Genomic DNA, 230,686 nt, shown 5'->3' with positions numbered 1-230,686 from the left:
CGCGGTCCATGCCGAAGGATAGAGCGCGAGCACCTGTTCGCGGAAATCCTCGACGATGAAGTCCCAATCGTCCTGGGCCGCGACTTGGCTGAAATGGCGGGTATAGGGCTCGTCGTCGTCTTCGATCCAGCCCGCGTCCCACTGCGAGAAGGCGACATACGCCTCGCTGGGATAGGATACCGAGCGCCCCATCGTCAGCTCTCCTCGTCGGAAGGCGGCTGCACGCTGGTCGGCCGCGTGGCGACTGGTCCGCCGTTCGCAGCGGATTCGGGATCTTGTCGCAGGGATTCCGGCCTGATCGTCGGATGAGCGGGATCGGACCAGTCGATATGGTCGATGATCCAGCCCGGCACGAAGTCCCAGTCGAAACAGAGGTCGTAGCCGTCGGCGACCGCGCTCCAGGCCGCCTCGACGGCGCCGGTCCAGCCCACGACGGTCAAGCGCAGGTCGGCGGTGCCGACGGCATTGCAGGTTTCGCGGATAGCGAGTGCCAGGGCGATGGCATCCGGATCGGTGGCGGGACGGTCGCGCAATGTCAGCACCCCCTCCCAGAGGCAGGCGGCGGTTTCGAGCGCGAATTCGAGCGTGTCCGTCTGCGTGACGCCGCTCCGGTTTTGCGCAGCGGGCGCGATCTCGACCTTCTCGAAATCGCCGGGCCACGGGACGTCGATGGGCGATGGGATATCGGGCGGAGTGTTGCTGCCGGTCGTCATGCTGCGGCCTCCTCGTTCGCGGCCTGGCGGGCGCCCTCCTCCAGGGTGTCGAGGTCGATCGGCAGCGGTTTGGCGGGCTTGTCGGTGATGATGACCACCGCGTCGGGCTTGTAGAATTCAACGCCGATCGTCGAGATACGGATGCGGGCGACAGGTTCGCCGGACCGCACACGCTCATTGCCCTTCCATTCCATTCGCACGCGGTGCCCGTCGGCGGCGATCTCGACGGTCTTGAACGGGTCATAGTCGCCCTTCGCATTGGCCGAATAGGTGGCCTGTGTCGTCGCGTAGACCGCGTTGGCCCTGGCGGTGCTGCGCTTGCCGATGCAGGCCGCAACCATGCGCAGATTCCAGATCGCCTGGAGTTGCTCGGCCTGTTCGCGCGATGGATTGATCAGAGGCACGGTGTCCGGTTTGGCCGAGGCTTGACGGGCCTTCTTTTCCGGCACGGTGTATCCGCACGCTTGCATCAGGTCGCGCCAGTCGCCCTCGCTGAGCTCGAGGGAATTCTCCGACGCGATATGCGCCGGGAGCGGGACCGGGCTTTCGAGCCGGAACCGTCCGGCGTCGATTGCTGTGGATTTGGGACTTTCGGCGCCATGCTCGCGGGCGAAGGCCTGGATGATGACCGGGGTCAGCTCGCCGTCATAGCGCGGCACGTCGCCGAGCATCGACCGCTCGAACGCGAGCCGGTGCAGGATATGTTCGATCCAACGGCGGCGGTTGGGGCCGCCCGCGGCAAGCTTGGCGCCCTCGACACACTGCTGCCGGGCATCGGCGGGCGTGATCTCGCCATTGTCGACCTTGTAATAGAGATCGTAGCTCGCCCAGATCGTGCGGGAATCCATGTTGCCGAGCGCGTGGCGGATCTGTTCGTCGCTCGTGATATCCTCCCAGATCGCCAGTGCCGCATGGGCTCTGTTGATGCCGCGCTGAAGGTCGCGCAGTTCGGCCAGCAGCGTCTTGATCCGGTTGGCCCGCGTGCGCGGGTTGTTCTTCATGTTGGCGAAATGCTCGACGCCGCTCGCGCGACCCAGCCAGTAGGTCGCGGCCTTTTCGGCGTTCACGGCGGCGCTCGATGCCGAATGCATGCGCTCCTGCGTCCGGCGCGCCTGACGTTCGCTATGATGGCCGACAAGGATGGGCTGGCCCATGTAGAAGGCTTGCGAGAGTTCATCGGCGCGCCGGGAAAAGGCATTGGCCTGGGCGTGCCGCTTGTGGGAAAGATCTTCGAGCCGCTCGGCCTTGATGGCGGCGCGCTCGGCCAGCGTCATTTCCTCGGGCTCGATCTCACCGGCCAGTTCGATGGCGAGGTCTTCGCGCTGCGGCGTCCATTTCGGCGCCACGAAAAGCTCCTGTTTCGGAGCCCATTTGAAGCCCGCTTCCTTGACACGGGCATAGGTCTCGGCATCGAGGCGGGACGATGCGTAGAGGTGGATCTTGTTGTCCTCCGGGCTGTATGTCGCGGTGAAGCTGATCATTGATGGTCCTTTCAAACGCCCGCCAGCATCCTGTGCCGGGGCGGATCGGTGCATTTGCATGTCCCGGAATCACGAAGCCCGGCGCGATGGCCGGGCTTCGTGCGTGGGTAGAAATGTCGGTGGTGGAGAACTATTCGCGCAGGTCTCCGGCGGCTACGTCGCCGACCCAGGACGCAGCTTCCTCGAAATCGGGATCGTCTTCATCGACCAGCGCCGCGAGCGCGACAGCCCCGGTCCGGCCGAGCTGACCGAGACGCTGGAGGGCGGCATAGAGGACCGGCGCAAGCTGCTCGGGTGTTGCGGTGTCGAGATCGTCCGTGTTCATGCAAATGCTCCTGATTATGGAGGGATGGCGGTCGGGGACAGCCCGCGGCGCGGGCGATACGATCCGGTGCTCCCGACCATTCGCACCGGAAATTCCGGAAAATCGGGGTCATTCCGTAAGTGTGGCGGCCGATAGGCGGGCCATGTTCGGCACGATCAGCCGCCCGCTCTCTCGGGCTTGTCGAGTAGCACGACCGCGATCGACGGTTTTTCGGACACATCGGATTTGCGGCTGTCGTAGGGGTGGCGGCCTTCCTCCGCGATCGTAAACATGTCGAACACCGGGACTGGTGAACCTCCGCCATCGGGCACGGTCATGCTCGCATCGTGGTAGCAAATGTCGATGCAGCGTGGCGGTCCGCCGGTGCGGTAAGGACCGAAATAGAAGGTGACGCGCAGCCCCTCGCTCGTTTTCGCGCTCACCGTGAAGCCCCCGTCGGGAATGTCGATCGGCAACGTCGGGACATGGTTGAAGATGGCAAAGCCGACGTTCTCGGCATCGGCGCTGGTCATGACGGGCAATTGGGTGATGCTCGCCGGTGAAGGTTGGTGATCCATGCGAATGTCCCCTAGGTTGCTGTGATGGTCTGGGAGCTCGCCTGGCGGCGACCAGGCGATCATTTGTTCCGGCGGAAACCCGCAGCGAGATCAGGAGCGGCGACAGGCCTTTTCATCCGGCGTTTCTATTTGGGCGTAGCGCCTGCCGCCGCTACGGCGCTTGCGGATCCGGCCATCGAGAAACGCATCGGCCCATCGCTCCGCCTCCGCCGCACGGGCGCCGCCGGCGCACTCATCGGCTTGCTCGAAGATCGCATATGCGAGGGCATATTGCTGCCTTTCCGGCAGGGCCAGGAGCGCGGTGGCGATCGGCAGGGCGGTCTCGTTGAATTCGAGCACGTGTCGCCCGCCTCCATGATGCATCAGTATGGCGACCCGGCCTTTGCTGCCGATACCCGTGGGTCGGGCGATCCGAACATCGTGTGATGCGTAGGTGATCGAAGCGCGCGAGGTTTCTGTGTCGCCGGGATGGAAGACGCGATCTTCGCGGCTGGGAAGAGGATGGGCGAGGATCTCATAGCGGTCGAAGTTCTCGACCCTGCGGATGCGGTTCATGGCGGTCATGCTCCTGCCATCAGCGCGGTCGCCCGACTTTCCGAAGCGCAGGCCGCGTCGACGTTGGCGATCCATTCCGGATCGATACAGACGCTGTCCACCGCCCAACCGCTGACGGATGCGGGAACCGGTTCACCCTGGTCTCGGGGAATCATGACGAGGTCACCGGAATCGGCGCCCTCGACGTCGTAGTCGACCACGCGAACCGTGATAGGCCGGTCGGCGGCGATACCCTGGACAAGACCGCCGTCGAGCGTGACGACGATATTGGCTTCGACCGGGAACGGGGTGTCGCAATTGATCCGCGTGCAGAGATCATCGATTGCATCCGGGGATAGCGATTTGTGACGGCCGAGGTTGCTGCCGGTATCGGCAAGATCGGACGGACAGTGGTGCCGCTGGTATCCGCGAAGCGCCGCAAGAACGGTCGACCGCTCGCGGTCGTCGAGCGCCAGGGTGGTCATGCCCTGAAGTTCGGACTTTTCGAGCCGGACATCGAATCCGGAGGCATCGGCAAGCTTGCTGACATCGACGTCGGTGACATTGAGGCCGAACACCGCGAGCTGGACCAACTGCGCCGCGGCCAACCCAAGCTGCCAGCAGTCCCCATCGACCAGCGACAGGGATACGGGATCGAGATCGGCGCGAAACGCGTTCACGCGCTCTGCCGCGGCGATGCACGCCTCTCGTTCGCTGGCGTGATAGCTGATGGACGCCGGCGTTTGCGAGAAATGGAATGTTGTGACGACATAAATATCCATCATGGGTCTCCAATGGCGATGACGAATGTCAGGTGGCGGCGATCAGGCGGCGCGCCGGCCGTCGTCCTGCCGAAGTCCGAGATCGGCGACGGTAAGAAGGTCGGACCGGGGTTCGAGACGATCGAACGCGGCGGTCAGGTCGTCGTGACGATGATTTCCATAATGCTGCTCCTCAGGCGGCCAGTCGCGTGGGCGGGGTGTCGGGTTCGAAAAGGGAAGTTCGCGGTGGATGCGCTCAGCGCGCCTCGCAGGTCGGGCAAGCGCGTGGACCGGTGCCCGCGTACGAGCCGCTAACATGGTCGTTGCGGTCCGCGACCTTGCGGGACATCACCTTGCGGCCCGCCCCATCGAGCGGGGGCCGGGTTCGACAAGGACGGTTATGCGATTTCTTCCAGCGTCAGCCTGCCGGTGGCGAAGCATCCGGTATCGATCCAGCTCATGTTCGCGGCGGTGACGGACTCGGCGAGCGGCGTGTGGCCGAAATAGACATGATCGACGTTGCGGATCGGCGGCAGGGGGAGGTTACGTTTCGCGGTTCGCACGCGATCGCGCGTCCACATGGCGTATTCCTGCACCTGGGGGCAGTCGAGACGTTCGATGAACGCGTCCCAATCGTCGCCCGGCACGTCGGCGTGGACGAAGCCGATCTTGCGGCCCGAGGGTGAGATCACGGTAAGCGCGACCGGAAGCGCCATCGCCAAGGCGGCGAGACGATTCCTTTCGTCGGCAGGCAGATGGGCAAGCCAGATCCCGCCGTTGATGATGTGCATGGTGGGATCGCCGTTGACGGCCTGGATCATCAGCTCCTCGTGATTGCCGCGAATGCTGGTGAACCAGGGTTCTGTGAGCAGCGCCAGGACCTCAGCGCTTTTGGGGCCGCGGTCGACGAGGTCACCGAGGGCAACCAGCCGATCGCGTCCCGTGTCGAAGCCAACAAGCCGGAGCTGCTGCATCAATTCATCGTAGCAGCCGTGAATATCACCGCAGACGAAGAGACGCCCCCGTGACACGGATTTCGGGCGCGCGAGGACGCACGCGTGGGCAGCAATGATTTCCATGACGCAGCTCCTCAGGCGACGAGCCGCGAGGGCGGTGTGTCAGGTTCGGAAAGATGAAGTTCGCGGCGGATGCGTCGTGCCAGGGTGTCGGGCGCCATCAGGTCAGCGATGTCCCCCCAATGGTTGCGATCGCCGCAATAGTCCTTGCGGCCGGTGACACGGCGGAACATGATCTCGCGGCCGCGCCCCATACAGCCGAGGCTGATCTGGACGTATATCTGTTCGCCGTGCAGAATGATCTCGCCCGACACCGAGATTCCTCCTTGCACCGAACGAATATCGAAGCTGTCTTCGGGCAGGCGAAGCGCGTCGGCCAACCGGCGGAGCGCCTTGCGCGCGTCCGAGTGGAACAGCTTCTTGGCGGCCTCGTCATAGGCAACGCCTTTGTGAGCCAGCGCGATGAGCGCGGGCTTGCGCCTGAGATCGGCAATGGCATCCATGCAGGCGCGCCGCAGTTCGACATTGGGACGCTCGATCCGAGAGGCGATGTCGCCGAGGTGACGTGCAAGCAGAATTACGGCGGGATCGCTTTCGTGAGGCCGCCCGGCGTTGCGGCAATCCGTGATCGCGGCATTGAGGGCGTGCAAGGCGGTCGGCAGCGTGATCAGCGCCGAGGGATCGAGCGCCTGCTGAAAGCGAAAGGCAATGTCGTACGACATGGGGTCAGGCTCCTGAGGTCCGGGCGCATCAACACACCCGCCTCAATCCTTCCCCCTCCTCCCCAGTCGGGCGTCGCGGCAGCACCGCGGCCGAGGATCAGGTTCTTTTTGCGCGCGCCCGGAATAGCAGCCGGGTCAATTGATGCTCGCTGGCGCAGAGCACCGACAGGATATGGACGCCGCGGCTGAAAGAGCCACCGACACCGTCCCGGGCCTGGTAGGCGTCGATCGCCTCGAACGCGGTTTGGCCCAATTCGCCGACGCGCTCGACCGCCTGTTCGACGATCGGAGCGAGCCGCGCCGCGTCCAGTGCCATGATCTCCGTTGGCGGTTCAGCGCGTATCGGGGCCGTTTCCATCGGCCGGTCATCGCTGGAAGTCGTCCGGTGTGGGAGCGGCGCGGGTTCGAGGGTCTCTGCGCTAGTCCCGCTCGGCTCATCAGCCGCGGCACGGCCGAGAGCGTCGCGCAATTCGTCGATCTGACGCTGCATGTCGTTCGCCCAAGCCATCAGCTCCGGCTTTCCGATCGGGATATCGATCTGGGTGAACTCCCGGTTGATGGCGCGGGCATCGGCTTGGGTTCCCACTATCCTGGTGTGAAGCGTGCCGGGTTCGACGGCGGTGTAGAAGATCATGGGTTTGAATCCTGGTCTATCGTGTTGAGGCGACAGCGATGAAGGTGGTCGGCTTCTATTGATCGGAGCCCCATCAGCCCGGGAGGTAGCGAGAGAAGAAGGCATTTCGCTCGGCGTCGGTGCTCAGCTGCACGAAGCGACCGGCGGGATGAAGATAGATGATGACCGGACAGCCGCGATCGGACAGTCGTCGAATATTGAAGCCGCTGCCCTTGCTTGTGCCATCCCAGATCACGAGACCGGCGCCTGCGAGGAGCGACATTTCGCGGTCTTTCGCGCTATGCCACTCGCGTGTGCCCGGACGCGCATCGGACTTTACGCGCGTGACCGGCCAGCCTCCGATATTGTTCCGGGGCGTGGATCCGGTGCAGAACACGGTCACCGCGTCGACGTTCCAATCCGAAAGATAGAGCTGCACGGCCGTATCGACGCCGCGGGCATCGCCGACCAGCACCGGGACGCCGTCGTCGACAATCTTGCCGAGGCGAGCCTTCACTGCCTGGGGAAGTTGCCGGATGGAAAGCGAGCCGGATACGAAAATCGGCTCTGCGTGCCGACGACGGTCGGGCGCGATCATGTGAACGGCGGTCATGGCTATAGCCTCCCTATTGGATCACCATCAACCACCCCCTTCTCTCCTCCGGCCCGTCGCGGCGACGGCGGTCGGCCATTTTCGGATGCGTAGCCCGTCCGGCGGCAAGCCGGGTCACTGGCCCGGCAAGTGGGGCGCATGGAAGCTCTGGCCGTGCCCGCAACGACTTGCTATCGGGTGTCCGTCTTCGCAGCCGCATTATTCCTCACGACAAGGAAGAACGACATGACAGAGAAGGTCGATACGGCAGAAATACTCATAACGCTTACCGCCGATATCGTGGCCGCGCATGTCTCGAACAACAGCGTCGCCGTTGGTGACTTACCCGTGTTGATCCAGAATATTCACGGTGCGCTGAACAGTCTTCGGGAGCCGGCAGTGCTGCCGGACATCAAACCTGAACCGGCGGTTTCGATCCGTGCTTCGGTCAAGCCCGATTACATCGTATGTCTCGAAGACGGCAAGAAGTTGAAGATGCTCAAGCGGCATCTGATGACACACTATCAGATGAGCCCTGCCGACTATCGGACCAAGTGGAATTTGCCTTCCGATTACCCGATGGTTGCTCCCAATTACGCCGAACAGCGCCGGTCGCTCGCCAAGAAAATCGGGCTTGGTCGTAAGCCAAGGACGGTGGAAACCGCTCCGGCCCCTAAGGCGAAGAAAACGCCGACAACCCGGCGACCGCGCAAGAAGCCGACCGAGGCAGAGCAGTCAGCATAGCATGAAGCCGCAGGGCGCCGCTCTTCGCGCCCCGGTGGTGACGACGCCTCGGATAGGTCAGCGCCTGGGAGGCGCCTTCGAAGTTGAAACGGGACTCTATAGCTCAATCAATTCGTAGCCTCTCGGCTTCAGTATCTTCCGGGTCCAGTCCTTGCCGATCGGCAGGTTTTCGCTGACCAGGTCAATCGCGGAATCGGCGCGTTCGAACAATGCGACACAAAGCTGATCGGTATCGAAGCGTGAACGGTACTGGATGCCGTCAAGCGCGGTGTCAGCGTAGACGAACGCGGAGATCGTCTGCGTCGTGGCATAGGCATCCCGATGGATTGCGGGATCGAAGTCCGCCGAAACGCCCGCGGCCGTCGTTTGGAACCAGGCGAGGCCAGGGCCATGCAGCTTTGCGAGGCGGAGCGTTCGCGTGGTGACGAAGGCGGCGGCGCGCTTCTGCTGGACGCGGTCCCATAGGACGTCCCGGTCGCCTGGTGTCCGCAGCAGGCTCTCGGTAAATGGACCGGTCAAGCTCTTGCCGAGATAGAGGACGCCGTAGCGCCCTTGAGGGTCGTCCCAGCGCCATGTCGCGTCCTTGCGCCCATACCAGCGCGCGGGAACGGATGCGCCGTGCACGCGGTGGAGCGTTTGCCCGGCGGCGATGGTCGCCACCGGCATAGTAGCGCGAGCGACCATCGTCAGTCGTCGAGCGTACCGGCGAAGCGTATGACGCGATCGACGTCCGCCTCATTGCCCTTGATCAGGTCGATCGGCCGCGCGTCGCCCAGACCTCCATCGCCGCTCACCAGATATTGCAGCACGGCCCATCCGCCGGCGCCGGGCGCGGCGGCAAGAATGCGCGACATTGCAGGACGGATGGTGTCGCCGTCGAACTGGAATGCCGGAAACAGCTTGGCGCCATTGTCTTCGACCATCAGCAGGCGGCGATCGCGGGCGGCCTTGTAGACGGCTTGCACGGTCTTGTGGCCGAGAAGCTTGCGCACCGCCTCGGCGTCGAACGCGCCGCCCGCTTCGTCGATCAGCCGGCGCTTGAAGGCGATTGCCCGTGTGATGTCCTCCGCTTTGTCGGGATCATCGGTTTCGACCGATGGGATTCCGCGCGCGATATTGAAGACGAGCGCCGCAACATCGACGCTGCCGATCGCGGCCGCCTTGGCGGCGGGCGGCATCATCTTGATGATGCGGTCGGCGCTCGCCATTATCCGGTCGCGCAGGATGCTATCGACATCGACGGTTGCGGTGCTGGCGGGACGGGACATGGGGGCACTCCTAGTTTAATGAGTTACATTTAGCGGATTATCGCGACCAATTCAACCAGCATTCTGTCTGACGCTTCACTTTGGTGCGGAGCGGTCGGTCAAGCGGTCCCCAGCAAATCGGCCGCCCACTCGGCGATCCAGGCGTCGGTAATTTGATCGTGGGAAATTTCGCCGTCCATCACGAGCGCCCGAATCTCCTCTCGCGCGGCGGCAACGGCGGCTTCCCAGCCTGTCGGAAGGGGTTCCGCAGGCAACGGCAGCGGCAATGACGATTGAAACCCGTTCCGAGGACGCGCGAGCCGGGCATATTGCCGTTCGGTCCAGCGTTCCATGTGGTCGGCGACGAAGTGGTTGGTCTTGGCGTGTCCGTCGAACAGCGCGGACATACGCGCCGCATAGGAGAATGCGCTGCTGTCGACCGTGATCTTGCGATGTTCGAAAGCGCGCAAATGACTAAGAGCCGGGCCTTTGATCCCGAAACCGTGGAGCGGGTGCGTGGAATCGAGATGGCGGTCGAGTGTTTCGAACACGGCGAGAAGGCCATCCTCCCCGTGCACGGCGCGCCGACAGGTCGATCCGATCGCAACCGTTTGTCCCGGACGCAGGATATGGGCGATGCCATCGAGACAGCGCACATAATCGCCTGGTCGGCGGCCTTGCAAAACTGGCATGAAATTCGAGACGATACCGGCGTCGAGTGCGCGGGCATGGCATTCGATGTTGAGGCGAACAGTGCGCGCGATCCGATCGAGCACTTCTTCACGGTCGCGCGCGATCTCGGGTTCGACGCAATGATCGAGGCTTGCCCAGAGCCGCCAGGGGTAGGCGGCCGCCAGCCCTTCGACATAATCCTCGACGGTCCATGGGAGGCCTCGATATCTTGATGCGAGGACGAATCCGGCGGAATCGAGCATGATCGAAGCGAGGCCATGGGCGTTGGCAAGCTGCCTCAACCGCCAACCGGCCCATTCACGCCCGCCGTCACATTGCCGCCAGCGTGACAGGCTGTTCGCGGAGATGAGGACGGGAAGCTGCAACGCGCGCGCGCGGGCGAGCAAGGGCCCCTCCGACAGGCCGGGAAGGCCGACGATGATCTCGATGGGGGTGCCCGCGGCCAACCGAGGGGCAACGTTCGAAGAGTACACCGGTGATCGGTCCGCCTGGGACAAGCCGGCGGGCGGCTGCTGGAAGCGAGAGGGGATGTCATAGGGCATGAGGCCAGTTCCTGCCGTCCGGGCGCATCAGCACGCCCGCCTCAAACCCTCCCTCTCCTCTTCGGTCAGGCCGTCGCCGCCAGAGGCTGGGCGACCGGCGGTTGCCCGGGATCGATCATGCCAGGAGATTCCGGCCGCCCCAGCGCGCCGGTGCCGCGCGCGATCACGCGTCGACGGCTTGTGCGGGAAGCCGCGGCTCGAGATGGTTGCGAACGAAGCCGCGTGTGATGCGCAGTTCGCCGGACGCGACCTTGGCAAGCTGCTCCTCGAAAGTAAGCTTGTGCGTCGCGGCCGCTTCTCGTGCTATCCTTGCCTCCTCTCGCCGCGTGTCCTGCCAATGTGCTTTCGCCTCAGCGAACCCCATACAGCCGAGGAGGCGCCGGAACGCGTAGATCTCCTGAGGCGAAGCCGGAGGCCAGCAGGAATTGCGCATGGGCGCGTGGCGAACCCGGCCAGGACGCCTTGGAGGCGGCAGGGCCCGGCCTTCGCCCGCCAGTTCGGCGGCGAAGGCGTCACGAAGCCGATAGGCTGTCGAGGCGCCAATCGCGAGTTCGCGCGCGGCTCGCTGGACGGGCACCCGATCGAGGAGCATCGCGCGCAGAAGGTCTTTCTGTTCATCGGTTACGAAACGCGCGCTTTCAGCATGCACATGACGGACCCCGCAGCTATCGCATCCAGGAAGCGACTCCCCTTTGCGGCGCAGACTTCGGATAAGGCGGCCCCTGATCCTGGTGCAGCTCGTCTTCGACACGCCGGTGCGCTCGGCGATCTTCTGTGTGCCGAGCCCCTGCAGGAACAGCTCCTCGACCTGCCTGCGCTTTGCCGGCGACAGTTTGACGCCGCTGTAAGCCTCGCCGCCGCCCGGCGGGGGCAGCGCGGCCTTGCCGCGTGCGAGCAGTTCACGATTATATCGCCGGCGCTGCTCGGAAACGCAGGCGGCCGAGACGCCAAGACGCAACTGAATGTCGATGCCCTTGTAACCCTTCTTCAACGCATAGCGCAGTCGCTCGATACCCTCAGCCGTCAGGCGCCCATGCTGATCGCGCTCTGCCGGACGGTATCCGCGCCGGACACAAAGGGCGATCGTCACCGCGTTGCAGGCGCTGGCTTCGCAGATACCGAAATGTGTGCCGATCGCGCTGAACGACCAGTTCTCGACCTCACGCAGCCGGATGGCTTCGTCGAGGTTCTCACCGCCAAGGCGCGGCCTCGGCGCGGGATTTCTATGGGCTGTCTTCAGGCCGAGCTTGTGAGCCTTGACCTGCAAGGCATGGACGCTTCGGCCCGGAAGCCGCTGCGCGACGCTGTGTCCTTCGGCAGGATAACAGGCACGCAGCGTAACGATTTCCTGCGCCGTCCATGGCGCGGATCTTGGGATGGTCATGGGAAGGACTCCGGTGCTAGGAGCGCCTGCCCTGGAGCAACCGCGGTCGTGATGGTCTGCGGTCCATTTGAACAGGCCTCGCCTGCTCTCTCCCCTCTCCCCTTCCCATGCGCCGAAGACCAGGCGCGTGAACCTGTGTGTCAATATGCTCCGCAGTCGCCAGGACGACTGGAGCCTATTGATGATACCGCGCTCGGCGCCGTCCGTTGGGGGTGGCTGCATAATGTTTCATGCCGACAAACCGCAGCATTGACAGCAGACAGCACGGGCGCTTCGTGCGCGCCGCTCATCTCAAAGTAGGTTCAAGGCCCGGTCGATGTCCTGTCCTGGTCCAAGGATTCGGACGACACCTATCCGATCGCCTGCGACACGATAGAGTAAAGCATAGCCGCGATAGGACCTGCGTCTGATACCGTATCGTTCGTAACGCGGAACCAGCGGAAAGCCCTGTGGCATCTCGGCAAGGCCCTGTGCGGCGCTCTCGAGCTCTGCGATGAAGGAGACTGCGCGCAAGGGATTATCCTGCGCGATGTAGCGGCCGATCGCGCGTAGATCGCGCTGGGCGGCCGACGCCAGTATGACAATCATTGAAGCGGGGTCTGGTGGCCTTGAGCTTCGATTTCGGAGGTGAGCTCCCGACAGAAGGCCCCGAGCTCACGGCCGCCGCCGCTCTCCAGTTCCTCTACCGCTTCCTCGACTGAAGCATCAAGCGAGCTCAGCCAGCGCTGTTCATTCTCCGTGTCCGCCTGGTCACGACGGATTAGATCGCGCACATAGTCACTGACACTTGCATAGTGCCCCTTGTCGATGCGCTTCTGGACATAATCGCGCATCGGATCGGGCAATGAAACATTCATGGACGCCATTGACGTATCTCCTGAGGTCATAATGGCACAAATTGCCATTGATAGCCAGACCGATGTGAGCATCAGGCAGCAACGGCGGCTTCTTGTGGCACCGGCGTGCCTGCGCCGTCCAAAAGCGGGGGCAGCGGCGCGTCACCGTCATTGTCCGCGTTGAACTCGCCCTTGGTGCTCGCCAGCTCGGCCTCGAGCTCGGCGAGTTCGTTGAGTTTTTCGTCGAGCAGGGCGGCGTCGGGAAATGCTTGCCCCAAGCGAGCCTCGAAGGCGGGAAGACGCCGTTCGTTGGCTTCGAGACTGGCCCTGACGACGGCGAGATCCGTGTCGAGATCGCGGATGGAGGACTCGATCCGGCCGATCACCGTGCTCGGCCGCGTCTTCTCGGTCACCTCGAAGTCGGCGTGCTCGCCGTGATGCTGCATCGCGATCACGGTGCAGAGGTAGCGCCGTCCATCGGGGTCGAGGGCCTCGTAGCCCGAGAGTTCCAGGCCGATGCCGTTGAAGGTGCCGAGCGTCCAGCGCGCCTCGGCGCGACCTTTCCGCATCCGGTGCGCATATCCGAGGAGACGTTCGCCGGCAGCCTTGCGATCGGTCATCATCGTGCCGTCGCAATCGAAGAGGATCTCATCCACCTTCGTGGGAACACGATGTGCAAGATCGGCCTCGAGCCTGGCGATCTGCTTGTGGCAGTCCTCGATCTCGCGCGTCGTTCGCGTGATGGTCCTGCGGATATTATACTGGTCGTCGACATGGGCATCGCGCAGGCGCAGGAGCCGTGCGACCTCGGCATCGAGCCCGGCCTTCTTCATCAGGCGGTCGTCGCCCGACGCGAGAGCCTTGGCCAGCGCGAACTGATTGACGTTGGAGCTGACGTCCTCGATCCGCCGGATCGAGCGGTCACCCGACATGGCCATGTTGATGAAGCGGGCCTTGCGCTCGAGCATCTGCCAGTTGGTCGCGTCCATCGAGCCGCTGGTGGCGTAGCCGTAAAGCTCGATCTCGTCATTCTGGTTGCCCTGGCGCTCGATGCGCCCTTCCCGCTGCTCGATATCGGATGGCAGCCAGGGAACGTCGAGATGATGCAGGGCTTTCAGGCGCTGCTGCGCGTTGACGCCGGTGCCCATGGTCGCGGTCGATCCCAGAACGAACCGCTTGCGCCCCTGGTTGAGATCGTTGAACAGGCGCTGTTTGGCGCTGTTCTTCTTGTAATGCTGCATGAAGGCGATCTGCTCGGCCGGCACGCCCATCGCGACAAGCCGATCGCGGATCCAGACATAGGCGGAGAAGCCGCGCGTTTCGAGCGCGGCCTCGGTGCCGAGATCGGAGAAGATCATCTGCACCGCGCCTGAGAGCGGATACGGCTTGCCGGTTTCCGGATCGATGTAGCGATAGTCGGCCGTCTCTTCCCAGATACGATAAGCATTCTCGATCAGGAGATTGAGCTTGTTGCCCTCCTCGTTGCCGACATCCGCGTCGACGAACCGCAGGTCGATCGCCGAGTGGCGGCCATCGGTAATCACCGACAGCAGGATGTCGTCGCCCTTTTGCGGCCGGCCGCCGCGGGTCTCGATGGCCTGGATGCGTTTGGCGAGCACCCGCTGATAGGCTTTGAACGGCGCGCCGGATTTCGCGACGACGATCTGCCGTTTGCCGCCCCTGATGGTGGGGAGCTTGACGTACTGGCGCAGATCATCCTTCAAGACGACATCGGCGACGCTGCGATACATCGCCATCAGGTCGGCGACGTTGACGAACTCGCAGAAGCGGGTGACGGGCTTGTAGCTGCCGCTCGGCTGGAGTTCGAGTTCGGTGCGGGTGTCTCCGAAGGCAGACGCCCAGGCGTCGAATTCGTGCAGGCCCTTGGCGTGAAGCTCGTCGGGTTGCATGAAGCGCTGCAGCGTATACATCTCGCCCAGCGTGTTGGTGATGGGCGTGCCCGATGACAGGATCAGTTCGCGTCCGGGATTGGTCCCGGCGAGATAACGGCTCTTCACGAACAGGTCCCAGGCACGCTGCGAGCCGACCGGGTCGACGCCCTTCAGGTCGCCGAGATTGGTGGCGAAGGTCAGCTTGCGGAACTGCTGGGCCTCGTCGACGACGATCTGGTCGATGCCGATCTCGCCAATATGGACGAGGTCATCCTTGCGGGACTGGAGATTCTCCAGCCTTTGCTTCAGTCCTTCTTTCAGGCGTTCGACGCGTTTGCGCGACACGCGGTCCTGGCTGTCGATGCCGGTGATCAGCACCTCGTAGCTGTCGAGCTGGTGCTCGATCAGCTGCTTCTCGAAAGATGACGGCGTGGGCACGAACTTGAACGCATCATGCGTGATGATGATCGCATCCCAATTGCCCGTGGTCGCGCGCGCCAGGAACCGCTGCCGCTTCTCCTTCACGAAGTTCGTGTCGTCGGCGACCAGGATGCGCGCGGTGGGATAGAGCATCAGGAACTCGCGCGCGATCTGCGCGAGGCAATGGTTGGGCACCGTGATCATCGGTTTGTTGGCGAGGCCGAGACGCCGCTGCTCCATCACTGCGGCGCAGAGGCTGAAGGTTTTGCCCGCGCCGACGCTATGGGCCACATAGGTCGAGCCCGACGCGATGATCCGCCAGACGACGCGCTTCTGGTGATCGCGCATGCGGATCGTCGTCGACGCGCCCGGCAGCTTCAGGTGCTGGCCGCTGAAGCTCCGGGGCACGAGATTGTTGTAGGCATCGTTGTAGATGCGGACCAACCGATCGGCGCGTTCGCTCTCCTGCCAGACCCAGGTCTCGAAGGTCGACTTGATCTTCGCCAGCTTCTCTTTGGCCGCTTCGGTGTCGACGACGTTGAGCTCGCGGCGTTCCGAACCGTCGGCGTCGCGGTGGACGTCGTAGATCTTGGGAATGTGGGAGTTCAGCGCGTCTTCGAGCAGGTCCGCCGCGCTCCGGCGGGCTGTGCCCCAGGTCGAGGAGGAACTGACGTGCCCGGCGAACGGGGCCTTGTCGACCGTCCAGCTCGCCAGCTCCACCGTATGGAGGATCCGGGTCTCGACCTCCATGATTTCGAGGATGAACGCCTCGATGACATCGACCGGAATCCAGGGCGCGCCGAGACGCGCGGTGATCTCGCTGGGCTTCAGATCGACCGGCTGGACCGCTTCGAGCGCGGTGGCGACAGCAGAAAATCGCGGATCGGTCCCGGCTTTCTCGCGCGCGAGGGCGAGCTTGGTGCGAACCGGCCCGGAAAGGACCTCGTCGGCCGTGACCCAGTGATCGAAATGCGGTGTGCTGCGGACGGGGTCGAGATAGATGTCCCCCGCAAGATCGGTGAGCGCCTCGGTTTCGGTAACGCCGAGCATCTGAGCGATCAGGGGCAAATCGACGCGGCCGCGGTCATGGAGCGATAGCGCCAGGGCATCCTGCGCCGAATGGATTTCATGGGTTACCGGCGGCTTGACGACGCATTCGGTGAAGATCGGACCGGGCGTGCCCGTGTCGCTCGCCTCGTCATAGGTCTCGATCGAAGCGACCAGCCAGACGTCGGGGTCATCGAGGAAGGGCTGAAGGTTAGGGCGGCGCTGATACTCCTTCTCGGCCCCTGTCTCCGGATCGGTGCGGATGCTGGTGATGGTGCGGTTGATCGGACCGTATTTTTTCGCGAACTGCCGGTAGTGGGTGAACAGCGCCTGCTGAAGGGCATCATAGGGCCGGTCGCCCAACTGCGCGCGCAGGATCGCGCGGACCGTATCGCGGATCGGGATGAGGGCCTTGATGATAGCCGCGTGCTTGGGAAACAGACCAGCGCCGCCGCGGCCGGATTTGACGCCGACCACGGTCGGGGTGCCATTTATGATCTGGTGGAGGACACCGCCGGAAACCAGATAGCTGCCTTCCTTGAACTCGGCTTCGTCCGCGGCGGTGCCGACTTGCACATCCAGGGTGGCGCTTGGCATGTCGCGCAGGGATGTGGTGCGCTCGAGCGGCTTGCAGGCGCCCGCGTGCTTCGATGCGATCGCGGACAAGGTGGCCGCGAGGACGACCGGGAGGTCTGCGTCGGGGTCGGCCGCGCAATTATAGTCCATGCCGAACTGGCCGCTGCGCCATTCGTGACGCCCCAGCACATGATCGGGATGGTCGAGGAAATAGCGGTTGATCCGCAGCGGCCCGAAACCTTCGTCGCTGTCGGGGATCTCGGCCAGCTCGATCCAGTTCTGCGTGCGTGGAAGGGCATCGGGGGTGTGTTTCTGGAAAAGCAGGATATCGACGACGACGTCCGTGCCCGCCTCTTGCCGCATGGCCTTGCCCGGAAGGCGCACCGCGCCGAGGAAATCGGCAATGCCGTCGATATGGTGGCGGGCTTTGGGATCGCTCTTGTCGAGCGAATAGCGCGATGTCACAAACAGGGCGATGCCGCCGGGCCGTAGATGCTCGAGCGATTTGGCGATGAAATAGTCGTGAAGCGACAGGCCGAGCTTACCGAGTTCGGTCCGGTTCTGGATGGTGAGGTTCGAGAAGGGCGGATTGCCGATCGCGAGGTCGAAGTCGGCGGGCAGGGGCGCCTTGTCGAAATCGACGCAGCGGATGACCTGATTGGGATAGAGCGCTTTTGCGACGCGAGCGGTGACGGGATCGTTCTCGATGCCCACGAACAGCGTGTCCTGCGACAATGCATCCGGCCGGAGCCCCATGAAGAGGCCGCTGCCGCACCCCGGTTCCAGAACCTGCCCACCGGTAAAGCCGAGGGTCCGGGCAGCGTCCCACATGGCGCGGATGATGTATTCGGGGGTGTAATGCGCATATTGCGTCGCGCGTTTGAGAGACTGGAGTTCGACATCGGTCGTCTCGGCGACCAGGGCCTGCCCTAGTTCCTCCCAGCCCTCGCGATATTCTTTCCCGCGGCGGGCGAACATGTTGTTGGCAAGTTCCGACGCGCCGAAGCCGATGAACCTGGAAATCGCCTGCTGCTCGGCCGGTGATGCGGACCGTCCTTCGCGGTCGAGCAGGTTCAGCAGCCGGATCGCCTCGACATTGTCGCGTGCGCGTTCCTTCCATGAGGACGCCAGGGTCCGCCCCGCCGATAGGGAGAAATCAATAGCTGCCTCGACTGGCGGCCGGGCGGTGTCGACGATGGTTGCCGAAAAGAGCGTCGGCTCCGGATCGACGGGGGCGGCTGGCTTGGCGGGCGCGACCGGCTGGTCGAAGTCGAGGCACAGCTGGAGAGCCAGCGCGGATGCACTGTTTCGCATGGAATGCTTCCTTTTCGGTGGTCTTGCGGGCGCGGCGTGGCGGCCCGGTCGGATGTCAGGGGGGCTGCGGCCTCACGCCGAGCGGCGGCTCAAGCGGGCTTGTTACGTGCGCGGTTGGCAATGATTTGGCTGACTGCCCCTGGCGCTGCGTGATCGATGGGAGGCCGGGCGGTTTCGATCAGAGGTCCAGGATCGCCCCTTTGAGGACGGTATAGAGGCCGACCTCAAACCGAAGCTTTTGAAGCATCCGGAATTTGGTGTCGCGGCGGGCATCGACGTGGAAAGCGCTACGTCCGGTGTCCGCTTCCTTGATCCCCGTCGAGAGACTGGGGTAGGTTTGTCCGGCGCGGGGCCCCGTCATGATGCGGGCGATTGAGCGGCAGTCGAGGGTGCGATCGAGCGCGTATCCCAGATCGCGCAACTGCTGCTTGATTTGGCTGAGAGTGACCGGATGCCGGCCTTCGGCGGCTCGGGCGTCAAGCTCGTTGGCAAGGGCAGAGTTCATTGGCGGAAGTCCTTCGTCGAAAATACCGCCAATCCTCCTCCCCCTTCCCATCCATGACGCGTCTGCTCGAAAGGCGGCATCTGCGTTTATGTCCCGCCGGGCCGGAAATGCGGGATCAGCCCAGGCGAAGCGAAGCCGCATATTGCCGCAGCAGGTCGGCCATCGCGGTTCGGGCATGCGCCTTGTTGCCGATCACGATCTCGGGATGGAGTTTCTCGCCGAACGGCGTGCGATAGCCATGGGCGAGATCGCCGCTCGCATCCTCGATCACGATGCGGTGGCCGCGAGGTCGCGCCGGACCGGCATAGCGCGCGGTGAAATCCCCGAGGCGTCCCGACAGCCCGGCCGCCATTTTGGACCACCGGATATGGCCGGCGGCGAACTGGTCGCCGGGCGCGCGGCCCCGGGCGAGCCAGAGGCGAAACTGCGCGCGCTGCTGGAGCACCGAATTGCGGGTCCGCTCCATCGTTCGCGCGAGCGGCAGGATATCGGCATCGGCATCGAGCCGGTCGAGTTCCGCATCGTCGGCAACGATCAGGATGTCCGTATAGTCGCCCTGGCGCAGGATCTGGCGGAGCGCGGCGCCATCGCCGGGTGGCGGGGCCGACAAGCCGGATAGCGGATGCAGCCCGGTTTCGGCGCTGATGACATATTGGGCCGCAGCCTCATGTCCGGGCCGTTCGCTCAGCATCGCGAGGATGCCGATCGCGCCTGTCTCGCGCTCCGAAGCGCCGAGCAGCAGCAGGCGGCGATGCCATGACACGGGCGCCGGGGTATCGGTCGGGCCTGGCCATTGGCTGGGAAGCGGCCGGGCGGCGCGCGGGTTTTCAGGGTGCGCGATCTCGGATGGGGTGACCGCCAAGGACCGCCGCGCGGCATCGAAGATGTCGTCGGGCTGACCGCCGCCATCCAGAAAGCCCTGGTGGTAGGCGGGTCGGCGGACGTCCTGTTCCCCCGCGCGGCATGGTGACGGTGGACGCGATTCCCATCCAGCCTCCGCAGCATAGCGACCGTCAGCATAGGCGTAAGAGGCGTCCCAATCATAACCACGAACGTCGCGGGCATGGAGGATGAAGGCATTGCGGCTGTCGGTGCTGCCCTCGGCAATCTGGCGTTCGATGCAGGCGAAGTTCGCGAATTGGCGCTGGCGTTCGGTCTCCAGTCCGATCGCTTCGTTGAGCGGGCGAAGCGCCTGAACACGCTCGCGGGCACGCGCCATGCGCTCGTCCAGGGGCGCGTCGTTCGGCAGGTCGGGAAAGCGGCGCCAAGCGTCGGCGAGCGCATGCGCGTGGTGGGCCGGACGGCCTTGCGCCATCCAGCATCCCGCATCGGCGGGATCGAAGTCGTTGGTCATCGGCGTTCCGATCCGGGCTGTCAGCGGCTGGCGAGCAGCACGTCCAGGGCGCGCGCGAACACATCGTCGCCGGCGTCGTTGACAATGACGGCATCGGGATTGGTGGCGCGCACGGCGCGGGTGACGATCGCCAGTGGCCGCTTGCGGAGCGGATATTGCAGGATCTGATCGCGTTCGATCGCGATCAGATTGGTGCGGAGAAGGCGTTTGAGGCGTTTGCCTTCGACGGCGCGCATCAGAAGGTCGCTCACCTCGATCTCAAGATCATGATCGCAAGCGAGGTCGTCGCCAAGGCTGCGCGGGAGTCTATTGGCCGTCAGCCAGGCATTGACTTCAGCTTCGGTCCATCGGCCGACCTGACGATAGAAGTCCGCCCCGCCCGTTCCCTGGTTGCGTGCGTGGAAGGCAAGCTCGCCGTCGATCCAGACCTCGGCTGCAAAAGCGGCGGTTTCCTGCGAGAGCGCGGCATTGTAGGAGATGCGCCGTAGTTCGATTTTCATGGGGGATGCTCCAGACCGCTCCACCAAACGGAGCGCCTTTCCCTTCCTCCTCCCCTTCATTCGGTCATGTTGGGCAGTCCTCGCGACTGCGGTATTCCGCATCGTAGAAGCAGCTGTTCTCGAACTCCGGATCGTCCGCTTCGTCCACCAGAAAGCTGGTGATCTCTTCGGCTGGCTGCGCGTCGAGCACCGCCGCAGCGTTGGGAAGGAGACGAACAGGGAAAATCCCTGTCCCGACGATCGCTGCCGCTTGCCGCATGGCGTCCGCATGATCTTCCGCGGTCACCGCGACCTTGACCCGGATCGTCGTGTAGACATGGACATGGTGCGGTTTCATGCCGGTAGCTCCGACCAGCCACCGGCGGCGCTGATCCAGACCATCCCAACCGCGCCGGGACGCGTCTCGAACCTGTCACTATCCCCGGCGAGGGCATAGCGGACGATGATGCTGCCGCGGTCGTTGGCGCGCAGCGGCGCTCTTCCGCCGAGCACGATCAGGTCGCCGCCCCCGCCCGGCATGTGAACCACATCGCCGGGTTTGACCTTGGCGGCGAGAACGCGGCCAATCGTATAGTGGAGTGTCCAGTTATCGTCAGTAATAGGCGTCATGCACACTATCCTTCCAAAAGAGAGAAACAGGGACGGGTGGGACTACTTGGGCGGAGCTAGCCGCTATCCTTCAACCGTGATTTCGTCCGTGTCGAAATCAGTCAGTTCTTCCGGGTCGATCAGTATCTCGGTGAAATCTTTCGCGCCGGGAACCTCCCAAGCAGCGGGGCTTTCCCGGGCCGTCTCGATTGCCTGTTGCGCCGCAATTTCCGCATTTGGTGCGTTGATCACGATACGTTGATTGACCCACGGCCGCGCGATCACCTGGACTTCAAATTGAGGCATATTTGTTCTCCTTTAGTCTCGCTCAGCGGTGTCAACGCGACCCGTGAGTGCGCCATCTCGGGGGTAAAAAGCGGCGGCACCGATGCGCTGTTGCCCAAAGGCGGCCGGTTTCCGGATGGTGAGCCGTCGGCAGGCCGTCGAAGACATGCCGTCCGAGCGAATACGGCTTCAGTCGTTGCGCGGCAGCGGAATCGGGACCGCCTGCCCGCTGGCAAGATTGATGAAACCGCCCGCATGGCCGATCGAGCCCCGGCCGAGCAGGTCGAACAGCAGCGCGAGGGCGTGGCTCGCCATGACGCGGTTGACGAACAGCGACTGGCGTTCAAGCGCCTCGGCAACAGAACAGGACGGGGCGTTGTCGTCAGGCACGCTGTCGTCGGCGAGTTCGGGGAAATATTCGAGTACGGTCGGAAGCCGTGCGCGAACCTTGGCGCCGGCCCGTGCGGGGCAGCCAACCAGAAACTGTCCGTCACTCGAGCGATTGCCGAGGTCCATCCAATAGGCGGGACCGTTCCGTTCATCAGCAAGCGCCGCTCCGATCGCACGGCGGGCCGAGGCCGTGTCGACACAGGTGATGAGGATATCGGCGCCGTCGACGCCGACCTTGCCGGGCGCGCGTCCGTGAACCGCCTTCCAGGCGAGGCCATGCGCAAGGTTGATGCGCTCGATGAGCGTCCGCGCCTTTGAATTGCCGAGATCGCAGCGAAAGAAGGGCTGCCGGCCGAGATTGGCCTCGGTGACGATATCGTCGTCGACCACGGTGACGTGCAGCGATCGCGAGGAGATCTCGCGCAGCGCCATGTCGAGCGAGGCGAGTCCCATAAGCATCTGCGCGCCGTTGCCGCCGCAGCCTATGAGCAGAACCTTGAGCGTGCGGTCGCCGAATGCGGCTGGAAGATAGTGGCGGGCGCTGGTGTCAGGCGGCATGATGGTCTCCTGCAAATGGGCTGCGCGGCAGCGGCAGGAACATGCCGCCGGCGCAGAGGCGCGACGCTCTTGTGGGACCGTCGAGCTGGTCCAACCGGCCGAACACGAGCGATATCTTCGTCGCGTGCGCGTCGTCGGCATCGTCGGTGGCGCTGAAGAAGGCCGGCCCGGTGCCATGGCTATGGATGTCGCAGATCATGTGCCAATCGGGCGGCAGGACCGGCGTGCGATAGACAAGGCGCGAGGGCGTGGCCTCGTCGATGACGGGAAAGTCCAGGGCGAACTCGCGCGAGGCCTCGTTCCAGAGAATAAAAGCCGCGCTTTCATTCGGTAGGGCCGCGCGCAGCGACTCGAGGACTGATGTGAGGAATCCCGCGGGGATGAACCCGCAGCGCAGGTCTGCCTTTGGGCCGCCGACGCTACCATAAGGCAGGTGCGCCGCAATCGGCCGTGTGACCGGAATGTCGAGCGCGAGCCATGGACGGCGCAGGATCAGGAGGACGCCATCCGTCCCGACAGCGAGGCCGCGCCCGACCCGAGCGGCGCGTAGTGCGTCGAGCGCCGGCGATCCGCCATGCAGCGGGACCGGATAGCAGGGCACATCGGCAAGGAGCGCGGCAGCCGTGGGATCGTCGGCGAGCAAGGCGGTCATTTCGCGCCTCCGATGATTCTGCCAACGGTTACTGGTTCGGTCGATGAGCGCCGTCCCTGCCGGGCGCCGGCGCCAAACGGCTTGAGGCGCTTGATCGGAAAGCGCTTCGCACGGCGGGCGGCAAGACCGTCCCAGAGCCGGACGAGGCCGCCCTTGCCGCTGATGGTGAACTCCTGTCCCGGATTTGGGTGCGTCGACCAACTGTCGAACACCGCCCGCTCGAACTCCGGGATGGACGAAATGGCGAGCGCGCGCGGTGTCGGGATATTGCCCCAGCAAAGCGATCCATTGACGAAGACGTTGAGGATCGGTGAGTGCAGCACGCGCGTGTCGGCGGTCGGACGCTCGTTCACGGGCAGCGCGTAGACACCGAGGCGCGACCCGGTGGCGATGAACAGATGTGCGGGATAGGGCACCGGCACGACCGTTCGTTCCGTCAGGACCTGAAGCCCCGCCAAACGCGTCGACAGGTTGAAATAGGCGGGGCGCACCTGTTCGGGAACCCACCAGACAAGCATGTCGGGGTGAGCGACCAGTATGTTTTCGGGCAGGAGTTCGGGTCGGACTGTCCGCCCGAGGGCTTCGGTCCATTGCCGCAGATGCGCGCGAGAGAGCGGAACGCCCGCGGCTATCGTCGGCCGGCCCTCGTCGTCATGCTCGACCGCGTGCATGCTGGCGAACGCCCCCGCATCCCCGCGGTGGGCACCATAGGAGCTGAAATTGCGCGGCCCTTCGCTGCGGTAGAGCAGGATCGCGCCCCTCAGGACCAGGCCGCCGCCAGCGGCTTCGAACTGGGTAGAATGTTCGGACATTGGACACCTCAGAGTTTGGCTGGATCGACCTGGATCAGCTCTTGTGCTGCGAGCAGGAATTCCGCGCCGAGCCGTACGGACGCGAACCAGTCGTCGATGTGGTGTGCATCCCGCAGCGGGCACAGCCCGGCGACCTCCATGAAGCCCATCTCCATGCCGTTGCGGGCGACATCATCGAGTTCGCGCGCGAAGTGATCGAAGGGAACGAGCGTGAGCGGCGGAAGGGACGAGCATTCCTCGATGCCGGGGATATAGTCGTAGGCGACCTCGAGATCGAAGTCCCATGCGTTGCGTTCGGGCCGGAGAGAGCCGACAGCTTTGTGCGCGGCGTGAAATCTCTTGAGTTTCTGCCGCAGGCCTGATGGGAGCCGCGCTGAAGGCGCCGCGTTTTCCTTGATCATCCATTCGGGCCGACGCGCGTTCATTTCGGACGGCAGCGTAAGTTCGTCGAGCTCGTCCGCGTCCGCGCCGTGATAGGCTATCAGGCTTTGCCGCGCGCGTTCGTCGTCGGTCTCGCCATCCCAATAGTAGATAGATATCTCGTTGAAGAGATCCTCGTAGCTGAAGATCGGAAGGACGCGGCCGAGGCACTGCTCGAGCGCCCTGTATGCGGCGGCGCGCCAGGGAATGGGCGCATCGCCGGTTTCGATCCATCCCAGTTCGATCTGGCCCAAGTTCTGGCAGATCACGGCAATCGCCGGCGTGCCGTCCCCCTCCTTGAGAATGACGGCGACCCTGAAGTCGGCGATTTCGATGGGATCGAGGATCTCGAGCACGGCGGCGTTGAAAATGCCTTCGATATGCTGATGGGCCGCGGCGCGCGTGTATAATCCCGACGACGCTTCCCGCGCGGCGACCCAGCGGCCGATCAGCTTGTGATGCGGCGGCAGCGGCGCATCGAATATCGCGGGGACATCCGCCGAGATCGCGACGGCGCGCCCCGCGAGGTCAGCCGAGCGGCGGGAGGGGCAAGCCGGCCGGGCATGCAAGCGGTTCCGGGGTTTCGCCGTTCCCGTCATAGGGGTCGGAGAGGATCCGCGCATGGAGCGCCTTGGCCTGACTGCTGCAGGCAGGTTGGGAGATATCAGCCGAGTTGCCATCGTTCTCGATCCATTCGATGAGGCTTTTGCGGGGTGCGGCCGGGATAGCCGCGCGTTTAGCGTGCGGCATGGGTCAGCCCTTGGTGCCGACCGCGCGGCGATATTCGGTCACGTGCGCCGTGCCCGAAACGCCGACGTCGATCATCTCGGCGTTTGTTATCGCCGGGTAGAGGGTGGCGTGATAGGCGCGCAGGGCATCCGGGTCACCCGCGAGATGCGGCGGCACCGGAAGGTCGATACCGTCGTAGCGATAGGCGCGCGTGAGTTGATTAACCTGCATATGAGATCTCCGGGTTGGTGATGAGGGAACGGGTCGAGCGGATCGGCTCAGAACAGGGTGGCGGGTTCATCTGCCTTGGCGTCAGCCGGGGGACTGGTCGGCGTCTCGATCTTCGGAGGGCTGGTCGGAGCGGGCGGCTTGGTCGCCGCAGCCTTGGCGGCCTTTGCCTTCGCAGCTTCCGCCGCGGCGGCCCTGGCGTCTTCGTCCGCCTGCCGCTGCTCGGCAATCTGGTCCGCGAGCGTCCTGCGCGTGGCGATGAGCTGGCCGAGCGCGCCGTTCGCGCCGCGCGCCAATTCGGCATCGATCTCCTCGGCGCTGGCCGTGATCGAGATTGGCCGGGTCTCGCTGCCGTCGAGCGCGGCAGACTTTGGGCCCGCCTTACGCGGAATGATCGTCAGGGTGACGGTCTCGTCGGGTCCGGCGACCATGTCGAGACCGAGCGAATAGCGGACGAGCAGCGGGAGCAGGCTTGTAACAAGCATGTCGGTATCCTTTGTCTGGGAGTGTGGGGAAGCCGGTCAGGCAGCGAGTTCCGCGATCGGCGCTTCGGCCTGGTGGGCACCGCGGTCCGGGGGCGCACCATAAGTGCCGTCGAGGGTAATGGCGCTCGGCAGGCGCCCGGCCCAATCGAAGCCGATCCGATTGAGCATGCCGGTAATCAGCTCGGGCTTCTTTGAGGCGAGCATCTTCGCGAACCGCTTCTCGCCTACATGTGCGACAAGGCCGCATTCCTGGGCGATGAATTTGAGCTCGCCCTTCGTGTATCGCTCGAGAAACGACTGATCGACCTGCCAGCTTGGCCGAAGGTCGACCTCGAACATCCTGGCGAGATCGGCGACATGGCCGAAACTGACCACATCCTTGGCGTAGGCGGCGCCGATGACGGACAGCACATTCGCCGCGCGGGCGTCGGGCAGCGCGCGGATCGCGGTGATCTGGGCGCTGTAGTCGAGCTCCGGAAACTCGGGGCCGACCAGCAGGCCGGCGCGCGACGTCAGCGTATCGGACTTGATCTGCGAGAGCGTGCCCGACATCGCCGCGACAAGGATGGTCGTGCGAGCCTGCTCAGCATTGCCGGCGAGCGCCCGTGCTAGCGCGGTTCGCCATGCGGATTCGCGAAGGTCGGTGGTGCGGGCCGCGATCGACCTGGCGGTGACGGCTGGCTTGTCCGCCGCACTGGCGCTGGTGGCGGGCTTGACCTGGGCGGCGGGCGTCGCGGCGCGCGTTCCGATGCTATCCAGGCTCAAGGTGGTAGCTTCAGAACGCGGCTGAGCGTCGGCCGAAGGTGCGGTTTCCTCGATCGCATCACTGTTGTCGTCGCCGTCGTCCGTCTCGATGGGAGGCGGGGCCGCGGCCCGTGCTGCCTTCGCGGCGCGTTCTTCCTGCTCGAAACGGATCACCTCGGCGGCTTCGGTCTTGAGTTCGAAGCATGCAGCGTTGGTGCAAAAACCGTCGTCGACATGGGTTTCGAAAAGCGCGCGCTGCGTCGCCGAGTTGAACGGGCAGGTCGTGCATTCGCTCTTGTCGAAGCAAGCGCTGCCGAGGTTCTGCGTGACGCGCATCAGCAGCTCGCGCGTCTTGTTCACGTCGAGCCCGGCTTTCAGGATCGTTTCGAGGGCCTTGTCCTGCTTGTCGCCGGGAACCGCGGCGAGCAGTTCGGCGTGGCCGAGCTTGATCCGGCGTTCGTCGAGCGCGGTCTTGACCACCTCGGAGAGATTGGCGAGCGCCAGGCGGCGATCGAACTTGTCGCGCGACCATCCGAGCCGCCTTATGGCCTCGGCCCGGTCGCCCTGACACGCCGCGAGGTAACGGACAGCGGCATCCGCCTGCTCGGTCTCGGAAGGGTCGTCACGATCGTCGTTTTCGGCGATCGCGGCTTCGAGCGCTTCCTGGTCCGTCATTTCGCGGATGATGACCGGGACTTCGCCGTCCGGGCCGTAGACCTCCAGTCCGCCCCGGTAGCGGCGCTCGCCGCAGACGATGGCGAAGACGTCGGCTCTGGGGCGAAGCAATATCGGCTGGATAATGCCGCGCAGCCGGATGGAGGCGACCATTTCCTCGTGCTTTTTCCGGTCGAAATAGCGCCGGGGATTGTCGCCCTTCACGATTCTGGAAAGCGGGAGCGTGGCGGGGTAGCTCGGATATGGCGAGGTCAAGGCTCGTCTCCTTGTGGAATTTGGCGGGCTGATCAGAGCCGCCTCGGCGTCCCGCCGCGCGTGCCTGAATGTGCGGATCGCAGCCGACCGTCAGGCCACCTGCTCCAACCACCTCCCTCCCTCTCTCCCTTCTGCGCGATGCAGGTCGTTCCAGTCGTTGAAGCCGCCGCCGGGAAACCTGGTCTCGATCACAAGACCCGGCCGCGTGTGCGCCTGCCGGGCGCGTCGCGCGCAACGGCGACCCGGAGGATCATCGTCAGGGAGGAGAATAAGATGCTCGACCCGCTCGGGTATTGTGACCAGAGGCAAGCGATCGGACCCCAACGCGGCCCAAACCGGAATGCCCAGCCGAAGATGCGCGGACCATGCGGTCTCCCACCCCTCAGCGAGGCCGAGCACGGAAGTTGCGGTACCAAAGCGAACCGCGCCGCCGAGGGGTCGGCCCAGCAGCCGTTTCGGGGGATCGAGGTCGGCGATCGGCAGACCAGTGCGAGGATCGAGGAAGAGCCGCTCCAGAGCTATGACGCCGGTATCGCACTCCACAGCGGCAAGCAGCGCGGGGCGGAAGCAGACGTTTTCCCCGCGCCCGTAGGGAACCCGATCGTGATAGCGGAGCGAGGGATACGAACCAGCCAGTCTGCGAGATGCGAGATAAACTTCGGCCGGTGTATCGCCAATCGGACCGGCTTCCCTCCAGAGAGAGCGTATCCGTCCCGAGAGTTGGCGCTCTTGCCCATCGGGCATGGTGCGACCGCCTTCGTTCGAAGGGATGCGGTGCTGGTCACCGCGAAGCGCGCGAATGACTTCGATGGTGGAGCACCCCGCAAAGCATTTGAACAGGATACCGCGTTCACCGACCCGGACAGAAAGGCTCGGGCGATGATCGTCATGGGCGGGGCAACGGCACATTGCACCCGATGGCTTCCATTCGCCGCCCAGGGATTTGACGATGCTGGCGGCGGCCGCATGCAAGCGGGGATCGGCGCTGGTCCGCGAAAGGGCCATGAGAAAAACTCCAGCTGAAGGCTATCCTCCAACCCAAGCCCCCTCCCCTTCCGGAATGGTGACGCGACGTGAGATCAGGAGGTCTGTGACAGACAGCGAAGCGAACCTTCCGCACAGTCCGCACCTCGTGTGATCTCGATTGAAGAATGGATGGTCCTACTGCGGAAGGAAGTCCGACGGGAGTTCGCCGCAGCTAGGCCTTGTCCGCCTGGTATGTCCGTGCGAATATTCCGACATGCCATGAGCAAGCGATCCGGAGTAATCTATGGCCGAACTGGAAAGGAAGCTGACGCCGGAAATGCGGCAGACGATTGATGAGCCAAATCCTACGGTTTTGGCGATAGAAAAGCTTATCCATGCCGCAAAAGGTGATGACAAAGCGATCGAAACAATTGTGCGCGGATACATCCGCAACGCCATATATGTCTTTCAGCGCCATATGGTGGCGAGCGCTCTTCGTGATCTCGATCTGACAAAGGATGATCTCAGTGAGGATCTGGTGGCGCAGATTGTCGCGGATACGGGAGAATATATGGGCAAGTTTCGAGACTGGCTTCTCCTCGAGTTGAATCACGCCAACGGAACGCCAAAGACGACAAACTAGTGGGCGATCCGACTCAAAGGACAGGCAAGGTGAAGAGACCGATGATCGAACTTGATCCAAGTGTTGCCGACGAAGTGCCTTGGTCGGACAACATCACGCCCTATGACGATCAGCATACCATCACATATTTCCGGCTATTGGGCGCCGACGTCGCGGGCGCGGATTGGCAAGAGGTTGCCCGGTCGTGCTACACCGTGATCCGATCGCCGAGCCGGAGCGGACTCTGCATTGCTGGAAAGATCATCTGCGCCGCGCGAAGTGGATGACGGAGGTCGGCTATTGCAGAATTCTGGCCCAGCAGCGGGAGACGCTGCAATAACCCACCAGTCGCTATTCGATATCTTGACACGTCCCCCAATATCGAGGTGCCAAGAATCGTTGCCTCAATGGCGGAGCGGCCTCGTCGGGGGTGGCGTTCCACGAAATTCATCAAAGGCGAAATCGTCGCCCAATGCGTAACGACGTAGCGGATCATCTGCTGTCACGCGGCTCGCCAGTACCTCGCGCTCGGTCACATAACGCAGCCGGCTCCAGTCCAGCACGCCGTCGACAAGGCTTTCGGCGCGCAGGAAATCCATATCTGGTCCTGCCGGTGGAGCGAAGGCTTCAAGATTACCACCTGCATCTTCGAGATGCGCTGCCACCAGATCGCATATAAAATTGAATATCCGCATGAGGCCAAGCCGACTCTGCTCATCGGTGATCGCTTCATGCAGCACCTATACCTCATTACGGAATGCGGGGCGCGGGACCGCATCTCCTTCGCCATAGGACATGAGCCGATCCCAAAGATCGATGACGCGTTGATCCATCGTTTGTCCTTCCGGCCAGATTGTACGACCAGGCAGTTAGAAGGCACCGTTGGGCAAAGGAAATTCGGTCCGTTTGTCCTCGAGATAGCGTGCCCTTCGAATTCGTTCTTTCGCTGCCTGCGCCGACACTCCGCAGCGCTTGGCCACCTGTTCGTAAGTCAGATTCTCGCGCTGCTTCGTCTCGCGGAGATGCACGTCGAACGCATGGCTACGCCTATACGCGTTAAGCTCACGGTCCACAGCGGCAAGACCGCCCTCCGGGTCCCGAAAGAAATGTGCCGGCACGGCCGATTGTCCGGGAAGTCGAGCACTAAAACCCCAGCCATAGCGCTTCATGATCCTGGCAAGATCATAATAGGAGATCCGGCCAAATCCGCCGATCAACACGAGGCTTTCGAGCGATCGGGTCGCTACATTGCTGAGGCGCAACGTCTCACCGCCAAGGTCGAAGGCTGCATCGTGTATCAGGCAGTTGCGTGTGCGGGGTAGGATAAGGTGCCAGGCGGCTAAGGCCTCGATCGCCGGGTCGGCTCTACCTGAAGGTTCAAGGTCGGCATCGCACGGTGGTGACAGTGGCTCTCGATCAACCGCGTCCAGAATATTGTTTGCCATTGTGAGAATGGCACGTCGTTCTGTCCGCGATTGCCCGTTGAGCAGCCGCGCGATGTCGCGTGCGAGTTTACTGCGACTGAACTCTATAGCATCTTCCGCATTCATGCATTCCTCCGCCGATCCAAATATCAGATCGGCATGCCATATCCGTTCTGACGAATAGATGATTATCGCCATACACGGACAAAACCTTACCATGGCCACCCGCCAGCGCTCCACCGCGGGTTCTTATCATCGCCTCCAATATGTGGAAGCGGCAGGGAGGTCGCCGATCAGAGTGCAGAATGGCACGTTATTCCAACGGCTTGCGCAGTCCTGTGAAGTCGGTCCATCATTGCAACTGCAAGCGCAATCCCGACAGGTTTCGGCGTAGCCGAGCAAAAGGGCGCTAAAACAGGCATCCATCTTCTTGCGGCCCTCCGACGTGAACCGCACATTGACCCGGCGTCCATCGGAAGGGTCAGGCATCCGCTCGACAATGTTCTGCTCCTCCATCACCGCCAGGCACCGACGGCCCGTCATCTCGGATGCTTTGGACGCAAGCCACAAGCTGGTTAGAGATGTCTTCAGGCCCTGACTTTCGCGCCAGTAGAGGTCGAGAAGCATCTCACTTCCAGGATCTGAGCAGAGTGAGCCGAACGTTGCTGTCGACGTCGCTCTTGCCTTGATGATCGACCTGCAAAGAGGCGCGAAAACGGCTGGGCGACCGTGCTCGTCCAGCATAGGTTCAATTTGAGCATCGTGTTTCATGGGCATCGCTCTCCGTCCCATCGCGAGTATCATCGCGCGAACCGCGTCGATGTCCCGCTCTTGATTGTCCCCCACTGTATGGAACGGAATGTTCCAAGGGCATCATGCACGAATTCCATCGTGCGGCAATGTGTCGTTATGAGGGGATATTCGCTATGGATGTGGTTAACATCGCGAGACATTTTCGCTGATCTCGTCCGCAGATTGGCACGGTGGCTCATCAGCGCCTGACAAGACGTGCGACGTCGAACCAGCGCATTAGCTTGAACTTTCAGATGCGACGCGTTAGCTGGCTTTTCAGCGCCACGGATCGGCGTGCTCCGTGGCACATTTCGTGGCACATTTAGGGTAATGGAGGGTAATCTAGGGCAAGCTGACTATTGAAAAATAGTGGTTTATTTCCCCTCCGATCCCCTGTAGTGTCCCCAAAATCCGGTTCGATTCCCGTAGGTAATGGGCAAAGGGTTCTCGATCTATCCCGAGGCCTTTTTCTTGGTAAGCGATTTGGATCGAAGCCCGGGCTTCAGCGAAACGATATTGTCTTTCGGATTGAGAATCCGCGCCACCAACGCTGCCAGCTTTCTAAGGGCGGCCGTCTTTTCAGCCAGATACTCATACTGATCGTAGACACCTTCCACGCCAGGTATAACATGCCCCATCACCCGCTCGGAGACGTGCGGGGAGACGCCAGATCGGATCATCAGTGTTTTTCCAGTGCGTCGCAAATCGTGCAACACCCAATGCGGGATCGGATGGCCAGCGATCTCCTCCATCTTGGCATCGAGCGCCGCCTTGTCCTTGGTGAAGCCATTGATCGGCCCTTTCAAGCGTCCTTGGAAGATAAAGGGAGCGCTTGCACTAGTAGGCTGCTTGCGAACGATCTGCATAACCATAGGAGGCAGCCTGATATACTCGGCGTTGCCCTTCTCACGATCTTCGGTCGGAATCGCCCACAAACCATCAGACGTGAGGAAGTCCCGATGCATAAGTCTCAATTTCTCACGCCGCTGGAGCGTCAGGAGCAATGACTGACAGAAAGCGCCGAAAGTGCCTTGGGTCTCGCACGCTCGCCAGAAAATTCGGATTTCCTCGTCGCTGAGGATACGTTTGCGCTTCCGCTCGGATGACTTGGTGCGTTTCATCCCCCGCACGATCGGGGATACGAAATCATCATCACGCGCGGCGTGCCAATTGAACATCGCGCTAAGCTGAGCGAGCACCGCGTCTGATTGTGTTGCACCGCTGGCATCCTGGATCGTATCGTGTCAAACGGCGTTCAAAAGGGACCCCCGATCGGCGTCGAAGAGGGACCCCCTTTTCAGATAATATGATGCTGGTTTGTTGAAGATGGCCTTGCGCTGCGTGCGGCGGAGGGCGGGCGTAGCCCGACCGGAGGCGCGCGCAGCGCAAGATAGATTTTTGAAGGCGCCGAAGGTGGCTGTCAGCTGCGGTTTTTGAAGCGCCAGCTGTCGTTGCCCGTCTCGACGATATCGCAGTGGTGGGTGACGCGGTCGAGCAGCGCCGTGGTCATCTTGGGATCGCCGAACACGGTCGGCCATTCGCCGAAGGCGAGGTTCGTGGTGATGATGACGCTGGTCCGCTCATAAAGCTTGCTGATGAGGTGGAACAGCAACTGCCCTCCCGAGCGGGCGAACGGCAGATAACCGAGCTCGTCGAGAACGATCAGGTCGAGCCGCGACAGCTGCGCCGCCAGGGTCCCGCCTTTGCCGATCCGGGTCTCCTCTTCGAGGCGTGTCACCAGATCGACGGTGTTGAAGTAGCGGGCGCGAGCGCCCCTTCGCACGACATTGGCGGTGATCGCGATGGCGAGGTGGGTCTTGCCTGTCCCCGTGCCGCCGACCAGCACGATATTGCGGCGAGGCGGGAGGAAGGAGCCATCGTGAAGGGAGCGGATCATCTCCTCATTGATCGGTGTGCCCTCGAAGCTGAACCGCTCCAGGTCCTTCACCACGGGCAGCCTCGCAGCCGTCATCCGATAGCGGATGGAGGCTGCATCCCGGTGGGTCGCCTCAGCACGGAGCAGGTCGGTCAGTATCTCCATGGTGGTGCGCTTGCGCTGGAGGCCGGTGGTGACCGCCTCGTCGAACGCCGCCGCCATGCCCTTGAGTCCGAGGCCGCGCATCGTGTCGATCATATCATGCCGCTGCATCATAGCCTCGCAGCAGATCATAGCGGGCACAGTCGGCGAGCGGAGGATGCTGCAGCATCCGGTCTTCCGAAGTGACGATGCTGTGGGGTGTCGCCGGCTCGCGGCGCCGGGAGAGGATGTTGAGGATCAGCTCGTCGCTGGCCGTTCCGTTCGCCAACGCTTCGCGCACGGCAGCCTCTACCGGCTCCAGGCCATCGGTGAGCACCGCCGAGAGGACCCGCACGAACCTGCGATCGGCCTCGTCCCCGGTGCCGAGCCTTCGCCGTAATCGGTGCAGGGCGGGCGGCAGATCCCAGTCCTGGAACGGTGCGCCGTTACGCAGCGCGCCGGGCTTGTGCGCGAGGACCGGCAGATAATGCCAGGGATCGTATATCGTGCGGTTCCGACCGAAGTGGCGCTCATGCTCCCCGACGATCGCATCGCCGCAGCGTATGACGATGCGATCGGCATAGGAGCGCACCTGAACGGTCCGGCGTGCGGCCGTCGACATGACCGAGTAGCGGTTGCGATCGAAGCTGATGAGGCAGGTGCCGGTGACGGCATGCTCGCTCTCATGGAAGCCGTCGAACGGTGCCAGGATCGGCTGCAGGGCCGGTCGCTCCATATCCAGCGCCTCGGCGACGGTAATATCCCCGCGTTCGGGATGGGCATGATGCTCGGCCCAGCGCCGGCACTCGGCCTCCAGCCACCCGTTGAGCTCGGCCAGGCTGGCGAACCGGAGCCGCGGCTGGAAGAAGCGGCCTCGGATTGTCTGGACCTGCTGCTCGACCTGGCCCTTCTCCCATCCCGCCGCCGGCGAGCAGGCGGTCGGCTCGACCATGTAATGATCGGTCATGATCAGGAAGCGGCGGTTGAACACACGCTCCTTGCCGGTGAACACGGCCGTCACCGCCGTCTTCATATTATCGTAGATACCGCGTCGCGGCACACCGCCGAAGAACGCGAACGCCCGGGCATGGGCATCGAACAGCATCTCCTGGCCCTCGCGCGGATAGGCCCGGACATAGGGTGCGCGCGAGTCGCAGAGACGCATATGCGCCACCTTCACCCGCATCGGCTTGCCGGCGATCTCCACATCCTCGTGGCTCCAGTCGAACTGGTAGGCCTCACCCGGCTGGAAGGTCATCGGGATGAACGCCGGTGCGCCTTCGCCAGCATCCTTCCGCCGCGCAGCACGCCAGCGCGCCGCATAGCGGCGCACCGCATCATAGGATCCATCGAACCCCTCGCGCACCAGCAGGTCATGGATACGCGTCATCCGTAGCCGATCGCGGCGGCCGCGACCTTCGTTCTCCTCAAGCAGCGCATCGAGACGATCCTGATAAGGACCGATCCGCGGCAGCGGCTGGACTTTGCGCTGATAGTTGAACGCCGCCTCCGGCGACCGGATCGCTTTGCGGACGACCTTCCGCGACAAACGAAGGTCACGAGCGATCGCCTTGATCGCCTTACCCGCTGCATGCTCACGCCGAATCCGAACCACTGTCTCCACGATCAACATCCCGTTCTCGCCAACTGATCAAAACCAGTCGGCCGACTAAATCCCCGGGATGAAGGGGTCCTTTTTGCACGCCGATCACCCCACGAAGGGGGTGCCTATTGCACGCTGATCCTCACTCCCGGCGGAAGATCGCTTGCCTTGAGAACTTCAACCTTGGTCATGCGCGCGTGCTCCAGTTATCGAGGATGACGGGGAAGGAAATATAGGTCGGGATCTGATCCCGCGGATCGTCGGAATGCTTGAGAGGCAAGGTCTGTACGGGCACGTGCGGATCACGCCTGATCCCGGCGCGGAACAGGCCCTGGACGAGCCGAAGATGACTGCCACTCTTGCCGTCATTGCCGAGCACGGCGCGCAGGCCCAGGCACTGATGCGGGCCAGTCGCAAAGGCCAGACCATAGCGGCTTGTGCCCTCCGGAACTTCCCGCCTTGGATTGAATTCGTTGGCGTCGGACCCGAAAACGGCGCTGTCACGCCCTGCCCGCGCGACCCAGGCCTGTACTTCGTCACCGGCTTTCAGCTGCACCTCGCCCGTGTCGAGATCCTCGACCGCCAGCCGCGTCAGAAAGGGCACGAAGGGCGCACGGAGCCGCAGCGCTTCCTGAAGCGCATTGCTGATGAACTCCATGTCCTCCACACAGGCACGGTCCTCAGGATATTTCTCGAACCAGTCGAGAAGATATTCGACCGTCGACAAGACGGCTTGAACGCTCGTTCCGGTGGTTGCGACGAAGAAGAGTATGGCCTCCTTGATGCCCACATCCTCGTCTGCATAGCTTTCATGGGCCCGGGTTGCGATCATCTGCAGGAGATTGAGCGGCACCTCCTCTTCGGTCAGTTCACCCGCCTCGAGTTTTTTCAGCTGCTCGCGGGTATGCTCCAGCGACGGACGATAGAATTCCTCGACAAAGACTTTCTTGGCAGCGATGCCCGCGTCCGTGACGCCCTGCCGATCCTCGAAATGCGCCGCGCTCAGGCCCCCGAAGATCGGCAAGGCGCAGCCACGCAGGCGCGCCATGCCTTCTTCGGACTCGACGCCCTCGATCCCGATGATCTTCGCTGCGAATTCCAGAAAGATCAGTTCTACGACGCCGGCGAGGTCACAACCATAGGCGCCCGCCGCATCTTGCCTGACCATCCGCGACATCCAGCGATCGACGGAAGGGAGGATGATGTCTTCGCGAAAACGGACCAGCTGCTCGGGTCGCACCAGCGAATTGAGCAACCGGCGGCGCTGGCGATGAACATCGCCGTTGCTCATCGCGAGATTGCCCTGCTGGAACTCGCGGACATTTGTCGCTGCGAGCGCGTTGGGACAAACATAATTGTCCGCGGACACGTCGGCATTTTCCTCGACGGCCTTGGAACGCAAAACCTGCTGCATGGCATCGAGCGTATCGACCCTGACGCGCGAGACCGGGCATTGAGATGGAGCGCTCTCTTGCGCGGTATCCATGTGTCTACTCTCCTCTCGCGGTGGAAGGCGTCCGGGTGCCCGCACAAGGCATCCACCGCTCTAAATTCTATCAGTGGGAATAAAGCGAATCGGGGCAGCCGTATGTCACCGATGCCGGGGACTAGCGGCCAAGGGAGCGGCTTTGCGCCTACAGCGCCGCCCAGCCGCCATCGACAGGCAGGCACACGCCGGTGACGAACTCCGCCTCGTCGGAGCTTAGGAACATCACGGCCTGAGCGATCTCGCGTGGTTTGCCGAGCCTTTTCATGGGATGCATGTCCGCGATCGCCTGCCGCGCGGCATCCTGCTGCTGCTGCTCCAGGCCCGACAAACTCTGCGCCATCATGCCGGTGGGGATGCCGCCGGGCGCCACCGCATTGATACGGATGCCATCCGTCGCATATTCGATAGCGGCGTTTTTGGTCAGACCCACAAGTGCGGCCTTGCTTGCCACATAGGCGGTCTGCAAGGCCATGCTGTGATGGCTAAGGAACGAGGCCGTGTTGACGATGGACCCGCCACCCTGCGCCTGCATGAGTTTGATCTCGGCGCGCATGCACAGCCAGACGCCGGTCACATTGATCCGGAGCACCCGGTCCCACTCCTCGAAGCTAAGGTCAGCCGTCAACGTCGAGGACTGGGTAATGCCCGCATTGTTGAAGGCGCAATCTATCCGGTCCGTCACGGATTTCGCCTTTTCCATCGCGGCCGAAACCGAGGCCTCATCCGCAACGTCCGCCGTCAGCCCCTCGAACCGAGCGCCGATTGCCTGCAGAAGTGCGGCCGTCTTGCCCAAGCCATCCGGGGATAGATCAATTCCTATGACAGTGGCGCCTGCCTGCGCGAAAGCGAGTGCGCTTTCCTGTCCGATGCCGCTTCCGGCGCCGGTGATAAGTACGGTTTTGCCGTCGAAACGCGCCGCCATAGTCTCTCCTTTTCTGATTTTTTTGGGATCGTTGTCAGCGCACGCGTTCGAGCACGCTTGCGTAGTTGGCCACCGCGGCCCCGCCCATATTGAATATGCCCGCCAACTGCGCGCCCGGAACCTGCATCCCCTCCGGCGCTTCGCCGCATAATTGCATGGCGCATAGCGCGTGCATCGAAACGCCCGTCGCCCCGATCGGATGGCCCTTGGCCTTCAGGCCTCCGGATGCATTGACCGGGAGGCGACCGCCGATTTGCGTCCACCCCTCCAGAATTGCCCGCGCGCCTTGCCCATGGGGGACAAGGCCCATGGCTTCATATTCGATGAGTTCCGCGACCGTGAAACAGTCGTGGGTCTCCACCAGGGAGAGGTCATCCAGACCGATACCAGCCTCCGCGAAGGCACCTTGCCAGGCGTGCGTGCAACCCTCGAACTGCGTGATGTCGCGCCGTGACATGGGCAGGAAGTCCTGCACATGCGATCTCCCGCGAAACTGGACTGCACGCGGTGCTTCCGAGGCAATCTCGGGCGCGGCGAGAATGATCGCCGCGGCGCCGTCCGAGACCAAGGAGCAGTCTGTTCTCTTCAAGGGCCCCGCGACGAAGGGATTGCGCTCGCTTTCCGCCCGGCAGAAGGCATAGCCCAAATCCTTCCTCATCTGCGCCCAGGGATTGTTGACACCGTTCTTGTGGTTCTTTGCGGCGATCTGCGCCAAGGCATCCGATTGGTCGCCATATTTCTGGAAATAGGCCTGGGCGATCTTGCCGAAGATGCCAGCAAACCCGCCCTGTGTATCGCCCTCCTCGGCAAGATAGGATGCACGGAGCAGATTTTCCGCAATCTGCGGCGGGGTGGAATCGGTCATTTTTTCGACACCGACTACCAGCACGGTTTTTGCGCGGCCTGCCTCGATAGCATTCAGGCCCTGAAACACGGCTGCGGAGCCGGAAGCGCAGGCATTCTCGGTCCGCAGCGCCGGTTTGAACCGGAGTCCCGGATTTGCCTGCAATACCAGCGCCGAGGTGAGATCCTGCCGCGAAAAGCCTGCGTTGAAATGTCCCAGGACGATGGAGTCGATGTGCTCAGGGCCGAGTCCGGCATGGGCCATCGCCTCGTTGGCGGCCGCTACCACCAATGTTTCGACGGTCTCGTCGGGCTGCTTTCCAAAGGGCGTGTGCCCCCAACCGATGATGGACGTGTTCACTTTTTAGCTCCGAAGCTCGTGTAAGGGCGCCTGCCGCTGGTCAGGCAATTCATCGGCCGAGTAACCCCCGCTCGGAGAGCCAGGTTTCGGTCAGTGCTGTCGCCCGATCGAGATGGTCAGGCTGCCCCACATAATAGTGCGTGGCGCCTTGCATGATCACATGCTGCTTGTCCGCCGTCGTGGCTGCATCGAACACCGACCTGCAGTGGTACTGCGGCACCGCGTCATCCGCGCTGTTCTCGATGAAGAGAAGCGGCGCCGAAATGCGGGCGGCGTTAGCGACCCCTTCGCCATTGGTGTCGTCGATCGACCATTGGGAGAGCCAGGCGCGCAATGTCGAAAAGCGCGCCAATCCCACGGGACCGCTGTTCACGGTCTCGGGAACGCCCAGGTAGCAGCGGCCTATGGGGCGGTCATTGGGGTCGAGCGTCGCATCGAGGAAGCGCGGATCGGCCAGCGTGCGATGCGTGACGAAGCCGCGCTCGCGCTCCGCGCCGCCTGCGGATTTCAGCCGCTCGAGCGTCTCCTTGACCCAAGCGGTGATCCGACGGACGCGGACGAGCTGGGCGGCGCGATACCGCGCGATGAAGTCGGCCGAATAAGGCGGCTGCACTGTACCGGCATAGATATCGAGGCCCTTATCCCTGTTGTCGGGATCAAGCTCGTCGAGGACCGAGGGGTCGATGATGTCGAGCAGGAGCTTGGCACGCGAGCTGTGCGCCGCTTGAAAGATCACCCCGTCTGCGGGGATCAGGCCAGCCTTGGTGAGATCGACCGGATCACCGGCCGGCGTATGAGTGATTGAAGGCCTTTCCGCCTGGGCCTGGTAGAAGAGCGAAAGCGATCCACCGCCGCTCCATCCCACCAGGACGATGCGCTTATATCCCCACGCCGATTTCGCGTGGCGGATGTACGCGCCAAGGTCGAGCAGGACATTTTCCAAAATGCAGGCCGTGTCGTTACGCGCGTAGCGACTGCCGGCGCAAAGCACATGCGCGCCCCGCTTCGCCGCTTCCCTGGGAACGGGAAGAAGCTGGAGCGTGGATGCGGGATGCATGTAGATCTGAAGGGTGTCGCTCGCAACGCCCGTGGGGCGGATCAATACGCCCTCGAGATTTACCGCGCCCTGATTGCCCGCAAAACCATAGGTCTCGGTAAAGCTCTTCAGTTCGTCATAGTGAATATGAACCCAATCGAAGGATATGTCGTACGTGCTCGTCATGCAAAAACCGTGCCTTCCCTCTTCCCGATAGCCTTCGGCCTTGTGATTTCGCGTCTCGGTTGATAGAGTGTAGCAGGAAGCCATGCGCGATCCTGTCCCTGCTGCGCGGGACGGATTGTCAAAAAAAGCGGCACGGCTCCGCGGAGAGCTTATGAATTTTTGGACAGCCCTGTCGAAGCCGGCGCTCGAGAAGCTAGCGGTGAATTTTCCCGCCTTGATCATGTCGATCGGACAGAAGCAGTTTGGCGTACAGTTGCTGACGTTGCTGAACGACACCTGCGGCGCCGAGCATGCCACGGTTTTTCACCTTACCGCCGACAATCTGATCGAAGTGACCGCGGCCAGCATGGACGGCTCCGACACGGCGCACCGACAGGTCGGCGTCTATCTCAAGGAAGGCTTGTGGCGCCGCGATCCTACGTTGACCGAGGCAAAGCTGCGGCTGTCGTCCGAAGGGGAGGCATTCGTCCGAACCGACGTCGAGCATCTGACGGACGATGTCCTGCGCGAAATCGTCTATGGTCAGCAGAACATCAGCGACCGGCTGCTCATTTGCTCGCGATGGGGCGATGATATCGTCGGATTAAGCGTCCTGCGCTCTTCGCGGGCAGGACAATTTTCCGGCGCCGATATAAACGCCGTCCAGTCAATCGCCGGGACGATATTCGCGCTGCTGGCCAAGCATATCAGCATCACCTGGGACGGTCCCAACATTTCCGTGGCGCTGACCTCACTTCAGGAGATCGAGGCTTGCATATCGGCTTGCGTGACGGGGCTGCCGCGCCGGGAGGCCGAGGTGTGCAGCAGGATCATCTATGGGATGTCCACGGTCGGGATCTCGCTGGAACTCCATATCAGCGAAGAAACGGTAATGACCTATCGCAAGCGGACCTATCACCGCCTGGACATCGCGACGCAGCGCGAGTTGCTGCTGTGGTATCTGGACCTGTGGAGTCACTGGCAGGATCGCTCGACACGCGAACCCGCACAATTGGCTTGGAAACCAAAGATCGCCTCCGCGTCCTGACGCGCGAAGACGATCTTTGTTGATTAGATTGAGCTTTTCCTCGCTGTTCCCAAGGGTCGATCGGCGAAAGCCGGTTATCGTCTGGCCCGCCGGTCGGCAATCAGTTCCGCCATCGCCTCGCCGACATCGCGTCCGGACTCGATAGCGCGTTTCTTCCCTTCTTTCCACATCGTCAGATCGGCCAAAGCCTTGGCCGTGTGTCGGTTCCAGTCAGGATCCGTGGGATAGGTTATCTCGAGCCGAAGACCATTTGGGTCACGGAAATAGATCGAATAGATAAGACCGCCATGGGCGGTCGGACCTACGACCTCGACGCCCTTGCTTGTCAGCCATTCGTACCACTGGTCGACCTCCTCGCGGGATTCCGCCTGCAACGCGACATGGTCGAAAATCTCGTACGCGGGATGGGATACCGCCGGACGGCCAGGTAGCCCCGGTGCTTCGAAGAAGGCGATGGTCGATCCGTCCTTCATCCGAAAGAAAATATGGAAATAGGGAAAGGCGTCCCCAGTGGAAGGAACCGTGTCATCGATGACCGTGCTCGCCAGTTCCATGCCCATGATATTCATGTAGAAATCGGCTGTTGCCTCGACATCATGGGTTACCCAGGCTGCATGGTTGAGCATGAGCGGGGTAAGCCCGGCCATCGTTCCGGCGACCGCCGCCTCGGCAGACATAACCATGGGAATATCCTCTTCTACTATCCGAGCACCCCGGCTACCGCAAAAGCCCAACCCTTGCTGTCCCCAAGTCGCGGGACCAGTCTCAGCCTACGCCAATGGTGATCGGGGGCCGCCGGTTGTCGTTGCGGTACTTCCGCCTCCAGGCTTCGATCTGGTCGTGGTGGCGCAACGTCTCGCCAATCTCGTCACGACCCTCCAGGAGCGCGGCCTTGCGGCCGGCGTCCAGGCTGAAGTTCACCCTCGGCGCAATACCCGTATCTATATGTTGCCCGATCAGATCGATCTTCCACAGCGCAGTAGCGGGGTTTGCGGCGCAGTTCTGCAGCCGGTCATGATCGACCGGCGCGACGACGATGGGTAGAATTCCATTTTTGAAACAATTATTGTAAAAAATGTCGGCGAAACTTCGCGCGATGATCACGCTGACGCCGAAATCGATCAGTGCCCAGGGCGCATGTTCACGGCTTGACCCGCAACCGAAATTGCAGCCGGCGACCAATATGCCGGCGCTTCGCCAGGGATCGCGATTGAGGATGAAGTCCTCATTTTCGGTCCCATCGTCGTCGTAGCGCAGGCGGGCGAACAGAAAGCGTCCCAGACCTGCCCGGCTGACCGTCTTGAGATACTCGCCGGGCAGGATCTTGTCGGTATCGATATTGTCCAGCGGGAGCGAAACGGCGAAAGCCTCAAGGTTTGTGAACTTGCGCATCAGGAGAACGTCCTCACGTCGACGATCGCGCCGACGATCGCCGCCGCCGCCGCCATCGCCGGCGACATGAGATGGGTGCGCCCCCTAGGCCCCTGCCGCCCTTCGAAATTTCGATTGGACGTCGATGCGCAGCGTTCACCGGGCGAAAGACGATCCGGGTTCATGCCCAGACACATGGAGCAGCCCGCCTCGCGCCATTCGAAGCCGGCGGTGCGAAAAATATCCGCCAGCCCTTCGTCCTCAGCCTGCCGCTTAACGCTGCCCGACCCCGGCACGACGAGCGCCCGCACACCGTCCGCGACGTGATGGCCGGATACGATCCGAGCGGCACTGCGCAGATCCTCGATCCGCCCGTTCGTGCAACTGCCGATGAACACGACATCGATCGGCACACCTGACATCGACTGGCCTGGCCGCAGCGCCATATAGTCAAGCATCATCCGTGCCTGTTCCCTCTTATCCGGCGCCACTGCGTCCAGGAGCGGAACGGCACCGTCGATCCGGATGACGGCTTCCGGACTGGTCCCCCAAGTGACCATCGGCGCGACTTCGGAGGCGTCGACGACGATTTCCTTGTCAAAAACTGCGTCGGTGTCGGAGCGAAGCGTGCGCCACTCAGCCATGGCCTGTTCGCGCGCAGGTCCGGAGGGCGCCCCGGGTCGATCGGCCAGCCAGGCGAAGGTCTTTTCGTCGGGCGCGATCAGGCCAGCACGGGCCCCTGCTTCGATCGACATGTTGCAGATCGTCATGCGCCCGGCCATATCCAGTTCAGTGACCGCCTGACCGGCATATTCGATGACATAGCCCGTGCCGCCGGCGGTCCCGAGTTTCCCTATGATGTAGAGGATCAGATCCTTCGCCGTAACGCCAAACGGTAGACTGTTCTCGACCTGTACGCGAAGCGTCTTCGCCGGCTTCTGCCGCAGCGTCTGCGTTGCCAGCACATGTTCGACCTCGGAGGTGCCGATGCCGAAAGCCAGGGCGCCAAAGGCACCGTGGGTCGACGTGTGACTGTCCCCGCAAACGATCGTCATGCCGGGCAGCGTCAGCCCCAGTTCCGGACCGATCACATGGACGATGCCCTGGGCTTGGCTGCGCAAGGCGATATAGGGGACGGCAAATTCCTCCACGTTGCGCTCCAGCGTCTCGACCTGGATCCGGCTTTCGGGATCTGCGATGGGCCGGTCGCGATGTTCGGTCGGAACATTGTGATCCGCGACGGCGATCGTCAGTTCGGGATGCGGGACCTTCCTGCCGCTTGTCCTGAGGCCTTCGAACGCCTGCGGGCTGGTGACCTCATTGACGAGGTGACGATCGATCTGGAGCAGCCAGGATCCATCGTCCAGCTCGAGGATCGCGTGGGCGTCCCAGATCTTCTCGAAAAGCGTGCGCGGTTTCTGGCTCATACCGTTTCGGCCTGCCCGGCTCGGGTACCCAGCGCATCGCGAACACGCCCGCCGACACAGGCGCCAGGCAAGGCCGCAGCCTCCTCCGCAGCCTCCAAAAGCCGCGTCAGATCGACGCCGGTCGCAACGCCCATTCTGGCGAATGTCCACACCAGATCCTCGGTTGCAACATTGCCCGTGGCGCCAGGCGCGAAGGGACAGCCGCCAAGGCCGCCGAAGGACGAGTCCACGACCCCGACCCCGGCCTGATAAGCGGCGAGGGCGTTCGCGACGCCGAGACCGTAGGTGTCATGGCCATGGAAAGCCCATTGCCTCACCTGCGGAAAGCGCGCCTGCGCACGGCGGAAGAGGTCGCCGACCCGATCAGGCGTGACCCGTCCCGTAGTGTCGCACAGGCAGAACTCGGACTGAGGCGAAATATCGACCAGCGCCTCGATCAGCGCCAGGGCCTCCTCGGGCTCGACAGGTCCATCGAACGGACAGTCGAACGATGTCGCCAGATTGATGCGAACCCTGGCGTCCGCCGGCAGCATGGACAGGATCGCGCGGAAATCCTCGACGGATTCGCGCGGCGTCCGCCGGACATTGCTTTGATTATGCTTGGGCGATACCGATAGCACGAACGCGAGATGCCGCGCATCGGCGGCCAGCGCCCGTTCGGCCTGACGCTGGCTGGGGACGAGAACCTGCACGTCAAGCCCCGGCTTATTCGCGCAAAAGGCAAGCAGTTGCGGCGCATCGGCCATCTGCGGCACCGCGCGCGGGCTGACGAACGCCGTCGCCTCCATTCGCCGTATGCCGGCATCATAAAGCTTGTCGATCAACGCCAGCTTCTGTTCGGTCGGGATAAACTGGTCGATCGGCTGAAAGCCATCCCTTGGCCCCACCTCGACGATCGAGACGAATGCAGCGTTCATCTCAGCACTCCAGATTGTTTCAACGCGGCGATCCGGCTTTCATCATAGCCAAGCAGGTCTCGCACGAGCGTCTCGCTGTCGGCACCGATGTCCGGGCCGGTGGTGCGGACCTGTCCGGGAGCATCGGGGAAATGCGGCACGATGCCAGGATGAAGCACTGTCCCCAGCAAGGGGTCTTCGACCTCGCGCACCATGCCGCGGGCCCGATATTGCGGATCCTGGGCAATGTCCTCGGCGGTATAGACTTTCGAGGAGGGGATATCCGCGGCGGCCAGCATCCGCGACAGGTTCTCGGCGGTATATTGGCGGCTCCAGCCGGCAATCAAGCCATCCAGCTCCGCGGCGTGCTGAACCCGCTGGGCATTGCCGGCAAAACGCGGATCAGTCACCAAGTCTACGCGGCCCATGAGCGACAGCAGCTTGGCGAACAGCGGCTCCGAATTGGCGGCGATCAATATCCACTGTTCGTCCGCGGTCGGATAGGCGTTGGACGGCGCGGCCGTGGCAATCGCGCCGCCGGTCGGCTGCTTTATCTTGCCCAAGGCGCCGAACTCGGGGAGCAGGCCCTCCATCATGCTGAGGACGCTTTCGGTCAGCGCCACGTCGATCGTTTCGAACCGCGCTTCGGCCCCGAATTTCTCGCGGCGCCACAGCGCCGAGACGATGCCGAATGCCGCGTAAAGCCCGGCCAGCGAATCGCCGATGCTGACACCCACCCGGACGGGCGGCAGACCATGGGTTTCCGGCGGATGATTGGTGAGGTAGCGAATGCCGCCGATCGCCTCGCCGATCACGCCGAAGGCCGCCTGGTTGCGGCCCGGTCCGCTTTGACCATAACCCGAAACATGGGCGATGATGAGTCCTGGCCGCCGCCCGCGTAATATCTCCGGCGCGAGCCCCATCTTGCCAAGCTGCCCGGGCCGGAAGTTCTCCACGACCACGTCGCAATGCTCGACCAGGTCGAGCAAAATCTCTCGCCCGGCCTCGGCTTTCAGATCGAGCGCGATACTGCGTTTATTGCGACCATGGACGGACCACCAGAGAGACCGTCCGTACAGCTGCGCACCCCATTGTCGCACGGGATCGCCCTGCGGCGGTTCGATCTTGATGACATCGGCGCCGAGGTCGCCCAGTAAGCGCGTGCAGAACGGCGCGGCAACGAAGTGGCCGATTTCGAGCACGCGGACACCCGAAAGCACCCCTCCTTCGCCGCCCTTCCCGTCTGTCATGCGCCGACCGTGTCCCTGGCGGCGCCGCTCAGCCTTTTATAATCGGTGACGCGCTTGGGATCGACTTCAAGAGGCCGCCTATAGGATGGATCCTGCGTGTCGCGGCTCGGCTGCGGCGCGGTTTCGGCGACCTTGAACTCGAAGGGTTGCAGGCAGTCGTAATTCGCGCCGCCCTCGGGCGTCTTCGACCCCTCGATCGTGTTGATCGACGGAGCCACCCAGTCGACGATATATTCACGCGCGACGATGCCCCATTTGCCGTCGCGCTTCTCCATCCGGTCGATGTAACGCCCACCGATCGCGCTGAAAGGCGCCCCGGTCTTGTTCATGCCCGAATAGGACAGATAAGTTTCGCAATGCGCGACATTGCCATCGATCCAGGCGAGATGATTGCCGATCATATGCTGTGTGGAACTATGGTTTTCCGAATGCATCTTACGCACCCAGGGCCAGAACTCATCGGCAGTGCCGACGAACATGCTATGATCGTCTATGGCGTCGGCATGATAGGCCGATTTGACCATCTCCTCGTCGAGACGGTCAACGCCCCGGCAATAGCGATTGACCACATCGAGGATTTCCTGCCGATCCATCAGATAGGTCAGCTTTTCCTGCATCTCTTCGAGCGTCATTCCGTCACTCCTCTTCGTGTCCAGTCCGCTGCACGCTCGATGCGATCCAGCAAGCGGTGGGTTTCAACGGCATCGGTAAAACTCGGGACGGTCGAAAGCCCTGTGGTGAGGTCGTCATGGACCGCGCGATAGGCATGCGCCACGGCGTCCGCATAGCCCGACGGGTCGGTCGGCATGCGCCGATATTCGGCGGGTACGGGCAATGACGCCAGCGGATCGGCGCCCTGGCGGCCACGCAGGCGCACATGGCCATATTGCAGGTGGCCGCTATCGCCTTCGACGATCAGCATGCCCTTGGTGCCGCAGATCTCCCAACGGAAATTCTGTTCAGGCGCGTCACCTCCGCGATAATGGAACGACACGACACCGCCGCCCTCCAATATGCCGCCGACAACGATCTGGTCCGGTGCCGTGGCCGAAACGACATCTTCGCTGTCGATGAATCCGACCGAGACGTGGCGCGTGGCCAAACTGGCATGAAGACGGGAGAAGCCGCCCAGCGCCCAGGTGAACGCATCCAGCATGTGCCCGAACGGAATGCTCAGCATCGTGGCGCCCGTCGTGTCGTCGAGCACATAGGCCATATTGGCCATGGCCACGCCGCCCCAGGGAAACCCGCCGGACCCAATGACCGTGGAGGATATCACATCGCCGACATAGCCCTGCGCGATGAGGTCGCGCAGGTAGCGGACGGCGGGCGCGCTGCGGCCTTGCAGACCGACGAAGCTCCTCACCCCACGCGCCTCCGCGCTAGCGGCGATGGCGCTGCTCTCCTCAAGATCACAGCCGAGCGGCCATTCGCAGTAAACCGGCTTGCCCCCTTCTATCGCATGGGCGACCAGTTCCCCATGATGGGGCACCTTGACGGTCACGACCACGAGGTCGACCTCCGGGTGGGCGACCAGGCTGGCGGGATCGTCGGTCGTGAAGTCGATACCATAGGCACCGCCGGCCGCCTTCGCGCTATCCGGCGTCGAAGCGGACAAGGCCTTGATCGCGAAGCGATCAGGCATCGCTCTCAGCGCCTCGACATGCGCGGTCGCGGCCCAGCCCCCCTTGGCGCTGAGGCCAATGATCCCAACGCCGATCGGCTTCGTGGTATTAACCATCTATCGAGCCAGCCGGGGTCCAGGCGTGAATTCCACATTCAGGCTTTCCAGCGCATGGATCTGGAAATGCTCCATAAATTGGGGCGCAGGATGTTTGTCGGAAAGATGGATATCCTTCAGGCGTTCGAGCAGGCGACCGATCGCGACCCGCATTTCCATCCGCGCCAGTTGATTGCCTACGCAAAAATGGATGCCTCGGCCGAAGGCAAGATGATTGCGCACGCCCTTGCGATCGATATCGATCTTCTCGGGGCATTCCCATTTGGCCTTGTCGTAATTGCCAGCCAGATAGCTCAACTGCACCACGGTGCCCTTGGGGATGGCAACGCCGCACAATTCGGTATCCTGCGTCGTGAAGCGATATTGATGCGGCACCGGCGCGTGCGCCCGCAGCATTTCCTCGATGACCGCCGGGATCATGTCGGGATTGGCGATAAGCCGATCCTTGAGCGCAAGATCGCTCAAGATCATATACATGGCGCTGGTGATGCCGGTGGTCGTAGTTTCGTTGCCGGCAACCAGGATGAGCTGAGCGATCATCAGCAGCTGACCCATCGTCAGTCTCTGCCCATCGACATCCGCATGAACGAGCCGGCTGAGCATATTGTCGTTGGGCTCAACCTCATACTCGCGCGCGCGCGCCGCGAGATAATTCTGCATGTCGATCATCCGGTCCGTCAGCAGAAGTTCGCGCTCGGGCGGGCAATTGGGATCGTTGCGATCGACCCAGGCGGTCGACCACACCTTGAACTGCTCGTAGTCTTCCCGGGCCACTCCGAGTTGATCGGAGATGATGTACATGGGCAGATGGACGGCGAACCCGGCGCTGAGGTCGGTCTCCCCCGCCTCGATGAAGCCGTCGATCAACTCGTCGACGAGGTTCAGCGTGTAGGGCTCGAGCTTCTTCACATAGCTGGGCGTAAACACCTTATCGACCAGCGCACGATGCAGGCCGTGTTCCGGCGGATCGGCAAAAGCCAGCACATGTTCCTCGGGCCAGCCCCGCTCCCGATAGCGCTTCGCCACCTCCTCGGAAACCGAGGTCTGGCGGTTGATCATGATCGGCGTCTTGCTCGAGAAGATCTCGGGGTGACTGTTGACGAAACTGATGTCGTCATAGCGGCTTACGATGACCATGTTGGTGCCCGGGTCACGATAGACAGGCGCTTCTTCCAGCAGCCGATTCAGAAAGGGAAATGGACAACGCTGCACTTCGGGCGATGCGTAGGTTCCGAGGTCATCCTTCACGATTTCCATATACCTGCTCCCAATGGCCATCGGATCAGCCGTACGTTCGCGACAGTCCCAGCCGCCATTCTTTCGTTGATCAGATGGCTTTAGCAGACGCGCCGCGTGCAGCCTGTCACCGAGAACCGGGACAGGCTCGTCAGTCGGGCACACCTAGAGAATCCGCGCCGCGCTGAGCGGTCTCTTCATCCTGCTCCGGCGCTGCGCCGGATACGCCGATCGCGCCCACACACTGGCCCTGATGAAAGAGCGGAACGCCGCCGCGGAAGGGGTAAAAATCCGCGATCGCGATCATGGATGGCATGGCGGCGATGGACGGTTCCAGCAGCCCTGTTGGCATCCTGAGCTCGAGCGCTGTACGCGCCTTTCCTTCTGCCACACGCAGGGATATGAGCGGCGCGCCATCCAGCCGGTCGAGGCGCAGCACATGACCGCCATCATCGACGATGCAGATGGTCACGGCGAGAGCCTGCGCCTCCGCGAAGCCCCTGGCGGTGGCCATGATCGCGTCGATTTCTGAGCTGGTGAGATGGGGCCGGAAGATCATGCTCCGCTCTCCACAGGCGCGGAACGATACATGTCGAGAATGAAGGCATCGACGTCTCGGTCCGATTTGGCCTTAGCGAGGCCGCACATGAACGCTGCGTCGGCGCCGACCGGATAGCGCGTGCCGGGCTTCTCCACCTGCAAGGCTCGGAGAACGACGTCGGCCACCATATCGGGCGAGGTATAGTTCGCGTTGGCCAGGCCTTCGTCGGCGCGGTATTTCATCTGGCGGTATAGCATGCCGTAGAGCGCCGCTTCCTGGTCGGGCAGCTCGGCAATGATCCTGCCAAGTGATGCCTGGCTGCGGCGCATCATCTGCGTGTCGAGCGCACCAGGCTGCAACAGGATGACATCGACGTCCCACGCACTTGCCTCCTGCCGCATGACATCGGTCAGGCCTTCGAGCGCGAATTTGGAAGCGACGTAGCTCGCCATGATCGGTGTCGCGACCATTCCGGACCATGAGCTGGTCAGCACAATGCGGCCTCGCGTTTTTCGCAGCGCCGGCAGGCAGGCCTGATAGATCGCCAGATTGGACAGGCAGTTGATTTCCATCGTGCGGCGGAAATCAGCGAGACCGGTCGTTTCGGCCGGGGAAAATGGCGCCACGGCGGCGCAGATCACGACCGCATCCAGCGATCCCAGTCTCTCGGCTAGCTTTGCGACCTGATCCCGCAGCGCATCGGCGTTGGCGAGGTCAGCAGGCTCGACGAACGCGCAGCCGGAAAAGGTCTCGGCAAAAGCGGACACCGCCTCGGCACGCGAGACGGTAGCGCCGACGCGATATGACGCGTCGAGCAGCGCCCGCGTGACGGACTGCCCCATTCCGCCGTTCGCGCCGATCACCAGTGCGGTCGGGGCCGTCACCGAAGAATGCCGCGAATTGCAGTCACAGCGTCTCTCTGACTAGGGCGAGCGTCCCGTGATCCTCCACCGCGGTGGAGACGCGCAGCAATGCGACGGCCATCGTCTCCCAGCCATAGCTTTCGGGCGGGCAAGTCAGCCATCCGATATAGAGCGTCCACAGCGCAGCGCGCCGGTGCTCAGTCCATAATGTGTCGAGCGACGGCGGCGCCTTCACGCCAAACTCGACGAGCTTGTCGCGATAATAGCCGAGCAGGTCCCGCTCGTGCGTGCGCCGCTCCGCGATCGAGAGGGCGGTGTTGATGATATAGGTCACGTCGTGCAGCGCAAAGCCCTTCACGCACAGCTGCCAGTCATGCAGCCCGACGCTGAAGTCGGGCATTCGATAGGTGTTGCCGATATGCAGATCGCCGTGCAGCAGCGTCTGCGGCAGCGTCGACTGATGCTGCTTGTTGGCGACCATTCCGGCGAACAGTTCACGTTCGGTAGTGCCGAGGCGCTCCAACAGTTCGCGTTTGAATTTGTGCAGTTCGAGCTGACTGCGGATACCCTCCTCCGGAATCACGCTGCGCATATGGTTTTCTACGCCGCCTGCGAGGTGAGTCTCGACCCAGGACAGGTCTCCGGCAAAGCGCTCACTCTTCCAGTATGTTGCGTGAACCTTGGCGATCGCATCAAGGATATGTTTCACATTATCGACGCCTACTTCGTCGAGATTGCTGGGAAAGGTCGCGCCGCGCTTGGTGACGTCTTCCATGATGAGCAGGTAGCGCTTCGTGACCGCATCGAAATGTCCGCCCAGGGACCGAGGCGCTTCGATGTCCAGGCCAGGCCTAATCCGGTTATAGAAATTGACTTCGTTGGCGAACAGCCCGTCCAGTTGGCAATACCAGGCATCGGTGCCTGCCTTGCCCGGATCGAAGGACAGTTTGAGAATAACATCGCGCGGGAGACCGGCCGGCGAGCCATCGGCATAGTCGAGCCTCGCGGTCGCGCGCGCAGAGGTTGATACGTCGCCGTCGCCATATTCATGCGACTTGACGATAGTGACGCTGCTGACGCCGGCTCCGGGAACGATCGGGCTGATAATGGCGGTCAACAGGTCCGGCGTGAGCTCGAAGGGCGAGGGAGGAATTTGCACCGGGAGGTCCTTCGCGTTTATTCGAACAGCGCGGCGAGGATATCGAGACTGTCCGAAAGCAGTTCGAAGCGGGTCGCCTCGAAGGCGCGGGCCTCATCCTCGGAAAGGGGCGTGTCATAGGTCAGCCTGCGCTCGACCAACGTCGGGCCGTCTTTGCCAATGGGCGTCAGCTGCATCGCCCCGTAAACATTGTAGACCGGTAGCGGCAGATCGCCGACGACGTCATATTCCTGCGTCCATGTCCGGTCGTCCGTGCTGGTCAGCACTTCGTCGAAAAAGGAGCCGTCGCCATAGGTGACCCGGCGCTTCACCCCGATCGTCAGCCCGTCGCCCCCCTCCAGCGTTATGGTCGGATGATGCTCGATCCAGCGTGAATGCGTTCCGAAATCGCGGATCGCCGCCCAGATCGGGGCAACGGGGGCATTGATGATCCGGCGCGCGCGAACTGTTGGCATTGAGAGCGTTCCTTGTTCGTTGTTCGGCGGTCAATGCGCGGTCATGCCGCCATCGACCGGAATTGCGGCGCCCGTAATGAAGGAGGCGTCATTGCTGGCCAGAAATGCGACCGCGGCGGCGATTTCTTCAGGCTCGGCGAAACGCTTGAGCGCATGTTTGTCGGCCCAAGCCTGCGTCGTCCCTTCGTCCATGAAAGACAAAGCCAGCGGCGTCAGAACCCCACCAGGACATAGGGCATTCACACGAATATTGTGGCGGCCATATTCCAGCGCCGCCGTACGCGTCATTCCGACGAGCGCGGCCTTGGACGCGGAATAGATGGACAGGGTTTCGAAACCGATCAAGGCGGCAACCGAAGCGACATTGACGATGGCGCCGCCGCCGCCTGCAACCATGCCTGGAAGCACCAGCTTCATTGCCAGCCAGCAGGCGCGCAAATTGACGTCGATCACCCGGTCGAAATCGCGATCTTCCCCGTCAGCCAGCAAGGCGGGCGCGCCGTCGATCCCGGCATTGTTGACCAATATGTCGATTCGGCCCCAGCGTCGCTCGGTCTCCTGCACTGCCGCGCGTAGCACCGTTACGTCGGTTACATCGCCCACAATCGCCAAGGTTTCACCGCCGACCGCCTGGGCCATTGCCACCACCTTGTCATCCAGATCAACACAAACGACGCGCGCGCCTTCAGAAGCCAGACGCCGGACCGTCGCCTCGCCGATCCCTTGGGCCGCGCCGGTCACCAGCGCCAATTTGCCGCGCAGTCGCAGCTGACCCGTCACAATGTCCATCCGCCATCCGCGGCATAGCTGCCGCCCGTCAGGAAACTCGCCGATTTCGACGCCAGAAAAACGATGAGGTTCGCGATCTCGTCGGGACTGCCTGGCCGGGGGATCGGCAATCCTGATGCAAACTGCAGGATCGGCTCGAATGCGTCCGCGCCGCCCTCGGGTCGAACCATGGGTGTATCCACAAGGCCCGGATGGACAGAGTTGACCCGGATATTGTCCTTGGCGAGATCGAGCGCCGCCACCTTCGTCATGCCTGTCACGGCGAATTTGCTCGCGACATAGGCAATAGCGCCCCGCTCTGCCTTCAGTCCTGCCACGGACGACACATTGACCATCGCCCCGCCGCCCCTGCGGATCATAGACGGGGCAACCGTCTTCATGCCCAGAAAGCAGGACAGCTGGTTGATCTCGATGACGCGCCGATAGTCCGCTTCGCTGACCTCGTAAAGCGGCGTGGGCGTCGACGCGATCCCCGCATTGTTCACGAGGATGGAAACCGGGCCGAAACTGTCTTCCGCAACGGAGAGTACCGTCTTCCAGTCGCACCCATTGCTGACATCATGAGCCACGAACCGCGCCGCCTCGCCGATTTCTTCCGCAATCTGCGCGCCCGGGGCCTGCTTGACGTCGGTCAGGATCACCTTGGCACCCTGCGCGGCCAGCATTCTCGCGGTGGCGGCACCGATACCACCCGCCGCCCCGGTCACGATCGCGACCTCCCCCGAGAATGTGTCGGCTCTCATATTACATCCTTGCCGGTGGAGGCCGATCCCTGATCGACCTCCTATTCGCAATCAGAAACGATAGCTAAAATTCGCGCCGAAGGTGCGCGGCTCGCCGGTGAAGCGAACGGCGCCATCGCCGGCCGATGCCACCGAATTCCAGTAATATTTGTTGGTCAGATTGCGCCCATAGATACTCACTCGCCATCCGCGGATGGATTCCAGTCCCAACCTGGCGTCGAGCAAGGTGTAGGACGGTATGGCGAAGTCAGGATTTTCACCTAGGTCGGCGTAGGTCTTGGCACGATAGGTAACAGTGCCGCCGACGAACGGCTGGATATCACCGCCGGCGTCGAACTTATATTCGGCGTCCAGATTGGCAGACCAGGGCGGCGCGTAGTTGAACTCCTTACCGGAGAAATTAAGCGGCGCGCCCGCGAAGTCGAAGCCGACATAATTGCTAACCTTGGTCTTGATATAGGTCGCGCCGCCGCTCAGGCGCAGCCCGCCAAATTGCGCGGTGATATCGATGTCCGCACCATCAACGGTGGATTTGGGGATATTGACCAGCGTCGCGGTGACCAGCGCGCCTTGAAGGACCGGCAGGAACGAGAAGAACTGCTTGTTGACATAGTCATAATGAAATGCCGAGGCATTCAGCTGAACGTGGTTGTCGAACAGCGTCAGTTTCGCACCAGCTTCGTAGGACGTCAGCTTCTCCTGCTTCACCGGCTTGATGACGGAGTTGAACAGGTTGACGATGACGGGAAAAGTACCCGCCTTGAAGCCGCGGCTGACCGACGCATACAACAGCACATCCGGCGTCACCTTGTAGTTGACGGCGCCGCGCCAGGCGACATTATGCTCCTTCTGCTCACCATCGGCAAAGATCGGCAGGAAAGTGGGCGCTGCGCTCCCACCACCGTCGTCGATCGTGATGCATCCGCCCGAGACATAGGCAGCCGCAAGCGACGGATTGACGGCGCCGACGATCGATTGGGAGACACCTCTGATTCCCGGCGTGCCGCCCCTGTCAAAGGTGCAGCCGTTGATCGTCTGTTTGGTTTCGGTATAGCGCGCGCCGGCGGTAAGGGTGAGGCCGTGCACCACCTCATAGTCAACGCTGCCGAATACTGCCGCGCCGCGCTGGGTCAGCTTATAGATCCATTCGGCAGGCGAATTGGGGGGAAAACCGGTGTAACCCGTATAGGCGTTGGCCACACCCTCGGTAATATCATCATCGCCGTAGCTTGCGCCCAGGACGAAGTTGATACCAGCGTCGGCGAAGTTACCTGCCAGCCGCACTTCCTGATTGATGGATTCGATGTCAGCCTTTGCAGTGGCCGGCTGCATCGGGACGGCCGTGCCGTCCTGATCATGGGGCGACCGGAAGCGGGTCTTGAGATAGTTTGTGATCGATGTCAGCGTGAGGTGATCGGCGACGTCATAGTCGGCCCGCAGCACACCCTGATAGGTATGGCTGTCCGCACGCGTATCATAGCCGGTGTCGAAATCAGCGTCCCGGGCGCTGGTCGGCAAATGATTGCGATATTGCAGAAACGGGGCCGCGGACGCCGCTGCCGGATTGACGGGCTGGATGAGGAAAGCCTGCGCCTGCTGCTGCTCGCTGCGATCCCTCGAGGCATTCAGATTTACCGAGATCCTCAGGCGGTCAGTGGGAGTCCAGTCGAGCAGGAGCCTGCCGGCAATCTTGTTCTGGTCGCCGTTCTTCTGGTTATTGAGATAATAGCCGCGCTGCCAGCCCCCGAACTGTGTGGTCTGGACGGCAACCCGCGCCCGCAGCGTGCTAGACAGCGGCCCGCTCACGAAGCCTTCCGCATTGGTTTCGCCCCAATGATTGACATCGACGCGGAAGCCCGCGGAAAGGTCCCTGGTTGGCTTGGCAGCAATCACGTTGATCGAGCCGCCGGTCGCGTTCTGGCCGAACAAGGTGCCCTGCGGGCCCTTGAGCACTTCGACCCGCTCGACGTCGAGAAAAAGGGCCTGACCCATAATCGGATAGGGAATTGCGGCCTCGTCGATGTAGGAGCTCACCGTCGGCGGCGCGGAAGCTTGGAAGGAGTTGAAGTTGACGCCGCGCAGCGAGAATACAGGCGGTCCGAACACGCTGGTAGACGCGGTGAAGCCCGGGACGATCGATCCAAGGCCTTCCGCATCGACAATGCCGGCGCTTTGAAGCTGTGTCGCAGAGGCTACCGAGACGCTGACACCCACATCGTTCAAGCGCTGTTCGCGCTTCTGCGCAGTGACGATGATGTCACCAAGGCCAGAATCTTGAGGAGCGGCGCCATCGGCAGCCGCAGCAGATCCAGTAGACTGCGCGCTTGCCGGTTCGGCTGCCAATATCGCACCCGTGAGAGCGGCAAGTGCCGCAGACGCATAAAGACGTGGTTTCATTATCCCCTCTCCTCCTATATTTATTCTGATTGCTAAACGCGTCTCTACCGATCGCCGGAGGATGTCGCTGTCACCTGAGGGGGTGACTATGATGGAGACGCCATGCCCTGTCGCCGATCACTCGATCCTTGTTGAGGCTGCAGCAATGTTTGCCGTTTGCGGTGACCGCAATCGGCCGTACCGAGACTGCATGGCACGTTCCGAATAGACTCCCTCCGAAGAGGTGGGTAGATGGGACGGCGGTTGCGGCAAGAAGGTGGCCCAAGCCGGTTTAGGTTGACGCGATTCCGCGTATCCAAGCATCGATTTCTGCTTCAACCCACACAGCGCATTTTGGGCCAAGCGATCGCGATTTCGGAAACCTGCCTTCGCTCATCCGCTGATAGATCGCGGAACGCTTCATTCCCACTCGAGCCATGACATCTGGCAAGCGCAGAAGGCGGGTGGGCAGAGGCGACGCCTCGTCAGAGTGCGGAGAGGCGGCTTCGTTCGAGGGAGCAGCGGTCATTCGTCATTCCTGTCTTGCCAAATCTCGGTCCCCTCCGAGGCTTCGGATCATCTTGGCAACGACATCGCTATGTCACGGTTGTCAAACGGCGTTCAAAAGGGACCCCCGATCGGCGTCGAAGAGGGACCCCCTTTTCAGATAATATGATGCTGGTTTGTTGAAGATGGCCTTGCGCTGCGTGCGGCGGAGGGCGGGCGTAGCCCGACCGGAGGCGCGCGCAGCGCAAGATAGATTTTTGAAGGCGCCGAAGGTGGCTGTCAGCTGCGGTTTTTGAAGCGCCAGCTGTCGTTGCCCGTCTCGACGATATCGCAGTGGTGGGTGACGCGGTCGAGCAGCGCCGTGGTCATCTTGGGATCGCCGAACACGGTCGGCCATTCGCCGAAGGCGAGGTTCGTGGTGATGATGACGCTGGTCCGCTCATAAAGCTTGCTGATGAGGTGGAACAGCAACTGCCCTCCCGAGCGGGCGAACGGCAGATAACCGAGCTCGTCGAGAACGATCAGGTCGAGCCGCGACAGCTGCGCCGCCAGGGTCCCGCCTTTGCCGATCCGGGTCTCCTCTTCGAGGCGTGTCACCAGTCATGATCAGGAAGCGGCGGTTGAACACACGCTCCTTGCCGGTGAACACGGCCGTCACCGCCGTCTTCATATTATCGTAGATACCGCGTCGCGGCACACCGCCGAAGAACGCGAACGCCCGGGCATGGGCATCGAACAGCATCTCCTGGCCCTCGCGCGGATAGGCCCGGACATAGGGTGCGCGCGAGTCGCAGAGACGCATATGCGCCACCTTCACCCGCATCGGCTTGCCGGCGATCTCCACATCCTCGTGGCTCCAGTCGAACTGGTAGGCCTCACCCGGCTGGAAGGTCATCGGGATGAACGCCGGTGCGCCTTCGCCAGCATCCTTCCGCCGCGCAGCACGCCAGCGCGCCGCATAGCGGCGCACCGCATCATAGGATCCATCGAACCCCTCGCGCACCAGCAGGTCATGGATACGCGTCATCCGTAGCCGATCGCGGCGGCCGCGACCTTCGTTCTCCTCAAGCAGCGCATCGAGACGATCCTGATAAGGACCGATCCGCGGCAGCGGCTGGACTTTGCGCTGATAGTTGAACGCCGCCTCCGGCGACCGGATCGCTTTGCGGACGACCTTCCGCGACAAACGAAGGTCACGAGCGATCGCCTTGATCGCCTTACCCGCTGCATGCTCACGCCGAATCCGAACCACTGTCTCCACGATCAACATCCCGTTCTCGCCAACTGATCAAAACCAGTCGGCCGACTAAATCCCCGGGATGAAGGGGTCCTTTTTGCACGCCGATCACCCCACGAAGGGGGTGCCTATTGCACGCTGATCCTCACCCTCAACTTGGCATGACAGTTATCGCAAGCCCGAACACAGAGTCTTGGTTGCAGGGGTATAGTCGGTTGTTTTGAGTGGCACGCAATCCAGTGCAGATAATCGTTTTCGAAAGGATGTGGTCATGCAGCTAGCGGATAGGTCCTTCACTCAGCGTGATTGTTCGTCATTTTCCTTCTGGCGCGACACCGTTTGCGAAACCTTTGTCGAACTCGATTGCCGCCAGCATGGCAGCGACAGGTTCAAAGGCCAGATCCAGAGCCGCCGCCTGCTCGACGTGTCTTTCGCGACCGTTGCCGCTACCCCGCACACGGTCGTGCGTGATGCGCAGCGCATCGCCCGCTCCAAGGACGATGATTTCCTGCTCAGCATCATACATGAAGGTGAAATGGGCATTGAACAACGCGGTCGCATGACCCGCCTGCGTCCGGGCGAGTTCGCCATTTACGACACAGCCGAACCCTATCGCATCGTTCTGGACCAGCCATTCGTGCAGTCGGTCCTGCGGTTCAGTCGCAAGGAAATTAACGACCGGCTGCTCAATCCTTCGTTGCTGACGTCCCGCGCGGTTGGTGGCGACAAGGGGATGGGCGCCATCGCCTCCACCTATATCCGTCAGCTGAGCGCGCAACTGGAAGATGTTTCACCCATGAGCGGCCGGCAATTGCGCAACACACTGCTCGATCTCGTGACCGCATCCCTGAAGGATCTGACCGGGGAGAGCGTGCCCCCCGTTCGCGAAGGGCATCATTTTTTCCTCAACCGGGCATTGCGCTTCGTGGAAGACAATCTGCTGGACGAAAGCCTGTCCTGCGAAAGCGTGGCGCAGGCCTTGGGTGTTTCCAGCCGTTACTTGCGTAAGCTGTTCGAAGGTCGCCAGCATAGTCTGTCCGAATGGATATGGCACCGCAGGCTGGAGGAAAGCCTCAAGTCGCTGGGCGAGAGCCAGGGCGCACAGCGATCGATCACCGCGATCGCCTATGATCTGGGGTTCAAGGATCCAGCCCATTTCAGCAAGGCATTCAAGGTCAAATTCGGCATGACGCCACGCGAGTACCGGCTGTGCGGTGCGACCGGGATAGCGCACTGACACCGCGTGATTCCGCTCGGAACAAGCTTGGGAACCAGCTCGAACAAGTCTTTCCGGCCCCCTCTATTCATAGAGGATAGCTGCACGTTCTGCCCGAAATGGGGAGTGCGGCATGAACCAGGGAGTTCGGGGAAAATGAAACATCAAAACAAGATGGCCAACGGCCGCACATTGCGCGCAGCCCTGCTGCTGGGCAGCATGTTCGCGATGCCCGCGTGCTTTGCACAGGAAGCCGATACGGCATCGAACGACAGCGTCGGCGAAATCGTTGTCACCGCCACGAAGCGATCGGAGAATATGCAAAAAGTGCCGATCGCCATTTCTGCGCTGGGGAACCAGGCCCTCGAACAGAAGGGCATCACCAGTGTCGGTCAGATCGGCGGCTATGTTCCCAACATAGAGATCAAGAACACCGTCTCCTTCGCTGGTTCCTCGCAGATCCTGGTCGCTACCGTACGTGGTATCGGCCAGAATGATTTCGCCTTCAATCTTGAACCGGGCGTCGGCGTCTATATCGATGGCTTATATTATGCCCGGTCGCTGGGCGCGGTGGTCGACCTGCTGGACCTTGAGCGTATCGAGGTGCTGAAAGGCCCCCAGGGAGACCTGTTCGGACGCAATACAATCGGCGGCGCGCTCAACATCGTGACCCGCGACCCTGCAAAGGATTTTCGCTATCAGCTTGAAGGCACGACCGGCAGCTTCAGCCGCACCGATGTGCGCGGATCGATCGACATACCGTTGATCGATGGCATGTTGCTGTCGCAGGCATCCTTTTCCTACAAACACCGCGACGGCTATCAGAAGCGCATCCCCTTCCCCGGACTGCCCGGCACGATCACGGACCAGGGCATGTTCCGCAAGGTCGGAACGCCGGGCGGTTCCGACACGCAGGGCGGCGAAAACGCCTTCAATGCCCGGTTCAAACTGAAATGGCTGGCCAGCGACAAGCTGGATTTCCTGCTCTCCGCCGATTACACGCGCGCCCAGCAGGAAGCCCGACCGAGCACCTTGCTGTTTACCAAGGCGGGGGCCAATGACGGTACCGTCGCATCCGCCTATAATGGCTGCATTTTTGGTCAGGCGCCAATTGCAGTCTGTAGCGCGCGCGGCGTCGTGGGCACCAGCTTTTATGGCGTGAATGTCGATGCCGATCCCAACAATGATCGTCTGCCGATCTCCGATGCTTTCGTCACTGGCGACATCGACAAAAGCTATGCACGCGGCAGCAACTTCGACAATTTGACCTCCTGGGGCCTCTCCCTGACGGGCAATCTCGAAGTCGCGGACAACGCCTCGCTCAAGTCGATCACCGCCTACCGCTCATTGAAATCCCGGTTCGGCAGCGAAATCGCGGCGACGCCGATCATCCTGAACGATGCATCGTTCGCTATGGACCAGACGCAGTTTTCGCAGGAGCTTCAGCTAAACCACGACAATTTCGATGGCCGTTTGAAGGGGACGGTCGGCCTCTATTATTTCTCTGAAACGGGCAGTCTGCTGGATACGCCGGTATTCGCGGAAGGGCTGATCCAGATTTACGGGCCGAACCATTTCAACAACAAGGCCTATGCGACTTTCATGCATGAGCATTTCGATGTCACGGATCGGTTCGGTCTCACATTCGGGGTGCGCTATACGAAGGAAAACAAGCGGTTTCAGGGTGATCAGCAGGATCTGAACGCATTCTGGGCGCGGGCAGGCGCGGGCGTTGATCCGAATGTCGTGACTTCGCTCCCGCTCCCATTCCTTCCCGACCAGAACGACCTGACCCGGCTATACCCCTTTGGTATGAACAAGCTGAGTTTCAGCAACGTGTCGTTCAAGGCCGGTGCGGAATATAAATTCAACCGGGACGTCATGTTCTATTATTCGTTCGCCCAGGGCTTCAAGTCCGGCGGGTGGACGACCCGCCTGCTGTCACCCTCCACAACGACGGCGAGCGATCTGACCTTCCGACCGGAAAGGGCCGACACGCATGAGATCGGCTTGAAATCCACCTTGCTGGACGGGCACCTGCGGCTGAACATGGCTGCGTTCACCACTGCCTACAAGGACATACAGGTCACCGAGATCATCGCCATTTCGCCCGTGTTCAAGAACGCTGGCGAGGCGACGATCCGCGGTTTCGAAGCAGAAGCGGATGCCAGGTTCGGCGGGTTCGGCCTCAACGCGGGCTTGGGCTATCTCGACGCCCATTATTCCAGGATGTCACCCGGCGCGACGATCCCTGTGACCAACAATCTTGTCAATGCGCCGGAATGGTCGGTCACCCTTGGCGCCAATTACCGCTACGATCTGGCCAGCGGCGCCCGGATCACATGGAACGGCGACTATAACTACAAGAGCAACACATCGCCGGACGCAGAAAATTCGCCCTATCTGCAATCGGGCAATGTCGGCCTGCTGAACAGTTCGATTGCCTTCGACGACGCCGGCGACCGCTGGGGTCTCACCTTCGGGGTCAAGAACATCACTGATAAACGGTTCGTGGTCGGCGGCTATGATCAATCCGGTCCGGGTGCGATCGGCTTTGTCGGTGTCGGCTATTCGCCGCCGCGTCAGTGGTATCTCACCCTGCGCGTGAAGAGCTGACCTGCCCTGTGCGCGCCGACGCTGACTGGCCTCCGGTCGACGCGCACAACCACAACGAGAAGAAGAATGGGATTGAGGAGAGCAGAGAGTGACGATTGAAAATGTCAGGGCGCTGGTCGATGACCGCCCTTCAGATGGCTGGTTCAGCGTCGACCGCGCTGCATTTACCGACGAGGCCCTGTTCGAGCGGGAAATCCGCCACATCTTCGAAGGCGGCTGGGTGTTCCTGGGAATGGATAGCCAGGCAGCCGAAAGACATAGCTATTTCACCGTCACCATCGGCCACACCCCGATCGTCGTCATGCGCGATGGTGAAGGAACGTTGGGTGCGTTCGTCAACGCCTGCCCGCACAAGGGCGCATTGATCTGTCACCGCCGAACCGGCAAGGGGCGGCTTCATGTCTGCCGCTACCACAGTTGGAGTTTTGACAGCGCCGGCCGCAACGTCGCGGTCAAGGGCATGAACGCAGGCGCCTATTCGGAAGAATTTATCGGCCGCGATCGCAACCTGCCGCGTCTGCCAGCCTTTGCCAATTATCGCGGCTTTCTGTTCGGCAGCCTCGTCCCGACCTGCCCGATCGAAGAGCATCTGGGCGAAGCCCGGCGCCTGCTGGACCTGTCGGCGGACCAAGGAGAGGGCGGCCTTGAACTTGTCCCCGGCGAAATCGTCTTCACATTCGACGGGAACTGGAAATACCAGCTCGAAAACTGTTCCGACGCCTATCATTTCACATCCGCCCATCCATCCTACATCCGCCTTCTGGACAAGCGCGCCAAGGAAAGGCGGGCGGAATCGGTGCGGTCGATCTGGGAAAAGGACAAGAACTGGAGCGAGGAAGCCGAAGGCATCACCGGCGGCTCTTACAGCTTTGACGAAGGGCATGTGCTCAATTGGGGGCTGATCGGCGTCAGCGATGCCGTTCCCCTGTTCGAGCGTGCCGAAATATTGGCTGAACGCTATGGCGCCGCCCGCCGGGACTGGATGTTCAACATGCGGAACCTGACCATTTTTCCTAACCTGCAACTTGCCGAAAACGCTTCGAGCCAGTTGCGTATCATCCGCCCGTTAGCGGCCAACAAGACCGAGATGCGGACGTTTTGCATCGCCCCGCGCGGAGAAAGCGCAGAAGCCCGCCGCCAGCGAATTCGTAATTACGAGGATTTTTTCAATCCGACCGGCATGGCGACGCCAGACGACACCGTAAGCTATGAAGACTGCCAGGCGGGTAATGCCACCCGCCTGCACCGCTGGGCCTATGGATATTGTCGCGGCGCGACGGCCAGCGTGACCGGCGGAAACGCCTTTTCCGATCTTCTGGACATGAACCCGGCGCGCAACGTGCTTGGCGACGCCATGCTCTGCGATGAAACGCTCTATCACAGCTATTATCGCGCCTGGCTGGCGCGGATGGAAGCGGGTGCTGCGCGGGAGACACTGGATGCTTGATCTGGCGGAAGCGACAGCGCTGATCACGCGCGAGGCGATGCTGCTCGACCGGCGACGCTGGCGCGAATGGCTCGATCTCTATAGCGAGGACTGCGTTTTCTGGATGCCCGCCTGGCTCGATGAAGACACGACGACAAGCGATCCGGACGCCGAACTGTCGCACATCTATTATAAGGGGCGGCACAATCTGGAGGACCGCGTCTGGCGTGCGACCTCAGGCATGTCGGTCGCATCGGATATTCTGGCGCGCGTCTGCCATCAGGTCACCAATATCATCGTCGAAGAGCCAGACAGCGCGACAGCAGCGTTCTGCTCGCACATCTACGAACCCAAGCGTCAGCGACAGCGCAGCCTGTTCGGGCGTTACGACTACCAGTTCGTCAGCCAAGCCGGCGAGTTAAGGATTGCTGCCAAAACGATCACTCTTATGAATGACCGGATCGAAACGGTCGCCGATTTCTACATGGTATGAAAGGCCGGAAACCGGCCTGCAAGGAGGATAGATTGACCTTTACACGCCTGAACCCGCTCACCGGGGAAATTGCTTCATCGGCGCCCGCCATGAAGGCTCCTGACGCGCACACAGTGGCTGCGCGCGCCGCGACCGCCTTTCCCACATGGGCGGCGATGGGCCCCAATGCCCGCCGTGCCGTGCTCATGAAAGCCGCAGCGGCGCTGGAAGCGCGCAAGGACGATTTTGTCGCCGCCATGATGAACGAGACCGGGTCCACCGCGGGGTGGGCCATGTTCAATCTTGGCCTCGCCGCAGGCATCGTGCGCGAAGCGGCGGCGCTGACGACGCATATCACTGGCGAAGTGATCCCCTCCGACAAGCCGGGCTGCATCGCCATGGCGCTCAAGGAACCGGTGGGCGTGATTTTGGGCATCGCCCCCTGGAATGCGCCGATCATTCTGGGCGTGCGCGCCATTGCGACCCCGCTGGCCTGCGGCAACAGCGTGATCCTGAAAGCCAGCGAGGCCTGCCCGCGTACGCACATGCTGATCGTCGAGGCGTTTGCAGAGGCGGGTTTCCCTGAAGGCGTCGTCAATATCGTGACGAACGCCCCGGAGGATGCCGCCGAAGTGGTGGGCGCGCTGATTGATGCGCCGGAGGTAAAGCGCATCAATTTCACGGGTTCGACCGGCGTCGGCAAAATCATCGCCAAACGCGCGGCCGAGCATTTGAAGCCGTGCCTGCTCGAACTTGGCGGCAAGGCGCCGTTGCTGGTGCTCGAAGATGCCGACCTTGACGAAGCGGTCAAGGCGGCGGCATTCGGCGCCTTCATGAACCAGGGCCAAATCTGCATGTCGACCGAACGGATCATCGTGGTCGAAAGCGTGGCCGATGCGTTCATAGAGAAATTCGCCGCGAAAGCCCGGACGCTGACCGTCGGCGACCCCCGCGAAGGCAAGACGCCCCTAGGCGCCGTGATCGACCGCAAGACTGTGGATCATGTAAACAGCCTGATCGACGACGCCGTGGCCAAGGGCGCCAGCGTGGCCGCAGGCGGAAAGGGTGACAGCGTGCTGATGCCAGCGACGGTCATCACCGGCGTCACCTCGCAAATGGACCTCTATCGCGATGAAAGCTTCGGTCCGGTCGTCGCGGTGATGCGCGCGCGCGACGAGGAACAGGCGATCGAACTGGCCAACGACAGCCAATATGGCCTGTCAGCGGCTGTGTTCACGCGCGACACGGCGCGCGGACTGCGTATCGCCCGGCGCATTCAGTCCGGCATCTGTCACGTCAACGGCCCGACCGTGCATGATGAGGCGCAAATGCCTTTCGGCGGAGTTGGCGCATCGGGCTATGGCCGTTTCGGTGGCAAGGCTGGTATCGACAGCTTTACGGAACAGCGCTGGATAACCATGGAGACCCAGGCAGGGCATTTCCCGATCTGACCTGCCCGGCCAGCCGCCCTCGCTCCATTCCGGCAGGAGCAAGGGCGGCTGAGCCGACGCACGAACGACGAACGCGAAGAGATTGAAAGCATATGGCAAACAAGAACAAGCCGTCCGATCCGACCGGCAAGCCCGGCGACGGCTGGCAGTTCCACCCAAGCGAGTTCGCGCAAAGCATCGCGTTCAATCTGCGCCTTGCACAGTCCGCCTCATTTTCGGAATTCCGCCGCATCACCGAAGAAAATGGACTGAAGCCTGGTGACTATGCCGTTTTGCGCATGATCGAGGAAAATCCCGGCATCACGCCATCGCAAATCAGTTCGGCCAATGGCCGCGACAAGTCCACCCTCACCCCTCATCTGGGCAACCTCGAACGGCAAGGCCTCATATCGCGGGAGAAGAGCAGCAAGGACCGCCGCGTACAGCATCTTTATCTTACGCCAGCGGGTCAGGAAAAGGTCGTCATTCTTGCCAGACATGCAAGAAGCCATGACGCCAACCTTGATACGCTCATGACCGCCGCAGAAAAGCGAAAGCTGCTCGATCTGCTGGTCCGCATCACGCGCTGGCAGCCAGCGGCCTGAACCTGCCTCGCATCGGTAACGCCCTGTTCTGCGCCGGTGCTTCAACAGGCGCGGGACTGCCCGACGCACCAACGAAAAATGGCTCGGCCAACGGAACGGCCGAGCCATTTTTCGTAGTGGGCTACTGTTCGATCAGAAGCGCATGCCGACGCCTACGCCAAATACCAACGGGTCGAGCGCCAGCTTGACGCGCTGCACACCAGCGGCCGTGGTCGCCAATCGCGCCTTGGTGTTGATGTCGATATATTTGACATCGAAATTGAGGAAGATCTTCTCGTTCAGGTCGACATCGACCCCGACCTGCCCTGCCCAGCCGACGCTGTCCTTCATATGCACCTTGGTCTTGCCCACGGCTGTCTCCAGAGCCGTTGAGGCATCTTCTGCATAGAATAGCGTATAGTTGATGCCCGCCCCCACATAAGGCCGGATCGGGCCGTCGACGACCGGATGATATTGCATCGTCAGCGTCGGCGGCAATACCCACGTCGAGGCGAGCTTGCCGATGCTGCCGGTCGTACCGGTACGGCCGGTGGCGCTATGCTTCGTGGTCGCGGCGATCAGTTCGAAACCGATATGGTCGGTCGCCATGTAGGTGACGTCGATTTCGGGCATGACGCTGTTGTCGACCGACACTTTTTCGCCTGGAAAGGCCGGCAGGACACTGCCGCTCTTTTCGTTCGGCGCGACCATGATCGCACGTACGCGCAGCAGGATATCGCCTTGCTTGGCCTGAGCCGGACCAGCCACCAGTGCGCCCGCCATCGCGCCAGCCAGCAAGAAAGTCTTTATACGCATTATTGTCTCCGTCCCTGATGTTGCGGTCAATGACGCCTTGTAGGCCGGGCTGGCCGGTCGTTCCTTGACGCCGCGCAATCGGAGATTTGATCTTTCGCAATGCGGGGACGCGCGGCAGATGGCAGGCCGCTTTCCATGTTCCGATACCATCCCGATCTGCTGGCGGCCCCGGTGCCGCGCTACACCAGCTATCCGACCGCCGCACAATTCACCGACGCCGTCGGCGCCGAAGCGCTGGAGGAACGGCTCGACAGGCTACCGCAGGATGCGGGGATCTCGCTCTATCTGCACATCCCCTATTGCCACGACATCTGCTGGTATTGCGGGTGCAACACTGGTGCTGCGACACGGCCCCGCCGCCTCGCCACCTATGTCGATGCGCTGGAGCAGGAGATAGCGCTAGTCGCGTCCCGCCTGGGCGGGCGGCGGCGCGTCACCCATATCGCATTTGGCGGGGGCAGCCCGAATTCGCTGCCGCTGGTCGATTGGGTGCGCCTCAATCACCAGTTGCTGCTGTGCTTTGACACCAGCGATGCTGCGCTATCGGTCGAAATCGATCCCCGCCGCCTCGACCGGGCGTGGATCGACGCCATGGGGCAGATCGGCGTTTCGCGGGTCAATCTGGGCGTCCAGACCCTTGCGCCGCATGTCCAGCAGGCCATCGGGCGCGTGCAGCCTGTCGAGATGGTGGAAGCGGCGGTTGAGGGGCTGCGCCGGGCACAGATCGACGTGGGTTTCGACCTTATGTACGGCCTGCCGGGTCAGAGCGAAGCGGACCTGATTGAAACGCTGGAGACGAGCATCCGTCTGGCGCCATCGCGCATCGCCCTGTTCGGCTATGCCCATATGCCCCATCTGCTGCACCGCCAGCGCCGCATATCGCAGGCCGATCTTCCCGACATGGCCATGCGTTTTGCCATGGCGACACAGGGGCATGCGATGCTGACCGCCGCAGGCTATCGCGCCATCGGTTTCGATCATTTCGCACTGCCCGGCGACCCTTTGGCAAAGGCCGCGACCACCGGCAGATTGCGGCGTAATTTCCAGGGCTTTACCGAGGATGACAGCGACGTGCTGATCGGCCTGGGGGCCAGTGCGATCAGCCAATTTCCCGACCTGATCGTGCAGAATGAGAAAAATGCCGGGCCCTATCGAGACATGATCGGCCAACAGCGGCTGACGGCGACCCGCGGCGTAAGGCGCAGCGCCGACGATCAGAAACGCGGGCGATTGATCGAGCGCCTGCTGTGCGACGGCGCAGCGCCAAGCGACGGGGTCGTTCAATCGCGCGACCTGGCCAAATTCATCAACATGGGGATTGCCCGCCTGCACGACGGAATGATCGAGATCCGCCCGGAGGCGCAACCCTACGCCCGGTCGGTCGCGGCTTGTTTCGACGCCTATCTCCGCCCGCAGGAAACGCGGTTCAGCCATGCCGTTTAGCAAACTGATACTCGCGCTTGGGCTGATCGCCACCGCGCTTTCGACCACAGCCGATGCGACGACCCGCTCTCGGCGGGGCGGCTATTTTTGTGGCGAGCCGCCTGCCGACTGGTCGCCGCCCTGGGAGAAGCGCCAGTCCGACGACCATGACCGCCTCGCCTGCCATATGATGATGCGGGAACATCGCAAGAAGATGAAAGGCGCCTGAGCGCGCAAATGTGCGATCGACTTGCGTTCCGAGCAGGTCGCTGAACTGTCGGGGCCTTTGAGGTAGCGATGGCGCAGGGCAACGTCGCTCATTGACGCTAATTCTATGAAGGTCCGCTTGCCATAGAAGCCGTCGACCGGGGCAATGACGATGGCTCCCTGTCAAGGCGCTGGCGCATTGCCCCTCCTCCCTAGGTATAAGGGACGCCAAGGCCGGTTTGGTTTAGCCTCTCCTTGGAGAGGCTTGGGGCAGGAGAGGATCGTGCGGACTCTGATAGGCTTTCGGGGTCTGTTCCTGACTGGGGCCATAGCGATCGCAATGGGCCTTGGGGCATTGCTGAGCACAATAATCTACCTGCAGGGATCTACCCACATATTCTCGCAACGCGCGGACATGGCGCAGAAGCAGGTTCTATTGCTGGCACGGATAGACGCGGAAGCTGCGCAGATCCTGCTGAACCATTCCAGCGCAGCCCAGAATGAATTGAGTAACGCCATTGGAGCGTATTTCGAGAGCATATCAGCGGAAACGGCTTTGATCGGCGGCACTGAGCCGGAGCTTCGCTATCAGGCAGAGGAAGAGGCCAACGCACGATATTTGGTCTCGTTGCTACGATCCGGCTCCCCTGCCTTGCCAGACATCCGAGCAATGGTCCGGCACATCGCGGCAAAGGAAAACAGAGAAGCGGAAGTGGCGACACAGGCGGCGCGACAGGCGCAGCGCGACGCGTGGCGATTGATCCTTGCCATCAGTATCGTCCTGCTGGCCCTTCCGTTTGGAGGAGCGGTATTTCTTTGGCGCCACCTTGTGAAGCCGCTTGAAGCGGTAGCTCATGCGACGCAGTCCATCGCGCGGGAGGATGGGCGAAAGCCATTGCCCGGAAGTCATCTGTCGGAAGTGCGGCGGTTGATCGATCATTTCGAAAATATGGCGGAGGCGGTGGAAGCGAAAGTGGCCGCGCGAACGCGCGAACTGGAGCGGTTGAACCAAAAACTGACCGTCACCGATCAGCGCCGCCGGCTGTTTCTTTCAAAGGTGAGCCACGAACTTCGTACACCGGTAACGGTGATGCGTGGCGAGGCTGAAGTGGCCCTGCGCTTTGATGACAACATATTGGCGCTGCGGGATGCCCTGCATCAGATATTGGACAGCAACCTGTTCCTTGAACGGCGGCTTGATGATTTGCTGACCTTGGCGCGCGCCGAAGATGGTGCCCTGCCCCTGCGCTCCAGTCCCGTGGACCTCGCGCATCTTGCGCAACAGGTCGGCAAGAGTGCGGCCGGCTTTGCTTCCGCCAGCGGTGTCCGACTGGAGTTGAGCTCGCTCGACAAACCGATGCCTGTCATTGGCGACCCTGATCGGCTGCGGCAGGCGATGCTCGCGCTGATCGACAATGGTGTGAAATTCTCGCCACCGGGCGGCACGCTGCGATTGAGCGGGACATATGAGCAGGGTGAAGTGGGCATCGTCGTCACGGATGAAGGACCGGGCGTTGCTGAGAGCGAACTGGAGCGGATTTTCGATCCCTATGCGCAGGGTAAGGCAGGCCGTTCCCTTGGCGGCACTGGCCTTGGCCTGTCGCTCGCGCGCTGGATCGTGCATGCCCATGCCGGCGGGATCAGCGCCTTTAACAGATATGATGGAGAAGGATTATGCGTGTCGCTGAGGCTCCCGGCGCGGGCTTGAGGATATTGCTGGTCGAAGACGATCCGGGAATCGGCCGGTTCGTCCATCGCGGGCTGACAGCAGAAGGCTATGCCGTGGAATGGCAGACGCTGGGACGTCGGGCGCAATCGCGATTGGCATCGGGCCAGTTTCATGCAGCCATATTGGATCTGGGGCTGCCAGATGCGGACGGCGCGGACCTGTGCCGTGAAGCCCGTGCCCGGGGCAATGACCTTCCCATCTGCATGTTGACCGCCCGTGCGGAGCTGGAGGACAGGCTGGACGGCTTTCGCTGCGGCGCCGATGACTATCTCACCAAACCTTTCTCGTTCGAGGAATTGCTCGCGCGGCTTAATGTCATGATCCGACGCAGCGCCGCCCAATCGCGGGATCGGATCGTGCTGGATGAGTTGGTGGTCGATTTGCGCAGCCGATCGGCGCGAGTGGGTGAAGCGCTGCTCCCTCTCAGTCGCCGTGAGTTCGACCTGTTGCATTGCCTTGCGCGACAAGCGGGACAAGTCGTCACGCGAGGGCAGATACTGGATGAAGTGTGGGGGCAGGATGCAGAAATCACCGAAAATGCCGTCGACGTCTATGTAGGCTATCTCCGCAGGTATCTGTCGCATCACGAGAGAGCGCCCGAGCTTTCAACCGTCCGAGGAGTGGGATTTCTGCTTCGTCATCAGACCAAAGCATAAGCTATTCTGAGCAGTTTCTCAGAAAGCTATCAGGACCATCTCATAAAGCCCCGCTTACTCTTGGCTTCGACAAGCGGTGATGACCGCAGTCGGGCTTTAGGAGGATGCGATGATGGGAAGACGGGGGTGTCTGCTGGTTTCGGCCATGGCGATGCTGGTTGCGATGCCGGCGGTCAGCCAGCCTGCGGCGCAGAAACATGATTTCACAAAGGCCGGCGTGTCGTGGGAAGATATCCTCAACGACGAACATAGCACCGACAATGTGCTGATGTATGGCCTTGGCGTGAAGGCGCAGCGGTTCAGCACGCTGGATCAGATCAATGCCGATAACGCGAAGAAGGTTGTGCCCAAATGGGTGTTCTCCTTCGGCGACGAGCGGCAGCGTGGTCAGGAAAGTCAGGCGCTGGTCTATGATGGCGTCATCTATGTCACCGCATCATATAGCCGCGTCTTCGCGCTGGACGTCAAGACGGGCAAGAAAATCTGGTCCTACACGGCCCGCTTGCCTGACGACATCCGCCCCTGCTGCGACGTCGTCAATCGGGGCGCGGCCATTTATGGCGACAAGATCTTCTTCGGCACCTTGGACGCGGGCATGGTCGCGCTGGACCGCAAGACCGGCAAGGTCGTGTGGAACAAGAAATTCCAGGACCACAAGGCCGGTTACACCATGACTGGCGCGCCGACCATCGTGAAGGACAAGAAGACCGGCAAGGTCATGCTGATCCACGGGTCGTCCGGCGATGAATTCGGCGTGGTGGGCGAACTATATGCCCGCGATCCCGATACCGGCGAAGAAATCTGGATGCGTCCGATGGTGGAAGGGCATCAGGGTCGCCTGAACGGAAAGCCCTCAACCTTCACCGGCGATCCCAAAGCGCCCAGCTGGCCCAATGACAAGGACGGCAAGAAGGTCGAGGCATGGAGTCATGGTGGCGGTGCGCCGTGGCAATCGGCCACCTATGATGAGAAGACCAACACCATCGTCATCGGCACCGGCAACCCCGCGCCATGGAACACATGGAAGCGCTCGCCCGGCGACAGCCTCTATACGTCGGGACAGGTCTATATCGAACCATCGACTGGGGAACCGGTTGGCTTCTTCCAGCACACGCCCAATGACGCCTGGGACTTTTCGGGCAACAACCCGATCGTGTTGTTCGATCTGGAAAAGGACGGCAAGACGATCCGCGCTGGCGCCCATGCCGACCGCAATGGCTATTTCTTCGTGACCGACCTCGACAAGCTGACCAAGCGGGACGGAAAGATCAGCAAGCAGAAGGGCAGCGCGCTCGGCATCTATCCCTTCGTTCCCGACATCAGTTGGGCAAGCAAATGGGACGTCGCCAACGGCCGCCCGATCGAAAATCCCGGACAGCGCCCGCCGCCGCCCGCGCCAGGCAAGGAAAAGGGCGAAAGCATCCGGGTTACACCCAATTTCCTGGGCGGCACCAACTGGATGCCCATGTCGTATAACCCCGGCACCGGTCTCTTCTACATCCCGTCCAACGACTGGTCGGAAGATTATTGGACGGAAAATGTCACCTACAACAAGGGGGCGGCCTATCTGGGTCAGGGATTCCGCATCCGCAAGCAGTTCGACGATCATGTCGGCGTGCTGAGGGCCATGGATCCCAAGACCGGCAAGATCGCTTGGGAAGCCAAGGAGCCTCTGCCGCTCTGGGGTGGCAATGTCACCACCAAGGGTAATATCGTCATCCAGGGCACCAGCGATGGATATGTGAAGATCTTCAACGCCAAGACCGGCGAAGAGCTCTGGAAATTCCAGACCGGATCGGGCGTGGTGTCGGTTCCCATCACTTGGGAAGAGGATGGCAAACAATATATCGGCCTGGCGTCCGGCTATGGCGGCGCGGTGCCGCTATGGGGTGGCGACATGGCCGACCTAACGCGCACGGTCAGTCAGGGCGGCTCCTTCTGGGTGTTCGAATTGCCTGAAGTCTGAATTGTCTTGGCGCGGAGCCCGACACTCCGCGCGAAGCGTCCGGGCGGACCGCGACCTCCCTCGCGTCTCCGCCCGGACACCCCCTTTTGTCGTGGATCGGACCATCCCATGCGCTTCGCCTGCCTTGCCTTGATGATTGTCGCGGCTGCTGTTCCTGCCTATGCACAGCAGAAGATCGTCAATGTCGAAGAGCGTCCGACCCCGTGGATCGTGAATGGATGCACCATTGCCCCACGCACATCTTGCCCCGGCGTGGACTTGCGCTTTGCCGATCTGGCGAACGCCGATTTGACAGGCGCAGACCTTAGTGGAGCCAAGCTGTCGCGCGCTGACATGCGCCATGCGAACCTGAGCGGTGCCAATCTGAACGGGGCTGATCTTGATGGGGCGGACCTGTCCATCGCGTTTCTCAACGGCGCGCAATTGACGGGTGCATCGCTGCGCGGTTCCAATCTCGCTTTTGCAAGGGCTGGTCATGCGACCTTCGACCGTGTCGATTTTACAGCGGCGACACTCGAAAAGGCGCTGTTGAAAGGCGCGTCCTTCAAAGAAGCCAAGCTGATCCACGCCGATCTGCTGGAAGCGAAATTCTACGAAGCCAATCTGGAAAAGGCGATCATGGACGGGTCACGCATCCGCTTTGCGGTGTTTCAGGATGCCTGGATGAAGGATTGCACTGGCTGTCCAGCGAACTGGCAAAGCGGCGACACGGTCTGGCAGACCGAAGAAAAGGAACGGCTGCGCAATCAGCAGCGCTGATATCTGAAGTCGGCATCCTCCAGACAACCGCGCTGCTGATCGAAGATCCTTGCCTCAAGGCGATCTACGCGATGCGTAACCCGGACAAGCTGCGCCATTGCATCAGGATGCAAATGGTGGCCAGAATATCTTGTTGGCCCGGTGATCCTGTTGCCACAGACTTTCTCAAATGGCCTGGCCGCCCGAAACCTCGATGCGCTGAGCATTGACCCAGCGATTATCCTCGCCGAGCAGGCTCGCGATCATTGGTCCGATGTCGTCAGGCACGCCAACGCGTCCCAACGCGGTCATGTCGGCGAATTGCTGGTTCATGTCAGGTGTGTCGCGAACCGCACCGCCGAGAAAGTCGGTTTCGATCGCGCCTGGGGCAACGGTATTGACCGCGATGCCGCGGTTGCCGAGCTCCTTGGCGAGATAGAGGCTCAGAACCTCGATCGCTCCCTTTGCCGCGGCATAGGCGCCGAAGCCGGGCGCACAGAAGCGCGTCAGCCCTGACGAAAGATTCACGATGCGCCCACCATCGGCGATCAGCGGCAGCAGCGTCTGGGTCAGAAAAAACACGCCCTTGAAATGCACGTTTATCAGCGCGTCGAATTGCGCTTCGCTGGTGTCGGCGATGAGCGCATAGTCACCATGTCCGGCATTGTTGACGAGATGATCCAGGGTGTTGCGCCGCCAGGTCGTGCCCAGCACATCCTTGAGGCGCGTCGCGAAGTCGGCGAAACCGGCGACGTTGCCCGTATCGAGTTGCAGCGCGACAGCCTTCCGACCCATTGCCTGAATCTCCGCGACCACCTTGTCGGCGTCGCCGGAGCGGCTGTGATAGGTGACGATCACATCGCCTCCCTTGCGCGCGATGGCGAGCGCGGTGTTGCGGCCGAGGCCGCGGCTGCTGCCGGTAACAAGTGCGATCTTGGTCATGACAGGTCTCCTTCTTTTCGGTGAATCCCTTATGTCACGCTGGGGCGAGCCGGTGTTGCCGGAAGCTCGACGATCTTTGCCTAATTCTCCGAAAGAGGATGCGCGATCGTCTCGAACGCGATATGGTAGCGAAATGACCACGCTGCTTGACGCCGTCCGCCGCCACGCTGAAGTCCACGCAGATCGCGAGGGTATGGCGCCAACGCCGATTCAGGGCGTCTTCGCCGTGCGCGCGACCGCGACGGGCGACTTGAAGCACGATATCTCGCGGCCTTTGCTCTGCCTCGTGGTGCAGGGCGCGAAGCGCGTGACGATGGGAACGCAGAGCTTCGACTTTTCGGCCGGCGATTCGCTGCTGATCACCGCCGACGTGCCGACCGTCAGCCAGATCACGCGCGCCAGCATCGCAGCGCCATATTATTCGCTGGTCCTAGAGCTGGACCCGGCGATCATTGCTGACCTGGCTGGGCAGATGAAGGCCGTGAACTGCTCTGATTTAGCGCCGGTCAGGGTCGATCAAACTGACGTCGAAGTGGCCGATGCGGCGCTGCGTCTCATGCGGCTGCTCGATCGGCCAGCTTCCGTGCCGGTGCTGCAGGCGCAACTCGTTCGCGAAATGCACTGCTGGCTGTTGGCGGGACGGCATGGAGATGCGATCAGGCGGATCGGCTGGCCCGATGGCCATGTTGAACGTGTCGCCCGCGCGGTAGCCTTGTTGCGCACTGACTTCGCAAAGCCTCTGCCGATAGACCGCCTTGCCGCCGCTGCGGGAATGAGCTCGTCCTCGTTCCACCAGCACTTCAAGGCGGTGACGTCTCTCTCACCACTACAATTCCAGAAGCAGCTTCGCCTGATCGAAGCGCGGCGGCTGATGCATTCTGCGGGCGTTAGCGCGGCAACCGCTGCGTTCGCGGTCGGATATGAGAGCGTATCGCAGTTCACGCGCGAATATGGCCGTCTGTTCGGCTTGCCGCCGGTCAGCGACGCAAAGGCCACTCGTCAACTTGCCCAGGTAGCCGCCTGACCATTTTCGGGTCCAATCATGGCCTGAATGCCCCCAAATTCTATTCCAGTGCCCCCGTCGGTGCCCCCTTGTGGGCCGCGCCAGGGTGAGATGTCGTGAGACACAGCGCATCTCGCGACCATGGGAAAGCCTATAGCGGAAATGCGCTATAGAGATCATGATTAGGAAATGTGGTGGGCCCGGCAGGACTTGAACCCGCAACCTATCCGTTATGAGCGGACAGCTCTAACCAGTTGAGCTACAGGCCCCACCTTGTCAACGAACGCCCGATTAAGGAGCATCACGCCGCTTGGCAAGTCTCGATACGCATGGGCACCGCGTTAAGAAACTGATCGAGGCTGGCCGCCCTTACGCCCCGTTTCGCCAGATGGGTCAGTACTCTGTCCCACCAATTGTAAAAAGCGGCACGGTCGGCTTCGTTGCGGACATAGGGGGTATGGCCAGGCTCCAGCGTGGGCGAATGGAAGCTGAAATTGAGAACCGGCACGCCTTCTTCGATCAGGGCGTCGATTGCCGCAATGGCTTCGGATGCGGAGATGCCTTCTGGCGTCAGCGGCACCCGGCTCAACATGCGGGCGCGCGACAGGGCGCCGGCGAGCGGTCCCATCGTCTGGGCTGCGCGATAAAGGCGCTCACCTGCACCGCGCAGCAGGCCGACAAAGGCTGTCGACAATGGCAGTTCCACCAAGTTCCGGTCCGGCCCTGCCCAATAGGGGGTTTGGGGCAATCCGCAAAAGTCCGGGCCTTGCTGTTGGCTATAATCGAAGCGGCTGCGCACCGAACTGTCCAGGCGGAACCCGGCATCGCTAAGCAGTCGCGCACTGTTGGGGCCAACGCCGTAGCGGCCAGCGCGATAGGCAATGGGTCGCTGGCCAAAACGTTCCTCGATCCGGCGGCATAGCGCTTCCAGCTTGGCGCGCTCTACCGCTTCCGGCAGGAAACCGACATAGGAATTGGCGGCGTTCACCTTCTCGACATGGGGCGGGTTGACCCAGGGGTGAAGATGCGCGCCGACATCAGCAGTGCCATCGCTAACCCACTGCGCCATCATCGCTGACGCCGCGTCGCAATCGACCACCGGGAAATCGGTGACATAGACCGGCTTGATACCTGCCGCCGCGAAATAATCCTGCCCGCGCGCCATGCCGGACAAAGCCGTGACGCCATGGCCGGTACGGCTGAACGGCGCGTTCCAGTCGAATTCCTCTTCGGTATCGACAAAAAGCATGAACCGGGTGCCGAAGGCGGGATCGAGGGCGATCCTGTCCTGCGGCAAAGGCGGGGCCAGCAGGTTGCCGTCATGGGAGGAAACAATCATGCCCCTCCCCTTAGCGCGCAATGGTTGCCATAGGGTTGCCGTGCCCGTCAGGCGTGCTGCGTATCTTCCGCAATGCTGGCGGCGGGAATGGCGAGCAGCAAGCGCCCCGGCTCCACATCCAGACTGCCGCCGCATGTTCCGGCCAGGCTGCGGATCAGACGCAGCGAAAAGCCCAGCCCCAGCAGCGGTCCGTCGGCCCAGTCGCCATCGGACGTATAGCCGGGATCGAGCAATTGCGCTTCTTCCATACCTGCCAGACTGGATGGCCGGTCGATGGCCAGCACCACGCGCCCATTGCCCCCGTCGGGCTGGAACCAGCAGGCGCCCGTCACCGCTTCCCCCTTTGGCGCGACCGAAATCAGCGTGCGCAGCAAATGTTGCACCATGCGCTCCCCCTGCACCGGGTCGATCTGCACCGGCGGCAGGCTGGCTGCCATGGCGATATCGACCAACGCCCCACCCTGATCACGGAAGCGACTGGCGATCTGGCGCACCAGCAGTTCGGGATCGAGCAGTTGCGGCGTGCTGACATCGTCGCCGCGCGACACGCGGGCGGCGAGATCCAGATCATCGAATGCCGCAAGCAGATGGCGTGCATCGACCGCAATATTGCCAGCCATGTCACGATATTCAGCGCCCGCGGGACCGAACAATTCCTGTTCGATAATCTCGGCAAAGCCCAGAATCGCGTTCAGGGGCGTGCGCAGTTCATGCACCAGTTGGCGCAGCGAATCCGCCGACAGACCGCTCAGACCGTCGCGCGGCGGCGCTGGCTGTACCGCCACTTCATGCAGGAAGGGGCGACGCGCCTGACCGCGATACCCCTGAAACCGGCCGGATCGTGGATCGAAAAAGGGCGCGGCGGACAGTCGCCATTCGCCTGCCATCTTCCCACCGACAATCGCGAAACGGCCATTCTGGAACCCGCTGCGCCGGGCAAAGGCGCCCGCGACATGGCCGTCCGGCCCGCTGCCACCCTCCAGCGCTGCATCCCCCAGCGACAGGCCGATCAACGCCGCGCGTGGCCCGCGATCGATCCACAGAATGACGCCGGCGGCATCCGTCTCGAACGCGAAATCGCGCGGCGGGGCGCTGCGGTCAGCCGGCTCGTCCGCCAGCGGTTCCAGGGGCTGGGGCGGTGAGCGCGTGCTGGTGAATTGGGCAATCCGATCGACCAGATTGCGAATCTGGTCCTTGTCGCCCAATGGCGCGCGGAGCGGCGTGACCGTGCCGGCCTCGACCTCCGGCTCCTGCACATCGTTCGCGGGGATCATATCGGCGGTCAGCAGCATGTCGCTGTCCCCCACCATGTCGTCACGCACGGTCGTCAGCACCAGATCGGACGGGCCAAAGGCTTCGAGCGCCAGTCGCGTCGCTGGGCCGATGTCCCGTCGTCCGCGCAGGACACCACGCGCGGTAGGCGTCAGTCGCGGTAGCAGATCGTCCCAAACCATGTCGGGCAATTGCGCCCGCGCCATCGCTGCGGCGGCGATAGAGGGCCGGTCATGCGCAAAAAATTCGACCAGGCTGGCCGACCGCAGCCGACTGCCGAGTTCGACGACAGTCGCAATGCGCTGCGTTTCCGACATTTTGGACCGTAGCCCCGACAATCGATCGAGCAAGGCAGCCCGCTGATCCGCGGCCATCGGCATACGATCGGCGCGGTCATGCTGCGCCAGCAGATCGACACATTGACGCCACAACGTCACCGCGCCCAGCCCGGCTCGGTCGTCAGCGGCCAGCACTGTCTGCATCAGATCGTTGAAACGCACCAATAATCCCCATATGGCCGTGGCGCAAACCGGTGCCCGGTGCGCGCAGCGGCTGTTACGCACTACCGATAAGCCCTAGCCCTGCAAAGGAAAAGGGGTTGGTTACGCGAACGAAAGCGATCGTCGCATAGTGGGACAATTGCATTGCCCTGAAACATTATTATGATGGGACAGGAAATCAGGACAGGAAATAAGCACAATAATGGCCGGCCCGAATATCGACGACATTGACCTGCAAATTCTGGGCGAATTGCAACAGGATGGCAGGATGACCAACGTGGAACTGGCCCGCAAGGTGGGCCTGACCGCGCCGCCGTGCCTGCGCCGCGTCCGTTCACTGGAGGAAGCAGGCGCCATCACCTCCTATCATGCCGTGGTCGATCCGGGGATGCTGGGTTATACGATCACGGTGTTCGCGATGGTAAGCCTGAAAAGCCAGGCGGAAGCCGATCTCAAAGCCTTTCAGGACCATGTCGCTGAGCTGCCCGAAGTGCGCGAATGTCACATGCTGAACGGCGAAATCGACTTTATTTTGAAGGTTGTAGCGAAAGACCTTCAGAGTTTTCAGCAATTTCTGACGTCCAAGCTGACGCCAGCACCCAACGTGGTGAGCGTCAAAACATCGCTTACCATCCGCACGTCGAAAAACCTGCCGGGCGTCCCCTTGCCGGTATAAGTGGCAGGCTGTGGCCGGATCACAGGCTGATCCGGCACATCCTCACGCGACCTTGCGGCTTTGTTGATCAACCCAGACGGACCAGAAGCCTGCCACGCTGGCCCAGTTGCCACTGGCCTGGCTCAATGCCGCCTGCGCGCCGGGCAAATCGCCTGACCGCGCCAGCGCCACGCCCAGCCGGGCATTGACGCGGCCTGCATCGACCCCGCCCTTGGCAAGCGCCAGGCGATACTGCTCCACCGCCTGGGGGAACTGGCCCAGCGAAAAATAGCTGTCACCCACCTCCTGCGCGTCCTTGCCGGATGACGCCGCCGCCGCCTTCTTCGCCTGCGCAGGCAGGGCGGCGATCTCCTTGGTCGCCTTGGGCGTTACGGCTTTCAGCAGCGATGCAGTGGCGGGTTGGGTCGCGGTCAGCTTGCCGACCTTGCGCCCTGCCTCGATGATGGATTTGGCCTCGGCGAAATAGCCGGCCTTCTCCGCCAGTTGGGCGTAGGCCTGATAGTCCCGCTCGCTCGCCATCGCGCCATTGGCCGCTTGCAGGCGATACAGGTCGAGCTGGAGTTGCGAATCGATGCCCGCGGCTGACAGATAATTGGTGATCGCCGAGCGCCAGTCTTCCCGCGCGCCCGCCTGGGTCAGCCGTTCGCGATAGAGTTGACCGACCTCGGTCCAGTCGCCCGCCTGATAGGCCATCGAAATCGCCCGGTCGGACCAGGCGAGCGGCACGGGTTGACCCGATGCCCGCTGACGCGCCAGCGCCTGCTGCACGAACGGCCTTGCCTCCTTGGGCTTGTTGCGGCGCAGGGCAATATCGGCCCGCAGCAGCAGCGCATCTATCCCATCATAGCCAAGGGTCTTGGCATAATCGAGTTGCGCGACCGCATCGTCATAATTGCCCACAGCATAGGAAAGATAGCCCGCGACATAGCGCAGACGCGGCGCATCCTTCTTGGGCAGCTCGCTGGTCTTGAACAGGTCGGTCAGGGCGATACGCTGCGCCTGCACGTCGCCGCGCTGGGCCGCCAGTTCGAACCGCAGCCCCGCCGCGACATAATTTTCAATGTCGGACATGGGCGCCAGCGCCATGATCCGCGCGCTGGCGGTGGCCACGTCACGCGATTGCAGCGCGGCCTGCGCAGCGGCCACATTGGCACGAAACGCATCGGACATGGCGATGACGGGACCGGCAGCAACCTTCTTTTTCGCGAGCGCGGGTGTTGCCACCAGCAACGCCGCAGCCGACACAATCGGCAGGCCCGCAAAAACACAGGTTAGAAATCGCATAGCCCCAAAAGCCTCCCCGGACGCATCAATATCAGCAAAAAATCAAAAACGCGCCGCCGCCATCAGGGCGACGGCGCGTATTCCGTCAGGCGCCCTTGGTGCCCAGATAGGCGAGCCACAGACCAGCGATCTGCTTGCGCGCGCCGCCCTGTACCGCTTCAAACGCAGCCTTTGCGCCGGCATTGTCGCCGCTCATGGTCTTGGCGATGCCCAGGCGCGTGTTGACTTCGTCCGCATCAACGCCGCCCTTTTCCTTGGCCAGTTCGAACATGGCGGCCGCCTTGGCATAGTCGCCATAGCCCAGATAGGCGTCGGCGGTCGCCGCGGCGATCTTGCCATTGGCCGCCTTTCTGGAGTCGGCTTCGGCCGCACCCAGCGATCCCTTGTCACCAGAGATCCGCCCCATGGCAGTCTGGTAGAGTTCGCTGCCCTGCGTCGCGTTCAGTACACCCTTGGAACGGCCCAGGTCGATCGACGATTTGACCTCACCATAGATGCCGGTCTTGGACGCCATTTCGGCATATTCCAGGAAGTCACCGGCGACCACCAGACCACCGGACGCCGACAGGAGGCGCAGCACGTCGAGATTTTCGCGATTCGTGATGTTCGGATTGGCGCGCTGGAACAGACGCACCAGCGTCCGCAAATTCGCGCCGCTCGGGTCAGCCTGATAGGCCATCTTGGCCCATTCGGTCACTTCGGGCAGTTTGGCCGCTTCGGCCCGGCCAACGCCGATCTGATACCATTGGGCCGGCACCTGCTGCCCGGCAGCCTTCATGGCATCAGCAGCAGCCTTGAGCGCGGCAAGACCCTGAACGTTGAAACCGCGCGCCGGTTCAGCCGATGCATTGCCGGTTCCCGCCTTGCCGAAATAGGCCTGGGCCAGGGTCGGGTTGATCGCTTCGGGCTTATAACCCGCCGCAAGCGCGGCCTGCGCCCGCTGAATCGCCAGATCGTAATTTTTGGCAGCCAACGCCTGATCGGCAGCAACCGCATTGAACTGGCCAGCCTGGTCGGCGGGCGTGAGGCCGCTGTCGAGCATCTGCGCCAATGCTTCACCCTGGAGCGCGTTATCCTTGCTCGCGATGGAGGTGTTCAGCTTGATGGCGCCGATCTGATATTTGTCATCGTTCGACTTCGCCTTGCTGTCGGCGTCGGCCAGGGCAGCCTTGGCGCCTGCGAAATCCTGCGCTTCAGCGGCCTTTTGCGCCGCCTGCAGAGCCTTGATGACTTCGGGCGAAACATTGAGCTTCGGTCCGGCCTTCTTCTCTTCCTTCTTGGCCGCAAATGCAGGCGCGCTAATCGCGCCACCACCTACTGCCAAAGCCAGTACGAGCGCCACCGGGGTAACAAAACGCATGATCATCTTCTCCTCAATGCACCGGGCGGGGGAAGCCATGGGCGACTTTAAGTCTGTTGTGCGCCGATTAGGGGGCGGCGCGTGAATGGCCATTGAACAAGCCTATATCGGCGGATTTTGCAACTGTCATGCGCGCGCTTCGTTCCGAAAGCAGCTGTCATCACCCCGGCCCTGTTGTCTGTCCGTGCGGGCGCGCGCGTGAGCGAGGGGTGACAGATTTGTTTCGCTCCGCTAGTGCGAACGCAGAAACACATTCCATCCAAAAAAGAGAATCGCCTTGAACGACGAGACCAGCCTCGCCGACCCTTCGGACATCAGCCCCGTCAGCATCGTAGACGAGATGAAGGCGAGCTATCTCGACTATGCCATGTCGGTCATCGTGTCCCGCGCCCTGCCGGATGTGCGCGACGGGTTGAAGCCGGTGCATCGCCGCATTCTCTTCTCCGCCCAGGAATCGGGCTTCGTCTATAATCGTCCCTACCGCAAATCGGCGCGTCTCGTCGGCGAAGTCATGGGTAAATATCACCCCCATGGCGACAGTTCGATCTATGACGCATTGGCCCGCATGACGCAGGACTGGTCGATGCGCGTGCCGCTGATCGATGGTCAGGGCAATTTCGGTTCGATGGACCCCGACCCGCCAGCCGCTATGCGCTATACCGAAGCGCGCCTGGCCAAGGTCGCCAACGCCCTGCTGGAGGATCTCGACAAGGATACGGTCGATTTCACCCCCAACTATGACGCATCGGAAAGCGAACCGCAGGTTCTGCCCGCCCGCTTCCCCAACCTGCTGGTCAACGGCGCGGGCGGCATCGCGGTGGGCATGGCGACCAACATCCCGCCCCATAATCTGGGCGAAGTGTTGCGCGCGTGCCTTGCCTATATCGACAATCCCGGCATCACGATCGACGAACTGATCGCGATCGTCCCCGGTCCCGATTTCCCGACCGCGCCGCTGATCCTGGGCCAGTCCGGCGCACGCAGCGCCTATCACACCGGCCGCGGCTCCATCATGATGCGGTCGCGTCATGTGGTCGAGGAAGGGCGCGGCGATCGCCAGTCGATCGTTCTGACCGCCATTCCCTATCAGGTCGGCAAAAACGGTCTGGTCGAAAAGATTGCCGAAGCCGCCAAGGAAAAGCGGATCGAGGGGATCAGCGACATTCGCGACGAATCCAGCCGCGAAGGCGTGCGGATCGTCATGGACCTGAAGCGCGATGCGACCCCCGAAGTCGTTCTGAACCAATTGTGGCGCAACACCCCCGCCCAATCGAGCTTCCCGGCCAATATGCTGGCCATTCGCGGCGGCCGCCCCGAACTGCTGAACCTGCGCGACATCATCGAAGCCTTCGTCAAGTTCCGCGAAGAGGTGATCACCCGCCGCACCAAGTTCGAGCTGAACAAGGCTCGCGACCGGGCGCATATCTTGCTGGGTCTGGTTGTTGCGGTCAGCAATCTGGACGAGATGGTGAAGATCATCCGTGGATCGTCCAGTCCCGCCGAAGCGCGCGAGAAGCTGCTGGCCCGCGAATGGCCGATCGGCGAGATCGCGCCCTATATCCGGCTGGTCGAGGCGATCGACGTCGAAGTGGCCGGGGATTTCTACAAGCTGTCCGACCTTCAGGTCCGCGCCATCCTCGACCTGCGCCTGCATCGGCTGACGGCGCTGGGCCGCGACGAAATCGGCAAGGAACTGGCCGAACTGGCCGACGCGATCGCCGAATATCTGGCGATCCTGGGCGACCGGGTCAAACTCTATGCCGTCATGAGGGAAGAGTTTGAAGAGATTGAACGGGAATTCGCTACGCCCCGTTTGTCCGAAATCACCGCCGCTGCCGACGGGATCGAGGATGAGGATCTGATTGAGCGAGAGGATATGGTCGTCACCGTCACGGTGCAGGGCTATATCAAGCGCACGCCGCTGGAGAGCTTCCGCGCACAGGCGCGTGGTGGCAAGGGCCGGTCGGGCATGGCGACCAAGGATGAGGACGCCATCACCGAATTGTTCGTGACGTCGACCCATACGCCGGTGCTGTTCTTCTCTACCGCCGGCAAAGTCTATCGCATGAAAGTATGGCGCCTGCCCGAAGGCGGCCCGGCGACGCGCGGGCGGCCGATGGTCAACCTGCTGCCGCTTGGTCCCGGCGAAACCATCCGCACCGTGCTGCCGCTGCCCGAAGATGAGGATAGCTGGAAAGACCTGCACGTCATGTTCGCCACCGCGAACGGCACTGTCCGGCGTAACAGCATGGACGCTTTTGCCAATGTGCCGAGCAATGGCAAGCTGGCGATGCGCTTCGACGAAGGCAGCGAAGACCGGCTGATCGGCGTCGCGCTCCTGACCGAGAATGATGACGTGCTGCTCGCCACGCGCCAGGGCAAGGCGATCCGCTTTGCCGCAACTGATGTGCGCGAGTTTCAGAGCCGCACGTCGACCGGCGTGCGCGGCATGACGCTCAAGAGTGACGATGAAGTCATCTCCTTGTCCATCCTGCATCGATCAGGCGCCAATCAGGAACAGCGCGAGGAATATCTCCGCTACGCCCCGTGGAAGCCTGAAAAGGACGGCGAAATGGCCGATCAGGCGATGTTTGCGCTGATGAAGGAGCGCGAGCAGTTCATCCTGACCGTCTGCGCCAATGGATATGGAAAACTCTCCTCCGCCTATGATTATCGACGCACCGGGCGTGGTGGACAGGGCATCACCAATATCGACAATATCGGTCGCAATGGACCGGTCGTCGGCAGCTTCCCGGTCACGCATGGAGATCATCTGATGCTGGTGACCGATCAGGCCAAGCTGATCCGCATGGGCCTCGACAGCCTGCGCGTCATCGGCCGCAATTCCGCGGGCGTCCGCCTGTTCGACGTGGCCAAGGATGAGCATGTCGTCAGCGCCGCGCGCATCGAAGAGAATGATGAGGACGAAGCCGAGGCATGAGTGACCTGTTCGCCTACAAGATATTGACGGCGGACCAGTATGCGCAGTTGAAGGCCGACGGCGTGTTTGCGGGCGCGCCGGTCGATCTGGCCGATGGCTATATCCACATGTCGACCCGCGATCAGGCGGCGGAGACAGCGGCGAAGCATTTTGCCGGGCAGGATCGGCTGGTAATGGTGATGGTCGACCTGGCTCCGTTCGGCGAGGCGATCAAGTGGGAAGAGTCGCGCGGCGGCGCGCTCTTTCCGCACTTATATGGCCACCTGCCGTTGAGTGCGGTCGCGGGCAAGGTGGTGCTGCGTATCGGGGAAGATGGGCTGCATCAGTTTCCGGCCGGATTCTGATCGATCCGGCACATCCGCACGACCATTCCCCGCCTGACCCAATAATCCCACCCGCCCCAGCGGATGCGCGATGATGATGCAGCGGCGATTTGGACGATGAGATGTGCCCAGGTCACCGCAAAAGGTGCGGCAACGTCCCACCACAGTGACCGCCGGGCGCGGCTCGCCTGATCCGGTTCCAGAACGCTGTCCAGGATCGCCCTTCGCATCAGCGCCCGTCCCCATGCAGCGCCATAGCCGACAGCGATCATCGCGCCGCCACCCCAGACCAATGCCCAGAACCAAGCTGCTGCCTGTACCGCGACCACCAGCGTTGCCAGCGCCCACATGCCGGGACTGTTGGTAACGATATGCCGGTACTGCCGCACGCCAAAGCCCAGCACCTGCGCCGCATCGCCCGCCAGCGGGCTGGCCACGAGCAGATCGCGCACTGGCCGCAACCGCAGCTTGGCGCGCCAGCCAGCCAGGCCAATCGCCATGTCGTCGGACAGTCGCCCCGCCATCGCCCGGTCAAGGTCCAGCCGATCGGCCACGTCGCGCGTCAACGCCATCGCCCCGCCCCAGGGCATGGTCGCGCTGGCGAAACGCGGCAGGGTCGCCAATTGCATCTCCACCGCGCCGACCAGCGCCAGCATCGGTCCGCGTTCGGGCAAAAGCATGCGGTAGCCAGTGACGATGTCCGCCTTCCCCCGGACCAGCGGGAACAGCAGTCGCCCAACAAGGCGCGCAGGCGGTTCGATGTCGGCATCAATGAAAAGGACATAGCGATCGTCAGGCCGCAATGCCCGCAACGCTGCGCGCAGCTTATGGACTTTCTGCCCTTCATCGCTGGCAACCCCTGCATGGACGACCTCCACCCAGCCATTCTCCCGTGCGGCCAAAGCATCGGCGGCAGCGCATTGGCCTGACGTCGCGATCAGTAGGCGGAAGTGCGCCGTCTGGGCTTTCAGCCGGGCGATCAGGTCTGGTCCGCCATCCCAATCGTCACGCACCGATAATAGCATGACCACGCCGTCGGGTGTCTCGATCTTGCGGTCCCTCGGCAGGTGGCGCCAGTAGTTGACGACGCCCAGCAGGCTAAGTCCCTGAAGAAATATCCATAGCCACAGCATGTTACGCCAGCGCCCCTTTACCGTCTCGGCCGCATCTGTATGACGCTATCGCCATGCTCTCCAACCCCTTTCTCTTTGCCCTGCTGCGGCTGTTGCCTGCGCGTATCGCGTCCTGGCTCGGCGGCTGGCTATCGGTCACCTTCGCCCGTCCACGCATGAAGCTGCGCGACACCCGTGCGCGCGCCAATCTGGCGATCCTGCGACCGGACCTTGGGGAGGCAGAGCGCGAGGCGATGCTGACCCGGCGCTGGTTCAACATCGGGCGGACGCTGGGTGAACTGGCCAATATCGACCGGCTCGTCAATGAACGGCATGTCAACGTCATCGACCGGGCCGGCTATCAGGCGGTGCTGGACGGGCCGGGACCGATGATCAGCCTGACCGTCCATACCGGCAACTGGGATTTGCTGGCCGCACATATCAAAGCGTCGACCGACCGGCCGGGGCTGGGCATATATGACCCACCCGACAATCCAGCGCAGGCCGCACTGCTCAAGAAAGCGCGGCAAAGCTATATGGGCGAAGCGATCAGTGGCGAAGGCGCGGCGCGCGGCGTGTTCAAGCATCTGACCCAGAAAGACCGGGCGACGCTCTATATATTGGTGGACGAGCGGCGGGAGTTGCAGGTCTGGTTCCCGACATTCGGCCGCGAACTCATGCCGTCGGGCAATCTGTCGGTCGCCCTGCGGCTGGCGCGCAAGGTAGGCGCAAAATTCCTGCCCTTCTATCTCGCCCGTACCGATGGACCATATTTCGATCTGCACTGGCATCCGCCGCTCGATCCACAAGAGACTGATGACGCGCAGATCGTGGCGACGCTGGACCAGTTTCTGGGGCGGGCCTGTATCGACCATGCCGACCAATGGCTGGCGTTGCACGATATGGACCTGACCCAGCCGGGCCACATGCCCCCGATTCTGCCTGCCAATGCCCCTCCGGTCATGTGACTTCACGCTGCATCGCGGCTAAAGCCCCTGCCATGTCCCGACTCGCGATCAAGATTTGCGGCCTTTCGACTACCGATACGGTAGGCGCAGCCGTGCGTGCCGGTGCCAGCCATATCGGATTTGTCCATTTCCCCAAAAGCCCGCGCCACGTCGATACCGGCCAGATCAGGGCGCTGGCCGCGATCGCCCCTGCCCATGTCGAGCGGGTTGGCGTGGTGGTCGATCCGACCGACGAGATGCTGGACGAACTGGTCGCGACCGGCGCGCTCACCGCCCTGCAACTCCATGGCAAGGAAAGCGCGCAGCGCGCAGCGGCGATCCGCCATCGCTCCGGCCTGTCGGTATGGAAAGCGATTTCGGTCAAGACACGCGCCGACATCGAGGCGGCCAGCGCCTATACCGGCGCGGTCGACCGGCTGCTGTTTGACGCCAAGACGCCCGATGGCGCGGCACTGCCCGGCGGCATGGGGCTGCGGTTCGACTGGACCTTGCTGCGCGGTGTGGCAGTGCCGGGACCATGGGGCCTGTCGGGTGGCCTGTCCGCAGACAATGTCGCCGAAGCCGTCCGCATAACCGGCGCGCCCCTGATCGACGTTTCGTCGGGCGTGGAAAGCGCGCCGGGCATCAAGGATATGGACAAGATCATCACCTTCTGCAAAGCGGTTTCCCAATGTTGACGCTGTTCGCCCCTGTCGAGCGCATCGGGACACGATGGCGCTGATCGCTTCCCCGACCGAAGCGAACGCCCATTTTGACCCAAGAGACTGAAACGATCATGACCGACACTATCAGCTTGCCCAACAGCCTGCGCAGCCAGCCCGATGCCAGTGGCCATTTCGGCCAGTTTGGCGGGCGCTACGTCGCCGAAACCTTGATGCCGCTGATCCTGGACCTTGAAAAAGTCTATCGCGCGGCGAAGGCCGATCCGGCGTTTGAGGAGGAATATGATTATCTCCTCAAACAATATGTCGGACGCCCCAACCCGCTATATCACGCAGCCCGGCTGACCGAAGCGCTGCGCAAGGACGCGCCTGCCGGAAAAGGCGCGAAAATCTATCTGAAGCGCGAGGAACTCAACCACACCGGCGCGCACAAGATCAACAATTGCATCGGTCAGGCGCTGCTCGCCCGTCGCATGGGCAAGAAGAAGGTGATCGCCGAAACCGGCGCTGGTCAGCATGGTGTCGCGACGGCAACCGTCGCCGCGCTGTTCGGTATGGAATGCAAGATTTTCATGGGCGCCAAGGATGTCGAGCGCCAGAAGCCCAATGTGTTCCGCATGAAATTGCTGGGCGCTGAGGTCATTCCGGTGACGTCGGGATCAGCAACGCTAAAAGATTCGATGAACGACGCGCTGCGCCATTGGGTGTCGAATGTGCATGATACATTCTACATCATCGGCACAGCCGCCGGGCCGCATCCCTACCCCGAACTGGTGCGTGATTTTCAGTCGATCATCGGCAAGGAAATCAAGACGCAGATGATGGAGGCCGAAGGACGCCTGCCCGATATGCTGATCGCCCCGGTCGGCGGCGGTTCCAACGCCATCGGCATGTTCCATCCCTTCCTGGACGACACGGACGTCGCGATGATTGGTGTGGAAGCGGCCGGCGAAGGACTGACCGGCAAGCATGCCGCATCCCTGGCGGGCGGTGCGTCGGGCATATTGCACGGCAATCGCACCTATCTGCTTCAGGATGAGGACGGCCAGATTACGGAAGCCCACAGCATTTCGGCTGGGCTGGATTATCCGGGCATCGGGCCGGAACATAGCTGGCTGCACGAAATTGGCCGGGTCCAATATATGCCGGTTACCGACGATGAAGCGCTCGCCAGTTTCCAGAGACTGTCTGCGCTGGAAGGCATCATCCCTGCCCTCGAATCCGCCCATGCCATCGCTGCGGCGGAGCAGGTTGCGCCGACCATGGATGCGGACAAGATCATCGTCGTCAACCTGTCTGGCCGGGGGGACAAGGATATTTTCACGGTCGCCGACGCGCTCGGCGTGGAGATGTGATGATGGACCGGATGGCTACCCGCTTCGCCGCCTGCAAGGCACAGGGCCGCGCTGCGCTCATCACCTTCGTGACCGCCGGTGATCCGACCGTCGCGGCCACCCCCGCGATCCTCGACGCGCTGGTCGCCGGGGGCGCGGACATTATCGAACTCGGCATGCCCTTTACCGATCCTATGGCCGATGGCCCGGCGATCGAACTGGCAAATCTGCGCAGCCTGGGGTCCGGCACGAAAACGGCGCATATCTTTGCGATTGCCGCCGATTTCCGTACCCGCCACCCCGACACGCCGCTGGTACTGATGGGCTATGCCAATCCGATGCTGGTGCGCGGGTCCGACTGGTTTGCCGACCAGTGCAAGGCGGCTGGTGTGGACGGCGTCATCTGCGTCGATGTGCCGCCGGAGGAAGATGCAGAACTTGGTCCTGCGCTGCGCAGCGCGGGTATTCATCTGGTTCGGCTGGCAACGCCCACCACCGACGCCAAACGGCTGCCCGCGGTACTGGAGGGCGCCAGCGGCTTCCTCTACCATGTGTCGGTGGCAGGGATCACCGGCAAGCAGCAGGCAGCGCAGGCCAATATCGATATGGCCGTCCAGAAGTTGAAGGCCGCGACCAACCTGCCCATAGCCGTCGGCTTTGGCGTTCGTACGCCGGAACAGGCCGCCGCGATCGGTCGCATTGCCGACGGCGTCGTCGTAGGATCGGCGATCGTCGATCTGGTCGGGTCGCACGGCGATGCCGCCGCGCCCTTCGTTCAGCAATTCGTCGCCGCCCTGAGCGGTGCGCTCACCGCCAATTCACGGGAAACCGCCGCATGAGCTGGATCAACCGCGTCCGCAAGGCCATCCCCTTCATCGCCAAGAAGGAACAGACCGCCGAAACGCTGTGGCACAAATGCCCATCCTGTTCGGAGATGATCTTCATCAAGGAATGGGAAGAAAATCTGTCTGTGTGCCCACGTTGCGACCATCATGGCCGCATCGGGCCTTCGGAACGGTTCGAGCATATATTGGACGCCGGCTTCATCCTGCTGCCGACCCCGCATGTACAGGAAGATCCGCTGAAATTCCGCGACAGCAAGCGTTATCCCGACCGCATCAAGGCCGCACGACTGGCGACGGGCGATCATGACGCGCTGATCAACGCGCGTGGCGCGATCGACGATGTGCCATTGGTTATGGGCGTGCAGAATTTCGCCTTCATGGGCGGGTCCATGGGCATGGGCGTGGGCGCGGCCTTCATCCAGGGCGTGAATGATGCGATCGCCCATAAATGCCCCTATGTGATCTTCACCGCCGCTGGTGGTGCCCGCATGCAGGAAGGCATCCTGTCGCTGATGCAGATGCCGCGCGCGACCGTCGCGATCCAGAAGCTGCATGCCGCGGGCCTGCCCTATATCGTCGTACTGACCGATCCTACCACGGGCGGCGTCACGGCAAGCTATGCTATGCTGGGTGACATCCAGATTTCCGAACCCAATGCCCTGATCGGCTTTGCCGGACAGCGGGTCATCGAAAGCACGATCCGCGAAAAGCTGCCCGAAGGATTCCAGCGCGCCGAATATCTGCTGGACCATGGCATGATCGACATGGTGGTTCATCGCGCTGAATTGCGCGACACGCTGGCGCGGGTCATCGACTATCTGACGCCAAGGGCTGCCGCCTGACATCAAGCCTATAGGGGGGGGGACGGCGCGCATGGCCGATCACGCGGTATCGGATCATCCTGCGGTGCAATCGCAACTCGACCGGCTTTGGTCGTTATCCCCTGGCGCCGATATATTGGGGCTGGAGCGGATAACCACGCTGCTGGAGCGGCTGGGCAATCCCCACCGCGCGCTGCCGCCGGTCTTTCACGTTGCGGGCACCAACGGCAAGGGATCGACCTGCGCCTTCCTGCGCGCGGCGATGGAAGCCGATGGCAAGACCGTCCATGTCTTTACCTCGCCCCATCTGGTCCGCTTCAACGAACGTATCCGGGTGGCGGGACAATTGATCAGCGACGATGCGCTGGCGCGTTATCTGGAGCGTGTTCTGGACATTGCCGAAGGGGTGAATGCCAGCTTTTTCGAGGTGACGACAGCGGCAGCCTTTCTAGCCTTTGCCGAGCATCCGGCCGATGCCTGCATTGTCGAGGTTGGCCTTGGCGGGCGGCTGGACGCCACCAACGTCATCGCCAATCCCGTGGTGTGCGGCATCGCGCAACTGGGCATCGACCATCAGGCCTTTCTGGGTGACACGCTGGCCGCCATTGCAGCGGAAAAAGCGGGGATTGCCAAACAAGGGGCGGCGCTGGTCACGCAACGTTATGCCGAAACGCTATTCCCGGTGATGATGGACGCGGTCGCGCGTGCGCGAACCAGTTGGGTCGGCCAGGGCGATGGCTGGGACGCCGCCGCCTATCGCGACCGGCTGCATTATCGCGATGAACAGGGGCGGCTCGACACGCCGCTACCCCGGCTGGCGGGCGCACATCAGGTGCAGAATGCCGCGCTGGCCTTTGCCATGTTGCGGCACCAAAACGCTGTGCCTCTGTCGGAAGCCGCACTCAAGGCCGCGCCACTGTGGGCGCACTGGCCAGCACGACTCCAGCGGCTCGACCATGGCCCCCTGCTCGCGCCCCTGTCCGATGCGGCGACGGCGTGGCTCGACGGCGGGCATAATGCGGGCGCGGGCGAAGCGATCAGTGCCTTTTTTACCGGCGAGCGGCTGGAGGGACAGAAGCTGCAATTGGTGATCGGGATGCTCGCCAACAAGGATGTCGATGCATTCCTCTCCCCCTTCGCAGGGCGGATCGCGCATATCCACGCATTGCCGGTGCCAGGGCATGAGCATCATGGAGCAGAGCGATTCGCCGCGATCGCGGCGCGCTGGGGCATTGGCTGCACCGCGCATGACGAGCCGACCGCCGCGATCAGGGCGATTGCAGCGGCTGGCCATTCAGCGCCCAAGCTGCTGATCGGGGGGTCGCTTTATCTGGCGGGCGAGATTTTGCGGCTGAACGATCAACTGCCTGACTGATTATACTTGCGATTGACTCGCAATAGCGTAATCTGCGGACATCAGACCACCGCAGAAGGCGCACTATCATGGCACATGGAGAGACATCCTCCCTCGACGACCTGCCCCGGCCGATGCCGTCAGGCTATGGCAACCGGCTGTTCCTGTTCGTCATGCGTCGCATGGCGAGCGCGGGCGTCAACGACGCGCATGCCGCCAATGCGATGCTGGGCGCATTCGGGCGCAGCTACCGGCGTCCGCTCGTGCTGATGCGGGCGATGATGCTGGAACTGGCGCGCGCGTCGAGCCGCAAGATATTGGTCGCGCCCTGCTGTTGCGTACGGATGACAGTGGACGAGGCGCTGATGATGCAGGCGACGGGGGACGCCCTGCGCGATCCCAACGCGGCCTATGCGCATGTCAGCCGACTATTGGGTAATGACCATGCGCTGGGCGCGCTGACCTGCTTGCAGGCGGTCGCACAGGCGCACGCCGACCTGGGTCGGCCGCTGGAGCTTTATGGCGAGGGGTGATCGCCCGGATCGGTCGCGGCGCTGCCGACGCTGGCATCGATCAGACCGGCGCGCATCATCAGCCAGAACAGGATGATGCCCGGCACTGCCGCCGCCGTGGTGAGCAGGTAGAAATCGACATAGCCAAATTGTTCGATCAGACCGCCTGCTGTCGTCCCGGTGAGGAAGCGGCCCACGATGCTGGCGGCTGCGGAGATCAGCGCATATTGGGCGGCGGTAAAGCGCAGGTCGCACAAAGCCGAAAAATAGGCGACTACGGTGACGCCGCCGATGCCGCTGGCGAAATTCTCGAACCCGATTGCGCCTGCCATGCCCCAATTGCTCTTGCCCAGTGCGGCCAGCGCCGCGAAACTGAAATTGGAAACGCCCATCAGGATGAGGCTGAGCAACACCGATCTTTTCATACCTAGCCGGGCGTAGAGAACGCCGCCCACGAATATGCCGATCAGATAAGCCCAGAAGCCGATGCCGATGTCGTAAATCGCAATTTCGTCATTGGTATAGCCCATGTCGTCAAACAGCAGGCGGAAGGTCAGGTTCGCCAGCGTGTCGCCAATCTTGTGCAGCAGGATGAACAGCAGCACGAGCAGCGCGCCCTTGCGCTGGAAAAACTCCATTAATGGCCCTGCGATCGACGGCCAGATTTCACCCAGTCCGCGCCGTTCCAGCGGATCGCGATGGCGTTCCGGCTCGCCCAGTAACAGGCCGGTAAGCATGGCAGGCAAGGCGAAGGTGGCGCAGGCAAGATATGCCCCTTCCCAGCCGATCCGCGCCGCCAGTACCAGCGCCAGCGCACCGGCCGCGACCGATCCGATGCGCCAGCCATATTGCGACATGCCCGACCCGACGCCCAATTGTTCAGGCTTCAACAATTCGATGCGATAGGCGTCGATCACAATGTCGAAAGTCGCCCCGGCGACGCCCACCAATATGGCGGCATAAGCTGTCTGGATCAGACTGGTGGTCGGATCGACCAAAGCCAGATTGGCAACGGCCGCCATCACCAGCAGACCTGCCAAGAGGAGCCATGAGACTCGCTGCCCCAGCCGACCGATGACCGGCAGACGGACGCCATCGACAACCCAGGCCCAAAGCCATTTGAGGTTATAGACCAGAAATGCGAGGGTGAAGGCGGTCACCGCCTTCTTGTCGATACCGTCCTGGGCGAGGCGCGTAGTCAGCGTCGCGCCAATCATCGCAAAGGGAAAGCCGGACGATACGCCCAGAAAAAAGGCCGCCAAAGGGGCTTTCTGGGCATAGGGCTTTACCGCAGTAAGCCAGCTGTTCGTGCCGGTAATGGCATCCGTCATGATGGTGCGCGTCCCCCGCAAGCCTTTGTTGCGCGCCACCATATGGCCTGATGCGGTGCTGGCAAGCCTGCTATCGGATCAATCGGACGTATCGAACAGGGTGAGGCCGATCGGCGAGCGTGGACGGCGTGCGCCGCGCAGCACGGCATCGACCACGCCGATCGCGGCCACCAGATCGCGCGGGGCATAGGGTTTGGCCAAGCATCCAAGCGCGAGCGCGCGGGCGTCCAGCGGGCAGGCGCCGGTGACGAAGAGAACCGGCAGCCCCTTCGTCGCGGCGTGGCGGGCGACGTCGATCCCGCTGCGGTCGCCCTTCAGGCTGACATCGGCGATCACGAGATCGAGCCCGCCACCGTCGATGACGCTGATCGCGTGGTCGTAATCATCCACCGTCGCCGCGATGCGGTAGCCCGCCTGTTCGAGCGCATGTTCATTGTCGAAGGCGACGAGGGGTTCATCCTCCACCACCAGCACGGTGCGGATCGCCTTGCGCCGTCCGGTGCGTGCGCCTTCGCCCTTCACAAACCCGAAAAACATTTGCCGATCCGCCCTGTTTGCGCCATGCCCACCGATCAAACGCCGCGTACCGCGCCGGGTTGCCGGACGAGTGCAATAACGCCCTCGCCCAAGCGCCGGGGCGGCACCGTTCAGCCCGTTGCTGGCTTTCCCGCCATATGGGAAGGGCCAGTGCCCACGAAAAGGAACCCGCCCTTGGAACCGCCGAAAAAATCTGGACCGCCCCGCAGGGCAGGCCCTGGCGGCCCCAAACGCCCGTCCGGCGCTGGCGCGCCGGGCCGCAAGGCCGATGGAAAGCCGCGCTCTGGCAAGCCGGGGGACGGCACCACCGGACCCGCCGCCAGCGCCAAGCCTTGGGGTCGCAAGCCCGGTTTCAAGAAGCCGGGTGCCGGGGCCAAGACGCCCGCCAATCCGCATCCCGCCCGCGCCGCCGCGGCCAGCGATGGCAAGGGCGAGCCACAGCGCATCGCCAAGCTGCTGGCGCGCGCAGGGGTCGCTTCGCGGCGCGAGGTCGAGCGGATGATCGAGGAAGGGCGCGTGACGCTGAATGGCGTGGCGGTCGAGACGCCCGCGACCTTGCTGGCGTCGCTCCATGGCGTGGCGGTCGATGGCGTGGCGATTGCCGCGCCGCCCCCTGCCCGGCTGTTCCTGTTCCACAAGCCGACCGGCTTCCTGACGACCGAGCGCGATCCCGCCGGACGGCCGACCATCTATGACAAGCTGCCCGCCGATCTGCCGCGGGTGATGCCCATCGGCCGGCTGGACATGACCACGGAAGGGCTGTTGCTGCTGACCACAGATGGCGGCTTCAAGCGGCAGATGGAACTGCCCTCCACCGGCGTACCCCGCACCTACCGGGCGCGCGCCTTTGGCGAGGTGAGCCAGCAGCAACTGGAGGATCTGTTCGACGGGATCGAGATTGAGGGCGTTCGCTACGGCCCGATCGAGGCCAATCTGGAGCGGCGCACCGGACGCAACCAGTGGATCGAAATGACCCTGACGGAGGGCAAGAACCGTGAAGTCCGCCGGGTGCTGGAACATCTGGGGTTGCAGGTCAACCGACTGATCCGCACCAGCTATGGCCCCTTCCTGCTGGGCGACCTGCCGCCCGGCGCGGTTCAGGAAATACGCCAGCATGACCTGGTCCAGTTCAAGGCCAGCCTGAAGGACAGCAAATGAGGATCATATCCGGCCAATGGCGCGGTCGCCCGCTGACCGCGCCGAAGGGCGACGCGACCCGACCCACCGCCGACCGGACCCGCGAGACGCTGTTTTCGATGCTGGTCAGCCGGATCGGATCGTTCGAGGGACTGGCGGTTGGCGACTTTTTCGCCGGGTCCGGAGCGCTGGGGTTCGAGGCGCTGTCGCGCGGCGCGGCGACATGCCTGTTCGTCGAGCAGGACAAGCTGGCGATCGATTCGATCCGCGCCAATGGCGAAAGGCTGGGCATCAGGCCCGACATCAGGGCGTCGAGCGTCCTGTCTCTGGGGTCCGCGCCCAAGCCATTGGACCTCATCTTCATGGACCCGCCCTATGGCACGGGGGCGGGACAGGTTGCGCTCGACAAGCTGGGGCGGCTTGGCTGGACCGGGCCTGCGACCTGGATCAGCATCGAGACCGACCGGCGCGAGGATGTCGAGGTGAAGGGCTTTGCCATCGACGCCGTGCGTGACGCGGGCAAGGCGCGGATCACCATATTGCGGGCAGTGGATCAGGCGGCTTCGTAAGCCGCCGCCTCCTTGGCGATCAATATGTTTGCAAGAAAGCCGTAGGCTTCCGCCCAGGCGTTCAGCACTGCATCCGTTGCGACCTCTTCGCCCAATGTCTCCCGGATGGCAGGCAGCAGGGCGGCGGCGACCTTGGGATAATGTTCCGGCCGGACTCTGGTTTCGACATGGCGCGCGACCATGCGGGCGACCGCGCCGTCGAGCGCACCCAGCTTGTTGATATTCTCCGCATAGCCAAGGATCGCGGCAGCCAGACGCCTGGGCTGTTCGCCGCTTGCCTGTGCAGCCTGATCGAACATCGCCTTTACCTCTTCGTCCTGAAAGAGCCTGGCGTACATGGCCGTTGTGATGGCGACGCCATGCTGGCGCAGGGCGGGACCAGTCGATTTGACGATTGCGATGGTGGAAGCCGACAGTGAGCTGGACATATAAACGCCTTTCGACAGACTCGATAAGCGGTATTTAATTTGCATCTTTTAAGATGTAAACAGGATATATGTTTTAACCTGCCAGTCGGAGGATTAACGAACGAAACCATGCAACTGACCCGACACACCGATTATGCGCTGCGCGTACTGATTCATCTGGCAGCATCGCCAGACGGGCGGGCGACGATTGCGCAGATTGCCGACGCTTACGGACTGTCGCGCAATCATCTGATGAAGGTGGTGCATGGCTTGGCGCAGGGTGGCTTTATCGCGACCCAGCGCGGGCGCGGCGGTGGCTTTTCGCTCGCACGCGCGCCGGAGGAAATCAGCATCGGCGCGGTGGTCCGGCATAGCGAGCCGGACATGAGAATGGCCGACTGTGCGACCTGCCCGGTCAGCCCGTCTTGCGGGCTGACCGGCATATTGGCGCAGGCCGCCGCTGCATTTCTGGCCGTGCTGGACCGGCACAGCCTGAGCGATGCGACCCGCGACCGGGCCGGACTGGCAGCGATCATCGCTGCCCTGCCCGGCCCGGATGCATTGGTCAGCGGCGACGCGCCTTGCGCGCCTCGCTCGGATTGATGCAGCTGTCCTGCACGGTTTTCGAACAGACGGGATAGTCCTTCGCCTCCGCCGGGGGCGGGGTCATGTTGCCGCCTACGGTCACAGGGTTTGCAGCCGATCCGACGGGTGCAGCCGGGTCATTGGGAACGCCAGCAGGCGCCGGGTCCATGCCGGGGTCTGCCGGGACGGCGCCGGTCGGCATCCCTGCATTGGGATCAGCAGGGGTTGCCGGAGCAGTTCCGGGTGCAGCAGGGGCCGTCATGGCAGGGTCTGCTGGCATGGCGGGGGTGGCAGGATCGGCAGGCGGCGCCATGTCGCCAGCGGGCGGCTGGCTCATCGGAGCCGGCGTTTCCTGCGCGGTGGCAACGCCTGTAACGGCGGCAAAACTGAGCATCGCGGCGCTGGCCAGCATGATCGACTTCATCGGAAAATATCCTTTCCTTCTTTTCTCATGGCCCCATTACGCGGGGAAGAGTGAGCGAAGAACCGGAGTCGTGACGCGCCCGTTCCGGCTGTGGCGGTGAGCCGTGCCGGATGCGCCATGAGATGAAGCAGGAGTGATCGTCTGGCCAATGTGCGCAAGAGAGGAGCATCTGCCCTTCCCTCCGTATCGAACCGCCTTATTCGCCGGGAAAGCGATCGAATTTTGGCAGTTCGTTGGCGGTAGCCATCCATGGCGGCGCTTCGGCCATCTGGATATGCGCCTGGGGTGGAAAGGCCGACTGATCGTCAAGCGTCGCGGTCTGAATATCGATGCCGCCGGGGAAGATGGCGGGATTGGTGTAGAACAGCCCGGTACCGCACGTTCCGCAAAAATGACGGGTCGCGTTCTGGGAGGATTGATAGGCGACCGGCGTGCCTTCAATGCTCACCGCATCCCGCTGAAACAAGGCCCAACCGACCATCGGCGCGCCGGAACTGGCGCGGCAATCGGCACAGTGACAGATGGCGCTATGCGCGGGCTCCCCGCTGACTTCGTAGCGGATCGCGCCGCACTGACATTTCCCCGTCGCCATGATTCGTCCTCCCTTGCACAATTCCCCTTTTGTTCTCATAGAAGGCGCGTCACTGCAAGGCTGATGCCTTGCCCCCGCCCCTGCCCAGCCCTAGTTGTTGTCCATGAACTTTCCCGCCCCCTCCTCCACCGACCCCGACTATATCAAGGGCCTGAACCCGCCGCAGCGCGAAGCAGTGCTGACGACCGAAGGGCCGGTGCTGGTGCTGGCGGGTGCCGGAACGGGCAAGACGGCTGCGCTGACCGCGCGTCTGGCCCATCTGGTCGCGACCCGGCGCGCCTGGCCGTCCGAAATCCTGTCCGTCACCTTCACCAACAAGGCGGCGCGGGAAATGCGCGAACGGGTGGGGCGTATGATCGGCCCGGCGGTCGAGGGGATGCCATGGCTGGGCACGTTTCACGCGATCGCGGCCAAGATGCTGCGGCGTCATGCCGAACTGGTCGGGCTGCAATCCAATTTCACGATTCTGGATACGGACGACCAGTTGCGGCTGATGAAGCAGTTGATCCAGGCCGAAGGGATTGACGAGAAGCGCTGGCCCGCGCGGCAATTGGGCGGCTTGATCGACCAGTGGAAGAATAAGGGGTGGACCCCGGACGACATCAGCGCGGGCGAGAGCGAGGGCTATGCCAATGGCAAGGGGCAAAAGCTGTACGCCGCCTATCAGGCCCGGTTGCGCGCGGTTAATGCCTGTGATTTCGGGGACTTGCTGCTGCATGTTCTGACGATATTGAAAAGCCATCGCGACGTGCTGGAAAGCTATCAGCAGCGGTTCAAATATATCATGGTGGACGAATATCAGGACACCAACTCCAGCCAATATCTGTGGCTGCGGCTGCTGGCGCAGACGCGCAAGAATCTGTGCTGCGTGGGCGATGACGACCAGTCCATCTATTCCTGGCGCGGGGCGGAAGTCGCCAATATCCTGCGGTTCGAGAAGGATTTTCCCGGCGCGAAGATCATAAGGCTGGAACAGAATTATCGCTCCACCCCGCATATATTGGGCGCGGCATCGGGCGTGATCGCCGAAAATGGCAATCGGCTGGGCAAGACATTGTGGACCGACATCGACGTGGGCGAGAAGGTGCGCGTCGTCGGCATATGGGACGGGCCGGAAGAAGCGCGGCGGGTCGGCGAGGAGATCGAGGCGATCCAGCGCGATGGCGGGTCGCTGGACGAAGTCGCGATCCTGGTTCGGGCGCAGCACCAGACCCGTGAGTTTGAGGATCGCTTCATCCAGATCGGGATGCCGTACCGTATCGTCGGCGGCTTCCGCTTTTATGAACGGGCCGAAATCCGCGATGCGCTGGCCTATTTGCGGCTGGTGAACCAGCCCGCCGACGATCTGGCGTTCGAACGGATCGTCAATGTGCCCAAGCGGGGTCTTGGCGACAAGGCGGTGGAGAAATTGCACCGGCTGGCTCGGGCAGAGGGGATACCGCTGCTCCACGCGGCGGCGCGCATCCTCGACACGGACGAACTGACGCCGCAGGCGCGTCGGTCGCTGGGCGCTTTCGTGGGCGATGTGGCGCGCTGGCGCGACCGGGCGGCCGCCCTGCCCCATGCCGAACTGGCGCGGCAGATATTGGACGAGAGCGGCTATACCGCGATGTTGCAGGCCGAGCGATCGACCGAGAGCGCCGGGCGGCTGGAAAATCTGGGCGAACTGGCGCGGGCGATGGAGGAATATGAGACGCTGGGCGCTTTTCTGGAGCATGTCAGCCTCGTCATGGACAATGAAGCGCAGCAGGAAGAGCGCAAGGTCACGATCATGACGATCCATGCCGCCAAGGGGCTGGAGTTTGATTCGACCTTCCTGGTGGGTTGGGAGGAAGGGATTTTCCCGTCGCAGCGGGCGCTGGACGAAGGCGGCCTCAACAGCCTGGAGGAGGAACGACGGCTGGCCTATGTCGCGATCACGCGGGCGCGCAAGCGCTGCACGATTCTGCACGCCGCGAATCGACGCATCTATGGCCAATGGACCAGCAGCATTCCGTCGCGCTTCGTCGGCGAATTGCCGCCGGAGCATGTCGATGCGGAAAGCAGCATGAGCGGTGGCGCGTCCCTGTGGCGCGCCAACTGGTCGGAACGGGACGATCCGTTCGCCCATGTCGGGCGCGGCGAAGGGCGCGGGCCGGGGTGGCAGCGGGCGCAGTCATCCGGCCAGTTCAGCCGCGAGCCGGTGCGGATCGTGGAGGCGCGCGCATCGGCAGTGTCTATCGGCAACAAGGGGCGCAGCGACATGGCGTTGGGCCTGCGCGTGTTTCACCAGAAATTCGGCTATGGCACGGTGGCGGAGATTGAAGGCAACAAGCTGGAAATCGAGTTCGAAACGGCCGGGCGCAAGCGCGTGTTGGACAGTTTCGTGTCCATCCCCTGACCCGGCGTGACGGGCCATCGACGCAGTACATGCCGTCGATGGTCCCTGGTCGATCCCGGCCTATTCGGGATAATAGCCGACACCCACGACATGATTGTCGACCAGTTCGATCAGCGACATCTTGCGTTCGACCCGATTGTCAGCGCGGTTGAGCCAGACATAATTGATCTTTCCATGGCCGCTGGTGCGGGCAATCTCTATCATGTCGCGCACGATCGGTTTGCCTTCCGCATCGGTCAGATCGCTGACATCGCGGCCGACCAAGCCGGGATGCGCGCCATAGGCTTCGTAGACCCCGTTCAGGTCGAAAACGAACACATAGAGTTCCCCGGTGTTGAATGCCCCGTCCTTTTGATTGAACGCAGCAAAGGCAGGCCCGGCACCGGCCGTCTTGATGGTCGCCACGGCTTTTTCGAGCATGGCCTGCGCCTGTGCTGCATCGGCATGCGGGGCGGCCAGGGCGGGGGCGGCGGAAAGCGCGAGGGCGCAGACCATAGCCGTGAGGGTGCGCGAAAATGGGAACATGAGCCAAATCTCCTCTGATCATCGACAACAAACGCTGAAGCCGGATGCAGGCGGACCTTCGGTCCCGATCCGATTGCCGATGACAGAGCGTAATTAACCCGATCCGCGCCCGCGCATTTAGACGCAGATCAAATCGACCTTTGGTATGAGGCCATATGCATGGAGAGGCCTGTCGCGGCCGCACCGCTCAAGGTCGGAAATCTACCTTGGCCCCGCTGGACGCAAACGAGTCAGGCGAAGTCCCGGCACTATCGACTGAACAACAGCATCATTTCGCCGACAATATCGCACCGATCGATCGGGCATAGTCCTGCATGGCGGCGACGATGGCCGGCGCGCTGACCGAACGGGGGTTGGGATCAATGGCGCACAGCGTGCCGTAGAAGCTGCCATCAAGCAGAATGACAGGCAGCGACACATAGCTTTGAAAGCCGTAAAAAAGGGGGACATGATGCGTGCGCCAGTCCTGGTCCATGGCGACATGATCGATATAGATGCCTTCGCCGCAACGGCGGATATCGTCGCACAGGGTCTTTTTGATTTCCAGTTCCCCGCCGGGATCAAGGCCGAACTCGATCCGGTCGACGATCTGGCACGCGACCCAGCGATCTTCCGTCACCCTGGCGACCGCAGCGAAACCCATGCCTGTCGTCTGGCAGACCTCTTCCAGTATCGCCCGAATCCGATCGTCATCACCGTGCGCCGCAACCGAGGCAGCGAAATCGTCCCGCATAGATGCACCTCTTTTGACGCGATGCTCATCGCACCGCAGCATCTGGCAGCCATTTAGGATTGTGCGCGATTGCACGCAAGATTTTGGTGGAGCCTAGCGGGATCGAACCGCTGACCTCCTGCATGCCATGCAGGCGCTCTCCCAGCTGAGCTAAGGCCCCATCCGGTTCGGCAGCGATGCTGCGGAACCCGTTGGTATATGATCGCGCCCCTCCGCTTGCGCTTCGGGAGTTTCGCCGGAAGCCATCCCCCGGACGGCTTCTGTATCGGCGAAACTGGTGGAGCCTAGCGGGATCGAACCGCTGACCTCCTGCATGCCATGCAGGCGCTCTCCCAGCTGAGCTAAGGCCCCATTTCCATCGCTAAAGCGCCGTTTGGGTCCGGCGCTTCGGAGGCGCTGCCATTAGGTCGCAGCGCCATCCTTGGCAAGAACAAAATGACTTAATTATCGTCCGCGTCGTCGTCACTGGCCGCATCGACGCCCAGGTCGTCGTCACCGCCCAGATCGACGTCATTGTCCGGCGAATCGCCGTCATCATCGACGTCGATGTCGAGGTCCAGATCGTCATCGGCCGTTTCCAACTCACCGTCTGCGGTTTCGATGACCTTCTTGGGCGCTTCCTCATAAGGGAGCGGCTGCTTCGACTTCAGCACCGGCTCCGGTTCCCAGGCCGCGTTGCAGTTGATGCAGACGACCGGGCTGTCATTGCCCAGGTCATAGAAACGCGTGGCGCATTTCGGGCAGGTCCGCTTCGTGCCCCATTCAGCCTTCACCATGTCCGGCCTAATCCTTTATTTGATGCTCAAATACCAACTACGCGGCGCAACGGTGAAGTTGCCCGCGAAACGTCGCGCGCCTTGCCATAGCGGGACGGCGCTGTCAAAAGCCGGGCGCATTTTTTCGACCCCGACATGATCGGAACGCTTCAGTGACTGCCACTTCCTCATCGCCGACCCCCATGACTTTCACCGCCGCCCCTGCCCTGTCGGGCGGCGTCGCCGTGCCGGGGGACAAGAGCATTTCCCACCGGTCGCTGATGCTGTCGGCGCTGGCGGTGGGCGAAAGCCGGGTCGAAGGCCTGCTGGAAGGCGAGGATGTGCTGGCGACGGCCGCGGCGATGCGGGCGATGGGCGCGGACATAGAGCGCGATGCGGACGGCATCTGGCATATCCATGGCGTGGGTGTGGGCGGGCTGCTCCAACCAGAACAGGCGCTCGACATGGGCAATAGCGGCACGTCGACGCGGTTGCTGATGGGATTGCTGGCGAGCCATGAACTGACCGCCACTTTCACAGGGGACGCTTCCCTGAGCAAGCGACCGATGGCGCGCGTGACCGAGCCTTTGGCGCGGATGGGGGCAAGCTTCACCACCAGTCCGGGCGACCGTCTGCCGCTGACGATGCGTGGCGCCTGCCCCGCCGTGCCGCTCGATTATCGGTTGCCGGTGGCGTCGGCGCAGGTCAAATCGGCGATATTGCTGGCAGGCCTCAACACGCCCGGCATCACCCGCGTGGTCGAGCCGATTCCGACGCGCGACCATAGCGAGCGGATGCTCCGTGGATTTGGCGCGGAACTGGAAGTCGAGGTCGAAGCAGACGGAACGCGGATCATCACACTGGTAGGCGAAGCGGAACTGAAACCGCAACAGATCGTCGTGCCGGGCGATCCATCGTCGGCCGCTTTCCCGATGGTCGCAGCGCTGCTGGTGCCCGGATCGCAGGTGACGATCGCCAATGTCGGTCTGAACACAACGCGCGCGGGCCTGATCGACCTGCTTCGGGAAATGGGCGGCTCGATCGAGGTCATCAATCCGCGCGAGGTCGGCGGGGAGCCGGTGGGCGATCTGGCGGTCACGGCCTCCGCGCTCAAGGGCGTAGAGCCGGACCCGGCGCGAGCGCCCAGCATGATCGACGAATATCCCGTCGCCTTCATCGCCGCCGCGCTGGCGCAGGGGCGCAGCGTGTTTCGCGGTCTGGAAGAGTTGCGGGTCAAGGAATCGGACCGGATCGCAACGATGGCGGCCGGGCTGCGCGCGATCGGCGTAACGGTCGAGGAACTGGAGGACGGCATCATCATCGAGGGCAGCGGCGGCGCACCATTGGCGGGCGGCGGGCCTATCGCAACCAAGCTGGACCATCGAATCGCCATGAGCTTTGCGGTGGCCGGGCTGGTGTCGCGCGACGGGGTGATGATCGACGATATGGCGCCGGTGGCGACCAGCTTCCCCACCTTTGTCCCGCTACTGCGAACGCTGGGCGCTCTGGCATGACGATGGACTGGGCCAATATCGTCGGATTGCTGGGCAGCGGGCTGATGGTGGTCGCCTATGCCTATAGTAATATAGCGAGGGAACTGAACTTCCTGTGGTTCAACCTGCTGAACCTTGTGGGATCGCTGCTGCTGATCGCGTCGCTCACCATCCATTTCAATCTGGCGTCGATGGCGCTGGAGATTGTCTGGGCGGCGATCGCGGTGATCGGCCTTGCCAACACGATCCGCAAAGGCAACGCCCGATGATCATAGCTGTCGATGGCCCCGCCGCGTCGGGCAAGGGAACGATCGCGAAGGCATTGGCGCGTCATTATGGCCTGCCCTGCCTGGACACCGGGCTGCTGTATCGCGCGGTCGGCCTGTCGGTGCTGAAACGCGGTGGCGATCCGGACATCAAGGCCGATGCGCTGGCCGCCTGCGATTTTGGCGACGAGATACTGGCCGATCCGGCGCTGCGGAGCGAAGCGGTCGGTAGCCTTGCCTCCCGCGTGTCGGTGCATCAGGCGGTACGGGACGCGCTGATCGCCCGGCAGCGGGATTTTGCGACCCAGCCAGGCGGCGCGATATTGGACGGCCGCGACATCGGTACGGTGATCGCGCCGGACGCCGACGCCAAGATCTTCGTCACCGCCAGCGTCCATGTGCGAGCCGAACGCCGATACAAGGACAGTCTGGCGCAGGGCGGACAGCCCGATATGGACAGCCTGATCGCCGACATTCAGGCACGCGATACCCGCGACATGAGTCGCGATCACGCGCCCCTGAAAATCGCGGACGGTGCGGACTTGCTAGATACAAGCGATTTGACTATAGACGCGGCCGTCCAGCGGGCCATTGCGCTTGTGGACGCCCAGCTTGAAGGTCGCCCTGCGGGCTGACCCGTCAAGGCGCGCGGTTTTACCACGCGCCCTTTTCGCTTTTCACAGCCGCGCGTTCCCAAGCCCCTGACCGGCGGGATACGCGCCGGATATTCGGTCCTGCGCGTGTTTTGGCCAAAGACCATCGGATACAACCGGTTGGCCAGCAATGATGTATGAAGGACTGACAATGGCCTCTACGGCATTCCCCACACGCGACGATTTTGCCGCGCTTCTCAATGATTCCCTCGGTGGCGAGGACGGCGGCTTTGAAGGCCGCGTCGTCAAGGGCACCGTTACCGCCATCGAAAACGACCTGGCCGTCATCGACGTAGGTCTGAAGTCCGAAGGCCGCGTGCCGCTGCGCGAATTCGCGATGCCGGGCCAGAAGGCCGACATCAAGGTCGGCGACGAAGTCGAAGTCTATGTCGATCGCGTCGAAAACGCCCATGGCGAAGCGATGCTGTCGCGTGACCGCGCCCGCCGCGAAGCCGCCTGGGACAAGCTGGAAGCCGAGTTCACCGAGAGCGCGCGCGTCGAAGGCGTCATCTTCGGTCGCGTCAAGGGCGGCTTCACCGTCGATCTGGACGGCGCCGTGGCCTTCCTGCCCGGCAGCCAGGTCGACATCCGCCCGGTTCGCGACGTCACCCCGCTGATGGACATTCCGCAGCCCTTCCAGATCCTGAAGATGGATCGCCGCCGCGGCAACATCGTCGTGTCGCGTCGCGCCATTCTGGAAGAAACCCGCGCCGAACAGCGCAGCGGCCTCATCCAGACGCTGGCCGAAGGCCAGATCATCGAAGGCGTCGTCAAGAACATCACCGACTATGGTGCGTTCGTTGACCTGGGCGGCATCGATGGCCTGCTGCACGTCACCGACCTGTCGTACAAGCGCATCAACCACCCCAATGAGATGATCAACATTGGCGACACCGTTCGCGTCCAGATCATCCGCATCAACCGCGACACGCAGCGCATCTCGCTTGGCATGAAGCAGTTGGAAAGCGATCCTTGGGAAGGCGCATCGGCCAAATATCCGATCGGCGCCAAGCTGTCGGGCCGCGTCACGAACATCACCGAATATGGTGCGTTCGTCGAGCTGGAGCCGGGCATCGAAGGTCTGGTCCACGTTTCGGAAATGTCCTGGACCAAGAAGAACGTCCACCCCGGCAAGATCGTTTCGACCAGCCAAGAAGTCGAAGTTCTGGTTCTGGAAGTCGATCCCGAAAAGCGTCGCATCTCGCTGGGCCTCAAGCAGGCGCAGTCGAACCCGTGGGACAGCTTTGCCGAGCGTCACCCGATCGGTTCGACCGTCGAGGGCGAAGTCAAGAATGCGACCGAGTTCGGCCTGTTCATCGGCCTGGACGGCGACGTCGACGGCATGGTCCACATGTCCGACATCGCCTGGGGCATCTCTGGCGAGGACGCGCTGGCGCTGCATCGCAAGGGCGAAGCCGTGCAGGCGGTCGTTCTGGACATCGACGTCGAGAAGGAGCGCATCAGCCTTGGCATGAAGCAGCTTGAGCGTGGCGGTCCGGCTGCGGGCGGCACCACTGCCGCTGCCGCTGGCCTGAACAAGAACGCGATCGTCACCGTGACCGTCCTTGAAGTCCGCGACGGCGGCCTGGAAGTCCAGGCCGGCGAAGATGGCGCCACCGGCTTCATCAAGCGCAGCGACCTGGGCCGTGACCGTGACGAACAGCGTTCGGAACGCTTCCAGATCGGCCAGAAGTTCGACGCCATGATCACCGGTTTCGACCGTGCGAAGAAGCCGACCTTCTCGATCAAGGCGATGCAGATCGCCGAAGAGAAGCAGGCTGTGGCGCAATATGGTTCGTCCGACAGCGGCGCGTCGCTGGGCGACATTCTGGGCGAAGCGCTGAAGGCCAAGACCGAAGGCTAAACCCCTTCGCACCTTGCAGCGAACAGAAAGCCCGCCGGAACACTGGTTCCGGCGGGCTTTTGCAAATGTTTCTGGAAACGAAACGAACTTCTTGTTCCCTCATTGTCAACGCCTTGCCAAATCTCTATGCAATGGATGGGACACGGCAGAGGGGCGCTGGACAACCAATGATCCGTTCGGAATTGATCCAGAAACTGGCTGATGAAAATCCGGGGTTGAACCTTGCGGAGGTGGAGAAGATCGTCGATCTTTTCTTCCGCGAGATTGTCGACCGGCTGGCGTCGGGCGGTCGTGTGGAACTGCGCGGCTTTGGCGCTTTCACGACGCGCGCGCGCGAAGCCCGCACCGGGCGCAACCCGCGCACCGGGGAGCAAGTGCCGGTATCGGCCAAGCGCGTCCCCTATTTCAAGCCGGGCAAGGAAATGCGCGAGCGGCTGAACGTCAAGGGCGAAAGCTGATCACAGCGGCTTGACCTGATCCGCGCCAGCCGTCAGGGAATGCGGCACGCGGACGTGGCGAAATCGGTAGACGCAGCGGACTTAAAATCCGCCTTCCCCTGGAAATGCGGGTTCAAGTCCCGCCGTCCGCACCACTTTTCTCAAATCCCCGGTTTTGGGCAGGCACCCGCGCGGCGCTTGGCGAATTGCCGTAACGGCATTTTTCTACCAAAAGGCTGGATATTCCACCGACTTGCCGCAATGATGGCGACATGGCCGGTGCGATTGATCCCCATAGCTTCAGCGACTCCCTCGTCATCCTTGGCGCGGCCGGACTGGTTATTCCCGGATTTGCGCGCTTTCGCATCAGTCCGGTGATCGGGTTCATCCTGGTCGGGCTGGCGGTCGGCCCGGCTGGCCTGGGCGCGCTGGTCGGGCAATATCCCTGGCTCTATCATGTCACCATTTCCAACCGCGCGGCGATCGAGCCATTTGCGGAACTGGGCGTCATATTATTGCTGTTTTCCATCGGGCTGGAACTGAGCTTCAAGCGTTTATGGACGATGCGGGCGCAGGTGTTCGGCGTGGGCGCGGCGGAATTGCTGTGCAGCGGGGCGCTGATTGCGCTCGGCCTCTACGCCTTGGGCCAACCGACCGCAGGCGCAGTCGGTCTGGGGCTGGCGCTGGCGCTGTCCTCGACCGCCGTGGTGCTGCCGATGGTCGGCACCCAGAGCGCAGTCGGGAAAGCCGCATTTTCGATGCTGCTGTTCGAGGATCTGGCGCTGGTGCCGATCATCTTCATGCTCGGCGCGCTGGCACCGTCCGTCGCGGCCAGTCCCGACGGGGCGTGGGGCGAGATGATGAGCACGCTGATGCGCGGCGGCATCACCATCGCGATCATGCTGGTGCTGGGCCGCCTGTTCCTGCCGCATATTTTCAGCCAGGCGGCGCGGACGAAAAGCCCGGAGGTGTTTCTGGCCGCGAGCCTGCTGGTCGTCATCGTATCCAGCCTGGCGACGTCCATCGCTGGCCTGTCGCCGATCGTGGGAGCGCTGCTGGCCGGACTGATGATCGCCGAAACCGATTATCATGGCGAGGTCGAGGTCATCACCGCGCCGTTCAAGGGGCTGGCGCTGGGCGTATTCCTGATAACGGTCGGCATGAGCCTGGACATTCGCGTGATCCTGGCCAACTGGCCCAGCCTGGTGCTGGCGGTGGCGGGCGTAGTGCTGGCCAAGACGCTGGTGACCGCCGCGCTGCTCTATTTTTCCGGGGCGCGCAAGGGCGTGGCGCTGGAGGTTGGCGTGCTGATGTCCAGCCCGTCGGAGACCACCCTGATCGTGCTGTCGACCGCAGCGGCGGCACAACTGATCCTGCCGTCGACCGCCGCCTTCTGGCAGATCGTCACCGCCATTGGCCTGACCATCACGCCGTTGCTGGCGCGGATTGGCCATGATGTCGCCCGCCGACTGGAAATGGCGCTGGGTGAAGAACTGCCCGAAGCGAGCGAGGAGCATGCCGAGGCAGCAGCGGTCGTCATCGGCTTTGGCCGGGTCGGACGGATGGTGTGCGACCTGCTCAAGACCCACAAGCAGCGTTTCATCGTCGTTGAATCGGACCCCGACGTCGTCGCGGAAGCGCGGCGGGCGGGTTATCCCATATTATTCGGCGACGTGGCGCGGGTGGAAATGCTGGACAAGCTGCGGCTGGGCCATGCCCGCGCGCTGATCCTGACGATGGACGACCCGGTCCTGTCCGTCCGGCTGACCCGGCGGGTGCGTGGATGGGTGCCGGATCTGCCGATCATCGCCCGCGCGCGCGATACCAGTCATGCCGCGCAGCTTTACAAGGCGGGTGCGAGCGATGCAGTGCCGGAGACGCTGGAAAGCTCGCTGCAACTGGCCGAGACTGCGCTGGTCGATCTGGGTGTGGCGATGGGGCCAGTGATCGCATCCATCCATCAGATGCGCGAGGATTTGCGGGTGGACATTAAAGATGCAGCGCAGATGGCCACCGTCCCGAAATTGCGGCGGCTGCGACCCGACGAGGTGAGCTGACACTCCCCGCTTCAGCGCTGGGTGGCGCAAATCCTGACACGACTGTCGAACCAGCAGGCGCCGTCCCGCTTGAGATTTTCGGACAACAGCGCCTGGGCATGGGTGACGCCGGGTTCTTCATTCCATGACGCGCCAGCCGTACCGTCTCCATTGGGTGTCAGATAGGCGAAATAGGTTTTGACCTGATGCTCGCCATCAGAATTCAGGATCAGACTGCCATTGCCGTCATGCAACGACACCATCGGGCAATCCTTCTTGATGTCGAGATAGACCTTGCCGTCGATCCTGAGATAGCAATCGCCATAGATGGTCGACACTGAACTGTCGGCGTCCGGCTCTGCGACATTCCCTACAGCGTTGGCATCGGGGACAGGCCCACCAGCAGCATTCCCCGCGGCATTTTGCGCAACGGTTGGCGTCCTTGCATCATTTGCGAGCGAATCTTCGCCGCCGGAACAGGCAACCAGCGCGAACGCCAGAACGCTGCTCGTCCATCCGGCCATGCCACGCATATCACCTATCCTCATCGCAATATCAGCGCGTCAGCGCCTCGACCAAAGCCTTCACCTTCTTCTGCCGCCATTGCGGTAGCGGGGCGATCAGCCAGTAGGACAGCGGCGAAGCGACGGCGTCGCCGACCTGACGGATGCGTCCGGCGGTCAAATCCGCCTCCGCCAACAGCAACGGCACGCTGGCACGGCCAAAGCCAGTCGCGGCGGCCTCGATCGCCAGTCCGGCGTCGGCCACGCGGATGCTGGCAGGCTGATCGCTCGACGGGCAGCCGGGCCATTCGATGCGCTGGTCCGGGCCGCCATTGGCCGCCTCTACGGTAACGAAGAGCGGCTCGCCCAATTGGACGCCCTCATGCTCCCCGACCCGGTCGGACAGGCGCAGCGCGACATCGAGATTGGCTTCGGTGAAATCGAGCATCTCGTCAGCCGCGACCAGAGAGAAGGTCAGGCCGGGCTGGCTGGCGGCGTAGGCGGCCAGACGCGGCTGAAGCCATTTGGCGGTGATGTCGCGCGGCGCCGCAATGGTGAGAGCGCTGCTGGACTGGCCCGCCTGCATGGCGCGGACGGCTTCCTCAAATTCCAGAAAGCCGGCGCGCAGCGCGTCGAGGCCGCCTTCGGTTTCCGGGGTCAGTTCCAGCCCCTTGGGCGTGCGGCGGAACAGGACGACGCCCAGCAGATCCTCCAGCGCGCGAATCTGCTGGCCAACAGCAGCGGGCGTGACCGCCAGTTCATCAGCGGCGCGGGTGAAGGACAGGTGCCGGGCCGCTGCGTCCAGCACACGCAGGCCGTTCAGCGGCAAATGGGTGCGCTTCATTCGGCGACCGCCGGGGCGATGAGGGCGAAATGCGGAATCGCGACCTCAAAGGTTTCGCCGCCCACGCCGATCATCTGATAATTGCCCTGCATCGATCCGGTGGGCGTATTGAGCGGGCAACCCGACACATAATCATAGCTTTTGCCCGGCTGTACCACCGGCTGTTCACCGACCACGCCGTCGCCGTCGACACGGTGCTGGACGCCCCGCCCGTCGGTAATGATCCAGTGGCGGCTGAGCAGTTGCACCGGCAGGTCGCCGTGATTTTCGATGCGGATATGATAGGCCCAGAACCAGCGGCCCCGGTCCGGCTCCGACTGTTCGGGCAGGAAGGAGACGGCGACATGAACAGTCACATCGCGCGTCGTCGCGTGGAAGGGGAAAAGCGCGTTCATGATGCTGAGATGCGCTTGGCCGATGCCTCCCGTCAACGCCCTATCGACGTGAGAGCGCGATCAAGATCGGCAATGACGTCGTCGGCATCCTCCAGACCCACGTTCAGGCGGAGCATATCTTCGGTAATGCCGACTTCCAGCCGCGCCGCTTCGGCCATGCCGAAATGGGTGGTGGAGGCCGGATGGGTCATGAGCGACCGCGAGTCGCCGATATTGTTGCTGATGTCGACCAGTTCGAGCCCGTTGAGCAGGCCGTGCGCTTCGGCCCGGCCACCGCCGACATAGAGCGAGAAGATGGGACCGGCCATCGCCATTTGCGACATGGCCAATGCGTGCTGGGGATGGCTTGGAAGGCCGGGATACAGGACTTTCGCCACGCGGCCTTCAAGGAAGGCGGCGACCTTCAGCGCATTTTCGCTCTGGCGGCGGATGCGAAGGTCCAGCGTTTCCAGCCCCTTCAGCACCACCCAGGCGTTGAAGGCGCTGAGCGTCGGCCCGGTGTTGCGGTGGAACGGCAGCAGGACATTGTCGATCCACTCGCGCGTGCCGCAGACCGCGCCCGCGAGCACCCGGCCCTGACCATCCATCATCTTGGTCGCGCTATAGGCCACGACATCCGCGCCAAATTCCATGGGCCGCTGGAGCGCTGGCGAGGCGAAGGCATTGTCCACGACGCTGGTGATGCCATGCGCCTTCGCAATGGCGCAGACGGCACGCAAGTCCACCACATCCATGGTCGGATTTGCGGGGGTTTCGAAGAAAAACACCTTGGTGTTAGGCCGGATCGCGGCTTCCCACGCAGCGGTGTCGCGCGCGTCGATCGTGGTCGTTTCGATCCCGAATTTGGGCAGCAGCGTGTCGGTCAGCCAGCGACAGGAACCGAACGCCGCCTTGGCCGCGACGACATGGTCGCCCGCCGACAACTGGCAGAGCAGCGCTGCGGTCATCGCCGCCATGCCGGTTGCTGTGGCGCGACAGGCTTCCGCCCCTTCGAGCAGGGCGATACGCTGTTCCAGCATCTCCACGGTCGGGTTCTGGAGGCGCGAATAGGTCATGCCCTGCTGTTCACCGGCAAAGCGTGCGGCGGCGTCCTCCGCCCGGTCATAGCTGTAGCCGCTGGTCAGGAAGAGCGCTTCGGAGGTTTCGCCCCATTCGCTGCGCGCGGTGCCGCCCCGGATCGCCAGCGTGGCTGGCTTCCAGTTCTTGGTGATATCCGGGTTCTGACCGCTTTTCCGCTTCATATCGCTTTCCGCATGTCCTGCCGCACCACGGGGGTGGCGCCGCCCAATATTTCGGCCATCTGGCTCATGTCGCCATTACCGCCAGACAGGATAACTGCAACCTTCTTGCCCCGCATCGCCTCCTTTTCCTGAAGTGCGGCGGCAAGCGCGACCGCTCCGGCCCCTTCGGCCAGATTATGCGTGTCCTGCCAATAATGGCGGATTGCGGCAGCGACTTCATCGTCGGTGACGGCGACGAAGCGGTCGGCGCGGGGTCCGAAATAATCAAGCGCGGCCTGTACGGGCGTGCATACCGCCACGCCATCGGCAAAAGTGTAGGCGGTGGGGCTGGCGAGCAGCCTGCCCGCCTCGAACGAGCGCTTGGCGGCATCGACATGGGCGGAGACGACGCCGACGATCTTGGTCGCGAGGCCCAGCGCATCGCGCGCCGCGATGGTGCCGCAGAGGCCGGAACCGCAGCCGACGGGGACGTAAACCGTGTCGAGGTCCGGCACCGCATCGAACAGTTCCAGCCCATAGCTGGCGACGCCCCGGACCAGTTCGTCATGATAGGCCGGGACCATGAAAAGCCCCTGCTCGGCAGACAGGCGGAGCGCTTCGGCCTTGGCGCTGTCGAAATCATGGCCATGTTCGATCAGGGTCGCGCCGAACGCCCGCATGGCCGCATTTTTTTCCAGCGCATTGCCGTGGGGGACGATGATCGTGGCCTTGAGCCCCGCGGCAGTGGCGGCGCGGACCTGCGCCTGCCCATGATTGCCACGGGTTGCGGTGATGATGCCGGTGACATGCGGGTGCGTACGGCGGAGCCAGTCGATATAGGTGATCGCCCCGCGCATGAGGATCAGCGTGCAATAGGCACCCCCTTCGTGGGGTGATCGGCGTGCAAAAAGGACCCCTTCATCCCGGGGATTTAGTCGGCCGACTGGTTTTGATCAGTTGGCGAGAACGGGATGTTGATCGTGGAGACAGTGGTTCGGATTCGGCGTGAGCATGCAGCGGGTAAGGCGATCAAGGCGATCGCTCGTGACCTTCGTTTGTCGCGGAAGGTCGTCCGCAAAGCGATCCGGTCGCCGGAGGCGGCGTTCAACTATCAGCGCAAAGTCCAGCCGCTGCCGCGGATCGGTCCTTATCAGGATCGTCTCGATGCGCTGCTTGAGGAGAACGAAGGTCGCGGCCGCCGCGATCGGCTACGGATGACGCGTATCCATGACCTGCTGGTGCGCGAGGGGTTCGATGGATCCTATGATGCGGTGCGCCGCTATGCGGCGCGCTGGCGTGCTGCGCGGCGGAAGGATGCTGGCGAAGGCGCACCGGCGTTCATCCCGATGACCTTCCAGCCGGGTGAGGCCTACCAGTTCGACTGGAGCCACGAGGATGTGGAGATCGCCGGCAAGCCGATGCGGGTGAAGGTGGCGCATATGCGTCTCTGCGACTCGCGCGCACCCTATGTCCGGGCCTATCCGCGCGAGGGCCAGGAGATGCTGTTCGATGCCCATGCCCGGGCGTTCGCGTTCTTCGGCGGTGTGCCGCGACGCGGTATCTACGATAATATGAAGACGGCGGTGACGGCCGTGTTCACCGGCAAGGAGCGTGTGTTCAACCGCCGCTTCCTGATCATGACCGATCATTACATGGTCGAGCCGACCGCCTGCTCGCCGGCGGCGGGATGGGAGAAGGGCCAGGTCGAGCAGCAGGTCCAGACAATCCGAGGCCGCTTCTTCCAGCCGCGGCTCCGGTTCGCCAGCCTGGCCGAGCTCAACGGGTGGCTGGAGGCCGAGTGCCGGCGCTGGGCCGAGCATCATGCCCATCCCGAACGCGGGGATATTACCGTCGCCGAGGCGCTGGATATGGAGCGACCGGCCCTGCAGCCGATCCTGGCACCGTTCGACGGCTTCCATGAGAGCGAGCATGCCGTCACCGGCACCTGCCTCATCAGCTTCGATCGCAACCGCTACTCGGTCATGTCGACGGCCGCACGCCGGACCGTTCAGGTGCGCTCCTATGCCGATCGCATCGTCATACGCTGCGGCGATGCGATCGTCGGGGAGCATGAGCGCCACTTCGGTCGGAACCGCACGATATACGATCCCTGGCATTATCTGCCGGTCCTCGCGCACAAGCCCGGCGCGCTGCGTAACGGCGCACCGTTCCAGGACTGGGATCTGCCGCCCGCCCTGCACCGATTACGGCGAAGGCTCGGCACCGGGGACGAGGCCGATCGCAGGTTCGTGCGGGTCCTCTCGGCGGTGCTCACCGATGGCCTGGAGCCGGTAGAGGCTGCCGTGCGCGAAGCGTTGGCGAACGGAACGGCCAGCGACGAGCTGATCCTCAACATCCTCTCCCGGCGCCGCGAGCCGGCGACACCCCACAGCATCGTCACTTCGGAAGACCGGATGCTGCAGCATCCTCCGCTCGCCGACTGTGCCCGCTATGATCTGCTGCGAGGCTATGATGCAGCGGCATGATATGATCGACACGATGCGCGGCCTCGGACTCAAGGGCATGGCGGCGGCGTTCGACGAGGCGGTCACCACCGGCCTCCAGCGCAAGCGCACCACCATGGAGATACTGACCGACCTGCTCCGTGCTGAGGCGACCCACCGGGATGCAGCCTCCATCCGCTATCGGATGACGGCTGCGAGGCTGCCCGTGGTGAAGGACCTGGAGCGGTTCAGCTTCGAGGGCACACCGATCAATGAGGAGATGATCCGCTCCCTTCACGATGGCTCCTTCCTCCCGCCTCGCCGCAATATCGTGCTGGTCGGCGGCACGGGGACAGGCAAGACCCACCTCGCCATCGCGATCACCGCCAATGTCGTGCGAAGGGGCGCTCGCGCCCGCTACTTCAACACCGTCGATCTGGTGACACGCCTCGAAGAGGAGACCCGGATCGGCAAAGGCGGGACCCTGGCGGCGCAGCTGTCGCGGCTCGACCTGATCGTTCTCGACGAGCTCGGTTATCTGCCGTTCGCCCGCTCGGGAGGGCAGTTGCTGTTCCACCTCATCAGCAAGCTTTATGAGCGGACCAGCGTCATCATCACCACGAACCTCGCCTTCGGCGAATGGCCGACCGTGTTCGGCGATCCCAAGATGACCACGGCGCTGCTCGACCGCGTCACCCACCACTGCGATATCGTCGAGACGGGCAACGACAGCTGGCGCTTCAAAAACCGCAGCTGACAGCCACCTTCGGCGCCTTCAAAAATCTATCTTGCGCTGCGCGCGCCTCCGGTCGGGCTACGCCCGCCCTCCGCCGCACGCAGCGCAAGGCCATCTTCAACAAACCAGCATCATATTATCTGAAAAGGGGGTCCCTCTTCGACGCCGATCGGGGGTCCCTTTTGAACGCCGTTTGACACTGCCCCGCGTGGCTGCGCATCTATCAGTGGATAGAGGCACCGTTCTTCCCACGCCATCCGATCGGCCAATTCGCCTTGCAGCACCAGCACCGCCGCAAGATAGTCGTCCCAACTCCCCTTGATCACTGTTGGCGTCCAATATTTGATATGGTCGCTGTAGCGCAGGAACAGGATGCGGATTGCCCGGCCATGTTCGCGCAGGACCGGATCGGCCTGCGCCGCCTGACGGCCGTTCCGCAAATCCAGGGCGCGGGCGTCCTCTCGCCCCATATGTTGGCGGAACAGCTGGGAAAAAGAGATACGCCTGCGCGCTATGTCCGGCAAGGCGTCGGAACCGCGCGTGCGCAGAACATGCGCGAAATCGTGCATCATGGCGCGCAAGGCGTCATGATCCTGCTTCAATATGATCGTCATTCGTTGCGTCCCCGTTTTCTTTTAAGAACGACGGGGCGACGAAATCTTAAGGGCGGCGGTGGCCTGTCAAAGAACCGCCAGCACCGCATCGCCCATTTCGACCGTGGTCATGGCGCCGCCCAGGTCGGCGCTGCGCGCGCCGTTGGCCAGCGCCTTGGCCACGGCCGCCTCGATACGATCGGCCTGCGCGCCGAGGTCGAGCGAATAGCGCAGCATCATCGCGGCGGACAGGATGGTGGCCAGCGGATTGGCCTTTCCAGTGCCCGCAATGTCAGGGGCGGACCCATGAATCGGCTCGTACAGCCCCTGCCCGCTGCCGTTGAGCGTGGCGGACGCCAGCATGCCGATGGAGCCGACGCACATGCTGGCCTGATCGGACAAAATGTCGCCGAACAGATTGCCGGTGACGATGACATCGAACTGGCCGGGGTTGCGGACCAGCTGCATCGCGGCATTGTCCACATACATATGGCTGAGCGCCACGTCGGGATAGTCCGCCGATACCTCTATCACCACGTCGCGCCAAAGCTGGCTGGTTTCGAGCACATTGGCCTTGTCCACCGAACACAGCTTGCCGCGCCGCGCCTGTGCCGCCTGAAAGCCGCTATGGGCGATGCGGCGCACTTCGGCCTCGTTGTACGACATGATGTCATAGCCTTCGCGCAGGCCGTCGGCCGTGGTGCGGAAGCCCTTTTCGCCGAAATAGACGTCGCCATTGGTTTCCCGGACGATCAGCAGGTCGATCGCGCTGGCAACTTCGGGCTTGAGGGCGGATTCGCCGGCCAGTTCGGGAAATACCTTGGCCGGGCGCAGGTTGGAAAAGAGGCCAAGTTCCTTGCGCAGGCCCAGGATCGCCTGTTCGGGCCGCAGATGGCGTTCAAGGGCGTCGCAATCGGGATCACCCACCGCGCCGAACAGGATGGCGTCGGCACGCCTGGCCAGTTCCAGCGTTTCGGGCGGGAGCGGATGGCCGACCGCCTTATAGGCCGCGCCGCCGACCAGCCCATGCTCATAGGTCAGGCCGTCGATCGCCAGCGCATCCAGCACGCGCTTGGCCTGATCGACGATTTCGGGACCGATGCCGTCTCCGGGGAACAGGGCGATCAACATGGGCGGGCACTCCTTATATTGCGTGGCGATCCCTTATGGAGACAGGAGGTTTCACGCAACCGCCCTTTTGAGCCTTTCGACCAGCCTTTCCCTTGCTGCCAGCACATCGGCGCGCCAGTCGGTGAGGATCGAGCGTTCGAGGAAGAAGCCGGTCAGGCGCAAGCCGTCGAGTATCTGGCTCCATTCGCCCGTGCCACCCTCCAGCAGGAAGGGGGGAAGCGGCAGGAGCAGGCTTTCATAGCCGACGGCCCCTGCCCGGCTGACCGCCGCCGCGCTGCGCGGGCTGACGAAGGCGAGATCGGTGGCGTCGCCCGTCGCAGCGCAGCGCGTCAGATCAAGGCCGAAGCCCAGTTCGGCGAGCAGCAGCAGTTCGTAGCGAACCAGCGCCACTGCCCAGCCACGGGCCGCAGGGGCGGCCTCCACCGCGCCCAGCACGCCATCGAGCGCGGAATGAAGCGCGGGATAGGGCGTCCCTTCCGGCAGGGCGATGGCGGTCAGCGCGCAGGCCCAGTCGATCGCGGCGGCAGGCAAGGGTTCAGCATGAAGCGGTGCGCGGCTATGCGCCAGTTCGACGGTCAGGCTGGCGAGCTGTTCCTCCGTCCGGGCGCGGAAAGTCGCCGCGACGCTATTCCCGGGGAGCAGCACTGGACGCATCGCGCGGGATCGGCCGCCCCGCACATAGCCCGCGATCAGGCCATGGTCGGGTGTCAGCAACCGCGCGATCGCGCCATGTTCGCCATGCTGGCGCAGCGAGCAAATGATCGCAGGGGTCGCGAGGATCGACATGCGCTATGCGCCCCCGCCGGGATCAGCCATGAAAATAATCATAGACCTGCTGCGCCACCGCTTTTGAAACACCCGGCGCGCGGGCCAGATCCTCCAGCGCCGCGTCGCGGACGGCGCGGGCGGTGCCGAAATGCATGAGCAGGGCTTTTTTGCGGGCGGGGCCGATGCCGGGAACTTCGTCCAGCGACGACACGGTGATCGCCTTGCTGCGCTTGGCGCGGTGGGCGCCGATGGCGAAGCGATGGGCTTCGTCGCGCAGGCGCTGGAGGTAGAAGAGGACCGGGTGATTGACCGGGAGCGTCAGTTCGCTGCCATCCATCAGGTGAAACACCTCCCGCCCGTCGCGGCCATGGTGCGGCCCCTTGGCGACGCCGACCATCGTGACATCCTCGATGCCCATTTCCTCCAGCATGGCGCGGGCGGCCGATAGCTGGCCCTTGCCGCCGTCGATCAGCACCAGATCGGGCCATTCGCCACTGTCGCGATCAGGGTCTTCGCGCTGGGCGCGGCCGAAACGGCGTTCGAACATTTCGCGCATCATTGCGAAATCGTCGTTGGAGATTTCGGGGTTCTTCATGTTGAACTTGCGATAGGCGTTTTTGCGGAACCCCTCCGGCCCCGCGACGACCATCGCGCCAAGGGCATGAGCGCCCTGAATATGGCTGTTGTCGTAGATTTCGATGCGATCAGGTACAGCGTCCAGCCCAAACATCTCGACCATCTCGTCGAGAATCTTGCCCTGGCTGGTGGTTTCGGCGAGGCGGCGGTCCAGCGCCTCCACCGCATTGCGTTGCGCCTGTTTGATCAGGCGGGTGCGATCGCCGCGCTGGGGGACTTCGATGCGGACCTTGCTGCCGATCCGTTCGCTGAGCGCCTGCGCCATCAATTCGCATTCGGCGGGCGCGCGGTCGGCCAGGACCAGCTTGGGCGGCGGCACTTCCTCGTAAAACTGCGCCATGAAGCTGGCCAGCACCTCGTCCTCCGCCACTTCGTTGGTGTGGACGGGGAAGAAGCTGCGATGGCCCCAATTCTGTCCGCCACGAATGAAGAAGGCCTGGATGCACATTGCGCCACCCTTTTGCGCCAGCGCGAAAATGTCGGCGTCGCCAAGACCTTCGGCATTGATCGCCTGGCTGCCCTGAATGAAGGTCAGCGCCTTGAGGCGATCGCGGATGACGGCGGCCTGCTCGAAATCCATTGCATCGGACGCGGCCTGCATCGCGGTGCCGAGTTTCTGCTGCACCTTGGTCGACTTGCCACCCAGGAAATCCTGCGCGTCGCGGACCAGTTCGGCATAGCCTTCCGGGTCGATGCGATCGACGCAGGGGGCAGAGCAGCGCTTGATTTGATAGAGCAGGCAGGGGCGCGAGCGATTGGCGAAGAAGCTGTCGGTGCAGGAGCGGAGCAGAAAGAGCTTTTGCAGCGCGTTGATGGTGCGGGTGACCGACCCGGCACTGGCGAAAGGGCCATAATAGCGGCCCTTCGCCTTGCGCGCGCCGCGATGCTTCTGGACGCGGGGAAAGGCATGATCCTCCCGCAGCAGGATGAAGGGGAAGCTTTTATCGTCGCGCAACAGCACATTGTAGGGCGGGCGGTAGCGCTTGATGAGTTGCGCCTCCAGCAGCAGGGCTTCGGCCTCGCTGTTGGTGGTCACGATGGTCATCGAGCGGGTCTGGGCGACCATGCGTTGCAGGCGGCGGGGAAGGCGGTCGACCTGGGTATAGTTGGCGACGCGATTCTTGAGCGCGCGGGCCTTGCCCACATAGAGGACGTCGCCGCGCGCATCGTGCATCCGATAGACGCCGGGCCGGATCGGCAGGGTTCGCAGCGTGGTGCGGATCGCCTCCACCCCCGCGTCGATATCCGGCGCGCCGGACCCGCGCACCGTGTAGCTGGCCTTGTCCTCGTTGAAACGGTCGGGGGATTGGGGTTGCGACATGGGGATGAGATAGCGTGCCGGGCGGGGATCGCAATGGGGGCGGTTGGGGTGATGGCCACAGGGAACCCATCGCCCCTCCGGCAGAGCTATCGCGCCTATGAAACTGCCCTTGCCTTCATCGTCATGCTGAACTTGTTTCAGCATCCATTTCTCGTCACACGCGGCGGCAGTGTTTGGGGCACGATGGATCCTGAAACAAGTTCAGGATGACGTTGTAGAAATAACGAAACGTCATGCGCGATTTCTCAGCCCCACGGGGGAGGACTTAAAGCGCCAACGCAAAAGGGCCGGGATTGCGCCCGGCCCTTTTTCCTTTTTGTCTGGCGTGGCGCGATCAGACGACCGGGCCGAGACCCTTGATGGCGCTATCGACCAGAGCCTTGTCGGCGCTGGCATCATGGCCCTGTGCGATCAGGCTGGCCGCGGCCGTGGTTGCGGCGTTGACGGCGCGGGCGCGGATGGCGGTGATGGCAGCGCGTTCGGCGGCGCCAATCTTGTCCTCAGCCATTTTCTGGCGACGGACGACCAGATCGGCGGCAGCGGTGCGGGCGTCCTCCAGCAGGGTTTCGGCCTCATGCTCGGCAGACTTGCGCATCGCTTCGGCCTCACCCGCAGCGGCGGCGAGTTTCGCCTCATATTCGGCCTTGAGCGCATCGGCCTCGGCACGCAGCTTGGAGGCTTCGGCGAGTTGCGCCTTGATCTGTGCGATCCGCCCGTCAAGCACGCTGCCGATCAGAGCGGGAACCTTCTTGAACAGAAGGATGGCGATGAAGACCGCCATCGCCAGGCTGACCCAGGCGGTGGCGTCCATGCCGACAGCCTTGGGATCTGTATGGGGCGCGACGCCTTCGTGCGCGACGGTGCCAACCGGCTCCAGTCCTTCGGCATGGATTGCCTGTTCAAGGCTCGGGGGCGTTTCCGCCGAATGCTGTGCTGCTGCCTCAGCCATGGGCCAGTGCCGCCTTTACTGCGTTGCGGGCTGCATCGTCCGACGCTTGCACGCCAGCGATACGGGCCACCATGTCGCGTGCCGCATCGGCAGCGACGGTTTCAATTTCTGCCAGAGCGGCATCGCTGGCGGCCTTGATCCGGGCTTCGGCGGCCGCGATCTTGGCGGCGACTTCAGCGTCGGCGGCAGCGAGCTTGGTTTCGGATGCCTTGGCGGCTTGCGCCTTGGCCTGAACCAGCATCGCCTGGGCGGCGGCACGGCTTTGCGCGTCACGGACGCGATAGTCGGCTTCCGCTTCGTCGGCGCGGGCGAAGGCGGCCTTGGCCGCGTCCAGATCACCACTGATCTTCGCGTCGCGCGCGTCCGCCGTACCCTGAACCTTGGGCACCATGCCGAGGCCGATGACGAAGAACACGAAGCCGAAGGTCAACAGCAACCAGAAAATCTGGCTGGAGTAGGTTTCGGCGATTTGCGCGATTTGAGGCATATCTATCCGTCCGATCAGGGCGCGGTCAATTTGGGGGGATGCGGGCGGGCCAGCACGAAGCCGCCCAGCCCGCACCCAATATGTGTCAGGCCACGAACACCAGGATCATGGCGATAACGAACGCCAGCAGACCCAGAAGTTCCGCCGCGGCGAAACCGATGAACAGACGGCCCTGCTGGCCATCAGCAGCGCCCGGATTGCGCAGCGCGCCTTCGAGGAACGCGCTGAATACGTTGCCCACACCGAGGGCAGCGATGCCCGCACCGATCGCGGCCAGGCCAGCACCGAGCAGCTTTGCGGCTTCTGCGTCCATGTCGTAAACTCCTTCGTTAGAATATTGATAATGTTGACGAAATTACGGAAATCTTAGTGCAGGTTTTCGGCATCGTTGAGATAGACCGAGGTCAGCAGCGCGAACACATAGGCCTGGATCACCGCAACCAGCATTTCCAGCGCGCTGATACCGATCATCAGGACGAAGCTGGCGGTGCCGACGGTGAGACCCAAAGCCGGCGAGGCGTTGGCGCTGTTGATGACGAAGCCCGCCAGCACCTTCAGCAGTACGTGGCCAGCGGTCATCGCGACGAACAGTCGCAGGCCCAGGCTGAACGGACGCACCATGAAGGAGACGAGTTCAATGAAGAAGAGCGGCACCACCATCAGCGCAGGCGTGCCATGGGGCACGAACAGCGAGAAGAAGTGGAAGCCATGCTTGGCGAAGCCGACGATCAGGACGATCGAGAAGCTCATGATCGCCAATACGCCAGTGGCGGTGAAATGGCTGGTGAAGGTAAAGGGGTGAAGCCCCACCAGACCCAGCGGCAGCAGGCCCAGAAGGTTAGCCAGCAGAATGAACATGAAGAGCGAAAAGACGTAGGGGATATATTTGCGCCCCTTGTCGCCGATATTCGCAATCAGCAGATTCTTGATGAAGCCGGTCATATATTCGACCGCCATCTGCCAGCGACCGGGGACCAGTTCGCGCTTCATGCCGCCGATCACGAAGATCCACAGCACCACAGCCGCGAGCACCATATAGAGCGCGCTGTTGGTGAAGGCGATGTTGAAGCCGCCGATCGACAGATGATCCGTACCGAACAGCGGTTCGATCGCAAATTGATGCATCGGATCGATTTTGCCGGATTCTGCCACGCTGGACCCCTGTTACGTCTAAACCGTCTAAACGTCGGACTATGACAAAAGCGTCCCTTATTCCGGGGGACGCTTCGTCGTCGTCAATCTGATGATGTTCCTGAACGCCGCCACGATGCCAAGACCGAGGAAAACGAGCAGGAGCCATGGGGATGTGTCAAACAGCCGGTCCAAAACCCAGCCGATCAACGCACCGCCGACAAGACCGCCGATCAGTTCCGCAAGAACCCGGTTGCCCAGGCGAGACCCATCGTCCGCCTGTTGCTCCACAGCCCCCTGCCTGACCTTTTCAACGGATTCAGCGCGCGCAATCCGCTCTTCCAGAGACGTGATGCGCACATCTTCCCCCGCCGGGTCCTGTCCGGGTCCATCCGCAACCATGTTCGTCCTCCATCGGGGTTTTACCCCATATGGCAGGCGGCATGGCGCTTGCGGCTGCACCCGTCAAGGCGCGGCCCGTTTAGAAAGGCGATTGCGGATAGTCAACCATGGTTGGGCAGAGATTGGCACCCCCGGACGAAGGAATGAGAAAAGTCCGCCAGTGCGTCTTTTCAGCCCGCCGACGCGCAATAGGGCGGCAGCGCGATCGGGCCGGCACCCTTGGTCTGCCACGCGCCAGCGCCGATGCGATACACCTGGCCGGTCTTGACCCTGCTGCTGAGCGTCTGACAACCAGTGGCGGCGGCGACATCCTGCACGGTGACGCCCCGCTGGCTGGCCAGCTGCGTATAGGCAGCGCGACGCTTGATATTGATCGATTCGACTTCGGCGCGGACATCGCCCGCCACCGTCCCGGCGATGCCGAGATAGCCATCGGCCTGTTCGCCCACCGTGCCGGCCGCCATGGCGCTGGCCACGGCCCCGGTCTGGGCACGGGCGGGCGCGGTCATTGCAAATCCAGCGGCCAGCGCGACGGCGGCACCAGCGGCGATCATGAGCATCTTGCGTGTCATTGCGGGAACAACTCCGGGTTATTCTGGATGAGATCCTGTGCGTCACGTTGCAGGCGCACGACGACCTCCTGCTGCACCTTTACATTCAGGTTGATTTCGATCGGCTTGTCAGGCGCCTTGACCTGAATACAGCCCCCCAGGGCCAGACCGGCGAAACCCGCCATCATGATTGCTTGCTTCTTCATTTGCGCTCCCTGTTTGGCATGTTGTCGCTTTCCGCAGGCTGAACCGCAAGGCTTTCGTTCATTTTGCTCTTCATGGTCGCCTGCATCTGGTCGCCGATGCTGTTCTGTATGAGTTGCGAGGGATCGATGAAGGACTGGGCGGTGCCGAGCAGCCCGCGGAAGGGCGCGGCGATCCGCACGTTGAACAGGAAGGGCAGGCCCGTGAAGTTGCGTGCCAACCCTGCCGGGGTGCCGCCCAACTGACCGCGATTGACGCCGTTGAACACGACATTGGTGACCATTTCGCCGTCCAGCGCGCCGTCCATCAGGATCGTCAGGCATTTATATTGCAAGTTCTTGAGCGCATCGAATGCCAGCCGCCCCATCGTCCCTAGCTGCTCGTTCGATACGGGACCGACATAGGAGAGCACGCCCGATTGCCGCGCAGGATCACAGGGGATGGTCGGCAAGACGCCTTCGGGCATCAGCAGCGGCGGCATGCCCTGTTGCCGGGCGACCAGCACCCCGCCCGCGACCCGCCCGCCCTGCGAGTTGAATATGAGGGGCATGAGGCCATCAAATGTGCCGGTGGCCGAGATATTGTCCAGCTCCATTGCCTGGATGAACGCCCCGGCATCGAGGCCGATGACGCGGAAGGTCAGGTAGCGATCGACGTCGGCGCTGAAATCCATGGTGGTGGGAAGCAGGACCAGCTGCCCGCCAGAAAACGGCCAGCCGCCGCCCTCGATTCGGACCTTCTGCCCCGCTTCCAGCCGATAGCGGACAGTGCCGTCGCGGACTTCCACGCCGGGATTGACGGACGTGATCTTGACGGTCTGGCCCGGCGCGGTGACCATGTTGATGAGGTCGGTGAAGCGGATTTCGCCCGACAGGCCCTGCACCGGGCCGAAGGCGGCGGCGAGATTGGCATTGTCGGTGCGGAACGTGCCGGTGGAGGTGACGTTGGAACCGTTCCAGTCGATCCGCCCGTTCCCCGTCACCGTCGCCGCGACATTGGCGACGACGCCGAGCGCCAGCGGGGTGACTTCGTCAGGCTGGAGAGCAGGACCAAAAACCAGGCCGGGCACGTTGAGGTCCGCATGCCCTTTACCGCTGCCAAGCTCATGCGCGATGCTGGTACGGGCGACGGTCGCGCCATTGCGCGGGGAGGCCAGCGTGCCGGTCGCCGCGATGCGGCCATTTTTCAGGGTCAGGGCAAAATCGGGAACAGCAAGCGGGTTGAAGCGGACGGGCGACTGCGAATCGCGCACGGTCATGGCGGCGCGGAAATCGAGCGCGCTGTCGGCGAAGCGCCAGGTACCGTTGCCCTGTTCGACGATCAGCGGAACCGTGCCGATCTGCCCCCCTGCCCCGCTCACAGTGCCGCCAAGGCCGCGCGCCGTCATCGCGCCGTCCAGGCTGGCGGCGGTCAGGCGGACGGGAGCGTCGTTCGGGCCAAGCGTCAGCGCGGGGTTGGCAAGGGCGAAGCCGGTCTGGCCAAGTGCGATGCGGGCATGATCGGCGGTCAGGCGCAGCGGGCTGTCGCCGCTGGTGCCGACAAGCGCCAGATCGGGGATGTCCGCGCCGCCGCTGATGCCCTTTGGACCCATGGCGAACAGCGCGCCGCCATCCAGAGGACAAAGTGTCTGGCGCGTCTGGCCAATGGCAAAGGCACTATAGCGGGCTTCGATCAACGACAGGGGCACGCAGCGGCGGTTGATCGCCAGCGCGCCATTGGCGGCAAGCTGCCCCTCGATCGGCAAGCGAAGGCCGCGCAGGCGACCATCGGGCAACGGCCCATCGAGGCGCAGCGCAGTCGAGAAACGGGTGGCGCCATCGGGCTGGGCGATGAAGCGGACCCGATCGATGCTCAGGCGCGCGTCGCCAGCGGCATAGGGATCGACGAATAATTCGCCGCCAAAGCCGCCACCCGCGCGGCGGGCCAGGCGCAGCGCGGCATCGGGCAGGCCGCCGCCGCCCGTCCGCAACGCGCCTTCGAGCGCCCAATCGAGGCTGGAACCGGCGCGGCCGGGCCAGGCCAGCGTGATGCGGCCATCCGGGGACAGGCCGACCTGCGCGCCGCTGCGGGCGACAAGGCGGCTATCGGTGAGGGCAAGGCTGCCCGCGGCGCCCCGCTGGACGAAGGCGAAGCGCGTACTGATCCGATTATTGTCCCCCGCGCGGCGCACGGCATCGGCCAAGCGGGTGGCGAGCGGGCCGACGGGGGAGCCAAGGGTGGCGCTGCGCAGCGACGCCAGCGGATCGCGGCCCGCCATATGGAGCTGACGCCCCGACAGTTCGCCTTGCGCCTTCGCTTCGCCGCTCTTGACCGACCATGTTCCCGCAAGGCTCGCCTGTTCGATCATGGCCCCCTGCCCCGCCAGCGCCCTTGCGCCGATGCGGGCGCGGCCGCTGGTGGCGGATGCCGTCCCGTCGAAATCGACACGGCCGCTGGGTGCGGCCAGGACGATGCCGCTGGCCTTGAGCGCCTCACCCGACAGGTCGACATGGCCGCTCCAGCGGTCGAACGCCTGCCCCAGCGTGAGGTCAAGCGTCGCCGTCGGGCGGGCCATGGCGGCGCTATCGTGGCAGGCAAGCGCCGAGGCACGCACCGGGCCGGTGACATGCGGACGGCCCCGGTCCATGGCGATGGCCAGCGACGCGCGCCCGTCCGTCAGGCCGCAACCGGCAAAGGCCGCGCGGGGCATGGCGGCGGCCAGTTTGCCCTGAAAGCCGGAGCGCAGATTGCCGGTCCCGTCGATACGCATCGCCACCTGGCCGGCATCGGTATCGAGCCGCAAACGCGCGTCGTTGAGTGCAAGGAGGATGTCGGGCAGGCTGAAGGGTTCGGTGGAATCAGGATCGCTGAACTTGTCCAGTTCGCCCAGCCGCAGCACGCCGTCGCGATAGGAACCGCGCATCCGCACGCCGCCCGCGCGCACCGCGGCGACCTGTGGCGTCAGACCGGCGAAAGCAATGTCGACCTCTACCCAGTCGGCGGTCAGATCCGGATTGGCCGGGTCGCCCAGCAGGATATGTTCGATCCGCTGGGTGCGCAGGCCCACATCGGTCAGATCATAATTGGCCTGCACCCCGCGCCGGTTCAGTTCGCGGCTGACGAAATTTTCCGCGATCGGCGCGCGCTGCGTCCACAGCCCGGCCAGCACCAGTGCAAGCGACCCGGTGCCGACACCCAGCCAGCGTAGCCAACCCCGGCGAACCTGCTCTTCGCCGTCCTGTTCTTCCATGCTTATGGCCAACCCCGGCTTTCAAGTAACGCTGATGGTCCGTAACGGGACCATAACGTCCGTACGCGATTAAATATCCTTGCCCCGCGATTCCGCAACTTATAGCGTCGATGGCCAGTAGCGAGGAACGCAGGTTTGGCGGAGCAGGACGCAAAAGTCACGCATGATGGCGCAGGGCATCGCGCGCGGTTGCGGCAGAAGCTGGCCGAAAGCGGCGGGGATGCGCTGCATGATCATGAACTGATCGAATATCTCCTCGCCCTGGCGATTCCCCGGCGCGATACCAAGCCGCTGGCCAAGGCGTTGCTGCGCGAATTTGGCGGCATTGGCGGGCTGATGAGCGCGGACTGGCAGGCGATCGCGCGGGTGCCGGGCATGGGCGACACCAGCATCGCGGCGATCAAGATCGTGCAGGCGACGATGCTGCGGACGCTGCGCAACGAAGTGGCGGCGCGGCCCGTGCTGGCCAGTTGGCAGGCACTGCTCGACTATCTGCGCGCGGACATGGCGTTTCTGGGGGTGGAGCGGGTGCGGGTGCTGCACCTGAATGCGCGCAACATGCTGATCCGCGACGAAAATATGGGCGACGGGTCGATCGACCAGGCGGCCATCTATGTGCGCGAGGTGATCAGGCGGGCGATAGACCTGGGGTCAGCAGCGATCATATTGGTGCATAACCACCCCAGCGGATCGCCCGAACCCAGCCGTCAGGACATAGAGGTGACACGCCAGATCATCGACGCAGGCAAGCGGCTGAACATCGCGGTGCATGACCATATTATCGTCGGCACGAACGGGCATAGCAGTATGCGGGCTATGGGGTTGTTGTGAGGGGATGGAATGGGTGGATGGCGGAAGGTCGGGTTTTGCGAAGCTGACCGGCGATAGCGGAAGATGCGCAGATAAAAACGTGCGACAACAATCGCCCAAATGTCGGTCGTTCCCACGTCGCTCCTGAGCGCCTGAAGCGGACGCTCTTGACAGGTGTATGGCATCTGCAATACACTTTAGGACGGGGTAGAGGGAAACAGATGAGAAATAGCTGGCTCGTAGCAGCGGGGATACTGAGCGTCGCCGCATCGGTGTTGCATGTGGCTACCATTGTAGGCGGACCGGACTGGTACAGGTTCTTCGGAGCTGGCGAAGAGATGGCGGTCGCCGCCGAACGTGGCTCATCGGTTCCCGGGGTGGTGACGGCGGCGATTGCCTCTGTCCTCATGGTGTGGGCATTTTACGCATTCTCCGCCGCTGGTCTTATCAGGCGTCTGCCGCTTTTGCGGACCGCGTTGGTGCTCATCACTGGTGTTTACCTGCTTCGGGGACTGGCACTTGTTCCAATACTCGTGATAAAGCCGCATACCGTCGATACTTTCGCCATCGTCAGTTCTCTCGTCGTTCTTGGCTACGGGATCGCCCACGCGGTCGGAACATGGCAGGCGTGGCCTAGCCTTAGCTCGATAACGACGACACGATCTGCCTGATCTCCAACGTCCGCTTCCACCATGTGCGGACTGGAAGCGGAACGGCAGCTAGCCACCAGATTTGGTCATTCAGTCTTCGCCTTGCCATCGGCATGAATGGCCGGTTTCAGCGATCCGCATGGTCTGACGGAGTGACCTAGAATGGTCGTCACCGATCATCCTCCCCTTCAAGGGGAGGTGGATGGCCGTAGGCCAGACGGAGGGGTGTCTTCCCCTCGATAGTGTGACACCCCTCCACCACTTCGTGGTCCCCCTCCCCTTGCAGGGGAGGAATTTACGGGCGTTTCTGGCCGCTCATTGCCATTCCCCTTTCGTCATACCGGGCTTGACCCGGCATCCCGCTTTTCTTCGCGCAGAAACCGCGACCTCGGATCAAGCCTGTCCTGAGCTTGCCGAAGGGTCCGGTGATGACGGAGTTGGGCGTTTCTGGTCGCTCGTTGGCGGACAGGGCAAAGCCCGTCCGCCTCTGGTCAGGCGTCGAAGCCGAAGTTCAGGAATTCGGGGACCGGGCCGTTCCAGCCTTCGTCGGGGCCGTCGTCCTGATGATCGTTGCGGCGTTGGCGGGCGGGGGCTTCGGCGGCGCGGGGGGCGGCGGCTGGGCTGGTGGCTGCTTCCTCGCGCGGCTTTTGCGCGCGTGACCGGCGGGCCGGGCTGGGCTTTTCAGCGGTGGGCTCGTCCGCGACGGGCGCTTGAGCAGCAGGCTTTGCCGTGCGGGGCTTGCGGCCCCTTGGCGTCTTGGGTGCGGATTCTGCGGTCGGTTCGGTGCTGGCGATGGCCTCCGCCGCGCCGACGACCTCGATCTTGGTGCCGATCAGCTTCTGGATATTGTCGATCGCTTCGGCGTCCGCTTCTGTGACGAAGGTGTAAGCGACGCCTGATGCGCCCGCACGGCCGGTACGGCCGATGCGGTGGACATAATCGTCCGGGTGCCAGGGCGCGTCATAGTTGAACACATGGCTGACGCCCTTGATGTCCAGACCGCGCGCCGCGACGTCCGACGCGACGAGGATGTTGACGGTGCCGGCGCGGAAGCGTTCCAGTTCGGCGATGCGCGAACCCTGGTCGATATCGCCATGGATTTCGCCCGACTTGAAGCCGTCGCGTTGCAGGCTCTTGTTCAAGTCCCGCACCGTCGTCTTGCGATTGCAGAAGATGACCGCGCTGGTGACGTCGGCTTCGCGCAGCATTTTGGACAAGGTGTCGCGCTTCTTGCGTGCGTCGACCTTCACCAGACGCTGGGTGATGTTGGTCGATGCGCTGGCGGGGCGCGCGACTTCGATCGATTTGGGGTTGGACAGGAATTTGTCGGCCAGTTTCTTGATGACCGGGGGCATGGTTGCCGAAAACAGAAGCGTCTGGCGCTGCGCGGGCAGCTTGGTGCAGATTTCCTCGATATCGGGGATGAAGCCCATGTCGAGCATCCGGTCGGCTTCGTCGATGACCAGCAGCGAACAGCCATTGAGCATGATCTTGCCGCGACCGAACAGGTCCATGAGGCGGCCCGGTGTCGCGATCAGCACGTCCACGCCCTTTTCGAGCGCGGCAAGCTGGTCGCCCATCGACACGCCACCGATCAGCAGCGCCATCGAAAGTTTGTGATATTTGCCGTATTTCTCGAAATTTTCCGCGACCTGGGCGGCGAGTTCGCGGGTCGGCTCCAAAATCAGCGATCGCGGCATCCGCGCGCGGCTGCGTCCATGGGCGAGGATGTCGATCATCGGCAGCACGAAGCTGGCGGTCTTGCCCGTCCCCGTCTGGGCAATGCCGATAATGTCGCGCATCATCAGGACGGACGGGATCGCCTGCGCCTGAATAGGCGTGGGCGTATCGTAACCGGCCTCGGTTACGGCCCTGAGCAATTCGTCGGAAAGGCCGAGATCGGCAAAAGTCATTCAATGGTCCGGGAACAGGAGGCTTGTCCGCCCTGCACGATAGCGAGACGGAAATCGGCCGCGCATTGCGGAAATATCGGCCGCTTGTCAAGGAAATCGCGCGATTTGCCCTGTCCTGCCGCCCGATCGCGACACTTAATCGTCGGGTTCGACGGCGATCAGCCGCTTGAAGCTTTCGATGGCGCAACTGGTCCCGCCGCGCGCCTGCAATTCGTCCCGGCCCGAACATAGCGACCCGTCCTCGTCCGGTTCGACATAGAAACCGGAATAGAAAGCCGCCGCGTCGCACCCTTTTTCCAACCGCGCGCGATAGCGATGATCGTCGGCCAGGATCAGGTCCACCCCGTTACGCACGGCGATGGCGGCAGCGCGAATCGAGCGGAGCGCGACGCAGCGCGGTCCCTTCTTTTCGTCCCATGCGTCGGCGGCTTTTTCCGTTATGCGCGCGGGCGCCCTGCCCTTGCGCGCCATCGGCACGCGAATGATGACGCGCTGTTCAATCGTCATTTGCGCCCATTGAACCGGGCTAGCCGTAGTGGCGGCCATCAGCAGCAATATGGAATGAACCAAATCGAACCCCTTTTGGGAATCGGAAGCTATCGACCCATGGTTGAACAGTCGATGAATTCAGGGGATAGGTGCGTCCCATGATTGGACAGGCTATTATCGATCGTTTCTCCGCGCTGCTTGGCCCCAAGGGCGTCATCACCGACCCGGATGATATTGCGCCATGGGTCAGCGACTGGCGCGGGCGCTATCATGGCACGGCGGCGGCGATCCTGTCACCTGCGTCGGTGGAGGAGGTTGCGGCCATCGTGGCGCTGGCTGGCGAGTTGGGCGTCGCGCTGGTGCCGCAGGGGGGCAATACGTCGATGGTGGGCGGGGCGACGCCGCCTGCCGACGGATCGGCGCTGGTCCTGTCGCTGCGGCGGATGAACCGGATTCGCAGCCTGAGCGCGGACGATAATCTGGCGATCTGTGAGGCGGGCGTGATCCTGAGCAACCTGCACGATGCCGCGGAAGCCGCCGGTCGCCGTTTTCCGTTGAGCCTGGGGACCAAGGGGTCCGCAACCATCGGTGGGCTGGTGTCGACCAATGCGGGCGGTACGCAGGTGTTGCGCCACGGAACGATGCGCGCGCTGGTCGAAGGGGTGGAGGCAGTGCTGCCCGACGGCAGCATCTTCCATGGGCTGGATGCGCTGAAAAAGGATAATCGCGGTTACGACATCAAGCAGCTGCTGATCGGCGCGGAAGGGACGCTGGGCGTGATCACGGCGGCGGCGCTGCGGCTGGTCCCGGCCATAGCGGCGCGGGCGGTCGGCTGGGTCGGCGTCTCCTCCCCGGCCGATGCACTGGCGCTGCTTCGGCTGGTGGAAGCGGAATTGGGCGATGCCGTCGAGGGATTCGAGGTGATCGCCGACGAGACACTGGGCTTTGTGCTGGGGCATATCCCCGGCACCCGGTCGCCGATCGAGACACGGACGGCATGGCATGTGCTGATCGAGGTCGATCATGGCGATCTGCGCGATCCGGGGCCGGTCGAACGGCTGGAGGGCGCGCTGGCGCTGGCGTTCGAACGGGAAATTGCGATCGACGCGGTCGTCGCCGCCAATGAAGCGCAGGCCGAAGCCTTCTGGCGAATTCGCGAGTCGCTGTCGGAATCGGAAAAGGCGCAGGGGCCGGCGCTGCAATATGACATCAGCGTGCCGGTGGCGCGGATGCCCGCTTTCATGATCGATGCGGCCGACGCGGCCATGGCGCGCTTTCCCGGCACGACGGCGTCATCCTTTGGCCATCTGGGCGATGGCAATGTCCATTTCCATGTCCGCGCGCCAAAGGGGACAAGTGACGGGCCAGGCTGGATCGCGGCGCAAGGCCAGGCGATCAACGCCTTCGTCCATGATGCTGTGGTAGCGGCGGGCGGGTCCATTTCCGCCGAACATGGCATCGGCCAGATGAAGCGGACGGAGCTGGCGCGGCTGGCCGGCCCGGCGCGGATCGGCGCACTGCGGGCGATCAAGGCCGCATTCGATCCACAAGGGCTGTTCAATCCGGGGAAACTCATTCCCCTGCCCGATGAAGCCTGAAGATCAGGCCCGGAACCAATGTGTGAAAGCAATTGCCACCCGCTGCGCAGGGCTTTATCGCCCTCTCCCAGTTTTACGCCCGGCGGCGCCACTGCACAGCGCCGCTTTATTGACAGAATGGATAACGGATCATGGCCAGCGCGCCCGCGAATAACCTGCCGATCTTCTATAACGACCTCCTTCCGCTGAGCAGCCTGGATCATGCCGATTTCCGTAGCGTAGCGGTCGATTCGGCGCCGTTCCTGACCAGCCAGCACGCCATTCCGCTGACGATCGACGAATTTGTCGCCGCCCAGCGTTTCGTGCCGATCATCTTTTCGGCGGGCACGGATTCGGTGCCGCTGGCGCTGATGGGCCTTAATGAAGGGGTCAACATCTTCGTCGATGACGAAGGCAAGCTGCGGGGCGGTCCGTCCTACATTCCGGCCTATGTTCGGCGCTATCCCTGGATGCTGGCGAAGCTGCGTCCCGACAGCGACGAACTGTCGCTGTGCTTCGATCCGACCAGCCCGGCGATCGGCCCGTTCGAGGATGGCCAGCCCCTGTTCGAGGATGGCAAGCCGACCGAACTGACCCAGGGCGTGCTGAAATTCTGCGAGGATTTCGAGCAGGCCGCTGCCCGCACCGGCCAGTTCGTGCGCGAATTGCAGGAAATGGACCTGCTGATGGACGGCGAGGTCGCGATCCAGACGCCGGGCAACGAACAGCCCTTCGTCTATCGTGGTTTCCGCATGATCAACGAGGAAAAGCTGCGCGACCTGCGCGGCGACCAGCTGCGCAAGATCAACCAGAGCGGGATGCTGCCGCTGATCCACGCCCATCTCTTTTCGCTTCAGCTGATGCGCGACATTTTCGAAGCGCAGGTCAATCTGGGCAAGGGGCCGATTCCCCAGGTCGTTCAGGCCTGAACGGGAAGTTAACCCGAAACGGCGGAAATAATTGATAGAAAAGCGATTGCATCTCCTCTTGAAACGGAATGTGACCTGCCCTATCTACTGAACATGCGATGCACCTGCCCCCCTTTCGGGTGTATCGTATGGGCGCCTCCCCCTTTGGAGGCGTCTCCTCCCTGAACCTAGGCCGCTCCATGCTCTGCATGGGGCGGTTTTTTTGGCATGCGGCTTTTCAACTGGTCTGGTTCCGGCGCGGTTTTCCTTGACGCGCCCGGCACGCCTTCCTAAAGCCCGGCCCCTGCCAGCCGCCCGACGCGGCGCATGGCCCCTTCGTCTAGCGGTTAGGACGCGGCCCTCTCACGGCTGAAACACGGGTTCGATTCCCGTAGGGGTCACCAGTCAAATGCAGCCTGCCTGCGCGACGCGCCCAACCCAGAGCAGAGGCGACATTGCCGGGCATTTCCTGACCTATTCCAAGACATTTCCAACGTCACAAATAGTTGCAACATTTTGCAAGCTTGGCTAGGTTGCCGATGCGGAATGAAGTGGGGACTTCCGACCTTTCGCCAAAGATACAAGTCGCATAAATTGCTGCAATGGATGGCGGGAGCCGTCTGATGCCGTGCTTTGGGGGAGGCTTGGTCGATGGATCGCAAACAGGCTGTTATTTTCGGTGGCGGCGCGCTGGCGCTGATTGCCGGGATAACGCTTGTCGTCCGCAGTGATGAAACACCCGCTGCGCAACAGAAGGCGCCAGCGCCAGCTGGCCCTGTTACAACCGCCAAGGCCGCCGGCGCGCCAGTTCGGCCCAGCAGCGGCAATGCTGCGACTCCGCCCGGAATGGATGCGGCCCGCCCCACAGATTGCCTGATCGAACCCAGCCAGATCGTGCGCGTGAATAGTGGCGTCGAAGGGGTGATCCAGAATATCTATGTCGACCGGGGCGATGATGTTCAGCGCGGGCAGGTCGTTGCTCAACTATACACCGATGTCGAGCGCGCCGCCGCCGCCGCCGCACAGGCGCGTGCGTCCAACCCCCACACGGAACGTGCCGCTGCCAGCCGGGCGGCCTATCTCGCCACGGTCAGCCAGCGATCCGACCAGGTCAGCCAATATCTTGCCCGCGACGTCGTCGACGAAGCGCGCGCCAATGCGCAATCCGCCGCGGAAGAGCGCAAGGCGGCGGCGGAAGATCAGCGGGTTGCGCGACTGGAATATGTGCAGGCGCAGCGCGTGATCGGACAAAAGACCGTGCGCAGCCCGGTCAATGGTATCGTGACGGAGCGCCGCATGGCGCCGGGCGAGTATCGGGGCGCCGACGCGACGCATATTCTGACGATCGCGCAGGTCGATCCGCTGAATGTCGAAGTCTTTGCCCCTATCGCGCAACTGGACGCGGTGCAGGTGGGGGACGAGGTGTCGATCTTTCCCGAAGCGCCGGTCGGAGGAAAATATCGGGCGCGGATCAAGGTGATCGATCGCGTGTTCGATGCGGCCAGCGGCACGTTCGGCATGCGTCTCGAACTGCCCAATCCCGGCAACAAGCTGCCCGCAGGACTGCGCTGCCGACTGGAAATCGACCGCAAGCCCGCAAGCATTACCGCGCGGAGCAAATAGGCGGTCCCATCCCACTGATCAGACAGGAGCTTTACGGACATGACCAGGAAGCAAGTCTATTTCGCAGGTATCGCTGCATGCGCCATCCTGCCATCGTCCGCCAGCGCCGAAACCCTGCAACAGGCGCTGGAAGGGGCCTATCGCAACAACCCGACCATATCGGCCCAGCGCGCCAGCATCCGCGTTGCCGAAGAGGATGTACCGCTGGCCCGCGCCGCCGGTATGCCCACGGTCGACGGCAGCGCGACCTATCAGGAAAATGTCCTGACCGGCAAACCCGCGCCGAGCGGATTTTTTTCCAACCCGGATCGTCAGCTTGTCGGTCAGATCAACGCCAATGTGCCCATGTTCGATTTTGGCGGGGTACGCGGCAGTATGAACGCAGCCAAGGCGCGGCTGGAGGCAAGCCATTTCGGCATGAACAAGACGGAGGCAGACCTGTTTTCCGCTGTTGTGGGCGCTTATATGGACGTGCTGCGCGACGAGGCGGTGGTCGGCCTAAACCGCAACAATGTCGATGTGATGCGCTACACCGTCAAGGAAGCCGACGATCGCCGCCGCGCGGGCAGTCGCGGGCCGACCGACGTGGCGCAGGCGGAGGCGCGGCTCGCGCTGGCGGAAAGCCAGCTGGAAACCGCCGGAGCGCGGCTGATTTCAAGCAAGGAGCAATATTTGCGGCTGGTGGGCCGGGCGCCCGAAAATCTGGAACTGCCGCCGCCCTTGCCGCAAATGCCAGCATCGCCCACCGATGCCGTGGAAATGGCGCTGGCCAACAATCCCGAAATAGCCTCCGCCCGCGTGCAGCGGACCGCCGCGGGGTATGACATTGATGTCGCCCGATCGCAGGCTTACCCGCGATTGAGCGCGATTGGCGGGCTCAATCAATATGATTATCTCGGTTCGCTGGAGCAGGGCACAGGGCCGCGCAACGGGGATCGCGGGACGACGGCCTTTGTCGGTGTGACTTTGAAAATGCCGATACTGGATGGCGGGCGCACCGGCGCGCAGACGCGACAGGCCCGCGCGAAGCAGGATGTCGCCGACAAACAGGCGCTGGATGCCGAAGGCAAGGTCATTGCCGAAACGCGATCCGCCTTCGCGACATGGCAGGCGGCGACCAACGTGACCGACACGGCGCAGCGCGGGGTCAACGCCAACCAGCAGGTGCTGGCGGGGATGCGAGCGGAAGTCAGCGCGGGTTTGCGCCCGTTGCTCGACCAGCTCAATGCCGAACAGGAACTACTCAATGCCCAGGTCACGATGCTGACCGCGCGGCGTGACGCCTATGTCGCGGGCTTCGCCCTGCTCGCGGTGATGGGCAAGGCGGACGCGGCGGATCTCAATTTCGACCAGAGCATCCTCTATCAGCCGACCGTGAAGGCGGACTGACCGGCAGGCGTTCGCTTTTTTCCGGGGAGCGATCAGCGCTTCGCTATTCTCCGCCGCCAAAGGCCATCGTCTTGCGGAGACGTTCCTCAGCCAGTTCGGTCTGTCGCCGGTCGGCGGCATGGCGTTTCTCGGCATTGCGCTGGGCCAGTCGGCGCAGCATGTTCGCCTTGCCATCGATCAGGGGCCAGTTCGTGACGGATGAGCCGATGATCCGGGCGGCGCGCGGCGCGAAATCGGCATAGAGCTGGTCGTCGAGCGCCGTGATCGCAATGGTGCTGCCGGGGTCGCCCTGCCTGGCCGCGCGGCCGAATAATTGACGATCAATGCGTGCGGTGTCGTGAAAGGCCGTGAGGATGACATGCAATCCGCCAAGCGCCTTGGCCTCTGGATCGAGCAGGATGTCAGTGCCGCGCCCGGCCATATTGGTCGCGACCGTGACGGCGCCCGGCGCACCGGCTTGCGCGATGATGTCCGCCTCCTCCTCGTCCTGACGCGCGTTCAGTACGCGATGCGCTATGCCAGCGTCAGCCAGTGCGTGCGAGACGGCTTCGGAATCCGCAACCGAGCGGGTGCCGATCAATACCGGACGCGCGCCTTCCTGCGCCTGGACCTGGGCAACTTCGGCGGCGACCAACGCCCATTTGTCCTGCGCCGACCGTACCATCACATGACCGCGATCATTGCGTATATTGGTCCGATTGCGCGGGATGACGACGACCTTCAGCCCATAATCGGCCCATAACTCATCCGCCACCTCCCCGGCCGTGCCGGTCATGCCGCTCAACCGGCGATAGCGGCGGAAAAAGCGCTGATAGGTGATGCGGGCCATGGTGTTGCGAACGCCCGAAATCTCGACGGCTTCCTTCGTCTCGACCAGTTGATGCAGGCCGCCTTCCCACGATCGATCGGCCATGACCCGGCCGGTCGATTCATCGACGATCTGCACTTTGCCATCCGTCACGATATAGTCGCGGTCCCGCAGGAACAGCCGCGTGGCGGAAATCGCCCGCATCGCCAGTTCCTCACGCGCCAGCCTGATCCGCCACTGGGTGTGCGGCAGCCCTTGGGACAATTCGGCGACATTGGCCTTGCCATACGTAGTCAGATGCACCGACCGCGTGCCTTCGGTCAGAAGATAGTCCCGGCCTTCTTCCAGCTTGGATGCCAGTTCCAGCGCCGCGAGATAGACGCCATCTGCATCGCCGGGCAGTTCGGCAGATAGGATCAGCGGCGTGCGTGCTTCATCAATGAAGATCGAATCCGCTTCGTCCACGATCGCGAAATGCAGCCCGCGCATCAGCAAGGGCTGCGCAACCTGGCCGAACAGCTCTGCAATCAGGCGCCGCCCCTGCCCTCTCCTTTTTCCCAACGCCGTCTGATCGCGCAGATAGTCGAACGTCATCTCCTTGTTCGTGCCATAGACGATATGACATCCATAGGCCGCGCGGCGTTCGGGATTTTCCTGTCCATGGATGATCAGGCCGCAACTCAGGCCAAAACGCTCGATCACGGGGCGCAATTTGTTGCAATCGCGTTCGGCCAGATAATCGTTCACCGTGAAAACATGCACCGGCATGCCGGCCATCGCGGCGGTGATCGCGGGTAGCAAGGCAGTGATCGTCTTGCCCTCCCCCGTCGCCATTTCGGCCAGCCCGCCATCCAGCATCACCAGCCCGGCGGCCAATTGCACAGGAAAATGGCGCAGGCCCAGTTCCCGACCGCTCACTTCGCGGATCAGGGCGAAGGCTTCATCGACCACCGCTTCGCCCAGCCGTTCGCGGACCAGCCGGGCGCGGATTTCCCGGCAGGAAGCATCAAGCGCCTCATCGGACAGATCGGCCAGTTCCTCGCAACGCTGGACGATATGCTGCGCCCGATCGAGCAGGCCAGGCGCGCCCCGCTGCGCGGCGAGCATGCAGCGGCCAAGCAGGAGCGCGAGTGGCCGGTCCCATTTCCATGACGGCGCTGGCCCGCGCTCTGCATAGGGCGCAATGACCGGGCGGGCGTCGCTGCGCGCCTCATGCCAGAAATGGCGGGCCTTTTCGCGCGCCTTGCCGCTGAATACGCCCCAGCGCGAAAGCGTCGCGTCAGTCATTGAATTGCGTCAGGAAAAGCTGGCGCAGACGGCGCATGAATTGCCAGCCGACCGGCTCCCACCCCAATTGCAGACGGACATGAACGCGGGTGCCAAACCGGGCATCGCGCAATTGCTGTGGCAGCGACACATCGAACAGAAACACGCGGTTGAGCGCCGTCAGCCCCTTCTCATCGCCCGGATCGGTGGGGATGCTCCCGCCGTGCGTGGTGGAAAGCGCCTCGCTCGGCAGTTCGAAGGTGCCGCCCGGTATCGCGCGGGCGATGCTCCCATCCCAGCTTTTGCCCGGTTCGGACCCCAGCCAGAAGCGCACGCCGCGCAGTCGCGCCCGCACCAGTTCGATATCATCCTGCGGCACGACGACACGGGCGACCGCCGCATAGCCGGGCGTCACATAGCCAAGCAGCGTTCCCTTTTGCACATAACGACCAGGCAAATCCTGCGCCGGGGCCTGGGTGAGAATGAACGTGCCATCTGTCCCCGCCGTCAGGCCCAGATCCCCCAGCCGCTGTTCCTGCACGACCAGTCGGCGGGAATATTCGCGCCATGCGTCCTGGCTGATCTGCCGCTTGACCAGATCGCCGGCCAGTTCGGCATCTGCCTCCGCCTCCAGTTCGCGCAAGCGCCAGCGTATCTGCTCGACTTCGGCCTCCAGCACCGGGTTTTCCGCCTGCATCAGCAGCGCGCCCTTCTTGACCGGCGTGCCGTCGGACGCCGCCAGCCGGGTGATGACGCCATCAGCGCCAGCGCGCACATGCGCTTCCTCCGGCAACCAGACGATCCCCTGTGCATTGACGTGCAGCGGCAGCGGAACAGCAAACAGCGCCAGCAAGAGCGCGCCGACGACGCCGAGCGTGATCCTGACCGCCCGTTTCCGGTTGCCATGCAGTTGCGGGCTGGAAACCACATGCGCAAACATCTTCCAGACCGGCAGGCCCAGCCCGCTCCACAATGACCAGAGCGCTATCAGCACGCCGACCACGAAATATTTCTGGGCCACGAACAGCGCGATGGCGATCAGCATCGTCATGCGGGCGATCAGCGCAGCCGGGGCGAAGAAAAGGAACCAGCGCTTTTCGCCGGGCGTCGCGTCGAACGGAAGCACGCCGGGGGTGCGGAATATATATTTGTCGACCAGATGCGCCCAGAACCTGTTGGCGCGACTGCCCAGATTGGGAATCTCGATCAGGTCCGACAGGATATAATAGCCATCGAACCGCAAAAAGGGATTGCCGTTGACCAGCACGGTCGACACGCCAGCGATCAGCATGATGTTGAAGGCGATGGCCCGCGCGAGCCCCGGTTCCATCAACACCCAGGCAAAGGTGGCGAGCGCGGCGATAAACACTTCGGCGATCATGCCCGCCGCGCCGACCAGCGCCCGCTGCCATTTGTTGGCAAGGATGCTGACATGCGAGGCATCGACATAGGGCACTGGTACCAGGATGAGCAGCATCACGCCCATTTCCCGCACTTCGCGCCCGAAATTCTTGGCGGCGAAGCCATGACCCAGTTCATGGATGCATTTGACCAGCGGATATATGAGCGCGATCAGCAGCAGATTGTCGGCTGCCAATACCCTATCGGCCAGATTGCCGGTCATCGCGTTCCAATTAGTGCCGACCAGCAGCAGCGCGGGCACGACCACGCACAGCCACAGAAAGACCCCGGCGACACTGAACAGAGGCGCGACCAGGTTCATGTGGCGGGTGAGGAAGCGATCCGGGTCGACAAGATTGATCCGCACCGACATCGGGCTTTTGAGATTTTGCAACCAGCGCTGGCGACGCTCTTTCTTGAGCCGCTCATAGGCTTCGCCGGTGTCAGGCAATGTATCGCTGGCAAGCAGATCGGCCGCGTGCAGTTGCCCCAGCGCAGCGATGACGTCATCCTGACTGGGTGCGTCCTCGCCCAGACGTTCCACCAGCAATTCCCAAAGCGCTTCGACCGTCGTCGTTCCGTCAAGACGGCCTGCCAGTTCATAGGCGCCCTTGGGGAAGCGGTGCGCCTTGCCGGAGGCGCCATCGTCGATCACATACCAGACCTGCCCGCGATAGCGGTGCCTGCGCACCCGCACATGCCCCTTGAGCCGGGGGCGGAGCCGCGCGACCTGAAACCATGACGAGCTGTGAAACGGATTGGCCATGATGCGCTCAGGGAATCCACTTCCAGAAGAAGAGCTGGAGCCAGTTGCGCAGTCCGCGCGTCCATATCCAGAGATTGGACCGGCGGTCGATCGTCACCTTGGCAATGCCCTCCATGCCCGGACGCAGCGTCCGTGGCGCGCCGCTGTCCAGTTCGGCCTCGACCCGGAAGGTGTTCTTGCCGTCCTGCGTCCCGGTCACGGAGGAGATGCGGGTAACGACGAACGGCACGGTTCCCCCGGCAAGGCCGGTTGGGGCAAAGCGCCCCTTTTGTCCCGGCCGCAGATAGGTGATGTCCGCCTCCTCGACATGCAGGACGACGCGAAAATCGTCGAGCGGCGCGACCTCGAAGAGGATTTCGCCTTCCTTGACAGGGGTGCCGACGAGCTGGCTGACATCGCCGGAAACCAGTACGCCGGAAAGCGGCGCAAGAATATTCGTCCGCGCAAGCTTATATTCGATAAGGCGCAGTTGTGCTTCGGCCTGACGCAGTTTGGCGCCATCGAGATTCATGTTCGACCGCTCGTGCTTGGCGAGCGATTCGCGATATTCCCGATCAAGCTGCTGCACTTCGCTCACCGAACGGGCATGATCGATCTGCAAATCCCGATCATCGAGCGTGGCGAGCAACTGGCCCTGTTTGACGACATCCCCCGCGCGGGCATGGGACTGGGCGATGAACCCGGAAAAGGGCACTGCGGCGGCACGTTGCACCCGCCCTTCCAGCGCAGCGTCGGCGCTGACGCGGAACTGGGCAAGCGGCACGAGCAGGAACAGCAGCAATACCAGAGCGGCAACGCCAAGCGCCTTGGCAAGCGGACGGCGTGGGCCGAACAGGGCGCGCGCGCCGTCCATCATATGCCGCCGGGCGCGACCACCGAACCAGCGTTCCTCACGCAGTTTGAATGCCAGCAATTGCGCCGTCAGGCTCGCCACGCTCTGCGCGAACAGCAGGTCGCGGGGGGCGAACGGCGCGCCGTCCGCATCGCGCTCCAGCGTGATGACGCCCACCGGCAGTCCGCGATCCAGCACCGGCACGGACGCGACCGCCATCAATCCGCCGCTGGCAGCCAGACGGACCTGTTGCAGCGTGATGAGACGGTTGCCCTCTGACGAGGGAACACTGAGTGTGACACCCTGATCCAGCGCTTCGTCCATCGCCGCCTCGATCGCTTCGGCGGTATCGGATTTCTTGCGAAACCATGCACCATGCGACATGGCGGCAAGCGTGACCTTGTCCTTGTAAACCTTGCCGAAACTGACCCGTGAACATTCAAGCGCGACGGCCAGGGCATTGCACAGGCTGACGGCGGACTCATCGAAACTCTCATGTTCCTCGACCGCGGCCAGCACATCCAGTGCGGCGATGGACGCGGCGTTTCGGTCGGCCTGTTCGTTGGCTTGATGCTGCCATACGATCGACAATATCCAGCCCACGCCCCAATGGAGTTCGCGCAATATCGGCTGCAATCGCTCCGCCGTGGCGCCCGCGATGACGAGCACGACCGCGCCATAGGTCCGCCCGCCCGCCGCGATGGGATAGGCGATGCCGGTATGCGCAGGATGATCGGGGTCATTTTCAACGACCGCCTGACCGCTGGTCAGGGTTTGCTCAGCCACTTTGCGTAAATGGGGAATATCCTGCGGCCCTGCTGGCCACGAAGCCGCCGGGGCAAAGCTGTTCTCCTCCCCTTCCAGCACGACAAGGCCCGCAATCGCCCCCGGCGTACGCGCGCATTGCAGATCGAGCCAGGCGCGGCAGAACGCCCCGGCATCGCGCGCGCTGGCCATCGACGCCCATAGCCGGGCATCATCGGCCGGTTCGGATGTGGAGGGCATGGCTCTCAATTTATCATGGCCCCTGAAATTATCGCCCGGCTGATCATCTCGTGCCTTTGCCCCCATTGGCGAACCATGCTGAAGCCACCCCAATCGACGCAGAACACAAATCTACGCCATCAGCGTCCTACAACATCGACCTCAGGCGAGTTTGCCATATCTTGTTTCATAGTCACGCACGAGTTGCGAAAGCGCCTCGCTCAACCGCTTGGCGGCAAAGGGGCTGAGGATGATCCGATGTTGCAGATCGACCTCCAGTTCCGCAGGCGTAGTGCTGGGCTGGTCCCAATTCTGGTTCACCCCGAAATTGAGCACCACTTCCTCCCGCGTGCTGGTGGCGTTGCACATGTTGCAATAGCTGCTTTTGACATTGGCACTGTTGAACCGAAGCTTCTGCTGGCGCGGCGCGGCCTGTCCCTTGGCCGTCGCGGACTTGTCATTCATTCGCTTTTCTCCAGTTCGCCCGAAGGCCCTTCACTTGTGCGCATGGCATCCCTGCGGCGCTTGTCGCCCGCCTTCTCTCTCGGCTGATTGAGACCGGGAATGAGAATGGGGAGGAAATCATCAGTCGTGGAACATGCAGGGCTATCGCCATTGTCGAGCAGGAAGCGCGACAGCCATGTCGCGCACTGATCATCCGCGTCCGTCATCGCGGCCATCATCCGGCTGGCAACCGGCTGCGCGTTCATGTTGATTTTCGCCCGTACGGGCGCGGCCCCGGCGACAGCCGCTGCCGTGACGGCGTCATCCACGGGGGCCGACGCTGTCGGCACTGGCGCAACAGGCGCTGGTGTCGACGCCGGGGATGGTGGCGTGTCGGAACCTGTTGCCGGGGCTGGAGCAGTGGCGTCGGACTGATCCTGCTTTTTGCCGTCCATCCCCACTTCATACCATGCCGAATCCGTCGCTCGAATATCCTGCGCCCAGCGATCCACCGCATCGTAAAATCCGTAGGTGATCGGACCGAAATCGGGGGGAAGCACGACCTGCGATTGCCACAATGGCGCTGGTTTGACCGGGGTGGATTCGATGTCCGGCAGCAGCGGGTTCGCCAATGGGCGATGGTCGCGAATGTCAGCGACCAGCGCGGGCGGCGCGTCGCCCCATGCCGCAAAGCCCTTGTCGATGTTCAGCGCCACCCGTGTCGCCAGCCACAGATCCGCCATGGTCTGGCGACGATCTGCATTGGCATCGCCATAATAGCCGACCAGTTGCAGCGCCTGATCATCCTCGGTTGCGGAGGGAGCAGCCGCGTTGATCGCTTCGACCTTCACTTCCAGCACTTCGCTCGACCCGTAAGGAGCCGTGTCCGGCACGGTCGCATCTAGGCTGAGTATCCAGCGGTCGCCCGCAGCGATCGGCGTATCGCTGCTGACGCTGATCCAGGCCAGACGCTTGCCGCCAGCGGCCGCCTCCGTCACGAAGCCGAGGCTCGCGCCCGCAGGCAGATCGGCGCCCGGCAACACGCCATCGACCCGCAACAGGGCGGGATCGTACAAGACCGTGAATGTCATGGTCTTGACGCCGCCCTGGCTGGCGAAGCTGACTTTCAGCCCCGCATTATCGGCAAACGGCACGTCGACATGCTCACCCGGCCCACGCATGAAGTCGGGCAGGCGCGCGCTGCCCGCCATGGACTGGCTGAAGGTCAGGCGCGTGCGATAGACGCCACCGACCAAGCCGTTATTATCGCCATCCAGCACCGAACCATCCGCACTGATGAATGCGCCGTCGGCAATGACCAGATCATAGCTGCCATATTGCAGCGGCTTGCCATCGGCGCGCGTCAACGTGAAGCCCAGCGCGTCCGTCGCGAGGCCGAGCGTGAGTGCGAGCGAATTGCCGTTGCCGTCGGTGAGTTGCACCGCCTGGCTGCCTGCCAGAGCATCCAGCGGTTCGGAAACACGCACGACCAGCCCGCCATCGGTAAAGCCCGCCTGCGTCAACCGCAGCAATGGCGGATCATTGACGACGACGCCGAGCGGTGTCGCCGAGAAGCTGCCATCGTCATTGCGCAAGCGCGCGCTGACCAGGAAATTGCCGTCGTCTGCGTAGATGTGGCTTGCAGCGGTAGCGCTGCCTTCCACCGATGTGGGCGTTGTGCCATCGCCCCAGTCGATGACCCATTCGATCGGCCGGTCGTCGCCCGGATCGCTCGAACCCAGCGCGATCGTATAGGTCTTGCCGGTCAATATCGTGGTCAGGCCAAACACGCTGAGGACCGGCGCGACATCGGCCACGGCGACGTTGAAGCTCTGTTCCGCCTGCGCGCCATGGGGGTCGGTCACGCGGACGGTAAAGGCCGCCTCCGCCCCGCCGTCGGCAGGGCGCCAGTTCAGCAGCCCGCCAGCCGTCAGCGTCGCGCCCGCTGGTCCGGAGACGAGCGAGAATAGCAGGTCGTCAGTTGCATCATCGGCATCGCTGGCGACGAGCTGCAACGAAAGCATGCTGCCTTCATTCACCGTGACCGGGCCAACAGCCGCCAGCACCGGCGCGACGTTCGTGACTTCGATATTGAAGCCCGTTTCCGCAAACGCCCCCAACGGATCGGTCACGCGAACCACGACCGGTTGAGCGCCAAGCCCGGCGGCTGTCCAGCTGAACTGGCCATCGCTCGTCACGCTTGCGCCTGCCGGACCGCTGACCAGCGAATAGACGAGCTGGGCTGCGCCATGGTTGCTGTCAGTGGCCGAAAGCATGATCGCGACATTGCCGCCCGTCTGTACCGAGCGATCGGCAATCGGCGCGAAAATAGGCGCGGGGTTGGAGACCTGGATCGCAAAGCTGCGCTCGGCAATCAGCCCGCCGGTATCCGTGACGCGCACTGTCACGGTCTGGGAGCCGGTTCCGGTCGCGACCCATCGCAATTCGCCCGTGGGTGACAGCGTTGCGCCGCTTGGGCCAGCGATCAATGTATAGGTCAGGTCCGCCGCCGCATCCTCGGTATCGCTGGCGACCAGTTGCAACGAAAGCACGCTGCCTTCGTTCACGGCGACCGGGCCGACATCGGCCAGCACCGGCGCGACGTTCGTGACTTCGATGTTGAAGCCCGTCTCCGCCGATGCGCCCAGCGGGTCAGTCACGCGAACCACGACCGGCTGGCTGCCCAGCCCGGCGGCCGTCCAGCTGAACTGCCCATCGCTCGTCACGCTTGCGCCTGCCGGACCGCTGACCAGCGAATAGACGAGCTGCGCTGCGCCATGGTTGCTGTCGGTGGCCGAAAGCGTGATCGCGACATTGCCGCCTGTCGATACCGAGCGATCGGCGATCGGCGCGAATATAGGCGCAGGGTTCGAGACCAGAATCGCAAAGCTGCGCTCGGCAATCAGCCCGCCCGTATCCGTGACGCGCACTGTCACGGTCTGGGAGCCGGGATTGCCCGCCTGCCAGCTGAACAGGCCGCTGGCCGATATGGCCGCGCCATCGGGGCCGCTGACCAGCGAATAGGTCAGCGCTTCGGCGACATCCTCATTGTCGCTGGCCGTGATCGGCAGGATCAGGAGCTTGCCGCTTTCAACCGCGACATCGCCAAGAACAGGCAGCGTCGGTGCGGTGTTGCCGATGACCGGCACGACATTCAGGACGAAACTCCGCTGGTCGAACGCGCCTTTGGGATCGGTCACGCGGACTGTTACCTGATGGGGGCCGCTTCCGGTCGCTACCCATCGCAATTCGCCGGCAGGCGATAGCGTCGCGCCGCTTGGGCCAGCGATCAGCGTATAAGTCAGATCCGCCGCGGCATCATCATCATCGCTTGCGGCCAGTTGGAGCGTGAACAGCGATCCCGCATTGACATCCCGATCCGGCAGCGCGGCAAAGACAGGCGCTTCGTTGCCCGGCGCGACGACGGTGATCGCAAAACTGCGTTCGGCAATTCCACCGTCGCTGTCAGTGACGCGCACGGTGAAATTCTCGATGCCCGGCAGACCCGCTGTCCAGCTCAACAGGCCCGACGGGTTGACGCTGGCACCGGCTGGGCCGGAGACGAGCGCGTAGGTCAGGCCCGATGCGACATCCTCTACGTCGCTTCCCAGCAGATTGAGCGTGACGAAGCTGCCCTGTACCGCGCTGCGATCCTGCACCACGGCCAGTTCCGGCAGATCGTTCACCGCGTTCACGGTGATGGCGACACTGGCCGACACCGGCGCGCTCAGCCCGTCGGTGATGCTGTAGGTGAAGCTGTCCGCTCCCGCGAAATTCGCATCCGGGCGATAGGTCCACGCTCCCCCCGTCACGGTCGGCGGGATCAGCGTGCCATTTGCCGGGCCGCTCAGGATCGCAATGCTCAGCAGATCGCCATCGGCGTCGCTGTCATTGGCCAGAAGATCGATGAGTATGTCCTGATCTTCATCGCCGCTGCCGCTGTCATTGGTCGCGACTGGCGCGTTATTCGCCACCGCGACGAACGCGACATTGTCGATGGTCACGCGGCTGTCGAGGTCACCCATCGCAATCAGGTCGAAGGAAAGCAACGCGCCGTTACTGCGGTCGACCCCTGCAAGCGAAACGGTCACCGTCGCGCTGCCCGTCAATGGATTGCCGGTCACGGTCACGCCGGGGGCAAGGTAGAGCGACCCATCGGCCTGAAGGTTGAGCAGGGCGTCGGACAGGTCCAGCCCGTCCAGATCGCCCAGCAGCGACTGGCCCGTGACCGGATCAAGCAGCGCCACTTCAAAGGCATCAGGCGGCAGCGCATTGTTCGACCCCAGCACCGCAGACCGGATCTGGAAACTGATTTCCGTTGCGCCATTGGGCAGGACGAATTTCTGGTTGAGCGAGGACAGGAAACGGCTGTCCTCGGCAAGGACGCCCACTCCGCCGGACACGACGCCGCCACCGACTGGCGACCAGCCCGTCGCCGTACCAAAATCGCCATTCTGGAAAGGCGCGGTCGCTGGCGTCCCCGAAGGCAGCAAGGCGAACGGCGCACCAACCACGACAACCGGCACCGAACTGCCTGTCCCCGTCAACGTAACGGTGCGAATGGCACCCGCGACTGGCGCTGCGACCGGTACGACCGGTACGACCGGCAGGTCAGCCAGACCTGGCAAGCGCCGTTCACCCAGCCCCAGCGCTTCATTCATCACCCGGCCAATGGTCGTGGTAGGCAATTCCGACAGGCCAAGTTCATGCCCCATTTCATGGATGAGCACGGTGAGCAGGTCGTAGCGCCCTGCCGCCGCGCTACCGTCGATCGCAAGCATCCGTCCGCCCGACGTCAGGAACTCGCTCGATCCGTCCGGCGTAATATCGATGAACCAGCCATGCCCGGCGCCATCCGCATCAATCGTGATGACATGGCCCGAATGAACCGCCAGCGCCGCACCCTGATGATCGGTCACGGCAAATTCAAGGTCGGCCAATTTCTGCGCATCGCTGTCGCTGATCCCCGCTGCGATCCACGCAAGGCGCGCGTCATCGACGAGGCTGGCCAATTGTTCCAGCGTGACGGCCGGAGCGGCGGGCGTGATCGCGACCCCTTCGGCCGCGACCTGCGGCGAACCGGGCATGACCCCGTTGATCGCGGCGACCGTCGTAAAGCGCAGATCGTCGAGCAGATAGATCTGGCTGACGGCCGTGCCCAGATCCTTGGCAGCATCGGTGATCGCATCGATGAACGCCGCGTCCTCCAGATCCTGCTTGTCTTCCTCCGTCGGCGCCATGTTTTCATGGGTGATGGTGATGGTCGCCGAACGGCCCTTATATTCGTCAGGGACGATTACGGAGAATTCGCTGGACGTGAACATGCCGGTGCCCAGATCGACCTGACGCGCGCCCTCTTCCTGATTGGCGACCAGCGCATCGATGGTGGGCAGCCCCGCTCCTTCGAACCGCACGCGGATCTTCGCGCCGGGTTGCAGCATATAGGGCTTGTAGATCTTGAAGGTCAGATAGGGCTGGTCCTTCGGCACATAGACGAAATTGTGGGTGATCGAATCCAGACCCGGCAGAATTCTGCGCGTTTCCATCTTGATCGCTTCCCAGATGTCGCCATCGGGCAGGAAGGAGTCGATGATCTTTGTGAGCGCCGCGCTGGCCCCCATGATCAGCGAATAATTGTCCTGGTTGGGGAACAGCTTGTCGAAGCCGTTTTCGATTGCGTTGGAGACATAGGCTTTCAGCCGCTCCAGACCCGCTTCATCCTTCGTATCGGCACCCAGCGACATCGTCACGCCGGTGCTTTCGACCAGCGTGTTCAGACCATCGTTCAGCGCTTCCGTCGCAATACCGGCGGCCTTGAATACCTTGTTGGTCGCCTTGAAATATTTGTTGACCATGTCGATTTTCTTGCCGGCATCGAAACCGGCCCAGCCGACCACCTTGGCGGCCAGCTTCGCTTCGACAAAGTTCAGCGTCGGCAGCTTGAAATTGCCGATCGTGATCTGGTTGGCCAGGTTGACCTGACTGTCGAAAAAGTCCTCCCAGATCTTGACCAGCACCTTCTTGACCAGCGCCTGGGGATTGGTGTTGACCATGAACAGCGCAGCGACATCGATGTTGCCGATGGCGTCGGCGTCGGGCAGGCCGAGCAGGTCGAGCTTGAACCCCTGCCCGCCATGAAATGCGAAGCCTGGAATTTCGTAGGAAATCGGGAAGCGCCCGGCATCGTCATCCAGTTCGCCGGTCGCAATGCGTTCCAGATGGACGTTGAGGGATTCGCGCGTGCCCTGTTCGAAATTGCCGTTGAAGATGCTCTGGACGGCAGAACCACCGGGATTGGGCGCTTCGCTATTGTCGGTGGTGACGTCCACCTCGCCACCGCTGATAATCGGCCGGAAGTCCGCCCCGCCGCCTGCGACGGAATAGAACCAGCCGGTGCCGACGCCGTCTGTGATGTTGAAATGGGTCGTGGACGTCGTATTGCCGGTGACCATCTGGTTCGCCGCACCGATCCGCACCGACATGCTGGGGCTGGTGACCTTGGCCGGATCGACAAAGTACCAAGGTTCCATATTCCATTGATCGAGCGAGGGTATGCCGAATACTTTGGGCCGGATGCCATCGTCGGTGATGCGCCGATAGATATCCAGACCCTGGAACTTGGTCATGTTGGTGTCGATCGTACCGGCATACCATTGCCAGACGCGACTATGCGGGCCGCCTGCCCCCAATCCGGCGAAATCGTCCAGATTGAAACCGGATACACCCGGCACCACGCCACCCAGATAGCGGGATATATCCGTCGGGCCGATGTCGCGCCCGTTGGGCGTCGCCGTCGTGAAGGTCTGCGACGCCGCATCCTGATAATAATTGTCGCTGAAACTGACGTTCGACCACAATTTGACGTCGGGATCGAGGAAATCGCCGAACTTCACCGGGTCGAGCTGTATGCCCAATGTCTGCGCCAGATCCTGGAACTTCTGGATACGGAACGCCATCTTGGCGGCGCCTGCCGCTTCGACCATGCCCTTGCCGACGCCGCCCAGGATCGCGCCCGTCGCGACCAATGTCAGGCCACCGGAGCCGACCGCCGAACCGACAGCCCCCACCGCGGTAGCGACCGATCGCACGGCAAGCGCCAGCGATTTGAAGCTGCTATAGGCCTTGGCAATGTTGAGCAGCGTGTTGACCGGAATATCCAGCGAATCCTGCACGAAATCATGCGGGTCCAGCGTGGTCATGTGAATGCCGCTCGTGACCCGGCCATAATAGCCCAGGCGCTGAATGATCTCGCTATTGACCACCGTGCCGCGCGAATGGCCGATGAAATGCAATGGCGAACTGAGCAACATGTTGTTCGATTCAGCGTCCAGATCCATGAGCGCGGCGAACAGCGAGTCGGCGGCAGCTTCGGAGAAGCCCGCTTCGGCATGGGCGGATTCGCGGACCCAATCGGAAATCAGCACGACAGGCTTGCCCGCATAGGCGGCCAGCATATCACCGGTGACAACCCTGGTCGGGTCGCTCATGTCCGCCCATGTGCCTTCATTCTTGTCATAGAGCAGGACGATACCGCCCCCGCCCAGGCGTGAAATCATCTCCCCCATTTCCTGGAACGCGGCAGGCTGGTGGAAGGAATCATTGTCGGTCCAGATGCCGTCCAGCTGGAATCCGTGGGTCAGGACGGTGACGCCGTTAAAGGTGCCGGCTGGCGCCTGATCGGGCAGAACCGTAAACTGCCGGAAATCACGAATTCCAAATTCGGTTGACCGCACGCCCCAGAAATAGGTCTGCCCGCCGGTCAGAACCCGCGCGAACTCCGGATCGAAGGTCAGTTCAAACTTGCCGGGCGGCAGTTCCCCGTCCGGCACCACTTCGCCGCTCGCCAGAACCCGCCATTTGCCCGCTTCCAGATTCACCTTGGTGAAGATGCGGCTGGGGTGCTTGTCGGCACCCTGCCAGTCGGGCTGTTGCAACACGCCCCGTTCACGGATGGGATCGTCGGGCCACAACCCGTCACCGGGCGCCAGCGAACTGAGATAGAAGCTGGTCTTCATCACCGATCCGGCTGGCATCAGCGTGGGATCAAACTCCCATTTGAACGTCAGAGGCGGCGGATTGTCGCCGTGAATATCCAGTTCGGTCGTCGGAGTGATCAGGTTGAGCGCCTGGATCGCATTAAGCGCCAGCCCGCGGCCATGACGGGTGACATCCACGGCACCTTGTCCGGTGGATTCATTATAGATGTCGAACGGATAGTTGGGATTGTCGATCGCCTTGTCCTGGAATTCGACCAGCAGCTTGTCGAAATCGCTACGCTTGGCGATGTCGCGGACCTTGTTGATGTCCATGATGACGATGTTACCGGCACCCCGGTAATTGGCATAAAGCTTGGTGCCGGAACTATCGACGCGCAGTTCTTCCAGGAACGCGAAGGGTACCGGCGTCGTCGCGCCGACAAGCTGGCGGTTCGGTCCGAAGGGATCCTTGATCACAAGGATTTTGGACCCGACCCGATAAAATTCGTCGACCAGCTGCGAATAATCAAGGTCGCGATACCAATAGAGGGTCGGGACGCCCCAATCGGCGACGAACATATATTCCAGGTCCGGCGTGACCGCGATGCCAGACGCATTATGGACGTTCAGGTCCGGCACCCGGCCAATCGAAAACCGGCCTTCATCCGTGCTGCGCTTCTTGTCCACGCTGACGACCAGGCCACCGATGGTGAACGGTTGTTCGAACACGCCGATTTCCTGACCCATGGTCAGGGTACCGATCTGGGTAACGATATGCGTGCCGGCTGGCGTATATTCCAGCAATTTGGCGCCGCGATTGCGATCGCCACGGGCAACGAACACCATCTTGTTCGGATCGACCGTCGGCTGGATATCGAACACTTCGATACCCGACGCCACCTTGTCGACGACCGTACGCCAGCCATGAATATTGGCCTCACCCTCGACAGGGCGCTGCTCTTCATTGACGTTGACGACCATGATCAGGCCGGGATCGCTGTTCTGATTGTTGATCCAGGGGCGCTGACCGAACATTTCGGACACCGGCAGGCCGACATAGAGGCGGGTGCCGTCGGCGTTCAATGCCATGCTCGTGATATGGCCGAACTGTTCACCCCGGCTGGTGATTTCCATGTTCAGCGTATGTTGCGGATCGCCAACGACCTTAAGATAATTGTCCCGGCCCGGATCGATGTTGATGACATAGACCTTGCCCAGCCCGGCCGCGTAGAGATAGCCATTCTCCGTATCGACCGCGAGCGCTGTGACAACGCCGCCTTCGACCTTGATGAAATCATCGTTGCTATTGGGGTTGAGGTCATATTGGCGCAGCGTCAGCGTATCGATGACGGCAATGCCCTTTTCGGTCGCGACGAATGCCGCGCCGAGATCGCCGGTCACGACGATTTCCCTGACCGGCGCGCCCAGATCGATGCGCGCGATCAATTCGTCATTGGGCTGGGATTCTTCGAACGAGAGCTTGCGATCGATGATCTGAACGCCGTTCGCATCGCCGACAAAGGCATATCCCGCCTTATTGTCGATCTTGACGACCGCGCTTTCCACCAGTTCCGTGAAATCATTGGGTTCGCCGCTCGCCGAACCGAACGAGCCGACTGCCGGGCGCACGATCGTGACATCGCTGGCCCCCAGCAGGACAGTGGGCGGCGCGGTGAATTTGAGTTGCTGCACCGCGCCAACTTCGCCCGTTATCACCGCGTCGGATATGACAACGCGCTTTGATCCATGGGTCAGGACGACGCGGACATTGTCTCTCTTGGCGCTGATCGACCCGGCTTCGCCATCGATGAAGTCAAGGCCGGTTATCGTGACGGCCGTGCTCCCGTCATTGGCGACCAGCGTCGACACGCTGGAGACCACAGGCCCCTTGTCGGACTGGAAGGCTTGCGGCGGGAAGTTGGCGACGATCGTCTTGCCGTCGTTAAGCTCCGCTTGCGTGAATTCGGGCGACAGGTCGATACGGCGGACGGCTGCCTGGTCTTTCGCCAGATCGGCGTAAATCTGGATTTCCTTGAGCTGCGCAAATAATGGCAGCGCCACCGATCCAAGCGCGGCGCCAGCCAGACCCAGCGCGACCGTCGCGCCAGCCAGGCCACCAACCGCGGCAATGCCGATCGCGGGCGCGAATACCAGCGCATTGAGCGCCGTGAAGCCGACGTTCAGCCGCAGGATCGGCAGCGGTTTGGCCGCCCCCGCCACCAGGACGGCCCCGCGCCTGCTGAGGCCCGGGAAGGGCGGCGATTTCGCCCGCGCCATCCCGTCGGCATCGATCACGCCTGAATCGATCACCGTCCAGACAGGGATAGTCTCGCCATTCGGGCCGAGCGGCAAATCAACGCTGGCGAAGAACCAGACCTGATCGCCCACATTGCCCGCTACCGGCACGGCGATCTGCACGGTATCGTTGAATTCCGCGCCATCGACCTGAAGGTCGAACGCGCTCAGGAAATGAAATGCATCGGTCGCTGGCATGACGATGGGCAGCTCAGCCTCCGTCAGCGTATCGATCGTCACCGTGGCATCGCCGCTCAGCGCCCCTGGGCCAAAGGCGATCTGGACGCCATCGGCATTCTGCACAATCGCGCCAGCAGCGCCGTTGACCGCGACATCGTCGCCAATGACCGGCGGTGCGACGGACACCATCACCCGGTCCTCGCTGAACCCGTTGATCACCGTGACAAAGGTCGATCCGGCACCCACACCGCGCATCAGCCCGTTTTCATCCACGGTCACGATCGCGCTGTCGGCCGACACATAGACGGTCCCCGCCGCCGCCCCGTTGGCGAAGGTTTCCTCCGTCACGTCAAGGCTGGTGATGATCGCGCGCGAACCACCGTCGGGCAACAGGGTCACGCTGTCTGGATAGGCGTTGATCCCGTAAATCTGCGTCATCAACTCACGCACGCTATTGGGATCGCCCACCGTCAGGGACGTGGCCGCCGCAATGTTGCCGCGTGAAACCTTCAAATAGGTCGCACCCTGGGCCAGAGCCAATAATGTCCCGTCCGATCCCAGACGCACGATGTCGGGATGGCCGACGCTCGCCGTCACATAGGAATAGGGGAGCGCAACATCGGCCTGATCGGCGAACTGACCGATAAGGGCCACGCCGCCGCTTTCGCCAGCAGCCGCAAAGGCAGGCTGGCGCTGCGCGAAATTCAACGACCGCAAGGCCGCGTCGGAAACATTGATGTCGATGACACCTTCCGCCGAGCTGCCAAAGCCGTCATCGGCCGAAAAACGGATCGAAGCCGCGCCGGAATAGCCAGCGGTCGGCGTGAACAGGACGCCACGCCCGTCAGCGGCAAGAGCCGCCGATCCGCCGGTTGCCCCGACGACCCGGAAATAGAGACGGTCTCCATCGGGATCGGTCGCCAGCTTGGTCAGGTCGACATAGCGCTGCAAGTCGACATGGGTTTTTTCCGTCGGAATGGTGGGGGCGATCAGGGGTGACTGGTTCGCCCGGAACCCATAATTGGCAGCGACGATCTGCGTGTCGGTCGCGTTCGTCACGCCATCGCCACTGATGTCCGATCCGGCCAGGGCCGCGACCACGGCGGCGCTGTCCAGTCCGTCTACCTTCGCATCGCCATTAATGTCGCCCGCAGCGCGCATTTCGAAGGCGTAGGCGCCGCTGCCGGCAATCCGCAATTCGTTCAGGCCCGATGTGGACAGCGCAAACAGCGTCACGACCTTGCCGCCCGCCTGCGCGCTGGCCAGGGGGGATAGCCCCGCAATCTGCGGCGTGACCGAACCCGTCGTCTCTACCCTCAGAATGACGAAGGCATTGGGCAATCCTTCCAGTTCGGTTTCACGCAGGGTGAAGGCGAAACTTTCAGCCCCGCCTGCGCCAAGATCGCCCGATATCGTCTGGCCGGTGAACTTTGCCGGAGTAGCCAGATCAGCGACAATCGCTTCGGTCGCGACTGTGCCGTCGGAAGCGTAGACGATCCGCTTGCCAGTCCCCGACGAAGGCACTTCAAGCGCCAGCCGCCCATCGACATAGCCGTAACGGATGCCAGCGCCGGTCACGAGGTCGCGCAATGCGGTCAGCCGGTTATCCTCGTCCCAGCTATAGATGCTGGCCTTGCCCGACGCATCGGTGACCTGGGTGACATTGCCGCGCGCGTCCTGCAGGAAACGCAGCGCATCGCCGCCCAGCGCGGTGACGCCGCTGTCGCCGATCAGCAGCTTGCCTTCCGCCTTCTGGATTTCGACCGTGCCGCGCTGGCTATCGAGGATGTAGATCGTGCCATCGGGCGCGCGCAGGGCGTAGTCCCGGTCGCCAAATGACGGCGAACCCGGATTATAGGCCGCCCCGCTATCCACATCGTAGAATTTGCCGCCAATCTTGCGAAGCTGCACATCGATCGAGCTGAACTGCCAGCCATGCGTGCCATCGGCTATCCAGGCGGGGCGGTAGAAAGTCTGTCCGCCAATAACCTCTTCGACAGGGTTGAAGGTAAAGCCCGCCCGCTCGCCGGTGGGCAAGGTCAGGAACAGCCGCGTGCCAATCTCGAACGCGGGCAGCGCGCCGCCCGCATTGGGCTGGGTGCCGACGCTGGTCACAATATCGGCGTCGATCCCAAGGAACGTCCATTTGCCGGTGATACTGTCATAGGCGCGGACGAGATCGAACGGTACGCCGCCCAGCACGGTCGATATATCGACATGCTGCGTCGTATAGCGGGACAATTTGTCAGCGCCGGTGCGCAGTTCGATCATCGCCGTGTCGACACTGGTGCGACCGGAAATGTCGGTAGCGGTCAACCGCAGGCGATAGAATCCATCCGCCAGACTGCGCCCGTCAAGCGTCGCGAGCGTGCCTGTCAGATTGGAACCGCCTTCGCCCAGCAGGGTGACATCGCCCTGCCCGTCGATCAGTTGCAGCGTCCAGCGGTCGAGATTGCTGTCGTCGACGGTCCCGGCAATCGCGAGGGTCGAGGTAACGATAGCGTCATCGATCGCGCCGTCGAACAAGACGCTGGGCGCATTCTTGTCCAGCGGATCGCGGACCTTGAAGCTTTGCGTGATGGTCTTATCACCACCATCTGCATCCCGCGCGGTGACGGTGAAGACATATTTGCCCGGTGCGCCGGCAACCACGGTCGCCCGACCATTGGCGTCGAGCAGCACGTCCTGACCGTCAAGCTGAACGCGCAGGGATGTGATGTCCGCCAGACTGTCGGCCACGGCATGGATCAGCACATTCTGACCCGGCGCCGCCGGGAAACTGGGCGTCAGTTCCAGGCGGACCACGGGCGGCACCGGCTCGATCGTGGCGCGCAGCAATATGGTCTGCCGGACCTTTGCCCGCCCGTCATCGGCGATCAGCGTGACGGCATAATCGCCCGCCTGGCCGGGACCGGGGGTCCAGACAAATTCGCCGGTGACAGCATCGAAGGTTGCCCCTTCGGGCAAATCCTCTGCGGAGAATGTCAGGACATCTTCGCTGTCCGGATCGCTCGCCCGGACGGTGAACCGCTTTTCTTCTCCGATCAGGAAGGCGTGGAAGCCTTCGTCGAGCACCGGCAGGCGGTTGACATTGGCCACCCTGACCGTGACGTCGATCGTATCGACAGCGCCCAGCGGGTCGGTCGCGGTGAAGCGCAGGATATGATCACCGGCCTGCGCATAGCCCGGCGTCCATTGAATTTCGCCCCGCGCGGGGATGAACAGCATGCCTTCGGGCAAGCCGTTGGGCGCCTGATAGATGACGGGATCGGCATCGGGGTCGCCCGCGATGATGCGGAACACCATCGGCGCGCCTTCCCGCGCCAGTTGCAGGCCCATCGGCACGAACACAGGCGCCTGATTGGCATTGGCGACCGTCAATATGATCGTTTCGCTGCTGCTTGAATGGCCGTCGCTGACGGAGAAGGTAATGCTATATTCGCCGCTGGAATTGAGCGGCGGCGTCCACACAAATGCGCCGGTAGCCGGATCGAGCGAGGCCGTATCGGGCGCGCCGCTCATCGTGAAGGTCAGGCTGTCATTGTCCGCGTCAGCACCGCCCAGGGTGAATGAGAGCGTTTCGCCTTCCGTGATGCTATGGTTGCCGACCGGCGCAAGCTGCGGGGCCGTATTGGTCGCGCGCACGACCACCTTGAACGCGGCGGTGTCGCTTACCGGCGTAACCGCGCCGCCACCGGAATCGGTTACGGTGACCAGAGCATCATGCGTGCCCGCCTGCGCCAGTGTGGGCGTCCACTCGATCAGCGCCCGGCCATAAACGCTGGTCGGCATGATCGTTGCGCCCGGCAGTCCGGCAACAGCATAGGTCAGCGCATCCTGGTCCATGTCGGTGACATTGACGATGACCTTCATCGTCTCGCCAATCACCGCCACAACGTCGCCGATATAGCCGATTTCCGGTGCCTCGTTGGGGCTGGTGACCTTGATCGTGAAGGCATAGCCGCCCGCCAGCGGTTCACCCGTTCCGTCCCCGTCGTCGGTCGCCGTGAGGATGACGACATGATCCCCCCGTGCATTGGCACCCGGCGCAACGCGGATCTTGCCGGTGCCGTCGCCATTGTCGACGAAGGTGATGAAATCGGGCAGCGGACGGAAGGGGCTTTCGTTCCGCAGGGCCAGGACCAGCGGATTGCCATCCGCATCCGTGGCGCTGACGGGAATTTCCAAGACGGCGTCCTTGGCGACCGTCGCATTTTCGATCGGGCTTACCACCGGACGGCGGTTCTGGTTGAACACGCTGATGGGGACGATGATGTCCGTGGTCAGCGGAACGCCCGTGCCATTGCCGTCATCGGTCGCACGGAAACGTACCACATGATCGCCAGCCTGCGCATTGGTCGGCGTCCAGGTGAAATCATAGGTGTCCGGATCAAAAGTCGCGCCGGGCGGCAGATCGCCGATCAACTCGACGGTGACTGTCCGGGACGTTTCGCTGGTCTCGACCGCCTCGCCCGTTTCGCCGTTGCGAAGGGCGGGGGTATAATAGGGGTTGTCGGGATCAAAGGCGAATATGTTGAAGGCAAGCTGTTGCCCTTCCAGCACCTGCCATCCGTCAAGCTGGTCGAACACGGGTGCGGCATTGGCATTTTCGACGGTGATTTTCGTGACGAACCGAACCAGCGTTTCGCCGTCCGTGACGAAGAAGGCAATGTCATAGACGCCGTTCTGGATATAGTTGGGCGTCCAGGAAAATTCGCCGGTCGTCGGGTTCAGCGTCGCGCCAAAGGGCAGCGTTTCCGCGCCATAGGATAGTTCGCGGTCGCTGCGCGAACTGGCGTTGATCCGGAAATTGACGAAGTCGCCTTCACGCGCGATCCTGTCGGCGACGGGCACCACCTGCGGCGGCTCGTTCCGTTCGGCGACGAATAGGGTGACGACCACTTCGTCACGCGACAGGCCGTCGGTGACGAAGAAGCGGACATCATATGTCCCCGCCGATTCATAGCCTGGCAACCAGGAAAATGCCCGTGTCGCCGGATCGAAGGTCGCCCCGGCAGGCAGACCATCCGCCCAATAGGTCAGCGGCTGCGATTCAGGGTCGACTGCAACCAGCTCGAATTCGAACAACTGCCCTTCCCCGCTCGACACGGCGGAAAGGGACGAGACAAATTCCGGCGCGCGATTGCCCCCGGCGATCGCCAGCACGAAGCGTTGCAGCGACACGGCGCCGCGTGAATCGAAAGCCTCTATCACCACCGGCGCGAGCGATGCCGTCCCCGCAGGCGGCGTCCATTCCAGCAAGCCGGTCGTCGAGTCGATCGTCATGCCCGCAGGCGCGGTCAGCAATCCGAAGGACACCGCCTGCCCTTCCGCGTCGTTCGTCACCACCTGATAGCTAAGCGGCGTGCCGACGGTCGCCGATTGCGGTGGCACGCTGACGAAGGACGGCGCGGTGTTGGGAACGGCGTTCGCGACGATGCCGGTCACGAAATCAAGCCGTCGATTGGCCGAGGTCGTGATCGAAACCGTACGGCCAGACGTGCTTTCCCCTGCCTCCAGCACGCCATCGGCGGGCAATGCGCCCGACAGGTCGATCAGGAAGCGGCCATCGTCGGTCTGGCCGGTCGCGCCCTGCGGAATGCCGGGGAAGCCGCCAAGCGGGTCGATCGTCAACAAGGCCGGCAGGGTGATCGGTCCGTCAGTCTTGTTGGTGATCGTGACCTTGTAGGAAATGGTGCCCGTCGCACGGTCCAGCCTCGTATCCTCGAACAGGATGTCGACAAGCGTGGAAATATCCTCGAACGCGGAAAATCCGGTCTGATAATTGACGCCCATGCGCTGGCCATTGGCCGATGTCAGCGGTGCGCCGATGGTCAGTATATAATCGCCCGCCGGGATGTTGCCGACGTTCAGATACGCGGTCCGGCTGGCCGCATCATAAGTGACGGCGCGGATCTGCTGAACGCCCAGAGTGGCGTGGTTGAGCGTGTAATATTCCGCATTGGTCACTGATCCGGCCTGACTGGCCGAACCGGCGAACATATCCTGATCGAAGGTGACCGACAGGAAAGCCTGGGGCAGCGCAATCTGCGCATCGGGAGACGGATTCGTGGCGATGACAACGGGCGCGGTCGCGGGCGCCACGATGTCGACCTGGTTGCTCTGGCTCACCAGCACACGGCCATCGCTCGTGGTGATGACGACGTCGCCGCGCGAACCGCCCTTGGCCACGTCGATCCGACGCAGGGTCGCGCTGTCCACCATGGTCAGCGCGCCGCCCGGTTCGGCCAGCCCTGCATCGTCCACCGTTCCGGCGGTGTGCGTGACGAACAGCAATCCTTCGAGCCGCGTCCCGGCCTTGCCGAACGCCAGCGAATCTGCGGGCGCATCGAAGGTGAGCATTGTTTCCGCCCGCGCGCGATCGGTGAAACGCACCACCTGCTTGCGGTCGGGCCAGGTCACCGCCCACAATGCACCGTCATCGTCGAAGGCCAGACTGCCGACGCGCAGATTTTCATCCCTGCTCCACTGTGTGAAGCTGCCATCGTCGGGATCGAAGATCGACACGCCGCTGTTGGTCGACACGTAGATTTTGCCGGTCGTGGGATGCACCGCCAGCGCGATGGTGATGCCATCGCCGAACCGGTCCAGAATGGCCCCGGTCTGCGGATCGAGCCGCAGCAGAGGCCCGCCGCCCGTGGTCGCCCACAGGCCGCCCTCGGCATCGAACGCCATGTTGAAAATGGGCGTGTCCAGCTCCGCAAACGGCGTCGCCGCCGCGCCGCCCTGCCCGCTGAACTTCCAGATCGTGCCGCGATTGGTCCCGCCGGAAACAAGGAAGTCACCGTCCGGCGTCTCCACGATCGCCATCGGGCCAATTTCGGTCGTGCTGCGCGTGATGCCGGTGGCGAAAGCGCGGGCGACAAAGGGGCTTAGGACGGAATCAAATTCGCTCGGCGCGCTCAGCGGAGCCGCAGCAGGAACCAGCGCTTCGGCCTGCGTGAATAGCGCGTTGGTCGAAGGTTCCGGCGTGGGTGCTGGCGGCTGCCCGAAATTGGGCGCCGTCGTGTCGGGCACGGTGGGCACGCCGCCCAGATTGACGCTGGACCCGTCGGAAATAGCGTTGACGCCGGGCTTGGGCACTTCGCGATTGCCCGCAATGTCAGTCGCCAGCGCCAGGAATTCATAACTTTTGCCAGCCTCCCCTTCAAAGACCAGCATACCGATCGCGTCGGGCAACATCCGTTGCCAGATCTTGAAATCGCCGCCATTTTCAGCGGTGTAAAGCGTCACATGCTTGACGCCGGAACCGCCGACATCGTCCAGAACGCGCCAGTTTACCTCGAAATTGGCTGTCGTGCCCACGCGTTTGGCGGTGAGCGTGCTGGTCGGCGCGACGGCATCGACCATCTGGCTGAGGACGATGGTGTCTTCTGGCGCAAAGCCGTCCATCAGCACCCGTGCGGAGGCGGAAATGCGCTCGCCGGTCGCCACATCGTCGCCCGGCACCACCGTGTAACTGACAAAGCCCGCGCCCGTCCCGCTGGCATCATTGGGTGCCAGCAAACCGCGGGTCGCGTCCTGCAACACTTCGCCGGTCAGCGGATCGATCGCCTGGATGAGCCAGCTCGCGCTTGCCGGTTGCTGGAACAGGTCCAGCACCGCACTGACCCGCAGGATGAAACCGCGCGTGGCAGTGAAATCAATCTCCGCGTCGAAGCTGGTGCGGCCATCAGGCACGTCGATGGTGATGTCGCCAATCTTGATATCGCCGAGCCGGAAGCTGCGCGGATCAAGATCGGGATCGAGCGTGGTGACGATCTGCACTTCATTGGTATAGCGCGCTGAACCAGCCGCATTTTCGAAGCTGACGGTATAGGGCAGCTCCGCCGCTCCCGGCAGCCAGCCCTGCGTGTCGAGCGTCTGCGGCCCGGTGATCGACGCCAGCCGGTTCACCTGCCCTTCGCTGGCGAAAAAGCGCGAGAAATCCAGCTGGGCAAATTCCTGGCCGTCGACCGGCTCTGGCCCGTTGATCTGAAAATCGGCGGGCAGCCCGGCACCGCGCTGGTCGAATGGCACCCATGGTACGAAAATTCGGAACGCTTCGAAATGCGTGGGCGTGGACAGGCCCAGATCATAGTCGGCCCGTTCCGGCAGCGCCGGCACCGGCACCTCGCCATCATATTTGTCGCTATGGCGCGGGTCCATATATTCGATGGCGGCCATCAGCCCGTCTTCATGCCCGTAATAGGCGCGGACCTGATCGAAGAAGGTGAGCAGATCGCCAGTAGAGCGTACCGACGAACCGCCGGGGCCGAACAAGATGCCCGATGCCAACGTGGTCATCAGACTGACGATATGCTGTTTCGTCCGGATCGGCGGCACGTCCTGCTCGTCGCGCAACAGCCCGGCCTGTTCGAGCGCGGCGAGATACAGTTCCGTCCACTGCCCTTCATCGGCGGCAAGCGCCAGCAATGGCGCGGGGGCGTCATTCGCCTCCAGGATGGCGGTGCGCAAATCGCGCGCCTGCTTCGACTGGAATTCGACAAATTCGGCCCGCGTCATGGTCGTGGCGGCAGCGACGATATGGAAGCGGAACGGGATGAACGGGATCTCGTCCTTGCTCGGCACGGCGCTATTCTGCTGGTAAAGGCCGACAAAATCGAGCTGGTCGAGCGTGCTGCGCGCGGCAGGCATGATCTCGCTCACCTTGTCCTTCACCGCTTCCCACCATTCGCCCAGTCCGCCCTCTCCTCCATCGAGGAGCGGCGCGAGGTCGGGGAACTGGTTGTTCATCCTGTCCTGAAACGCGCTGAAGGCACGATCCGCCATTTCCTTGAGGCCAGGATAGGTGCGGACGTTGACGGTGAAGCCGCCAAAGCCGTCAGCGGGCTGATCGAAAAGGAAGCCCGATGTCAGCAATTGCCCGTTGGTATTGGTGATCGATTCCAGGTTGATGAAGGGCACACTGGCGTTATCGCTGCCCTCCGCGCCCTCCGGAATACCCCGCACATTGGTGAAGAATTCGAGGAATTTGAGGCCATAGACATATTGGTTGTAATTGAGTTCCGGCACGCCGACCTGGAAATAGGTATAGGGCGCGTCGAGGTTCGAGATATTCTTGAGCGCGATGGAATAGGTCGCCTGATCACCCGCCAATATGACACGCGGCCCACCCACGCCGATCGTGACTTCCGGCTCGATGCCCCGTTCGATGAGGAAACGATAGGGTTCGACCGTCTGCGCCCCATCGGGATTGGTGACCTTCAGATCGTAAAGGCCGTGCGCCGCGCCCGTAAAATCGAAGGTCGCGATGATCGTGCTGCTGTCGATCACCTTCCAGGTCACCGGCTCGAATTCGGCAATGCCCGGCCGAGACAGTTTGAGGATCGCATTCTCGTGGAAGCGCGCGCCCTTGATCGTGGTCGTCACATAGCGGCTGTCGCCGCCGGTATCGGTCTCTATGCTGGTGATCACCATCGGCATCAGATCGGCGATCAGCCGCACCGTGCTACCGTCGTCCGGGCCGCTATAGCCCCGCACCATCACATAATAGACGCCCGGCTCCGTATCCGGGACGATCGCGGTCAGTTCCTGCGCCAGTGGTCCGGTATAGGTCGCATCGAACAGCGCCGATGTCGGTACATCGTCATGCCGCACGAACACTTCGTTGATCGCCCGCTCGTCATCGGAGGCTACGCGCAACCGCAACGTCTGTTCTGCCGGCACGACGATACGGTAGAGCCGCTCCTGCCCCGGCTTGAGATTGACCGACAAGGGGATTCCGAGCGTCAGCGTCTCAATCGAGATGCTGGTGGCGTTGGGGGCAGCGGTGATGTTGTTCGCCTCGCCCACATCCTCGAACAACTGATTGCGCGCGTCGGCCCGCACGATGATGCGATAGTCGCCCGCCGCCGCACCGGGCAGCGTCGTATCCAGGCTCAGCGTATAGCTCTGGTCCGCCAGCAGGGAGCCTGCGAAATTGGCGCGTCCCAAAAACTTGTCGCCTACGTCCCAGGTCGCATCGCGCGAGAGATAGACCGCATCGCTCCAGCTGCCCGACGCGGTCACTGTGCTCTTGTTCGTCACCGTCCAGCTGATCGTGACGGGATCGCCCGCCTGCTTATTGTCGGGCGCGACAATATCGGTGACTTGTATGTCGGTGGGCGGTGGCAACTCGATAACCATCGGCACGTCGCTGCCGCGGATATTGTTGCGCTCGTCGGCTTCAAACAGGCTGCCCGTGGCGTCATAGCGCGCCGGATCGGTCACCACGAAAACATAATAGGCTTCGGTGCCCAGGTCGCCCGGCACAACGAAATCCTTGACGACGGAATAGGTGCCGCCAGCGTCCAGCCCCCCTGTGTGGCGGATCGAGCCCAGGAAACGATCCGATGTCAGGTCAAGAAACGGATCGCGGGAAAGATAGACAAGGTCGTCCCATTGCGGTTGCAGGGCCGGTGTCGCGCCGCCCGCATTGGTGACGCTATATTCCACGCGGAACGGCTGTCCACGGGTCGCGCGCAGGGGCACGCCGAGCGAGGCAACCTGAAGGTCTGGCGGGGTGTAGGGCGTGAGCGTAACCGGCTGCACGGTGAGGTTGTTGCCCTCCCCTGCATATTCCTTGACCTTGCCGTTGACCTGCCCGCGCACGCCGGACAAACGCGGCGACAGCGTGCTTTTGGCGTAGCCGGACTGCTCCAGGCCCGAATCCGCAGCCGCAATGACATTAAATTCGCCCTCCAGCTCGAAAGGCAGGCTGACGGTGACTTTCGCAATATAGGATTCGCCGGGATTGAGTATGCCGACATGCGCGTTTTCGGCGCGGACGATGACGCCCGGCGACGCTTCCCGCGACATCAGCCAGTCGCCTTCATCCAGCGAGGCGTCGAGCGACAGATAGACCCGGTCGACCCAGCTATCCTCTCGCGTCGCGCGGGTGCCGACATTTTCGACGCGGAAGCTGATTTCGACCGTGCCACCCGCAGGCAGCGTGTCCGGCAGCGTCAGTTCGGTAACCTTGAGGTCCGCTTCGCGATAGACGACAGGGAATTCCGCTTGGGCAACCGTGCCGGCAGGCAGCTCGAACACGAACTTCCGGAAAACATCGTCCCTTAGTGAATCATTGACGCCCGACCGGACGATGTCGCTCGGCACCCTAGGGCGCGATGGCGTATTGGTGAACACATAGACATAATATTCGCCATCCACCCCCGGCGGCATGTCGAAGTCCAGCGTGTTGGTGTAGCTCTGCCCCGTGCCCAGCCCTTCATTGGCCTGCGTGACCGATCCGACATAGGTTGCGCGGTTTTCGATGAATGTCGGGTCCTTCGACACCCACACCTGATCAGTCCAATATTGCGTGCCCGACCAGACCGGCGCGCCCTTATTCTCCACGGTATAGGTAACGCTTGTCCGCTCGCCGGAATAAGCGACGACACCCGGCGCGGCAGGCACCACGCTGACAACCTGCAGGTCGGCCGGTGCGTTCGTCACGCTGGTGCTGGCGAATTTTGCGTTGTCGAGCGTGTTGGGATCGCCGCCCAGCTGCGATTTGACGATGACATAGAGCCCGGCCGCGGCAGGATTGAGCTTGAACGTCGCACTGTTGGTATAGCTCGCACCCGGATCGAGGGGCGACAGATTGTCGAAACTGCCCAGATTGAATATGTTGCGTGCATTCTCCAGCAACGGCGCGTCGGCCAGATAGACCTGATCGGTCCAGCCAGTCGCCCTGGCGTCCCCGGTCGACCGCACTGTCCAACTGACGGTGAAATCGTCGCCGCCCTTGGCCTCCGCCGGGGCGGTCACGTCCGTCACCGCAATGGCGCGCGTGCTGGACACGGGCGGGGTACCAACGATCTGGATCGCGCGGGCGCGATAGTTGCTGCTCTGAATTTCGGCCGGATCGTCGGGATTGACGTTGATGGCCAGGGAGTCCTCCAGCAGCGTCGCGTAGGGATCGACCCAGGGCATGATATAATAGGTGCCCGAAACCACGCTTGCCGGCAGGGTCACGGTCAGTTCGCGGTCATAGCCCTGTCCGACTTCCAACGGGCCGCCGGTGTAGGTAAGGCTGGTCAGCAATATATCGCCAAGGCCGGGGTGCGGCCGGTTCTTGTCCTTCGTCAACCAGACCTGCTCGGTCCATTGGCCCAGGTTGCTGGTGCCCGCGCCACGATTGGTCACGGTATAGCGCACCGGCACGCTGTTGCCCTCGAACGCCTGGGCATTGGTGACAACATTGTCGACGACCAGATCGGCAAAGGGCACGGGTTCGACATAAATCTGCTGCGCGCGCACATTGCTGGCAGTCGTGTCGTTCGGCCATTCGTCGATGGCGTTGCCGCTATCGGTCGCCACCAGCACGAACACATTGCCCCGGAACCGCAATGGCACGGTGAAGGTGGCGGAACTCGATTCATAGCTTTCCAGCGAACCGAGCGCGATCGGGTTGGCAAGGCGCGACACCAGAATGTCGTCGCCGCTGATCTTGTCGTCCAGCGACAGCCAGACCTGATCGGTCCAGTTGCCATTGGCTTCCACCAGCCCCTGGTTGATGACGGTGAAATCGACCGACGCGGTCGCCCCTGCCGTCACCCGGTCAGGCGCGATGATCTCGCTGATCTGCAAATCGGGGCGCGGCAGCACCGATACCAGGATGGATTCGTCATCGACCGAGCGGTTGTTCGTTTCCGCCGTATGTTCATATACCGCGTCTGCGGCGTCGGTGACGACGATCACCTCGAACCGGTCGCTGGTCTTGGCGGGCAGGCGCATTTCCTCGCGCCGCGTATAGCTGGTGCCGGCCGCCAGCGGGCCGGTATAGCTGTAGGTGCCGATCAGCGTGCCAGCGCCGCTGTCGCCCGCCTTGCGCAGATAGACCCTGTCCACCCAACTGCCTTCAGCCGCGCTCAGCCCTTCATTCTTGACCGTCCAGCTAATGTCGACGACGCCGCCCTCGACGCCGTTTGTCGGCGCAGAGATGGCCGTGACGCGAAGATCGGGTGGCGGCGCCAGCGAGATGCTGATCGGGGCGGACGTGCCGCTATTGTTGCCGGTAAAGGCAAATTCATAGGGCGTGGCATTGGGATTGTCGGAACCCGGCGCGATCACGACGATGCGATACTCTCCCGCTATCCCGTCGGGCAGCGTGAAGTTGGCCGTGCGTTCGTAGCTGTCCCCTACCCCCAGGAAACCGAGATGGTTGACCGAGCCAAGCAGTACCCGGCCAGTGCCGTCGGTCCTTTCCAGATAGACGCTGTCGAACCATTCGCCCGTGTTGGTGAGGCCGATGCCCTGATTGCTTTCTTGCCATGTCACATCGATGGATGTGCCCGATTGCGCCACTGTGGGCGCAACGACGCTATCAATCTGCAAATCGGCCCAGACGATCGGCGACACGTCGAAAAAGCCAGCCAGCGCGGTCCTGTTCGCGTCCGCGCCATTTTCGAACACCGCATCCGTCGCGTCCGAACGGACGAACAGCGTATAGCGCCCATAGAATCCGGCAGGCAGGATCAGGTCGAGATTGGCGTCATAGCTTTCGCCCACCGCCACGCTGCCCGAATGCACCAGTTCGCCCAGCAATATGTCATCAGCATCGCCGAATATGTCATCGCGCGACACATAGACGCGATCGGTCCAGCTATCGACCGTTCCCAGCCCCGTGCCGATATTGGTGACGGTCCAGCCGATGCTGACGCGCGCGGGATCATTGATCGTGCGGGCTGGCGCGGTGACGTTGCTGACGTCCAGGTCGGCATAGGGAGCGAGCGCGACGGTGAGCGCGACAGAGGCGCTGTTATTGGCTTCACCTGCGCTGGTTTCCGGCACGGCGGCGGCGCTGTCGCTTTGCACGATGATGCGATAATCGCCCGATGCGTCGATGGGCAGCCGAACGGTGAGCGCGCCGTCATAAACCTCGCCAACGCCAAGGCTAGATCCGCGCACGACTTCGCCCAGCTTGATGTCCCCGGCGCCGACCGTGCCGTCGCGCGAAAGCCAGAGGCTGTCGGTCCAGCCGCCGATGCTGGCCCCGGTGCCATCGTTGCGCACCTGCCATGTCACCGCAATGTCGCTGTTCGATTGCGGATTGACGCCGCCGGGCAGCGTGACGTTGAGCGGCACCAGATCGGGATGGGTCAGGACCAGCGCGTCCGAAGCGCCGTCATTGTCCGCTTCTATGCCGCCTTCAAACACTTGCTGGCCGACATCGGCGCGGACAAGGATGCTATAGGAACCATCGGCCAGGTTTACCGGCAGTGTGACCGTCTGATGCACCTCATAGGCTTCACCGGGCGCAAGATCGAATGTGCGCGCGATGTTGGCAAGGGTCGTCGCGCCCGAAACAGTCGTGTCGTCATCCACATAGATGCGGTCGGTCCAGGGCGCATTCGCGGCCACCGTGCCGCTGTTGCGGACGATATAGCTGACCTCTACCGTTTCACCCGGCCGCGCGCCGGCAGGTGCGGTGACGCTTTCGACGACCAGATTGCCTGAGGGCGCGACAGCGAAGCGGACAGGCGTAGAGACGCCCGCATTGTCGCCTTCAAGCCCGTTTTCAAACACCGTGCTTCCGGCGTCGGTGACCAGTATCAGGCGGTAATCGCCGCTGCGCCCGTCCTGCACGCGCGCCTGTACGGACACCGTATAGCTGTCGCCGATCGCCAGCCCCGCCTCGCGAGGCACTTCGGCCAGCAGCAGGTCGCCCGCATCGGCGACACCATCAGCCGACAATAGCAGCCGGTCGACATGCCCGCCCGCAGCGGCAGCGTCGCCAGTGTTGCGCACGCGCCATGACACCGTGAAGGGATCGCCGCCGAGGACGGTGGCCGTCGGACCGGATATCGCCTCTGCCACCAGATTGGGCGCGCGGCTGGTAATGGCGACATTTGCGGGGCCACCGACATTGTCGGCCCGCGTATCGGGTTCGACGATGTCCTGCGCGGCATCGGCCACGACATAGATGCGATAGTCGCCGGAGTTGATGTTGGGCAGGGCCAGCGTGCCCGAACCATTATAGCTGCCACCCGCAACCAGCCCGCCGGTCCTGGCGATATTGCCGAGTATGACATCGTCGGCGTTGCCGATGACGGCGTCGCTGCTCAATATCACCCGGTCCGACCAGTCGACGCCGTCCGCTATGGCCACGCCAGCGTTCGTCACGGTCCAGCTGACCGTGATGTTGCCCCCGCCCAGCCCATTGGCGGGCGCACTGACATTGCTGACGCGCAAATCCGCATATTGCCGTGCGGTGACGGCGATCGCGGCCTGCGCGCTGTTATTCCCCTCGGCAGCGACCCCGGCGGCGGCCTCGCGCACGCTGGTCTGCCCATTTGCGTTACTATCGGCAATGATGGTGACGCGGATGTCGCCGACTGCGCGTTGTCCTTCCGGCAACGTGAAACTGGCCGTACGCGCGCGGCTTTCCCCAGCCGCCAGAGCGCTGGTCGTCACGATCGTGCTGTTGAGCAGCGTTTCGCCAGTGGTCAGATTCTGCACCAGCAGGCGATTGTCGAACCCTGCGAGGGTGCCGACATTGCCCTGATTGCTTTCATCCCAAGTCAGCGTGATGACATCGCCCGATGCGGGCGCGCTGTTGGTGATCGCCAGATTGCGGATCTGAAGGTCGGGCGCGGAGGTGATCGTTACCGCTGTGCTATTGTTGGTCTCGCCCGTCGCCGCGGTGTTCGCTTCGGCCACCTGATCGAAAATATCGGTGACCACCGAAAATTCGAAAATGCCCTGACCCAATATGCCGTTGGGCCAGATGATCTGCGTCGAGCGTTGCGCAGCCTCGTCCGCGCCCAGCGCCCCTGTGAAGGCCACGGTCGCGACCTGGACCTGCTGGCCGGTCATGACGTTGCGCACGAACAGCCGTTCGCTAAAGTCCGCCGTCGTCGCGCTATTGCCTGCGTTGGTCGTGGTCCAGTTGACCGTCACGGTATCGCCGGGGTTCCAGCCGCCAGCCGGGTCAGCAGAGACGTCGGAAACGACGAGGTCGCGGAACGGGGCCAGCTGCGACGTGAACTCCAGCGTCGCGGCGTTGTTGGTTTCCGCCGTGCCAGGGATATTTTCTTCATTGATCGTGTTGGCGACGTCGTTCGTCACCGTCACGCCAATCCGGCCAACGCCGCGATTGCCCGTCGGCAATGTCAGCGTGGTCTGCCGCTGCCGTTCCCCTTCCGGACTGATCACCGTGCCGCTGTCATCCAGCAGGATGTTGCCGATAATCTCGTTGGTATCCAGATTGCGCAGCAGCACCCGGTCCTGCCACGCTCCATCGGTCGGAAGCGTGCCCTGATTACGGGTTTTCCAGCTGATGGTGATCTCGCTGCCAGAACTGATCGTGCCGCTGCTGCTGACCGCCAGGGCGATCGGGATCAGGTCGGGCGATGGACGCACTTCCAGCGAGGAAATGCGGATAGGCGCGATCAAGGTATTTTCGATCACGTTGAAACTATATGTCCCGACCGATGCCGCCTGTTGCACATAGCCTTCGATCAGCAGCGTGTAGGTGCCGCTGTCGGGAAGAACCAGCGTATCAACATCGTTCATGTCGCCGGCAAATAGCTGCCGACCGTTAGGCGCGATCAGCCGCCAATGGGTGGACACGCCGGCATAGCTGAGCCTGTCGAAGTAGAAACGGTCGCCCGCTTCACCATCGAAGCGGTACATATCGGTTTCGGAGCCGGGGCTGAGTGTCCCATTCACCGGAACGCCGGGCGTGATAGGCAGCGCATCGGCAAGCTTTTGCAACCGGATGGAATAGTCCCGGTCCGCCGTCGTGTTGCTTTCGATCCGCAGGACATGATCGCCCGCTGGCAGACGATAAACCACCTGCGCATTGGATCGGTCGTAACTGTCCGTCTGGGTGAAGGGCAGCGCGGCAAAATCACCAGCCGGGCCGGTCAGCCGCCAGCTGACATCGCCAAGCGGCGCCAGCGCGTCGACATAGACCAGCGTTTCCTCGGTCAGGGTGAAAAGCAGGTCTTCCTTTTGACCAGGTTGATCGAGCGTCGAACTGATCGTCTCGCCCAGATCGATCGTGCGGCTCTTATGCACCACCTTGTCGACCTGGAACTGATAGTCGACCGGGCCGCCTTCACCGATCTGGCCTTCATAGGCCAGCGTATAGATTCCTGACTTTTCAAGCGTGATGAAGCCGGTATCCGTGCGGTAATTGGCACTCATCGCCACCCGGCCATCGGGGTCGAACAGCCGCCACTGGCCCGATCCGGCGCTGGCGATGAAATCAAGGAATATCTCGTCCCCGACGGCGCCGGTGAACTTATAGAGATTGCTGCTGTTGCCCGGCTCCAGTCGGCCCGTGGTCGGCGCGTTCAGCACCAGATCGCTCGCCAGCGCGGTATCGAGCAGGCGGAAAGCAAAATCGCCGGTCAGGTCATCATTGGCATCGACCGTGATCGTATAATCGCCCGGCTCGAAGAACATGACGCCTGTGGATGCGCTGGAATGGGCATCAGAATTCTGGAAATTGCGCGACAGGATCGTGCCGGACGGACCCACCAGCGTCCATCCGAACTGGGTCGTGTTGATCAGGCTGTCGAATATCAGATATTGCGGTTCGCTGACGCTGAAGCTGTAGCGCGCCTTGGCCCCTGGTGCCGCGATGGTGCCGTTTATGGTCTCGCCGATCGTCAGCGGCGCGGTGCTGTCGACCATGTCAACTACGCGGAAACTGAGCGTCTGGGGCGCTGAGGTGCCGACGCGCCCTTCGATCAGCAGCGTATAGGTGCCGTCGAGCGGCAACACAGGCTCCTCAAGATCGCCGAGACGCCGCGTGTTGAACACCAGATTGCCGGCCGGGTCGATCAGCCGCCAGAAGGGATCGTTCGACCCGCTGATCAGGTCGAGGAACAGAGCTTGCCCGGCGGTGGCGTCGAACCGGTATATCGCGGTCAGATTGCCGGGTGTGAGGGTAATATCCTGCGTTTCGTTAAGATTGATCGCCGTGCCATCTGCCAGCGACGCAAGGCGGAATGAATAGCTGCCGGTATTGGCTCCGGTCGCTGAAATAGCGACGCTATAGGTGCCCGGCGCAAGCGTCATGACCGGATTGCCCGAAAATTCGGCGGAATCGGTGCTGTTGAAACTACGCACGGCCGGAGTCTGTGTCGGGCCGCTAATCTGCCAGCGCAGCGCGCTGTTGTTGGTCAGCGCATCGAAAATGACGGCGGTTTCTTCCGTCAGGGTAAATTCGTAGCGCTCCACAGCGCCAGCCAAGGCAATCGAGCCACTGACCGCGTCGTTGAGCGCAAGGGGCGTCATCGGCTGCGCCGCGGGGGTCATGGCGATAGCGAAATTGTCGAAATCCTGATCGGCCGTCGCATTGCCCTGGCTGGCGCCCAGCACCAGACGTCCCGCCTCCAACTCCATGCCGGGTACGAAGAAATCGGTGACGGCAGCGACGGTTGCCCCGCCCTGCGGCGTCAGTTCGATCGTCAGCAGCGACCCGCCATCGGTGCGTTCCACAAGGATACGCGCCCGCGCCCAATCGCCGCTGGCCAGCGTCAGGCCGGGATCGGCGATGTCGGTCAGCTTGACGCCGTTATAATGGATGGAAATATGATTGGCATTGACTTCGCCATTGCTCAGCGTGTCGAAACCAATGCCCAGCGCACCAGCCAGATTGGCCTCCGGCGTCACCAGCAGCCCCGGCCCGCCATTGCCATATTGGCTGACCGGCAGATAGAGCAGGCCAAAGCCGTCGGCATCGCTCGCCTGGCCAGCGCGGCGGGTCAGGCGGAAATCAAACCCGATGTCGACAGCGTCCTGCCGCCCGCTGCCCGTGGCGGAAAAGGCAATCGAATTCTGGCTGTTCACTTGCAGCGAGTCTGTCAGTCTGATGACGTTGTCCCCGCCGTCGGACAATATCTGCGCGGCCGCTCCACGATGATTGCCCAAGACATAGGGCAGGCCCGCAACGTCGAAATCCTGGCTGGTCTGGCCACCAGCAGGCAGGATGGTCGGCTGATTGTAGATGAAGCTGTAGCTGCCGTCCGTCGTGGCGGAACGCCGACCTTCCACCAGCAAGGTGTAGGTGCCGGCCATCGCCGCCGTCATCAGGTCCGTATCGTTCAGCCCCACGGGGCCGAAAATCACCTGCCCCATCGGGTCGATCAGACGCCAGCTATTATTGCCGGAGGAATTGCTGATCACGTCGAAGCCGAAGCGCATGCCGGGCGTCGCGGTAAAGCGGAACATGTCCGTTTCCCGCCCATTCTGACCGATCGTGCGATTGAATGTCCCGTCGGGCGCCAGTTCCTCGGCGGATGCAAGGTCGAGCAGGCGGAAACTGTAGTCGCCCGTATTTTCGGCCGTCGCGTCGATCGTCAGCGTATAGCTGCCCGCGCCAAGGTTGAGGACAGGATTGCCGCCAAAATCAAACCCGTCGGAATCATGCACGTTGCGACTGTCGACTTCAACGCCATCGGGACCGCGCAACGTCCAGTTGAATATGGTCGCGGTCGTCAGCGCGTCGAACACCAGCTTCGTCGCTTCGCTCAGCGTGAAGCTGTAGGCGTCGCTTTCCCCCACCGCGCCGATCGCCCCGTCCACACGCGATCCGATGGTCAGCGCCGCCGTCTGCGTGGTGATGGGATAGACGCCAAATTGATAGTCGGCGACCGTCGCGGTATAGACGCGCCCCTCGATAAGCAGCGAATAGACGCCGCTAATGCCAAGCTCCTGCCCGTCGATATTGCCGATCGAATTCGGGCCGAACACTTCGTTGCCGAACGGATCGATCAGCCGCCAGCGCATGTCGTTATGCACCGTGCCGCCGTCGAAGAAGAATTTTTCACCCGCATTCGCAGCGAAGCGATAGATGTCCGTCTCGCTCGTCGGCGTGAGCGTTCCCGAAACCGGCGAACCGAGCGTAAGCGGCGTGCCGAGCGAGAGATCGCGCAGGCGGAAATTATAATGGCCTGTCACGCTGCCGGTCGCGTCGATCTTCAGCGTATAATCGCCCGCGCCCAGCCTCAGGACGGGCGAGGCGCTGAAATCGGCGGAATCGGTGTCGCTCAAGCGCCGGGCGCTCACAATCTCGCCTTGCGGGCCAGTCAGCGTCCAGTTGATGTCAGCCGAATTTGTCAGGCTGTCCAGCATGACAAGTGTTTCGGCCGTCAGGCTGAAGCTGTAGACGTCGCTTTCGCCCGGCTGCGCGATGCGGCCGGAAACGCCATTCGCGTTGGTGGTGCGCAACAGCGCGCCGTCGCTCAATGCCGTGCTTTCGAAATCCAGCGCATAGAGCAGACCGCTGGTGCCCGACGCGGGCGGATTGGTCATGCCAGCGGCGACATCGGCCTCGCTGCGCGCAATATCCCATATGCGGAAGCTGTCGACCGCACCTTCCCACTGACCGTAACTGGTCTCGACTTCCTCATACTGACCGATCAGCAGCGGTTCGCCCGCATCAGCATTGTTGTTGATCCTGATGGTTCCGGACGCCTGCTCCACACCGTTGACAAGGATCTTCATCGCGCCGCCGTCACGGTCGGCAACCAGCGCGATATGCGCCCATTCGCCTGCCGCGATCAGGCCGCCCCCGGTCTGGATCGATTGCACCCCGGATGCATCGCGCACCGCCGCCCAGACCGAGCCGTTGGCGTTGACCGCGATCCGATAGGGTGACGTGCCATGGGTTGATTTGGCGACCAGCGATGTCCAGCTGTTGGTGAAGCGATCCAGCTTGAACCAGCCTTCGACCGTCAGGTTGCGGCTGGGCGACACTGCCGGGCTGCTCGGCACTTCGACATAGTCGACCCCGCGCAGCGTCAACGCATTGCCGCTCTTTCCGGGCTGAACCTGTGGCGCCTGGGGATTGGGTCCGTCCAGCGTGATCGCTATGGGCGGCGTGGCCGCGACCTTATATGCCGCGAAACGGAAATCTACCGGCCATTCGCGCCAGACCCGCGGTTCGACGATCAGCGTGTAGACGCCGCCAATCGCCAGTGCCCCGGTTTCGCGCGACGAAAAATCGACGGGGCCGAAAATCTGGCGGCCATAGGGATCGATCAGCCGATACGACACCCGGCTGCTCGAATTGGTCAATTGCTGGACATCGAACAGCAGATTGTCGCCGGGATTGACGTCCAGACGATAGGCATAGCTTTCCGAAGAGCCGCTCGCCGTCTGCGAAATCGCGGTATCGAACGGCATCAGCGGCGCCGCCGACAGGTTGAGCAAGCGGAAGGCAAAAGCGCCGGTCGCAGCGCCTGTACCGTCGACCACGATCGTATAGGTGCCCGGCTCGACGGTGAAAACGGGGTTGCTCCCGCCCAGTTCATAACTGTCGCCGTTGCGCAGATTTTTCGATATCGAAAAGCCACCCGGCCCGGTTACGGAAACGACCATCTGGTCATTGTCGTGCAGACTGTCGAACGCCATCATCGTGCGTTCGGCAACGGTGAAAGTGTAGGTCCGTTTGTCGCCCGGCGTGTCCAGACGCCCTTCCACCACGCCCTTCACATTGGCAAGGTCGCGCAGAACCGGGATCGTCGCACCGTTGACGCTGTTCGTCACAGCGCCCGCGGTCACATTATCCAGCCCCAATCGCAGTACCAGACCTGCGCTGTCGGCGGGCGCGCCAGCATTCATATTGTCGACGATCTGCGCTTCCGTGCGTCCCCCGCTCCAGACGCGTACTTCGTCCAGCCCGCCCTCGAACTTGCGGTAGGCTTCGTTATATTCGCTGGTGCCGCTGATGATCAAAGGCGTATCGGGCGAACCGTTCGACAGCGCCGTACTGACCGATCGGGACGCGGCCAGCACGCCGTTGACATAGATTTTCATCGTGCCGGTGCTGCGCTCCAGCACCGCGGCGACATGACTCCATTCGCCATAGGGAACCGAGTTGCTCGCGGTCTCCAGCGTGTCGTTCGCCGTACCCCGCATCGTCGAGAAATGAATGAAGCCGCTGGAGTTGAACCACACGGAATAGTCGCGCTGTCCCGCCTCATTGGCCTTGTACACGATCGGCGACCATGCATCCGCCTGTCGATCGGGATTGATCCAGAATTCGATCGTCACGTCCTGCCGCAGGTCGAGTGCGGGATCGACGATCTGAATCTGCTCATGGGCTGACAAGGCAAGGGCGTTGCCGACCTTGCCCGGCCGCGTCAGTGCTCCGTTGGTTGTACCGTCAATGGCGATTGTCTGGGTCGGGTTGGTCGGCTTTTGCAGGGTAAAGCCATAGCTCTGGCTGGCGCTGGCGTCCCACACCCGTCCTTCCAGCAGGATCAGATAGCGTCCCGTCTTGGGCAGCACGATCTCGCGATTGTCCATGTTCGTCGGGCCGACGAATTGAAGCCCGTCCGGATCGATGATCCGCAAGGAGGCGTTGGGCTGGTTTTGCAGATTCTGGTAGAAGATCGTTTCGCCCGCCGTCCCCTCAAAACTGTAGAGATCGGTTTCGCGCAACGGCGTCAGGTCGGAACGAACCGGCTGGCCAAAGATCAGCGCCGTTGCTGATGCGGTGTCGATCAGGCGAAATTCAGCGCTGCCCGTCTTTCCGGCATTGGCGGACACATCCAGATTATAGTCACCAGCGGGAAGCGTGAAAATGCGCTCGCCGTTATTTTCGTAGGAATCACTATTGTAGAAATTGCTGCCGACCAGGCTGAGGCCAGCGCTCGAAATCGCCCATGAAATCTCGGAATCCGGCGTAAAGCTGTCGAAATAGAAGGATTTGGGCGCGGTCAGCGTAAACGTATAACGCTGCTTTTGCGTCGGCTTGGCGATCGTCGCAGTGGTCCGCTCGCCAAAATTGAGCGCAATGGGGGCCGGGTCCGCCTCGATCCGTGACAGTGCGAACTGATAATTGATCGTCGCGGCATTGTCCCACGGGCGCCCTTCGACCAGCAATGTATAGGTGCCGGTGCGCGGCGTGGTGATGGCGGCATCACGGAAATCGATGGGGCCGTAAACGATCTGGCCAAAGGCATCGAGGATTTTGAGCGATCCACTGCCCGCCCCCTGGATGCCATCGAAAAAGACCTTTTCGCCCTCCGTCGCAGTGAAGCGATAGACATCTGTTTCCCGGCCCGGATCGAGCGTGCCGGACGTAGTGGATCCATCGACCGCCAGCATTGTTCCGGCGGCCGCGTCCAGCAGGCGGAACTTATAGTCGCCCAGCGTCCCGCCGCCGGTTTCCACCTGCTGCGATCCCCGGACCACCAGTTCATAATCGCCCGGTTCGAGCAGCATCGGCGTGCGGTTCTGCTGTTCGTAGCTGTCGGAATAATAGAAACGGTTGCCAAGCGACGTCTTCGGCCCGTTGAGCGCCCATTCGAGATAGACCGATGGGCTGTAGCTGTCGAAAATCACCAGCTTCTGCGTATCGACGGTGAACTGATAGCGCTGGACATCGCCGGTCTTGGCGATCGTGCCTTCCACTATGTCGTTCAATGCCAGATCGACAGGTGCGGGATCAGCCGGGCGATTGAGGATGAAGGCATAGTCGTCGGACGCCCGGTTATCCCAGACCCGGCCCTCTACGACAAAATAATATGTGTCCGAAACCGGCAGAATGAGTTCGCGATAGTCGAAACTGGCCGGACCGAACAATTGACGCCCGTTGCTCGAAAAGATGCGCCAACTTGCATTGCTGGGATAGTCGCGCACGTCGAGAATGATTTTCTCGCCAGCGCTTGCGGTAAAGCTGAAAATGTTCGTCGCGCGCGCGGGCGTGAGCGTGGACGCGGTGACGCTGCCATCTGCCGCCACAGGCGTCGCGCCTGCGAAATCGAGCAGGCGGAAACCATAGGCCCCCGTGCTGCCCTGCACCCGGATCTGATAGTCGCCCGACTGGGTCAGATCGATGAACGTATTGGCGCTATTCTCGAAACTGTCGGTGTAATAGAAAGCGCGATCCGGCGTGATGCGCCCCGACGGACCGAACAGCGCCCAGCTCTTTTCCGTGTCGGGCGTCAGACTGTCGAAATAGACCCGGGTGGGCCCCGCAATGGTAAAGCTGTGAAGATCGATTTCATCCGCCGCGCTCAGCGTGTCGCTGACCGCCGCGCCAAGGGTGAAGACGGTGCCCGTTCCCCTGTCCGGCGGCGGCGTGTTGCCGGTGCTGCTGACCTTGAGCACATAGTCGACCGGCGCGCCTTCCCACACCCGTCCTTCGAGCATCAGGACATAGGTGCCATCATAGTCAAGGCTAAGCGGAACCGAATCATTGAACTGGCGCGCGGATGTGACGAGACGGCCGAGCGGATCATATAGCCGCCAGTATGCATTGAGGTTCGTACTGGATATCCGTTCGATCGTGATCGCGTCGCCCTCTTGCGCGGTGAACGCGAACATGTCGGTCTCATTGCCCGGCTCCAGCCTGCCGCTGGTCTCTGCGCCAAGGGTCAGTGGCGTTGCGCTGGCAAGGGCCAGCAGCCGGAACTGATAATCGGCTGCAACATCGCCTGCACCGTCGACGGTAAGCGTATAGGTGCCCGGCGCCAGGTTGAGCAGCAAATTGCTGTTGGTGTCGATTTCGGCGGAATCGGCATAATAGAAATTGCGATTGGTGATCTCCGCGCCAAACGGCCCGGTCAGCGACCAGCTCAATGCAGAGTTCGCCGTCAGCGAGTCAAAGGCCAGCTTCGTCGCTTCGCTCAGCGTAAACGTGAAGCGGTCGGCTTCGCCTGCATCGATCCGTCCGCTGGTCAGCGCGTTCAGCGTCAGAGCGCTCGTGTCGTCCGACACCTTGAGCAGTTCGGCGGTAAAGGCGGCGCTGCCCTGATTGAAGAGATAGCCTTCGATCGCGATCAGATATTCGCCCGTTTCGGGCAGTACGCCAAGGTCGATGTCGCCCAGTCCCGAACCGCTGAGCAGCAATGCTCCATTGGGCCGGTATATCCGTATATATTGATTGTTGCTCGCGCTCAGCAGGTTGAGGAAATAATGGTCATCCTTCACGCCATCGAACCGAAACAGCTTTGTTTCGGTCCCCCGGCGCAGGACGCCACTGGCGACCAGAGCGCCCGGCGCAAGGTCGGCAGCGGTTTGCCCCGTCGCCTCGTCAAAACGCCAATAGCCCGCTAGGCCGCTTTCGCTGCCCGTTAGCGGGCGTTGGTAACCGCTGGCGATGTCGGCCGCGCTGCGCGCCATGCCCCACAGGCGTATATCGTCGATCTGCCCGTCGAACTGATAGTTGCCGGTCGGCGCCGCACCGAAGTTGAGCGCATTGCCGCTGTGGTTGATGGCTGCGTCATAGGCCTTCTCGGCAACCAGCGCGCCATCAATATATAGTTGCAATTTCGTGCCGTCATAGACGCCGGCGACATGCTTCCATTGATCGGTCGAAAGCGATGCCTCGACAAAGCCGTCGTTCCAATTGTTGACGAAGAAGCGGACATTGCCGCCAACGCGCATCAGCCCATAGCCATTGCTCCATCCGGTATCGTTCACCTTGCTGACGATACCCTGATAGAAGCCGCCGCCGCTGCGTGCGTTGACCCATGCCTCGACCGTGATCGCAGCCGGGTTGAGCGCCGCGTCGTTGGCGACTTCAAGCTCCCCAAGCGTCGCGACGTCCCAGCTGCGGTTGACTGTTCCGCCCTGCCCCGAATAGTCGAGCGGCGCGCCAGCCGCGTGGGCGATATTGGCCAGCGCGCCGCCATCCTCGATCGTCGCGCCAAACTCATCCCCCGCGCTGATCGCCGTGGCAGTTGTCGAAAAATCGAGCAGGCGGAAGGCAAAATCCCCGGTCGCATCGCCATCGGCGAATACCGTCAACTCATAATGCCCCGCGACAAGATTGAGCAGCGGATCGCCATTGAAGGAATCCGAACTGTTCATGCTGCGGTTGTTGACCACCTGACCGCGCGGCCCGGTGAGCGACCATTTGAGGCTGTCGCGGCGTATCAGATTGTCGAACAGCAACTTACTGTCACTGGCGAGATCGAAATCGAACACCGTGCTGCTGCCTGCGGTAGCCAGGCGGCCCTGCGTCCGTTCATTGATCGTCAGCGCGACGCTGGTCTGCGTGATCTTGCCGAAGGTGAAGGCGTAGCTGATGTCGTTGGTGGCAGAATTATAGACCCGACCTTCAATCTCCATCATGTAGGTGCCGCTGCGGTTCAGCAGATAGGCGCCGGAATCATCGAAGGAATTTGGCCCCGTAACATATTCGCCATCGGGGCCGATGAGCCGCCATGCCGTGGATTCGGCGGGATAGCTGTGCGCATCGAAGAAGAAACTGTCCCCTGCCAGGGCGTCGAACTTGTAGAGCGCGGTTTCGTTCGCCTTATGCTGTCCGTTGACGACATCACCGGGCGTGAACGCATCGGCATTGGCGATATCAAGCAGGCGGAAGGCGTAATTGCCCGTCGCGTCGCCTCGCCCATCGATGCTGAGCGTATATTCGCCCGCTTGCAGGTCCAGAACGTTGCCGCCCGAAAAATCATAGGAATCCGACTGGGCCAGATTGCGGTTCGAAACGATGCTGCCCTTCTGGTCGGCCAACGCCCAGAACATGTTGTTGGTGGCGGTGAGCGAATCGAACACGACCTTCTTGGGTTCGGTCAGCGTGAACGCGAAGCGGTCGGTTTCGCCCGGCACCTCGATCGTGCCCATGACCGGAGGCACGTCCGCCGCCAGCAGCAGGCGCGGTTCCACCGCTTCGAAATGGAGCCGGTTCGCCAGACTGGAGGAGTTTCGCAAGGCTGTGCGGCGACGCATGCGCCAATCACCGGGCAATCGATCCAAAGAGCGCCGCCCGCGGGCTAGCAATTCGCCCAGCTTGCGAAGTGCTTTTACGTCGTGCTCCATAGCCCCCCCAAAACGGCATCCAGACTGACAGAATCGTCTGCTGTCCTGCTTTGGGACAAGAGGGTCGAACATTCCCTCCGTTGAACCGGTCGGACCGTCGAACAGCGGAACCGGCAACGCGGACGACCGTTCATGTCACACCGGCAGTTTGAACCGGGATGACTAGAACGTGAGCGACGCGACCCGCTTATTTCCGACTTTTTCGTATAAATCTGACCGCTGATTTGCGCGGCATAGTTATCTTCGAATCAACCTAACTAGTCTGTCAAACCTTGCAACTTATCGCAAGCTGATAACAGGTCGCCGCAGCGCTACTCAGCGACGCTGCGCGTTGGCCGTTTTGCGGCCCATCGGGCTGATGCAGTCTTCCACTCATCCCCGTTTCAGCCTGTCAGTCAATCGGGGTCGGTCGCAAACCCGCAAGAAAAAGCGCGCGAAGCCATCGGCCTCGCGCGCTTCAAGGTTGCGCTATGGGAGAGGGAGTTTAGCGCGAAGCGAATTGGCGGCCCTTGGTCGCGATGGCCCAGCGCTGCGGCGTCGCGCCCGGCGCGCCTTCACGCACGAAACACTGGCCGTGCTGCGACTGAATGGTGCGGCAGGCGGTTACCGCGTCGGCCCGGCTGCCAAAGCCGCTGATGGCGAGACGGTGGAAGGACTTGCCCTTGACCGTCGCCTGGCTGGTGAGGACCGGGAAAGCGGCCAGCGCGCTGCTGCGGCCAGCCATGTTCATCCATTTTTCCTTGGCGATCGCCGCCGTGTCATAGGCGCCCAACTGGACGACCCAATTGCTGGCGCCAGCACTGACCGGCTTGATGAAGGCGACCTGTTGCATCCGCGCGGCTGGCTGCGTCGCGGACGCGACGGCATTCTGCGCCTTGGCATGGGCCTTTGCGCCCACTGGCTTGGCCCGATGATCTTCGATGATGAAGTCGCGGGCCGCGACGCGCACAGGCGCGGGCTGAACGACCGGCGCGGCTTCGACGACAGGTGGAGCGGCCTCGACCATGGCGGTCTGCACCGGCGTTTCCGGTTGCTCTGCCAAGGGTGGCGCAACATCGGACGGCGCAGCGGCCATTTCGACTGGCGCTGGACCGGCTGGCGCGAGCGCGAGAGCGACTGGCTGGCCGGCATCGGCGGCATCAATCGTGACGCCCATCAGCGCGGCGACGCGCTGCGGCGCGAGCGAGGGTTCGGCAATCTGCGCCCAGTCGGAAATACGCTTGTTCGCGGCCAATGGATCAAGGTCCATGCCCACGATCATGCGGGCATCCTTCCAGCGGCCAGCCAGCGCATAGGCATAGGCCAGATTCTGGCGGGTCCGGGCAGTGGCGGACGGGTCGTGAATGGCTTCGGACAGGACACGCACGCCTTCGGGTGCATCGCCGGCCATGGCCATCGCCAGACCATAATCGCCCGCAGGCACCGTATCGGCATGGGCCAGCAACAGGCTGCGCGCGCTATCGGCGCGACCCTGCGCGACCTGCACCAGCGCCAGGCTGACGATCGTGCGCGCATCGTTGTCACCCAGCGTCATCGCGTCGGTCAGCGCGGCTTCGGCGGATGCGAAACGTCCCGCCAGCACATAGGCGCGGCCCAAAATCTGTCGATAGGCGGCGTTTTGCGGCGCGAGCTGCACCGCGGCCTCTGCCGCCGCGATCGCCTTGTCACCGTTGCGATCGGCCAGCGCCTTTTCGGCGGCGATGGCGAGCTTTGCCGGATTGCCCTTTTGCTGGACAGCCGATGCAGAAGGACGGAAGGCCGCCCCGGTGCAGCCAACCATCGTCGTGGCGACCAGCAACGATGAAATCGCCGCCTTTGCAAATGTGTTGCGCTTCATAGTCCTACCCACCCTTCTTTCACTGGTTGCCGCGCATGTGCGGCAACTGCTGTGTCAGCCGGTCAATTTCCGGCAGGTCGTTGAGAAAATTGTCGAGAGATTCAGTAATGATCTGCTGTGCCGAGCGGCCGGTGATGGCGCAGGCGAGCCGCAGTTTGAGATGACGATCCGCGTCGATCCGCAACGTGAAGGCCGCCTTGCGGCTGGCCTTGGCTTTCGCGCTTGCCTTGGCCGCCGCTTTGCGCGGCGCAGGCTTGCCCGCCAAACGTTCGACCAGTTCCTCGCGCTCGATGACGACGGGCGGGACCGGGGCTGAAACGGGGAGCGCTGCAGGCATCGGCGTCAGGCCGATCGCAACCGGCGGCTCGTCCGTTGGCAACGGCGCTGGTTCGACGTCGAACCCCATGTCATTCCAGCCCAGATCATCCTGCTGAAGGGCAGCGCCAGCCGTGCGGCCAAAGCCGAGCATCGGGCGGCGCATGGCAGGCTGGGCCGCGCCCTTGCGGGCGAGCAGACCGGAGGTGAGTGATGCGAGTGGTTTGGGTTCACCCATGATGCGTCCCCTTACTGGCCGATCACGCGGCGACCGAAGCCCCCGCCGACCGGACGGCTTGCGACGGTACCGACGCTGCCCTGGGGCACGGAAAAGACCGTGCGGCGGAAATTCTTTTCAAGCCGGTCGGAGATATAGGACCATAGCGCCACGACCTCCGCCGCAGACCGTCCCTTGGGGTCCACTTCCATCACGGTGCGACCGTCGATCATGGAGGCCGCGAAATCGGTGCGGTGATGCAGGGTGATGGGGGCAACGGTGCCATGCTGCGACAGGGCAACGGCGGCTTCCGACGTGATCCGCGCCTTGGGCGTTGCGCCGTTCACGACAAAGATCAGTGGCTTGCCCGCGCGCTCGCACAGATCGACCGTTGCGCCGACGGCGCGCAGGTCATGGGGGCTGGGACGGGTCGGCACGACGATCAGTTCGGCGACGGAAATGACGCTCTGGATTGCCATGGTGATGGCGGGCGGCGTGTCGATGACGGCGAGTTTGAAGCCCTGCTGCCGCAGGATTTCCAGGTCGGCGGCCAGCCGCGCCGCGGTCGTCTGGGCAAAAGCGGGAAATTCGGCTTCGCGCTCATTCCACCAATCGGCCAGCGATCCCTGCGGATCAATGTCGATCAGCACAACTGGACCCGCACCCGCGTTCTGCGCCTGCACGGCCAGATGGCCAGACAGGGTGGTCTTGCCCGATCCGCCCTTCTGCGATGCCAAAGCCAAAATCCGCACGCAAATCCCCCCAGAAATCGAGTTCCGTTCAGGATTTGCCATGACCGCGCCTAAAATTCGGTTAATGGGCGAGGAAGTTTGATTGACGAAAGGTCAACAGGGTTAAGGTCGTTTCAGGCATGAGGAGCCTGTGATAATCAGACATTAACCTTGTTTCATCATAGCCGCTGCAAATCTATTGGCGCAGGAGCATGTGCATATGAAGCGTATATGGGGAACTGTCGCTGTCGGCGCCATGATCGGCATCGCGGCACCAGCCATGGCCGATGTGAAAACCGGCGTCGATGCCTGGCAGCAGGGCGACTATGCCAAGGCGATCGGCGAATGGCGGCCGCTGGCCCAAAATGGTGATCCTGACGCGCAGTTCAATCTGGGCCAGGCCTATAAGCTGGGCCGCGGCGTACAGCCGGATCTCAACGCCGCGATGGACTGGTATCGGAAAGCCGCGGCGCAGGGGCATTTGCGGGCAGAGGATAATCTGGGCCTGTTGATGTTCCAGCAGGGCGACCGCGCAGGGGCGATGCCTTACCTCCAGCGGGCCTCCACGCGGGGCGAACCGCGCGCGCAATATATTGTCGGCACGGCGCTGTTCAACGGCGATCTGATCGGCAAGGACTGGGTACGCGCCTATGCGCTGATGACCCGCGCCTCCACATCCGGACTGGCGCAGGCGACCACCAGCCTGGAGCAGATGGACAAGTTCATCCCGGAAGATCAGCGCAAACAGGGTCTGGCTCTGGCAGCGACACTGGAACAGTCCGAAAAGGGTGGCGCGCTGGCGTCGGCCAGCCCCGCCCCGCCCCGGCCCGCGCCATCCGGCATACGCAAGACCGATTTGCCGCCATCGACCGTCGCCCAACCCGTCGCACAGCCCGTCGTCACCCCGCCAGCGCCCAAGCCGGCCCCGGTTACGCCCAAGCCTGCGCCGCAGATCGCCGTCGCCAAGCCCAAGCCGACACCCCGTCCCGCCAACCCGGTCCCTGCGCCCGCCGCATCGGGCGGCTGGCGCGTCCAACTGGGTGCGTTCAGCGAAGACGGGCGCGCTCGCGCTTTGTGGGGCCAGTTGACGGGCAAGGTCAGCGGCCTGTCCGCCTATCAACCCTATCTAGTCAAGGCTGGCGCGGTGACACGGCTGCAAGCCGGGCCGGTTGCCAGCAGCAATGACGCCAGCCGCCTGTGCAGCCGGATAAAGGCGGCAGGCGCAGACTGCATTCCCAAGAAGATGTGAGCATCAGGCCATCCTGGCCTGATCCACAATCCAGTCGCCAAACTGGCTGAGCGCCGGATGGACAGGTGTTTCCAGCGGGCGGGCGAGATAATAGGCTCGCTCGCTCGACAATGGCCGGGCAAACGGGATGACCAAAGTGCCTGCATCCAGTTCCGGCTGGATCAGGAAGCTGGGGATCAGCGCCACCCCTGCCCCCGCCGCAGCGGCCTGCGCCAGCATCAGGAAATGTTCGAACGCGGGACCGGGCGGCAGCGTCCCGGCCTCCACGCCCGCCGATGCGAACCAGCGCGCCCAGGCATCGCGCCGCGAACTCTGACTGAGCAACGGAGCCGTCAGCAGATCGGCAGGCTGTCGCAAGGGGTGCGCGGCCAACCAGGCCGGCGCGCAGACCGGCACCGCCTCTTCGCGAAACAGGAAATCCATCGCGGCGCCAGGCCATTCGTCGGGTGTGCCGAAATGGATGGCGGCATCAAATTCCTCCTGCGCGAAATCGAACGGTTGCGACCGCGCGGCGAAATCCACCACCAGTTGGGGATGCAGGGCGCTCAGATGCGGCAGGCGCGGCGCAAGCCAGCGCATGCCGAAACTGGGCAGGGTCGCTATCCGCAGCGCCCCCGGTGAGCGGCGCATGGTTATGCGCGACGTGGCCCGACGAATGCGATCCAGCGCTGGCAGCAAGTCATCGGCATAGATACGGCCTGCTTCGTTGAGCCGCACCCGCCGACCGACCCGGTCGAACAAGGGCGTTTCCAGCCAGTCCTCCAATTGCGCGATCTGACGACTGACCGCGCTTTGCGTCAGGCCGATCGCTTCGCCAGCCCGCGAAAAGCCGCCATGACGCACCGCCGCCTCGAAACTGGTCAGCGCGGTCATGGATGGCAGCCATTTGCGATCGTCATTCATTCCATTCTCGCATCAACAGATGACAGGTCACCATTTGGAAAATACCACATAGGCTGAGATAAGGTGGCTGTCACCGGGAGCAATCTATGTCGAACGAGAATGATGGCCATGTCGTCGCACTAACGCTGGCGACGCTGGGCGAAGTGGCGGCACGGCGGACGCTCGATGCGCTGGCGATCGATCCTGCCTTGCTGGCGGAGCAAGGCGCTACGGTGTCGCGCGCGGCCTTTGCGATGGCGATGAACATCGCCCTGTTCGATGATCTGTTGAAAAGGGTGCGCAGCGGCGCGGCCTATGTCGCCGATACTGTCGCGCGTGGCGGCCGGGTGACGTTCGACCATGGCGCGCTGCGGACGATCCGCCTGCCGCATGGACCAACCGGCGCGCTGCCAGGCGGCGAGGATGCCTTCACCCGGATATTGCAGCCGCTGGGTTATCAGATGGCGGCCATCTATCCGCTCGACCGGCTGCGCATGACCGGGCGCGCCTATGTGCATGCCGACCGGCCCGAAGCCATCCCGCAATTCTTCCTGTCCGAACTGCATGTCGACCGGTTCGATGCGGAATTCGGCGCGGTGGCCGCCCGGATATTCGGCACCTCGCGCGATCCTTTGGGCGATGCGGAGCAAGCCGTGCTGGCGCGCTATGGCGCTGGCGAACCAGTGGCGCTGGATGAGGCGGTAGCGGCATTGCCGGGGATCGTCGCCGCGTTCGACCGGCAGCACGAGATGCCCAGCTTTGCCGATTATCAGCTGCTCCTGTCCCGGTCCAACGAGGCGGCCTGGATCGCGACCGAAGGTAACGCCTTCAACCATGCAACCGACCGTGTGGCCGATGTCGCCGCTTTGGCGGATCGGCTGAAGACGGAAGGTCAGCCGATCAAGGAACGGCTGGAGATTTCTGCAACCGGCCGGATACGGCAGACCGCATTCAGGGCCGATAGCGTCGAGCGGCTGTTCGGTGATGGGGCGTTGCGCGACGTGCCGGGCTCCTTTTACGAATTTATCAGCCGGGAGGTTGATCCGGCGACAGGCAGGCTGGACCTTGCCTTTGACACGGGCAACGCCACCGGCATTTTCGCCATGACCAGCGCGGGCGCAAGCGCATGATGCTGCAATCCTTCGACCCCGCCTCACGCGCGTTGATATGGGAAGGCCCGGTCGCCGATGCCGCCGCCTGCAACCGGGCGATCGCCACGGCCCGCGCCTCCCTGCCCGGCTGGCGCGCGCGCGCCGTGGAGGAGCGGATCGCCGTCGCGCGGCGCTATGCGCTGGTGCTGGAAGAAAGGCGGGCAGCGCTTGCAGAGCTGATTTCGCGCGAGACCGGCAAATTGCTGTGGGAGAGCGACGCCGAAATCGGGTCCATGATCGCCAAGGTCGAGGTGTCGATCGCTGCCCATGCCGAACGCACTGGTGAACGCACCGCCGCCATGAACTTTGGCCGGGCGGTGCTGCGCCATCGCGGGCATGGCGTGATGGCGGTGCTGGGTCCGTATAATTTCCCCGGCCATTTGCCCAACGGCCATATCGTCCCCGCCCTGATCGCCGGCAATGCGGCGGTATTCAAGCCATCGGAAATCGCACCAGCCACGGGCGCAGCGATGGCTGACGCCTGGGCCGCAGCGGGGCTGCCCGACGGGCTGCTCAACGTCGTGCAGGGCGGCCGGGCGACCGGAGAGGCGTTGGTAGCCGGTGACATTGACGGGCTGCTCTTTACCGGATCGGCCGGTGCTGGCGCGGCGCTCAGACGGGCGCTGGTGGACCGGCCCCATGTCATCATGGCATTGGAACTGGGCGGCAATAATCCGCTGATCGCATGGGATAGCCCGGACGAAGCCGCGTCGATCATCATCAATTCCGCCTTCATCACCACTGGCCAGCGCTGTTCCTGCGCAAGGCGGCTGATCGTGCCGGAAGGCGTAGTTGGCGATCGGATTGTCGCTGCCGTGGATGGGTTGGCGGCGCGCCTGCCGATCGCGGCATGGAACGAGCCGGGCGATGCCTTCATGGGGCCGCTTGTGTCCGATCAGGCCGCCGCTGCGGCCCATCGCGCCGTCAGCGACCTCGTCGCACGGGGCGCGCGGGTCATCCGACCCTTCGCAGCAGTTGACGGGCGCAGCGCCGCCTTTGTTACACCGGGCATCATCGACATGACCGGCATGGACGGACCCGATGCAGAAATTTTCGCGCCCTTGCTGTCGGTGATCCGGGTGCCGGATTTCGACGCGGCGATGAAGGTCGCCAACGCCACCGCCTTTGGCCTGTCCGCCGGATTAATCTCTCAGGACGCGGCCCTGTGGGAGCGGATGGTGGAGGAAAGCCGCGCGGGCGTGGTCAATCGTAACCGGTCAACCACGGGCGCGGCGGGCAACATGCCCTTTGGCGGCCTGGGCGCGTCGGGCAATCACCGCCCCAGCGCCTATTATGCCGCGGATTATTGCGCCTATCCGATCGCCAGTTTCGAGGCGGACGGGGTGCAACCCGTCCCCATCAACGGGCTGGCCTGACCCGGAATCGCAGGCCAGCACCGGAATTGAGGGCTGTGAAGTGGGATCGCGGTGGAGCGCCCCGTTTCGCTTAACCGGCGCGGTGCATCGCGCAGAGCTTGTTCCCGGACGGATCGCGCAGATAGGCCAGATAAAGCGGGCCAAAGCCGGACTCGCGAATGCCTGGCGGATCTTCGCAAGTCGTACCGCCAGCCGCAACGCCCGCAGCGTGCCAGGCATCAGCCTCTGCAGGCGTGGCCATGCTAAAGCCGATGGTTCCGCCATTGGCGCATGTCGCCGGCTGGCCATTGATCGGCTTGGTCACGAGGAACAGGCCGCCATTATGCATGTAGATCAAGCGGCCACGGTCATCCGTGAAACCCGGTTTGCCGCCCATCGCCTGAAACAACGCATCGTAGAATATCCTGGCGCGATCGATATCGTCGGCGCCCACCATGACGTGACTGAACATGAGATTTCCCTGTTTGCAGGATTAGCGGAGCGTATCGCTATGCGCCGGACAAACGGATGGGGCCAGTTACACCAGCCGAACCCGCGTCGCCAAAGCGCGTGGGTGTCAGAAGATCGTGCTGTAGAGGAACCAGCCGACAATCAGCAGGCTCGACACGATGCAGATACGATCACCAAAGACGTCGATACGAGACATCACAAACATCCTTCCAACAAGGGCGATCTCCGTCGCCTCGATGGAAAGATTACATCAGTTTTTACCCTGCGGGAATAGCAAAATTGCGACGAAACCGCGCGGGGGCGCGACGGATCGCTTTTTACGCCCCTTGAACGATCATTCCAATCGCAGACCCCGGCAGATTAGCGAAAGTCCGGCCCGCGATGACGCAGAAAAGAATCAGTTGCCTCCTGCGGTCCGCGATAGGCTTCCTGAAATTCCGCGCTCCAATATTTAAGATCTTCCAGATCGATTCTCTCTCCGGACACGGCGCAAAGGACGAACTGTCCCGGTCGCACGACGTCGAAATGCGGTGTGTCGTAATGCAGCACCGCCAGACCTTGAATATCCGCCATCAGTCGCCCGTCAGGATACGGTCGACCAATTGCTTGACGGTCGGAACGAAGCCGTTGGAATAGAATGGGTCCTGCTTGAACTTGTAGGCGCCATGGCCGGCAAAGACCAAATTCTGGTCGAGGTCGCCGCCATGAACCGCCTCCTGCAACGCCTTCTGGATGCAGAAGCTGCGCGGATCGGCCAGACGACCGGTCGAGTTGGTCTCACTGTCCATCCAGCTGGAGAAGGCGCACTGGCTAAGGCAGCCCATGCAGTCGGTCTGGTCCTTGCGGATCACCGCCCGCTCCTCGTCACCGACGAACACCAGCGTATTGTCCGGCGTCTTGAGCGCCGAGGTAAAGCCCTGCCCGAACCATTCGCGCGCGCGGTTCAGGTCGCCCAGCGTCACCCAGAAATGCTTGCCCTTCACCCCCACGTCGAGCTGGTGGGTATGGTCGCCAGCCTGTTCGGTGCTGAACGCGATCTGCCGTTCGGAGCGCGCTTCCAGGCTGCGCAGGAAGGGGTTGCGCACCGCCGAGCTGTAAAAGCCGGTCGGCGAGAAGCGGTGGAGCAGGATGTCGCCGGGGTTGAGTTGCGTCAGCAACTCCTTCCACGCCTGGGGGATCGGGCTTTCCTGCGTCAGCAGCGGACGGGTGCCGAACTGAAAGGCGATGGCGCCCAGTTCGGGATTGTCGATCCAGTCGTTCCAGTCCTTGAGCGCCCAGACGCCGCCCGCCATGACGATCGGCACGTCATCCGAAATGCCACCTTCACGCATGGTCGCGCGCAGGTCGCGCACGCGGGGATAGGGGTCTTGCGGCGCCTTGGGATCTTCGGCGTTGGACAGGCCGTTATGGCCCCCGGCCAGCCAGGGATCTTCATAGACCACCGCCGCCAGCCATTCCGCCGCCTTGGAATAAGCGCGCTTCCACAGCGCGCGGAAGGCGCGGCCCGACGATACGATCGGCAGATAGCTGACATTGTAGGACGCAGCGATTTCGGACAGCTTGTAAGGCATGCCCGCACCGCAGGTAACGCCTGCAACCATGCCCTTGGTCCTTTCCAGGACACCGTGGAGCACCCGCTGCGCACCGCCCATTTCCCACAGGACGTTGATATTGATCGCGCCCTTGCCCCCGGCGATCTCGTACGCGCGTTTGACCTGCTCCACCGCGCCGTCAATGGCGTAGGCGACCAGTTCCTCATGGCGGTCGCGGCGGGTGCGGCCATGATAGATTTGGGGAATGACATTGCCGAAGCTGTCGTAGCTGTCGGCATTGACCGCCGACACTGTCCCGATGCCGCCAGCGGCCGCCCAGGCGCCGGAGCTGGCATGGTTGGATACCGCAACACCCTTGCCGCCCTCGACCAGCGGCCAGACTTCACGGCCACCATAGACGATAGGCTTCAACCCCTTGAACAACGACATCTCCCGCGAAAAAGCGACACCCGGCTCGACCGGGCAAAGACCACTGCTATAGCAGCCTTTGCACTGATTGACGAATTTCCGCGCGCCTTAGCGCAAAATGTCAGGGCTGGCCAGAGCCTCCCCATAAAGGCTGGCATAGGCATCGACCATCGCCTGTTCCGCATAATCGCGAACCGCGCGATCGCGATTGGCCGCGCCCAGCCGGGCGCGCAAGTCCGGGTCGGTTGCAAGCGTGCCGAGCGCTTGCGCCAGGCCCGCCTCATCCGGCACCACGAAGCTGCGATTTTCCGGGGCCACCATGTTGATGACATCGCCGACATCCATCGACGCGACCGGAACGCCCGCCGCCATCGCCTCCACCAGCGAGATCGGGAATTGCTCACTATCGGAAGAAAGCGCGAAAATGTCGAACAGGCCGACGAAGCGCCACGGCTGGTCCATGAAACCGGCCATGTGGAGATCGTCTAGGCCAAGCGCATCGGCTTGCGCCACTATGGCGTCGCGCTCCGGCCCCTCCCCCACGACGACCAGTTGCAGCCGGTCGCGGTGGGCGGCGACGGCGCGGACCAGGCGGGGGATATTCTTGACCGGGCGCAGCCCCGCCAGAGTCCCCACCAGCAGCTTGCCGGGCGACCGGCGCAGGCCCGGAATCGCGTCGGGCGATGGCGGTTCGGCATAGCGGGCGGTATCTATGCCGTTGCGGATCAGGTGCACCTTCGCCACAGGCTGTTTCCAGACCTGCCGGGCGATGCTTTCCAGCCGGACCGAGGGGACGACAAGTGCATGGGCGCGGCCCAGAGCGGCGCGGCGATACAGGTTGCGCTGCGGCTTGAGGCCGCTTGCTTCGTCAGCGTTGAAACCATCTTCATGATGGATGAGCGGCGGCATGGCCGACACTAAGCTGAACATTCTGTGCGCCATCGCGGCGTCCATCGCGCCCCAATTGTATGTCAGGATTAAATCGTATTTTTTCAAGAAGTTAGCTATATCGCGAAAGCGCCCCACCCGCGGACGACCGGCAAAGGGAGGGGATGCCGGGAAATCCACCCGCACCGTCGGGTCGATCGCCGCGCGGGCGCCCAGCGCTTCCCGATCGGCACTGACGATCGCGTGGCGCGCCTTGTCACCCCAGATGTTCATCAGCCGAATGGCGCGCGCTTCCTTGCCCCCCAGGGTGAAGCTGCCATGGACGTGGAGAATGTGCGGCTGATTGTCAGCCATGCAGGACGCGGGCCAGCAACCGATCGATCGCCGCGATGCTTTCCGGCTCATCCAGTGCGGGCGCATGGCCGACGTCGGGAATAGTTGCCAGTTCCGCCTTTGCGCCAATGTCCGCCACCATGCGCTGCGCCGTTTGCGCGCTCAGCAGGTCTGATCGTTCGCCGCGCAGGAGCAAAGTGGGAATATCGCGAAAGGCCGCCATGACTGGCCACATATCGACGCCCGCCTCGCTGCCCATCGCCCGGATCGGTTCGGCGATGCGCATGTCATAGTCCAGCACGATCCGCCCGGCGCTGTTCAGGCGATACAGGCGCTTGGCCATGGCCAGCCATTGATCCAGGCCGTAGGCGGGATAGACGTCGCGATTGGCTTCCTCCAGCGCGCGGGCGGCATGAACCCAACTGGGGTGCGACTGATTGACGCCGACATAGGTGCGGATGCGCGCCAGTCCCGCCTCGTCCAGTTCCGGTCCGACATCGTTGAGCAGCGCGCCCGCCAGCCACTCGCGATGCGTAGCCGCGACCAGCATGGTGATGAGTCCGCCCAGCGACGTGCCGACCGCAACGAAACGGGTGATGGCAAGGTCCGCCAGCAACCGGCTGATATCCTGCAAATAGGTGAGCGGCACATAGGTCATGGGATCTTTGGCCTGAGCGCTCCCTGCCCGGCCCCGCATGTCCGGGCAGATCAGCCGCCAGTCCCCGGCAAGCCGCGCGGCGAGCGGTTCGAAGTCGCGGGCGTTGCGCGTCAGCCCCGGCAGGCAGAGCAGCGGCGGGCGGCCATCATGCCCCCCGGCATAATCCCGATAGTGTAGCCGCAGCCCGTCGGGGGACCACCAATATCCGTCGCTATAGTCGACCAAGCTTGATCCTTCAGGTGTCGCACCCCCATATCGCCTTATGATCCATATCCCGCAAGCCGCCAAATTCAGCCCCGTCCGCGAAATCGACCTGCTGATGCCCGATATAGCCGATCCGGTGACGGCTGCGGACTTTCCGCAGACGATCCTGCGCTTTCGCAATGATCGGGCGGCGGCAAGCGTCGGCCTGGACGGGCTGAGCGATGACCAATGGATCGCCCATTTCGGACGGTTTGCGCCACTGGACGGGTCGCTGCCCCGGCCGCTGGCGCTGAAATATCATGGTCATCAGTTCCGCCATTATAATCCCGACATTGGCGATGGGCGCGGATTCCTGTTCGCGCAGTTGCGCGATGGCGCGGGGCGCTTGATGGACCTGGGCACCAAGGGGTCTGGCCAGACGCCCTACAGCCGCTTTGGCGATGGGCGGCTGACGCTGAAAGGCGGGGTGCGCGAGATTTTGGCGACCGAGATGCTGGAGGCGCTGGGCGTGCCCACATCACGCACCTTCTCGATCATCGAAACCGGCGAAGCGCTGGAGCGTAACGACGAGCCATCACCCACGCGCGGCGCGGCGATGGTGCGCCTGTCCCATTCGCACATTCGCATCGGCAGCTTTCAGCGGGCGGCCTTTCATGAGGACAAGGCGCTGCTGGAGCGGCTGACCAACTATGCCCTGACGCGGCTCTATGACGAGCAGCCGGGCGACAATCCGCCCGCGCAACTGCTGGGCCGGGTGGTCGAGCGGACCGCCGACCTGGCGGCTAGCTATATGGTAGCCGGTTTCGTGCATGGGGTGCTGAACAGCGACAATATCAACGTGACGGGCGAGAGTTTCGACTATGGGCCGTGGCGCTTTACGCCCTTGTGGGACGCAGGCTTTACCGCCGCCTATTTTGACCATCAGGGTCTCTATGCCTTCGGGCGACAGGCCGAGGCGATCCATTGGGACGTGGCGCAACTGGCCGTGTCGCTGCGCGCGCTGGTCGAGGCCGAGCCGCTGATCGCGGAACTGGAGCGGTTTCCGGCTTTATACGGCGAGGCGATGGCGCGCCGCTTTTGCTGGCGGCTGGGGGTTGTGCCGGGGGACAGCGTCAATGCGATGGTCGAGGCGGCGGTGCGCGGCATGGTGACGAGCGGCACCGGGATAGACCGCTTCTTCCATGACTGGCGCGGCGGGGTGCAGCGCGAAGGCGCGGACTATAGCGACACGGCCTGGGGCGCATTTCGCGAGGCGCTGGTGGGATGCGCGCCTGTGCCGGGCGCGCGGGATCATGACTATTGGTCGGACGACGCGCCCTGCTCCATGCATATTGACGAGGTCGAGGCGATCTGGGCCGCAATTGCGGAAAGAGACGATTGGGGGCCGTTATACGCCAAGGTCGCGGCGATCCGGCGGATGGGCGAAGCATATGGCTCGCTCCGGTCATCGGCGGAATCGCCGGGACTGGAGCGCCGACCATGATTGATAGCTGTTTCCTTAACCAATTTCTGCCATGGTTCACACCAAATGGTCGCACCGCTTACATCCCATGAACCCGCCACCGGCGTCTTGCTCTGGCAGGGCGAGGCGGGGGATGTGGAAGCAGAGGTTGCGCGGGCGCGAGGGGCCTGGCCGCGCTGGGCGGCGCAACCGATCGCTTACCGGATCGAGACGCTGCGGCGCTTCGTCAATGTCGTGCGGCGGAACGAGGATGCGCTGGCCGACCTGATCGCGCGTGAAACCGGCAAGCCGCTATGGGACGCGCGCACCGAAGTCGCCGGCGTGATGGGCAAGGTGGATATTTCGGTCGCGGCCTATTCCGAACGCACCGGGCAAAAGCGGCTGGAGGCGGCGCTGGGTGCGCGGCAATCGGTGCGGCACAAGCCCCATGGCGTCATGGCCGTCCTTGGCCCCTATAATTTCCCTGCCCATCTGCCCAACGGCCATATCGTCCCGGCCCTGCTGGCGGGCAATGCGGTCGTATTCAAACCGTCGGAAAAAACCCCGGCGGTGGGCGAGATGCTGGTGAAGCTCTACCATGAGGCGGGCTTGCCGGTGGATGCGATGCGGCTGCTGCTGGGCGGGCCGGACGCGGGCAAGGCGCTGGCGGCACATCCTGATGTGGGCGGCATATTATTCACCGGGTCCGCGCAGACCGGGATTGCGATCAACCGGCAATTTGCCGCGCAGCCATCCAAGATTCTGGCGCTCGAAATGGGCGGCAACAACCCTATCGTCGTGTGGGATACGCCGGAAATCAATGCTGCCGCCGTCTTGGTGGTGCAGTCGGCCTTTCTGTCGGGCGGGCAGCGATGCACGGCGGCCAGCCGCCTGATCGTGAAGGAAAGCATAGCCGACGCCGTCATCGCCGAGGTCAAGAAGCTGGCCGACCGGCTGATCGTCGATCATCCCCATGCCGATCCCACCCCCTATATGGGTCCGGTAATCGACAATGCGACCGCCGACGGGCTGACCGAGAGTTTCCTGTGGCTGATGAGCAATGGCGGCAAGCCGATCAAGCATATGGTGCGGCCCAAAAAGGGTCTGCCCTTTGTCAGTCCCGCGATCATAGACGTGACCGCCATGACGGAACGGCCCGATGTCGAACTGTTCGGGCCGTTGCTCCAGGTAATCCGCGTCGCGGAATTTGGCGATGCCATCGCGGAGGCCAACAATACGCGCTACGGCCTGTCCGCCTCCCTGATCGGCGGGACGCCCGACCAATATAACCAGTTCTGGGCCAATGTTCGCGCGGGCGTCATCAACTGGAACCGCCCGACCAATGGCGCGTCATCCTCCGCCCCGTTCGGAGGCGTGGGCATTTCGGGCAATCACCGGCCAAGCGCCTATTATGCCGCCGATTATTGCGCCTATCCGGTCGTGTCGGCCGAAATAGAGCAGCCGCGCGCCTCGATCGGCGTCGGGCTGAAGGACATTGATGTCAGTGCGATGGGCGATTGACCCCGCCCCGACAAGATTTCCTAGTCCCCCGCATACCCATTCTGAATTGAACTTCGCCTGCGCCTTGTCCACATGGCGACCATGGCTGACCAACCATCCGATCCTGCCACCCCCGCCACCGTCCATCTGGTCGGCGCGGGACCGGGCGACCCGGAACTGCTGACGATCAAGGCGGTGCGGCTGATCCGCGACGCGCGACTGATCGTACATGACGGGCTGGTGTCGGACGAGATTCTGGCGCTGACGTCGCCTGACGCGGAACTGATCAGCGTCGCCAAGCAGCGCAGTCGCCATTCGATGCCGCAGGATGCGATCAACGCGCTGCTGGTGCGTTCTGCGCTGGCGGGCGAAAGCGTCGTCCGGTTGAAAGGCGGCGACCCGTTCATCTTCGGGCGCGGTGGCGAGGAATTGGAAGCATGCCGCGCGGCAGGTGTGCCGGTGGAAATCGTACCGGGCGTCAGCGCCGCGATCGGCAGCGCGGCGCAGGCGCAACTGCCGCTGACCCATCGCGATGCATCCAGCGCAGTGAGTTTCGTGGCGGGCCAGTGCAAGGGACTGAGCGATCAGGACTGGTCCGGGCTGGCGGGCAAGGGCCGCACGCTCGTCATCTATATGGGCGTGGCGACCGCGGCGCAGATCGCCGACAAGCTGATCGCCGATGGCGTGTCACCGGCTTTGCCGGTCGCAGTGCTGGAAAATGGCACGCGCGCAGACATGCGCACGCTGCGCACCTTGCTCGCCGACCTTGGCGACATGGTGAAACGTGAAGCGGTGGTCAGCCCGGCGCTGATCGTCGTGGGTGAAGTGGCGCGCTATGCGCTGGCACGCGATGTGCTGGCGGGGTGGGCGCAAAGACAGGAATATGGGGCGGAGACGCGTTCGTGAAGATTTTGACGGGTAATGATCTGGCGTCGGGCGATGTCATCTGGTGGGCTGGCGACGGCTGGTCACGGCAGGTGAGCGATGCGACCGATGTCGGGACGCATGGCGATGAACTGGCGCGCGCGGAAGAGGCCGCTCTGCGCGTCGTGGGCGCCTATGTGATCGATGCGACGCGTGACGAGGATGGCGTCCGCCCGGCGCATATCAAGGACCGCATCCGCGCGTTCGGACCGACCGTGCGCCCCGACCTTGTCGAACAACCAACCGAAGCCGACATCGGCAAGTGGGTGATCTGAACCATGTATCGTTATGACAGCTATGACCAGGCCATCGTCGACGCCCGCGTCGAGGAATTTCGCGACCAGACCCAGCGCCGCCTGACCGGCGCGCTGACCGAGGATCAGTTCAAGCCGCTTCGGTTGATGAACGGCCTCTATCTCCAGCTGCACGCCTATATGCTGCGCGTCGCCATCCCCTATGGCACGCTGTCGGGCAAGCAGATGCGCAAGCTGGGCGAGATTGCTGGCAAATATGACAAGGGCTACGGCCACTTCACCACGCGCCAGAATCTGCAATATAACTGGATCAAGCTGGCCGATGCGCCGGACATCCTTGCCGAACTGGCGACGGTGGAGATGCACGCCATCCAGACCAGCGGCAATTGCATCCGCAATATCAGTTCCGATCAATATGCGGGCGTTTCCGCCGATGAAGTCGCGGACCCCCGCCCTTGGGCCGAACTGCTGCGCCAATGGTCCAGCTTCCACCCGGAATTCACCTATCTGCCGCGCAAGTTCAAGATTGCGGTGATCGCGTCGGACGATGATCGCGCGGCGATGCGGCTGCATGACATCGGGCTGAAACTGGTCGAGCGCGATGGTGTGGTCGGCGCGGAAGTCTATGCCGGCGGCGGCATGGGGCGCACGCCAATGGTTGCCCCGCTTATCAGGGACTTCGTGGCCGAAGATGAGATTATTTCTTATCTGGAAGCCTGCCTGCGCGTCTATAATCGCTATGGTCGCCGCGACAACAAGTACAAGGCGCGGATCAAGATCCTGGTCCATGAAATCGGCGTCGAAGAGTATAAGCGGCAGGTCGAGGAAGAATTTGCGCATATGCGTGCGTTGGGCCTCAATCCGCCGGTCGAGGAACTGGCGCGCATCCGCGACTTCTTCGCCGCGCCCGCTTATGAAAGCGGCCTGTCCGACGAGATCGACCGGAGCGACCGGGCTTTCGCGCTGTGGGTCGACCGGCAGGTCGCGGCGCACAAGGCGCCCGGCTATGCCATCGTCAACATCAGCCTGAAGCCGATTGACGGCATCCCCGGCGATGCGTCGGCGAAGCAGATGGCGCTGGTCGCCGATCTGGCCGAGACATATTCCTTCGATGAACTGCGCGTAACCCATGCGCAGAATCTGGTGCTGCCGCATGTGAGGAAGGCGGACCTGCGTGCCATCTGGCAGAAGCTGGTCGCGGCGGGCCTGGCAGAGGCCAATCTGGACCTGATCACCGACATCATCGCCTGCCCTGGCCTGGACTATTGCGCGCTGGCCAATGCGCGGTCGATTCCCCTGGCACAGAAGATCGCGTCCCGCTTCGCCGCTGCGGATCGGCAGGCGGAGATTGGCGAATTGAAGCTCAAAATTTCCGGCTGCATCAATGCCTGCGGCCATCATCATGCCGGGCATATCGGCATTTTGGGCGTGGACCGCAGGGGCGTGGAAAATTTCCAGTTGCTGCTGGGCGGATCGGGCGCGGAGGATGCGTCACTGGGCCAGATCACCGGGCCGGGCTTTTCCGAGGACGGCGTGGTCGATGCGATCGAGAAGGTCACCGACATCTATCTGGCCGAGCGGGAAAGCGGCGAACGCTTCCTCGACACCTATCGCCGCATCGGCATGAAGCCCTTCAAGGAGGCGATCTATGGTTGATTATACACAACAGACGTTCGCCCTGAGCCTGTCGAAGGGTTCCGCTGAACGTAGTGAAGCGCCTTCGCTTCGCTCTGGCAAAGGCTTCGACTTCGCTCAGCCCGAACGGAAATTGTAAGATGGTTGAATTTCTCTCCTTCCGCGACGGCGAGTCCACGCAGGAACCCGCCGTGACGGTGGAATCCTTCACCGGCCAGTCCAACGCCACCGCCGTCCGCATCGAACCGGGCGAGGATGCGCGCGAATTGCTGCCGCATCTGGACCGCCTTTCGCTGGTCGAGGTCAATTTCCCCGGTTTTGGCGACGGACGCGGCTATTCGGCGGCGCGTATCCTGCGCGAAGCGGGCTATACCGGCGAATTGCGCGCGGTAGGCGATGTGCTGGTCGACCAGATCGTCGCCATGCGCCGCTGCGGCTTTGACAGCTTTCATCCCGCCAAGGCGCTGGACGATGCCGCCGTCGATCGCGCCCTCAACCGCTATGACGACGTCTATCAAAAGGCGATCGATGGCCGCACGCCCATTTGGGCAAAGCGGCACCCGGAGACACACAATGGCTGAAGCCGCCCGCACGCTCGACATCATCGACGCCCGCCCCGCCTTTACGCAGGCCGATGCGGACGCGCTCAATGCACGGTTTGAGGGTGTGGGTACGCTGGACATGCTCAAATCCGTCTTTGCCGAAGGGCTGGCGGGCAATGTCGCGGTCGTTTCCTCCTTTGGCACCGAAAGCGCAGTGCTGCTGCATCTGGTGGCGGAGGCGGACAAGAGCGTGCCGGTCATTTTCGTCGATACGCTCAAGATGTTTGCCGAAACCCTGGCCTATCGCGACACGCTGATCGACGCTTTCGGTTTTACCGACAGCCGCACGGTAACGCCGATTGCCGATGTGATCGCGAAGAAGGACGAGACCGGCCTGCGCTGGTCCTATGATCCCGATGGCTGCTGCGACATCCGCAAGGTGGAGCCGTTGAAGCGCGCCAAGGATGGGCTGGACGCCTGGATTTCCGGGCGCAAGGCGTTCCAGTCGGTGACACGGCAGAACCTGCCCCGCTTCGAGGTCGAGGACGGGCGGCTCAAGATCAATCCGCTGGGCGACTGGACCAAGGATGATCTGGAGGCCTATTTCGCCGAACATGCCCTGCCCCGCCACCCTCTGGAGGCCCAAGGCTATCTGTCGATCGGCTGCGAACCCTGCACGTCGAAGGTACTGCCGGGTGAAGATCCGCGCGCGGGGCGCTGGCGTGGATGGGACAAGGTGGAATGCGGGATCCACTCGCCCGTCACGCCGATCCCAGTGGTGGACCCGGAAGACCCCGCCAATATGCCGGTATTCTGACGGCGCTGCGTAATCTTCCATTGTGGCTGCGTAACTTTATTACAAGCCTCTGGAGGGATCGCATCTGCGGCTTAAGAGTCTCCCCTATTCAAAGATAAGGGAGCCTCTGCTATGGACCGTCGTGATTTTCTGCTCTCCTCCGGCGCCGTCGCCATTGCTGTCGCTGCCCCCCGCGCCCTTGCGCAAGGCAGCGACGATGCGCGGCTATCGGCGGCTTTCACTGCCATTTTCGATCGGCAACTGGACCTGTCGCCTGCCTTCGTGACCAGCCTGGGGCTGGACAAGGGCGCGCGGGCCGGGGCGAAGAGCCAGTTGGACGACAATAGCAAGTCGGCGATGATGAAGCGGCTGGCGATGACGCAGGCGGCGATCAAGGAACTGGAGGGGTTCAAAACAGCCAATCTGTCCGCCCCGCAGCAGCTTAACCTGGACGTGATCCTCTATTCGCTGGGGCAGCAGACGGTTGCTCCCGCGACCTTCGGCCTCAATAGCGCGGTGCGCCCCTATCGCATCTTTCAGCAGGGCGGCAGCTATTTTTCGACGCCCGATTTCCTGAACACGGCCCACACCATCAATGCAGCCGCCGATTGCGACGCCTATCTGGCGCGGCTGGAGGCCTTTGCCCGCAACCTGCGTACCGACAGCGCGATGCAAAGGGACGAGGCGGCACGCGGCTATCTGGCGCCTGGCTGGTCGCTCGACCTGACGCTGGTGCAGATGAAGAAACTGCGCGACCAGCCTGCCGCGAGCAGCAGCCTGGTCCAGTCGCTGGTCAAGCGCGCGGCGGCGAAGGGCATCAGCGGCGACTGGCAGGGCCCGGCGGCGGCGACCGTGGAAAAGAGCATCTACCCCGCGCTCGACGCACAGATTGCGATGATCGAGGGGCTGCGGCCCAGGACGGCGGCCGGCGACGGGGTATGGCGCACCCCGCGCGGCGAGGAGATTTATGCCGCCGCCTTAAAGAGCGCGACCACGACCGACCTGTCGGCGGCGGAGATTCACGCCATGGGCGTCGAACAGGTGGCCGACATCAGCGCGCAGCTTGACACGATCCTGCAAGGTGCGGGCTATAGCAAGGGAAGCGTCGGCGAGCGGCTGGCCGCGCTCAATGCCGACCCGTCGCAGCTCTATCCCGATACCGCGCAGGGGCGCAGCGACCTGATCGCCGCACTCAATGCCGAAGCCAAGCTGATGCAGGCGAAATTGCCGCAGGCCTTTGCCACGATCCCCGACACGCCGCTGGAAATCCGCGCAGTGCCGGTCGAAATTCAGGATGGCGCATCGAACGGCTATTATAACCGCGCGGCGCTGGACGGGTCACGCCCGGCCATCTTCTTCATCAATCTGAAGGCGATTGGTGACTGGCCCAAATATACGCTGCCCGCGCTCAACTATCATGAAGGGGTGCCGGGGCATCACCTGCAGATTTCGACCGCGCAGACGGCAGGCGACATTCCCATGCTGCGCAAGACCGCCTTCATGAGCGCCTATAGCGAAGGCTGGGCGCTCTATGCCGAGCAATTGTCGGACGAGTTGAAAGGCTACGCCACCCCGCTCGACCGGGCGGGCTATCTGCAATCCTTCCTGTTCCGCGCAGCGCGGCTGGTGGTCGACACCGGCATTCATTCGAAGCAATGGAGCCGTGAAAAGGCCACCGCCTATATGGTTGAAAAGACAGGCTTCACCCAGGCGCGTTGCCAGCGAGAGGTCGAACGTTATTGCACGCAGCAGGGCCAGGCAACCAGCTACAAGGTTGGTCATGGCGTATGGACCAAAGCGCGCGCCGCGGCGCAGGCGGCCATGGGCGACCGCTTCGATATCAAGCAGTTCCACGCCATCCTTGAGGAAGGTGCGATGCCGCTGTCGATGCTGGAAGCGCGCGTCGCGGCGCGGGCGAAGATGGGATAACTTCTAAATCCTCCCCTGCAAGGGGAGGTGGCTGACCAAAGGTCAGACGGAGGGGTGTCACCCCAACGATAGGGCGACACCCCTCCACCATTTGCTACGCAAACGGTCCCCCTCCCCGTGCCGGGGAGGAATTATTCGTAGTCCAGATCCTGATAGCTATCGTCAGCGATGTCGGAAAAGCGTGTGATGCGCGCGTCGAACTTCATGCGGATGCGGCCGGTCGAACCGTGGCGCTGCTTGGCGACGATGACTTCGGCCAGGCCGTAGATGCGGTCCATATTCTCACGCCAGACAGCATAGGCCGCTTCATCCTCGACCTTGGGTTCCTTGGCCGCTTCATAATAATCTTCGCGGAACACGAACCAGACCATGTCCGCGTCCTGCTCGATCGAGCCGGATTCGCGCAGGTCGGACAGTTGCGGCCGCTTGTCCTCGCGCTGTTCGACCGCGCGGCTGAGCTGCGACAGGGCCAGCACCGGCACATGAAGTTCCTTCGCCAAGGTCTTGAGACCACGGGAAATTTCGGAAATTTCGTTGACGCGATTCTCGTTGCCGCGCCCCGTGCCCTGCAACAGCTGAAGATAATCGACGACGATGAAGCCGACATCGTGGCGGCGTTTCAACCGGCGCGCGCGGGTGCGCAGGGCCGCGATGGTCAGGCCCGGCGTATCGTCGATGAACAAAGGCAGTTCCTGCAATTCCCGCGCGGCGCGGGACAGGTTCTGGAAATCGGCGCGGCTGATCTTGCCCATGCGCAGCGCTTCGCCGCTGATCCCCGATTGCTCCGCCAGCACGCGGGTCGCCAGCTGATCGGCGGACATTTCGAGCGAGAAGAAGGCAGTCTTGGCCCCCATATTCTTTTCGGGCGGGATGCCGTCCGCATTGTCGCGCAGCCAGCGGGACGCGGCATTATAGGCAATGTTGGTGGCGAGCGAGGTCTTGCCCATGCCAGGGCGACCGGCCAGGATCATCAAGTCCGAATTGTGCAGACCACCGATTTTCGCGTTCAGGCTGTTGATGCCGGTCGTGATGCCCGACACATGGCCGCCACTGTTGAGCGCGCGTTCGGCAACCTGCACGGCGGCGGTAGAGGCGGCCAGAAAGCTCTTGACCGATCCGCCCTCACCTTCCCCTTCGGATACTTTATAGAGCGCGACTTCGGCCGCCTCTATCTGTTCGCGGGGATTGACATCCTCGCTCGTATCCATTGCATTTTCAACCAGTTCCCGGCCAACGCTGACAAGCTGTCGCAGCAGGGCCAGGTCGTAGATCTGCGACGCGAAATCGCGCGCGCCGATCAGCGCAGCGCCATTGCCGGTCAGCTGCGCCAGATAGCCCGCCCCGCCCAGTTCCCTGAGCGCCGGGTCTTGATCCAGCATGGGTTTGAGCGTCACTGGATTGGCGACCATGTCGCGGTCCAGCAGCTTCATGATCGCGTCATAGATGCGGCCATGCATCGGCTCGAAAAAATGCTCGGCCTTGATCTTGAGCTGAACATCCTCCGCCAGCCGGTTGTCGATCATCAGCGCGCCGAGCAGGGCTGCTTCCGCCTCCACATTGCGGGGGAGTTCAGGCGCGCCGGTTTCGGCGGCATTGTTCATTTTTACGAGTTCGACCATGCCCCTCTATTCCTCCCCCCGCCGCCCGCGTGCAAGGCCCAAGGTTGAAACGACGATGGCTAGCTGTGGATAAGTGCCCGCCCCTGCGATGGCCGCCGCGCATTTGCGCATGATCGCCAAGTCCTGCTTGCATTTCGCGGGCCGTCGCCGCACTGAGGCTGATCGCAATATGGCCGACCCGCGCATCATAGACATCAAGCTCGACGAGCGGACGATCCTGTGGCGCAATGCCGACGTCGAACAGGAACGGCGCATCGCGATCTTCGACCTGCTGGAGGATAATATGTTCGCGCCCCAGCGCGTGCATCCCGACGGCTATGCCGGGCCTTACAAGGTCGTGCTGCGGGTCGAGGAAGGCCGGTTGGTGATAGAGATCAACCGCGACGATGACAGCCCGCTCGAAGCCGTCATCCTGGGGCTGGGCCGGTTCCGGCGACCGATTCGCGAATATTTCGCCATATGCGACAGCTATTATCAGGCGATCAGCAATGCCTCGCCCGCGCAGATCGAAACGGTCGACATGGCCCGGCGCGGCATTCACAATGACGCGGCGGAAATGCTGCGTGAGCGGCTGGAGGGCAAGATCGAGGTCGATTTCGATACGGCGCGTCGCTTGTTCACGCTGATCTGCGTGCTGCATATCAAGGGGTAGGGACAATCGGGCGACTGACTCTGGGGGGATTGCTGGTCCGTGTCGCGCTGGCGCTCACGCTGGTCGCCGTGCTGGCGCTGGCGCTGTTCTTCTATGCGCGCAACTGGGCGCCGAGCCGGGACGATTATCCCGTGCAGGGGCTGACAGTCAGTTCCGACAATGGCCCGATCGACTGGGGGACGCTGGCGGCGCAGGGGGCGGATTTCGCCTATATCCGCGCGGCCAAGGGCGCAGACTGGCGCGACCCGGACTTTGCCGTCAACTGGCGCGGCGCGCGCACCGCCGGGATGCGTTATGGCGCGATGCTGGAATTCAGCCTGTGTCGGCTGGCCAGCGATCAGGCGACCCGCTTCATGACCACGGTGCCGCGCGACAATGCCGCCCTGCCCCCGGTTATCCGCCTGGCGTTCGACCCTAGCTGCACCGCGCGGCCGGGGCGCGACCTATTGCTGTCGGAACTCAATACGCTGGTCAATCTGGTCGAAAGCCATGCGGGCAAGACGGTGCTGCTCAACGTGACCGAGGATTTCGACAAAAGCTATGACATCGGTTCTGGCATCAACCGCACGCTGTGGCTGGACGGCAATTTCTTCCCGCCCGATTACGCCACCAGGCGCTGGGTGATGTGGACAGCCAGCGACATGCGGCATATCGACGGGATCGACGGTCCGGTCAGATGGGATGTGGTGGCGCCATGACGCGCGAGGCGGAAATTGCGGAACTGGTGGCGGCTGCGCGCGCGGCGATGGCCAACGCTCATGCACCCTATAGCCGCTTTGCCGTGGGCGCTGCGGTGCGGCTGACCGATGGCAGCATCGTCACCGGCTGCAATTTCGAAAATGCAAGCTATGGCCTGTCGCTGTGCGCCGAAACGGTCGCACTGGCGACGGTCAATGCGCAGGGCCGCTTCGCCGGTGTCGCCGCCATCGCCGTGGTTGGTGGCGCCATGGATGGCGCTGGCCAGGCGATCGTCACCCCATGCGGACGCTGCCGCCAGGTCATGAACGAAGCCGAACAGATGGCCGGACGCCCGCTGGCCATCTATTGCGCGACGCCCGATGGCGGACAGATAGTCGAACATAGCGTCGCGGCATTGCTGCCCCATGCCTTTGGTCCGGCGGACCTTGGCATCACTCCTGTCAGGAAGAACTGAACTGCCCATGTCGATATTGTCGGATAAATGGATTCGCGAGCAGGCACTGAGCAACGCCATGATCGAGCCGTTCGTGGAGAGCCAGCGGCGCGACAATTGCATCAGCTATGGCCTGTCATCCTATGGCTATGACGCGCGGGTGGCGGACGAGTTCAAGATTTTCACCAATATCGACAGCACCATCGTCGATCCGAAGAATTTCGACACCAACAGCTTTGTCGATCGCAAGACCGACTGCTGCATCATCCCGCCCAACAGCTTCGCGCTGGCCCGCACGGTCGAATATTTCCGCGTACCGCGCGACGTGCTGGTGATTTGCCTGGGCAAATCGACCTATGCCCGCTGCGGCATCATCGTCAACGTCACCCCGCTGGAACCGGGCTGGGAGGGGCATGTTACGCTGGAATTTTCCAACACGACGCCCCTGCCCGCCAAGATCTACGCCAATGAAGGCGCATGCCAGTTCCTGTTCCTGAAGGGCAATGAACCGTGCGAGGTCAGCTATGCCGACCGGGCAGGTAAATATATGGGGCAGCAGGGCGTGACGTTGCCCCGCCTGTGACGACGTGCCAGACTATGGCTCATGAAATGGTTGCGGACATGGCTGGCACGCGGAACGCCGACTGAGGCGTTGCCCCCGCCGAGCATAGGCGACCGCCGCGTTTACGCGATTGGCGATGTGCATGGCCGCGCCAGCCTGCTCGACGCGCTGCTTATATTGATTGCGCAGGATGACGCCCAACGGGGCGCGATGCCCCCGCACATCATCCTGCTGGGCGATCTGGTCGATCGCGGCCCATCATCCCGGCAGGTGATCGACCGGGTGATGGCCATGGTCGCTTCAGGCGGCGACGTGCGCTGCCTGAAAGGCAATCATGAGGAGATTTTCGTCCTGGCGGCGCGAGGCGAAGTCCGGGCGGTGCCTGTTTTCCGCCGGATGGAGGGTGCGGCGACTCTGGCCAGTTACGGGCTTGACCCATTATTGTTCGGCGTCATGACCGATGAAGAGGTCGTGGCATGGATGCTGAACAATGTTCCGCGTGAGCATGTCGATTTTCTCGACGTCCTGCCCGATCAGGTCGAAATGGACGATTATCTGTTCGTTCATGCCGGTATCCGGCCGGGCGTGGCGATCGACGCGCAGAACGGGGCCGATCTGCGCTGGATAAGACGCGAATTTCTGGATCATGAAGGCGCACATCCCAAGATGGTCGTGCATGGCCATAGTATTACTGACGATGTCGATCTTCACCCCAACCGGATCGGCATCGACACGGGCGCCTATTATTCGGGGCGACTGACGGCGATCGGCCTGCAAGGTACGGAGCGCTGGTTTCTCCAGACCAACGACTGACTGGCTTCACTCGTTATTTTTTGCGTCGCAGCATGCCGATGATACTGCGTTGGCGGCCATAAGCTGTTGAAAGTCGGGCGCCGATTCGCGGCCAGGAAAATCCATAGCGGATTGCTACCTTTGCTTCGTTTCTAAAAGACAGAGCGGCCCAGATGCTGCCATCCAGGGGAACAGATCATGCGTGCTATTCATGCGTTAACCGGGCTTTGCCTGGCCTCATGCCTCGTGCCTTCATCTCAAGCCTTCGCAGCTGCAAAACAGGACTTGGCGCTCACTCAGCGTCACAAGTTCGACATTCATGTCCAGCCGCTCAGCAGCGCGCTGCGCCAGCTTTCCACGCAATCGGGCGTGCGTATCCTGTTCCCCTATGACGAGGTGGCCGCGATCCGCAGTCGCCGCATCCAGGGCTGGCTGTCGACGCAGGAGGCGCTGGGGCGTCTGCTGGCGGGCACTGACCTGAAAATGGAACAGGCGGGCGCAGGCGTGATCGCGCTGGCTGCCCCGGCCAATCGCAGCGCGGCGCGGCGCAGTCCGCTCTCGCTCCAGTTCGCGCAGGCTGGGACAGCGGGCAGCGTCGCCCCGGCCGCGCTCGCCCCCGCCCCCGAACCGATCGAGGATTCAACGCCGATCATCGTCACCGGCACGCGCGCGACCAACCGCACTGTCGCCGACAGCCTGGCGCCGATCGACGTTCTGGGCGCCAAGGATCTGGAAGCGAGCGGCAAACAGTCGGTTCGCGACCTGCTGGGGACACTGGTTCCGTCCATCAACGTGTCGAACAATGGTGCGGGCGCCAGTTGGGCGGTGCGTACCCTGTCGCTGCGCGGCCTTGGCGGGGACCAGTTGCTGGTACTGGTGAACGGCAAAAGGCGGCATAATTCGGCGACATTGTTCATCAACGGGTCAGTGCAGAATGGCCAGTCGCCGCCGGACCTGGACCTGATCCCCGGCAATGCGATCCAGCGGATCGAGGTGCTGCGCGATGGCGCATCGGCGCAATATGGTTCTGACGCCATTGCCGGTGTGGTCAACATCATCCTTAAAAACGATACGGCCGGGGGTGCGGCGCTGACGCTGGGCACCACGATGGACAATGGCGGCGAACAGGGGCGTTGGCAGTTGGACAACGGCTTCGCGATCGGCCCGGACGGCGGCTATATTCACCTTGCGGCGGATGGCGTCCTACAGGCCGGGACGATCGTGAAGGGCTCGCCGATCGCTGGCACCTATTATCCCACCGGCGATCCGCGGAACGACAATCCTGCCCTCGACCGCTACCGCGGCAAGGCCGGCCAGCCCGAAGTCATCGGCGGCAATGTCAGCTATGACGCCATGCTGCCGATCGGTGGCAGCGTGGAAGCCTACAGCTTTGGCACCTATTCCAAGCGCCACGCCGCAGGCTGGCTGACCTACCGCACGCCCGCCGCGCTCAACAATATCATCGAAATCTATCCCGAAGGCTATATCCCGCGCATCCATGTCTATGACGAGGATTTCCAATATGCGCTGGGCGTGCGCGGGGAAATCGGCGGCGGCGTGCATTTCGACCTGAGTTCCACCTATTCGCAGAATGAGGTGAAGTATAAGCAGACGACGTCGCTCAACCCGTCCATGGGCACGGCAAGTCCGACGAACTTTTATCTGGGCAAGATCCGGTTCGACGAATGGACCAACAATCTGGATTTCAGCAAGGAACTGGATGTCGGCCTGGCCGGGCCGCTGTCTGTCGCGGTCGGGGCGGAATATAAGAAAAACAAGTTCATGATCGGCGCTGGCGATCCGGAATCCTATATCGACGGCAAATATGTGTCGCCGCCGGGTGCCTGGCTCGCAGGTCGGCAACGCACCGGCGTCGGCGCGCAGGGCGTGACGGGTTTCGTTCCCGAAGGCACGGGAAGCTGGAGCCGCAGCAACTGGAGCGCCTATCTCAACCTGGAAGGCACGATCGTCGAAGGGCTGGAATTCGGCCTCGCCGGGCGGCACGAGGATTATACCGACTTTGGCACCACCGACACCGGCAAGGCGTCACTGCGCATCGAACCGATGCGCGGCTTCGCCATCCGTGGCACGGCCAGCACCGGCTTTCGCGCACCCACCCTGCAACAGCAGCATTACGCGTCATCCTCCACCATCGGCGTGATCCAGAACGGCGTCAGCGTCCTGTTGCCGGTGCAGGCATTGCCGGTCGAGGGTGCGGCGGCCAAGGCTTTGGGCGCGGTGCCGCTCAAGCCTGAAAAGTCCGTCAACTTCTCTGCGGGCATCGTGCTGACGCCAGCGCCGAACCTGAACATCACGGTCGATGCCTATCAGATCAAGATCAAGGACCGCATCCTGCTGAGCGAAACGCTGAGCGGCCCGGTAGTCATCAATGCGCTGGAAGCGGCCGGCATTTACGGGATTGCCGGTGGCCTGATCTTCTCCAACGCCGCCGACACGCGGACGCGCGGCCTGGACATTGTCGGTACCTATCGGGCGGGGCTTGGTGACATGGGCCTGGCGACGATCAGCCTGTCGGCCAATTTCAACAAGACCATTTTCACCCATATCGATCCTGTCCCCGGACCGATTGCCGCATCCGGCCTGGCGCTGATCGGCCGAACCAAGCAGGGCGACCTGACCGAGGGCACTCCACGCAACAAGTTCATCGCCAACGTCCTTTGGGAAAAGGATGATTTCAACATGAACCTGCGTGCCACGCGCTTTGGCAAGATCACGCAGCGCGCGAATGCCACCGCCTTTCACACGGCCGACTTTACCGCGTGCGCAGTCAATGTCGTGAGCCCTGTCTGCTTCCGCGATTTTGTGGACGAAGAATTGAAGCCTAAGGTCATCGTCGATCTGGAGATCGGGTATAAATTGACCAAGGGGATCAAGCTTTCGGTTGGCGCGAACAATCTGCTGAATACCTATCCCAACAAGTTGAAGCCGGTAAACCAGTTCGTCGGCTTTCTCTACAACAGCTATGCCCCCTATGGCATTAGCGGGGGCTTTTATTATGGCCGCCTGAATCTGGAGTTCTAGGCATGAAGAACGAACCGGGCGTGAGCCGGCGCGAGGCGATTGCGGCGAGTGGGATCGGCTTGCTGGCGGCGGGCAGCGTTGCATCGGTCGCGCAATCGGACGGCGCGCCGGGGGCAGGCAAGGAAACGATGGTGCGTGTAGAGGACGCCACCAATGTCGCACTCTCCTTGTCGCCCGATGGCAGCCGGATCGCCTTCGACCTGCTCGGCATCTTGTGGACGATGCCGGTCGCTGGCGGACCGCTGAAACGGCTGACCGGCGATTTTGACGATCTGGCCCAGCCCGACTGGTCGCCCGATGGCAAGCGCATTGCGTTCCAATCCTATCGCAGCGGCAATTTCCACATCTGGTCGGTCGCGGCCGATGGCAGCGACATGCGCCAGCATACGGACGGGCTGCTGGACGATCGTGAACCGCGCTGGTCGCCCGATGGCCGGACCATCGCCTTTTCCAGCGATCGGGCGGACGGGCGCTACGCCATCTATCTGCTGGATGTGGCGTCGGGTCGGGTGACGCCGCTGTCCAGCGGAACGAGCAATGACAGCGAACCGTGCTGGTCGCCCGATGGTCAGCGGATCGCCTATGTGGCGGGCGGTACGAAACTGGTTATCGCCGATGTGGCAACCGGCGCGGTCAGCGAGGCGGCATCAGTGCCCCCCTCCCCCGATCGCTTCAATCCGTCGGCGATCATGGCCCCGACCTTCGCGCCGGACGGCCGTATCGCCTATACGCGCGTCCAGCCCGGCTCGGTAACGCTGGTCGTGGACGGCGAGAGTGTTGTCGAGGGCGAAGATCTCTACCCTTTCCGCCCCGCTTTCACGGCGGATGGTGCGATCCTCTATGGCTCCGGCGGCAAGTTGCGGCGGTGGCAGGGCGGTAAGGCGACGGTCGTGCCCTTCACTGCGGAGATCCCGGTAACGACGCCCGATTACAAAAAGAAGGCGCGCGATTTCACCTCCACGACACCAAAACCCGTCATGGGCATTGCCGCGCCGATGCTGTCGCCTGACGGCAAGCAGATCGTCTTTGCCGCGCTCAATGATCTTTATCTAATGCCGGTCGGCGGGACGCCCCGCATCATCGTGGGCGACGCCTTCCACAAATGCGATCCGGCCTGGTCGCCAGACGGCGGGACGATCGCCTATAGTTGCGACCGGGGCGGCACGCTGGACCTGTGGCTGCATGACGTCAGCACTGGCAAGGAACGGCAACTGACCAACATCCCGGACAAGGCCGTCGCCTGGGGCAGCTGGTCGCAGGACGGAAAGCTGATTGCCTTTCTGGATCAGGAAGGCGCGCTCCATACCGTCGAAGTCGCGAGCGGCACAGTGCGCAAGCGCTTCGACGCGATCTGGGAACCGGGGCGGCCCAGTTTCGGTCCCGATGGCCAGACCATCGCCTATGCCGCCTTCAAGCCGGTGACGGGCCGCTATCGCGAAGGGGCGAGCCAGATATTGTCGATCGATCTGGCGACCGGCAAAGGCACCTATCGCCCGGTGTTCGACGGCAAGTCGCTCGGCACGCGCGGCCATGACGGGCCGGTCTGGTCGCCCGATGGCAAGGCAATGGCCTTCGTCTTCGCCAGCACGCTTTGGGTCGCGCCCGTCGCACCGGACGGCAGCTTCACCGGCGCGCCGCGCCAGGTCAGCACCGAACTAGCCGATGCGCCAAGCTGGAGCGGGGATTCCCGGTCACTCCTGTATCTGAGCGGCGGAAAATTGCGGCTCGTCCCGGTCTCAGGCGGCAAGCCGCAGACCGTGCCTTGCCGCCTGACATGGGCCAATGCCAAGCCTTCGGGTCGCACCGTCATCAGGGCTGGCAAAGTCTGGGACGCGCTGTCCCCGGCCTACAAGGGCGGCGTCGACGTGGTGATCGACGGCAACGTCATCACCGCGGTCACGCCGCATGATGGCGGCGCGCCGTCCGACGCCAATGCCCGCTTTATCGACGCGCCGGACCTGACGCTGATGCCGGGCCTTATCGACATGCACACCCACCGGCAGATGGCGGGCTATGGCTATGGCGACCGGATGGGGCGTCTCTGGCTCGCCATGGGTATCACCGCGACGCGATCACCGGGCTGTCCGGCCTATCACATGGTCGAGGATCGCGAGGCAATCCAGAGCGGCAAGCGGATCGCCGCGCGCCATTACGCCACGGGCGAAGCAATCGATGGCGGGCGCATCTTCTACAATTTCATGCGGCCAGTGACCGAACCGGGGCAGATGACGCTGGAACTGGAGCGGGCGCGCCTGCTCGATTATGACATGGTCAAAACCTATGTCCGGCTGCGCCACGACACGCAGAAGGAAGTGGTCGACGCATCGCACCGGATGGGGATGCCCTTGTCATCCCACTATCATTATCCCGCGCTTCACAGCGGCATGGACTGCATGGAGCATATCGGCGCGACCAACCGCTATGGCTATTCGCGCACCGTCACGGGGCTGGGCGGTGGCTATCATGACGTCAATGATCTGTTCTCTGCCGCCAGGGCCGGACGGACGCCAACATTGTTCGCCGCGACTGCGCTGCTGGGGCTGGACGACAGCTTCACCCGCGATCCCCGGATCACCACCCTCTATCCCGACTGGGAGTTCGCCAAGCTGACCGGACGGGTCAAGGCCATGTCGGGCGAAGGCGGCGCGGTGATGCTGGCCTCGCTGGAACGGCAGGTGGCACAGATCAAGCAGATGCTGGCGGCGGGATGGCACCCCCTGTCCGGCACCGACGCGCCGATTGATCTTACCGCGATCAGCCTGCACCTCAACCTGCGGGGCATGGTGAAATATGGCGTGTCTCCGTTCGACGCGCTGATGATGACGACGCGCTGGTCGGGCGAATTTCTGAACGAGCAGATCGGCCGGATCGAACGCGGCATGTTGGCGGACCTGATCCTGGTGGAGGGTGATCCGTTGAGGGACGTCAGCGCCGTCGCCAATGTCCGGCAGGTGGTGGCAAACGGCGTGGTCCATACACCCGATGCTCTGATGGCCCCGTTCGTGGGTGCCAAGCCGCAAGCGGACCTGACGCCGGTGCTACCGATGCTGGCCGACGCCCACCAGCATTTCTGGTGGCACGATGCCGAATATGTGGAATCGAGCCGGGCCGCATGTTGTGCGGGCCATGCGGTGGAGCATGTCTAGGCTGGCGGCGGACTGAAACGCCATCAGGAATAGCGACGCGAAGAGCGAACGGGCGGTGGTCCCTAACGCCAGCCCTTCGCCTTCGCGGCCTTCTCCCCCGCCGCGTCAACGGGCGCGCCTTCGATCAGCGCGTCGACCGTCGCCATGACCCGCACGTCCGCTGACGACGCCTGATGATAGCCATGCGCCTGCCCCGCGCCGGGCAGCGCCTGTTGCACTTGCCAGCCATCGCCCTCACGACAAGCAACGCCCGCGAGTGTCCCGTCGAAGCTGCGGCACCAGCCGCCGCCCTTGCGCTGGAAGGTCAGGCCGATGCGGATCTCGCCATCGCCCTGTGCCGAGGCCAGTTGCGTGTCGAGCGCCTGCGCCAGCCCGCCCTGCGCGATCATGACGCCATTCTGCACGCCGATCGGTCCGCCCTCCCCGCCGCTCAGGCGACCAAGGCCAAGGCCCAGCACGAGGCTTGCGGCGATCGCGCCACCCGTCACCCATCCCCGCCAGCGCGGCGCAGGACGCGCCAAAGGCACGACCCTGGCGCTATCCTCCACCAGAGCGCGCATTGCCTCAGGCAGCGGTTCCTGCGCGATCGGCGCATAATGGCCCGCCAGCCGCTCCCGCAACCGGCGGTGCATCGCCACGCGCTCGGCCAGTGCAGGGTCTTCCGCCATGGCGCGTTCGACGCGGCGGCGGGTCACATCATCCAGTTCGCCATCGACCAGTGCGATCAGCATGGCTTCGTCAATATCGGTCATGCCGCTTCCCCCATCAGTTCAATGAGCGCCCCGCGCCCGCGCACCAGCCGCGATGTCAGCGTGCCCATCGGCACCCCCAGCACGGCGGCGGCCTCCTTGTAGGACAGGCCCTCCACCAGCACGAGCGCGATGGCTTCGCGCTGTTCATCCGGCAGCGCCTGCATCGCCCGATCCACGTCGGACAGGCGCATATGCGTTTCTATGTCATGATCGCCGGCATGACCGACATGCTCGCCCGCTTCCTCCGGCGCGAATGTCCTGGCCGCCCGCTGGCGCGCGCGGGCTTCGTCGATCCACAGGTTGCGCATGATCCGATATATCCAGCTGTCGAGGCGAGTGCCCGGCTGCCATTGGTCGCGCGCCTTGAGCGCCCGCTCCAGCGCGGCCTGGCACAGGTCGTCGCCATCGGCACGATCGCGCGACAAGCTGGCGGCAAAGCGCCGCAACCTGGGCAGGATCGCCAGCAAATCATGCTCGAACGACATCGGGCCTCCGTACAATGTTCCTGGGATGAAACGTGCCTGCCCGGTCGTTTCATCCCACAGCCGAGGAAAAAACGGAAATATTCGTGCGATGGTTTATCATGCACCCGAAAGGACCGGTGACGACGCCATGAAATTGACCCGCCCCTGGATGATCGCCGGGCTGATGCTGATTGCGCCGGGCGCACAGGCGCAACTGCTGGGCGGCAGCGGGCCCGTCGGGCAGGTGGTGCCCGATGTGCTGAACCGGGTCGACGGGCTGGTCGAGGGCAGCGGACTGGAGCGCCTGTCCCCGGCGCGGCTGGCCGATCGGCTGGTGGCGGCGCGCGCGACACGGGTGGGCGATCTGCTGCGGCGGCATGGCGATAGGGTCGAACTGGACGACCGGCGCGAACCCGCGCGGCGGGGAGTGATATTGCTGACCGGCGCGGATGCCGCCAGTCTCGACGCGCTCAAAGCCGCGGGTTTTGGCGTGGATAACGAGGCGGTGGACGGGCTGGACCTGACCATTGCGCGGTTGCAGGTGCCGCAGGGCCGCAGTCTGGCGCGGGCGCTGAAGGATGTGCGCAGGATCGCGCCCAGGGCGCAGGCCAGCGCCGACAATCTCTATTTCCCCGGCGGGTCGGCCAATGGCGCGGCAGTGGGGGTACTGGCTGGAGGCGGTACGGTCGGACGCGGCGCAGCGGGACTGATCGACGGCGGCGTCGCGCGCCATCCGGCGCTGACGGGGCCGGTCGAACAGCGTGGCTTCGCGCGTGGCGCGCCGCGCGCAAGCGCCCATGGCACGGCGGTCGCTTCGCTGATCAGCGGGACAGGCAGCGTGCGCGGCGCGGCGCCGGGCGCGCCCTTGCTGGTCGCGGACGTCTATGGCGATGATCCGGCGGGCGGCGGCGCCTTTGCGATCGTGCGCGCGCTGGGCTGGATGGCAGCGCGCGGCGTGCCGGTCGTCACGGTCAGCCTGGTCGGACCGGACAATCCGCTATTGGCGGGGGCGATCCGGCTGGCGCGCGACAAGGGCGTCACGGTGGTCGCAGCGGTGGGCAATGACGGCCCGGCAGCACCGCCCGCCTACCCCGCTTCCTATACGGATGTGGTCGCCGTCACCGGCATTGACGGACGCGGACGCCTGTTGCCTGAAGCAGGCCGCGCCGCCCATGTCGATTTTGCCGCACCGGGCGCGGACATGAACGCAGCGCGCAGTGACGGCGGCAAGGGCGCGGTGCGCGGCACCAGCTTTGCCGCGCCGCTGGTCGCGGGGCGGCTGCTGGTGCGGGGCAGCCTGAATGCGCTGCTGGCTGAAGTGGAGGCGCCAAAGGGCAAGGCGCGCGGCTTCGGCAAGGGGATCATTTGCGCCACATGCAGAAATAATGACTAATTTTTAATCGGTTACGATTTTTTCCGCCAGCGCGGGATTAAACGCCTGTCTCCTCCCGTTGTCCCTGCATTGCATCGACAGTCAACAAGGAGACAAGCGATGAAGAGCAAGTTCATGATCGTGGCGGCCTGTATCGCAACGCTGACCGCGGTTCCCGCATCGGCCCAGTTGCTGGGCGGCGGTGGCGGTGGCGGTCTGCTGGGCGGGTCGATCGGCGGCGTAGGCGGCAGCTTGGGCGGCACGCTGGGCGGGTCGGGCAGCGGTGGCATCGGCCTCGACCGCAGCATCGACCTCGACAATGGCCGGGTCGGCGCGAACGGATCGGGCAATGGCCGGGCCGATGGCAATGCCAGCGGTTCACTGACCCGCCGGGACAAGAGCCGCAGCGGCAGCGCGTCGGGTTCGGCCAGCGGATCGGCGGGTGGCAGTCTGGCGGTCGACACGCTGGGTACCAGCGATGCGCGCAATGCCGTGGGCAATGTGCGTGATCGGGCCGCCAATGGCGTCGGGGCAGTACGGGATCGTGCGAACGGTGCCGTCAGTACAACCAAGGACCGGGCTGGACAGGCCGTTGGCGCGGTTCGTGATCGGGCAGGATCGACCGTTGGCAGCGCAACCGGCGCTGTAAACGGCGCTGCATCGATCGACGCCAGCGGCCAGGTTTCAGGGGGTGGACAAACTGCTGGTTCGACCAGCGCCGCTCCTGAAAGTCAGGCGGAAGATTGACCCCGCAGGGGAAAGGGGGATGGCGGCCAAGTTCCAAGCCGTCATATCCCGCCCCGTCGCCTGACCGGGCCGACGATCCAGACCGGATCGTCGGCCCATTTTTGCATCAATCGAGAGCAAGCATCCGGCGGATTGCGCCGGTCAGGTCATTGCGCGATTGCTGCGCGACGCGCGCGGTCGCCACGATGTCGAAAGCATGGATCGCGCCCGGATAGACATGACATTCCACCGGCACCCCTGCCCCGGCCAGACGCCGTACGAAATCCAGATCCTCGTCGAGAAACAGATCGAGCGCCCCGACCGCCACATAGGTCGGCGGCAATCCAGCCAGATCATCCGCCAGCGCCGGAGAGAACCAGCCCTTGCGCGCATCGTCGCAGCCATAATCGCCGCGCAATGCGTCCCAGCAAAACTGGTTGGAAGCGCGTGTCCAGATGAATTCGCCGGTGCCTGCCGATTGCCAGCGGCATTCCGCTCCGCCGGTGCGATGGTCCAGCATGGGATAGATGAGCATTTGTCCCGCCAGCGCCATGTCGCCCCGGTCCCGCACCATCAGCGCCAGCGCCGCCGCCAGCCCGCCACCGGCGCTTTCCCCCAACACGACGATGCGCTGCGGATCGATGCCAAGCGTATCGGCCTGTGCGACCAGCCACGCGAGCGCGGCGTAGCAATCCTCCTGTGGCCCCGGAAAGGCTGTTTCGGGCGCCAGTCGATAATCGACGGAGGCGGCGACGAACCCCATGGCCTCTGCCATCGGCCCGATCGAGCGGCTCGCCGCATCAGCCGTCCCCATCACCATGCCACCGCCATGGATGTGCAATATGGCTGGACGGGGCCGAGCGGCAGGATCGGCATTGAAGATATGAAGCGGCACATCCGGCGCGCCATCGCGACCGGGGATCATGCGAATGTCGGGAATTGCCACCGGCCCAGGCCGTTCCATCGCAGCCATGCCCGCCCGCATGATCGGCAGCGCATCGTGGCTCAGGTCCAGATCTGGCAGAAAATCGAGCACGGGGACGATTTCTGGATCAATCAGATGGCGGGTCGTCATGGCCTCTCCTGGGAAATTATATCCTTGGCGGACATTCTCCTATGGCAGGCCCGGCCCCGTCACAACGGAAAAGGCCGATGATCCTGTCGGATCACCGGCCTTTACACCCCCCGTTTAGCGCATGACGCGCGAAAGCGTCAGGCGACCTTGGCCTGTTCTTCCAGCGCCTCTTCCGGATCGCGCAGCACATAGCCACGGCCCCAGACGGTTTCGATATAATTGTCGCCGTTGCAGGCCAGCGCCAGTTTCTTGCGCAGCTTGCAGATGAACACGTCGATGATCTTGAGTTCCGGCTCGTCCATCCCGCCATAAAGATGGTTGAGGAACATTTCCTTGGTCAGGGTCGTGCCCTTGCGGAGCGAGAGCAGCTCCAGCATGGCATATTCCTTGCCGGTCAGGTGAACGCGGTTGCCGTCCACTTCCACCGTCTTGGCGTCCAGGTTGACGGCCAGCTTGCCGGTACGGATGACCGATTGCGAATGGCCCTTCGACCGGCGCACCACGGCGTGGATACGGGCGATCAGCTCTTCGCGATGGAAGGGCTTGGTCACATAATCGTCGGCGCCAAAGCCGAAGGAGCGGACCTTGCTGTCCATTTCGGCAATACCCGACAGGATCAGCACCGGCGTCTGCACCTTGGCAGCGCGAAGCTTCTTCAGCACGTCATAGCCGTGCATGTCGGGCAGGTTGAGATCCAGGCAGATGATGTCGTAATCATACAGCTTGCCGAGATCGAGACCTTCCTCGCCCAGATCGGTTGTGTAGACATTGAAACCTTCGGTCGTGAGCATCAGCTCAATCGCCTTGGCGGTGGTCGGTTCATCCTCAATCAGCAGCACGCGCATGTGAAGCCCCTTTGCGTCGCAGGTCCGTTCACCCCACCAGAACGGCATCTACTCCAATTCATTAACCAAAAAACTTCTGAAGGACAAAGGTTAATTTTTCGCTAACCCGCAGAAATCCACGAGTCGCCAAAAAACGAATCTATTTACAAAGAGTTGAGGCCGAAACGATTCTCCGCGAGTCAAGAATGATTCACCTGCGAAACGAGCATCAGCAGCCATGGTGCCGGGTGATGAAATCCAGCAGCGCATCGACGCGGGCGGGGCGCAATCGCGACGGCGGCGTGACGAGATGGAGGCCAAAGGGCGGCGCGCGCCAATCGACCAGCACCTCTTCCAGTTCGCCGCTGGCCAGCGCTTCACCCACGATGAAATCGGGCAGCCGGGCGATGCCCACGCCGGCGCGCAGGGCCGGCAACATCGCGTCGCCGCTATTGACGGTCAGGCGCGATCGGACCTGCACCACCACATTTTGTTGCCCCGGTCCGGCAAAGCGCCACACGTCCGGCGTAGTGACATTGGAATAGCAGAAGCAGTCATGACCGCTCAGATCGGACGGATGCATGGGCCGTCCCCGCGCCCCCAGATAGGCGGGTGACGCGACGACATGAATATCCACGTCGGCCAGACGGCGGGCGCGGAGCGAACTGTCGGGCATGTCGGCGATGCGGATGGTCGCATCCAGTCCCATTTCGATAAGGTCGATATGCGCGTCGGACAGATGCAGGTCGATATCGACCAGCGGATGTTCCTGCGTGAAGCGGGCGATCAGCGGGGCGATGCGCAACAGGCCAAAGCTCATCGGCGCGCCAAGCCGGACGACACCCGACAGGTCGGCAGTTTCCTCGCGCGCGGCTTCCTCCGCCGCCTGCCCTTCGGCCAATATGCGATGGGCATGGTCAGCCAGCCTCTTGCCGCTTTCGGTCAACGCCAGACGGCGGCTGGTGCGGTTGAAAAGGCTGGTATCCAGATGCTCTTCCAGCCGGGTCACGGCCTTGGACACAGTGGCTTTCGACACGCTCAGCGCCCTGGCCGCGTCGGTGAAGCTGCGATGTTCGACCACGGCGGCGAACATCGCCCAGGCCTCAAAATCAGGTAGTCGCATGGGGAAACAATCCGTTTCGATGCTGCGTGTTTCGGAAACGATCCTGATCACTAGATTGGCGGAAAGCAAGCCGGAAGTCCGGTCGATATCTGGAAAGGCAAGGATATGAACACGCATACCGCAAACCGTATCGAGCGCCGCCCCTTCGCGTCGCTGGGTCATGCCGATCATGGCTGGCTGAACGCCCGCCACCATTTTTCATTCGCCGATTATCATGACGACGATCGCATGCACTGGGGTGCGATCCGGGTATGGAATGATGACGAGATCGGCCCGCGTTCGGGCTTTCCGCCCCACCCCCATGCCGACATGGAAATCATCACCTATGTCCGCACCGGCGCGATCACGCACAAGGACAGCCTGGGCAATCAGGGCCGCACGCAAGCGGGCGATGTTCAGGTCATGTCGGCCGGCACCGGCATCCGGCACGCCGAATATAATCTGGAGGACGTAACGACCACCCTGTTCCAGATCTGGGTCATCCCGCGCGCACGCGGCGGCAGCCCAAGCTGGGGCGCCAAGCCGTTTCCGCGTGGCGAGCGGTCGGGCAAGCTGATCGTGCTGGCCAGCGGCTATGACGAGGACGCGGAAGCCCTGCGTATCCGCGCCGACGCGCGCCTGCTGGGCGGCACCATCCGTGCGGGTGAGAGCGTGACCTATGACAGTGCGGAAGGACGCCATCTCTATCTCGTGCCCGCGACGGGACGGATCACTATCGATGGCGAGACGTTTGAAGCACGCGATGGCGCGGCGATCATTGGCGGCGCGCCCATCACCATCACCGCGATCGAGGATGCCGAAATCGTCCTGGTCGACAGCATCTAGGCTTTCCGGCCCGTCCTTCCCCCCGGACGGGCTGGCCGCCGCCCGCGCACTCTCCCCCTCCCCTTGCGCGGGCGGCACCCCTTCTCCCCTTCAACCAAGGAGCACATCATGGCTAAGGTTCTGGTTCTCTATTATTCTTCCTACGGGCATGTCGAAACGATGGCCAAGGCAGTCGCCGAAGGCGCTGCCGCCACGGGCGCGCAGGTCGACATCAAGCGCGTACCCGAAACCGCACCGCTCGAAGTCGCCAAGAACGCGTATTTCAAACTGGATCAGGACGCCCCGGTCGCGAGCGTGGAAGAACTGGCGGGCTATGACGCGATCATCGTCGGCACCGGCACCCGTTTTGGCCGCATATCCAGCCAGATGGCGGCCTTCCTGGACCAGGCCGGCGGGCTGTGGGCGCGCGGCGCGCTCAATGGCAAGGTAGGCGGGGCGTTCACCTCGACCGCCAGCCAGCATGGCGGACAGGAAACCACGCTGTTTTCGATCATCACCAACCTGCTGCATTTCGGCATGACCATCGTGGGTCTGGACTATGGCTTCCAGGGCCAGATTGGCGTGGACAAGGTGCGCGGCGGATCGCCCTATGGCGCGACGACGCTGGCCGACAGCGACGGCAGCCGCCAGCCGTCCGAAGAGGAACTGGACGGCGCGCGCTATCAGGGCCGCCGGATCGCGGAAACCGCGATCAAACTGCACGGCTGACGGTTATCGGCCGCTCACATCGTCTGTAAGTTGCAGCTGCCGAGCCTCCGGGTCGTACCAGGGTGAAGGCAAGCCGCGGAGGCTGGTGCGTAAGGACTGTGCGCCAGCCTCCTTTTCCATCGCCTATTTCCCGGCGGCGAGCAGGAAGTCAGCGCTCTGTTGCAGCATGTCGGCGCGGGCATCACTATCGTTCAGACCATGTGCAAGCCCGTCATAAATGACGAGACGGCTGCGCTTGCCCGCCCCTTCCAGCTTGCCCTGCATGATCTTCGCCTGGGTGACGTCGACATTGCCGTCTGCGGTGCCGTGGAACATCAGCACCGGCGCGCGGAACTGCGCGGCGTGGCTGGAGGGGGACGCTTCCTCGGCTTCCGTTCCCGTGCCCATGCGCTGCTGCTGCACCAGATAGCTGCTATCAAACTGGGCACGCCGCAGCCGATCGCCAAAATCGGTAACGGGGGCAATCGCGACGACAGCTTTGAAGAGATCAGGATCGATCACCTGCGCCTGTAGCGCGGCATAGCCCCCATAGGACCAGCCAGCGATCGTCAGTCTGGCGGGATCGGCAATGCCCTGCGCGACAAGCCAGCGTCCGGCATCGACAACGTCGTTGATCGCCTTGCGCCACGAGCGATAGCCGTTGCGCATCAGCCATTGCTCGCCAAAACCAGCCGACCCGCGAAATTGCGGCTGGATGACGGCAAAGCCGCGCGCGGCATAATATTGCACCATCCAGTCGAAGCCCCATTCGTCGCGCGCCTCCGGGCCGCCATGCGGCATCACGATTGCTGGCAACCCCTTGGCCGTTTCCTTGCCGGGCGGCAGCGTCAGATAGGCCGGGATCGTGACGCCATCGCCCGCCTTGAAACTAACGGACTGCATTTTCGCCAACTGGCGGTCTGCCAATTCGGGACGATCGGGCATTAGCGGCGACAATTTGCGCGCCGTGCGGTCGAACAGATAATATTGGCCCGGATCGATGTCGCTACCCGCCCACACCAACACTTTTTGGCCGTCGCTGCTCATGTCGCCGATATGGATGGACTTGCCGCCCAGCGCCTTGCCCAGCGATGTGACCAGCGATGACACCGTCGGGTCAAAATAGATGGCTTCGCGATGGTCGAGCGCGTAGCTCGCGCCGACAACCCGCCGGTCACGCCCGACGCGGATCAGCCCGGTAACGTCCACCTGCGGATGGGCAAAAACGACCTTCTTTTCAAGCGCCGGGTCCAGCGAAATCGACACCAGCGCATCGCGCCCGTCAGTCTTTTCAAAGCCATAGACGATGTTCTTCTGCGGATCGACAGCGAGCGGATAGAAGCCGCTATTGTCGCGCACGTCGTAAGTGGACAGATCGCTCCAGCCCGACTTTCCCTGCGGCCGATAGAGGAATTTATAGGTCCCCTTGGAATAGCCCGTTCCCTTGATCTCCTGCATCCCCATGACGCGAACGTTACCGACGCCATCGGAGATATAATCGATCGCCAATTTGGCCGGTGTCTCGACCCGCTTCCCGCTGCCGCTGCGCGTGTCGATTCGGTCGACCCCCAGGCCCTCCAGGCGTTTTTCGATAAGACTGCCGATTTTGGCTTCCGGAACATAGGAACGGGTCATCAGGATCGCGCCGTCCTCTCCCGGCAGCAGATCCACGATGTCACCACCGCGAAAGTCGTAGGATAGCGCGTTCTGGCCGCGCCGCTGGCTCAGCAGCTTGGTATTGCCGCCTGACGCATCGACCGCGAACACATTGCTGGATCCATACACATCGTCAGCGTAGCGCGTTTCACTATAAATCTGGCAAGCGAGTCGGGCGGCAGCGACCCAGTCGCAGCGGGACATATAATCCGGATTGCCGGACGTCGTCGCGGCCGCAACCAGTTCAGCGCCTTTCCTGGCCTCAAGCACATAAGCGCGACTGCTTCGCCCCGGCCCTGCGGAAACCAGCGCGATTTTCGAGCCATCCGGCGAGAGGCTGGCGGAAATCACTGTCTCGCGCGCGCCAAAGGCTTTGGCCAGCGCGTCGGGTTGCGTCTGGGCGAGCGCGCCCTGCGCTGTCCCCGCCGCCAGCAGCGCCAACATCATTGCTTTACCGAAACGGACCATGCCCGAATTCCCCCCAAATTTTCCTGTTGGTTCAGGGGCTAAGCGAAGCGGATGTCGCGCGCAACTGCCTTGCTTGCCCTTGCTCTCTCACAATGGCATCACGGGGCATTACAATCGTATAATAACAACTCTCAGATAGGGGATATGCCCTGATGCGAACGTCGCTGCTGGCCATTGCGGCCGCCCTCGCCCTCCCGCTCGCCGCTTGTTCCAGCGACGGTACCGACGCGCCGCCCGCTTCGGCATCGGCGACGACTCCGGCTGCGGTCGAACCGTCGATCGACACGATGAAACGGCTGGTGCAGGAGCTTTCGTCCGACGCCTATGAAGGCCGCGCGCCCGGTTCGGCCGGCGAGGAAAAGACGCTGGCCCTGCTCGCGGCCGAATTCGGCAAGCTGGGCCTGAAACCCGGCAACAAGGGCAGCTGGTTTCAGGATGTCCCGCTGGTCGAGATTACCGCGAAAAATGTGTCGCCGCTCAGCTTCACGGGCGGCAAGAACCCGGTCAGCGCGACCTATGGCCCGGAAATGGTGATCGGCACCTATCGCACCACGCAGCCGAAAATCGCGGTCAAGGACAGCCCGGTCGTGTTTGTCGGCTATGGCATCAACGCCCCTGAAAAAGGGTGGAACGATTATGCCGGCGTGGATGTGAAGGGCAAGACGGTCATCATCCTGGTCAATGATCCCGATTATGAAACGCCGGGACTGACCGGGCCGTTCAATGGCCGGGCGATGACCTATTATGGCCGCTGGACCTATAAATATGAGGAAGCGGCGCGACAGGGCGCGGCCGCCGCGATCATCGTGCACGATACGGTGCCTGCCGCCTATGGCTGGAATGTGGTGCAGTCGAGCTGGACCGGCGCGCAGCATGTCGCCGACAGTGCGGACGGCAATGCCGGCCTTTCCGCCGCGATCGGCTGGATCCAGAAGGACAAGGCGAAGGCCCTGTTCGCCAGCGCGGGGATGGACCTTGATGCGCAGATGGCAGCGGCCAGGAAGCCGGGCTTCAAGGCCGTGCCGCTGGGCGCGGTCAAGGCGTCGGTGTCGTTCGACAATGACCTGCGCAAACATATGTCCAAAAATGTCGTGGCGCTGCTGCCCGGCAAGACGCGACCCGACGAATATGTGCTTTACAGCGCCCATTGGGACCATCTGGGCCATTGCCAGGCTGCACCGGACGGCGACGACATCTGCAACGGCGCCGTCGACAATGCGACCGGCACTGCGGCGCTGGTGGCCCTGGCGGAAGCCAATGTGAAGGCGGGGCCGACCGATCGCAGCCAGGTGTTTCTGGCGGTGACGGCAGAGGAATCGGGGCTGCTTGGATCGGCCTATTATGGCAGCAACCCGGTGTTCCCCTTCGCACAGACCGTGGGCGGCGTGAATATGGACGCCCTCTCGGTCGCGGGCCTCGCCAAAAATGTCGTGGTGATCGGCAAGGGCAAGTCGCAGCTTGATGCCTATCTCGACCGGGCGCTCAGCGCACAGGGGCGCGTCGCGACGCTGGAGCCTACCCCGGAGAAGGGCTATTATTACCGATCCGACCATTTCAGCTTTGCCAAGCATGGCTTGCCGATGCTCTATTTCGAGGGGGGCGAGGATCTGGTCAACGGCGGCACGGCAGCGGGTAACGCCGCTGCGGAGGATTATACCAAGAACCGCTATCATGGCCCCAAGGACGAATATGATCCCAATTGGGACTGGACCGGGGTGCTGGCCGACCTGAAACTCTATTATACTGTCGGCCGCGATCTGGCGACCGGCAGCGACTGGCCCAATTGGGTGGAAGGCGACGAGTTCCGCGCCATTCGGGACAAGGACCGGGCGGGGAAGTAATCCGTCCCGCCTCCGTTCGTATCGAGCGAAGTCGATAAGCGCTGCATTTGTGTAGGCGGCTTCTCGACGATGCTCGAAGCGAGCGGCGGTTGGTCATTCACTCGCCCATCGGCGCATATGTCCAGCTTTGTGTCTGGCTGCCATCCATTTTCGCCGTTTCGGCCATCAACAGCCGCCCCTCCCGCCAATAGCGGATGCGTTGCGGATAATCATGGTCGGGATTGGCGAAGCTGATGTCCCGCACGCCTTCTGCAATGGCCGGGAATATCGTCGCTGTCCCGCCTTCGGGTGCGCCGTGGAAGGCGAGCGATCCGTCAGCCGCCCGCACGATCCGCATGACTTCCCACGATCGCAGCACGCCACCACGCCCGGTCCGCCCCACGCCGATCATCACGCCCCCGCGCGGGAGTGTCCACACCTCCTCGGTCCAGCGATCGTCCCGCACTTGCAGCCATTCGCCCGTCAGCCAGTCGGGCAATTCGCCCGCACGCGCTGTTGCGGACAATGCCAGCAAAAGGGCAGCAGCAACCATCGAAACTCTTCTCTTCACGGCTTTCGCCCTCTGTCCAGACCCGATCCGGCACGCTATGGAGCGCGCATAACGCCCGCTATCACGGATCGGCGCCGCTGCCGAGCAAGGACCATATCATGACATTCCGTATGCCCGCCGAATGGGCGCCGCACGACTGGACCTGGATCGGCTTTCCGACGAACCCGGCCGAATGGCCCGGCGCTTTTGAAGCCGCGCGGACGCAAATCGCCGCCTTTGCCAGCGCACTCCATGCCGGGGGACAGGGGGAAGAGGTTCGGCTGGTCGCCGCCAATGCAGCAGATGCGGAGGCCGCACGGGCATTGGTCGCGCCGGGCGTCACGATCATCGAGCACCGGCTGGGCGACGTCTGGCTGCGCGACACTGCGCCCATCGCGGTGCTGAACGGCAAGGCGCGGGCGCTCGTCGATTTCGGATTCAATGGCTGGGGCGGCAAATATCAGATGCCCGGCGACGAGGATATTGGCGCGCGGCTGGCGGCCACGACCGGCCTGCCGACTTCGGCCCAGAACTGGATATTCGAAGGGGGCGCGGTGGATACCGATGGCAGCGGCCTGTTCGTGACGACGGAGCAATGCCTGCTGAACCCCAATCGCAACCCTGATCTGGATCGCGGCAAGATCGAGACTCTGCTTGCCGGAAGCCTTGGCCTTTCCGACATGCTGTGGCTGGGCGACGGGTTGCTGAACGATCATACCGACGGCCATGTCGACAATCTGGCGCGCTTCGTCGGCGATGGCCTGCTGGCGCTGCCGATCGCAACGACGGACGACGATCCCAATGCGGCGATCTACGCCGATGCACGGGCGCGGGCAAAGGCCCATGGCATAGAGGTCGTGGACATCCCGTCGCCGGGGCTGGTGATCGTGGATGGAGAAGCGATCCCCGCCAGCTACATGAATTTCTATATCGGCAACGCAGCCGTCATCGTGCCCATCTATGGCCAGCCTAATGATCAGGCCGCTCTCGATGCCCTGCGCCCCTTCTTTCCAGGTCGGGATATTGTCGGGCTGCGCAGCGATGCCATATTGTCAGGCGGCGGCAGCTTTCATTGTTGCAGCCAGCAAATGCCGAGTATCTAACCTCAACCGTTCGGGCCGAGCGACGTCGAAGCCCGCGCCCGAGCGCAAGCGAAGGCACCTCGCAATCGCTCGATGGAGCCCTTCGACAGGCTCAGGGCGAACGGAGAAACGAACAGCATGACCAAAGTTACCGTTGCCGCGCTCCAACTCGCCTTCACAGACGATATGAGCGAGAATATCGACCGGGTGGCGACCCATGTGGCCAAGGCCGCCGCGCGCGGGGCGAAGATCATCTTGCCGCCAGAACTGTTCGAAGGCCCCTATTTCTGCCGCGTCGAGGACGAGGCCCTGTTCGCGCGGGCACAGCCGGTGGACGAGCATCCCGCCGTGCAGGAAATGCGCAAGCTGGCCAAGGATCTGGGCGTCTATATCCCAACCAGCTTTTTCGAGCGCGACGGGCAGCATCATTATAATTCGCTCGCTATGATCGACGATCAGGGCGACATCATGGGCGTCTATCGCAAGAGCCATATTCCCGACGGGCCGGGTTATGAGGAGAAATATTATTTCCGCCCCGGCAATAGCGGCTTCAAGGTCTGGCCGACCAGATATGGCACGATCGGCGTCGGCATCTGCTGGGACCAATGGTATCCCGAATGCGCGCGGATCATGGCGCTGATGGGTGCGGAGATGCTGTTCTACCCGACCGCGATCGGCTCCGAGCCCTATGATGCGGACCTCGATACCAGCCGGATGTGGCGGCGGGCGATGATCGGCCATGCCGTATCCAACTGCATGCCCGTGATCGCCGCCAACCGCATTGGCGAAGAGGATGGCCAGAGCTTTTACGGCCACAGCTTCATCACAGACCAATGGGGTGATTTCGCTGCCGAAGCCGACGCCAGGGATATGGGCGCGCTCGTCGCGACGCTCGATCTGGCGCAGGCGCGGACGCACCGGGCGGGCATGGGCTTCTTTCGCGACCGGCGGCCCGACCTGTACGGGCGGATCGCGCAGGACGTCTGACCGCTAAAGCAGCAGCCGGGTCGCGCGCGGCGATCGGCGGATCAGCCAGAACATCGCAAACGGCACCAGCAATGCTATCGCCGTCAGCCATGGCTTGCCCAGATAGGGCGAGAGATAATGGATGAACGCCACATGCAGATACATGATCACCAGCGACGCCCGGCCCAGCGATGCCAGCGGCGCGGCATGGGGCGCGATCCGACGGGCGATAACGACGATCAGCAGTGATGTGGCGATTGCCGACCCGATCGACAGCAGCGGCCAGCCATAATCGGCGATCTTCATGTTCAGCGTCGGGAACCAGCCCGCCAGTCCCGCGATCGACAGGATGGCCAGCGGCGCAATGAAGCCGTTGCGCCAGCCCACCCGCCCCCATGCCGCGCCGATCCAGAGCAACACAAGCGCCATCGGGACGCTGAGCAGTCCCAGCGGCGACGCCTGCGTTGCCCAGCCCAGCCCATAGGCCATACCCGTCATCGGAATCAGCAGCATCCCCCAGCGCCGGTCCAGCGCATCGGGCCAGCGCGTCAACGCGACGTTGAACAGGATGCGGGCGACCATCAGGCAGGGAATGAACCAGAAGATCGTATAAGGCCCGCGCAGCCAGGAGCCACCCAGCAGGATCGGCAACAGATCGCCTGGCCATTGGTGAAAGATCGGACGACCACCCTTTAGCGGCTCGATAATCTGATCCGCGACGATCAGCAGCGTCAGGAAGATGGCATAGGGCCGCATCTGCGCGGCCAGTTGGCGGCGGGTAAAAGCGCCGATCGGCTGTGGCCGCGACAGCATGCCGGACAGCAGGAAGAAGAGCGGCATATGAAAACTGTAGAGCGCATCGCGCAACGGTCCGCGCGTCCATACATGGCCGACAACGACCGCGACAATGCCAATGCCGCGCGCGACATCGACCCAATCGAGCCGATCCCCGGCGGCCTTGTTGCCGCCGCCATTCTCCCCTCTATGCTCCATAGCCTCCACGCCCTATAGGACGGGACGCGCGCGTCAATGCGCCCCAGCCCTGTTTCCCGATCGGACCCTTTCCTTGGCCCTGCTTACCGACCATGTCCTCTTCATCGATGGCGAGGCCATCATTCTAGACAAGCCAGCGGGCCTGCCGGTCGATGCGCCGCGCGACGGGTCCATCGCGCTCGAAAACCATCTGCAATCGCTGACCTTCGGCTTTGCCCGCTGGCCGCTGCCCGTCCACAGGCTGGACCGCGACACCAGCGGTTGCCTGCTGCTTGCCCGCAATCCCAAGGCGCATAAGCGCTTCGCCGGCGCGTTCGAGGCCGGGACTGTCGCCAAACGCTATGTCGCGGTCGTTGACGGCATCCCTGCGGAAGAGGGCGGCACGATCGAATTATCGCTGTCGAAGATCAGCAGCGCGAGCGAAGGCTGGCGCATGATCCCGGCCAAGGCAGGCAAGGTCGCCGTCACCCGCTGGCGCAAGGTTGCTGAAAAGGACGGCCGCGCGCTCATCGCCTTCACGCCGCAGACCGGGCGCACGCATCAAATCCGCGTCCACGCGCTCCATGGCCTGGGCTTTGGCATCGTGGGCGATCCGGTCTATGGGACAGGCGGCGTGCCGATGCTGCTCCACAGCCGCTTTCTCAGCATCCCGCGCGGCGACAAGCCAGCGGCGGAGGCGACCGCCCCCTTGCCCGCCACCTTTGCTGCGGCCGGGTTCGGACAGGAATTGCTGGACCAAGCCGGGCTTTGACGAGCACGATCGAGCCGATACAGTCACGCCATGGTCGCCATCGCCATCACACGCTCGATTTCCATCGATAGCGACGAGATTATCGAAAGCTACACCCGCGCATCGGGTCCGGGCGGCCAGCACGTCAACACAACCGACAGCGCAGTGATGCTGCGCTTCGATGTCGCCAATTCGCCCGGCCTGCCAGACGCTGTGAAAAATCGTCTGGCGGACCTTGCAGGAACACGCATGACGCGCGAGGGCATATTGATCCTGCGCAGCGAAGGCGCGCGGTCGCAACTGCTCAACCGCCAGGATGTGCGCGACCGGCTGATCGCGCTGATACGCGAAGCCACCATCGTCCCCAAAAAACGCCGCCCGACAAAACCCACCAAAGCCTCGCAAAAACGCAGGGTAGAGGGCAAGGTAAAACGCGCGACCATCAAACAGGGACGCGGCAAGGTGCGGGTGGATTAGGCGGGTTGTTCCGCCAAGAGTCGAGACAGTGTCGCGGTTTCCATAGAGGGGGTCCGCGACAAGCGCTCCGCTCCCTTGAGGCTCACCCACGCAATCAAGACACCGATTGGCACGTCGATCAGATAATGCCAGCGGGTAGCGACAGCGGTCACGAAAATGAAGAAGGTGATGAAGGCATAAAGCGGCACCAGAATTCGTCCGTGCTTCCAGGCGAAGCTCAGAAACAGAAACGCCGCTGCGGAATGGAGCGATGGCATGGCGGCCAAGCCTACAGTGAAGGCTTTCCCCCCATTGCGCGCCAGCCAAATTGGCCCTTCCGCGATCGACTGATTGTAGAAGTCCAACATGCTATGCTGGCCCGCCGTCACCATTGGATTCAACCCGGCTTCATAGATGAATGGACCGATCGCAGGCGCAACAAGATAGGCTAATGTTCCTAAGCCTTGCAGAAGCAGCGCGGCAATAACCAATTCCGAAAATTTGTCCGGCGTGCGAAATGCATGATAGCAAAAGCTTCCATAGAACATCGCAATATAGCCAATCATATAGAAATTGGCTTCATAGGGAATAAATACCGTCATCGATCGGCGCAAGACCATACATATGTCTACCAATGGCCTAAATTTTTGATCTATTTCCCAATAAAATTCGTCGAATAAATATGGATTGATATGCGGTATCCATAGCTTTATGTTAAAATAAACAAACAAAACAACAACATAGCATGGAAGCGCGATCAGAAATGTTCGCGCTATCGCGCGTCTTTGCCCGTAAAAAGCAAATGCACCCCAAACCCCGACACCCATGAGCGGATATAGATAATGTATGCCAACAAATGCAGCACGTTCACCTGTGGGATACACTATCGGCAATTGAAAAATTGCAGCAAAAGCGACCATCACCGTGATCATCAATAGCGAAATACTGATCTCCGGCGGTAGGTTGGATTTCAATATATTCATGCTGCTGCTCCGCTAGCTCAGCACGCGCTAGCAAAACAAGGTTACCAATGTCTAAATTCAGCCTCTGGCCCTGCCCCATCACCAAGCCTATATCCGCTCCATGTTCGACTTCGCGCCCACCGATACCGCCGACAAGGCGACGCTCTATGCCGACCTGCTCTCCGCCGCCGATGCGTTGACGCGCGATGAGGCGGACCATGTTGCCAACATGGCCAATGTCGCCGCGCTGCTCTGGCAATTTTTGCCCGACCTCAACTGGGCGGGATTTTATCGCATGGTGGAGGGCGAGCTGGTGCTGGGGCCGTTTCAGGGCAAGCCTGCCTGCATCCGTATCCCCCTGGGTCGCGGTGTATGCGGCACCGCGGCGGCGACGGGCGAGACGCAACTTGTGGCGGACGTCCACGCCTTTCCCGGCCACATCGCCTGCGACGCTGCCAGCGCCTCGGAAATCGTCGTGCCGATCCTCAGCGATGGCGCGGTGATCGGTGTGCTGGATCTCGACAGCCCGCGTCCCGCGCGCTTCGACTCGGACGACGCGCACGGGTTGCAAGCACTGGTCGCTCGGATTGCCGCCCGGATCTGCTGAAGGCGTTAACCCTCCTTCCCGCCAGGGTCGCCTGTTTCGCCCCGTTTCGGGACAGGATTTAACCCTCGCACGCATGGATAGCCCCGGATCACCATGCTAAACAGAGCGTTAGCAATTTGACCCGCGCGGCGCCTTTCCGCTGTGGGAAAACAGGGAGCGTTAACCATGCGGACATCCGGCCTTCTCCTTCTGGGCGCGAGCATCGCGCTGGCGGGCGCGGCTAGCCCGGCACTGGCAGGCAACGGCCCCGGCATGAGCCATGGTGCCAAAGGCGGCTGGTCTGGCGGCGGATGGAAGGGTGGCGGCCGACCGATGACCCACGCCCCCCGACCCGGCATGACCTGGAATGGCGGGCATCGCTGGGGTCCGCGTCAGAACGGTCGCTGGTATGCGGGCTGGCGCGCGCCGGGTGGCTGGAATGGCTATCAGCGCCCGGTCTATGGCTATGTCCTGCCGCGCTACTGGATCAGCCCGGCTTATTATATCGGCAATTATGGCGCCTATGGCCTGCCCGCCCCGGCGGCCGGATATGGCTGGTCGCGCTATTATGACGATGCGGTGATGACCGACCGTTATGGCCGGGTCTATGACAGTCGCAGCAACATCGCGTGGGACCGTTATGAGGGCGGCTATGGCGACGATGGCTATTATGACGATCGCGATGGGTATCGTCGTCCCGACAATGGCCTTGGCGGCGCAGCGATCGGCGCGGTAGTCGGCGGCGTGGCGGGCAACCGGATCGCCGGACGCGGCAACCGCACCGCTGGCACGCTGATCGGCGCTGGCGTCGGCGCAGTGGCTGGAGCGATGATCGACAAGGCGGAGGATGCGCCCCGACGCGGCGCTGCGCCGCCGCCGCGTCGTCCGGGCGCTGGCTATGATTATGGCTATGGCTATGCCGACGACAGCGTGACCACGCAGAACGACTATGAAGGGCGCTGGACCGGCACCTGGACGACGGCCGATGGCAAGCGGACCAGCGGCACATATGAAGGCCGCTTCGAGGGGGAAGTGCGCGGCGCGGGCGTCGACTATGATCCGCCAGCCTATATGGGCCAGCCGCATTGGTCGCAGGGGCCGGTGCAGGTTACGACCCAGGGCGGGGGTGGCTATATATCGGGGGGCTATTATTACCCCGCACCGATCGTGACCACGGTGACGATCGAGCCGGAGGTGACGACGACAACGACGACCACCTATGTCACCCAGCGCGTAGGCCATCGCAAGCCAGCGCGCCGGGCGTGTCGCTGCAAATAAGCATTTGGGGGCAGCACATCGGGGTCGCGCCTTGCAACGGGCGCGGCCCTGTCATTTTGCCAGAGGTGGCGTGATGGCGGCACGGGGCTGCGGACGGCCCAGATGAAAGCCCTGGCCGATGATACAGCCATGGGCCAGAAGCC

General features: G+C 63.0%; 191 protein-coding genes, 5 tRNA genes and 3 pseudogenes (2 of these 199 running past the window's edge). 77 read left to right on the top strand and 122 right to left on the bottom strand.

Annotated elements, in window-relative coordinates:
- The 11 genes from AC07X9_RS04085 to AC07X9_RS04035 form a co-directional block, all read right to left on the bottom strand.
- Positions 1–192 carry the beginning of a hypothetical protein gene (locus AC07X9_RS04085; protein ID WP_048575802.1) on the bottom strand. 249 nt of this gene lie to the left of the window's left edge, so 192 of the gene's 441 nt are visible here — the first part of the coding sequence; its start codon is at positions 190–192; the stop codon falls past the left edge of the window.
- Between the two features lie 2 nt (positions 193–194).
- On the bottom strand, positions 195–713 hold the full coding sequence (locus tag AC07X9_RS04080) for a hypothetical protein (protein WP_174521978.1): 519 nt from the start codon (positions 711–713) through the stop codon (positions 195–197).
- Positions 710–2,194: a DUF3560 domain-containing protein gene (locus AC07X9_RS04075; RefSeq protein ID WP_086485517.1), complete on the bottom strand. Its 1,485-nt coding sequence runs from the start codon at positions 2,192–2,194 to the stop codon at positions 710–712. The genes AC07X9_RS04080 and AC07X9_RS04075 overlap by 4 nt, the downstream gene beginning before the upstream one ends.
- A 130-nt stretch (positions 2,195–2,324) precedes the next feature.
- Positions 2,325–2,519, bottom strand: a complete 195-nt coding sequence (locus AC07X9_RS04070; protein ID WP_048575804.1) for a hypothetical protein — start codon at positions 2,517–2,519, stop codon at positions 2,325–2,327.
- A gap of 155 nt (positions 2,520–2,674) precedes the next feature.
- Entirely contained in the window at positions 2,675–3,076 is a 402-nt protein-coding gene (locus AC07X9_RS04065) for a hypothetical protein (protein ID WP_048575805.1), read from the bottom strand.
- Positions 3,077–3,166: 90 nt separating this feature from the next.
- On the bottom strand, positions 3,167–3,631 hold the full coding sequence (locus AC07X9_RS04060; protein ID WP_237449626.1) for a hypothetical protein: 465 nt from the start codon (positions 3,629–3,631) through the stop codon (positions 3,167–3,169).
- Between the two features lie 5 nt (positions 3,632–3,636).
- On the bottom strand, positions 3,637–4,395 hold the full coding sequence (locus tag AC07X9_RS04055; RefSeq protein ID WP_066519806.1) for a hypothetical protein: 759 nt from the start codon (positions 4,393–4,395) through the stop codon (positions 3,637–3,639).
- Between the two features lie 374 nt (positions 4,396–4,769).
- Entirely contained in the window at positions 4,770–5,450 is a 681-nt protein-coding gene (locus AC07X9_RS04050) for a metallophosphoesterase (protein ID WP_048575809.1), read from the bottom strand.
- Positions 5,451–5,461: 11 nt separating this feature from the next.
- Complete coding sequence (locus tag AC07X9_RS04045) at positions 5,462–6,109, bottom strand: hypothetical protein (protein ID WP_048575810.1); 648 nt, start codon at positions 6,107–6,109, stop codon at positions 5,462–5,464.
- A 97-nt stretch (positions 6,110–6,206) separates the two neighbouring features.
- Positions 6,207–6,743: a hypothetical protein gene (locus tag AC07X9_RS04040; protein ID WP_066519796.1), complete on the bottom strand. Its 537-nt coding sequence runs from the start codon at positions 6,741–6,743 to the stop codon at positions 6,207–6,209.
- Positions 6,744–6,816: 73 nt separating this feature from the next.
- The gene (locus AC07X9_RS04035; protein WP_048575812.1) at positions 6,817–7,335 is read right to left on the bottom strand and encodes a hypothetical protein; all 519 of its coding nucleotides are present in this window, start codon (positions 7,333–7,335) and stop codon (positions 6,817–6,819) included.
- A 225-nt stretch (positions 7,336–7,560) separates the two neighbouring features.
- Here AC07X9_RS04035 and AC07X9_RS04030 point away from each other — a divergent pair, with 225 nt between their 5' ends.
- Positions 7,561–8,058: a Ros/MucR family transcriptional regulator gene (locus AC07X9_RS04030; protein WP_048575813.1), complete on the top strand. Its 498-nt coding sequence runs from the start codon at positions 7,561–7,563 to the stop codon at positions 8,056–8,058.
- A 96-nt stretch (positions 8,059–8,154) separates the two neighbouring features.
- On the opposite strand, the gene AC07X9_RS04025 is transcribed toward AC07X9_RS04030, so the two are convergent.
- The 21 genes from AC07X9_RS04025 to AC07X9_RS03925 all read right to left on the bottom strand — a co-directional run bounded on the left by AC07X9_RS04025 (position 8,155) and on the right by AC07X9_RS03925 (position 28,194).
- Positions 8,155–8,724 (bottom strand): RES family NAD+ phosphorylase, encoded by a 570-nt coding sequence (locus AC07X9_RS04025; RefSeq protein ID WP_048575814.1) that lies wholly within the window; start codon positions 8,722–8,724, stop codon positions 8,155–8,157.
- A gap of 20 nt (positions 8,725–8,744) precedes the next feature.
- Positions 8,745–9,326 carry a hypothetical protein gene (locus tag AC07X9_RS04020; RefSeq protein WP_048575815.1) on the bottom strand — a complete coding sequence of 194 codons (582 nt, stop codon included), beginning with the start codon at positions 9,324–9,326 and terminating at the stop codon, positions 8,745–8,747.
- A gap of 98 nt (positions 9,327–9,424) precedes the next feature.
- Positions 9,425–10,444: a deazapurine DNA modification protein DpdA family protein gene (locus AC07X9_RS04015; protein ID WP_048575859.1), complete on the bottom strand. Its 1,020-nt coding sequence runs from the start codon at positions 10,442–10,444 to the stop codon at positions 9,425–9,427.
- Positions 10,445–10,703: 259 nt separating this feature from the next.
- Positions 10,704–11,924 (bottom strand): helix-turn-helix domain-containing protein, encoded by a 1,221-nt coding sequence (locus AC07X9_RS04010; RefSeq protein WP_048575816.1) that lies wholly within the window; start codon positions 11,922–11,924, stop codon positions 10,704–10,706.
- Positions 11,925–12,215: 291 nt separating this feature from the next.
- A complete protein-coding gene (locus tag AC07X9_RS04005) occupies positions 12,216–12,512 on the bottom strand; it encodes a type II toxin-antitoxin system RelE/ParE family toxin (RefSeq protein WP_048575817.1) in 297 nt (98 codons plus the stop codon).
- On the bottom strand, positions 12,509–12,790 hold the full coding sequence (locus AC07X9_RS04000; RefSeq protein ID WP_048575818.1) for a type II toxin-antitoxin system ParD family antitoxin: 282 nt from the start codon (positions 12,788–12,790) through the stop codon (positions 12,509–12,511). Before AC07X9_RS04000 ends, AC07X9_RS04005 begins: the two co-directional genes overlap by 4 nt.
- Positions 12,791–12,852: 62 nt before the next feature.
- Positions 12,853–18,009 carry a helicase-like domain-containing protein gene (locus AC07X9_RS03995; RefSeq protein WP_140159559.1) on the bottom strand — a complete coding sequence of 1,719 codons (5,157 nt, stop codon included), beginning with the start codon at positions 18,007–18,009 and terminating at the stop codon, positions 12,853–12,855.
- Positions 18,010–18,187: 178 nt separating this feature from the next.
- On the bottom strand, positions 18,188–18,514 hold the full coding sequence (locus AC07X9_RS03990; protein WP_048575820.1) for a hypothetical protein: 327 nt from the start codon (positions 18,512–18,514) through the stop codon (positions 18,188–18,190).
- 115 nt (positions 18,515–18,629) lie between these two features.
- A complete protein-coding gene (locus AC07X9_RS03985; protein ID WP_048575821.1) occupies positions 18,630–19,868 on the bottom strand; it encodes a hypothetical protein in 1,239 nt (412 codons plus the stop codon).
- Positions 19,869–19,888: 20 nt separating this feature from the next.
- The gene (locus AC07X9_RS03980) at positions 19,889–20,368 is read right to left on the bottom strand and encodes a hypothetical protein (protein WP_048575822.1); all 480 of its coding nucleotides are present in this window, start codon (positions 20,366–20,368) and stop codon (positions 19,889–19,891) included.
- Positions 20,369–20,432: 64 nt separating this feature from the next.
- Complete coding sequence (locus AC07X9_RS03975) at positions 20,433–20,705, bottom strand: hypothetical protein (protein WP_048575823.1); 273 nt, start codon at positions 20,703–20,705, stop codon at positions 20,433–20,435.
- A complete protein-coding gene (locus AC07X9_RS03970; protein ID WP_048575824.1) occupies positions 20,702–20,977 on the bottom strand; it encodes a hypothetical protein in 276 nt (91 codons plus the stop codon). The genes AC07X9_RS03975 and AC07X9_RS03970 overlap by 4 nt, the downstream gene beginning before the upstream one ends.
- 63 nt (positions 20,978–21,040) lie before the next feature.
- Positions 21,041–21,262, bottom strand: a complete 222-nt coding sequence (locus tag AC07X9_RS03965; RefSeq protein WP_086485516.1) for a hypothetical protein — start codon at positions 21,260–21,262, stop codon at positions 21,041–21,043.
- Between the two features lie 168 nt (positions 21,263–21,430).
- Positions 21,431–22,189, bottom strand: coding sequence for a PRTRC system ThiF family protein (locus AC07X9_RS03960; RefSeq protein WP_048575826.1), 759 nt, complete (start codon positions 22,187–22,189; stop codon positions 21,431–21,433).
- Complete coding sequence (locus AC07X9_RS03955; RefSeq protein ID WP_048575827.1) at positions 22,179–22,841, bottom strand: PRTRC system protein A; 663 nt, start codon at positions 22,839–22,841, stop codon at positions 22,179–22,181. The genes AC07X9_RS03960 and AC07X9_RS03955 overlap by 11 nt, the downstream gene beginning before the upstream one ends.
- Positions 22,838–23,653, bottom strand: a complete 816-nt coding sequence (locus AC07X9_RS03950; protein ID WP_048575828.1) for a PRTRC system protein B — start codon at positions 23,651–23,653, stop codon at positions 22,838–22,840. Before AC07X9_RS03950 ends, AC07X9_RS03955 begins: the two co-directional genes overlap by 4 nt.
- Before the next feature lie 8 nt (positions 23,654–23,661).
- Complete coding sequence (locus tag AC07X9_RS03945; protein WP_495197979.1) at positions 23,662–24,672, bottom strand: hypothetical protein; 1,011 nt, start codon at positions 24,670–24,672, stop codon at positions 23,662–23,664.
- A gap of 154 nt (positions 24,673–24,826) precedes the next feature.
- Positions 24,827–25,033, bottom strand: a complete 207-nt coding sequence (locus tag AC07X9_RS03940; protein WP_048575830.1) for a PRTRC system protein C — start codon at positions 25,031–25,033, stop codon at positions 24,827–24,829.
- A gap of 47 nt (positions 25,034–25,080) precedes the next feature.
- A complete protein-coding gene (locus AC07X9_RS03935; RefSeq protein ID WP_048575831.1) occupies positions 25,081–25,515 on the bottom strand; it encodes a PRTRC system protein E in 435 nt (144 codons plus the stop codon).
- A 36-nt stretch (positions 25,516–25,551) separates the two neighbouring features.
- Positions 25,552–27,189: a PRTRC system ParB family protein gene (locus AC07X9_RS03930; RefSeq protein WP_086485514.1), complete on the bottom strand. Its 1,638-nt coding sequence runs from the start codon at positions 27,187–27,189 to the stop codon at positions 25,552–25,554.
- 90 nt (positions 27,190–27,279) lie between these two features.
- A complete protein-coding gene (locus AC07X9_RS03925) occupies positions 27,280–28,194 on the bottom strand; it encodes a DUF7146 domain-containing protein (protein WP_086485513.1) in 915 nt (304 codons plus the stop codon).
- Between the two features lie 265 nt (positions 28,195–28,459).
- On the opposite strand from AC07X9_RS03925, the gene AC07X9_RS03920 reads away from it, so the two are divergent.
- Positions 28,460–28,798: a hypothetical protein gene (locus AC07X9_RS03920; protein ID WP_048575834.1), complete on the top strand. Its 339-nt coding sequence runs from the start codon at positions 28,460–28,462 to the stop codon at positions 28,796–28,798.
- A gap of 29 nt (positions 28,799–28,827) precedes the next feature.
- Complete coding sequence (locus AC07X9_RS03915; RefSeq protein ID WP_239659669.1) at positions 28,828–29,064, top strand: hypothetical protein; 237 nt, start codon at positions 28,828–28,830, stop codon at positions 29,062–29,064.
- 117 nt (positions 29,065–29,181) lie between these two features.
- Here the strand turns inward: AC07X9_RS03915 and AC07X9_RS03910 are convergent, their stop codons facing one another.
- From AC07X9_RS03910 to AC07X9_RS03865, 10 genes are all read right to left on the bottom strand, one after another.
- Entirely contained in the window at positions 29,182–29,517 is a 336-nt protein-coding gene (locus AC07X9_RS03910; protein ID WP_237449622.1) for a hypothetical protein, read from the bottom strand.
- A 129-nt stretch (positions 29,518–29,646) separates the two neighbouring features.
- Positions 29,647–30,327, bottom strand: a complete 681-nt coding sequence (locus AC07X9_RS03905; protein ID WP_140159558.1) for a hypothetical protein — start codon at positions 30,325–30,327, stop codon at positions 29,647–29,649.
- 126 nt (positions 30,328–30,453) lie between these two features.
- Positions 30,454–30,972 carry a helix-turn-helix domain-containing protein gene (locus AC07X9_RS03900; RefSeq protein WP_140159557.1) on the bottom strand — a complete coding sequence of 173 codons (519 nt, stop codon included), beginning with the start codon at positions 30,970–30,972 and terminating at the stop codon, positions 30,454–30,456.
- Between the two features lie 473 nt (positions 30,973–31,445).
- Positions 31,446–32,192 (bottom strand): site-specific integrase, encoded by a 747-nt coding sequence (locus tag AC07X9_RS03895; protein ID WP_086485510.1) that lies wholly within the window; start codon positions 32,190–32,192, stop codon positions 31,446–31,448.
- A gap of 221 nt (positions 32,193–32,413) precedes the next feature.
- Positions 32,414–33,142 (bottom strand): IS21-like element helper ATPase IstB, encoded by a 729-nt coding sequence (gene istB, locus AC07X9_RS03890; protein ID WP_031304487.1) that lies wholly within the window; start codon positions 33,140–33,142, stop codon positions 32,414–32,416.
- Positions 33,129–34,643: an IS21 family transposase gene (gene istA, locus AC07X9_RS03885; protein WP_021238707.1), complete on the bottom strand. Its 1,515-nt coding sequence runs from the start codon at positions 34,641–34,643 to the stop codon at positions 33,129–33,131. Before istA (AC07X9_RS03885) ends, istB (AC07X9_RS03890) begins: the two co-directional genes overlap by 14 nt.
- A 157-nt stretch (positions 34,644–34,800) precedes the next feature.
- Complete coding sequence (locus tag AC07X9_RS03880; protein WP_086485509.1) at positions 34,801–36,099, bottom strand: cytochrome P450; 1,299 nt, start codon at positions 36,097–36,099, stop codon at positions 34,801–34,803.
- A 148-nt stretch (positions 36,100–36,247) separates the two neighbouring features.
- On the bottom strand, positions 36,248–37,024 hold the full coding sequence (locus AC07X9_RS03875; RefSeq protein WP_086485508.1) for an SDR family NAD(P)-dependent oxidoreductase: 777 nt from the start codon (positions 37,022–37,024) through the stop codon (positions 36,248–36,250).
- 34 nt (positions 37,025–37,058) lie between these two features.
- Positions 37,059–38,228, bottom strand: a complete 1,170-nt coding sequence (locus AC07X9_RS03870) for an acetyl-CoA acetyltransferase (protein WP_086485507.1) — start codon at positions 38,226–38,228, stop codon at positions 37,059–37,061.
- Positions 38,229–38,277: 49 nt separating this feature from the next.
- On the bottom strand, positions 38,278–39,672 hold the full coding sequence (locus AC07X9_RS03865; protein WP_254908033.1) for an alpha/beta hydrolase family protein: 1,395 nt from the start codon (positions 39,670–39,672) through the stop codon (positions 38,278–38,280).
- Here AC07X9_RS03865 and AC07X9_RS03860 point away from each other — a divergent pair.
- Positions 39,650–40,477 (top strand): LuxR C-terminal-related transcriptional regulator, encoded by an 828-nt coding sequence (locus tag AC07X9_RS03860; protein ID WP_176342098.1) that lies wholly within the window; start codon positions 39,650–39,652, stop codon positions 40,475–40,477. The two genes, AC07X9_RS03865 and AC07X9_RS03860, sit on opposite strands and share 23 nt — an antisense overlap.
- Before the next feature lie 74 nt (positions 40,478–40,551).
- On the opposite strand, the gene AC07X9_RS03855 is transcribed toward AC07X9_RS03860, so the two are convergent.
- The 18 genes and pseudogenes from AC07X9_RS03855 to istA (AC07X9_RS03770) form a co-directional block, all read right to left on the bottom strand.
- Positions 40,552–41,160 (bottom strand): VOC family protein, encoded by a 609-nt coding sequence (locus AC07X9_RS03855; protein WP_254908032.1) that lies wholly within the window; start codon positions 41,158–41,160, stop codon positions 40,552–40,554.
- A gap of 82 nt (positions 41,161–41,242) precedes the next feature.
- Positions 41,243–41,869, bottom strand: a complete 627-nt coding sequence (gene leuD, locus AC07X9_RS03850; protein ID WP_086485504.1) for a 3-isopropylmalate dehydratase small subunit — start codon at positions 41,867–41,869, stop codon at positions 41,243–41,245.
- Positions 41,869–43,275, bottom strand: a complete 1,407-nt coding sequence (gene leuC / locus AC07X9_RS03845) for a 3-isopropylmalate dehydratase large subunit (protein ID WP_086485503.1) — start codon at positions 43,273–43,275, stop codon at positions 41,869–41,871. The genes leuD and leuC overlap by 1 nt, the downstream gene beginning before the upstream one ends.
- The gene (locus AC07X9_RS03840) at positions 43,272–44,192 is read right to left on the bottom strand and encodes a hydroxymethylglutaryl-CoA lyase (RefSeq protein WP_086485502.1); all 921 of its coding nucleotides are present in this window, start codon (positions 44,190–44,192) and stop codon (positions 43,272–43,274) included. The genes leuC and AC07X9_RS03840 overlap by 4 nt, the downstream gene beginning before the upstream one ends.
- Complete coding sequence (locus tag AC07X9_RS03835) at positions 44,189–45,421, bottom strand: CaiB/BaiF CoA transferase family protein (RefSeq protein WP_086485501.1); 1,233 nt, start codon at positions 45,419–45,421, stop codon at positions 44,189–44,191. Before AC07X9_RS03835 ends, AC07X9_RS03840 begins: the two co-directional genes overlap by 4 nt.
- On the bottom strand, positions 45,418–46,053 hold the full coding sequence (locus tag AC07X9_RS03830) for a nuclear transport factor 2 family protein (RefSeq protein ID WP_086485500.1): 636 nt from the start codon (positions 46,051–46,053) through the stop codon (positions 45,418–45,420). Before AC07X9_RS03830 ends, AC07X9_RS03835 begins: the two co-directional genes overlap by 4 nt.
- The gene (locus tag AC07X9_RS03825; RefSeq protein ID WP_086485499.1) at positions 46,050–47,162 is read right to left on the bottom strand and encodes a Gfo/Idh/MocA family protein; all 1,113 of its coding nucleotides are present in this window, start codon (positions 47,160–47,162) and stop codon (positions 46,050–46,052) included. The genes AC07X9_RS03830 and AC07X9_RS03825 overlap by 4 nt, the downstream gene beginning before the upstream one ends.
- Entirely contained in the window at positions 47,163–48,419 is a 1,257-nt protein-coding gene (locus AC07X9_RS03820; protein WP_176342097.1) for a cytochrome P450, read from the bottom strand.
- A gap of 130 nt (positions 48,420–48,549) precedes the next feature.
- On the bottom strand, positions 48,550–48,957 hold the full coding sequence (locus tag AC07X9_RS03815) for a GlcG/HbpS family heme-binding protein (protein ID WP_086485497.1): 408 nt from the start codon (positions 48,955–48,957) through the stop codon (positions 48,550–48,552).
- A complete protein-coding gene (locus tag AC07X9_RS03810) occupies positions 48,954–49,823 on the bottom strand; it encodes an SDR family NAD(P)-dependent oxidoreductase (RefSeq protein ID WP_086485496.1) in 870 nt (289 codons plus the stop codon). Before AC07X9_RS03810 ends, AC07X9_RS03815 begins: the two co-directional genes overlap by 4 nt.
- 22 nt (positions 49,824–49,845) lie before the next feature.
- Complete coding sequence (locus AC07X9_RS03805; RefSeq protein WP_176342096.1) at positions 49,846–50,961, bottom strand: phosphotransferase; 1,116 nt, start codon at positions 50,959–50,961, stop codon at positions 49,846–49,848.
- A gap of 17 nt (positions 50,962–50,978) precedes the next feature.
- On the bottom strand, positions 50,979–51,416 hold the full coding sequence (locus AC07X9_RS03800; RefSeq protein ID WP_086485494.1) for an SRPBCC family protein: 438 nt from the start codon (positions 51,414–51,416) through the stop codon (positions 50,979–50,981).
- Between the two features lie 30 nt (positions 51,417–51,446).
- Positions 51,447–52,205 carry an SDR family NAD(P)-dependent oxidoreductase gene (locus AC07X9_RS03795; protein WP_086485493.1) on the bottom strand — a complete coding sequence of 253 codons (759 nt, stop codon included), beginning with the start codon at positions 52,203–52,205 and terminating at the stop codon, positions 51,447–51,449.
- A complete protein-coding gene (locus tag AC07X9_RS03790; protein WP_086485492.1) occupies positions 52,193–52,948 on the bottom strand; it encodes an SDR family NAD(P)-dependent oxidoreductase in 756 nt (251 codons plus the stop codon). The genes AC07X9_RS03795 and AC07X9_RS03790 overlap by 13 nt, the downstream gene beginning before the upstream one ends.
- A 51-nt stretch (positions 52,949–52,999) precedes the next feature.
- The gene (locus tag AC07X9_RS03785; protein WP_086485491.1) at positions 53,000–55,345 is read right to left on the bottom strand and encodes a TonB-dependent receptor; all 2,346 of its coding nucleotides are present in this window, start codon (positions 55,343–55,345) and stop codon (positions 53,000–53,002) included.
- Positions 55,346–55,616: 271 nt separating this feature from the next.
- Positions 55,617–55,853, bottom strand: coding sequence for an AlpA family transcriptional regulator (locus AC07X9_RS03780; protein WP_086485490.1), 237 nt, complete (start codon positions 55,851–55,853; stop codon positions 55,617–55,619).
- A 257-nt stretch (positions 55,854–56,110) separates the two neighbouring features.
- A pseudogene (locus AC07X9_RS03775) lies at positions 56,111–56,431 on the bottom strand (ATP-binding protein); the annotation flags it as partial.
- Positions 56,430–57,101: pseudogene (istA, locus tag AC07X9_RS03770) on the bottom strand (IS21 family transposase); the annotation flags it as partial. The pseudogenes istA (AC07X9_RS03770) and AC07X9_RS03775, both read right to left, overlap by 2 nt.
- Before the next feature lie 238 nt (positions 57,102–57,339).
- Here istA (AC07X9_RS03770) and AC07X9_RS03765 point away from each other — a divergent pair.
- The 6 genes from AC07X9_RS03765 (at position 57,340) to AC07X9_RS03740 (ending at position 64,833) form a co-directional block, all read left to right on the top strand.
- Positions 57,340–58,305 carry an AraC-like ligand-binding domain-containing protein gene (locus AC07X9_RS03765; RefSeq protein WP_086485489.1) on the top strand — a complete coding sequence of 322 codons (966 nt, stop codon included), beginning with the start codon at positions 57,340–57,342 and terminating at the stop codon, positions 58,303–58,305.
- Positions 58,306–58,440: 135 nt separating this feature from the next.
- The gene (locus AC07X9_RS03760; protein WP_086485488.1) at positions 58,441–60,900 is read left to right on the top strand and encodes a TonB-dependent receptor; all 2,460 of its coding nucleotides are present in this window, start codon (positions 58,441–58,443) and stop codon (positions 60,898–60,900) included.
- Between the two features lie 88 nt (positions 60,901–60,988).
- Entirely contained in the window at positions 60,989–62,347 is a 1,359-nt protein-coding gene (locus AC07X9_RS03755) for an aromatic ring-hydroxylating oxygenase subunit alpha (RefSeq protein WP_086485487.1), read from the top strand.
- Positions 62,340–62,819, top strand: a complete 480-nt coding sequence (locus tag AC07X9_RS03750; protein ID WP_086485486.1) for an aromatic-ring-hydroxylating dioxygenase subunit beta — start codon at positions 62,340–62,342, stop codon at positions 62,817–62,819. The genes AC07X9_RS03755 and AC07X9_RS03750 overlap by 8 nt, the downstream gene beginning before the upstream one ends.
- 32 nt (positions 62,820–62,851) lie before the next feature.
- Positions 62,852–64,249, top strand: coding sequence for an aldehyde dehydrogenase (locus tag AC07X9_RS03745; protein WP_216313694.1), 1,398 nt, complete (start codon positions 62,852–62,854; stop codon positions 64,247–64,249).
- 92 nt (positions 64,250–64,341) lie between these two features.
- Positions 64,342–64,833, top strand: a complete 492-nt coding sequence (locus AC07X9_RS03740; RefSeq protein ID WP_086485484.1) for a MarR family winged helix-turn-helix transcriptional regulator — start codon at positions 64,342–64,344, stop codon at positions 64,831–64,833.
- A gap of 132 nt (positions 64,834–64,965) precedes the next feature.
- Here AC07X9_RS03740 and AC07X9_RS03735 read toward each other — a convergent pair whose 3' ends face one another.
- Positions 64,966–65,628, bottom strand: a complete 663-nt coding sequence (locus tag AC07X9_RS03735) for an OmpW/AlkL family protein (RefSeq protein WP_086485483.1) — start codon at positions 65,626–65,628, stop codon at positions 64,966–64,968.
- A 135-nt stretch (positions 65,629–65,763) separates the two neighbouring features.
- On the opposite strand from AC07X9_RS03735, the gene hemN reads away from it, so the two are divergent.
- From hemN to AC07X9_RS03700, 7 genes and pseudogenes are all read left to right on the top strand, one after another.
- Positions 65,764–67,071: an oxygen-independent coproporphyrinogen III oxidase gene (gene hemN, locus AC07X9_RS03730; protein ID WP_017183486.1), complete on the top strand. Its 1,308-nt coding sequence runs from the start codon at positions 65,764–65,766 to the stop codon at positions 67,069–67,071.
- Positions 67,061–67,279: a hypothetical protein gene (locus AC07X9_RS03725; RefSeq protein WP_017183487.1), complete on the top strand. Its 219-nt coding sequence runs from the start codon at positions 67,061–67,063 to the stop codon at positions 67,277–67,279. The genes hemN and AC07X9_RS03725 overlap by 11 nt, the downstream gene beginning before the upstream one ends.
- Positions 67,280–67,423: 144 nt before the next feature.
- Entirely contained in the window at positions 67,424–68,965 is a 1,542-nt protein-coding gene (locus tag AC07X9_RS03720) for a sensor histidine kinase (RefSeq protein WP_244917187.1), read from the top strand.
- Positions 68,932–69,642 (top strand): response regulator transcription factor, encoded by a 711-nt coding sequence (locus AC07X9_RS03715; RefSeq protein ID WP_026002450.1) that lies wholly within the window; start codon positions 68,932–68,934, stop codon positions 69,640–69,642. Before AC07X9_RS03720 ends, AC07X9_RS03715 begins: the two co-directional genes overlap by 34 nt.
- Positions 69,643–69,751: 109 nt before the next feature.
- Positions 69,752–71,608, top strand: a complete 1,857-nt coding sequence (locus AC07X9_RS03710; protein ID WP_095687085.1) for a PQQ-dependent methanol/ethanol family dehydrogenase — start codon at positions 69,752–69,754, stop codon at positions 71,606–71,608.
- A gap of 108 nt (positions 71,609–71,716) precedes the next feature.
- A complete protein-coding gene (locus tag AC07X9_RS03705; protein ID WP_017182662.1) occupies positions 71,717–72,367 on the top strand; it encodes a pentapeptide repeat-containing protein in 651 nt (216 codons plus the stop codon).
- Positions 72,368–72,378: 11 nt separating this feature from the next.
- Positions 72,379–72,465 (top strand): annotated as a pseudogene (locus tag AC07X9_RS03700) (RNA polymerase sigma factor SigJ); the annotation flags it as partial.
- Positions 72,466–72,532: 67 nt separating this feature from the next.
- Here AC07X9_RS03700 and AC07X9_RS03695 read toward each other — a convergent pair.
- On the bottom strand, positions 72,533–73,288 hold the full coding sequence (locus AC07X9_RS03695) for an SDR family oxidoreductase (RefSeq protein ID WP_017182663.1): 756 nt from the start codon (positions 73,286–73,288) through the stop codon (positions 72,533–72,535).
- 133 nt (positions 73,289–73,421) lie between these two features.
- On the opposite strand from AC07X9_RS03695, the gene AC07X9_RS03690 reads away from it, so the two are divergent.
- Positions 73,422–74,312 carry an AraC family transcriptional regulator gene (locus AC07X9_RS03690; RefSeq protein WP_086485481.1) on the top strand — a complete coding sequence of 297 codons (891 nt, stop codon included), beginning with the start codon at positions 73,422–73,424 and terminating at the stop codon, positions 74,310–74,312.
- A 171-nt stretch (positions 74,313–74,483) separates the two neighbouring features.
- Here AC07X9_RS03690 and AC07X9_RS03685 read toward each other — a convergent pair.
- The 3 genes from AC07X9_RS03685 to AC07X9_RS03675 form a co-directional block, all read right to left on the bottom strand.
- A tRNA-Ile gene (locus AC07X9_RS03685) sits at positions 74,484–74,560 on the bottom strand.
- Positions 74,561–74,592: 32 nt separating this feature from the next.
- Positions 74,593–75,630 (bottom strand): polysaccharide deacetylase family protein, encoded by a 1,038-nt coding sequence (locus AC07X9_RS03680; RefSeq protein ID WP_017182665.1) that lies wholly within the window; start codon positions 75,628–75,630, stop codon positions 74,593–74,595.
- Positions 75,631–75,677: 47 nt separating this feature from the next.
- Positions 75,678–77,405, bottom strand: a complete 1,728-nt coding sequence (locus AC07X9_RS03675) for a sensor histidine kinase (RefSeq protein ID WP_017182666.1) — start codon at positions 77,403–77,405, stop codon at positions 75,678–75,680.
- Between the two features lie 199 nt (positions 77,406–77,604).
- Between AC07X9_RS03675 and AC07X9_RS03670 the strand changes: the two genes are divergently transcribed.
- Positions 77,605–78,078 carry an Lrp/AsnC family transcriptional regulator gene (locus AC07X9_RS03670; protein WP_006950751.1) on the top strand — a complete coding sequence of 158 codons (474 nt, stop codon included), beginning with the start codon at positions 77,605–77,607 and terminating at the stop codon, positions 78,076–78,078.
- 42 nt (positions 78,079–78,120) lie between these two features.
- Here the strand turns inward: AC07X9_RS03670 and AC07X9_RS03665 are convergent, their stop codons facing one another.
- Positions 78,121–79,362 carry a hypothetical protein gene (locus AC07X9_RS03665; protein WP_017182667.1) on the bottom strand — a complete coding sequence of 414 codons (1,242 nt, stop codon included), beginning with the start codon at positions 79,360–79,362 and terminating at the stop codon, positions 78,121–78,123.
- An 85-nt stretch (positions 79,363–79,447) separates the two neighbouring features.
- On the bottom strand, positions 79,448–80,722 hold the full coding sequence (locus tag AC07X9_RS03660; protein WP_026002306.1) for a hypothetical protein: 1,275 nt from the start codon (positions 80,720–80,722) through the stop codon (positions 79,448–79,450).
- Between the two features lie 277 nt (positions 80,723–80,999).
- On the opposite strand from AC07X9_RS03660, the gene gyrA reads away from it, so the two are divergent.
- Entirely contained in the window at positions 81,000–83,663 is a 2,664-nt protein-coding gene (gene gyrA / locus AC07X9_RS03655; protein WP_017182669.1) for a DNA gyrase subunit A, read from the top strand.
- Positions 83,660–84,007: a DUF952 domain-containing protein gene (locus AC07X9_RS03650; RefSeq protein ID WP_017182670.1), complete on the top strand. Its 348-nt coding sequence runs from the start codon at positions 83,660–83,662 to the stop codon at positions 84,005–84,007. Before gyrA ends, AC07X9_RS03650 begins: the two co-directional genes overlap by 4 nt.
- Here AC07X9_RS03650 and AC07X9_RS03645 read toward each other — a convergent pair.
- Positions 83,986–85,119, bottom strand: a complete 1,134-nt coding sequence (locus tag AC07X9_RS03645) for a glycosyltransferase family protein (protein WP_017182671.1) — start codon at positions 85,117–85,119, stop codon at positions 83,986–83,988. The two genes, AC07X9_RS03650 and AC07X9_RS03645, sit on opposite strands and share 22 nt — an antisense overlap.
- Before the next feature lie 47 nt (positions 85,120–85,166).
- Between AC07X9_RS03645 and AC07X9_RS03640 the strand changes: the two genes are divergently transcribed.
- From AC07X9_RS03640 to AC07X9_RS03610, 7 genes are all read left to right on the top strand, one after another.
- Complete coding sequence (locus AC07X9_RS03640) at positions 85,167–86,066, top strand: lysophospholipid acyltransferase family protein (protein ID WP_380790131.1); 900 nt, start codon at positions 85,167–85,169, stop codon at positions 86,064–86,066.
- A 32-nt stretch (positions 86,067–86,098) separates the two neighbouring features.
- Entirely contained in the window at positions 86,099–86,743 is a 645-nt protein-coding gene (locus AC07X9_RS03635) for a phosphoribosylanthranilate isomerase (protein WP_017182673.1), read from the top strand.
- Positions 86,744–86,841: 98 nt separating this feature from the next.
- Positions 86,842–88,083: a tryptophan synthase subunit beta gene (trpB, locus tag AC07X9_RS03630; protein WP_017182674.1), complete on the top strand. Its 1,242-nt coding sequence runs from the start codon at positions 86,842–86,844 to the stop codon at positions 88,081–88,083.
- Between the two features lie 2 nt (positions 88,084–88,085).
- Entirely contained in the window at positions 88,086–88,901 is an 816-nt protein-coding gene (gene trpA, locus AC07X9_RS03625; RefSeq protein WP_174703658.1) for a tryptophan synthase subunit alpha, read from the top strand.
- Positions 88,898–89,749 (top strand): acetyl-CoA carboxylase, carboxyltransferase subunit beta, encoded by an 852-nt coding sequence (accD, locus tag AC07X9_RS03620; protein WP_017182676.1) that lies wholly within the window; start codon positions 88,898–88,900, stop codon positions 89,747–89,749. The genes trpA and accD overlap by 4 nt, the downstream gene beginning before the upstream one ends.
- A 31-nt stretch (positions 89,750–89,780) precedes the next feature.
- Entirely contained in the window at positions 89,781–91,103 is a 1,323-nt protein-coding gene (locus AC07X9_RS03615; protein WP_017182677.1) for a bifunctional folylpolyglutamate synthase/dihydrofolate synthase, read from the top strand.
- Positions 91,104–91,171: 68 nt separating this feature from the next.
- Entirely contained in the window at positions 91,172–91,615 is a 444-nt protein-coding gene (locus AC07X9_RS03610; protein ID WP_026002307.1) for a DUF6628 family protein, read from the top strand.
- Here the strand turns inward: AC07X9_RS03610 and AC07X9_RS03605 are convergent.
- Both AC07X9_RS03605 and AC07X9_RS03600 read right to left on the bottom strand, forming a co-directional pair.
- Entirely contained in the window at positions 91,600–92,925 is a 1,326-nt protein-coding gene (locus AC07X9_RS03605; protein ID WP_026002308.1) for an AmpG family muropeptide MFS transporter, read from the bottom strand. The two genes, AC07X9_RS03610 and AC07X9_RS03605, sit on opposite strands and share 16 nt — an antisense overlap.
- Positions 92,926–93,003: 78 nt before the next feature.
- Positions 93,004–93,462, bottom strand: coding sequence for a response regulator (locus tag AC07X9_RS03600; RefSeq protein WP_017182680.1), 459 nt, complete (start codon positions 93,460–93,462; stop codon positions 93,004–93,006).
- Between the two features lie 174 nt (positions 93,463–93,636).
- Here AC07X9_RS03600 and AC07X9_RS03595 point away from each other — a divergent pair, with 174 nt between their 5' ends.
- Both AC07X9_RS03595 and rsmD read left to right on the top strand, forming a co-directional pair.
- Positions 93,637–94,620, top strand: a complete 984-nt coding sequence (locus tag AC07X9_RS03595; protein ID WP_017182681.1) for a pseudouridine synthase — start codon at positions 93,637–93,639, stop codon at positions 94,618–94,620.
- Positions 94,617–95,168, top strand: a complete 552-nt coding sequence (rsmD, locus tag AC07X9_RS03590; protein WP_019052016.1) for a 16S rRNA (guanine(966)-N(2))-methyltransferase RsmD — start codon at positions 94,617–94,619, stop codon at positions 95,166–95,168. Before AC07X9_RS03595 ends, rsmD begins: the two co-directional genes overlap by 4 nt.
- Here the strand turns inward: rsmD and AC07X9_RS03585 are convergent.
- The gene (locus AC07X9_RS03585; protein ID WP_017182683.1) at positions 95,153–95,596 is read right to left on the bottom strand and encodes a globin domain-containing protein; all 444 of its coding nucleotides are present in this window, start codon (positions 95,594–95,596) and stop codon (positions 95,153–95,155) included. The two genes, rsmD and AC07X9_RS03585, sit on opposite strands and share 16 nt — an antisense overlap.
- A 108-nt stretch (positions 95,597–95,704) precedes the next feature.
- On the opposite strand from AC07X9_RS03585, the gene AC07X9_RS03580 reads away from it, so the two are divergent.
- A complete protein-coding gene (locus AC07X9_RS03580) occupies positions 95,705–96,178 on the top strand; it encodes an RrF2 family transcriptional regulator (RefSeq protein WP_017182684.1) in 474 nt (157 codons plus the stop codon).
- Here AC07X9_RS03580 and AC07X9_RS03575 read toward each other — a convergent pair.
- A complete protein-coding gene (locus AC07X9_RS03575) occupies positions 96,141–96,584 on the bottom strand; it encodes a hypothetical protein (protein WP_017182685.1) in 444 nt (147 codons plus the stop codon). The genes AC07X9_RS03580 and AC07X9_RS03575 overlap by 38 nt on opposite strands.
- A 196-nt stretch (positions 96,585–96,780) precedes the next feature.
- Positions 96,781–97,176 carry a GFA family protein gene (locus AC07X9_RS03570; RefSeq protein ID WP_017182686.1) on the bottom strand — a complete coding sequence of 132 codons (396 nt, stop codon included), beginning with the start codon at positions 97,174–97,176 and terminating at the stop codon, positions 96,781–96,783.
- 103 nt (positions 97,177–97,279) lie between these two features.
- Between AC07X9_RS03570 and AC07X9_RS03565 the strand changes: the two genes are divergently transcribed.
- Entirely contained in the window at positions 97,280–99,556 is a 2,277-nt protein-coding gene (locus AC07X9_RS03565) for an ATP-dependent helicase (RefSeq protein ID WP_017182687.1), read from the top strand.
- A 60-nt stretch (positions 99,557–99,616) separates the two neighbouring features.
- Here AC07X9_RS03565 and AC07X9_RS03560 read toward each other — a convergent pair whose 3' ends face one another.
- The 5 genes from AC07X9_RS03560 to AC07X9_RS03540 form a co-directional block, all read right to left on the bottom strand.
- Positions 99,617–100,081, bottom strand: coding sequence for a cache domain-containing protein (locus tag AC07X9_RS03560; protein WP_017182688.1), 465 nt, complete (start codon positions 100,079–100,081; stop codon positions 99,617–99,619).
- A 268-nt stretch (positions 100,082–100,349) separates the two neighbouring features.
- A complete protein-coding gene (locus AC07X9_RS03555; protein ID WP_017182689.1) occupies positions 100,350–100,814 on the bottom strand; it encodes a GAF domain-containing protein in 465 nt (154 codons plus the stop codon).
- Between the two features lie 84 nt (positions 100,815–100,898).
- A tRNA-Ala gene (locus tag AC07X9_RS03550) sits at positions 100,899–100,974 on the bottom strand.
- A gap of 115 nt (positions 100,975–101,089) precedes the next feature.
- Positions 101,090–101,165 (bottom strand) — tRNA-Ala (locus tag AC07X9_RS03545).
- Positions 101,166–101,254: 89 nt separating this feature from the next.
- Positions 101,255–101,590, bottom strand: a complete 336-nt coding sequence (locus AC07X9_RS03540; protein ID WP_017182690.1) for a TIGR02300 family protein — start codon at positions 101,588–101,590, stop codon at positions 101,255–101,257.
- A gap of 182 nt (positions 101,591–101,772) precedes the next feature.
- Here AC07X9_RS03540 and aroA point away from each other — a divergent pair, with 182 nt between their 5' ends.
- The 7 genes from aroA (at position 101,773) to AC07X9_RS03505 (ending at position 108,339) form a co-directional block, all read left to right on the top strand.
- On the top strand, positions 101,773–103,083 hold the full coding sequence (gene aroA / locus AC07X9_RS03535) for a 3-phosphoshikimate 1-carboxyvinyltransferase (protein ID WP_017182692.1): 1,311 nt from the start codon (positions 101,773–101,775) through the stop codon (positions 103,081–103,083).
- Positions 103,080–103,331 (top strand): CBU_0592 family membrane protein, encoded by a 252-nt coding sequence (locus AC07X9_RS03530; protein ID WP_019052007.1) that lies wholly within the window; start codon positions 103,080–103,082, stop codon positions 103,329–103,331. Before aroA ends, AC07X9_RS03530 begins: the two co-directional genes overlap by 4 nt.
- Positions 103,328–103,963, top strand: coding sequence for a (d)CMP kinase (cmk, locus tag AC07X9_RS03525; RefSeq protein ID WP_017182694.1), 636 nt, complete (start codon positions 103,328–103,330; stop codon positions 103,961–103,963). The genes AC07X9_RS03530 and cmk overlap by 4 nt, the downstream gene beginning before the upstream one ends.
- A gap of 169 nt (positions 103,964–104,132) precedes the next feature.
- A complete protein-coding gene (rpsA, locus tag AC07X9_RS03520; protein WP_026002310.1) occupies positions 104,133–105,845 on the top strand; it encodes a 30S ribosomal protein S1 in 1,713 nt (570 codons plus the stop codon).
- A gap of 167 nt (positions 105,846–106,012) precedes the next feature.
- Positions 106,013–106,303 carry an integration host factor subunit beta gene (locus AC07X9_RS03515; protein WP_017182696.1) on the top strand — a complete coding sequence of 97 codons (291 nt, stop codon included), beginning with the start codon at positions 106,013–106,015 and terminating at the stop codon, positions 106,301–106,303.
- A gap of 48 nt (positions 106,304–106,351) precedes the next feature.
- Positions 106,352–106,437: transfer RNA gene (locus AC07X9_RS03510), tRNA-Leu, on the top strand.
- 117 nt (positions 106,438–106,554) lie between these two features.
- Positions 106,555–108,339: a cation:proton antiporter domain-containing protein gene (locus AC07X9_RS03505; RefSeq protein WP_017182697.1), complete on the top strand. Its 1,785-nt coding sequence runs from the start codon at positions 106,555–106,557 to the stop codon at positions 108,337–108,339.
- Positions 108,340–108,350: 11 nt separating this feature from the next.
- Here AC07X9_RS03505 and AC07X9_RS03500 read toward each other — a convergent pair whose 3' ends face one another.
- From AC07X9_RS03500 to AC07X9_RS03480, 5 genes are read right to left on the bottom strand one after another with little or no spacing between them, the layout of a single operon-like run.
- Positions 108,351–108,851, bottom strand: coding sequence for a hypothetical protein (locus AC07X9_RS03500; protein WP_017182698.1), 501 nt, complete (start codon positions 108,849–108,851; stop codon positions 108,351–108,353).
- A 22-nt stretch (positions 108,852–108,873) separates the two neighbouring features.
- On the bottom strand, positions 108,874–109,665 hold the full coding sequence (locus AC07X9_RS03495; RefSeq protein ID WP_017182699.1) for a LysR family transcriptional regulator: 792 nt from the start codon (positions 109,663–109,665) through the stop codon (positions 108,874–108,876).
- Positions 109,662–110,060, bottom strand: a complete 399-nt coding sequence (gene apaG / locus AC07X9_RS03490) for a Co2+/Mg2+ efflux facilitator ApaG/CorD (protein ID WP_026002311.1) — start codon at positions 110,058–110,060, stop codon at positions 109,662–109,664. The genes AC07X9_RS03495 and apaG overlap by 4 nt, the downstream gene beginning before the upstream one ends.
- A gap of 32 nt (positions 110,061–110,092) precedes the next feature.
- On the bottom strand, positions 110,093–111,301 hold the full coding sequence (gene metZ, locus AC07X9_RS03485; RefSeq protein ID WP_017182701.1) for an O-succinylhomoserine sulfhydrylase: 1,209 nt from the start codon (positions 111,299–111,301) through the stop codon (positions 110,093–110,095).
- Positions 111,298–112,137 carry a threonine dehydratase gene (locus tag AC07X9_RS03480; protein WP_254908031.1) on the bottom strand — a complete coding sequence of 280 codons (840 nt, stop codon included), beginning with the start codon at positions 112,135–112,137 and terminating at the stop codon, positions 111,298–111,300. The genes metZ and AC07X9_RS03480 overlap by 4 nt, the downstream gene beginning before the upstream one ends.
- Positions 112,138–112,251: 114 nt before the next feature.
- Here AC07X9_RS03480 and istA (AC07X9_RS03475) point away from each other — a divergent pair, with 114 nt between their 5' ends.
- Together istA (AC07X9_RS03475) and istB (AC07X9_RS03470) are read left to right on the top strand one after the other, a co-directional pair.
- Positions 112,252–113,766, top strand: coding sequence for an IS21 family transposase (gene istA / locus AC07X9_RS03475; protein WP_021238707.1), 1,515 nt, complete (start codon positions 112,252–112,254; stop codon positions 113,764–113,766).
- A complete protein-coding gene (gene istB, locus AC07X9_RS03470) occupies positions 113,753–114,481 on the top strand; it encodes an IS21-like element helper ATPase IstB (RefSeq protein ID WP_031304487.1) in 729 nt (242 codons plus the stop codon). The genes istA (AC07X9_RS03475) and istB (AC07X9_RS03470) overlap by 14 nt, the downstream gene beginning before the upstream one ends.
- Before the next feature lie 110 nt (positions 114,482–114,591).
- On the opposite strand, the gene AC07X9_RS03465 is transcribed toward istB (AC07X9_RS03470), so the two are convergent.
- The 12 genes from AC07X9_RS03465 to AC07X9_RS03410 form a co-directional block, all read right to left on the bottom strand.
- On the bottom strand, positions 114,592–115,074 hold the full coding sequence (locus tag AC07X9_RS03465; protein ID WP_254908030.1) for a hemerythrin domain-containing protein: 483 nt from the start codon (positions 115,072–115,074) through the stop codon (positions 114,592–114,594).
- Positions 115,075–115,140: 66 nt separating this feature from the next.
- Positions 115,141–116,184 carry a 3-isopropylmalate dehydrogenase gene (gene leuB, locus AC07X9_RS03460; protein ID WP_017182704.1) on the bottom strand — a complete coding sequence of 348 codons (1,044 nt, stop codon included), beginning with the start codon at positions 116,182–116,184 and terminating at the stop codon, positions 115,141–115,143.
- A gap of 51 nt (positions 116,185–116,235) precedes the next feature.
- On the bottom strand, positions 116,236–116,970 hold the full coding sequence (gene recO / locus AC07X9_RS03455) for a DNA repair protein RecO (RefSeq protein WP_017182705.1): 735 nt from the start codon (positions 116,968–116,970) through the stop codon (positions 116,236–116,238).
- 22 nt (positions 116,971–116,992) lie between these two features.
- Entirely contained in the window at positions 116,993–118,909 is a 1,917-nt protein-coding gene (gene uvrC, locus AC07X9_RS03450; protein ID WP_017182706.1) for an excinuclease ABC subunit UvrC, read from the bottom strand.
- A gap of 334 nt (positions 118,910–119,243) precedes the next feature.
- Positions 119,244–119,858 carry a F0F1 ATP synthase subunit B family protein gene (locus AC07X9_RS03445; protein WP_017182708.1) on the bottom strand — a complete coding sequence of 205 codons (615 nt, stop codon included), beginning with the start codon at positions 119,856–119,858 and terminating at the stop codon, positions 119,244–119,246.
- Positions 119,851–120,345, bottom strand: coding sequence for a F0F1 ATP synthase subunit B family protein (locus tag AC07X9_RS03440; RefSeq protein WP_017182709.1), 495 nt, complete (start codon positions 120,343–120,345; stop codon positions 119,851–119,853). The genes AC07X9_RS03445 and AC07X9_RS03440 overlap by 8 nt, the downstream gene beginning before the upstream one ends.
- A gap of 85 nt (positions 120,346–120,430) precedes the next feature.
- A complete protein-coding gene (locus AC07X9_RS03435; protein WP_006961951.1) occupies positions 120,431–120,658 on the bottom strand; it encodes a F0F1 ATP synthase subunit C in 228 nt (75 codons plus the stop codon).
- Positions 120,659–120,711: 53 nt separating this feature from the next.
- Entirely contained in the window at positions 120,712–121,497 is a 786-nt protein-coding gene (locus AC07X9_RS03430; protein ID WP_017182710.1) for a F0F1 ATP synthase subunit A, read from the bottom strand.
- Between the two features lie 57 nt (positions 121,498–121,554).
- Positions 121,555–121,878: an AtpZ/AtpI family protein gene (locus AC07X9_RS03425; protein WP_017182711.1), complete on the bottom strand. Its 324-nt coding sequence runs from the start codon at positions 121,876–121,878 to the stop codon at positions 121,555–121,557.
- 170 nt (positions 121,879–122,048) lie between these two features.
- Positions 122,049–122,450: a YdbL family probable chaperone protein gene (locus tag AC07X9_RS03420; protein ID WP_019051993.1), complete on the bottom strand. Its 402-nt coding sequence runs from the start codon at positions 122,448–122,450 to the stop codon at positions 122,049–122,051.
- The gene (locus AC07X9_RS03415; RefSeq protein WP_017182713.1) at positions 122,447–122,635 is read right to left on the bottom strand and encodes a YnbE family lipoprotein; all 189 of its coding nucleotides are present in this window, start codon (positions 122,633–122,635) and stop codon (positions 122,447–122,449) included. Before AC07X9_RS03415 ends, AC07X9_RS03420 begins: the two co-directional genes overlap by 4 nt.
- Positions 122,632–125,862, bottom strand: coding sequence for an intermembrane phospholipid transport protein YdbH family protein (locus tag AC07X9_RS03410; protein ID WP_017182714.1), 3,231 nt, complete (start codon positions 125,860–125,862; stop codon positions 122,632–122,634). The genes AC07X9_RS03415 and AC07X9_RS03410 overlap by 4 nt, the downstream gene beginning before the upstream one ends.
- 135 nt (positions 125,863–125,997) lie before the next feature.
- On the opposite strand from AC07X9_RS03410, the gene radC reads away from it, so the two are divergent.
- Together radC and AC07X9_RS03400 are read left to right on the top strand one after the other, a co-directional pair.
- A complete protein-coding gene (radC, locus tag AC07X9_RS03405; RefSeq protein WP_017182715.1) occupies positions 125,998–126,693 on the top strand; it encodes a RadC family protein in 696 nt (231 codons plus the stop codon).
- A gap of 200 nt (positions 126,694–126,893) precedes the next feature.
- A complete protein-coding gene (locus AC07X9_RS03400; RefSeq protein WP_017182716.1) occupies positions 126,894–127,343 on the top strand; it encodes a hypothetical protein in 450 nt (149 codons plus the stop codon).
- Positions 127,344–127,813: 470 nt separating this feature from the next.
- On the opposite strand, the gene AC07X9_RS03395 is transcribed toward AC07X9_RS03400, so the two are convergent.
- Positions 127,814–129,235, bottom strand: coding sequence for a DEAD/DEAH box helicase (locus AC07X9_RS03395; protein ID WP_017182480.1), 1,422 nt, complete (start codon positions 129,233–129,235; stop codon positions 127,814–127,816).
- 135 nt (positions 129,236–129,370) lie between these two features.
- Positions 129,371–129,805, bottom strand: a complete 435-nt coding sequence (locus AC07X9_RS03390) for a hypothetical protein (protein WP_026002276.1) — start codon at positions 129,803–129,805, stop codon at positions 129,371–129,373.
- 77 nt (positions 129,806–129,882) lie between these two features.
- Here AC07X9_RS03390 and AC07X9_RS03385 point away from each other — a divergent pair, with 77 nt between their 5' ends.
- The 5 genes from AC07X9_RS03385 (at position 129,883) to AC07X9_RS03365 (ending at position 135,221) form a co-directional block, all read left to right on the top strand.
- On the top strand, positions 129,883–131,322 hold the full coding sequence (locus AC07X9_RS03385) for an FAD-binding oxidoreductase (protein ID WP_086485480.1): 1,440 nt from the start codon (positions 129,883–129,885) through the stop codon (positions 131,320–131,322).
- A 131-nt stretch (positions 131,323–131,453) separates the two neighbouring features.
- On the top strand, positions 131,454–132,230 hold the full coding sequence (locus AC07X9_RS03380) for a SapC family protein (protein ID WP_017182483.1): 777 nt from the start codon (positions 131,454–131,456) through the stop codon (positions 132,228–132,230).
- Positions 132,231–132,538: 308 nt separating this feature from the next.
- Positions 132,539–132,613: transfer RNA gene (locus AC07X9_RS03375), tRNA-Glu, on the top strand.
- A 247-nt stretch (positions 132,614–132,860) separates the two neighbouring features.
- Positions 132,861–133,832, top strand: a complete 972-nt coding sequence (locus AC07X9_RS03370; protein ID WP_017182484.1) for an efflux RND transporter periplasmic adaptor subunit — start codon at positions 132,861–132,863, stop codon at positions 133,830–133,832.
- Positions 133,833–133,871: 39 nt separating this feature from the next.
- On the top strand, positions 133,872–135,221 hold the full coding sequence (locus AC07X9_RS03365) for a TolC family outer membrane protein (protein ID WP_017182485.1): 1,350 nt from the start codon (positions 133,872–133,874) through the stop codon (positions 135,219–135,221).
- A gap of 43 nt (positions 135,222–135,264) precedes the next feature.
- On the opposite strand, the gene AC07X9_RS03360 is transcribed toward AC07X9_RS03365, so the two are convergent.
- The 8 genes from AC07X9_RS03360 to AC07X9_RS03325 form a co-directional block, all read right to left on the bottom strand.
- On the bottom strand, positions 135,265–137,316 hold the full coding sequence (locus AC07X9_RS03360) for a preprotein translocase subunit SecA (protein WP_017182486.1): 2,052 nt from the start codon (positions 137,314–137,316) through the stop codon (positions 135,265–135,267).
- Positions 137,309–139,462 carry a hypothetical protein gene (locus AC07X9_RS03355; RefSeq protein ID WP_017182487.1) on the bottom strand — a complete coding sequence of 718 codons (2,154 nt, stop codon included), beginning with the start codon at positions 139,460–139,462 and terminating at the stop codon, positions 137,309–137,311. The genes AC07X9_RS03360 and AC07X9_RS03355 overlap by 8 nt, the downstream gene beginning before the upstream one ends.
- A 7-nt stretch (positions 139,463–139,469) precedes the next feature.
- Positions 139,470–141,299: a GAF domain-containing protein gene (locus AC07X9_RS03350; RefSeq protein WP_017182488.1), complete on the bottom strand. Its 1,830-nt coding sequence runs from the start codon at positions 141,297–141,299 to the stop codon at positions 139,470–139,472.
- A gap of 141 nt (positions 141,300–141,440) precedes the next feature.
- Positions 141,441–141,743 (bottom strand): DUF3467 domain-containing protein, encoded by a 303-nt coding sequence (locus AC07X9_RS03345; RefSeq protein WP_017182489.1) that lies wholly within the window; start codon positions 141,741–141,743, stop codon positions 141,441–141,443.
- Entirely contained in the window at positions 141,740–178,840 is a 37,101-nt protein-coding gene (locus tag AC07X9_RS03340; RefSeq protein WP_086485479.1) for a putative Ig domain-containing protein, read from the bottom strand. Before AC07X9_RS03340 ends, AC07X9_RS03345 begins: the two co-directional genes overlap by 4 nt.
- Positions 178,841–179,414: 574 nt before the next feature.
- The gene (locus AC07X9_RS03335) at positions 179,415–180,767 is read right to left on the bottom strand and encodes an SPOR domain-containing protein (RefSeq protein ID WP_017182491.1); all 1,353 of its coding nucleotides are present in this window, start codon (positions 180,765–180,767) and stop codon (positions 179,415–179,417) included.
- 19 nt (positions 180,768–180,786) lie between these two features.
- Complete coding sequence (locus AC07X9_RS03330) at positions 180,787–181,320, bottom strand: hypothetical protein (protein ID WP_017182492.1); 534 nt, start codon at positions 181,318–181,320, stop codon at positions 180,787–180,789.
- 11 nt (positions 181,321–181,331) lie between these two features.
- Positions 181,332–182,051 (bottom strand): AAA family ATPase, encoded by a 720-nt coding sequence (locus tag AC07X9_RS03325; protein ID WP_017182493.1) that lies wholly within the window; start codon positions 182,049–182,051, stop codon positions 181,332–181,334.
- A 199-nt stretch (positions 182,052–182,250) separates the two neighbouring features.
- Here AC07X9_RS03325 and AC07X9_RS03320 point away from each other — a divergent pair, with 199 nt between their 5' ends.
- Positions 182,251–183,279, top strand: coding sequence for an SPOR domain-containing protein (locus tag AC07X9_RS03320; protein ID WP_174703646.1), 1,029 nt, complete (start codon positions 182,251–182,253; stop codon positions 183,277–183,279).
- Between the two features lie 3 nt (positions 183,280–183,282).
- Here AC07X9_RS03320 and AC07X9_RS03315 read toward each other — a convergent pair whose 3' ends face one another.
- On the bottom strand, positions 183,283–184,182 hold the full coding sequence (locus AC07X9_RS03315) for a LysR substrate-binding domain-containing protein (RefSeq protein ID WP_086485478.1): 900 nt from the start codon (positions 184,180–184,182) through the stop codon (positions 183,283–183,285).
- Positions 184,183–184,268: 86 nt separating this feature from the next.
- Between AC07X9_RS03315 and AC07X9_RS03310 the strand changes: the two genes are divergently transcribed.
- On the top strand, positions 184,269–185,291 hold the full coding sequence (locus AC07X9_RS03310; protein WP_017182496.1) for a 2-oxoadipate dioxygenase/decarboxylase family protein: 1,023 nt from the start codon (positions 184,269–184,271) through the stop codon (positions 185,289–185,291).
- Positions 185,288–186,688 carry a succinylglutamate-semialdehyde dehydrogenase gene (astD, locus tag AC07X9_RS03305; protein WP_086485477.1) on the top strand — a complete coding sequence of 467 codons (1,401 nt, stop codon included), beginning with the start codon at positions 185,288–185,290 and terminating at the stop codon, positions 186,686–186,688. Before AC07X9_RS03310 ends, astD (AC07X9_RS03305) begins: the two co-directional genes overlap by 4 nt.
- A gap of 70 nt (positions 186,689–186,758) precedes the next feature.
- On the opposite strand, the gene AC07X9_RS03300 is transcribed toward astD (AC07X9_RS03305), so the two are convergent.
- The 5 genes from AC07X9_RS03300 to AC07X9_RS03280 all read right to left on the bottom strand — a co-directional run bounded on the left by AC07X9_RS03300 (position 186,759) and on the right by AC07X9_RS03280 (position 191,203).
- Positions 186,759–187,139 (bottom strand): VOC family protein, encoded by a 381-nt coding sequence (locus AC07X9_RS03300; protein WP_017182498.1) that lies wholly within the window; start codon positions 187,137–187,139, stop codon positions 186,759–186,761.
- A 359-nt stretch (positions 187,140–187,498) separates the two neighbouring features.
- Positions 187,499–187,711, bottom strand: a complete 213-nt coding sequence (locus AC07X9_RS03295; RefSeq protein ID WP_017182500.1) for a DUF2093 domain-containing protein — start codon at positions 187,709–187,711, stop codon at positions 187,499–187,501.
- The gene (locus tag AC07X9_RS03290) at positions 187,711–189,114 is read right to left on the bottom strand and encodes an NAD(P)H-dependent flavin oxidoreductase (RefSeq protein WP_026002278.1); all 1,404 of its coding nucleotides are present in this window, start codon (positions 189,112–189,114) and stop codon (positions 187,711–187,713) included. The genes AC07X9_RS03295 and AC07X9_RS03290 overlap by 1 nt, the downstream gene beginning before the upstream one ends.
- Positions 189,115–189,207: 93 nt before the next feature.
- The gene (locus tag AC07X9_RS03285) at positions 189,208–190,341 is read right to left on the bottom strand and encodes a glycosyltransferase (RefSeq protein WP_017182502.1); all 1,134 of its coding nucleotides are present in this window, start codon (positions 190,339–190,341) and stop codon (positions 189,208–189,210) included.
- Complete coding sequence (locus tag AC07X9_RS03280) at positions 190,334–191,203, bottom strand: alpha/beta fold hydrolase (RefSeq protein ID WP_019053257.1); 870 nt, start codon at positions 191,201–191,203, stop codon at positions 190,334–190,336. Before AC07X9_RS03280 ends, AC07X9_RS03285 begins: the two co-directional genes overlap by 8 nt.
- Positions 191,204–191,240: 37 nt before the next feature.
- Here AC07X9_RS03280 and AC07X9_RS03275 point away from each other — a divergent pair, with 37 nt between their 5' ends.
- From AC07X9_RS03275 to AC07X9_RS03240, 8 genes are all read left to right on the top strand, one after another.
- The gene (locus AC07X9_RS03275; RefSeq protein ID WP_017182504.1) at positions 191,241–192,665 is read left to right on the top strand and encodes a protein adenylyltransferase SelO family protein; all 1,425 of its coding nucleotides are present in this window, start codon (positions 191,241–191,243) and stop codon (positions 192,663–192,665) included.
- Between the two features lie 45 nt (positions 192,666–192,710).
- Positions 192,711–194,144 (top strand): succinylglutamate-semialdehyde dehydrogenase, encoded by a 1,434-nt coding sequence (gene astD, locus AC07X9_RS03270; RefSeq protein ID WP_017182505.1) that lies wholly within the window; start codon positions 192,711–192,713, stop codon positions 194,142–194,144.
- A gap of 72 nt (positions 194,145–194,216) precedes the next feature.
- A complete protein-coding gene (gene cobA / locus AC07X9_RS03265) occupies positions 194,217–195,029 on the top strand; it encodes a uroporphyrinogen-III C-methyltransferase (RefSeq protein ID WP_017182506.1) in 813 nt (270 codons plus the stop codon).
- Positions 195,026–195,322: a DUF2849 domain-containing protein gene (locus tag AC07X9_RS03260; protein WP_017182507.1), complete on the top strand. Its 297-nt coding sequence runs from the start codon at positions 195,026–195,028 to the stop codon at positions 195,320–195,322. Before cobA ends, AC07X9_RS03260 begins: the two co-directional genes overlap by 4 nt.
- A gap of 3 nt (positions 195,323–195,325) precedes the next feature.
- A complete protein-coding gene (locus AC07X9_RS03255) occupies positions 195,326–196,957 on the top strand; it encodes a nitrite/sulfite reductase (protein ID WP_017182508.1) in 1,632 nt (543 codons plus the stop codon).
- Positions 196,958–197,076: 119 nt separating this feature from the next.
- Positions 197,077–197,517 (top strand): DUF934 domain-containing protein, encoded by a 441-nt coding sequence (locus tag AC07X9_RS03250; RefSeq protein ID WP_017182509.1) that lies wholly within the window; start codon positions 197,077–197,079, stop codon positions 197,515–197,517.
- Positions 197,510–198,295 carry a phosphoadenylyl-sulfate reductase gene (locus AC07X9_RS03245; RefSeq protein ID WP_017182510.1) on the top strand — a complete coding sequence of 262 codons (786 nt, stop codon included), beginning with the start codon at positions 197,510–197,512 and terminating at the stop codon, positions 198,293–198,295. The genes AC07X9_RS03250 and AC07X9_RS03245 overlap by 8 nt, the downstream gene beginning before the upstream one ends.
- Positions 198,296–198,406: 111 nt before the next feature.
- Positions 198,407–200,203 carry a DUF885 domain-containing protein gene (locus AC07X9_RS03240; RefSeq protein ID WP_086485476.1) on the top strand — a complete coding sequence of 599 codons (1,797 nt, stop codon included), beginning with the start codon at positions 198,407–198,409 and terminating at the stop codon, positions 200,201–200,203.
- A 131-nt stretch (positions 200,204–200,334) separates the two neighbouring features.
- Here AC07X9_RS03240 and AC07X9_RS03235 read toward each other — a convergent pair whose 3' ends face one another.
- Positions 200,335–201,822 carry a replicative DNA helicase gene (locus AC07X9_RS03235; RefSeq protein WP_017182512.1) on the bottom strand — a complete coding sequence of 496 codons (1,488 nt, stop codon included), beginning with the start codon at positions 201,820–201,822 and terminating at the stop codon, positions 200,335–200,337.
- A gap of 169 nt (positions 201,823–201,991) precedes the next feature.
- Here AC07X9_RS03235 and AC07X9_RS03230 point away from each other — a divergent pair, with 169 nt between their 5' ends.
- The 7 genes from AC07X9_RS03230 (at position 201,992) to AC07X9_RS03200 (ending at position 211,148) form a co-directional block, all read left to right on the top strand.
- Positions 201,992–202,474: a UPF0262 family protein gene (locus AC07X9_RS03230; RefSeq protein ID WP_026002280.1), complete on the top strand. Its 483-nt coding sequence runs from the start codon at positions 201,992–201,994 to the stop codon at positions 202,472–202,474.
- 29 nt (positions 202,475–202,503) lie between these two features.
- Positions 202,504–203,172: a GH25 family lysozyme gene (locus AC07X9_RS03225; RefSeq protein WP_017182514.1), complete on the top strand. Its 669-nt coding sequence runs from the start codon at positions 202,504–202,506 to the stop codon at positions 203,170–203,172.
- Positions 203,169–203,627, top strand: coding sequence for a cytidine deaminase (locus AC07X9_RS03220; RefSeq protein WP_017182515.1), 459 nt, complete (start codon positions 203,169–203,171; stop codon positions 203,625–203,627). Before AC07X9_RS03225 ends, AC07X9_RS03220 begins: the two co-directional genes overlap by 4 nt.
- A gap of 7 nt (positions 203,628–203,634) precedes the next feature.
- Positions 203,635–204,189, top strand: coding sequence for a dCTP deaminase (dcd, locus tag AC07X9_RS03215; protein ID WP_017182516.1), 555 nt, complete (start codon positions 203,635–203,637; stop codon positions 204,187–204,189).
- A 21-nt stretch (positions 204,190–204,210) separates the two neighbouring features.
- On the top strand, positions 204,211–204,981 hold the full coding sequence (locus AC07X9_RS03210; RefSeq protein WP_017182517.1) for a metallophosphoesterase: 771 nt from the start codon (positions 204,211–204,213) through the stop codon (positions 204,979–204,981).
- A gap of 264 nt (positions 204,982–205,245) precedes the next feature.
- Positions 205,246–208,002, top strand: coding sequence for a TonB-dependent receptor (locus AC07X9_RS03205; RefSeq protein ID WP_017182518.1), 2,757 nt, complete (start codon positions 205,246–205,248; stop codon positions 208,000–208,002).
- Positions 208,003–208,004: 2 nt separating this feature from the next.
- Positions 208,005–211,148, top strand: coding sequence for an amidohydrolase family protein (locus tag AC07X9_RS03200; RefSeq protein WP_017182519.1), 3,144 nt, complete (start codon positions 208,005–208,007; stop codon positions 211,146–211,148).
- Between the two features lie 62 nt (positions 211,149–211,210).
- Here the strand turns inward: AC07X9_RS03200 and AC07X9_RS03195 are convergent, their stop codons facing one another.
- Both AC07X9_RS03195 and AC07X9_RS03190 read right to left on the bottom strand, forming a co-directional pair.
- Positions 211,211–211,900, bottom strand: coding sequence for an anti-sigma factor family protein (locus tag AC07X9_RS03195; RefSeq protein WP_017182520.1), 690 nt, complete (start codon positions 211,898–211,900; stop codon positions 211,211–211,213).
- Positions 211,897–212,385, bottom strand: coding sequence for an RNA polymerase sigma factor (locus AC07X9_RS03190; protein WP_017182521.1), 489 nt, complete (start codon positions 212,383–212,385; stop codon positions 211,897–211,899). The genes AC07X9_RS03195 and AC07X9_RS03190 overlap by 4 nt, the downstream gene beginning before the upstream one ends.
- Before the next feature lie 88 nt (positions 212,386–212,473).
- Here AC07X9_RS03190 and AC07X9_RS03185 point away from each other — a divergent pair, with 88 nt between their 5' ends.
- Positions 212,474–213,757 carry a S8 family serine peptidase gene (locus AC07X9_RS03185; protein ID WP_017182522.1) on the top strand — a complete coding sequence of 428 codons (1,284 nt, stop codon included), beginning with the start codon at positions 212,474–212,476 and terminating at the stop codon, positions 213,755–213,757.
- 99 nt (positions 213,758–213,856) lie between these two features.
- Complete coding sequence (locus tag AC07X9_RS03180) at positions 213,857–214,483, top strand: hypothetical protein (RefSeq protein WP_017182523.1); 627 nt, start codon at positions 213,857–213,859, stop codon at positions 214,481–214,483.
- A gap of 106 nt (positions 214,484–214,589) precedes the next feature.
- On the opposite strand, the gene AC07X9_RS03175 is transcribed toward AC07X9_RS03180, so the two are convergent.
- From AC07X9_RS03175 to AC07X9_RS03165, 3 genes are all read right to left on the bottom strand, one after another.
- Positions 214,590–215,537: an alpha/beta hydrolase gene (locus AC07X9_RS03175; protein ID WP_017182524.1), complete on the bottom strand. Its 948-nt coding sequence runs from the start codon at positions 215,535–215,537 to the stop codon at positions 214,590–214,592.
- Between the two features lie 137 nt (positions 215,538–215,674).
- Positions 215,675–216,382, bottom strand: coding sequence for a response regulator transcription factor CtrA (ctrA, locus tag AC07X9_RS03170; protein ID WP_017182525.1), 708 nt, complete (start codon positions 216,380–216,382; stop codon positions 215,675–215,677).
- 208 nt (positions 216,383–216,590) lie between these two features.
- Positions 216,591–217,484: a LysR family transcriptional regulator gene (locus AC07X9_RS03165; RefSeq protein WP_026002282.1), complete on the bottom strand. Its 894-nt coding sequence runs from the start codon at positions 217,482–217,484 to the stop codon at positions 216,591–216,593.
- A 105-nt stretch (positions 217,485–217,589) separates the two neighbouring features.
- On the opposite strand from AC07X9_RS03165, the gene AC07X9_RS03160 reads away from it, so the two are divergent.
- Positions 217,590–218,309 carry a pirin family protein gene (locus tag AC07X9_RS03160; RefSeq protein WP_017182527.1) on the top strand — a complete coding sequence of 240 codons (720 nt, stop codon included), beginning with the start codon at positions 217,590–217,592 and terminating at the stop codon, positions 218,307–218,309.
- Between the two features lie 108 nt (positions 218,310–218,417).
- Positions 218,418–219,017: an NAD(P)H:quinone oxidoreductase gene (wrbA, locus tag AC07X9_RS03155; protein WP_017182528.1), complete on the top strand. Its 600-nt coding sequence runs from the start codon at positions 218,418–218,420 to the stop codon at positions 219,015–219,017.
- 123 nt (positions 219,018–219,140) lie between these two features.
- Here the strand turns inward: wrbA and AC07X9_RS03150 are convergent, their stop codons facing one another.
- Positions 219,141–221,099, bottom strand: coding sequence for a S9 family peptidase (locus tag AC07X9_RS03150; RefSeq protein WP_086485475.1), 1,959 nt, complete (start codon positions 221,097–221,099; stop codon positions 219,141–219,143).
- A gap of 173 nt (positions 221,100–221,272) precedes the next feature.
- Here AC07X9_RS03150 and AC07X9_RS03145 point away from each other — a divergent pair, with 173 nt between their 5' ends.
- A complete protein-coding gene (locus AC07X9_RS03145) occupies positions 221,273–222,961 on the top strand; it encodes a M28 family peptidase (RefSeq protein WP_017182530.1) in 1,689 nt (562 codons plus the stop codon).
- 97 nt (positions 222,962–223,058) lie between these two features.
- Here the strand turns inward: AC07X9_RS03145 and AC07X9_RS03140 are convergent, their stop codons facing one another.
- On the bottom strand, positions 223,059–223,493 hold the full coding sequence (locus tag AC07X9_RS03140) for a DUF6265 family protein (protein WP_017182531.1): 435 nt from the start codon (positions 223,491–223,493) through the stop codon (positions 223,059–223,061).
- A 116-nt stretch (positions 223,494–223,609) separates the two neighbouring features.
- Between AC07X9_RS03140 and AC07X9_RS03135 the strand changes: the two genes are divergently transcribed.
- Both AC07X9_RS03135 and aguB read left to right on the top strand, forming a co-directional pair.
- A complete protein-coding gene (locus AC07X9_RS03135) occupies positions 223,610–224,593 on the top strand; it encodes an agmatine deiminase family protein (protein ID WP_026002284.1) in 984 nt (327 codons plus the stop codon).
- A 117-nt stretch (positions 224,594–224,710) separates the two neighbouring features.
- Positions 224,711–225,559: an N-carbamoylputrescine amidase gene (gene aguB, locus AC07X9_RS03130; RefSeq protein ID WP_019053233.1), complete on the top strand. Its 849-nt coding sequence runs from the start codon at positions 224,711–224,713 to the stop codon at positions 225,557–225,559.
- 3 nt (positions 225,560–225,562) lie between these two features.
- On the opposite strand, the gene AC07X9_RS03125 is transcribed toward aguB, so the two are convergent.
- Positions 225,563–226,531 carry an acyltransferase family protein gene (locus AC07X9_RS03125; RefSeq protein WP_017182534.1) on the bottom strand — a complete coding sequence of 323 codons (969 nt, stop codon included), beginning with the start codon at positions 226,529–226,531 and terminating at the stop codon, positions 225,563–225,565.
- Positions 226,532–226,604: 73 nt separating this feature from the next.
- On the opposite strand from AC07X9_RS03125, the gene AC07X9_RS03120 reads away from it, so the two are divergent.
- Positions 226,605–227,282, top strand: coding sequence for an RluA family pseudouridine synthase (locus AC07X9_RS03120; protein WP_017182535.1), 678 nt, complete (start codon positions 226,605–226,607; stop codon positions 227,280–227,282).
- A gap of 30 nt (positions 227,283–227,312) precedes the next feature.
- A complete protein-coding gene (gene arfB / locus AC07X9_RS03115) occupies positions 227,313–227,738 on the top strand; it encodes an alternative ribosome rescue aminoacyl-tRNA hydrolase ArfB (protein ID WP_017182536.1) in 426 nt (141 codons plus the stop codon).
- Here the strand turns inward: arfB and AC07X9_RS03110 are convergent.
- Positions 227,735–228,700, bottom strand: a complete 966-nt coding sequence (locus AC07X9_RS03110; protein WP_198430263.1) for a phosphatase PAP2 family protein — start codon at positions 228,698–228,700, stop codon at positions 227,735–227,737. The two genes, arfB and AC07X9_RS03110, sit on opposite strands and share 4 nt — an antisense overlap.
- A gap of 100 nt (positions 228,701–228,800) precedes the next feature.
- Between AC07X9_RS03110 and AC07X9_RS03105 the strand changes: the two genes are divergently transcribed.
- Positions 228,801–229,286, top strand: coding sequence for a GAF domain-containing protein (locus tag AC07X9_RS03105; RefSeq protein WP_017182538.1), 486 nt, complete (start codon positions 228,801–228,803; stop codon positions 229,284–229,286).
- Positions 229,287–229,451: 165 nt separating this feature from the next.
- Entirely contained in the window at positions 229,452–230,543 is a 1,092-nt protein-coding gene (locus AC07X9_RS03100; protein ID WP_017182539.1) for an RcnB family protein, read from the top strand.
- Positions 230,544–230,594: 51 nt separating this feature from the next.
- Here AC07X9_RS03100 and AC07X9_RS03095 read toward each other — a convergent pair whose 3' ends face one another.
- Positions 230,595–230,686, bottom strand: the end of a protein-coding gene (locus AC07X9_RS03095) for a sensor domain-containing protein (RefSeq protein ID WP_086485474.1). 2,407 nt of this gene lie beyond the right edge of the window; 92 of the gene's 2,499 nt are visible here — the last part of the coding sequence; its start codon lies off the right edge, out of view; it ends in the stop codon at positions 230,595–230,597.

Source organism: Sphingobium sp. GW456-12-10-14-TSB1 (genome assembly GCF_059424385.1).
The sequence above is the reverse complement of the archived record's forward strand: the minus strand, read 5'-3'. Positions and strand labels throughout refer to the sequence as shown.

Excerpts from the sequence above, each read along its gene's own strand:
- apaG (WP_026002311.1), bottom strand. The coding sequence starts at position 110,060 with ATGAACGCGCTTTTCCCCTTCCACGCGACGACGCGCGATGTGACTGTT.
- leuD (WP_086485504.1), bottom strand. The coding sequence starts at position 41,869 with ATGCGCAAGTTCACAAACCTTGAGGCTTTCGCCGTTTCGCTCCCGCTG.
- AC07X9_RS03125 (WP_017182534.1), bottom strand. The coding sequence starts at position 226,531 with ATGGAGCATAGAGGGGAGAATGGCGGCGGCAACAAGGCCGCCGGGGAT.
- AC07X9_RS03935 (WP_048575831.1), bottom strand. The coding sequence starts at position 25,515 with ATGCTTGTTACAAGCCTGCTCCCGCTGCTCGTCCGCTATTCGCTCGGT.
- AC07X9_RS03830 (WP_086485500.1), bottom strand. The coding sequence starts at position 46,053 with ATGACGCTCGAAGAGATGCAGGAAAAGCTGACCTATCTGATGGATCGG.
- AC07X9_RS03840 (WP_086485502.1), bottom strand. The coding sequence starts at position 44,192 with ATGAACGCTGCATTCGTCTCGATCGTCGAGGTGGGGCCAAGGGATGGC.
- AC07X9_RS04070 (WP_048575804.1), bottom strand. The coding sequence starts at position 2,519 with ATGAACACGGACGATCTCGACACCGCAACACCCGAGCAGCTTGCGCCG.
- AC07X9_RS03380 (WP_017182483.1), top strand. The coding sequence starts at position 131,454 with ATGGCCAGCGCGCCCGCGAATAACCTGCCGATCTTCTATAACGACCTC.
- istB (WP_031304487.1), bottom strand. The coding sequence starts at position 33,142 with ATGCAGCGGCATGATATGATCGACACGATGCGCGGCCTCGGACTCAAG.
- AC07X9_RS03495 (WP_017182699.1), bottom strand. The coding sequence starts at position 109,665 with ATGAAGCGCACCCATTTGCCGCTGAACGGCCTGCGTGTGCTGGACGCA.
- AC07X9_RS03410 (WP_017182714.1), bottom strand. The coding sequence starts at position 125,862 with ATGGAAGAACAGGACGGCGAAGAGCAGGTTCGCCGGGGTTGGCTACGC.
- AC07X9_RS03220 (WP_017182515.1), top strand. The coding sequence starts at position 203,169 with ATGACGCGCGAGGCGGAAATTGCGGAACTGGTGGCGGCTGCGCGCGCG.
- AC07X9_RS03395 (WP_017182480.1), bottom strand. The coding sequence starts at position 129,235 with ATGACTTTTGCCGATCTCGGCCTTTCCGACGAATTGCTCAGGGCCGTA.
- AC07X9_RS03425 (WP_017182711.1), bottom strand. The coding sequence starts at position 121,878 with ATGGTTGCGGATGGACCCGGACAGGACCCGGCGGGGGAAGATGTGCGC.
- AC07X9_RS03180 (WP_017182523.1), top strand. The coding sequence starts at position 213,857 with ATGAAGAGCAAGTTCATGATCGTGGCGGCCTGTATCGCAACGCTGACC.
- AC07X9_RS03400 (WP_017182716.1), top strand. The coding sequence starts at position 126,894 with ATGAGAAATAGCTGGCTCGTAGCAGCGGGGATACTGAGCGTCGCCGCA.
- AC07X9_RS03900 (WP_140159557.1), bottom strand. The coding sequence starts at position 30,972 with ATGAAACACGATGCTCAAATTGAACCTATGCTGGACGAGCACGGTCGC.
- AC07X9_RS03540 (WP_017182690.1), bottom strand. The coding sequence starts at position 101,590 with ATGGTGAAGGCTGAATGGGGCACGAAGCGGACCTGCCCGAAATGCGCC.
- AC07X9_RS04055 (WP_066519806.1), bottom strand. The coding sequence starts at position 4,395 with ATGATGGATATTTATGTCGTCACAACATTCCATTTCTCGCAAACGCCG.
- AC07X9_RS03190 (WP_017182521.1), bottom strand. The coding sequence starts at position 212,385 with ATGTCGTTCGAGCATGATTTGCTGGCGATCCTGCCCAGGTTGCGGCGC.
- AC07X9_RS03650 (WP_017182670.1), top strand. The coding sequence starts at position 83,660 with ATGAGTGACCTGTTCGCCTACAAGATATTGACGGCGGACCAGTATGCG.
- AC07X9_RS04040 (WP_066519796.1), bottom strand. The coding sequence starts at position 6,743 with ATGATCTTCTACACCGCCGTCGAACCCGGCACGCTTCACACCAGGATA.
- recO (WP_017182705.1), bottom strand. The coding sequence starts at position 116,970 with ATGTCGATCCTCGCGACCCCTGCGATCATTTGCTCGCTGCGCCAGCAT.
- AC07X9_RS03645 (WP_017182671.1), bottom strand. The coding sequence starts at position 85,119 with ATGCTGTGGCTATGGATATTTCTTCAGGGACTTAGCCTGCTGGGCGTC.
- AC07X9_RS03175 (WP_017182524.1), bottom strand. The coding sequence starts at position 215,537 with ATGACGACCCGCCATCTGATTGATCCAGAAATCGTCCCCGTGCTCGAT.
- rsmD (WP_019052016.1), top strand. The coding sequence starts at position 94,617 with ATGAGGATCATATCCGGCCAATGGCGCGGTCGCCCGCTGACCGCGCCG.
- AC07X9_RS03235 (WP_017182512.1), bottom strand. The coding sequence starts at position 201,822 with ATGGTCGAACTCGTAAAAATGAACAATGCCGCCGAAACCGGCGCGCCT.
- AC07X9_RS03335 (WP_017182491.1), bottom strand. The coding sequence starts at position 180,767 with ATGAAGCGCAACACATTTGCAAAGGCGGCGATTTCATCGTTGCTGGTC.
- AC07X9_RS03715 (WP_026002450.1), top strand. The coding sequence starts at position 68,932 with ATGCGTGTCGCTGAGGCTCCCGGCGCGGGCTTGAGGATATTGCTGGTC.
- AC07X9_RS03195 (WP_017182520.1), bottom strand. The coding sequence starts at position 211,900 with ATGACCGATATTGACGAAGCCATGCTGATCGCACTGGTCGATGGCGAA.
- AC07X9_RS03415 (WP_017182713.1), bottom strand. The coding sequence starts at position 122,635 with ATGAAGAAGCAAGCAATCATGATGGCGGGTTTCGCCGGTCTGGCCCTG.
- AC07X9_RS03600 (WP_017182680.1), bottom strand. The coding sequence starts at position 93,462 with ATGTTTTTCGGGTTTGTGAAGGGCGAAGGCGCACGCACCGGACGGCGC.
- AC07X9_RS03440 (WP_017182709.1), bottom strand. The coding sequence starts at position 120,345 with ATGCCTCAAATCGCGCAAATCGCCGAAACCTACTCCAGCCAGATTTTC.
- AC07X9_RS03765 (WP_086485489.1), top strand. The coding sequence starts at position 57,340 with ATGCAGCTAGCGGATAGGTCCTTCACTCAGCGTGATTGTTCGTCATTT.
- AC07X9_RS03515 (WP_017182696.1), top strand. The coding sequence starts at position 106,013 with ATGATCCGTTCGGAATTGATCCAGAAACTGGCTGATGAAAATCCGGGG.
- accD (WP_017182676.1), top strand. The coding sequence starts at position 88,898 with ATGAGCTGGATCAACCGCGTCCGCAAGGCCATCCCCTTCATCGCCAAG.
- AC07X9_RS03310 (WP_017182496.1), top strand. The coding sequence starts at position 184,269 with ATGTCGAACGAGAATGATGGCCATGTCGTCGCACTAACGCTGGCGACG.
- AC07X9_RS03780 (WP_086485490.1), bottom strand. The coding sequence starts at position 55,853 with ATGACCGCTGCTCCCTCGAACGAAGCCGCCTCTCCGCACTCTGACGAG.
- AC07X9_RS03925 (WP_086485513.1), bottom strand. The coding sequence starts at position 28,194 with ATGGCCCTTTCGCGGACCAGCGCCGATCCCCGCTTGCATGCGGCCGCC.
- AC07X9_RS03300 (WP_017182498.1), bottom strand. The coding sequence starts at position 187,139 with ATGTTCAGTCACGTCATGGTGGGCGCCGACGATATCGATCGCGCCAGG.
- AC07X9_RS03345 (WP_017182489.1), bottom strand. The coding sequence starts at position 141,743 with ATGAATGACAAGTCCGCGACGGCCAAGGGACAGGCCGCGCCGCGCCAG.
- AC07X9_RS03740 (WP_086485484.1), top strand. The coding sequence starts at position 64,342 with ATGGCAAACAAGAACAAGCCGTCCGATCCGACCGGCAAGCCCGGCGAC.
- AC07X9_RS03965 (WP_086485516.1), bottom strand. The coding sequence starts at position 21,262 with ATGCCTCAATTTGAAGTCCAGGTGATCGCGCGGCCGTGGGTCAATCAA.
- AC07X9_RS03135 (WP_026002284.1), top strand. The coding sequence starts at position 223,610 with ATGACATTCCGTATGCCCGCCGAATGGGCGCCGCACGACTGGACCTGG.
- AC07X9_RS03245 (WP_017182510.1), top strand. The coding sequence starts at position 197,510 with ATGGCTGAAGCCGCCCGCACGCTCGACATCATCGACGCCCGCCCCGCC.
- AC07X9_RS03990 (WP_048575820.1), bottom strand. The coding sequence starts at position 18,514 with ATGAACTCTGCCCTTGCCAACGAGCTTGACGCCCGAGCCGCCGAAGGC.
- AC07X9_RS03815 (WP_086485497.1), bottom strand. The coding sequence starts at position 48,957 with ATGATCTTCCGGCCCCATCTCACCAGCTCAGAAATCGACGCGATCATG.
- AC07X9_RS03480 (WP_254908031.1), bottom strand. The coding sequence starts at position 112,137 with ATGCGCGGGGCGATCACCTATATCGACTGGCTCCGCCGTACGCACCCG.
- AC07X9_RS03705 (WP_017182662.1), top strand. The coding sequence starts at position 71,717 with ATGCGCTTCGCCTGCCTTGCCTTGATGATTGTCGCGGCTGCTGTTCCT.
- AC07X9_RS03880 (WP_086485509.1), bottom strand. The coding sequence starts at position 36,099 with ATGGATACCGCGCAAGAGAGCGCTCCATCTCAATGCCCGGTCTCGCGC.
- AC07X9_RS03905 (WP_140159558.1), bottom strand. The coding sequence starts at position 30,327 with ATGAATGCGGAAGATGCTATAGAGTTCAGTCGCAGTAAACTCGCACGC.
- astD (WP_017182505.1), top strand. The coding sequence starts at position 192,711 with ATGGTCGCACCGCTTACATCCCATGAACCCGCCACCGGCGTCTTGCTC.
- AC07X9_RS03985 (WP_048575821.1), bottom strand. The coding sequence starts at position 19,868 with ATGACCAACGACTTCGATCCCGCCGATGCGGGATGCTGGATGGCGCAA.
- AC07X9_RS03795 (WP_086485493.1), bottom strand. The coding sequence starts at position 52,205 with ATGGACATTGTGACGGGTCAGCTGCGACTGCGCGGCAAATTGGCGCTG.
- AC07X9_RS03285 (WP_017182502.1), bottom strand. The coding sequence starts at position 190,341 with ATGGCTGACAATCAGCCGCACATTCTCCACGTCCATGGCAGCTTCACC.
- ctrA (WP_017182525.1), bottom strand. The coding sequence starts at position 216,382 with ATGCGCGTGCTGCTGATTGAGGATGAACCGACCACCGCCAAGGCGATT.
- AC07X9_RS04035 (WP_048575812.1), bottom strand. The coding sequence starts at position 7,335 with ATGACCGCCGTTCACATGATCGCGCCCGACCGTCGTCGGCACGCAGAG.
- AC07X9_RS03940 (WP_048575830.1), bottom strand. The coding sequence starts at position 25,033 with ATGCAGGTTAATCAACTCACGCGCGCCTATCGCTACGACGGTATCGAC.
- AC07X9_RS03230 (WP_026002280.1), top strand. The coding sequence starts at position 201,992 with ATGGCCGACCCGCGCATCATAGACATCAAGCTCGACGAGCGGACGATC.
- dcd (WP_017182516.1), top strand. The coding sequence starts at position 203,635 with ATGTCGATATTGTCGGATAAATGGATTCGCGAGCAGGCACTGAGCAAC.
- aguB (WP_019053233.1), top strand. The coding sequence starts at position 224,711 with ATGACCAAAGTTACCGTTGCCGCGCTCCAACTCGCCTTCACAGACGAT.
- hemN (WP_017183486.1), top strand. The coding sequence starts at position 65,764 with ATGTTCCGATACCATCCCGATCTGCTGGCGGCCCCGGTGCCGCGCTAC.
- AC07X9_RS03635 (WP_017182673.1), top strand. The coding sequence starts at position 86,099 with ATGTCCCGACTCGCGATCAAGATTTGCGGCCTTTCGACTACCGATACG.
- AC07X9_RS03255 (WP_017182508.1), top strand. The coding sequence starts at position 195,326 with ATGTATCGTTATGACAGCTATGACCAGGCCATCGTCGACGCCCGCGTC.
- AC07X9_RS03575 (WP_017182685.1), bottom strand. The coding sequence starts at position 96,584 with ATGAAGTCGATCATGCTGGCCAGCGCCGCGATGCTCAGTTTTGCCGCC.
- AC07X9_RS03560 (WP_017182688.1), bottom strand. The coding sequence starts at position 100,081 with ATGTTCCCATTTTCGCGCACCCTCACGGCTATGGTCTGCGCCCTCGCG.
- AC07X9_RS03585 (WP_017182683.1), bottom strand. The coding sequence starts at position 95,596 with ATGTCCAGCTCACTGTCGGCTTCCACCATCGCAATCGTCAAATCGACT.
- AC07X9_RS03580 (WP_017182684.1), top strand. The coding sequence starts at position 95,705 with ATGCAACTGACCCGACACACCGATTATGCGCTGCGCGTACTGATTCAT.
- AC07X9_RS03320 (WP_174703646.1), top strand. The coding sequence starts at position 182,251 with ATGAAGCGTATATGGGGAACTGTCGCTGTCGGCGCCATGATCGGCATC.
- AC07X9_RS04045 (WP_048575810.1), bottom strand. The coding sequence starts at position 6,109 with ATGTCGTACGACATTGCCTTTCGCTTTCAGCAGGCGCTCGATCCCTCG.
- AC07X9_RS03960 (WP_048575826.1), bottom strand. The coding sequence starts at position 22,189 with ATGCCGCCTGACACCAGCGCCCGCCACTATCTTCCAGCCGCATTCGGC.
- AC07X9_RS03720 (WP_244917187.1), top strand. The coding sequence starts at position 67,424 with ATGACGATGGCTCCCTGTCAAGGCGCTGGCGCATTGCCCCTCCTCCCT.
- AC07X9_RS03690 (WP_086485481.1), top strand. The coding sequence starts at position 73,422 with ATGACCACGCTGCTTGACGCCGTCCGCCGCCACGCTGAAGTCCACGCA.
- AC07X9_RS03735 (WP_086485483.1), bottom strand. The coding sequence starts at position 65,628 with ATGCGTATAAAGACTTTCTTGCTGGCTGGCGCGATGGCGGGCGCACTG.
- AC07X9_RS03605 (WP_026002308.1), bottom strand. The coding sequence starts at position 92,925 with ATGACGGATGCCATTACCGGCACGAACAGCTGGCTTACTGCGGTAAAG.
- AC07X9_RS03570 (WP_017182686.1), bottom strand. The coding sequence starts at position 97,176 with ATGGCGACGGGGAAATGTCAGTGCGGCGCGATCCGCTACGAAGTCAGC.
- astD (WP_086485477.1), top strand. The coding sequence starts at position 185,288 with ATGATGCTGCAATCCTTCGACCCCGCCTCACGCGCGTTGATATGGGAA.
- trpA (WP_174703658.1), top strand. The coding sequence starts at position 88,086 with ATGGACCGGATGGCTACCCGCTTCGCCGCCTGCAAGGCACAGGGCCGC.
- AC07X9_RS03750 (WP_086485486.1), top strand. The coding sequence starts at position 62,340 with ATGCTTGATCTGGCGGAAGCGACAGCGCTGATCACGCGCGAGGCGATG.
- aroA (WP_017182692.1), top strand. The coding sequence starts at position 101,773 with ATGACTTTCACCGCCGCCCCTGCCCTGTCGGGCGGCGTCGCCGTGCCG.
- AC07X9_RS04065 (WP_048575805.1), bottom strand. The coding sequence starts at position 3,076 with ATGGATCACCAACCTTCACCGGCGAGCATCACCCAATTGCCCGTCATG.
- AC07X9_RS03615 (WP_017182677.1), top strand. The coding sequence starts at position 89,781 with ATGGCCGATCACGCGGTATCGGATCATCCTGCGGTGCAATCGCAACTC.
- AC07X9_RS03165 (WP_026002282.1), bottom strand. The coding sequence starts at position 217,484 with ATGCGACTACCTGATTTTGAGGCCTGGGCGATGTTCGCCGCCGTGGTC.
- AC07X9_RS03610 (WP_026002307.1), top strand. The coding sequence starts at position 91,172 with ATGGCACATGGAGAGACATCCTCCCTCGACGACCTGCCCCGGCCGATG.
- AC07X9_RS03360 (WP_017182486.1), bottom strand. The coding sequence starts at position 137,316 with ATGACTGACGCGACGCTTTCGCGCTGGGGCGTATTCAGCGGCAAGGCG.
- AC07X9_RS03785 (WP_086485491.1), bottom strand. The coding sequence starts at position 55,345 with ATGAAACCACGTCTTTATGCGTCTGCGGCACTTGCCGCTCTCACGGGT.
- AC07X9_RS03185 (WP_017182522.1), top strand. The coding sequence starts at position 212,474 with ATGGTTTATCATGCACCCGAAAGGACCGGTGACGACGCCATGAAATTG.
- leuB (WP_017182704.1), bottom strand. The coding sequence starts at position 116,184 with ATGTTGATCGCCCTGTTCCCCGGAGACGGCATCGGTCCCGAAATCGTC.
- AC07X9_RS03105 (WP_017182538.1), top strand. The coding sequence starts at position 228,801 with ATGTTCGACTTCGCGCCCACCGATACCGCCGACAAGGCGACGCTCTAT.
- AC07X9_RS03355 (WP_017182487.1), bottom strand. The coding sequence starts at position 139,462 with ATGGCCAATCCGTTTCACAGCTCGTCATGGTTTCAGGTCGCGCGGCTC.
- AC07X9_RS03725 (WP_017183487.1), top strand. The coding sequence starts at position 67,061 with ATGCCGTTTAGCAAACTGATACTCGCGCTTGGGCTGATCGCCACCGCG.
- AC07X9_RS03710 (WP_095687085.1), top strand. The coding sequence starts at position 69,752 with ATGATGGGAAGACGGGGGTGTCTGCTGGTTTCGGCCATGGCGATGCTG.
- AC07X9_RS03835 (WP_086485501.1), bottom strand. The coding sequence starts at position 45,421 with ATGACAGACGGGAAGGGCGGCGAAGGAGGGGTGCTTTCGGGTGTCCGC.
- trpB (WP_017182674.1), top strand. The coding sequence starts at position 86,842 with ATGACCGACACTATCAGCTTGCCCAACAGCCTGCGCAGCCAGCCCGAT.
- leuC (WP_086485503.1), bottom strand. The coding sequence starts at position 43,275 with ATGAGCCAGAAACCGCGCACGCTTTTCGAGAAGATCTGGGACGCCCAC.
- AC07X9_RS03100 (WP_017182539.1), top strand. The coding sequence starts at position 229,452 with ATGCGGACATCCGGCCTTCTCCTTCTGGGCGCGAGCATCGCGCTGGCG.
- AC07X9_RS03445 (WP_017182708.1), bottom strand. The coding sequence starts at position 119,858 with ATGGCTGAGGCAGCAGCACAGCATTCGGCGGAAACGCCCCCGAGCCTT.
- AC07X9_RS03210 (WP_017182517.1), top strand. The coding sequence starts at position 204,211 with ATGAAATGGTTGCGGACATGGCTGGCACGCGGAACGCCGACTGAGGCG.
- AC07X9_RS04030 (WP_048575813.1), top strand. The coding sequence starts at position 7,561 with ATGACAGAGAAGGTCGATACGGCAGAAATACTCATAACGCTTACCGCC.
- AC07X9_RS03330 (WP_017182492.1), bottom strand. The coding sequence starts at position 181,320 with ATGGGTGAACCCAAACCACTCGCATCACTCACCTCCGGTCTGCTCGCC.
- AC07X9_RS03465 (WP_254908030.1), bottom strand. The coding sequence starts at position 115,074 with ATGACGATCATATTGAAGCAGGATCATGACGCCTTGCGCGCCATGATG.
- AC07X9_RS03945 (WP_495197979.1), bottom strand. The coding sequence starts at position 24,672 with ATGACGGGAACGGCGAAACCCCGGAACCGCTTGCATGCCCGGCCGGCT.
- metZ (WP_017182701.1), bottom strand. The coding sequence starts at position 111,301 with ATGAAGCGGAAAAGCGGTCAGAACCCGGATATCACCAAGAACTGGAAG.
- AC07X9_RS03950 (WP_048575828.1), bottom strand. The coding sequence starts at position 23,653 with ATGTCCGAACATTCTACCCAGTTCGAAGCCGCTGGCGGCGGCCTGGTC.
- AC07X9_RS03660 (WP_026002306.1), bottom strand. The coding sequence starts at position 80,722 with ATGCGTTTTGTTACCCCGGTGGCGCTCGTACTGGCTTTGGCAGTAGGT.
- AC07X9_RS04075 (WP_086485517.1), bottom strand. The coding sequence starts at position 2,194 with ATGATCAGCTTCACCGCGACATACAGCCCGGAGGACAACAAGATCCAC.
- AC07X9_RS03670 (WP_006950751.1), top strand. The coding sequence starts at position 77,605 with ATGGCCGGCCCGAATATCGACGACATTGACCTGCAAATTCTGGGCGAA.
- AC07X9_RS03370 (WP_017182484.1), top strand. The coding sequence starts at position 132,861 with ATGGATCGCAAACAGGCTGTTATTTTCGGTGGCGGCGCGCTGGCGCTG.
- uvrC (WP_017182706.1), bottom strand. The coding sequence starts at position 118,909 with ATGTCGCAACCCCAATCCCCCGACCGTTTCAACGAGGACAAGGCCAGC.
- istA (WP_021238707.1), bottom strand. The coding sequence starts at position 34,643 with ATGTTGATCGTGGAGACAGTGGTTCGGATTCGGCGTGAGCATGCAGCG.
- AC07X9_RS03875 (WP_086485508.1), bottom strand. The coding sequence starts at position 37,024 with ATGGCGGCGCGTTTCGACGGCAAAACCGTACTTATCACCGGCGCCGGA.
- AC07X9_RS03800 (WP_086485494.1), bottom strand. The coding sequence starts at position 51,416 with ATGCCAACAGTTCGCGCGCGCCGGATCATCAATGCCCCCGTTGCCCCG.
- AC07X9_RS03565 (WP_017182687.1), top strand. The coding sequence starts at position 97,280 with ATGAACTTTCCCGCCCCCTCCTCCACCGACCCCGACTATATCAAGGGC.
- AC07X9_RS03350 (WP_017182488.1), bottom strand. The coding sequence starts at position 141,299 with ATGCCCTCCACATCCGAACCGGCCGATGATGCCCGGCTATGGGCGTCG.
- AC07X9_RS03365 (WP_017182485.1), top strand. The coding sequence starts at position 133,872 with ATGACCAGGAAGCAAGTCTATTTCGCAGGTATCGCTGCATGCGCCATC.
- AC07X9_RS03505 (WP_017182697.1), top strand. The coding sequence starts at position 106,555 with ATGGCCGGTGCGATTGATCCCCATAGCTTCAGCGACTCCCTCGTCATC.
- AC07X9_RS03695 (WP_017182663.1), bottom strand. The coding sequence starts at position 73,288 with ATGACCAAGATCGCACTTGTTACCGGCAGCAGCCGCGGCCTCGGCCGC.
- AC07X9_RS03200 (WP_017182519.1), top strand. The coding sequence starts at position 208,005 with ATGAAGAACGAACCGGGCGTGAGCCGGCGCGAGGCGATTGCGGCGAGT.
- arfB (WP_017182536.1), top strand. The coding sequence starts at position 227,313 with ATGGTCGCCATCGCCATCACACGCTCGATTTCCATCGATAGCGACGAG.
- AC07X9_RS03820 (WP_176342097.1), bottom strand. The coding sequence starts at position 48,419 with ATGGAAATCGTGAAGGATGACCTCGGAACCTACGCATCGCCCGAAGTG.
- AC07X9_RS03665 (WP_017182667.1), bottom strand. The coding sequence starts at position 79,362 with ATGCGATTTCTAACCTGTGTTTTTGCGGGCCTGCCGATTGTGTCGGCT.
- AC07X9_RS03825 (WP_086485499.1), bottom strand. The coding sequence starts at position 47,162 with ATGGTTAATACCACGAAGCCGATCGGCGTTGGGATCATTGGCCTCAGC.
- AC07X9_RS03500 (WP_017182698.1), bottom strand. The coding sequence starts at position 108,851 with ATGCGTGGCATGGCCGGATGGACGAGCAGCGTTCTGGCGTTCGCGCTG.
- AC07X9_RS03315 (WP_086485478.1), bottom strand. The coding sequence starts at position 184,182 with ATGAATGACGATCGCAAATGGCTGCCATCCATGACCGCGCTGACCAGT.
- AC07X9_RS04080 (WP_174521978.1), bottom strand. The coding sequence starts at position 713 with ATGACGACCGGCAGCAACACTCCGCCCGATATCCCATCGCCCATCGAC.
- AC07X9_RS03530 (WP_019052007.1), top strand. The coding sequence starts at position 103,080 with ATGACGATGGACTGGGCCAATATCGTCGGATTGCTGGGCAGCGGGCTG.
- AC07X9_RS04060 (WP_237449626.1), bottom strand. The coding sequence starts at position 3,631 with ATGAACCGCATCCGCAGGGTCGAGAACTTCGACCGCTATGAGATCCTC.
- AC07X9_RS03250 (WP_017182509.1), top strand. The coding sequence starts at position 197,077 with ATGGTTGAATTTCTCTCCTTCCGCGACGGCGAGTCCACGCAGGAACCC.
- rpsA (WP_026002310.1), top strand. The coding sequence starts at position 104,133 with ATGGCCTCTACGGCATTCCCCACACGCGACGATTTTGCCGCGCTTCTC.
- AC07X9_RS03435 (WP_006961951.1), bottom strand. The coding sequence starts at position 120,658 with ATGGACGCAGAAGCCGCAAAGCTGCTCGGTGCTGGCCTGGCCGCGATC.
- AC07X9_RS03140 (WP_017182531.1), bottom strand. The coding sequence starts at position 223,493 with ATGGTTGCTGCTGCCCTTTTGCTGGCATTGTCCGCAACAGCGCGTGCG.
- AC07X9_RS03385 (WP_086485480.1), top strand. The coding sequence starts at position 129,883 with ATGATTGGACAGGCTATTATCGATCGTTTCTCCGCGCTGCTTGGCCCC.
- AC07X9_RS03995 (WP_140159559.1), bottom strand. The coding sequence starts at position 18,009 with ATGCGAAACAGTGCATCCGCGCTGGCTCTCCAGCTGTGCCTCGACTTC.
- AC07X9_RS03855 (WP_254908032.1), bottom strand. The coding sequence starts at position 41,160 with ATGGTTATGTCTGCCGAGGCGGCGGTCGCCGGAACGATGGCCGGGCTT.
- cobA (WP_017182506.1), top strand. The coding sequence starts at position 194,217 with ATGGCGACCATGGCTGACCAACCATCCGATCCTGCCACCCCCGCCACC.
- AC07X9_RS03970 (WP_048575824.1), bottom strand. The coding sequence starts at position 20,977 with ATGACGCCTATTACTGACGATAACTGGACACTCCACTATACGATTGGC.
- AC07X9_RS03240 (WP_086485476.1), top strand. The coding sequence starts at position 198,407 with ATGGACCGTCGTGATTTTCTGCTCTCCTCCGGCGCCGTCGCCATTGCT.
- AC07X9_RS03295 (WP_017182500.1), bottom strand. The coding sequence starts at position 187,711 with ATGGCGGATATTCAAGGTCTGGCGGTGCTGCATTACGACACACCGCAT.
- AC07X9_RS03110 (WP_198430263.1), bottom strand. The coding sequence starts at position 228,700 with ATGAATATATTGAAATCCAACCTACCGCCGGAGATCAGTATTTCGCTA.
- istA (WP_021238707.1), top strand. The coding sequence starts at position 112,252 with ATGTTGATCGTGGAGACAGTGGTTCGGATTCGGCGTGAGCATGCAGCG.
- AC07X9_RS03980 (WP_048575822.1), bottom strand. The coding sequence starts at position 20,368 with ATGAAAATCGAACTACGGCGCATCTCCTACAATGCCGCGCTCTCGCAG.
- AC07X9_RS03760 (WP_086485488.1), top strand. The coding sequence starts at position 58,441 with ATGAAACATCAAAACAAGATGGCCAACGGCCGCACATTGCGCGCAGCC.
- AC07X9_RS03145 (WP_017182530.1), top strand. The coding sequence starts at position 221,273 with ATGCGAACGTCGCTGCTGGCCATTGCGGCCGCCCTCGCCCTCCCGCTC.
- AC07X9_RS03420 (WP_019051993.1), bottom strand. The coding sequence starts at position 122,450 with ATGACACGCAAGATGCTCATGATCGCCGCTGGTGCCGCCGTCGCGCTG.
- AC07X9_RS04000 (WP_048575818.1), bottom strand. The coding sequence starts at position 12,790 with ATGGCGTCCATGAATGTTTCATTGCCCGATCCGATGCGCGATTATGTC.
- AC07X9_RS04010 (WP_048575816.1), bottom strand. The coding sequence starts at position 11,924 with ATGACCATCCCAAGATCCGCGCCATGGACGGCGCAGGAAATCGTTACG.
- AC07X9_RS03160 (WP_017182527.1), top strand. The coding sequence starts at position 217,590 with ATGAACACGCATACCGCAAACCGTATCGAGCGCCGCCCCTTCGCGTCG.
- AC07X9_RS03790 (WP_086485492.1), bottom strand. The coding sequence starts at position 52,948 with ATGAGAGCCGACACATTCTCGGGGGAGGTCGCGATCGTGACCGGGGCG.
- AC07X9_RS04020 (WP_048575815.1), bottom strand. The coding sequence starts at position 9,326 with ATGTCCCGTCCCGCCAGCACCGCAACCGTCGATGTCGATAGCATCCTG.
- AC07X9_RS04025 (WP_048575814.1), bottom strand. The coding sequence starts at position 8,724 with ATGCCGGTGGCGACCATCGCCGCCGGGCAAACGCTCCACCGCGTGCAC.
- cmk (WP_017182694.1), top strand. The coding sequence starts at position 103,328 with ATGATCATAGCTGTCGATGGCCCCGCCGCGTCGGGCAAGGGAACGATC.
- AC07X9_RS03920 (WP_048575834.1), top strand. The coding sequence starts at position 28,460 with ATGGCCGAACTGGAAAGGAAGCTGACGCCGGAAATGCGGCAGACGATT.
- AC07X9_RS03555 (WP_017182689.1), bottom strand. The coding sequence starts at position 100,814 with ATGCGGGACGATTTCGCTGCCTCGGTTGCGGCGCACGGTGATGACGAT.
- AC07X9_RS03340 (WP_086485479.1), bottom strand. The coding sequence starts at position 178,840 with ATGCGTCGCCGCACAGCCTTGCGAAACTCCTCCAGTCTGGCGAACCGG.
- AC07X9_RS03955 (WP_048575827.1), bottom strand. The coding sequence starts at position 22,841 with ATGACCGCCTTGCTCGCCGACGATCCCACGGCTGCCGCGCTCCTTGCC.
- AC07X9_RS03275 (WP_017182504.1), top strand. The coding sequence starts at position 191,241 with ATGATCCATATCCCGCAAGCCGCCAAATTCAGCCCCGTCCGCGAAATC.
- AC07X9_RS04005 (WP_048575817.1), bottom strand. The coding sequence starts at position 12,512 with ATGATTGTCATACTGGCGTCGGCCGCCCAGCGCGATCTACGCGCGATC.
- AC07X9_RS03975 (WP_048575823.1), bottom strand. The coding sequence starts at position 20,705 with ATGAAACCGCACCATGTCCATGTCTACACGACGATCCGGGTCAAGGTC.
- AC07X9_RS03680 (WP_017182665.1), bottom strand. The coding sequence starts at position 75,630 with ATGATTGTTTCCTCCCATGACGGCAACCTGCTGGCCCCGCCTTTGCCG.
- AC07X9_RS03150 (WP_086485475.1), bottom strand. The coding sequence starts at position 221,099 with ATGATGTTGGCGCTGCTGGCGGCGGGGACAGCGCAGGGCGCGCTCGCC.
- istB (WP_031304487.1), top strand. The coding sequence starts at position 113,753 with ATGCAGCGGCATGATATGATCGACACGATGCGCGGCCTCGGACTCAAG.
- AC07X9_RS03865 (WP_254908033.1), bottom strand. The coding sequence starts at position 39,672 with ATGATCAAGGCGGGAAAATTCACCGCTAGCTTCTCGAGCGCCGGCTTC.
- wrbA (WP_017182528.1), top strand. The coding sequence starts at position 218,418 with ATGGCTAAGGTTCTGGTTCTCTATTATTCTTCCTACGGGCATGTCGAA.
- AC07X9_RS04050 (WP_048575809.1), bottom strand. The coding sequence starts at position 5,450 with ATGGAAATCATTGCTGCCCACGCGTGCGTCCTCGCGCGCCCGAAATCC.